This window comes from Streptomyces sp. NBC_01224, assembly GCF_036002945.1.
GTDB lineage: Bacteria > Actinomycetota > Actinomycetes > Streptomycetales > Streptomycetaceae > Streptomyces.
Genome location: NZ_CP108529.1, coordinates 7,081,070 through 7,310,682, shown reverse-complemented (window position 1 = coordinate 7,310,682; position 229,613 = coordinate 7,081,070). Strand labels below are relative to the sequence as shown.

Genomic DNA, 229,613 nt, shown 5'->3' with positions numbered 1-229,613 from the left:
GGCCAGTTCGCGGTGCGCGTCGGCGCTCACGGTGATCAGGTCGGGGAAGCGCAGGGTGACCGGGACGCCGCCGATGCGTTCGCCGGGGCCGGCCTCCTGCGGGTAGCCGCCGGTCAGCGCTCCGACCCGGGCGCGACGTTCGCCGATGTCGGCGACCACGGCGTCGCGGAGTCCGGCCAGGAGTCCGGCGCCGCGGATGGTGCAGGCCGGGCCGCTGCCCAGGCTGAGTCCGGGCTGGCGGCGCAGATACTCCAGGCTCATCAGGGTGCCGTCGCTGCGGGTGACGAGGACGGCGGCACCCGGGGCGAGGCCGAGGCCCGGAAGCATGGCAGTCAGCTCGTCGGCCACCCGCGCCACGAGCACGGACAGGGCCGCATCGAGGACCGTGGCGTTCTCTCGGGCCAGCAGGTCGAGGGTGCCGACGTCGCTGGAGAGCAGGACGGTCGTTTCGGGGCCCGTCTCGGCGCGCAGGATCTCGGCGGCTTCCCGCTCCTGGCTGCCGTCGACGGGCGAGAACACGGCGGTGACCGCGAACGCCTCGGCGCGGCCCGCGAGCGCGGCACCGAACCGGGCGACGGCGTCCCGGTCGAGCGGAGTGGTGTCACGGGGGGCGAGGCCCCCGCCGCCCCTGACATTCGCGGTGCCCGCGCACACGGCGTCGCGCAGTGCCTCGGGCCAGCCGAACAACGGCCGCACGGCGTCGGCGGCGGCGCCCCCGACGCGCAGCACTCCGACCCGGGCCAGCCCGTCCCGCTCCTTCACCGCACGGGCGGCGACCCGCAGCCCCACGGCGAGCTGGGTGGCCCGGCGGCGCAGCTCGGCAGGCAGCGCACCGACGGCAGCGGCGAGCGACCCGACGGCGTCACCGGCGACCGAGGGCACCTTGACGGCCCGTACCGCCCGATCACCGTCGAGGAGGACGGCATCGGTGTTGGTGGGCCCTACATCCACACCGAGGATCACGAGGTGCCTCCCTGGGGCGGGCGACCGCGGGTGATCGGAGAACCGTCGTGGGCGACCCCACCGGGCCCACCGAAGCCTGCGAGTCCTGCGAGTCCGAAGGCGGACGGGCCCGCCAGTCGCAGGCCGCTCGGCGTGTACCAGGCCGGGGCGGAGGGCAGCGTGACGAGGTGGACGCGGAGGCCGTAGCGGACCTCCTCGACCGGGACGGCCCAGCCCGTCGTCACGTCGACCAGGGCGATCACGTCCGGCACTACGGCGAGCGGTGTGCCGTCCTCCAGGGCCGCGACGAACTCGCTGCGGGCCTCGACGAGCACCAGCCGTCCCGCGTCGGGGCCCGCGCCCTCCAGCAGAACGCCCGTCGCGTCGTCGCCGTCGGCGTCCTCGGTGGCGTACCTGCGGACCGAGGAGACCTTGCCGGTGAGCAGCGGTGCCGGGCCTTCGCCACGGCCGAGGGCGAGTGCGCGCGTGACGGATCCGGCGACGGCGTGCCGGGCCGCCTGCCCGGCGGTGAGCGGGTAGTCGGTGGATGCGGCCCGCCCCCCGAAGGCGACGACGGCGGCGCGGGCGAACTGTTCGAGGTGCGCGCCGTCGACATCGTCGATGACGACGGTGTGGCCGTGTTCGTCGGCGAGGACGGCCGGTCCCGGACGCAGTCCGGCCAGTTCGAGAACGTTCTGGTCCATGCGCGGAAAGGCGCGGCCCATCGAGTCGGCATCGAGCAGCGGCAGCCCGAGCCGGGCCGCCCAGGCGACGGCGACACAGCCGTTGAGGCCGCCGATCTCGCTGCTCATCACCGCGGCCACCGGCGCACCGTGCAGGGTCTCGAAGCGGGCGCGCAGCCGTGCGGGTTCGTCCCGGCCGCCGATCCGCTCGGCGGAGACCGCGGGCGACCCCACGAGCCCGACGGGCATGACGAGCGCGTCGGCGGGCAGCGCGGCCGGGTCGACGACGGGCACCGGACCGCACTCCTCGATCGCCTGTCCGGCGACGGGAAGGGTCACATCGGCGGGTCCGCCGCCCCCCGACCCCAGGACGGCACAGCCCCGCGCGAAGTCGGCGAGTGCTCCGGCGTCCACGTGCATGAAACCCAGCGTAGGGAGGCAGAGCACGCCTCGTATGGGCCGACGGCTCACGATTGAACAGCTCGATGTGCTTGCAGCACACTGGATGGATGCCAAACATCTTGGAGCTCCTCTCCTCCCCCGGACTCGACGGGGTCCGACCGCTGGTGGGCCCGCTGGACGCGGTGGAGGTCACGGGGGTGCGCCTGGAACCGCGCCCGGACCGGCTAGCCGCCATGCCCGCCGGGACGGCCGCCGTGCTGCTGTCGCCGGTGCCGGGGCATCTGCTGGATGTGGCGGTACGGGACGCGGCGGCAGCGGGGGCCGCCGCGCTGGTCCTGACGGGTGTGACGGAGGCGCCGCACGGGCTGCCCGCCGAGGTGACGGCGACGGCGCGGGCGCTCGCCGAGCGGGGCCGGGTCGCGGTGCTGTACGCCGACGGCGATCTCGCCGGTCTCGTGGTGGCCGTGGAGCGGGCGGTGGCCGGGTCCGCGGCCGACGCGCTGGCCCGGGTGGCGGCCGCGGCGCGGGAGGTGACGGCCGTCGCGGGTGCCCCGGACCGGGTGGCCGCGGCGGCTGCCCGCGCCCTCGGCGTACCCGTGGAACTGCGGGCAGCGGGTCCGGGTGAGGAGGGCGCGGCCGCCGCGGGCCCGGACGGTGAGATCCGGCTCGCGGCCCCGGCCCGCCCAGGTCACGCGGGGTCGGCGGTGCGCTCCGTCCTCGCGCTGGCGGCCCTCGCGGCGGCGGGCGGCGGACACGGCGACGTCCCCGTTCGGTCCCGCGGCCGGCTGCTCGCCGAACTGCTCGTGGCCCCGCAGGACCAGGCCGCCCGACTGGCCGCCCGCGGCCGGGCGCTCGCGCTGCCCGTCGACGGCTGGCACATCGCGCTGCGTGTGGAGGCCGGCGGCCTCGACGCCACGAACCGGCCGAAGGCACTGGACGCGGTGATGTCCCAGGCGCTGACCCTGCTCCGGACCTGGGACGGACCGGCGGCGCACCCCACCGCCCCCGTGCCACCGCCCACCGACACCGTCCAGTGGAACGCCGCCCTGGTCGACGACGCCCTCGTCCTGCTCAGCACCTGGCCCGCCGACCCGGGGACGGACGGGCGGCGCGCCACCCTGGCCCGTGCCCGGCGTGTGGTGGACCGGCTGGCCGGACTGCGCCCGGAGGCCGGATTGAGATGCGGCTTGGGCTCACCGCACCGGGGCCCGCTGGGCATCCGCACCTCCGCCCGCGAGGCCCGGGCCGCCGTACCGCGCGGTGCGGGTCCGACGGTGGCCGCGCATGACGCGGTGGGCCTCGACCGGATGCTGCTGGAGTGGTACGCCTCCGACACGGCACGCGAAGCGGTCGCCGAACTCCTGGCCCCCGTACTGGCGTTGGGTCCGGAACGCGCCGAGCCGCTGCTGCGCACGCTCCAGGGGTACCTGGACCACAAAAACTCGCCCGCCCGTGCGGCGGAGGCCCTGCATCTGCACCGGAACGCGGTGGGCGCGCGCATTCGCAAGATCGTCCAGCTGACGGGCGCAGATCTGAACGAGCCGGATGTCCGCCTCGCACTCCAACTGGCTTGCCGCGCGGGCCTGTCCACGTCCCCGGGCGAGCCGTCCGCACAGCCGGACCTCAGGCCCTGACGCCCACCACCCCGGACCTCAGGCCCTGACGCCCTCACGCCCACGATCCGCAGCGCCGCAGCTGCCGTGGCCGCCGGACACGATGGAAGTCCGCGAACCGCTCTGCCCGCACCCCGGGCAGTACGTACAGCGCCCCGAGGTTGCAGGGACCGCCGCACAGCAGCGCCGCATCGGAGCGGCACAGCCCCCGCAGCCGGTCCTCCGCGGCCGTATCGCCGGCCGTGAGGAGCCGCCTCGCCGCCGCCGGCGACGGGGTGACCGTGGACTCCAGGAGCTCGGCAAGCAGGTCCTCCTTGCCCGCCACACAGTGGTAGATCGTCGCCCGGCGCATGCCCGGCTGAATGTCACCGTGGGAGACACGGTGACGGCGGGTCAGCCCATGCCGGCGCTGAAGGCGATGAAGATGGAGTCCCGTGTCCACGCTCCCGCCGCCGGAATCGTCACGGAGGTCCTCACCCGGCCGGGTGCCCAGGTGGAGCCGGGTACGGCGTTGCCGGTCCTGGCCCCGCCCCACAAGAACCGAGGAACACACATGCCGACCCCTACCCGCTCCCTCGTCGTCACTCGTGTCCGAGCCGCCTATGCCCGCATCGAAGCGGTCGACCGCCCCGATCTCTGGATCGGTCTGCGCCCCCGGCCGGACGTGGAGGCCGAGGCCCGGAGCCTCGAAGCCCGCCTTGCCGCAGGGGAACACCTCCCCCTCGCGGGCCGTCTGCTGGCGGTCAAGGGCAACATCGATGTGGCCGGCCTCCCCACCACCGCGGGCTGCCCCTCGTACGCGTACGAGCCGAGCTCCGACGCCCCGGTGGTCGCCCGCCTCCGTGGCGCGGGAGCGCTGGTGATCGGGACGACCAACCTGGATCAGTTCGCCACGGGCCTGGTCGGCACCCGTTCCCCGTACGGCGCTGTCCGCAACGCGCTCGATCCGGACCGGGTCAGCGGCGGCTCCAGCTCCGGTTCGGCGGTCGCCGTCGCCCTGGGCATCGCGGATCTCGCGCTGGGCACGGACACCGCGGGCTCCGGCCGGATCCCCGCCGCGTTCAACGGCATCGTCGGCCTGAAGCCGACCCGCGGCCTCGTCCCGACGGACGGTGTGGTCCCCGCCTGCGCCAGCCTGGACTGCGTCACCGTCTTCGCCCGTACGCTCCCCGAGGCCGAACAGGCGATGGCCCTGATGGCCACGCCCACCCCGCAGCCCGACCACTCCCGTGTTCCGGGCCCCTGGCGGATCGCGGTCCCGCCCACCGGACAACTCGGCGATCTCGATCCCGGCTGGGCGGCGGCCTACGAGTCGACGGCCGCCCGCCTCCGCGCGGCGGGCGCGGTGCTCCAGGCCATCGACCTGACCCCGTTCACCGAGGCCACCGCGATGCTGTACGAGGGTGCGTTCGTCGCCGAACGCTACACCGCGGTGGGAGCATTCATCGACGGCGCACCCACCGCGCCCGACCTCGACCCCACGGTCGCCCGGATCATCACCGCGGCCCGTGACATCCCGGCGCACCAACTCTTCGCCGACCAGGCGAGGCTGGCCACCCTCCGCACCGCCGCGACAGCCGCGCTCGGCGACGCGGACGCCCTCCTGCTGCCCACCGCGCCGGGCCACCCCACGCTCTCCGAGGTCGCCGCCGACCCGCTGGGCGCCAATGCCCGCCTCGGCCGGTTCACCGACTCCACCAACCTGTTCGACCTGTGCGCGGTGGCAGCCCCTGCGGGCGACGTGGACGGCCTGCCGTTCGGCGTGATGCTGATCGGCCCGGCGCACACCGATGAACGCCTGGCCCGAATCGCCACGCTGCTGACCCCACCCACCCGGATCGCGGTGGTGGGCGCCCACCTGACCGGCGAACCCCTGAACCCCCAACTCCTTTCCCTGGGCGCCCGTCTGATCCGGACCACGACCACCGCCCCCGTCTACCGCCTGCACGCCCTGCGCACGTACCCGCCCGAGCCCGGACTGGAACGGATCGGGGAGGGCGGGGCCGCGATCGAGGCAGAGCTGTGGGAGCTGCCCGCGGAAGGACTCGGGCGACTCGTCGCCGCTCTCCCGGCGCCCGTGACGCTGGGCCGGGTCGAACTCGCGGACGGAGCCACGGTGACCGGCTTCCTGTGCGAGCCGTACGCGCTGGAAGGCGCCGCGGACATCACATCGCACGGCGGTTGGCGCGCGTACCTCGGCCGTTGATCCCAGAAACAGTTGACTCGTCACCAACACGCCTGTTCCACTGGGCAGATGCGCCCTCAGCTGCGGCTGGTCACCCGTGACCACATCGACTTCGGTCGAGTGTGGTCCGCCTCGTGTTGTTCCTGACTGCTCCGACGTCAGCGCTTCACACGACCGGTTTCCCCGCAGCACGAGATGAGGCTTCGCCATGCCCGTCGAGTTTCTCGGCATCGCAGCAACCAATGAAGGTTCCGAAGTGACACCCCGCTCCGGGGCGTCCTTCGACAAGGCGTACACACTCAAACTGGCCCGCGCACACGAGGACCACGGCTGGGACCGAGTGCTGTTCGCCTACGGCTCCGGCTCCCCCGATCCGTCCCCCGCCGCCGCCTACATCGCGGCCCGTACCGAAACGCTCCAGATCCTGGTCGCGCACCGCCCCAACGTCTCGTACCCGACGTTCGCGGCCAAGACCTTCGCAACCCTGGACCGGATCAGCGACGGCCGCCTCGCCGTGCACTTCATCACCGGCGGCAATGACCACGAGCAGCAGCGCGAGGGCGACTTCCTCACCAAGGACGAGCGGTACGCGCGCACCCGTGAGGCCATCCAGATCATCAAGAAGGCGTGGACGTCGCACGAGCCCTTCGATCACGAGGGCACGCACTACCGCTTCAACGACTTCGTGAGCGACACCTTCCCCGTGCAGCAGCCGCATCCGCGGGTGTCGTTCGGGGGTTCCTCACCGGCGGCGTACGCGGCCGGGGGTGCCGAAGCCGACATCTACTGCCTGTGGGGCGAACCGCTGGCTCAGACCGCGGAACAGATCGCATCGGTGAAGGCCGCGGCGAAGGCCGCCGGCCGTACGGATGTCCCCAGGATCCAGGTCGCCTTCCGGCCGGTCATCGCACCGACCGAGGAACTGGCCTGGGAAAAGGCTCACCGAACGCTGGCACGCATCAAGGCCCGCAAGGCCGGCGCACCGCTGAGCCGCCGTCACCCGCTGAACAGCCCTGAGAACGCCGGCTCCCAACGACTCCTCGCGGTGGCGGCCGAGGGCGAGCGCCACGACCGGGCACTGTGGACACCGACCGCGGCAGAGACGGGCGGCGCCGGCAATTCGACGGCCTTGGTAGGAACACCGGAGACGGTGGCGCAGGCGCTGCTGGACTACTACGACCTGGGCGTGGAAATCCTGTCCGCCCGCGGCTACGACCTGCTGGACGACGCCATCGACTTCGGAAGGCACGTCATCCCGATAGTCCGCGAGGAAGTGGCCAAGCGGGACGCGGCCCGCACAACCCCGTAATGCCAAGAGGTGCCGGGCGGGCCGACAAACCCGACCCGCCCGGCACCCTCCCGGCCCGTCCGGCGTTCGAGGACCGGGGTCGGGGGCAGAGCCCCGGTTTCGGGAAGGGGCGGGGTAGGGGGACAAGCCCGCCGCAGGCGCACCGCCCCGCACCCCGCAGACCTCAGCCCACAGAGCTGTAAGCCACGACCCCCCGCAACACCGCTTCCACCGCCTTACGCGCGCTCCGCGCCACAGAGCTACCGTCCCGCGGAGCCGCAGCCGCGATCTGCCCCAGCACATCGATCACCTGCTTGCACCACCGCACGAAGTCCCCCGCCGGCATCTCCGCCTCGCGCAGCACCTCGTCCAGCGTCCGCCCCGAGGCCCACATGTAGACCGCCCAGGCAAACCCCAGGTCGGGTTCACGCTGCCCGACCCCCTCCGCCTGGTTGATCTTGAATTCCTCCTCCAGGGCATCCAGCCGGCCCCAGATATGAACCATCTCGCCCATCGCGGTCTTCGCGGGCCCCGACGGCAGCTTCGGCGCCACCGCGTCATCGGCCTGCCGCGCCTCGTACACCAACGCCGAGACGCACGCAGCGAGTTCGGCAGGGTTCAGGCCCTCCCACACCCCGGCCCGCAGGCATTCGCTCGCCAGCAGATCCAGCTCGCCGTAGAGCCGCGCAAGCCGCCGCCCGTGTTCGGTGACCTCATTGCCCCGCAGATAGTCGAGCTCGGTGAGCAGTGCGACGATCCGGTCGAAAGTGCGGGCGATCGTGTTCGTCCGCCCCTCGATCCTCCGCTCCAGCTGCCTGGTGTCGCGCTGCAGCCGGTGATACCGCTCGGCCCATCGGGCATGGTCCTCACGCTCGTCGCACCCGTGGCAGGGGTGCGCGCGCAGCTCCGCCCGGTAGCGGGCGATCTCCCGGTCGTCAGCCGCGGCGGACCGCCCCTTGCGGTGCCGCTCCGGCACTATGTGCCCGGCCTTGGTCCGCAGCGCGGAGGCCAGATCGCGGCGCGACTGCGGCGAGCGCGGGTTGAAAGATTTCGGCACCCGCATCCGCTCCACGGCCTCCACCGGAACGGGGAAGTCGATCGAGGCGAGCCTCTTCACCTGCCGCTCGGCGGTCAGCACCAACGGCCGCGGCTCGTCGTGGTATTCGAGCCCGCGGTGCCCGTGCCCATTGGTCCGTCCAGCGGGCAGCCCCGGGTCGAGGACCAGTGCAAGTCCGGCGAACTTGCCGGTGGGGACATGGATGACATCGCCGGGCTTGAGCTTCTCCAGGGACGCCGCGGCCGCAGCCCGCCGCTGCGACGCGCCCTGCTTGGCGAGCTCCGTCTCCCGGTCCTTGAGTTCGCGGCGCAGTCGCGCGTACTCCTCGAAGTCACCGAGGTGGCAGGTCATGCCCTCCCGGTAGCCCTCCAGTCCCTCTTCGTTCCGCTGGACCTGCCGGGAGATCCCGACCACCGACCGGTCTGCCTGGAACTGTGCGAAGGAGGTCTCCAGCAGCTCGCGCGAGCGGTGCCGCCCGAACTGCTGCACCAGGTTCACGGCCATGTTGTACGAGGGCCTGAAGCTGGACCGCAGCGGATACGTACGCGTACCCGCGAGTCCGGCCAGCGCCCCCGGGTCCATGCCGCGCTGCCACAGCACCACCGCATGGCCTTCGACGTCGATCCCACGCCGTCCGGCCCGCCCGGTCAGCTGGGTGTACTCGCCCGGGGTGATGTCGGCGTGCTGTTCGCCGTTCCACTTGACGAGCTTCTCCAACACGACCGAGCGTGCGGGCATGTTGATGCCGAGGGCGAGGGTCTCCGTCGCGAAGACGGCCTTGACCAGCCCTCGTACGAACAGTTCCTCGACGACTTCCTTGAACGTGGGCAGCATGCCGGCGTGGTGCGCGGCAATGCCTCGCTCCAGCCCTTCGAGCCACTCGTAGTAGCCCAGGACATGGAGGTCCTCGCCGGGGATGGACGCGGTCCGCTCCTCGACGATCTCGCGGACCAGGCGGCGCTTGTCCTCGTCGTTGAGCCGCAGTCCGGCGTGCAGGCACTGCTGTACGGCGGCCTCGCAGCCGGCCCGGCTGAAGATGAACGTGATGGCAGGGAGCAGCCCTTCGGCGTCCAGCCGGTCGATGACCTCGGGCCTGGCCGGGGTCCAGATCCGGCTGCGCTGGCGCCGTTCGCGCTCACGGTCCGCCTCGCGGACCATCTTGCCCCGGCGGCGTTCACGCGGGTTGTACGCCCGCTGGTTCTCCATCCGGACGAGCCGGACCAGATCGGGGTTGACCTCGCGGCGTCCGGCGCCGCGGCCGCCGTGATCGGTCTCCTCCTCGAAGAGGTCGTACATCCGGCGGCCTGCCAGCACGTGCTGCCAGAGCGGCACGGAGCGGTGCTCGGAGACGATGACCTGGGTGTCGCCGCGGACGGTGTCCAGCCAGTCGCCGAACTCCTCGGCGTTGGACACGGTCGCCGACAGTGACACCAGGGTCACGGAGTCCGGGAGGTGAATGATCACTTCCTCCCAGACGGCGCCCCGGAAGCGGTCGGAGAGGTAATGCACCTCGTCCATCACCACATAGCCGAGGCCGCGCAGCGCCTGCGAGCCCGCGTACAGCATGTTCCGCAGCACTTCGGTGGTCATGACGACCACCGGGGCATCGCCGTTGACACTGTTGTCACCGGTCAGCAGGCCGACCTTGTCCGGTCCGTAGCGCTTGACCAGATCGGCGAACTTCTGGTTGGACAGGGCCTTGATCGGGGTGGTGTAGAAGCACTTGCGGCCCTGTTCGAGGGCGAGGTGCACGGCGAACTCGCCGACGATGGTCTTGCCCGAGCCGGTCGGGGCGGCGACAAGCACCCCCTTGCCGGCCTCCAGTGCCTCGCAGGCCTCGATCTGGTAGGGGTCCAGATCGAACTCGTACATCTCGCGGAAGGGCGCGAGTGCGGTGGCCAGCTCGGCGGCACGGATCCGAGAAGCCTGGTATCGCTCAGCTGGTGAGAGGTCCTCTGTCATCTTGCTTACGAGCCTACCCGCCGCCTCTGACAGTGACGCGATCTTTAATTCCCCGTGGGAGAACCCGGCGTGAGCACTCTCACCGCACCCGGTACACAAGTCGCGGTGACCGGCAGCGCCCCGAGCTGTTCACCGTCCGCGTACGCGGTGACACCGGCTGCGGCCAGCTCGATCGAGGAAGCCCTGTGCACGGTGACCTTGGGGTGACTGAGGTGCGTTCCCTTGTAGACGCGGGGGAAGACCTTCAGCAGGGTGGTGCGGCTGCAGTCCCCGACGACGGTCACGTCGAAGAGCCCGTCGTCCATGACGGCGTCCGCGCAGATCCGCATGCCTCCGCCGTACGTCGATCCGTTGCCGACTGCGATGAGCGTCGCCTCGATCTCCCGGACCGGTCCGCCGTCCAGCCCGATGCGGTAAGGGATGGGCTTGAACGCGGCAAGTTCGGCGAGGATCGCGAGGTCGTACTTGAACCGACCGCCGACCCAGCGCATCCGGTTGCCGCGGTCGTTGACCCGGGAGTCGAAGCCGGAGGCGAGCACGGACCCGAACCACCGCTCACCGACCCGTCCGAGGTCGATCTCGCGGACGGTACCGCCCTTGAGCGCCTCGGCGGCCAGCCGCCCGGCCGCGGCCGGATCCCGTATCGGCATCCCGAGCGCGCGGGCGAAGTCGTTCCCGGTGCCCACGGCGACGACCCCGAGCGGGGTCATCGTCCCGGCAACGGCCTGCAGGGCGAGGGACATCATGCCGTCCCCGCCCACGGCTATCAGCGCTCCGGTCCCACCGGCGACGGCCTCACGGGCCCGTCGCAGCGCGTCGTCGGCGTCCTCGCCGAGAACCGTGCGTACGGAGAATCCGGCGTCCCGCAACGCGGAAGCGGCCGGCTGCGCGGCGCGCGCGCCCCGGCCGCTTCCTGCGGTGGGATTGACGAAGAGGGTGATCTCACTGGTCACCCGGGGACCCTACAAGGTCAGGTGATGTCGTCGTAACCGTTGACCCGGTCATGGTCCGAGTTCGCCTGGTTGGGCAACGAACGGCCGGACGAGACGGGTTCGATCTCACCGATGTCCTCGGGGGCGAGGTCCAGCTCCGACGCCTCGTCGTCGGCGGGGCCCGCCGCCGCGCGCTCTGCCTTGCGTCGGTCGTTGAGCAGCGAGATCCCCGTGGCCACGAAGTAGAGCAACCAGATCGGTCCGGCGAGCATCAGCATGGTCATCGGGTCGGTGCTGGGGGTGGCCACCGCGGCGAAGACCGTGATGCCCATGATCATGCCCCGCCACCAGCCGAGCATCCGCTTGCCGGTGATGATCCCGCCGAAGTTCAGCATGACGAGCAGCAGCGGCAGCTCGAAGGAGAGCCCGAAGACCACCACCATGCGTGTGATCAGATCGAGCAGTTCATCCAGCGGCAACTGGTTGTCGACGCCGCCCGGCGAGAAGTCCAGGAGCACCCGCGCCATCGTGGGCAGGGTCTTGTACGCGAAGAATCCGCCGGCGAGGAAGAGCGGGAAGCCCGCGCCGACGAAAGCGAGCGAGTACTTCTTCTCGTGCTTGTGCAGTCCCGGGGCGACGAAGGCCCACAGCTGGTAGAGCCAGACCGGCGAGGCAAGGACGATGCCTGCCATCAAGGAGACCTTGAGTGCGAGGGTGAACGGGGTGAGGAGGCCGTTCAGGACGATGCGCGCGCACGTACCGTCGTCTTTTTTGGCGAGTTCGGCGAAGCTGGACTCGCAACCGACCGACTTCAGTACCGGGTCGGTGAAGAACTCGATGATCCCCTTGTAGAAGAACGCGGCCACGATCGTGACGACGACGATCCCGAGCAGGCCTTTCGCCAGCCGGTTACGCAGTTCACGCAGGTGCTCCACCAAGGGCATGCGGCCCTCTGGGTCCGTCTCCTGCTTGCGGGCAGACTTGAGCAACCCACGTCCTCATCTCGTGCAGCAGGCCCCACCGGTCACGGCGCCTGCGTCGGCCCGGTTCTTGTCAGCGCTTGGTCGAGTCGGTCGGCTCGGCGACCGGACGCGAACTGGTCACGTCACCGGGCGCCGCCTTGATGGTGCGCGGGGCAGCCTGGTCCTGGGCGGCGTCGTTCGCCGGCTCGGCCGGGGTGGCCGACGGGCTGCCCTCGGACTTCATGGCCTTGGCCTCGCTCTTGAGGATGCGGGCCGACTTGCCGAGCGAGCGAGCCATGTCAGGAAGCTTCTTCGCGCCGAACAGCAGAACAATGACGACGAGGATCAGGATGATCTCGGGAGCGCCGAGCCTTCCGAACATATGCGTGTACCTTCTCACCGAGGCAGCAGGGGTGGGGCGGATCGAACGTCGGACGGACGTCCGATCGTCGTACTGTCAGCGATCGTATCCCGCAGGAGTAAACGCAGGGCAATACCCATGCATCCTTGCGATTACGGCCCATGCCTCGCTCTCAGGGCCGCTTCAGCAGCGTACCCTCCGAACCCGAGAAACTGGAGGCCACGCCCTCCCCGATCCATCGCCCCTGCTCACAGACTCACACAATCGTGGGGCGATACAGCTAGCGCAACGCGTCACCGGTGGCAGCAAGATCCGTCGCGGCCCGCTCCAGGTCCTCCGCCGCCCGGTTGATGCGCCGGGTCGTTCGCGTCACCTGACGCCCCAGACGCTGGGCCTCGATGAAGACCTTGACGGCCAGCACGCCGAGAACGGCGATCCCGAGAAACCCCAGGGCGATGGCGAGCATGGGCCAGAACATGCGCAGAGCCTCAATGTGTCTAGGTGTCCGAAGTTCTAAAGGCTGGTGTGGAGGCGCAGCGTCCGCACCCCGCCACCGGTGAGGAGCTCAACAATCCGTTCTCCGGCGGGCTTACGGACGGCCGCGCCGCACTCCGGGCAGGTGAAGGAGTAGAACGTCGTCCGGCGGCTGGCGCCCACGGCGAGGCGGATGGCGCCCGCCGCCAGCTCGAACCGCTCGCGGCAGTCCGGGCAGGCGGCCTTGAACCGTACGGATTCGGGCACCACTACGGTCGGAACACCTGACACCACAGACATATTGCTCATATCTCCCTCAGGGATCCGCTCAGGCCGGTCCGTCATAGGCAGCGAGCGCCGCACGGGCCGCCTGCTGTGCGCTCTGCGCCAGTTCCGGCGGAGAGACGATGCGGCCTTCCCGGCCCAGGCGCAGCGCGAGCCTGCGCAGCGAGGCCGGATCGGGGGTGCGCAGGGTGATCCGCAGCCCGCCGTCATGCAGCTCCTGTGCGCTGTCGTGCGGGTAGTACTCGGCGACCCACCGGCCGCCGGGGCCCACCTCGACCACGACCTCCGGGTCCTCGGCCGCCGGCTGGACGAGCCCTTCGGACAGATCCCGCAGTTCGAGCTCGGGCGGCGCGGCCGGCTCGTCGAGCAGCCGGATCTCGGCGACCCGGTCGAGCCGGAACGTCCGCCGGTCCTCGGAGGACCTGCACCAGGCCTCCATGTACGTATGCCCCACGGCGAACAGCCGGATCGGGTCCACCTCGCGCTCGGTGAGTTCATCGCGCGCGGGCGAGTAGTAGCGCAGCCAGAGCCGGCGCCGCTCGGAGATCGCCCGGTCGACATCGGCGAAGACACCGCCCTCGGACTCGAAGGTGACCGAAAGCCGCGAGCTCGCCGCCCCCACCTCACCGGCTGCGGTCTCCAGCTTCGCGGTGGCCCGCAGCAGCGCCTGCCGATCGCTCTCGCGCAGCCCCGGCAGCGTGGCCACGGCGCGGGCGGCGACCAGGAGCGCCGTCGCCTCGTCGGCCGCGAGCCGCAGCGGTTCCGCGACATCGTCCGGGTTGTGCCACCAGATCCGGTCGCCGTCGGTGTCGATGTCCAGCAGATCCCCGCCGCGGAAGCTCGTACCGCACATGGGCAGCACGTCGAGGTCGGAGATCAGCTCGTCCTCGGTGATCCCGAAAGCGCGGGCGACGTCCTGGACGTGGGCGCCGGGGCGCTCACGCAGATACGTCACCAGGGAGAGCATCCGGCGGGTCTGGTCGATCGCGTTCGTGGCCATGTATACGGTCCCCCTCAGTCCTTGGCCACGGCGCGCAGCCGGTCCACCACATCGGCCCGCAGATCGGCGGGTTCCTGTACGACGACGTCCGGACCGAACTCGACGAGCCAGGCGTCCAGGCCGTGTCCGTACGGAATCTCCAACTCGTCCCACCCGTCCCCGAGTTCCCGGACCGATATGGCGCGCGAGCGCAGCGGGTATCCGGCACCGGACCGCAGCCTGATCCGCGCGGTCCGGGTCGCCGTCTCCCCCGCCCAGCTCTCGACGGTCTCGCGGACGGTCACGACGTCGGGCACCTCGACGGTGAAAGCCCCGGCCCGGGAGCGAACCCGGCCGGTGATCCGGGAGAGCCGGAACACCCGCTCGGCGCCGCGGTCCCGGTCCCAGCCGGCCAGATACCAGTGCCCGCGCCAGCACTCCAGCGTCCACGGCTCGACCTGGCGCTGCTCGGGCCGGGCGGCGTTGGCCTTGCGGTAGTCGAAGGTCACCGGGCGGCGGTCCCGGCAGGCCAGCATCAACGGCTCGAACGCGGCCTCATGAACGGGGATACGGGGTTCGAGGGCACTGTGCACCTCGTACGCGTCCTCGGCCTCCGGCATGCCCGCGGCCCGCAGCTTCTGCAGCGCTCCGCTGGCGGCACCGGCCAGCCGCGCCTGCTGCCAGACCTTGGCGGCCAGTCCCAGGGCGGCGGCCTCCTCGGCGTCCAGCGTGATCGGGGGCAGCCGGTTGCTGTCGCGGCGGGCGAGATATCCCGTGTCGCCGTCCAGGTTCTCCACGGTCTCGATGACCAGACCGAGCTCGCGCAGATCGTCCTTGTCGCGCTCGAACATCCGGTTGAAGGCGTCGTCGGAACCGGCCTCCAGGTAGGCCTCGATGGAGCCGCGCAGCTCGCGCTTGCTCAGCGGGCGCCGGGTCCCCAGCAGACACAGAGCCAGGTTCATCAGCCGCTCGGCCTTGGCAATCGCCATCGACGCCCTTTCTGTTTTGCTCTACGACCGTCGACCGTACCGCTACGCGCTGTCCGGACAAAAGCGAGGGCCCGTGCCTCCAGGCACGGGCCCTCGTATCGCACGGATGCGGATCAGACGGCGACCAGATCGCAGACGAAGATCAGGGTCTCGCCGGGGGCGATACGGCCGCCACCGGCGCCGCGGTCGCCGTAGGCGAGGTGCGCGGGGATGGTCAGCTGGCGACGGCCACCGACCTTCATGCCCTGCACGCCCTGGTCCCAGCCGGAGATGACCTGGCCGGCGCCGAGCTGGAACTGCAGCGGGGTGCCGCGGTTCCAGGAGGCGTCGAACTCCTCGCCGGTGGAGAAGGCCACGCCCACGTAGTGGACGGAGACGGTGGCGCCCGCCTCGGCCACCGCGCCGTCGCCTTCCCAGATGTCCTTGATCTCCAGGTCGGCCGGCGGCTCGCCACCCGGGAAGTCGATCTCGGGCTTCTCGATGCTCACTGACTTGCTCCTCTTACTGATGAACTGGGCAACCGGGACAGTCTTACATCTTCGCCAGGATGTCCACGGCGAAGACCAGCGTGGACTTCGCCGGAATCGTCTGCTGCGCCTTGTCGCCGAACCCCTGGTCCGGCGGGATGACGAGAAGCACGCGGCTGCCGATCTTCTTGCCGACCAGACCGTTCTTGAGCCCCTTCAGGGTGACCTGGGCCAGTGGGAAGGTCTGCGTCTTGCCCGCCGTGTAGGTGCTGTCGAACGTCTTGCCGTCCTTCCACAGCAGACCGACATAGTTCACGATGACGCTGTCGGTGTCCTTCACGACGTCGCCCTTGGACTCCAGGATGTAATTGGAGACGAGCTTCTTCGGCGGGTCGGTCTTGGTGGGGATGGTGACCTTGGGGGCCTTGCCGTCGGTATTGGTGCCGACCTTGGGCAGGTCGATATTGTCCTGGGCGACAGCGGTGCCCTTGGCGGACGTCGGAATCTGCGTCGACTTCAGAATGTCGACGACGAAGACGAGCGTGGCGTTCGGCTTGATGTCGCCCTGGCCCTGCGCTCCGTAACCGAGATCCGGCGGAATGACCAGCTCGACCCGGCTGCCGACCTTCTGGCCGACGAGGCCCTTGTCCCAGCCCTGGATCACCATGCCCGCGCCGAGGGTCAGATCGAACGGCTGCTTGCGGTCGAAGCTGTTGTCGAACGGCTTGTCGGAGTCCCAGGCTTGCCCGAGGTAGTTGACCTGGATGGCGTCGCCGTTCTTGAGCGTGGCGCCGTCACCCTCGCTGACGACCCTGGTCTTCAGCTCTTTGGGCGGGTTCCCGGTGCCCTTGGCCAGGGTGGGCTTCTCGCCGAACTTCGCGCCCGCGGTGATCGCGGGGAACCCGTCCTTGGACGCGGCGGAAGCGGAAGCGGAAACGGAAGCGGAGCCCTTTTCGTTACCGCAGGCTGCTGTCACCAGCAACAGGGGGACGACGAGAAGGCCGGCAAGTCGGCGCACTGGTTCCTCAGATCTCAGACGGCACAGTTGGTTTAGTCCTCGACACTCTAGGGCGTACGCAGGGCCCCGTACGAGGAACGTACGGGGCCCGCGTCGCGTCGGGAGCCGAGGTTGTCCTGTTGCCGGCTCACATACCCGCGATCAGCTTCTCCACTCGGTCGTCCACCGAACGGAACGGGTCCTTGCACAACACCGTGCGCTGCGCCTGGTCGTTGAGCTTGAGATGGACCCAGTCGACGGTGAAGTCCCGCCGCTGCTCCTGGGCCCTGCGGATGAAGTCACCTCGCAGCCGCGCCCTGGTCGTCTGCGGGGGCACGGACTTGCCCTCGAAGATCTTCAGGTCGTTGCAGACACGGGCGGCCTGTCCCTTGCGCTCCAGCAGGTAGTACAGGCCGCGGCGGCGGTGGATGTCGTGGTACGCGAGGTCTATCTGGGCGACCCGCGGATGCGACATGGTCATGTTGTGCTTGGCCCGGTACCGCTCGATGAGCTTGTACTTCATCACCCAGTCGATCTCGGTCTCGATCCGGTCGAGGTCCTCGGCCTCGATCGCGTCGAGCGTACGGCCCCACAGCTCCAGGACCTGAGCGACGGTTCCGGTACGGATGCCACGGCGGTCGACGAAGTCGACGGCCTTCTCGTAGTACTCGCGCTGCACCTCGATGGCGGACGCCTCGCGGCCACTGGCCAGGCGCACCTTGCGCTGCCCCGTGGTGTCGTGACTGACCTCGCGGATCGCCCGGATCGGGTTCTCCAGCGTCAGATCCCGCATCACGGTGCCCGCCTCGATCATGCGAAGCACCAGATCGGTCGCGCCCACCTTGAGCAGCATGGTCGTCTCGGACATGTTGGAGTCACCGACGATGACGTGGAGGCGGCGGTACCGCTCCGCGTCCGCATGCGGCTCGTCACGCGTGTTGATGATCGGGCGGGAGCGCGTCGTGGCGGAGCTGACGCCCTCCCAGATGTGCTCGGCACGCTGGCTGACGCAGTAGACGGCGCCCCGTGGTGTCTGCAGCACCTTGCCCGCGCCGCAGATCAGTTGCCTCGTGACGAGGAAGGGAATGAGGATGTCCGCGAGCCGGGAGAATTCTCCGTGCCGCGCCACGAGATAGTTCTCGTGACAGCCGTAGGAGTTTCCCGCCGAGTCGGTGTTGTTCTTGAAGAGATAGACGTCGCCCGCGATTCCCTCCTCGTGCAGGCGGCGTTCGGCGTCGACGAGCAGGCCTTCGAGAATGCGCTCGCCGGCCTTGTCGTGGGTGACCAGCTCGGTCAGGTTGTCGCATTCGGGGGTTGCATATTCCGGATGCGATCCCACGTCGAGGTAGAGGCGGGCGCCGTTCCGCAGAAAGACATTGCTGCTGCGGCCCCATGACACAACACGGCGGAAGAGGTAGCGCGCCACTTCATCAGGAGACAGTCGGCGCTGTCCCCTGAACGTGCACGTGACGCCGTACTCGTTCTCCAGCCCGAAAATGCGGCGGTCCATGACTGAACATTACGCCTGATGGCCTGAGCTGAAACCGGGTTCGACAGCACCGTTTCGATCATTTTCCGATCCTTGTACAGCAACGGCCGTACGCCCGGGAACTGCGAGGACCCTTCCCGTGGCAAGCAGGACCAACAGCGCCGCCACCCCGCCGGCCCCCGCGACGGCAAAGCTCCACGTCGTGCCGCCCAACTCGACGGCCGGACCTGCCACGGCCGTTCCCGCCGCCGCACCCACTCCGAACGTCGTCACCAGCCAGGAGAACGCCTCGGTCACCGTGCCCTGCGGAGCGTGCCGGTCGACCACGATGAACGAGCACGCGATCGCGGGCGCCAGAAAGACTCCGGACACTGCTGCCAGAGCGGTCATGGCGACCACCCCGGGAGTCAGCATCAGCGGCAGATAGCCCAGCGCCAGCAGCGCGACGATGACGCGCAGCCGGCGCTCCGGAGCCCCGGCCCACTGCCGCGCCCCGTACACCGCACCACCGACCAGCGCACCCAGCCCGAGCGCGGCCATCAGCCAGCCGTACACCGACTCCCGGCCGTGATCGTCGGCGTACGCCACCCCGGCCACCGTGATCGAACCGAGCGCGAGCCCCACGAAGAAGAACGAGCCGAGCAGCGCCAGCAGCCCCGGCGAGCGCAGCGCGCCCAGCCAGTGCGCCTCACGAGGCGCGGAACGCCAGGCACGGGAGGGCTCGGAGAGGACCACGGAAAGCGCCCCCAGGACCCCTATCGCGTTGATGACGAGCAGAGCGGCGGCGGGCGACCAGAGGGAGACCAGCAGCGTCACCAGCAGCGGGCCCACGGTGAACATGACCTCCTGGGCGACGGCGTCCATCGCGTACGCCCGGTGCACCCGGTCCTCGCCGCCCAGGACGCTCGGCCACAGGGCCCGTAGACCGCCCTCCAGCGGCGGGGTGAACACACCGGCCACCATCACCGCCCCGTAGGCCAGCGGCAGCGACCCCAGGCCCACCAGTGCCAGCAGGGCCATGCCCAGCGCCGACACCACGGAGGCCGGGAGCTGGACCCGCGGCTGGCCGTACAGGTCCACGGCGCGGCCCAGCAGCGGCTGTCCGACCGCGGTGGACAGCCCGTACACGGCCGCGAGCGCACCGGCGAGGGTGTAGCTGCCGCCCTCGGCCCGGGTGAACAGCACGATTGCGATATGGGCGGTGCCGCTCGGGAGCCGCCCCACCAGGGTCCCTGCCAGCAGCCGGGCGGCGTGCCGCGCCCGGAGGATGTCCAGAAATCCCGCGGCCATGTCCCGCCCCTCTCGCTCGGGCACTCTCCGGCACCCCGAGGTTTTACGTATAACGTCGAGGTTCATACGTACCATGTGCCCAGTCCGCAGGTCCACCTCACGGCGCCTGCCCCCGACCGCCCCGGAGGCCCGAGTGACCAGCGCACCACAGTCACGGCCCACCCCGGCGCGGCCCACCAGCCGCGATGTCGCGCGGGCCGCGGGCGTCTCGCAGGCCACCGTCTCCCTCGTGCTGGGCGACAAATGGCGAGGCAGGGTCTCCGAGGCCACCGCCGAGCGTGTACGGCACGCCGCGCACGAACTCGGCTACCAGCCCAATCTCGCCGCCCGCAACCTCCGCCTGGGCCGCACCAGGACCGCGCTGCTGGTCGTCCCCGCGCTCACCAGCGAATTCTTCGCGCGCGTCTACACCGGCGCCGCCGCGGTCGCCGCCGAACACGGCTTCGGGGTCGTCCTCTACCCGTCCCCCGAAGGCACGGGGCCGGCCAGGGATCCCTTCGCCTCGGCGCGCGCCTCCCTCGACGGGGTGATCGCCTCCTCCATGGCCGCCGGCGCACTCGACGTGCTGCGCGGCGCCGGCTTGCCGCTGGTCATGCTCGACAGCGACCCGGCGGACACCGGCGTCGCGGCACGGGTCAACCTCGACATCGCCGATGGCATGCGGCAGGTCGCGGAGCATCTGCTCTCGCTCGGCCACCGCCGCTTCGTCCACCTCGCGTCGGCGGTCGACACCTGGACGTTCGCGGTCCGTGCCCGGGCGCTCCACGACGCCCTCGGGGCGGTGCCCGGCACCTCCGTACGGACCGTCACTGCGGCGCTCGACGTACAGGCAGGCCGTGAAGGAGCGGAGCACGCACTCGGCGCCTCCGGCCCCCGGCCCACCGCCATCGTCTGCGACGACGACATCCTCGCCGCGGGTGCCTGCAAGGCTGCCCGCAGGCTGGGGCTCCGCGTCCCCGACGACCTCTCCGTCACCGGTTTCGACGATCTGGCCCTGGCCACGGCCGTCGAACCGGAGCTCACCACCGTGCAGCTGCCCGCCGAGCAGGTCGGTGAACGCGGCATGGCCGCCCTGCTGGCGGTCCTGGACGGCCGCCCGGCCGAGTCCGGCAGCCTGCCCGTGCGCCTGGTCGCACGGGGCTCCTCGGCGCCCCCGCCCACGGACGGTCGGCGCTCATGACGGTGCCCCGGCCCGCCGGGAAGGGCGGACCGGGGCACCGGCACAGCGTGGACTACTCCTCGGACTCCACGTCCCCACCGGAATCGGTGGACTTGGTGACATCCGTCGTGCTCGCAGGGGACTCCGTCCCGGAGGACTCAGTCCCCTCGCCGTCCTCGATGTCGGAGGGGGCATCCGTCGGTGCGGAGCCGCCGTCCGCCTCCAGCAGCCGCGCCAGCTGCCGGCCGACGATCCGCTTGAACTTCCGCTGCTGCGGCCTCGTACGGTCCAGGACCGCGACTTCAAGCCGCTCCGCGGGGATCTCCCGCTCGCTGCCGTTGGGATCGCGGGACAGCGCCTGCACCGCCAGCTTGAGCGCCTCGGCGAGCGTCATGCCGTCACGGTGCCGCTGGTCCAGGAAGGTGCTGATCTGCTCGGCGTTCCCGCCGACCGCGACCGATCCGTGCTCGTCGACGATCGAGCCGTCGTGCGGCAGCCGGTAGATCTGGTCACCCTCCGGCTCGGCGCCGACCTCGGCGACCACCAGCTCCACCTCGTACGGCTTCTCGGCCGCGCTGGAGAAGATGGTGCCCAGCGTCTGCGCGTAGACATTGGCCAGCCCACGGGCTGTCACATCGTCACGGTCGTAGGTGTATCCACGCAGATCGGCGTAGCGCACACCGCCGATGCGGAGATTCTCGTACTCGTTGTACTTGCCGGCGGCGGCGAAACCGATCCGGTCATAGATCTCGCTGAACTTGTGCAGCGCACGGGACGGGTTCTCACCGACGAACACAATGCCGTCGGCGTACTGCAGCACAACAAGGCTGCGACCACGGGCGATGCCCTTCCGGGCGTATTCCGCCCGGTCGGCCATGGCCTGCTGAGGTGAGACATAGAACGGCGTCGACACCGGTTATCCGTCCCTTTCTGTCAGTGACGAGAGCATCGAAGAAGCAGCGGAACGGGGATCAGAGCAGCGCGGCGCGCGGGCCGTCGGGCTGTTCCAACCGGCGTTCCAGAATCGAGCGGGCGATCTCGGAGGATTCCGCCTCGGCCAGCTTCCGGAAGCCCTCGTCGGTGATGACGGTGACGATCGGGTAGATCCGCCGGGCCACATCGGGACCGCCGGTCGCCGAGTCGTCGTCCGCGGCGTCGTACAGCGCCTGCACGACCAGGGTGAGGGCCTGCTGCTCCGTCAGATCCTCGCGGTAGAGCTTCTTCATCGAGCCACGGGCGAAGATCGACCCCGAGCCGGTGGCAGCGTATCCGTGTTCCTCGGAGCGGCCGCCGGTGACGTCGTACGAGAAGATCCGGCCCTTCCCGCGGTCGACATCGAAGCCGGCGAAGAGCGGCACGACGGCAAGGCCCTGCATGGCCATCGCCAGATTGCTGCGGATCATCGTGGAGAGCCGGTTCGCCTTGCCCTCCAGGGAGAGCTGGGCGCCCTCGACCTTCTCGAAGTGCTCAAGCTCCAACTGGAAGAGCTTGACCATCTCCACGGCCAGTCCGGCCGTGCCTGCGATGCCCACCGCCGAATACTCGTCGGCCGGGAAGACCTTCTCGATGTCGCGCTGCGCGATCATGTTGCCCATGGTCGCCCGCCGGTCGCCGGCCAGGACCACACCGCCGGGAAACGTCGCCGCGACGATGGTCGTCCCGTGCGGCGCCTCGATGGCCCCCTGCAGGGGCGGCAGGTTCCGGTTCCCCGGGAGCATCTCGGGAGAATGGTCGGACAGGAAATCCATGAACGAAGAGGATCCCGGCGTCAGGAAGGCAGCTGGTAGACGCCCGGTGCTACGAGTGTTGGCTTCCACGCGTTTCCCTCCAGGTATGCGACGGCCCTGCGCAAGGTGTCAGGATCGTCTCCCAACGTACCGATGGCCGAATTGCGGTTGATGCGTTTACGCCACGGACCCTACCCGCCCCGCGGCGGTGATCCACATGACCTGCGGGGACAGCTGTACGGCCTGCGGTGCCGCTTGTGGCCGCGCGGTACGGGCCGGCCCGGCCCGTACCGCGCGTACCTCTCCGCTCCCCCGCGTTCACGTTTGTGAACTACTGTCCACCCTTTTGAACGAAGGAACGCACGAAGTCCTCTGCGTTCTCCTCGAGTACGTCATCGATCTCGTCCAGAACCGAGTCGACATCGTCGCTCAGCTTCTCCTGGCGCTCCTTGAGGTCCTCGGACGCCTGCGCGTCCTGCGCCTGCTCCTCGACCTCCTCGGTGGAGCGCGTCGCCTTCTGCTGTCCGCCGCCGGTGTCCTTGGTCGCCATTTAGCTCACCCCGCTCGGTTCGAAGCACTTGATCAGACCCTACCTACGGGGTCCGACATTGGCCCGGTAGTTGTCTCAACGTCCGGGGGTCATCCCGATGTTTCCCCGATCGCGGCCCTTTCAGCCGCCCGACAGCACCTGGACCAGCTCTTCCGCCGTGCGGCAGCGGTCCAGGAGCTCCTTGACGTGATTACGGGTGCCGCGGAGCGGTTCCAGGGTGGGTACCCGTTGCAGTGAGTCATGACCTGGCAGGTCGAAGATGACCGAGTCCCAGGAGGCCGCGGCCACGTCGTCCGCGTACTGTTCCAGGCAGCGGCCGCGGAAATAGGCCCTGGTGTCCTCCGGAGGCTTCGTACGGGCCTTCTCGACCGCGTCCTCGTCCAGCAGGCGCTTCATCTTCCCGCGGGCCGCCAGACGGTTGTAGAGGCCCTTGTCGGCCCTCACATCGGCGTACTGGAGATCCACCAGGTGCAGGCGCGCCGCGTCCCAGTCCAGGCTGTCCCGGCGGCGGTAGCCCTCCATGAGCTCCCGCTTTGCGATCCAGTCGAGCTCGCCGGACAGGCTCATCGGATCGTTCTCCAGCCGGTTGAGGGTGTCCTCCCAGCGGATCAGGACGTCCTTGGTCTGCTCATCGGCGTCCACCCCGTACCGTTCCTCGACGTACTTGCGGCCCAGCTCGAAGTACTCCATCTGGAGCTGCACCGCGGTGAGCGTACGGCCGCTACGCAGCGTGATCAGATGCTTCAGTGCCGGGTCGTGGGAGACGTGGTGCAGGGTGCGCACCGGCTGGTCTACCGCGAGATCGACGTTGATGAAGCCGTCCTCGATCATGGAGAGGACCAGGGCGGTGGTACCGAGCTTGAGATAGGTGGAGATCTCCGAGAGGTTCGCGTCGCCGATGATCACATGGAGCCGGCGGTACCTCTCGGCATCGGAGTGGGGTTCGTCGCGGGTGTTGATGATGGGGCGCTTGAGGGTGGTCTCCAGCCCGACCTCGACCTCGAAATAGTCGGCGCGCTGACTGATCTGGAAGCCGTGCTCGTGGCCGTCCTGGCCGATTCCCACGCGCCCCGCTCCGGTGACCACCTGGCGCGAGACGAAGAACGGGGTCAGATGGCGCACGATGTCGGAGAACGGGGTTTCCCGCTTCATCAGGTAGTTCTCGTGCGTGCCGTACGAGGCGCCCTTGTTGTCGGTGTTGTTCTTGTAGAGGTGGATCGGCTGGGCGCCGGGAAGCTGGGCCGCGCGTTCGGCCGCTTCGGCCATGATGCGTTCGCCGGCCTTGTCCCAGAGGACCGCGTCCCGCGGATTGGTGACTTCCGGGGAGCTGTATTCGGGGTGCGCATGGTCGACGTAGAGGCGGGCCCCGTTGGTGAGGATGACATTGGCCAGGCCGATGTCCTCGTCGGTGAGCTGGCTGGAGTCCGCGGTCTCGCGGGCGAGGTCGAAACCTCGCGCGTCCCGCAGCGGGTTCTCCTCCTCGAAGTCCCAGCGGGCGCGGCGCGCCCGGTGCATCGCCGCTGCGTAGGCGTTGACGATCTGGGATGAGGTGAGCATGGCATTGGCGTTGGGGTGGCCGGGGACGGAGATCCCGTACTCCGTCTCGATGCCCATTACTCGCCGTACGGTCATGCGGCCCTCCTTGCCCGGCGGCGCTCCCTTGAGGGGGCGGCGCTCAAGTACCGCTGCTTGTCCGGTGCGTGTGCGGTGCCCGTCCCCGCACTGCGCGACCGGGCGGTACGCAAGAGCCTAGAGCGACTCTGTGCTGGTGGGGAGATCAATTACGTCATTGCTGCGGTGTCGCGTGAGCTGTCCGGAAAGCAACCGGCTGCGGATGCCCGGCCGGGCATCCGCAGCCGGTCTGCGTTCTACAGGTACTGCCCGGTATTCGCCACCGTGTCGATGGAGCGACCGGTGTCTGCGCCCTGCTTTCCGGTGACCAGCGTACGGATGAAGACGATCCGCTCGCCCTTCTTGCCGGAGATCCTGGCCCAGTCGTCCGGGTTCGTGGTGTTCGGGAGGTCCTCGTTCTCCTTGAACTCGTCCACGCACGCCTGGAGGAGATGGGAGACACGAAGGCCCTTCTGGCCCTGATCGAGGAAGGCCTTGATGGCCATCTTCTTGGCCCGGTCGACGATGTTCTGGATCATCGCGCCGGAATTGAAGTCCTTGAAGTAGAGGACTTCCTTGTCGCCGTTGGCGTACGTGACCTCGAGGAAGCGGTTCTCCTCGGACTCGGTGTACATCCGCTCGACGACCGACTGGATCATGGCGTGCGCAGCGGCTTCCTTGGAGCCGGTGTGCTCCGCGAGGTCGTCCGCGTGCAGGGGCAGCGAAGGCGTGAGGTACTTCGCGAAGATGTCCTTCGCAGCCTCTGCGTCGGGGCGCTCGATCTTGATCTTCACATCGAGGCGGCCGGGTCGCAGGATCGCGGGGTCGATCATGTCCTCGCGGTTGGAGGCGCCGATGACGATGACGTTCTCCAGGCCCTCGACGCCGTCGATCTCGGCGAGCAGCTGGGGGACGATGGTGTTCTCCACGTCCGAGCTGACGCCGGATCCCCGGGTGCGGAAAAGGGACTCCATCTCGTCGAAGAAGACGATGACGGGGGTGCCCTCGCTCGCCTTCTCACGGGCGCGCTGGAAGACCAGGCGGATGTGCCGCTCGGTCTCGCCGACGTACTTGTTGAGGAGTTCCGGGCCCTTGATGTTGAGGAAGTAGCTCTTGCCCGCGGGCTGGCCGGTGACTTCGGCGACCTTCTTGGCAAGGGAGTTGGCCACTGCCTTGGCGATGAGTGTCTTGCCGCAGCCGGGCGGGCCGTAGAGCAGGATGCCCTTCGGCGGCCGCAGTTCGTGTTCCTTGAAGAGGTCGGGGTGGAGGTAGGGGAGCTCGACCGCGTCCCGGATCAGCTCGATCTGGTCGCCCAGGCCGCCGATCTTGTCGTAGTCGATGTCCGGTACTTCTTCGAGGACGAGCTCTTCGACCTCGCTCTTGGGCACCACTTCGTAGACGTAGCCGGACCTGGGTTCGAGCAGCAGGGCGTCGCCGGGGCGGATGGTGATGTCCAGCAGCGGCTCGGCGAGCCGTACCACCCGTTCCTCGTCGGTGTGCCCGATGACCAGGGCCCGTTCGCCGTCCTCGAGGATTTCCTTGAGTGTGACGATGTCCCCGGCCCGCTCGAATTCCATGGCGTCGACCACGTTGAGCGCTTCATTGAGCATGACTTCCTGGCCGCGCCGGAGGTCGTCGAGCTCAACGCTGGGGCTGACATTCACCCGAAGCTTTCGGCCCCCGGTGAAGATGTCGCACGTGCCGTCCTCATTGCTCTGCAAGAACACACCGAAACCGGCCGGCGGCTGTGCGAGCCGGTCGACTTCTTCCTTGAGGGCCACGATCTGGTCGCGGGCCTCGCGGAGTGTGTTGGCGAGCCGCTCATTCTGCGCGGACACGCCTGCCAGGTTCGTCTGCAACTCGACGATCCGCTCTTCGAGAATCCTCGTATGGCGCGGAGAGTCGGCGAGCTTACGTCGCAGGACGGCGATTTCCTGCTCGAGATAGGCGACCTGGCCGGCTGGGTCTTCGGACCCCCGCCCGGGCCGGATGCCGCGGTTGATGTCGTCGTCGTGGGCTGCCACGGTCCTCACCTCCTCCAAGGGGAGCTGGACGCTTCCTGACCCTACCTGGGTGGGTGATGATTGAAACCCCTAGATCACAAAGACTGCGAGGCGTGTCCCATCTTCACCCTTGCGTTCCCCCTCGTGTCAGGGGAATACCCACCCTTCAACATCGGAAAGCGGCCGGTTGTATCGTCGAACCGTTCAACACCCGTCAGGGCTGGCTACTTTTGCTTCGGATACGCAGGAAACGGCAGGAGAAATGACCGTGCAGCAGGACGCTCCCACCGGCAGCGACACGCAGGACCTGGAGGTCTGGATCGACCAGGACCTCTGCACGGGAGACGGCATCTGCGTGCAGTACGCACCCGAGGTGTTCGAGCTGGACATCGACGGTCTGGCGTATGTGAAGAGCGGCGACGACGAGCTGCTGCAGGACAAGGGCGCGACGACGCCCGTACCGCTGCCACTTCTTCAGGATGTGGTCGATTCGGCCAAGGAATGCCCGGGCGACTGCATCCACGTACGTCGCGTTTCGGACAGAGTCGAGGTGTATGGTCCCGAGGCCGCCTGATCCGGCGGTTCCGGGTGGGCGATCACGCGCAGTGACCGATCAGGCGCGGCTCGGGGCGGCCTGGGTGGCGCGGACGAATGCGCCGCCCTGCCACTGCCAGGTGACCTCTTCCTGCTGGTCGGGACAGCAGCGCGGTACTGCGGCCGAGGAGTAGCCGAGCAGAGTGGCGGAGATGATGCCGTCACGCACCGCGAAATCGCCGACGCTCATCTCCTGGGCGGGGTCCACCAGGGTCGCCACGACCCGGGGTGTGACCCCGCTTCCTTGTGTGAGGACGTAGACGCCGCTGGGCGGAGTGCCGGATCCGGCCGCGCAGCGGACCACGGCGACGGTCTCGGGGCGGCCGTCGCCGTCGAGGTCGCCGGGTGCTTGTTTGGCCACGGTGTTCTCCAGCCCACCGCATTCCAGGGGGAAGGTCGCCCGCTCCGGATCGGGTGCGGCGACGGATTCGGTGCCGTGCTGCGCGGTGGTGCGGTGGGGGGTCGAGGCGGAGGCCGTGGGGTCCGGCTGGAGCATGCCTGCGGCTGCGACGACAGCGGCCATGGCTGTCGCGGTGGCAAGCCAGTGCAGCGGCTTGGTGTCGGTGTGCGCGAGGTCCGGGAGCTCGGAGGGCTGCACGCGGGATGTCTCCTGTGGTTCCTGTGGTTCGAGGATGCCTGGGTGGGCGGTGCCGCCGGAGGGACGTCCGCGGTGGCGTGGGGGTGGCCAGCATCGTGCCACACCTCACAGAGCAGGGGAACGGTGGGGTCGGCACGGATGGGCTTCCGTAGCGGCAACGAAAAGGCGCCGCCGCCGAGTTCCCGTGTCGGTCCGGGAACTCGGCGGCGGCGCCGGTACGTTGTGCGGCTCAGCCGCGGGAGGAGCCGCTCTGGCTGCCGGGACCGTCGTAGTCCTCGCCGTAGGCGCCCTTGGCGGGGCGGCGGCGGCGCAGCGGGGCCTCCACACCGTCGGCCAGACGGCGGGCGGTGACGAGGAAACCGGTGTGACCGATCATGCGGTGGTCCGGGCGGACGGCCAGGCCCTCGACGTGCCAGTTACGGATCATCGATTCCCAGGGCTGCGGTTCGGCGAAGCAGCCGATCTCGCGGATGGACTCGACGGTCCGCGCGAGCTGGGTGGTGGTCGCCACGTACGCGCAGAGGATGCCACCGGGCACGAGCGCCTTGGAGACGGCCTCCAGGCACTCCCAGGGGGCGAGCATGTCGAGGATGACACGATCGACGTCGGTGTCCGAGAGGTTGTCCTGGAGATCCCCGACAGTGAGCTGCCAGGCGGGGTGCGGTTCGCCGAAGTAGCGTTCCACGTTCTGCTGGGCGATCTCGGCGAAGTCCTCGCGGCGCTCGTAGGAGTGCAGCATGCCCTGGTCGCCGATGGCGCGCAGCAGGAAGGTGGAGAGCGAGCCGGAGCCGACGCCGGCTTCCACGACGCGGGCGCCGGGGAAGATGTCGGCGAACGCCAGGATCTGCCCCGCGTCCTTGGGGTAGACCACGGCGGCGCCGCGGGGCATGGACAGGACGTAGTCGGGGAGCAGGGGGCGCAGCGCGAGGTAGGCGACGTTTCCCGTGGTTCGGACAACACTGCCCTCGGGGGCACCGATCAGCTCGTCATGCGGGAAAGAACCCTTGTGGGTGTGGAAATTCTTTCCGGCTTCGAGCGTGAAGGTGTAGTGGCGTCCCTTGGGATCGGTGAGCTGGACCTGGTCCCCGACCTTGAAGGGCCCGCGTCGGCGGGCGGCACCGGTCGGTTCAGACATGTGACCAGCGTACCGGTGATTCGCGGCGCGCCGACCGCGAGCCCGGGCGGTCAGGCGGCGGGCCTCGCCAGGGCGGCGACGAATGCCCGTTCGACGTCGGCGGTGGACAGCACTCCGTAGATCTCGCCGGTTTCCTCGAGGACGAGGTATTCGGTGGCGGGGTTGGCCTTGAGGCTGTCCAGGAGTGCTTCGCCGGTCAGCTCGGCCGAGATCTTCATGCCCTCGGTGAGGTCCTGGGCGAGGCTGCTGACGGCGACCCAGGGGCGGCGGTGTTCGGGGACGGAGACGATGGCCGTCTCGCGGACGACGCCCTGGGGTTCGCCGTGTCCGTCGACGACGACGAGGGCGCGGGCGCCCGCCTCGTTGGCGCGGCGCAGGGCCTCGGAGAGCGGGGTGGCGGCCTCCACCGGAACGGCGCGCCGGGTGAGGGTGCGGGCGCGCAGTTCGGGGAGGTGTTCGCGCAGGCGGGCCATGCGCAGGCTGTTGCCCGCACCGGTCCAGATGATGGCGGCGAGGATGGCGGCGAGCAGCGCGTCGGTGACGGTGTCCAAGCCGCTGAGGTCTCGGGGGTTGTTCCCGAAGGAGCCGGTGTGGGTGAGCAGCGGGAGGCCGATGAGAGTGACGACGGCGAGCGCGCGGCCGGCCCAGGCGGCTGCGACGGTGCCGCTCATAGGCCGCCCGGTGATCTTCCAGACGACGGCACGGAGCATGCGCCCGCCGTCGAGCGGGAGGCCGGGGAGGAGGTTGAAGGCGGCCACCAGGAGGTTGGAGATCATCAGTCCGGCGAGGAGGACACCGGGCACGGTGCCGGGCGCGACGAACGTCATCCCTACGTAGAAGAGCCCGGCGAGCACCAGGGAGAGCAGGGGGCCGACGAAGGCGAGAACGAACTCGCGGCCGGGGGTCTCGGACTCCTTCTCGATCTCGGAGACGCCGCCGAAGAACTGGAGCTGGATGCGGCGCACCGGCAGTTTGTAGCGCAGCGCGACGACCGTGTGGGCGAGTTCGTGGACGAGTACGGACGCGTAGAAGGCAATAGCGAAGAAGAGGGAGACCAGATAGCGAGCCGCGCCGAGCTCGGGCAGCACCCGTTCGAGCTGACCTCCGAAGACCCAGGTGATCAGTGCGGCCACGAGGAACCAGCTGGGCGCGACGTACACGGGCACACCGAAGGGACGGCCCATGAGCAGGCCGCCGCCGGGCTCTTCGGGGCGCCGCGGTTCGCCCTTCTCGGGGCCGGCGCCGGGGTCCGTTCCCCCTGCACCGGGCTGCGGCCGCCCGCTGTCGCCGCTCTCGTCCACGAGGTCCCTTCGGTCGGTGCCGTCCGGCACGATCATGCAGTGTTCGAGGGTGTGTGGTCGATGGTATGCCGCCGGTTGTCAGTGACGGGCCGTAGGGTCTTCGACATGACCTCCCTGCCGCGGCCGCCTCAGCCGCCTTCGTCCCTGTCGCCGTCGCGGGCGAGCGATTTCATGCAGTGTCCTCTGCTGTACCGCTTCCGGGTCATCGACAAACTGCCGGAGAAGCCCAGCGAGGCGGCGACCCGGGGCACGCTGGTGCATGCGGTGCTCGAGCGGCTCTTCGACAACCCGGCGGTGGAGCGCACGGCCGGCCGGGCCACGGCGCTGATCCCCGGCCAGTGGGACCGGCTGCTCGAGTCGAAGCCGGAGCTGTCGGAGCTGTTCGCGAAGGATGCCGGGGGCGAGCGGCTGGCGCGTTGGCTCTCGGAGGCGGAGAGCCTGGTGGAGCGGTGGTTCTCACTGGAGGATCCGACGCGCCTGGAGCCCGCCGAGCGGGAGCTGTTCGTCGAGACGGAGCTGGAGTCGGGGCTGCGGCTGCGCGGGGTGATCGACCGTATCGATGTGGCGCCGACGGGCGAGGTCCGGATCGTCGACTACAAGACGGGGAAGGCGCCGCGCCCGGAGTACGCGGAGGGCGCGCTCTTCCAGATGAAGTTCTACGCCCTGGTGATCTGGCGGCTGAAGGGCGTGGTGCCCCGCCGGCTCCAGCTCGTCTATCTCGGCAGCGGCGACATCATGACGTACGACCCGGTGGTGGCGGATCTGGAGCGCGTCGAGCGGAAGCTGCTGGCGCTCTGGGACGCGATCCGGCAGGCGACGGAGACGGGCGAGTGGCGGCCCCGGCCGACGAAGCTCTGCGGCTGGTGCGACCACCAGTCGGTCTGCCCCGAATTCGGCGGCACTCCCCCGGTATATCCGCTGTCAGTACGCCCGGCGGAGTCGGAGCAGGATGTCCAGGGCAGAATGGATCCGGTCCATGCTGAGGCCGGCCGGCCTGTGGCCCTCGAAGGACCTTAAGGAGACCCTGTGGCTATCCGCGTCCTACTGGTCGATGACCAACCGTTGCTGCGCACCGGCTTCCGGATGATTCTGGAGGCGGAGGGGGATCTCGCGGTGGTGGGCGAGGCCGGTGACGGTCTCCAGGCTCTCGACCAGGTGCGGGCGCTGCAGCCCGATGTGGTGCTGATGGACATCCGCATGCCGCGGATGGACGGCGTCGAGGCGACACGTCAGATCACCGGTCCCGGCCGGGACGGTCCGGCGAAGGTGCTGGTGCTGACCACGTTCGATCTCGACGAGTATGTGGTGGAGGCGCTCCGCGCCGGTGCCAGCGGCTTCCTGTTGAAGGACGCTCCGGCCAATGAGCTGGTGCAGGCCATCCGCGTGGTCGCCGCGGGCGAGGCGATGCTCGCTCCGAGCGTCACTCGCAGACTGCTCGACAAGTACGCGGACCATCTGCCGTCCGGCGAGGAGCCGGTGCCCGACACCCTGCACACGCTGACGGACCGTGAGGTCGAGGTGCTGAAGCTGGTGGCGCGCGGTCTGTCGAATGCGGAGATCGCCGCGGATCTGTTCGTCAGTGAGACCACGGTCAAGACGCATGTCGGCCATGTGCTGACCAAGCTCGGTCTGCGCGACCGAGTGCAGGCGGCCGTGTACGCGTACGAGAGCGGCCTGGTGCGCCCCGGCGCTCAGTGAGCGGAGCGGGAAGAGCGGCGCCTTCCGGCCAGGGGCGGCCGGGGGCGCCGTCCGTGCTCAGACGCGTCCGTCGCCCAACTCCCAGAGCTGGAGATCCGCGGAGGAGTTGACCGCCCACTCGACACCGGTGAGGTCCTCACGGGAGGCGGCGTACTGCTTGCCCTGCCAGATCGGCAGTACCGGGACGTCGTTGGCGACGATGTCCTGGAGCTGCTGGAAGGTCTTGGCCGAGGCGCTGCGGTCGGTCTCGTGGCGGGACTGCGGAATGAGCGTCTTCTGGGCCAGGGTCGACTTGTAGGGCGAGTTGAGGAAGTTGTTCTTGTCGAGGAACGGCGCCGTGAAGTTGTCGGGGTCCGGGAAGTCGGGGAACCAGCCCATGCCGTAGACGGCGTAGTCGCCGCGCAGCTGTGCCGGGCGGTACTTCGCCCAGGGGGTTCCCTGGACGGTGACGTCGAACAGTCCGGTGTCGTTGAACTGCTTCTTCAGGGTTCCGAACTCGGCGGCGGTGCCGGCGCCGACACGGTCGGTCGGGTAGTGGAGCGTGAGCTTCACCGGGGTGTCGACGCCTGCGGCGTTCAGGATCGCCGCAGCCTTCGTGGTGCTGGGTTCGCTGTACTTGTTGTAGAACGAGTTGGTGTGCGCGGTGATGCCGGGCGGGATCAGCGAGTACAGCGGTTCGGCCGTGGCACCGTACACCTTGCTCGCGATTTCACCGCGGTCGACGACCTGGGCCATGGCCTGGCGGACTGCCCTGTTCTTCACGGCCGGGTCGTCGGTGTTGAAGCCCAGGAAATGGATGGCGAGGCCGGGCATCTCGGTGAGCTTGATGCCGTCCCTGGGCTTTTCGAGCATCTGCTGGGACTGCTCGGGCGACATGGTGCGGGTCATCATGTCGATCTTCTCGTTGTCGAGAGCCTTGCCCATGGCCGTCGGGTCAGGGAAGACGTCCAGCTCGACCTTCTCGTTGCGTACCTTCAGATCCCCCTTGTAGTGGGGGTTCCTGGTGAAGAGCACCTTGACGACCTGGTTGTGCTCGACTTCCGGCTTCATGGTGTACGGGCCGGAGCCGTCCACCTGGAATCCGGTACGCGCGGACTTCGCCGCGTACTTGCTCCGCGGCACGATCCCGGCGACCGGGGTGGCGAGCTTGTACGGAAACGTGGCGTCCGGCGCGCGCAGATGAAAGATGACCTCCCGCTCGCCCTGCGTCTCGATCGTGTCGATGTTGTCGAGCAGGGCGACGGGCCCGTTGGGGGCGTCGATGCGGATGACACGGTCGATGGAGTACTTCACGTCATCGGCGGTCATGGCCTTGCCGTCGGCGAACTTCAGACCACTGCGAAGCTTGCACCGGTAGCTCTCGTTCTGCGTGTCCGTGAAGGTGCAGCTCTTCGCGGCTTCGGGCACCGGCTCGCCGCCGCCGCGCGGCACATGCACCAGGGTCTGCACGGTCTGCCGGAGCACATTCCATACGCCGGCTTCGTAGCCGATGGCGGGGTCGAGCGGCGCGGGGTTGTCCTTGGAGGCGACGAACTGGTCCGTGGTGCCGACAACGATGGCGGCCTTGCCATCGCCCCCGTCGCCCGACGCGCCGCAGGCGGCGAGTGCGGGTGCGAGCAGGCCGACGACGGCCGGCAGCACCAGAGTCTTGCGGTTCATCTTGAACGCTCTCCCTCATCCGTGCATTGAGAAAGCGACCTTAGTAGGCGCCGTCGGCAATGCCGGACCGGAGATGTCCCGATGCGTAATCAGACGGTGATGGGAATTAGCGGCGAGCCGTTTTCCTCGGTCGGGAAGGTTCCATACAGGACCTCACCAATCGCGACATTTCGACACACCAAAACGGACACCTCGGTGGATCTTGAGAAGGCTTCAGGGGGCATTCAGGTGATGAAGCTCACGCCCGGGGGCATTCCCGTCTTTGTCGCACACCCGACTGCACACACTTACGCACGACAGAAAATGCACCTTCCGACGCCGAGAATTTTTCGATTCATTCACAGAAACACTCTCGGTGTACGGATCACCGCATTCCTGTGACCAGGCCCCGGAGAAATGCGAGATCGACTTCTTCGAGCGAACGTACGACCACTCGGCCGTAGGCAGGGGCGATCGGCGCGACGGACGGTACGGCGACCACCCGGCAGCCCGCGGCCTCCGCCGCCGCGACGCCGGTCGCGGTGTCCTCGATGACCGCGCAGAGCTCGGGGACCGCCCCGAAGCCGGACGCGGCGGTGAGATAGGGCTCCGGGTGCGGTTTGGTACGGGAGACCTCGTCGCCCGCGACGGTGAGGGCGAAGTGGTGGCGGCCCACCGAGTCCAGCACCCGGTCGATGATCCGCCGGTGCGAGGCGGAGACCAGGGCGGTGGGAATCTCGTGCCTGGCCAGCTCGGCCAGCAGCCGTGCCGCGCCCGGCATCAGCGGCACCCCGCGGTCGATGCGCCGCTCGAAGCGGTCGTTGAGCAGCACGGTGAGTTCGGCGAGGGTGATGTCCGCGCCGGTCACATCCATGAGGTAGCCGGCGCTGCGGGTCATCGGCCCGCCGACCACCACGTCCCGCCAGGCCTCGTCGAGCTGATGCCCGAGATCGGCGAAGACCTCCACCTCGGCGTCCCACCAGAAGCCCTCGGTGTCGACGAGCGTGCCGTCCATGTCGAGCAGGACGGCCTGCAGAGCGGCGCCTTCGGCCGTGCGGGTCATGGACGCGGGAACCGTGCTGGTCATCCGGCACACCTTCCGTAGGGGACGAGAAGGCCGGCCGCCATTTCCCGTGGGAAGGGCGACCGGCCTTCACTGGACCGACCAGTGTACGACTTGTCCGGCTACCGCGCGCTGAACGGCGTCTTACCGCGCGTTGAAGTACTTCGCCTCCGGGTGGTGGATGACGATCGCGTCGGTGGACTGCTCCGGGTGCAGCTGGAACTCCTCCGAGAGATGCACACCGATCCGCTCGGGCTGGAGCAGCTCGGCGATCTTCGCCCGGTCCTCCAGGTCGGGGCAGGCGCCGTAGCCGAGCGAGAAGCGCGCACCGCGGTACTTCAGCGCGAACATGTCCTCGACATCGGCGGGGTCCTCGCCGCCGAAGCCGAGCTCGGAGCGGACCCGGGCGTGCCAGTACTCGGCGAGGGCCTCGGCCAGCTGTACGGACAGGCCGTGCAGCTCCAGGTAGTCGCGGTAGGAGTTGGCCTCGAAGAGCTTCGCGGTCTCACCGCCGATCTTCGAGCCGACGGTGACGACCTGGAGGCCGATCACATCGGTCTCGCCAGACTCCTCGGGGCGGAAGAAGTCCGCGAGGCAGAGGCGGCGGCCGCGGCGCTGGCGCGGGAAGGTGAAGCGGGTGCGCTCGGAGCCGTCCTCGTGGAGCAGGATCAGGTCGTCGCCCTTGGAGACGCAGGGGAAGTAGCCGTAGACGACGGCGGCTTCCAGCAGGTTCTCGGTGTGGAGCTTGTCGAGCCAGCCGCGCAGGTGCGGGCGGCCCTCGGTCTCGACCAGCTCCTCGTACGTGGGTCCGTCACCGGCGCGGGCCTGCTTGAGGCCCCACTGGCCCTTGAAGAGCGCGCCCTCGTCCAGCCAGGACGCGTACTCCTTGAGCTGGATGCCCTTGACGACCCGGGTGCCCCAGAACGGCGGTGCCGGGACCGGGTTGTCGACGGCGACGTCGGAGCGGACGCCCTCCTCGGGCTCGTCGACCTCCAGGACCGCCGTGTCCCGCTTGGGGACGCGGCGCTGCTTGAGTTCGGGGAGGGCGGCGCCGGGGACGCCGCGCTTGACCGCGATGAGGGCGTCCATCAGGCGCAGCCCCTCGAACGCGTCACGGGCGTAGCGGACCTCGCCCTCGTAGATCTCGTGGAGGTCCTGCTCGACATAGGCCCGGGTGAGGGCCGCACCGCCGAGGATCACCGGGAAGTCGGCGGCCAGCTTGCGCTGGTTCAGCTCTTCCAGGTTCTCCTTCATGATCACGGTGGACTTCACCAGCAGGCCAGACATGCCGATGACGTCGGCGCGGTGCTCCTCGGCGGCCTCCAGGATCGCGGAGACGGGCTGCTTGATGCCGAGGTTCACGACGTTGTAGCCGTTGTTGGACAGGATGATGTCGACGAGATTCTTGCCGATGTCATGGACGTCGCCACGGACCGTGGCCAGGACGATGGTGCCCTTGCCCTCGGCGTCGGACTTCTCCATGTGCGGTTCCAGATAGGCGACCGCGGTCTTCATGACCTCGGCGGACTGGAGCACGAACGGCAGCTGCATCTGGCCGGAGCCGAAGAGCTCGCCGACGACCTTCATGCCTTCGAGCAGCGTGTCGTTGACGATGTCGAGGGCCGGGCGGGTCTGCAGGGCCTCGTCGAGGTCGGTCTCCAGGCCGTTCTTCTCACCGTCGATGATGCGGCGCTGGAGGCGCTCGTCGAGCGGCAGGGCGAGGAGTTCCTCGGCCTTGCCCGCCTTCATGGACTTCATGTTGACGCCCTCGAAGAGCTCCATGAGCTTCTGGAGGGGGTCGTAGCCCTCTGCGCGGCGGTCGTGGATGAGGTCGAGCGCCACCTTGACCTGCTCCTCCTCGAGGCGCGCGATCGGCAGGATCTTGGAGGCGTGCACGATCGCCGAGTCGAGGCCGGCCTTGACGCACTCGTCGAGGAAGACGGAGTTCAGCACGACGCGGGCGGCCGGGTTGAGGCCGAAGGAGATGTTGGACAGGCCCAGCGTGGTCTGGACGTCGGGGTGGCGCTTCTTCAGTTCGCGGATGGCCCCGATGGTGGCGATGCCATCGCCCCGGGACTCCTCCTGACCGGTGCAGATGGTGAAGGTCAGGGTGTCGATCAGGATGTCCGACTCCTTGATGCCCCAGTTCCCGGTCAGGTCCTCGATGAGCCGCTCGGCGACGGCGACCTTGTGCTCGACGGTACGGGCCTGGCCCTCCTCGTCGATGGTCAGGGCGATCAGCGCGGCGCCGTGCTCGGCGGCCAGCGCGGTGACCTTGGCGAAGCGGGACTCGGGTCCGTCGCCGTCCTCGTAGTTGACGGAGTTGAGGACGGCACGACCGCCGAGCTTCTCCAGACCGGCCCGCAGGACGGGCAGTTCGGTGGAGTCGAGCACGATCGGGAGGGTGGAGGCGGTGGCGAAGCGGCCGGCCAGCTCCTCCATGTCCGCCACACCGTCGCGGCCCACGTAGTCGACGCAGAGGTCGAGCATGTGGGCGCCCTCGCGGATCTGGTCGCGGGCCATCTCCACGCAGTCGTCCCAGCGGGCCTCCAGCATGGCCTCGCGGAACTTCTTCGACCCGTTGGCGTTCGTACGCTCGCCGATCGCGAGGTACGAGGTGTCCTGGCGGAACGGCACGGTCTGGTACAGGGACGCGGCGCCCGGCTCGGGGCGCGGGGTGCGGGGAGTGACGGCGACGCCGCGGACCCGCTCGACGACCTGGCGCAGGTGCTCCGGGGTCGTACCGCAGCAGCCGCCGACCAGCGAGAGGCCGTACTCGCGCACGAAGGTCTCCTGGGCGTCGGCCAGCTCGGCCGGGGACAGCGGGTAGTGCGCGCCGTCCCTGCCGAGCACGGGGAGGCCGGCGTTGGGCATGCAGGAGAGCGGGATGCTCGAGTGGCGGGCGAGGTAGCGCAGGTGCTCGCTCATCTCGGCGGGGCCGGTGGCGCAGTTCAGGCCGATGAGGTCGATGCCGAGTGGTTCCAGAGCGGTGAGCGCCGCGCCGATCTCGGAGCCGAGCAGCATCGTGCCGGTCGTCTCCACGGTGACGGAGCAGATCACCGGAAGATTGGCACCGGTGGCCTCCAGGGCGCGGCGGGCGCCGATGACGGAGGCCTTGGTCTGCAGGAGGTCCTGGGTGGTCTCGACCAGGAGGGCGTCGGCACCGCCGGCGATCATGCCCTCGGCGTTCTGCTGGTAGGCGTCGCGGAGCTTGGTGTACGGGGCGTGCCCCAGCGTCGGCAGCTTCGTGCCCGGGCCCATGGAGCCGAGCACCCAGCGCTGCCGGCCGGTGGAGGCGGTGAACTCGTCGGCGACCTCGCGGGCGATGCGCGCGCCTGACTCGGAGAGCTCGAAGACCCGCTCGGCGATGTCGTACTCGCCCAGGGCCGCCAGGTTGGCGCCGAAGGTGTTCGTCTCGACGCAGTCCACGCCGACGGCGAAGTACTCCTGGTGCACGGAGCGCACGATGTCGGGGCGCGTGACGTTCAGGATCTCGTTGCAGCCTTCGAGGTCCTGGAAGTCCTCGAGGGTGGGGTCCTGCGCCTGGAGCATGGTGCCCATGGCACCGTCGGCCACCACCACCCGGGTGGCAAGTGCCTCGCGGAGGGCTTCGGCTCGGTTCCGGCTGTCGGCGGAAGGGGTCGGCGACGAGGCCATGGATGTACTCCCTGGGATGCGACGGCTGTCGGCTTTGCGTCTTCGGCGGAAGGCGCACCAGGCCAGCGTAGCCGGGCGGCGCCCGGGGCCGTCACTCCGTCCCACGGAACGGACGGCATGCTGTGCGGGGAGCTGTCCGGATCGAAGTGGTGCCGCACTTTTCCCATGGTATCGAGCACGGGTCGACATCGACCGATAGTGTTCAGCATTGTCGAACCAAGGTGGAGGAGTACGGCGCGATGGCCAAGAACATCCAGTCGCTGGAGCGGGCGGCGGCGATGCTGCGCCTGCTGGCAGGTGGCGAGCGTCGGCTGGGGCTGTCCGACATCGCCTCTTCACTGGGCCTGGCCAAGGGCACCGCGCACGGCATCCTGCGCACGCTCCAGCACGAGGGCTTCGTCGAGCAGGACGCGGTGTCCGGCCGCTATCAGCTGGGCGCCGAGCTGCTGCGTCTGGGCAACAGCTATCTGGACGTCCACGAGCTGCGGGCCCGCGCGCTCGTCTGGACGGACGACCTGGCCCGCTCCAGCGGCGAGAGCGCCCATCTGGGGGTCCTGCACCAGCAGGGCGTCCTCATCGTCCACCACGTCTTCCGGCCCGACGACAGCCGGCAGGTCCTGGAGGTGGGGGCCATGCAGCCACTGCACTCCACGGCCCTGGGCAAGGTGCTCGCGGCGTACGACCCGGTGGCTCACACCGAGGCTCTGGAGGCCGAGCGGAGGCCTTTCACCCCGCGCACCGTCACCGATCCGGAGGAGTTCGAGACGATGCTCGACCTGATCCGGGCCCGCGGCTGGGCGGCCGATGTGGAGGAGACATGGGAGGGCGTCGCCGCGGTTGCCGCCCCGATCCACGACCGGCGGCGGATGCCGGTCGGCGCGGTGGCCGTGACCGGCGCGGTGGAGCGGGTCTGCGCGGACGGGGAGCTGCGCCCCGAGCTGATCGCCGCAGTGCGGGACTGCGCCCGCGCGGTCTCCAGGGATCTGGGCGCCCGGCCCTTCTGACCGCCGCGATCCGTGATCGTTGCCGACAGGCCGTCGGTAACGATCGAGTTATAGGCCACACAACCCTTGACGCCTGATTCACCTAGGGGAAGCATTGCCGTTCACCGGTCGGCATTGTCGAACAGCTAACGGAATTTCGCGTTAAGGTGTGACAGCGCCAAGGGCCGGAAAACGCCCTCACATGAGGGCGCGGACCACCGGAGGGACCCGGGGTTCGGCTTCCCTGGACGAAGGACAAAGGAGTCGCGGGTGTCCAGCTCCGACATCTTCATCGGCGAGACCATAGGTACCGCCGTACTCATCCTGCTCGGCGGCGGTGTCTGTGCCGCCGTCACTCTCAAGCGCTCCAAGGCGCAGAACGCCGGCTGGCTCGCCATCACCTTCGGGTGGGGTTTCGCCGTGCTGACCGGCGCATATCTGGCCGGTGGCGTTTCCGGCGCGCATCTCAATCCGGCGGTCACGATCGGTCTCGCGATCGAGGGCGGCACCAAGTGGAGCGACGTACCGCTGTATCTCGGCTCCCAGCTGCTCGGCGCGATGATCGGCGCGGTGCTGGTCTGGCTGACGTACTACGGGCAGTTCCGGGCACATCTCACCGATCCGGAGATCCTGGGAGCCCAGTCGGGTGAAGAGGCCATGGTCGACAAGGCCTCCGCCCCGAAGGCGGGCCCGGTGCTGGGCATCTTCTCCACCGGCCCCGAGATCCGGCACGCGGTGCAGAACCTCGTCACCGAAATCATCGCCACCGTCGTGCTCGTCCTGGCGATCCTCACCCAGGGCCTCAACAACGAGGGCAACGGCCTGGGCACGCTCGGCGCACTGGTAACCGCTCTGGTCGTCGTCGGTATCGGTCTCTCCCTCGGCGGGCCGACGGGTTACGCAATCAACCCGGTTCGCGACCTCGGTCCGCGTATCGTGCACGCGCTGCTGCCGCTGCCGAACAAGGGCGGCTCCGACTGGGGCTACGCGTGGATCCCGGTCGTCGGACCGCTCATCGGCGGTGCGATCGCGGGCGGGCTCTACAACGTCGCCTTCGCCTGAGCCGCGGCGCACAGAGCCGTAACCCTCAAGACCACACAGACTTCCGGGAGCACACCGTGACCGACGCACACACCACCGGCCCGTTCATCGCGGCCATCGACCAGGGCACCACCTCCAGCCGCTGCATCGTCTTCGACAAGGACGGCCGGATCGTCTCCGTCGACCAGAAGGAGCACGAACAGATCTTCCCGAAGCCGGGCTGGGTCGAGCACAACGCGACCGAGATCTGGGAGAACGTCCAGGAGGTCGTCGCCGGCGCCATCGTCAAGGCGAACATCACCGCCGCCGATGTGAAGGCGATCGGCATCACCAACCAGCGTGAGACCACACTGCTCTGGGACAAGAACACCGGTGAGCCCGTCCACAACGCCCTGGTCTGGCAGGACACCCGCACCGACGCGCTCTGCAAGGAGCTCGGCCGGAACGTGGGCCAGGACCGCTTCCGCCGCGAGACCGGTCTGCCGCTCGCCTCGTACTTCGCGGGCCCCAAGGTCCGCTGGCTGCTCGACAACGTCGAGGGGCTGCGCGAGCGTGCCGAGCGCGGCGACATCCTCTTCGGCACCATGGACTCCTGGGTCATCTGGAACCTGACCGGCGGCACGGACGGCGGCGTCCATGTCACCGACGTCACCAACGCCTCGCGCACCCTCCTGATGAACCTGCACACCCTGGCGTGGGACGACAAGATCCTCGCGTCCATGGAGATCCCGGCAGCCGTGCTGCCCGAGATCCGCTCCTCCGCCGAGGTGTACGGCACCGCCAAGGGCGGCGTCCTGGACGGTGTCCCCGTCGCCTCCGCGCTCGGCGACCAGCAGGCGGCCCTCTTCGGCCAGACCTGCTTCTCCGAGGGCGAGGCCAAGTCCACGTACGGCACCGGCACCTTCATGCTGATGAACACCGGTGAGACGCCCGTCAACTCGTACAACGGACTGCTGACGACGGTCGGTTACCGGATCGGCGACCAGAAGCCGGTGTACGCCCTGGAGGGCTCCATCGCCGTCACGGGCTCGCTGGTGCAGTGGATGCGTGACCAGATGGGCCTGATCAAGTCCGCGGCCGAGATCGAGACCCTGGCCTCCTCGGTCGAGGACAACGGCGGTGCGTACTTCGTGCCCGCCTTCTCGGGTCTGTTCGCCCCGTACTGGCGCTCCGACGCCCGCGGCGTCATCGCCGGTCTGACGAGGTACGTCACCAAGGCGCACATCGCCCGTGCCGTCCTGGAGGCGACCGCCTGGCAGACCCGCGAGATCACCGACGCCATGACGAAGGACTCCGGTGTCGAGCTCGCCGCCCTCAAGGTCGACGGCGGCATGACCTCCAACAACTTGCTGATGCAGACACTCGCCGACTTCCTGGACGCACCCGTGGTGCGGCCCATGGTCGCCGAAACCACCTGCCTCGGCGCCGCCTACGCCGCCGGTCTCGCCGTCGGCTTCTGGCCTGACACCGACGCGCTGCGCGCCAACTGGCGCCGGGCCGCCGAGTGGACACCCCGCATGGCCGCGGACACCCGCGACCGCGAGTACAAGAGCTGGCTCAAGGCCGTGGAACGGACCATGGGCTGGCTCGAAGACAGCACAGTCGAGGAGTAATCACAATGACCACCCTGCAGAGCGTCCCGTCGCTCGGGACGCACCCGGCCTCCGGCTCCCTTCCGAGCCGCGCCGAGACTCGGGAGCAGCTCTCCAAGGCGACCTACGACCTCCTGGTGATCGGTGGCGGCATCCTGGGCATCTCCACCGCCTGGCACGCCGCGCAGTCCGGGCTGCGGGTGGCTCTGGTGGACGCCGGCGACTTCGCCGGCGCCACCTCCTCCGCCTCCTCCAAGCTGCTCCACGGCGGTCTGCGCTACCTGCAGACCGGCGCGGTGAAGCTGGTCGCGGAGAACCACTTCGAGCGGCGCGCGGTGTCCCGTCAGGTCGCCCCGCACCTGGCGAATCCGCTCACCTTCTACCTGCCGGTCTACAAGGGCGGCCCGCACGGCGCGGCCAAGCTCGGTGCGGGTGTGTTCGCGTACTCGGCGCTCTCCGCGTTCGGTGACGGGGTCGGGCATGTGATCAGCCCGGCGAAGGCTCAGCGCGATGTGCCGGAACTGCGTACGGACAATCTGAAGGCCGTCGCGGTCTACGGCGACGACCAGATGAACGACGCGCGGATGGCGCTGATGACGGTCCGTGCGGCCGTCGACGCGGGTGCGGTCGTCCTCAACCATGCCGCGGTCACCGGGCTGCGGTTCACCAAGGGCCGGGTGACGGGCGCCGACCTGGAGGACCGTACGGACGGCACGGAGTTCGGCGTCGATGCCCGCCTCGTGCTGAACGCCACCGGCCCGTGGGTCGATCACCTGCGGAAGATGGAGGACCCGAACGCGGCGCCTTCGATACGTCTGTCCAAGGGCGCGCACCTGGTGCTCAAGCGCACGCGTCCCTGGAAGGCCGCGCTGGCCACCCCGATCGACAAGTACCGCATCACGTTCGCCCTGCCGTGGGAGGACATGCTGCTGCTCGGGACGACGGACGAGGAGTACGAGGGCGATCCGGCGGACGTCGCGGTCAACGAGAAGGACACCGCGCAGATCCTCGACGAGGCGGCGTTCTCCATCAAGGACCAGCAACTGTCACGCGATCTGATCACCTACTCCTTCGCGGGTCTGCGGGTGCTGCCGGGCGGCCCGGGCGACACGTCCAAGGCCAAGCGCGAGACGGTCGTGACGGAGGGCCGCGGCGGGATGCTGTCGGTCGCGGGCGGCAAGTGGACGACGTTCCGCCACATCGGCCGTACGGTGATGAACAAGCTGGCCGCGCTCCCCGGACACCCCCTCGCGGAGGACATGGAGCCGATCTCGCACCTGCCGAAGAAGCTCCCGCTGCCCGGCATCGCCAACCCGAACGCGGTGGCGCACCGGCTGCTGGTCGACGGCGGTACGCCCGGTCCGCGCATGGCGGCCGACACGGCCCGCCACCTCGCCACGCACTACGGCTCGCTCTCCTTCGACATCGCACGGCTGGCGAACGAGAACCCGGCGCTGGCCGAGCGCATCCACCCGGACGCGCCGGAGATCTGGGCGCAGGTCGCCTACGCACGTGATCACGAGTGGGCCGAGACGGCGGACGATGTGCTGCGCCGCCGCACGACGCTGACGATCCGGGGTCTGGCGACGGACGAGATCCGGGCCGGCGTGGAGTCCATGCTCGGCGACCGGAGCTGACGGGGTCGAACGCGTAGGTCGGGGCGGCTTCCAGGCGGGGGCCGCCCCGTCCGTATGTCCGGGAGCTCAGCCCGGTGAACGCGCCACACGGTTGCCATACAGGTGCAATATGACGCAGGGACAGTTGAACCATGAAGCTCTCCGTGCTGTCCCTCATCGGCCACGCCCCGCACCCGCTGAACGGTCGACACCCCTCCCCCGCCGAGCGGTTCGAGGAGGTGATCGAGACCGGAGTCATCGCGGAGCGGCTCGGCTTCGACGCGTACTCGATCGGCGAACGGCATGCCGGGCCGTTCCTCTCGTCGAGCCCGAGTGTGGTGCTCGGAGCCCTCGCGGCCCGCACCTCCACCATCCGGCTCCTGACCGGTGTCACGGTCGTCGCGATCCTGGATCCGGTGCGGGTGGCCGAGGACTTCGCGACGCTCGACCAGATCTCCAGGGGCCGGATCGAGCTGGTCGTCGGCAAAGGCGCGGAGGCCGGTCACTTCGACCTCTTCGGGCTTGACGAGGAACGGCAGTGGGACCTCCAGAAGGAGAAGTACGAGCTGCTGCGGCGGCTGTGGACCGAGGAGGGCGTCGACTGGGAGGGCGAGTTCCGGCCCGCGCTGAAGAACACGACGACCCTGCCGCGCCCGTACGCCGGAGCGCCGCGCGTCTGGCACGGCTCGGCGACCAGCCTCAACTCCCCCGAACTGGCGGCGCTCCACGGCGATCCGCTGTTCACCGCCAATGCCATCCAGCCCCGTGCGGCGTACGCCCGGCTGATCGATCACTACCGGGAGCGCTTCGAGGCGTACGGGCACGATCCGGCCCGCGCGCATGTGGCGGCGGGTTCGGGCGGGCTGCTGATCGCCGACAGTTCGCAGCAGGCGGTGGAACGCTACAAGGAGCTGTACGAGGCCAAGGTGAAGCAGTCTTCCCGGCCGCACCTGGAGGGCCGGGCCGGCTACAACACACCGTTCCGGACGATCGAGGAGGCCATCGCGGACGGACCCCAGCTGATCGGCAGCCCCCAGCAGATCATCGACAAGATCCTCGGCTGGCACGAGGTGTACGGACACGACCTGCAATCGATCACCGTGGACGGCTTCGGGCTCAGCCACCCCGAGCAGATCGAGACGCTGCGGCGGTTCGCCGAGGACATCGCTCCGGTGGTACGGCGTGAGGCCCCGTCCGCGCTCTGGGACTGACCCCACCCCGTCCCGATGACCGTGCGGTAGCCGTGCACCTGGGACGACCTGCGGCAGAACTGGTTCATCCGCCTCTTCCGACCCGCATAATGAAGAGAGACATCGGATGTCTGATTCCAGTCCGGATCCAGGAGGACCGTCATGGCTGTCACCGACGAGGCGATCGAGAAGATCAAGGGAATGATCGTCTCGGGTGCGCTACGCCCCGGCGACCGGCTCCCCAAGGAGAGCGAACTCGCGGCGGAGCTGGGGCTCTCCCGCAACTCTCTGAGGGAGGCGGTGCGCGCGCTGTCTCTGATCCGCATTCTCGATGTGCGGCAGGGCGACGGCACGTATGTGACCAGCCTCGATCCCCAGTTGCTGCTGGAGGCGCTGAGCTTCGTGGTGGACTTCCACCGCGACGACACGGTGCTCGAATTCCTCGCGGTCCGCCGCATTCTGGAACCGGCCGCGACGGCGATGGCCGCGACCCGGATCAGCGAGGCCCAACTGGACGTACTGAGCTCGCAGTTGGATGCCCTGGGTGCGCAGCCCTCGGTGGAGGAGCTGGTCGCCTGCGATCTGGAGTTCCACCGCGGCATCGTGCAGTCGTCCGGGAACTCGGTCCTCTGCTCGCTGCTCGACGGGCTGTCGGGGCCGACGACCCGGGCGCGGGTCTGGCGCGGTCTGACGCAGGAGGACGCGGTCAGCCGCACGCTCCATGAGCACCGGGCGATCGTGTCGGCTCTGCGGGACCGGGATGCGGAGGCTGCGCGGGCCTGGGCGACGGTGCATGTGGCGAGCGTCGAGCAGTGGCTGCGGTCGACGCTGTAGCGCGCGGTGGGTGACCGCGGCTCCGCAGCGGGCCCCGCACGTCAGACGCCGGCGGAGCTGAGGAATCAGCCCCGCCGGCGTCCGCGCGAACGGGTTCAGTCCTGCTTCTCGCCGCTCGCGAAGCGGGAGATGACCAGGGCGACGATGATGATGGCGCCGTTGAGGAACTGGTTCCAGAGCGCCGGGACACCGCCGAGGGTCATCACATTGACCACCAGCTGGAGCGTCAGTACGCCGGTCAGCGCACCGAACAGGGTGCCCCGGCCGCCCTTGAGGCTGATGCCGCCGATGACCGCGGCGGCGAACACCTGGAAGATCCAGCCGTTGCCCTGGGTCGCCGCGACCGATCCGTAGTGGCCGGTGTAGAGGATGCCCGCGAAGGCCGCCAGCAGACCGCCGATGGCGAGCACGATCCAGGTGACCCGGTCCACCCGGATACCCGCGGCTCGCGCCGCTTCCGGGTTGCCGCCGATGGCGTACAGCGAGCGTCCATGGCGCAGCCAGGCCAGTGCGGCACCACCGACGGCGAACAGCGCCAGGCAGATCCAGACGGCGGCCGGTGCGCCGAGCCATTCGCTCTTGCCGAGGTAGCGGAAGGACTCCGGGACGTCGGTGATGGACTTGCCCTCGGTGATGCCGATGTGGAGGCCGCGCAGCATGGTGAGCATGCCGAGCGTGGCGATGAAGCCGTTGACCCTCAGCTTCAGCATCAGGAAGCCGTTGATCGCACCGATCGCGAGGCCCACCAGCAGACAGAGCGGGATCGCCGACCAGGTGGGCAGCAGGCCGAGGCCGGCGAAGCGGCCGCCCTCCGCGGGCAGGACCAGCCACATCGCGACGACCGGCGCGATGCCGATCGTCGACTCCAGTGACAGGTCCATCCGTCCGCAGATCAGGATCAGCGCCTGGCCCAGGACCAGCAGGCTCAGCTCGGAGGACTGCTGGACGACGCTGATCAGGTTCTCGGAGGTCAGGAACACCGGCGAGACGATGAACCCGATCACCATCAGCACCAGAATCACCGGTACCAGGGAGAAGTCGCTCCACCGGATCAGCCTCAGCCGGTCCAGCGGGCTCTCGCCCGTCAGGGAGCCCTTCAGCCCGCTGTCGATGCCGTCGGCCGCCACAGGCCGTACCGTTCCGGTCATTCCCTTTCCCCCACACCTTCCATGGCGGCGACGAGTTCCCCGTCGGTCCACCCGCTTGCGAATGTTGCGACCACGCGCCCGTGGAAAAGGGCGAGCACTCGGTCGCAGACCCGCAGATCGTCCAGCTCGTCCGAGATGATCACTGCCGCGTTCCCCTCGTCGGCGACCCGCCGCACGACTCCGAGCAGCGAATCCTTGGACTTGATGTCCACACCCGCGGTGGGCCGCACGGCCACCAGCACGCTCGGCTTGCGAGCCAGCGCGCGGGCGACGACCACCTTCTGCTGGTTTCCGCCGGAGAGCCCGGAGACGGGCTGCTCGGGTCCCTGTGTCTTGATGTCCAGCGAGGCGATCATCGACCGTGCGAACTCCCTGGTACGGGAGGGCAGTACGGTCCCCCACGGGCCGAGTTGGTCGGTGACCGTGAGGGTGGCGTTCTCGGCGACGCTGCGTTCCAGGACGAGGCCCTGGTCGTGCCGGTCCTCGGGGATGTAGCCGATCCCGGCGTCCAGCGCGTGCGGCACACTGCCGGTGCGCACGGTCCTTCCGTGTACGAAGACCGTGCCGCCGCCCGCCTTTCGCATACCGGCCAGGGCCTCGCCCAGGGCCGTGTTGCCGCTGGCCGCGGAGCCGGCGAGGCCGAGCACCTCTCCGGGGCGGACCTCCAGGTCCAGCGGTTCGAACTGGCCCTCCAGAGTGAGCCCTTCGGTACGCAGGACGGGGGCAGCCGACTGATCCCGAACCGCCGCACCGTCACCGCCCGCGTGCCAGGCGGTGGCGCCGGCGGACTGCTCCCCGGTCATCGCCGCCACCAGTTCGGCCTTGGCGATGTCGGCGACCGGGGCGCTCAGCACATGGCGGGCGTCGCGGTAGACGGTGACCGCCGTGCACAGTTCGTACACCTCCTGCAGATGGTGGGAGATGAAGAGGAACGCCACTCCCTGGCTCTGCAGTTCCCTGAGTTTGTCGAAGAGCCGCCCGATGCCGCGGGCATCGAGCTGGGCGGTCGGCTCGTCCAGGATGATCAGCCTGGCGCCGAAGGACAGCGCCCGGGCTATCTCGACGAACTGCCGCTGCTCGACGGCAAGATCGCGCGCCCGGGTGCTGGGGTCGACCTGGACCCCGTAGTCGGCGAGGAGCCGCTCGGCGCGCCTGCGGAGCTTCCCCCAGCTGATCCAGCGGGCGTTGTCGTCGAAACGGTTGAGGAAGAGGTTCTCGGCGACGGTCAGGTCGGGGACGACCATGGACTTCTGGTACACGCAGGCGACCTTCGACTGCCAGGCCGTGGTGTCCCCGAAGGCGGGCGCGGGCTCCCCGCCGAACGTGACCGTGCCCGCGTCCGCCTTGTGGAGTCCGGTCAGGACGCTGACCAGCGTCGACTTGCCCGCACCGTTGCGACCGACGAGGGCATGGGACTCACCGGGCTGCACGGTGAGCCGGACCCCGTCGAGCGCCACGGTGGGCCCGAAGCGTTTGACGATGCCCGCCGCCTCTACGGCGGGCGGTGCCTTTTCCATCAGACCCCTTCTCAGCGAAGCGCTGCAGCAATGTCGGTACTCTGCCCACGGGCAGCGGTCAGGGCTTGGCCGCGTCTCGGTTCCTCGGAGCCGAGAGGGAAGCCCTCTCGGTGACGAGAGGGAGGAGTCACGGCTAGTTCTTCTTCTCCAGCTGATTGGCCCACAGTTTCGGGTCGTCCACGTTGTCCTTGGTCACCAGCGGCGCGGGGAGTTGGTCCTCGAAGCCGTTCGGGATCCTGATGATGTTCGAGTCGTGGTCGGTGGGGCCTTCCTTGAAGGTCTTGCCGTCCAGGGCCGCCTTGGCGTAGTACAGCGCGTACTTCGCGTACAGGTCGGCGGGCTGGGAGATCGTCGCGTCGATCTTCCCGGCCTTGATGGCGTCGAACTCCTCCGGGATGCCGTCGTTGGAGATGATCGTGATGTGGCCCGGCGTGCCGGCCGGCTTCAGCAGCTTCTTCTGCTCCAGGAGCGCGAGGGTGGGCTGCAGGAAGACACCGCCCGCCTGCATGTAGATGCCGTTGATGTCGGGGTTGGCGGCCAGGGTGGCCTGGAGCTTGGCGGAGGCGACATCGCCCTTCCAGTCGGTGGCCAGCTCGAAGACCTTGATGCCGGGGAAATCCTTGTCCATGCAGGATCTGAACGCCTCGGACCGGTCGCGGCCGTTGATCGAGGCGAGGTCGCCCTGGAACTCGACGACCTTGCCCTTGCCCTTCAGCTGCTCGCCGAGGTACTTGCAGGCGTTGGTCCCGTACGCCTTGTTGTCGGCCCGCACCACCATGTAGATGTTGCCCTTGTCGGGCCGGGTGTCGACGCTGATGACCGGGATCTTCTTCTCGTTCAGTGTGTTGAGCGACTCGGCTATCGCACCGGTGTCCTGGGGTGCCATCACGACGGCCTTGGCGCCCTGGTCGGTGAAGGTCTGGACGTTGGCGACCAGCTTGCCGATGTCGTTCTGCGAGTTGGTCAGCGGCAGCGCCTTGACCTCGCCGGCCTTGACCCCCTTCTCCACGTAGTTCTGGTACGAGTTCCAGAAGTCGCTGTCGCTGCGCGGCAGGTCGATGCCGACCTTCCCGCCGCCCGCACCATCAGCGGCGGACTCGCGGTTGCAGCCCGCGAGGGCAGTGACGGCCAGCAGTACGGCGCAGGCTGCCGCACTCGTCGTACGCACTCTCATTGGTGTCCCGTCCTTTGTGGAGTACCGGCTCGAAGCTCTGTTGGCAAAGCGGCGGTGCATGGCGCACAGGGGTGCGGCCCGTTTGTGCGGCTCGGGCCTGTCCGGCCCTGATCCGCCGGACAGGCCGAGGGCCGCGCACCCCTGATCAGTTCTCGGCGGGGCGCAGGCGCAGGCCCTGCATTCCGCCGTCGACGGCCAGTGCCGTGCCGGTGACCGAGGCGGCGGCGGGGCTGGCCAGATAGACGATCGCGGCGGCCACCTCGTCGGCCGAGACCAGCCGTCCCAGCGGCTGGCGGGCGTTCAGCGCGGCTCGTTCGGCGGCCGGGTCGTCGGCCTGGCCCAGGAGCCGCCCGATCCACGGGGTGTCCGCGGTGCCCGGATTGACGCAGTTGACCCGGATGCCCTCGCGGACATGGTCGGCGGCCATCGCGAGGGTCAGCGAGAGGACCGCGCCCTTGCTCGCGCTGTACAGCGCGCGCTGCGGCAGTCCGGCGGTCGCGGCGATCGAGCAGGTCTGGGTGATCGAGACGGTACCGGGGCGGTCGGCCGCCGCGCGCCGCAGATGGGGCAGGGCGTGCCGGGCGGTGCGGACCATGCCGAGGACGTTGATGTCCAGGACCCGGGTCCACTCGTCGTCGGCGTTGTCCTCGACCGTGCCGATGGAACCGATGCCCGCGTTGGACACGACGGAGTGCAGACCGCCCAGTTCACCGGCGGCCAGGTCGACCGCCTCGCGCACGGCCGCGTCGTCGGTGACGTCCGCCTTGAGGGCGAGCGTGCCGTCGGGGGCGCCCGCGGTCTCGCGGTCGAGTACGGCCACGCGCGCACCGCGCGCCAGCAGCATCGTCGCCACGGCGGCCCCGATGCCGGAGGCGCCTCCCGTCACCAGGGCGTTCATGCCCTCGAAGTCGCTTGTGCCGGTCATCGGTCATCCTCCTCGGGGGTGCGGCGGGCCTGCCATACAGGGCCCTCCGGATAGCGGTGTGCGGCGATCGATTCGGGGAGCATCCGGGCGGAGAAGCCCGGGGAACTCGGGGCGGCGTAACGGCCGGACTCGATCACGGTGGGGTCGGCGAAGTGTTCGTGGAGATGGTCGACGTACTCGATCACACGGTTCTCCCAACTGCCTGAGACCGCCACATAGTCGAACATCGAGAGGTGCTGCACCAGCTCGCACAGTCCGACACCGCCGGCGTGCGGGCAGACCGGTACGCCGTACTTGGCGGCGAGCAGCAGGATCGCCAGGTTCTCGTTGACGCCCGCGACACGGGCCGCGTCGATCTGGACGAAGTCGACGGCTCCGGCCTGCAGCAGCTGTTTGAACACGACCCGGTTGGCGACATGTTCGCCGGTGGCGACCTTGACCGGCTGCCCGGCGCGGACTGCGGCGTGGCCGAGGATGTCGTCGGGGCTGGTCGGCTCCTCGATCCAGTGCGGGTCGTACGGCGCGAGCGCGGTCATCCACTTCACCGCGTCGGCGACGTCCCAGCGCTGGTTGGCGTCGACGGCGATCCGGACGTCCGGCCCGACGGCCTCGCGGGCCAGGGCGAGTCTGCGGACGTCGTCGCCGAGATTGCCGCCGACCTTCAGCTTGATCTGGGTGAAGCCGTCGGCGACGGCCTCCTTCGCCAGCCTGACCAGCTTGTCGTCGGTGTATCCCAGCCAGCCGGGCGAGGTGGTGTATGCCGGGTAGCCCTCGGCACGCAGTCGCTCGGCGCGCTCGGCCCGGCCCGGTTCGGCGGCCCGCAGGATCGCGAGGGCCTCATCGGGAGTGAGGGCGTCGGTGAGATAGCGGAAGTCGACGAGGGAGACGAGCTCCTCGGGCGTCATCTCGGCGAGGAACTGCCAGACAGGCCTGCCGGCCTGCTTCGCCGCCAGGTCCCAGGCGGCGTTGACGACCGCGCCGGCCGCCATGTGCATCACACCCTTTTCGGGGCCGAGCCAGCGCAGTTGGGAGTCGTGGGTGAGCTCACGGTGCAGCGCGGCGAGGTCGGCCGCGGTACGGGGCACCGGGCGCCCCACCACGTACGGGCGCAACGCTTCGATGGCGGCGGCCATCACCTCGTTGCCGCGCCCGATGGTGAAACAGAAGCCATGCCCCTCGATGTCAGTGCCGTCAGTGCCGTCCGTGGGAGCAGTGCTCAGTACGACATAGGCAGCCGAGTAGTCGGGGTCGGGGTTCATGGCGTCCGAGCCGTCCAGTTGTTCCGAGGTCGGAAAACGGATGTCGTGGACCTCGAAATCCGTGACGGTCTGACTCATGTGCGCCCCCAGGGGAATAACATCGGACCTCTGCTCTGGTCATCCGATGTATAGCGTCACGAAGGCCCCAACGTCCAGGGTTGGGACGAAATTGACTGGACACAGCTCGGATGTATTCAGAGACTGATGCCCTGATTCGGCCGGTGATGCACCCTCCCGGGTCAGGTTCACCCGGCTGTGCACAGGGGCTGCGGCGAGAGTGGCCGGAAGCCGTAAGGTTGGTGCGTACGCAAGGGAACTTCGGAAGGAGGCCTGGGTGATCGAGCTCGAGGGGGTACCCGAGCTGATCGACCCGGTCATGGTGGCCGCGTTCGAGGGATGGAACGACGCAGGTGACGCCGCATCCACAGCGGTCGCGCACCTGGACCGGGAGTGGAAGGGTGAGGTGTTCGCGGCGCTGGACGCCGAGGACTACTACGACTTCCAGGTCAACCGGCCGACGGTCTGGCTGGACGGCGGGGTGCGCAAGATCACCTGGCCGACCACCCGGCTCTCCGTGGTCCGCATCGGCGGGGACAAGCCCCGCGATCTCGTCCTGGTCCGCGGTATCGAGCCGTCCATGCGCTGGCGCTCGTTCTGCAACGAGATCCTGGCCTTCGCCCATGAGCTGGGCGTGGAGATGGTGGTGGTCCTGGGCGCACTGCTCGGCGACACCCCGCACACCCGCCCCGTACCGGTCAGCGCAGTCACCTCCGACCCGGATCTGGCGCGGACCATGGACCTGGAGGAGACCAGATACGAGGGTCCGACGGGCATCGTCGGCATCCTTCAGGAGGCCTGTACGCACGCGGGCGTGCCCGCGGTGAGCCTGTGGGCGGCGGTGCCGCACTATGTGTCGCAGCCGCCCAACCCGAAGGCCACCCTCGCGCTGCTCAACCGCCTGGAGGATCTTCTCGGTCTGCGCATTCCGCTGGGCGAGCTGCCCGAGGACGCGCGTGCCTGGCAGCTCGGAGTCGACCAACTGGCCGCCGAGGACAGCGAGGTGGCGGAGTACGTGCAGACGCTGGAGGAGGCCCGGGACACCGCGGAGCTTCCCGAGGCGAGCGGCGAGGCCATCGCCCGGGAGTTCGAGCGCTATCTGCGCCGTCGGGACGTCGGTCCGGGCCAGGCGCCCGGCGGGCATGCGACGGAGAGCGGCGACGCCTCGTATCTGCGCGACACATCCAGCGGCCGCACCCGTCCGCCGAAGCCGGTCCGGCCGGACACCGGGGGCGAGACGGGACCCGGCTCGCCGCCCACGAGCGGACCCGGCCGGCAGCCGTCGGCCGACCAGGAGAACGAGGACAGCGACGGCGACGACGGCCCACAGGATTCGTCGGAGGAATCCTCGGAGGACTGATGAGGCCGGCGGAGCGCCGGGCGGGTACATCCCCGCCCGGCGCTCCTTCGCTGTCCGGGTCGTTCAGGAACAGGTGAACCGCGCAGCGGCCCAGTCCCCGTGGTCACCGGTCTTGGATCCATTGGTGTCCGTGACCTTCAGGTGCACATGGCGCGCACCGTCAAGCTTCACATCGACCGGTACGGTCGCCGACGCCCCCGTCACCTTCGGCGAGGTCCACAGCACCTTGCCGTCCGCCTCGACGGAGAACGCCACTTCGCCGTAGCCGTTGATCTCGTCGTCGATCCCCACGTCCGCGGTGAAGGCGGTGCAGCGCCCGCCGAGATAGACCTCGATGTCGGAGTCGGCATGGGTGCCGATCCCCTTGTCGTACGTCTTGCCCGCGAGGGTCAGCCGGTGTCCGTCGGCCGCGCCCGACTCGCCGTTGCTGCGGTCCCGTTCGGCGGGCCCGTATCCATTGACCGACTTCAGCCACACCAGATCGCTCGCCCATGCCTCACCGGTGGGCGGCGGTGGCATCACACCGGCAGCGAACCGCTGGACGGAGGTCCGGGCTTCGCCGGCCGCCCGGTAGCGGGCGAGCGCGGTGATCCTCGCCTCCCCCGCTGTGGCGTCCTTGGCCGGGGTGACCGACACCTCGACCCGCCGGGTGGTGCCCGCCGGAATCCGGTCCACGGCCCGGGCCTGGGTGACCTGCCATCCCTCGGGAACGTCGAGGGTGACCGCGGCGTCCGTCACATCGGCGTTGCCCGCGGTGACATCGACTGCGACGGTGCCTTCGACCCCGGCGCCGATCTCCTGACCGGTCGGTGCGGAGACGACGGCCGTCGCGGCCGTGTTCCTCCCGCCGACGGCGCTCGTGTTCTCCAGCTTCACGGAGAACTTCTTGCCGGTGGAGAGCGGCGCAGTCTTGATCTTCACGACACCGCCGCGGTCGTCCTGGTCGTACCACCAGCCCTGCTTCGCGGCCTTGTACGCGGCCGCGGAACCCAGCCGGGGCAGCTTGCCGTTGAGCTTGACCGCGCTCGGCGCGGAGCCGGTGTGCACGCTGAACTCGTACGGGCGGGTGCTCTGCTTGCCGGTGAACTCCCCCTTGCTCTCACCGATCCGCACGGTGACGTCGCCCGCGCCCCGTACCGGTGCGTCGATGTCGGCGGTCTGTGTGGCGTACTTGCCGTCGCGGTGCTGCCGGGTGACGCCGTCGTCCTCGTAGAGCGTGAAGGACGACTTGCCCTGCGGGTAGATGTCCCAGGCGAGCGGGGAGTCGGCGGTGCGGTCCTTGTACGAGCGGATGCCCGGCCACATCGGCACGCCGGCACCGCCCTTGACGAACAGCGGCAGGGTGTCGAGCGGGGCGCTGTAGTGGTCGACGGTGGTCGGCCCCTCGTACGTGCGGCCGCTCCAGTAGTCGGTCCAGGTGCCCTTCGGCAGATAGATTCCGTTGCGCTCGGTGCTGTCCTGGTAGACGGGCGCGACGAGGAAGTCCTCACCCGACATGAATTCGTACTTCGCCGCGTCCGTCGCCGCCTTCGGGTCGTCCGGGTATTCGAGGACCAGCGGGCGGACCATGCCGACGCCGGTCTTCGTCGCCTCGTGCGCGTAGGAGTACTGGTAGGGCAGCAGCGACTCCTTGAGCTTGAGGTAGTCGCGGTTGATGGAGGTGTACGGCTCCCCGTACCGGTAGGGCTGCTTGTCGCTGGCCGCCCAGCCGTCCATGGTCATCGTGGTGCCCAGGAACATCTTCCACTGGAGATCACGGGTGTACGTCTTGGCGCTGCCGCCGAAGATGCCGTCGACATCGCCGGTGGTGTAAGCGAGACCGGACATCGTGGCGCCGGCGTAGGTCGGAATCTGCCAGCGGATGTAGTCCCAGGTGCCGTACTGGTCGCCGGACCACTGGACGCCGCAGCGCTGCGCACCCGACCAGCTCTCAGGGGCGTAGGTGAAGCCGCGGGCGTCACTGTTGTCCTCGATGCCCTTGTACGCGTCCTTGCAGCCGTCCAGGGCGAATTTGTAGCCCGAGCCGACCCAGGCGACGTCCAGCTTGGCGACCCGCTGGCCCGCCTTGACCTGGTCGGCGATCTTGTCGATGCCGTCCTCGGTCCACAGGCCGAGCTGCATGTCACGGTCCTGGAGTCCCTTGGCGGTCTCGGCGAGGTCCTCGTAACCGCAGCCGTATCCGTCGTTGACGAGCATCCAGCCGTTCGGCATGTCGTGCTCGACGTAGCCGTCGGCGATCTTCAGGGAGTCCAGGGTGCGGCGCTCGCCGCGGTTGGCGTTGTGGAGGTAGCAGTCGGCGTCACCGATCTCCATTCCGTACACGGGCGGCAGGAAGGGCTTGCCGGTGAGCTTCGTGTACTGCCCGATGACGTCCTTGGCGCTGTCGCCCGCGAAGTAGTAGGCGTCGAAGCGCTTTTCCTTCGCACTGGTGGTCACCGGGTCGGTGAAGGCATAGGTGTTCGGCGCATAGGTGTTACGGAAGACGCCGTACCCCGCCGAGGAGAGGTAGAACGGCACCGAGTTGGGGTGGCCGCCGTCGTCCCAGTTGTAGTCGACGCCGACCTCGACGGTCCGGTCGCGGTGCGAGGTGTTGCCGCGGCCGTTCTGCATTCCGGCGCCGTAGAACTGCTCGTCCGCGCCGCGGGCCAGGGTCTGGGTGGTCTGCTTCCCGTCCCAGCTCAGCCCCTTGGCCTCGGACCAGACCTGGGTGCCGTCCGCCCGGTACAGCGCGAAGCGCAGGGGCGCCTTGTAGGCGCGCAGGGTGACGCTGCCGGTGGAGAGTTCGTAGCGGTCGCTCCGCTCCTTCCACCGGGTGTGCGGCGGGGTGCCCTGCGGCATGACTATGTCGTCGCCGGTCGGGTCGGAGAACCTACCGTCCGGGGCGAGTTCGATACGGAAGGTCTCGGCGGAGACGAAGCTGACACGGGCCTCGGCGGCGCCGGCCCTCAAGTGGTAGACGGATCCGTCGGCGGAGAATCCGGTGAGGTCGCCGACCGTGGTGGTGTCCGGTTCGGCGGCGCCGGCCTGGGCTGCGCCGGGCCCCACGAAGACGGCCATCAGCCCCAGCAAGGCTGCAAGTGCCGCCGTTCTGATGCGCGTTGATGATTGCATAGAGCGCTTTTAGCGCAGCATCGAGCATTTGACCATGGACAAAACGGAACCGGCCCTGAACTTCGTCGAGAAGTCCAAGGCCGGCTCATCGGATGGCGATCAGCGGGTTGTCACCGTGCGCGGCACTACAGTGCGACACCCAGCAGCGCGTCGACAGTGCGCGAGACGAGGCCCGGCGCGCCCTCGTCCGTACCGCCCTCGGCGTTCTGGCGCTCGGCCCAGCGGTCCACGGCCGCCAGGGCGGTCGGTGCGTCCAGGTCGTCGGCGAGGGCCTCGCGGACCTCCTCGACCAGGGCCTCGGCGGGCAGTCCGTCGGGCCGGGAGACTGCGGCACGCCACCGCCCGAGCCGCTCGACGGCATCGGCGAGCACCTGGTCGGTCCACTCCCAGTCGGACCGGTAGTGGTGCGACAGCAGGGCGAGCCGGATCGCCGCCGGGTCCACGCCGTCATGACGAAGCTTCGAGACGAATACCAGGTTGCCCTTGGACTTGGACATCTTCTCGCCGTCCAGGGCGACCATTCCGGCGTGCACATACGCCTGGGCGAACGGGTGATCGCCGGTCAGCACCTGGGCGTGCGAGGCGCCCATCTCGTGGTGCGGGAAGGCGAGGTCGGACCCGCCTCCCTGGACGTCGAAGCCCATGCCGAGGTGGTCCAGGGCGATGGCGACGCACTCGATGTGCCAGCCGGGCCGGCCGGGGCCGAGCGAGGCGCCGTCCCAGCTCGGCTCGCCCTCACGGGCGGCCATCCAGAGCATCGGGTCGAGCGGGTTCTTCTTGCCGGGGCGCTCCGGGTCGCCGCCACGCTCGGCGGAGAGCAGCCGCATCGCATCGGCGTCGAGGTTCGAGACCCCTCCGAAGTGCGGGTCGGTCTCGACGGAGAAGTACACATCCCCGTCGAGTTCGTAGGCGGCGCCGGCGTCCCGGAGCCGCTCGACGAGCGGGACGATGCCCGGTATCGCCTCCACGGCACCGATGTAGTGCTTCGGCGGGAGCATGCGCAGAGCGGTCATGTCCTCGCGGAACAGGGCCGTCTCGCGCTCGGCGAGCTCGGTCCAGTCCTGACCGTCGCGCACGGCCCGCTCCAGCAGCGGGTCGTCCACGTCGGTCACGTTCTGGACATAGTGAACCTGCCGCTGCGTGTCGAGCCACACGCGCTGAACGAGGTCGAACGCGTTGTAGGTCGCCGCATGACCCATGTGGGTCGCGTCGTACGGCGTGATGCCGCAGACGTAGATACGGGCGACGGGACCGGGGTCAAGAGTGATCCGTCCGCCGGTCGCGGTGTCGTGGATCCGAAGGTCGCGGCCCTTGCCAGGCAGGGCGGGGACCTCAGAAGCGGGCCAGGCATGCATGTCACGAGCGTAACCGGATGCATGTTCCGGATACGAACCGGATGCCGGATCTTGACCGAAGAGGCGGTCTTGCGCGGCGTGGGTTCATCTGCTCCGGTACGGGCCCCGCCCGACTGCACCCGCTCCCCGGCCGCCGAAGTGGCTTGATCTCGTCACACCGGCGGCCAGGGGATCGGCGGCCACTCGCCGCTCGGCTCCGGGTGCTTCCCCGACGTCCTCAGCCCCTCCACGCGTCCCCGCAAGGCCTCGATCTCGACCGCGGTGATCAGCTCGGCCAGCCGGGTGACGAGCGAGCCCCCGGGCGCCAGCTCCGCACCGAGCCGGTCCACGACCTCGACGGCCTCGGCCGTCAACGGCTCCCCTGCCCACCCCCAGAGCAGGGTGCGCAGCTTGTCGTCGGTGTTGAAGGTCACTCCGTGGTCGATGCCGTAGAGCCGGCCGTCGGGTGCGGGCAGCAGGTGGCCGCCCTTGCGGTCACCGTTGTTGATCACGGCATCGAGGACCGCCAGCCGCCGCAGCCGCGGGTCGTCCGCGTGGACCAGCAGGGCCGTCTTCCCCTCCCCGACCTCGGCGAGGGCGACGGCCTTCCAGCCCTCCCCCGGCTCCTCTTCCTCGACGAGCGCCAGGAGTGGGGGCTGACCGTCCACGGAGGACTCGTCGCTGTCCGGCGCCGCTTCGATCCACAGCTGGCACATGCCCTCGCCGTACGGCCCGTCCCGCAGCACGGTGGGCGGTATGAGCCCCCATCCGGTCGCCTCGGATACCTCGTACGCGGCCACCTCACGCTGGGCGAGCGTGCCGTCCGGGAAGTCCCACAGGGGCTGTTCCCCGGCCACTGGCTTGTAGACGCATGTCACCTCGTCGCCCTCGTGGGCGACCGTGCAGTACAGCACCGCGTTGGACGCCCCACGGATCTGGCCGCGTACGGTGAGCCGGCCCTCGGCGAGGAGGGTGACCAGCTCGGTGTCGGTCAGGCTCCGCGACGGTATCCGTTCTGGCGCGGGCATACGTGTCCTTCCGGGTCGAGCGGCAGGCTGCACAGCGGGCACGGCGGGCGCCCGGCGTTCACTACATCCAGGGCGCGCTTGGCGAAGGCGCGGGCCTGCGCGCCGCTGAGGCGGACCCGGAGCATCGGCGGACCGTTCTCCTCGTCCTGGAGCAACCGCTCCTCGGCCTCCGCGAGATCCTCGTCGGAGTCCACGTCGAGCTCGACCAGCGCCTGCGCCTCGACGATCATGCGCTGCTCCTCGCCGTCCCAGGCGAGCGCCATCGTGCCGACCCGGAACTCCTCCTCGACAGGCACGTCGAGCGGTGCGGTGTCGGTGACATCCATCGGCGCCACGGCGGGCACCGGAGAATTCCCGCCGGTCCGCCGCACCACTTCGTCGAGCAGTTCGTCGATGCGCTCGGCGAGCGCGGCGACCTGAGTCTTCTCCAGGGCCACGCTGGTGACGCGTCCGCCTGAGGATGCCTGCAGGAAGAACGTACGACGTCCAGGCAACCCGACCGTACCGGCCACGAAGCGGTCCGGGGGGTCGTAGAGGAACACCTGACGGGACACGTCCTGTCTCCCTTGAAATTGACGGCAGATGAGGGGCGGCCGGGGTCCGGGGGATTCCCCCGGGAAGGGCGCCTACGGCGCGTCCACCCTACTGCGCAAAGCGATCACGGCGCCCCAGCGCCGCCCCCGACCGCCGCGTCCGCATCGGCGTCCGCCGCCGGACGCCGGCCCTGGTCCGTTCCGGCTGTGTGCTCACGGGGCGCCAGCGCGGCGAGGTCCCCTGTGTCACCGAGCCGCAGCAGGAAGGGCCGCAGCCTGGTGTAGCGGATCGCGGTGACCGAACAGGGGTCGGCCTGGATCCTCTGGAAGAGGTCGAGATGCATGCCGAGCGCGTCGGCGACGACGGCCTTGATGATGTCGCCGTGCGAGCACATCACGTAGGCGGCGTCGTCACCGTGCTCGGCCTCGATCCGCGCGTTCCAGTCCCGTACGGCGTCGACGGCGCGTGCCTGCATGGCGCGCATGGACTCGCCGCCGGGGAACGCCGCGGCCGACGGATGCTGCTGCACGACGCTCATCAGCGGTTCGTCGGTGAGTTCCGCCAGCTTGCGCCCCGACCAGTCGCCGTAGTCGCACTCGCTGATCCGCTCCTCGGTGTGCAGCACCAGTCCCGGCCGGGCTTCGAGCAGCGGCTGCACGGTTTCCCGGCAACGCTGCAGGGGGCTGCTGACGACGGCGGCGAGGGGCAGCGCGACCAGCCGCCCGGGCAGCGCCGCGGCCTGGGCGGCACCGCGCTCGTCGAGCGCGACACCGGGGGTGCGGCCCGCGAGCACCCCGGCCGTGTTGGCGGTGGAGCGTCCATGACGTACGAGGATCAGGGTGGGCATACGGGCCAGCGTAGGCCGCTGCCGCCGGTGAGGTGCGCCGGGGACCGGAGCAGGGAAGAATGCGCGCCGTGATTGTGGACAGTGCGATCTACCGGGGCGGGCGTCGTACCGAAGGCCCCGCCGACCTCTCCGATGCCCTCGCGGAGGCACGGGCCACCGGGGACGCGTTCCTCTGGATCGGTCTGCACGAGCCGACGGAGAAGGAATTCGAGCTCGTCAGCAGCGAGTTCGGACTCCATCCGCTGGCCGTGGAGGACGCCCTGAGCGCGCACCAACGGCCCAAGCTGGAGGTGTACGACGACTCGCTCTTCGCGGTCATCAAGCCGGTGGTGTACGAGCACCTGAGCGACACGGTCACCACCGACGAGCTGATGGCCTTCATCGGCGATTCGTTCGTCGTGACGGTCCGGCACGGGGAGGGCGCCCCGCTCGCCGCGGTACGCCGCCGTCTGGAGTCCGAGCCGGAGGTTCTCAAGCACGGGCCGACCGCCGTGCTGTACGCGATCAGCGACGCCGTCGTCGACCACTACATCGAGGTGGCGGGCGAACTCCAGGTCGACCTGGAGGAGCTGGAGACCGAGGTATTCGCGCCGACCGGCGCCGTGGACACCAAGAACACCGCGTCCCGCATCTACACCTTCAAGCGGCAGATCATGGAGTTCCGTCGTGCCACAGGTCCCCTGAGTGCCCCCATGGCCCGGCTGGCGAGCGCGGAGGTGCCGTTCGTCCACGAACACTCGCAGCCGTTCTTCCGCGACGTGAGCGACCATCTGACCCGCGCCAACGAGTACGTGGAGGGGCTGGACCGGCTGCTCTCCGACATCCTCTCGGCGCAGCTGGCCCAGGTGGGCGTGCGGCAGAACGACGACATGCGCAAGATCTCGGCCTGGGCGGCGATGGCCGCCGTACCGACCATGGTGGCCGGGATCTACGGCATGAACTTCACGCACATGCCGGAGCTCCGCTGGGTGTGGGCCTATCCGGCGGTGATCGTGCTGATGGGCTCCGTGGTCTTCGGCCTCTACAGGCAGTTCAAGCGCCGCGGCTGGCTCTGACGGGCGGCCGGGCGGGGCCCCCGGATCAGGCGAACTCGGGCGCCTGTGTCGCGGGACCGCCCAGTGCGTCGCGCCGCTCGGGCGGCGTCAGGCTCACCATGCGCCGCCACCCCACGAGCCGTTCGTACGCGTAGACCCCGTGGATCCCCGCGGCCAGCACCGCCGCCTTGGCCCGGGGCCAGTGCAGGATGCGGCCCATGTGATTCATCACGGCGAGGCTGACATCGCGGTACACCCGGATCGCGGTGAGCGCGCACTCGCGCAGAATGCGCTGGATCGTGCGGCCGTGTCCGAAGCGGGCGAAGCGGAGCAATTCCTCATGGCAGTAAGCCAGGTGGTTGTCCTCGTCGTTCGAGATCATCTTCACGGCGCGGCCGAGGTCGGGGTGGTCGGCGAAGTACTTGCGCAGCAGCGTCATCTGCTCGGAGGCTCGCTGTTCGGTGACCCGGCTGTGGGCGAGGTAGGTGATGATGTCCCGCTCGGAGAGCGACTCCTGGCGCCCCAGCCGCTCATGGGCGAGGCCGATGCCATGCTTCTCCAGCAGCATCGTGTAGTCGGTCTCGTGCGGAACCTCGACCGGCTGCAGCCCGCGCTTCTTCAGCAGCGCGTTGAAGATCCGGCCGTGCTTGTCCTCGTCGGCGCCGTGCCGCGCGATCTTGGGCGCCAGCGCCCGCTGGCTCCCGGGCACGAGGGCCGCGATACGCCCGTTCTCCCAGCCACCCTGGGACTCCCCGCTGGCCGCGATGGAACAGAGCAGCCGGAACGACTCGTCTTCGTCGAGAATCTCCTGGAACAGGTTCCTTGCCGAGAGCACCACTGCCACCTCCGTACCGGCATTCGCCCTTCGCCAGTCAAATGCGACACGCCCACCCGGGCAACAGGAACACCCCCCGGCTGCGCCGGACGGCCTGCAACGCTCCAGCCCGTCCGGCGATCGAGGACGGAACCCTCAGCCCGGTCACCCCGCACCGAACCGCACGCCGTTCGGCGTAACCAGACGCCCCCGAACGCGTTGTTCCGCGTAACGGCCGTGGCGGGGAGGACCCCCGAGCCCCCACCACGGCCGTAGCGCTGTCCCGGAGCCCGGGAGCCCCTGGAAGTCCGGAGCCCGCGCTACGCGACCCCGGACCGCTCCAGCGCATCCGTACCGGCCCGCAAAGCCGTGATCCGCTCATCGAGCGTGAACCCGGCCGGAGCCAGCGTCAGCGTCGTGACACCCGCCGCGGCATATGCCTGCATCCGCTCGGCGATCCGCTCGACCGGACCGAGCAGCGTGGTCTGGTCGATCAGCTGGTGCGGCACAGCGGCAGCGGCGCCGTTCTTGTCTCCGGACAGGTACTTGTCCTGAATCTCGGCGGCTTCCTTCTCGTACCCCATGCGCTGCGCGAGCTGGTTGTAGAAGTTCTGCTTGCGGCTGCCCATACCGCCCACGTACAGCGCGGTGTACGGACGGAACATGTCAGCGAGGCCCTTGATGTCGTCACCGACGGCCAGCGGCAGCGTCGGGCAGACGTCGAAGCCCTCCATCGTCTTGCCGGCCTTCTCGCGGCCCGCCCGCAGGTACTTCACCGCGGTGTCCTCAAGGTGCTCCGCGGACGGGAAGATCAGCAGCGCGCCGTCGGCGATCTCGCCGGTCTGTTCCAGGTTCTTCGGGCCGATCGCGGCGATGTAGAGCGGGATGTGCTCGCGCTGCGGGTGGACGGTGAGCTTGATCGGCTTGCCCGGACCGTCCGGCAGCGGAAGCGTCCAGTGCTGCCCCTCGTACGACAGCCGCTCACGGGACATCGCCTTGCGGACGATCTCGACGTACTCCCGGGTGCGGGCCAGCGGCTTGTCGAACTTGACGCCGTACCAGCCCTCGGAGACCTGCGGTCCCGACACGCCGAGGCCGAGCCGGAAACGGCCGCCGGAGAGCGAGTCGAGGGTGGCGGCGGTCATCGCCGTCATCGCGGGCTGGCGGGCCGGGATCTGCATGATCGCGGAGCCGATGTCGATCGATTCGGTCTGGGCGGCGACCCAGGAGAGCACGGTCGGCGCGTCGGAGCCGTACGCCTCGGCCGCCCAGCAGACGTCGTAACCGAGCCGGTCGGCCTCCTGGGCGACGGCGAGGTTGTCGCCGTCCATTCCCGCGCCCCAGTAGCCGAGATTGATGCCGAGCCGCATAGCCGCTCCCCTTACTGATCAGTAACGTCCCTGAGCTTCGGACTCTAGCGCGCGGCAACGGGTTCCGGCAGGGGCGACTTGATGCCGGGTTGTCCACAGGCTTCCGTCCGGTGGGGCTCTGGCCAGTAATCTCAGCGCACATGGAGCAGAGGCATCTCGGCCGCACCGGCCTTCGAGTGTCCCGGATCGGGCTCGGCACCCTGACCTGGGGCCGGGACACCGACGAGCACGACGCTGCGGAACAGCTGAAGGCCTTCTGGGAAGCGGGCGGCACACTGGTCGACACGGCTGATGTGTACGGCGGTGGGGAGGCCGAATATCTGCTCGGGCACCTCACCGAGGGCCTGGTGCCACGGCGCGATCTGGTCATCGCGACGAAGGCGGGCAGCGTGGCCGACCCGTACCGCCGGTTCAACGGATCCCGCGGCCATCTGCTGGCCGCGCTGGACTCCTCCTTGGAACGGCTCGGTACGGATTACGTGGATCTGTGGCAGATCCACGCCTTCGACCCGGTGACTCCGCTGGAGGAGACCCTTCAGGCGGTTGACCTGGCCGTGTCCACCGGCCGCGCCCGGTACGCGGGGGTGTCGAACTTCTGCGGCTGGCAGCTGGCCAAGGCAGCGACCTGGCAGCTCGCGTCGCCCGGGGTGCGCACCCGGCTGGCGAGCACCCAGATGGAGTACTCCCTGTTGCAGCGGGGTGTGGAGCGCGAGGTGCTGCCGGCTGCGCTCGATCTGGGCGTGGGGCTGCTGCCTTCCTCCCCGCTGGGCCGGGGTGTCCTGACCGGCAAGTACCGGACGGGCACCCCGGCGGACTCACGCGGCGCCTCGGAGCTGCTGGCCCCGTTCGTCGAGCCGTATCTCGACGACCCGGCGAGCCGCATCGTGGACGCGGTGGCAACGGCGGCCGACGGCCTGGCCACGACGGCGCTCCAGGTAGCTCTCGCCTGGGTGCGGGACCGGCCGGGAGTGGTGGCCCCGATCGTCGGCGCGCGCAACGCGCAGCAGCTCACGGAGGCATTGTCAGTGGAGGCGCTTAGTCTTCCTGACGAGATCTGCCAGGCGCTCGACGATGTGTCGGCGCCCGTGCACCGCTATCCCGACCAGGACTGGAGCACGCTGTGACTGCGCTTCCCCGGGGGGAAACCCCCGGCTCCCCGGCCGCCGACGACGACAGCGTTGTCGCGGACCCCTCCCCCTCCGGGCCCGCTCCGTCCCCGGAGGACGAGGGTCACGACGGCGGCGAGGGATCGACGACGGCCGACGACGCCGCCGGCGCCGCGGAGACGGAGGATGACGACTCCGGGACCTCCGGGACCGCGGAAGCAGCCGAAGCCGGCGCCGGGGCCGACGGCGTGACCGATGAAGCGGCCGACGAGACCGCCGGCACGACCGAAACCGACGGGACAGCCACAGCCGACGGCGCCGTGGACGGGGCGGCTGCCGCCCCCGCACCGCTCTCCGAGGCCGAGGCCGAGCTCGCCGCCCAGCGTGAGCTGAGGGAGCGGATCGAGAAGCGCAAGGCCGAGAAGGAAGGCCCCATCGCCGCCGGTGCGAAGCTGAGCGGCCAGGCGGCCGATCTGCTGGCGGCCGTGCGTGCCGTGGAGAGCGGTGAGAAGCCCGCCGCCGCGTTCTTCGACTCGCCCGCGCCCGCCGCCCCTCGCCGGGCCGTTCCCCCGCCCGCTCCGGTACGCCCCCGCGCGCCCGAGCAGGCCCCGGCTCCGCAGGGCGCCTCACCGGAAGCTGTCGCCGCGGTGGCCGCCGTACTGGCCGAGGGCGGAGCGCCCGGAGCGCTGGCGGGCCCGGCGGCCGAGGCCCTCGGTGCGCAGGCCGCCGATGCACTGCGCGAGGACCCGTGGCAGTTGCTGACCGTGCCGGGAGTCAGGCCCGAGCAGGCCGACGGTTTCGCACGGGCCATGCTGGGCGCCGAGTGCGGTCCTGACGACGAGCGGCGCACCGCGGCCCTGGTCGGCTGGCTGCTGGAGCGGGCCGCGCTCCAGGGCCACACGGCACTGGATGCGACGGTGGTGCGTGCCGCGCTCGCCGAGCGCTCGGTGACCGACCCCGAAGCAGCCGTACAGTACGCCGTCGCCGAGGGCGTCGCCCTGGTCTTCCAGGACGGGCAGGACGACCAGGAGTCCGAGACACCCGCGGAACCGGGCGAGGACGCCGAAGGAGGCGCGGAGGACCGGGCCGGGCAGGAACCGGTGCAGGTGCTGCTCGGTCTCGACCGGTACGCACTCGCCGAGGAGAGCCTCGCCGACGGTCTGGCCCGCCTGGTCAACGCCTGCGAGAAGGACGCCGACTGGACGGAGCCTGCCTCGGCCGCGGGCTCCCCGTCGGCGGCCGAGCTGATCCGTGCGGTCGCGGCCCACGGTCTCGTGGCGCACACCGGCGGCGAGGCGGCCAGGGCCGAACCCGCCGCGCTGATCACCGCCGCCCGCGGCCTCGGACTGCGCGCCCTGGGGGCCGTGCACAGCGTCGACGGCAGGCGTCGACTGGCCGAGGCGACCGGCGATCCGTCGGCGGCCGTCACACTCGCCGGGCTGCTCTCCGGAGCGGAGGGCCCGGGACGGGACGAGGAGGGGGCGATCGCCATCGACCTGCTCGTTGTGCTGGACGCCCCGCAGCTGGACGTCGAGACCGCCGCGATCCTCGTGGAGTCGCTGGCCGACGGCACCCGGCTGGTGCTCAGCGGTGACCCGGGCGTGCTGGGCTCGGCCGGTGCGGGGCGGGTGTTCGCCGATGTGCTGGATGCCCGTGCCTGCCCGCAGATCGTGTCCCGTACGCCGGATCCGGGACCGATCGGCGAACTGGTCTCCGGCATCGGCATCGGCGAGCTGAACCAGGTCGCGGCGCCCGGCAAGGAGGTGGTGATCGTCCCCGTGCGCGACGCGGGCGAGGCGGTGCACCGCACCGTGCAACTGGTCGCCGACTCGGTGCCGCGCGCCATCGGCGTACCGTCGGCCGACACCCAGGTGATCACCGTCGGCCACGGCGGCTCGGCGGGCACCCGGGCGTTGAACACGGCACTGAAGCAGCGGCTCAACCCCGGCCCGGGGCGGTTCGGCGGCTTCGACCCGGGCGACCGTGTCGTCCATGTCCCGACGCCCGGCAGGACCGTGCCCGGGGTGGTCGTCTCGGCCGACGCCGAGGGCCTGCATCTGGACTGCGCGGGCACGAAGGTCGTCGTATCGAAGGAGCGGGTGGAGTCGTCCGTACGCCACGGCTGGGCCCTCAGTGCCCACCAGGCGGCCGGGATGCGGTGGCCCGCAGTGGTCGTCGTGCTGCCGGGTGACGCCGCCCAGGGACTGAGTCGCTCCTGGGTGTACACCGCCTTCAGCCGCGGGGAGCGGCATCTGTCCGTCGTGCACGGGGTGGATCAGGCGCTCCAGCGCGCGGTCGCCCAGTCCCCGGCCCAGGACCGCACGACGCGACTGCGCACCCTGCTGGAGGCTCCGGCCTGATGACCGGAGCGCGCCCTGTCCCCCATCGCCGGACGGGCTCGGTTTCGAGCCCGTCCGGCGGACGGATCAGGAGCTGTCCACCACCAGGCCGGCCGGCTCCTCGTCCGATTCGTCCTCGTCGAAGACGGCGCTGACGTCGAAGCGGCAGACCACCAGCTGCGGGTCCGCTTCGTCGAACGGTGCGCCGAGCCACTCCCCCGCCTCGGGCAGCTCCTCCGCAGCCGTGACCCAGAGCGTGGAATCGCCCTCCTCCAGACCGAACTCCGTATGCCGGGAAGCGATCTCGTCCGGTTCGTACTCACCGAAGAGCACTCCGAGCGCGGCATGGACGCTGGAGCCCACCACCGCGGCGCTCCCGCCGGCGCGATCGTCCGGATCGAGGTCGGCGACCCGCTGGGCCTGTGCCAGCAGCCGCGGCGGCTCCACCACCGCGTAGTCGCGCCGGATCAGCACACTCAGCGCGTTCGGCTCCTCGGGGCCGGCATACGGCGGCAGGGAGTCCTCCGCACCCGGGATCTCGAAAGGGGTGACCTCGTCGTAGCGGTCGTAGAGAAGTTCGTCGTAGAACTCGGCGGCAGCGGCCAGTGCATTGAACGCATCGTAGACAGCGGGATCATCGTCCCCTGTCCGGCGTTCGACCGCCTCGAGGTGATGGTCGAGCGCGGCTTTGATCGCTTCGGCGGCGGCGCGTACCTCGGCAGCGGTGGGCTGCGCAGCATCAGACATAGTGCAGACGCTATCCGTACACGGGCTCTGCCCGCACAATAGATGCGATGCCGGAATACGAATTTGTCGATGTGTACGTCCCGCGCGGGGTGTCCCGGAAGGAGACGGCCCGCCTGCTGACCGACCATGCCGAGTACGGGCACTGGGAGTTGGACCGACTGACGCTGCGCCGTGACGGCAGCCGCAGGGTGCGGCTGCGCCGACGGATCATCCGCCAGCTCCGGGCCACCTGGTGAGACGGAGCGGGCCCCGCAGTCGCGGGGCCCGCTCCCTTCGCTGTGCTTGCGTCGCCGCCTCGGTCCGCTATGCGGACATCCGGGCGCGGCGGTACAGCACCGTGCCCGCACCCGCCAGCAGCAGGCCCATGCTCGCCGGAACCAGCAGGTCGAGCCCGCCCGCTCCGGTGTGTGCGAGCTGCGCGACGCTCTGTGTCTCGTGCGCGTTCGACACGTTTCGCGATCCGGGTGCCGGGGGCTGGTTCTCGGTGACCGGGGTGACCGGGGTGACCGGAGTGCCGACCGGTGGCGTGACGACGTCCGGAACATTTCCGCAGTCATTGCCGGAGGCGGGATTGAGCAGTCCGCCGATGGTGACACTGTTCCCGCAGGCGTTCACGGGGATGTCGATGGGCACCGCGATGTTGTTGCCCGAAAGCAGACCGGGCGAGCCGCTCGTAACCCCCTCGGCCCTTGCACCGCTCCCGGTGTCGCTCGTGACAGCCCGGTGCTTGCCGGTCCCCGCCCGGTGCGTCCGGGTCCGGTCGCCGGACACCTGACTGCCCGAGGCGTGGCGGCCCGAAGCAGCGCTTTGCGAAGCATTTCCGCAGGTGTTTCCTGCGGCCGGGTTGAGCAGTCCCACGACGCTCACGGAGTTGCCGCATACGTTGACCGGTACGTCGACCGGGATCTGGACCGAATTCCCTGAAAGCACCCCCGGGGAATTCGATGCGCCGCCGGCCGCTCCCGCGTCGGCGTGCGCGTAACCGCCACTCAGCGCGAGCACGCCGCCCGCAGCCGCCATGGTGATCAGGCCTTTACGCGTGACCTGTCGCATAGGTTGTTTCCTGCCTTCTACCTTCCGGAATACCCCCGGACTTGACCGTGCGGGGGCCGATTACCAGCGGCCCCGGAGTGCATGGCGTGCACTCCGGGGCCGACCGGATTCAAACCCTTACGGGTTGACGCACAACGTCAGGCATTGGCGCAGGTGTTGCCGAAGGTGGGGTTCAGCAGCCCGACCACGGAGATCGTGTTGCCACACACGTTCACCGGCACGTGCACGGGCACCTGGATGACGTTGCCCGAGACCACACCGGGGCTGCCGACAGCGGCGCCCTGGGCACCGGAGTCCGCGACGGCCATGCCCGCACCCGCGAGCACCAGACCACCGGTGACAGCCGCAGCAGCGACGACCTTCTTGATCATTATTCCTCCTAGTTGGCAATGCGGTCCCAGCCGCGGACCGCATCACTTGTAACGAGGAAGAGGTAATTGGGCTACGAGCGTATGGTTCCTTTCACTCGTTCCGGTCAAATACGCACACGCTGGCGATTGTTGACGCGGAGAATCAGCGGAAAGACGGCAGAGACTCAGCAGTTGTCGATGAAACGGTCGAGCACCCGCACACCGAACTGCAGACCGTCCACGGGTACACGCTCGTCCACGCCGTGGAACATGCCTGCGAAGTCGAGCTCCGGCGGCAGCTTCAGCGGGGCGAACCCGAAGCAGCGGATACCGAGGTCGTCGAAGGACTTGGCGTCGGTACCACCGGAAAGCATGTAAGGGACGGCGCGCGCGATCGGGTCCTCCGCCTTCAGGGCGATCTGCATCGCGTCCACGAGCGAACCGTCGAAGCTGGTCTCCAGCGCCTTGTCCCCGTGCACGTCCTCGCGCTTCACCCGCGGGCCGAGGATCCGGTCCAGATCGGCCAGGAACTCGTCCTCGAAACCGGGCAGGAAGCGACCGTCGACATGGGCGGTGGCCTGGCCGGGGATCACGTTCACCTTGTAGCCGGCGCCGAGCATGGTGGGAGCGGCGGAGTTACGGAGCGTGGCGCCGATCATCTTGGCGATGCCGCCCAGCTTGGCCAGCGTGGCCTCCATGTCCTCCGGGTCGAGCGGGGTGCCGAGCGCATCGGACAGCTCGTCGAGGAAGGACCGCACGGTCTTGGTCACCCGGACCGGCCACTTGTGCCGCCCCAGCCGTCCGACCGCCTCGCAGAGCTCGGTGATCGCGTTGTCGTTGTTGGTCATCGAGCCGTGGCCGGCGGTGCCGTCCACGGTGAGCCGCATCCAGTGCATGCCCTTCTCGGCCGTCTCGACGAGGTAGAGCCGCAGCTTCTCGTTCACCGTGAAGGAGAAGCCGCCGACCTCGCCGATCGCCTCGGTGACACCCTCGAAGAGGCCGGGGTGCTTGTCCACGAGATACCGCGCGCCGTACGTACCGCCCGCCTCCTCGTCCGCGAGGAAGGCCAGCACGATGTCGCGCGGGGGCTTGCGGCCACTGCGCATCCGGTCGCGGACTACCGCGAGGGTCATCGCGTCCATGTCCTTCATGTCGACCGCGCCGCGGCCCCACACGCAGCCGTCCGCGACCTCGCCCGAGAACGGGTGGTGCGTCCAGTCGTGAGCATTGGCCGGAACCACATCGGTGTGCCCGTGGATCAGCAGCGCGGGCTTGGACGGGTCCTCGCCCTCGATCCGCGCCACGGTCGAGGCCCGGCCCTTGTGGGACTCGAAGATCTGCGGCTCCAGCCCGACCTCGGCGAGCTTCTCCGCGACGTACTCGGCGGCGACCCGCTCCCCCGGACCCGAGTGGTCCCCGTAGTTACTGGTGTCGATCCGGATCAGCTCACGACAGAGGTCCACGACCTCGTCCTCGCCCGAGACGGTCCGGGCCGTGTTGGTCTCGCTCACACTGCTTCCTTCCACTGTCACCGTGGTGCTCCCCCTCATCCTCCCGCGCCCGGCCCGCACGCCCAAGGCCTCCCACCCCCCGTCATGCGCCCTTCATACTCCCCCTGGCGTGATCGAGCACCCCCGAATGTTTGCTATTGTTTTCCACGTCGGAACGGGCCGGGCCCGCGAGACAGACACCTTGTCCGGGTGGCGGAATGGCAGACGCGCTAGCTTGAGGTGCTAGTGCCCTTTATCGGGCGTGGGGGTTCAAGTCCCCCCTCGGACACAGAGAGAATGCCGATCAGGAGCGATCCTGGTCGGCATTCTGCGTTGTGCCCGCACGGTCGTGCATGGGCCGGAGCAGGGTACAAGCCTTGTTGAATCGGTTCATTCCTCGCTGGCATCCAGCAGCACGGAGGCCATCGCTGAGCCGGGAGTCCCATGAGCCGCACACACACGCCCACCCTGCCCTGGCACGAGGTCATGGGTCCCGGATCGGGCGGGCTGGAGCCGCGAGCCTGGTACGCGGGGTCGGATGCCGGGCGGATGTCGCTGAACGGGGAATGGCGCTTCCGGCTCTTGCCGGGCGCCGCCACACAGGACGAGTCGTTCGTGCGGCCCGGTTCTCGATGCTTCGGGGTGGAAAAAGGTCGCGGTTCCCGGGCGCTGGGTGCCGCAAGGGGCCGGTGGGGCTCCTGCGTATACGAATGTGGTGTGCCCCTTCCCCGTCGATCCGCCGCGGGTGCCTGCCGAGAATCCGACCGGGGGATCATCTGCGGACCTTCGATCTGCCCGGCGGGTGGCCCGGTGACGGCGAGGTCGTGCTCCGTTTCGACGGGGTGGAGACGCCGGCGCTGCTCGACCGGGCCGCACGGATGGTGGAGCGCGACAAGAACCATGCGTCGGTGATCATCCGGTCGCTCGGCAACGAGTGCGGGTCCGGGCGCGGGCTGACCGCGATGGCGAAGTGGATCCGGGGGCGGGATCCAGAACGACTGGTGCACTACGAGGGCGATCTGTCCTGCCGGGACGTCGACCTGTACTCGCGGATGTACCCGGACCACGCCGAGGTCGAGTTGATCGGCAAGCGGGCGGAGAAGCCCTGGGGCGACGCGGAGTTGGACGCGCGGCGGCGGGCGATGCCGTTCATCATGTGCGAGTACGGGCACGCGATGGGGAACGGTCCCGGCGAACTCGGTGAGTACCAGCGGACGTTCGGGCGGTACGAGCGCTGTCAGGGCGGCTTCATCCGGGAGTGGATCGATCACCGCATCGCCCACCCCGGGCACGGCTTCGCCTACGGCGGGGACTTCGGCGAGGAGCTGCACGACTCCGACTTCCTCTGCGACGGACTGCTCTTCCCCGACCGCACCCCTCCCCCGGACTGATCGAGTACACGAAGGTCGTCGAACCCGTACGGATCGAGCCCGCGGCCGGGGCGGGCGCGGTCAGGATCTCCAACGGGTACGACTTCGCGGGGCTGGAGCACCTGGACTCCGTGTGGTCGTACGAGGTGGACGGCGCGGCGTGGCAGCCCGACGCGCGATACGGGCTGCGCCGGCGGGGGCTGCGGGCCGGCGAGACCGTCCGGGTCAATCCGGACCACGCGGTGCAGGGGATCGGTTCGCAGTCGTGCGGGCCGGGGGTGCTGCCGGAGTACCGGCTCGATGCGGAGGCTGCGGAGTTCTCGATCGTGTTCTCGGCGACCGGCTGATCTGCGGCGGCAGAGGGGAGGGGCTTCCTCAGGGCGCGGTGCGGTACGGCGCGCTGCATGCCTGCCCCGGGCGACGACGTAGCATCGAGGCTTTGCGCGATCTTCGTACTTCGCAAGGGGGAATGTGATGGACAGCAGTCGCAGGCGGCGGGGCGCACTCCTCGCCGGAACGGTCGCCGGGGCGGTGCTCGTCTCCACCATCGGGCTGTGGGCGACGGACAGTTGGCCGTTCCGGGACAGCTACTGCTGGGGAGCGTGGGAGCAGAACAGCGGTGCGGCCTTCCTCGGTGACGACGGCCTCGACAAGTCCGGCTCCGAGCGGCGCGCCACCGAATCCGCGCCGCCCTCGGCCGGCCGTCACCACGCCAGTTGCACGGTCGCGGTGACCTCGACGGTTCCGGACGACGACTCGGACGAGCCGCTCACATTCAAGGAGCAGGTCACCGTCGAGTACGGTCCGGTTCCCACCGGGGTCGAGGAACACCGTGCCTGGATAGCCCGGTACTTCGACGGGTCGGCCTCCCAACTGCCCGACGGGCTCGACGGGCTGGTCGCCGGCGACCGGGCGATGCTGGTCCTGCCCGACACCTGTGATGTGGACGGCAGGCCGTCCGCGGTGACGATCCGGAGCGAGAGCACCGGCGACGGCCATCTGGGCAAAGTGGCCATGCCGTTCACGATCGGCAGCCGGTCCGACGTCACCCGGCTGCTGCTGGACGCCGCCAACACCGGTATGCGGAAGGTCGGTTGCGCACCGGACAAGCCCCTGCGCATGACGTCGCCCATCGTGACGGTCGCCGAGGACGACGAGAGCGCCCGGAGCCCGCTGTGCCGGATACCCGGTGTGACGCTCGAACTCGGCCGGGGCTCCCGGTACCAGGAACAGGTGGGGGTGGTCGGCGAGCGGCTCCAGACCTGTTCGGTGGTGTGGCGCGAGCCGCGGATGCCCGACGAGCCGGCGGCGCAGTACGTGATGGCGGGTGAGCCGCGCCTGGTCGCGCTGTTCAAGGGGCTTCCCGAGGGTGCCGGCAACGGGCTCGTACGCACCGAGTGCAACGGACGGCAGACGGTGTTCTACGGAAACGTCCAGTCCGGTCTGAAGGGTGCGGGCCGGCCCGACGACCGGCAGGTGTTCACGAACTTCACCAAGTCCGTGAGCAAGCGCATCGGGTGCGGGGCCGGTGGGGTCGCGTGAACGGCGAAGAGACCGAAGAGAACGGGGCAGCGGCGGTGGACGGCGAGAAGACCACAGTTCCTCAGGAGCAGGAGCAGAAGCAGGAACGGGAACAGGAGCAGGAGCAGGAGCAGGCGCACGAGTCACAGCCGGGCCCGTCCCCGGAGCAGGAGCCCGCCCCCGCGCACACCCCTGTTCTGCGCCGCCTGTTCCGCAGCCGTACCGCTCGCGCCGTCACTGCCGCCGGGCTGGTCGGTGCTCTCCTCGGAGCCGGTGCGGTGGCCTGGCGGACGGACGCGCTTCCGCTGCTCGGTCCCGCCCCCTGCTGGGACTCGCTCGGCGACTCGACCATGTCGGACCTCTTCGGTGACCGCAGGACCGAGGTCGAGGAGCAGTCCCTGCAGGCCAATCCGCGCGATCGGGAACCGTCGTACGGACAGTGCCGCATCACCAGTTACAAGGACGACAATCCCCGCCGCCAAGTGACTCTGAGGGTGCACCAGCTGGACGGTCTCCGGGGCACCGACGCGCACAAGTGGCCGCAGGAGTTCCTCGCGGCGGGCATGGTGTCGCTCGGCGACGGACTGCCCGGGATGACCTCGTCGTCGCGCGCCTGGCTGGCGCTGCCGCAGAGCTGCACGGGACGGGACGAGTTCACCGGTCTCACCGTGGTGGACATCGGCATGGGACAGGCCGGACTCGACACCGGGTCGGAGTACGACCGGGAGGACCGTGCCGCCCTGACCCGCGCGGTGGTGGAGGCGACCAATGGGGTCATCCGCGAATTCGGCTGCTCCGGCACCTATCGGATTCCTCGCACCCTGCCCGCCCTCGTGGACCGCCAGGACACGAAGGCCAATGCCTTCTGCGGCGTCAAGGGCCTCACCGTCCCCGCGGCGTACCGCAAGGCCCTGGAGCAGACTCGCGTCAGCGACGACGGCGGGCCCGCCCGGGTCTGCGAGTCCGGTGACAGCTACTCCCCCGTCGTGCGGATGATCACGGTGACGGACCCGGCACTGACCGAGATCTTCTCCGGGGTCACACGCAAGGCCGGTCTGCCTCTCAAAGGCTCCAAGGGGTTCGGTCGGCTGGACGGGTCGCGGGGCGTCTACCGGGCGAGCTGCCAGACCGGGCCCGTGATCTTCATGGTGGAGCAGCTGGATCAGCCGACGGACGAGGGCGTCGACCTCACGCGTGAGCTGCTGCCCGGCTATGTCGCCGCCGAGGCCGAGCGCATCGGGTGCGGACCGGAGAAGGTGACGCTGCCGAACGCCTGAGTGCGGGGGGGGCAGGGCCCCGGTGGGCGGGCGGAACGGGCGATACTGTGCGGACACCCCAGCAGAAGATACAAGGAGCCCGCACCATGCTCACCGCTGTACCGGTCGGCGCACCCCGGTGAGGGGGCGTGCGAAGCCCCCGTCGGCGCCGTTGCCGCAGCGGGACGGGATCGATCCGGTCCGGCTGCGGCTCCCCGAGGATCCGGACGGCCGGTGGGCGACGGTACGCGATCATCTGCTGGCGCGGTTCGCGGGTGCGATCGGGGCAGCTCGGGTGGACGCCATGCTCGCCGAGGGCCGGTTCGTCTCCGTACAGGGCCCGGTCTCCGCCGACGAGCCGTACACCGCCGGCCGGTACATCTGGTTCCACCGGGATTTCGCGCCGGAGGAGCCGGTGCCGTTCCCGGTCGGTGTCGTCCACCGCGACGAGCACATCGTGATCGCGGACAAGCCGCACTTCCTGGCGACGACACCGCGCGGCCGGCACATCACCGAGACCGCGGCGGCCCGGCTGCGCCGCGAGCTGGACCTGCCCGAGCTGCAGCCCGCGCACCGGCTGGACCGGCTGACCGCGGGCCTCGTCCTCTTCGTCGTGCGGCCCGAGGAGCGGGGCGCGTACCAGACGATGTTCCGGGACCGCTCGGTGCTCAAGGAGTACGAAGCGGTGGCGCCGTACGACCCCGGACTCGCCTTCCCGCGGACCGTACGCAGCCGCGTCGTCAAGGAGCGCGGGGTCATCGCCGCCCGCGAGGAGCCGGGCGAGCCGAACAGCGAGAGCCGGATCGAGCTGCTGGAGCACCGGGAGGGTCTCGGCCGGTACCGGCTGCTGCCCGCCACCGGACGCACCCATCAGCTGCGGGTCCATATGAACAGCCTGGGGCTGCCGCTCCTCCACGACCCGGTCTACCCGGTGGTCCGGCCGGAGGGTGCGACCGACGACTGGTCGCACCCTCTCCAACTCCTGGCCCGGGTGCTGGAGTTCACCGATCCGGTCACGGGCGGGCCGCGCCGCTTCGAGAGCGGGCTGCGGCTCTGCGCATGGCCCGGACCGGTGAGCCGCGGTTCTCAGTGACCGCGGGCGATCCACTCGTCCAGATGCGGGGCCTCCGCGCCGATGGTCGTGGAATCACCGTGTCCGGTGCGGACGGTGGTCTCCTGCGGCAGGGCGAGCAGCCGGTCCCTGATCGACGCGACGATCGTCGGGAAGTGGGAGAAGGACCGCCCGGTGGCTCCGGGGCCGCCCTGGAAGAGCGTGTCACCCGTGAAGACGGTGGACAGCTCGGGGGCGTACAGGCAGACGGCGCCCGGGGCATGACCGGGGGTGTGCAGGACCTGGAGCGTCGTTCCGGCGATCTCCAGCTCCTGGCCGTCGGCCAGTTCGCCGTCCGGGGCGCGGTCCGGGTGGGTCTGGTTCCACAGCGGCAGGTCGTCGGGGTGCAGCAGGACCGGTGCGCCGGTGGCGTCGGCGAGGGCCGGGGCCGCGTCGATGTGGTCGTTGTGCGCGTGCGTGCAGACGATGGCGCGCAGCGTACGGCCGTTCAGCGCGGCCTCGATGGCGGCGGCGTCATGGGCGGCGTCGATGACGATCGCCTCGGTGTCGTCGCCGACGATCCAGACGTTGTTGTCGACGTCCCACTCCCCGCCGTCGAGGGCGAAGGTGCCGGAGGTGACGAGGTGGTCGATGCGGGCGGTCATCAGAAGACCACCACCGAGCGCAGCACGTCGCCTTCGTGCATCCGGGCGAAGGCCTGCTCGATGTCGCCGAGCCCGATGGTCTCGGTGACAAACGCGCCGAGGTCGATCCGGCCCTGCTGGTGCAGGTCGATGAGCATCGGGAAGTCGCGCGAGGGCAGGCAGTCGCCGTACCAGGAGGACTTGAGCGAGCCGCCGCGGCCGAAGACGTCGATGAGCGGCAGTTCCAGCTGCATCTCCGGGGTCGGGACGCCCACCAGGACGACCGTGCCTGCGAGGTCGCGGGCGTAGAAGGCCTGCTTGTACGTCTCCGGGCGGCCGACCGCCTCGATGACGACGTCCGCGCCGTTGCCGTCGGTCAGGGAGCGGATCGCCTCGACCGGGTCGGCGGAGCGGGAGTTGACGGTGTGCGTGGCGCCCATCGTCTTCGCCGTCTCCAGCTTGCGGTCGTCGATGTCCACGGCGATGATCTTCGCCGCGCCGGCCAGCCGCGCGCCCGCGATCGCCGCGTCGCCGACACCGCCGCAGCCGATCACGGCGACCGAGTCACCGCGGCCGACCTGCCCGGTGTTGATGGCCGCGCCGATGCCCGCCATCACGCCACAGCCGAGCAGCCCGGCGACGGCCGGGGAGACCTCCGGGTCGACCTTGGTGCACTGACCGGCGGCGACCAGGGTCTTCTCGGCGAACGCGCCGATACCGAGCGCCGGTGACAGCTCCGTGCCGTCGAGCAGCGTCATCTTCTGCTTGGCGTTGTGGGTGTTGAAGCAGTACCAGGGGCGGCCGCGCAGGCACGCACGACACTGCCCGCACACGGCACGCCAGTTGAGGATGACGAAGTCGCCGGGCTCGACGTCCGTGACCCCTTCGCCGACGGACTCCACCACGCCCGAGGCCTCGTGGCCGAGCAGGAAGGGGAAGTCGTCGTTGATGCCGCCCTGCTTGTAGTGGAGATCGGTGTGGCAGACGCCGCACGCCTGGATCTTCACCACGGCCTCGCCGGGGCCCGGGTCCGGGATCACGATCGTCTCGACCCGTACCGGCTCGTTCTTCCCCGGTGCGATGACACCTTGCACCTGCTGCGACATACCGTGGTCTCCCTGTTTCCGTCATTTCGTGAAGATCGAACACGAACAACCGTACGCCCCGTGAGGGTGTCACGACGGCGCGCCGCGTTGGCGGGAAACGACTGCCGTCCATCCGGTGGGATGTACCGCTCACGGCGCCGGGCACGGTGGCCACCACGGGCACGGCGGCCGGCTCGGCTGCGTCGGCGGCCCGCGCGGGAACGTTCCGCGGGGGCCACCGTATTGCCTCAGGCCTCGTGGACCCGCCTGCCGCCCACGTACGTCTGAAGGACGCGGGTGTGACCGATCTCCTCGGGCGGGCCCGCGTACGGATCCCGGTCCAGGACCACCAGGTCGGCGAGGGTTCCGGGACGGATGCTTCCGGTGTCGTCCAGATGGTTCACATACGCCGAGCCCGCCGTGTACGCGGCGATGGCCGCGGTCAAGGAGATGCGCTGCTCCGGGAGGAAGACCGGCCCCTCGCTCTCGGGGGTCACCCGGTTGACCGCGGTGTGGATGCCGTGCAGTGGATCGGCGCTGCTGACCGGCCAGTCACTGCCGGCCGCGACCGTCGCGCCGGAGCGCAGCAGGGCGCCGAACGGGTACTGCAGTGCGGCGCGTTCGGCGCCGAGGAAGGGGATGGTCAGCTCGTCCATCTGCGGTTCGTGCGCGGCCCAGAGCGGCTGGATGTTGGCCGTGGCGCCGAGTTCGCGGAACCGGGGGATGTCGTCGGGGTGGACGATCTGGAGGTGGGCGAGGTGGGGGCGGGTGTCGGTACGGCCGTTGGCGGCGCGGGCCGCTTCGACGGCGTCGAGTGCCTCGCGCACGGCGCGGTCGCCGAGCGCGTGGAAGTGGACCTGGAAGCCGAGGGCGTCCAGTTCGGTGACGTGGCGCCGCAGCTCGACGGGGTCGACGAAGCTGGTGCCGCGGTTGGCAGTGGCGCAGCCGCAGCAGTCGAGGTAGGGGGCGAGCAGGGCGGCGGTGCCGGTTTCGGCGACGCCGTCCTGCATGATCTTCACCGAGCCGGCCCGGAAGCGTCCGACGTTCAGCTCCTTTCGCCTGGCCACGAGCTCGGGAATCTGTTCGGCGCCGCGCTCGCGGTCCCACCAGAGGGCACCGACGACCCGTGCGGTGAGCGAGCCGTCGCGGGCGGCGGTCAGATAGGCGTCGGCCGGGTCGTCCATGGAGCCGAATCCGCCGATGATGGCGTCCTGCCAGGCGGTGATCCCGTAGGAGTGGAGCAGCCGTTGGGCGCGGTGCAGTGCGGCCAGCCGGTCGGCCGGGGTGGAGCGCGGGGTGTGGCGGGCGACCAGGTCCATGGCGCCCTCCTGGAGGAGCCCGGTGGGTTCGCCGCGGTCGTCGCGTTCGATGCGGCCGTCGGCCGGGTCGGGGGTGTCCCGGGTGATGCCGGCGAGTGTCAGGGCGCGGGTGTTGACCCAGGCGCCGTGGTGGTCGCGGTTGACCAGGTAGGCGGGGCGGTCGGGTACTGCGGTGTCGAGCTGCTCCCTGGTGGGGGCGCCGCCGTCGAAGGCGTCCATGGACCAGCCGCCGCCGGTGATCCACTCCTGGCCGGGGTGGGTGTCGGCGTAGGCCCGGACGGCGGCGACGGTCTGCGCCGCCGTGTGGGTATCGGTGAGGTTGCACTGGGCGAGTTCCAGTCCGGCGGTGACCGGGTGGATGTGGGCGTCCTGGAAACCTGGGACGAGGAGCCGGCCGGCGAGGTCGACGACTTCGGTCCTCGGGCCTGCCAGTTCCCGTACCTCGTCGTGGCCGACGGCGGTGATGCGGCCGTCGGTGACGGCGACGGTGGTGGCGCGGCTGCGGGCCGCGTCCATGGTGAGAACCGGGCCGCCTGTGAGGACGAGATCGGCGGGGGTGCGGTGCATGGGTGGTTCCGTTTCCTTGAGGGTGCTGCGTGCGGTCAGGCGGGGCCGGGCGCGGTCTCGCACCCGGGTTCGGGTTCGGCGGTGAGGTCCGGGGCGGTGGACCGGCCGGTGACGAAGTACGGAGACTTCCGTGCCCACTTGGCCCAGGCTGCCGCACCGACTCCGGACAGCAGCATGGCGGCCGGGCAGAAGAGCATGAACCAGCCGTTGTCCGGGCTGATCTCGAAGTGGTCGGCGGAGTTGTAGAAGGACCAGCAGAGGTAGCCGCCGAGGCCGAGCAGCGTGGCGGCACTGAGCACCGGGAGCACCACGGCCCGCAGGGCCTCGGACCGGCTCTCGCGCAGCGCCCCGCGAAAGCGCGCGGCGGCGGCAAGTGCGGTGAGCGCGTAGTACAGCGAGACGACGACACCGATCGCGTTGACGGAGGCCAGGATGAGGTCGCCGACCTTCGGGATGACGAGTGAGGCGACGGCGATGGCGGCGGCTACACAGCCGACCGCGATGGTTCCGGCCGCCGGTGTCCCGTAGCGCGGGCTGACCCTGGTCCAGAACGGGCCGAGCGTGCGGTCGCGGCCCATCGCGAACATGCCGCGCACAGTGGGTATCACGCCGGACTGGAGGGAGGCGACGGCGGAGAAGGTGAGGGCGATCAGCGGGAGCGCGGCAAGCGGCTGATCGGCGAGCCGGTCACCGAGGTAGGTGAGGCCCTGGGCGCCGTGGCCCGTCAACTCGTCGAGTGAGAGGACGCGTTGAAAGGCGAAGGAGCCGAGCAGGAAGAAGCCGAGCATGGTGAACAGGGTGATGAGACCGGCGCGGGAGGCGTCCTGCGGGTCGCGGATCTCCTCGGTGACGCTGAACGTCGACTCGAAGCCCCAGTAACAGAAGACGGAGAGCAGCAGCCCCTGGGCGAGCTGCTGCCCGGACGGGATGGTGAACGGGTTGATCCAGTCGAGGCTGAACGGGTGCGGGCCGACGACCAGTCCGTACCCGCAGAAGCCGAGCAGGACGACGTACTCGAAGACGAGAAGGTATTTCTGCAGGTTGGCGGCGGACCGGATGCCGGTGATCGCGGTGAAGGTGACGGCGATCAGAACAACGATGCCCAGCGCGGTCGACTGGGCGGTGGAGTCCGGGTCGAGGTGGAGCCCGGCGACAGTGTGCAGCCCTCCCTCGCCGGCGAGTTGGAGCAGGGCGGAGCCCGTGACGGTCGTGGTGTAGGACAGGAAGACGACAGTGGAGACGATCCCGATCCAGCCGACGAGGAAGCCGAGCCAGGGGCTGAGGGAGCGGCCGACCCAGACATAGCCGCTGCCCATGTTCGGCTCGACCTTGTTGAGCCGGGAGTACGCGCCGGCGATACCCAGGATGGGCAGGAACGCGAGCAGCATGATGATCGGCAGATGCAGGCCGACGGCGCCCGCGGTCACGCCCAGCCCGATACCGATGCTGGAGGTGGCGGCGGTGGAGGAGGCGGCGATGACGACGCCGTCCACGACACCGAGGCTCCTCTTGAGTGCCGCGGGTGCCGGTGGGTCACTGCCGTAGGGGATGGGTGAGTCCGTCACGGTGGCTCCTTCGCCGAGGGGCGCTCTTCGTCCCCGATGGCGGCACATCGAACTCTCCGACGGGTTCACACGTCAACACTGTTGTCATAAGGTGCCGCCATGAGCGCGAGCGAGCGGGTGGTACCGGAGGGGGCGCGGCGCCGCAGGCGCCCCACCAAACAGGGCACGGTGCTGTCCGAGCAGCTGATCGTGGAGACGGCGTTGCGGCTGATCGGGGAGCACGGGGCGGCGGCGCTCACCGTGCGCCGGCTCGGTGCGGCTCTCGGCTGCGATCCCAGCGCCCTCTACCGGTACTTCCGGGACACGGACGAACTACTGCTCGCGGTGGCCGACGAGTTGATCGGCCGTACGTTGCGCGCCTGGCGGCCGACGGGTGACTGGCGGGCCGATCTGCGCGCTCTCGGCCTGCGGATGCACGCGGACTATCTGGCGCACCCTCAGGCGGCGACGCTGACCTGTGCCCGGGTGACCGGCCGGGCGCATGAGATCCGCTCGGTGGAGGCGATTCTCGGGGTGTTGCGCGGTGCGGGATTCCCGGATGCCGAGGCGGTACGGATCTACCACGTCTTCGTCGACCAGACGCTGTCATTCGCGGCGCTGGACGCGTCCACGCTGGTGCTGTCGGAGCAGGCCCGTGCACAGGAGGTGCGGACCTGGCCGGAGACGTACGCCCGGCTTCCGGCCGATACCCATCCGAATATCGCGGCGACCGCGGGGGTGCTGGTCGCGGAGATGGACCGCAGCGGCTATCCCGCGGCGCTGGAGATGGTGCTGGCCGCGGCCGCGGCCCGGCTGCAGCGCGTGCATGCGTCGGCACCGTAGGGACGGGACCTCGGAGAGCGGGTACGTACGCGCGACGGCGCCGCGGCACGGGCCTCAGGGTGCGAGCACGTCCAGCTCGTGCAGGGCACCCACCGCGATCTCCTTCGTCAGCCGTTCCGCCGCCACCGCGTCGCCCTCGCGCACCGCTTCGGCGAGCCGGACGTGGAGGGTGACCGCGGCCGGGTCGGGGTCCTCGAACATCACCTGGTGGTGGGTGCGGCCCGCCAGGACCTCGGCGACGACATCACCGAGCCGCGCGAACATCTCGTTGCCGGAAGCGTTGAGCACGATCCGGTGGAACGCGATGTCGTGCTCCAGATAGCCCTCCAGCTGCTGGCCGCGCGAGGTGGCGACCATGCCGAGCGCGCACTCGGTGAGGGCCGCGCACTGCTCCGGGGTGGCGTTACGGGCGGCGAGGCCGGCCGCGACCGGTTCGATCGCTGAGCGGAGCACGGTCAGGGAGCGCAGCTGGCGCGGGCGGTCGGCGCCGGCCAGCCGCCACCGGATGACCTGCGGATCGTAGACATTCCATGCCTCGGTCGGCTGTACGGTCACGCCGACCCGGCGCCGTGACTCGACCAGGTGCATGGATTCGAGGACACGGACCACTTCGCGTACGACCGTGCGCGAGACGTCGAAGCGCTGGGCCAGCTCGTCGGTACGCAGCACCTGCCCCGGCCGGTGCTCCCCCGCGGCGATCTCCAGACCCAGGGTGTCCAGCACATGTGTATGCAGCCCAGGGCCCCGTGTGGTCATGAGCACAGCCTACGGGGCACCCTTCAGGAACAAAAAGTACGACGTTTATGTCACAGCATCTTGAATAAGTCGTACGTATGGGTTTCAGTAGCGCGACGGACCGATGTCGAGGAAGACGTCGAAGAAGACAGCGAGGCACCACCAATGAGCACCCCCCACGTCGTCGTGGTGATGGGCGTTGCAGGGACCGGCAAGACCACGATCGGCCCCCTGCTCGCCGCCGAACTCGGCGTTCCGTACGCCGAGGGCGATGACTTCCATCCCGCGGCGAACATCGCCAAGATGTCGGCCGGTACCCCACTGGACGACTCCGACCGGTGGCCCTGGCTCGATGCGATCGGTCAGTGGGCGCACGGCCGGGCGGGGCTCGGCGGGGTGGTGAGCAGCTCGGCGCTCAAGCGGGTCTACCGGGACCGGCTGCGTGCCGAGGCCCCCGGTGCCGTCTTCCTCCATCTGACCGGCGACCGGGCTCTGATCGAGGAGCGCATGGCGGAGCGCAAGGGCCACTTCATGCCCACCGCACTGCTCGACTCGCAGTTCGCCACCCTGCAGCCGCTGCAGGAGGACGAGGCCGGAGTCTCGGTCGATGTGTCCGGCACCCCCGAAGAAATCACCCAGCGAGCCGTCGCCGCGTTGCGCCGGCTCGATAGCTAAGGAACACCACCGTGACCAGTCTCAGCGTCGAGATGCTGGCAGCGGATGCCGTCGAACCGATCACTTCGGCAGGCAACGCGCAGTTGGGCATCGCAGTACTGGCGGGCATCGCCGTCATCGTTCTGCTCATCACCAAGTTCAAGATGCACGCGTTTCTCGCGCTGACCATCGGCTCGCTGGCGCTCGGCTCGTTCGCCGGCGCCGCACCGGCCAAGACGATCGCCAGCTTCACCGCCGGCCTCGGCTCGACCGTCGCGGGTGTCGGTGTCCTCATTGCGCTCGGCGCCATTCTGGGCAAGCTGCTCGCCGACTCCGGCGGCGCGGACCAGATCGTCGACACGATCCTCGCGAAGGCGAGCGGGCGGGCCATGCCGTGGGCGATGGTCCTGATCGCCTCGATCATCGGTCTGCCGCTGTTCTTCGAGGTCGGGATCGTGCTGATGATCCCGGTGGTGCTGCTCGTCGCCAAGCGCGGCAACTACTCCCTGATGCGGATCGGTATCCCGGCGCTGGCCGGACTCTCCGTGATGCACGGGCTGATTCCGCCGCACCCCGGCCCGCTGGTGGCGATCGACGCCCTCGGCGCCAACCTCGGTGTCACGCTCGCGCTCGGTGTGCTGGTCGCAATCCCGACCGTGATCATCGCGGGGCCGGTCTTCTCCCGTTACGCAGCGCGCTGGGTGGACATCAAGGCTCCGGAGAAGATGATTCCGCAGCGTCCTTCGGAGGATCTGGACCGTCGGCCCAGCTTCGGCGCCACCCTGGCGACGATTCTGCTGCCCGTCGTGCTGATGCTGGTCAAGGCCCTGGTCGACATCGTCGTGGACGACCCGCAGCAGGGTGTCCAGCGGGTCACCGATGTGATCGGCTCGCCGCTGATCGCGCTGCTCGCGGCCGTCATAGTCGGCATGTTCACACTGGGCCGGGCGGCCGGTTTCACCAAGGGCCGGCTCTCCACCACCGTCGAGAAGTCCCTCGCCCCGATCGCGGGTGTGCTGCTGATCGTGGGTGCGGGCGGCGGTTTCAAGCAGACCCTCATCGACGCCGGTGTGGGCCAGATGATCCTGGACTTCTCCAAGGACTGGTCGATCCCGGCACTGCTGCTGGGCTGGCTGATCGCCGTCGCGATCCGGCTCGCGACCGGTTCGGCGACCGTGGCCACCATCTCGGCGGCCGGTCTGGTCGCCCCGCTGGCCGCCGACATGTCGACGTCGCACGCCGCTCTGCTGGTCCTCGCCGTCGGCGCGGGCTCGCTCTTCTTCAGCCATGTCAATGACGCCGGGTTCTGGCTGGTGAAGGAGTACTTCGGCATGAACGTCGGCCAGACGGTGAAGACCTGGTCGGTGATGGAGACCATCATCTCCGTGGTCTCGCTGGCCTTCATCCTGCTGCTGTCGCTAGTCCTCTAGGGCCTGTCCGGCGGATCGGGGCCGGTCGGGGCGCGGCGTCTGCCGTGGTGCATCGCAAGGCGCCGGAGCGTCCTGATAGCCGAGCTATTCGGGCGTTTCGGCAACGCCGCGGGGTGCCGCGCCAGGCGTCGTGCCCCCGGCCCTGGTCCGCCGCACAGGCCCCGGCGAGCGGCTGCCCGCACGGTCCTCCCCCCACAGCGCATGCTGTGACCGTGCCCAATGGCGCTCGACCGACCCGGTGCGCATGCCACGGCGTGCCTCCGGGTCGGCGAGCGCCATCGCCACGTGCCCGGCCAGCACGATCCCGATCGCGAGCGCCAGCCAGTCGTGGACGAAGGTCGCGCTCGTGCGCCACATCAGCGGCGCGACGCCGGTGAACCACATCAGCGCGCCGGTGCCGGTCATCACCAGCACCGCGCCCGCGATCCAGGCCGCGTACAGCTTCTGCCCGGCGTTGAACTTTCCGGCCGGACGCGCCTCGGGCCGGTGGTCGCGGCGCCATACGGCCCGTAGCCACTGACGGTCGTGCGGTCCGAAGCGGTTGAGCCGGGACAGGTCGGCCCGGAACGCCCGTGACAGCAGACCGGCCAGGAACGGTACGGGGGTCAGTACCCCGGACCACTCGTGCACGGTGACCACCAGGTGGCGGCGGCCGACGAGCTCGGCGAGCTGGGGTACGTACAGACACGCCGCACTCGCCACGCACAGCAGCATCAGCGTGGCCGTGGTGCGGTGCACCCAGCGCTCCGCACCGCTGAAGCGCCGCACACGCTCCGCGGGGTCAGGTGGTGGGGGCGTCGTCGCGGCCGTTGGACCGGCCGACCCAGGCGTCGACGTCATAGCCGAGCTCCTCCCAGTAGCCGGGCCGTACGGAGTCGGTGAGGGTGATCCCGGAGAGCCATTTCGCCGACTTGTAGAAGTACATCGGGGCCACATAGAGCCGGACCGGGCCCCCGTGGGAGTGGGCCAGCGGCCGGTCCTGCATACGCAGCGCGACCAGCACATCGGCGCGGCGGGCCTGCGCGAGGGTGAGGCTCTCGCTGTAGGTGCCGTCGAAGCAGGTGAAGCGAACGGCCTTCGCCCCGGGCCGTACGCCCGCCTCGTCCAGCAGCGCCGAGAGGCGTACCCCCTCGAAGGGGGTCTCGGGCACCCGCCAGCCGGTGACGCACTGGACATCGCGGACCATGCGGGTCTGCGGCAACGCCTTCAGGGCGTCCAGGGTGTACGTGGCCGGGTGGTCGACCAGCCCGTCGACGGTCAGCCGGTAGTCGTCCGCGCCTTTCTCCGGTACGGACGAGGCGACGGAGTAGTAGCGGAAGCCGCCGCCGTTGGGAAGCAGGCCGGTCAGGCCGGTGGGATCCTTGTCGGCGACCGCGCCCAGTCCGGATTCCAGCGTGCGTTGCAGCACGGGCGCGGCAACGACTCCGGCGGCGCCGAGACCGAGCATGGCCAGGACGACACGGCGGCCCAGGGGCGTGCCTTCGGCGTCGGGAGGGCGACTGTTCACCCGACCATTCGAGCATCTGCGGCCGCAGGTCGCCAGGGGCCGCGGACACCTGCCCGTACCCGATGTCAACTCTGTTCAATCCCTGCACAGTTGACGACCCGCGATCGGGTGGGCGTCCCTGCGCCGCGCCCGGCCGAACATGTCAGACTTGACGCCATGTCGAACCGTGAACCTCTCAAGCCCTTTCTGCTCGCCTTCCCCGGCCCGCTGCGCGACCGGCTGGTGGGGGCGGTGCTCGCCGGTGCGAAGGTGTCGACGACCGGGCTGCTCGCGGAGTACGAGGCGGAGAAGGAGGAGTTGCCTCCGGTGGGTGAGCGGTCCGCGCTGATCGACTCGTACGGCCGGGAGACCGCGGTGCTGGAGGTGACGGAGGTGCGGGTGCTGCGTCTCGGCGACGTCGATCTTCAGCATGCGATCGACGAGGGCGAGGGCGACACCTCGGTGGCCGAGTGGCGCGCGGGTCACGAGAAGTTCTGGCACAGCCAGGAGATGCGGGAGGCGCTCGGCGACCCGGAGTTCACGGTCGACGACGACACCATGGTCGTCGCCGAACGGTTCCGGGTCGTCGAGCTGCTGGATCCCGTCGTGGGCGCGGCGGAACGGTAGGCGGGGCCGGCCGGTTCTCTACGCCTTCGGGGCGGGGATCTCGCGGCAGAATGCCCATGCCGTACGCATGCGCGTCGAAGGAGACACCGCCCGTCCCGGCGGGGCCGAACAATGGGTCCGGGGTCGAGGTTCAGGCAGTCCTCGCCCTGCGGGCGCCGGTCGAGCGGCGATCCCGTCATCGCGTCGGGCCTGGACGGCAGTTGCGGACGAATCCCGCCGCTCGACGGGCGGGCGTGTCGGACGCCGCGGGCCGGGCGGGACTTCGCGCCCTCCTAGGACGTGGCCTGCGCCGCCGCCCGCCCCGCCGCCCGGCCGGAGAAGATGCAGCCGCCGAGGAAGGTCCCTTCGAGGGAGCGGTACCCGTGCACCCCGCCGCCACCGAAACCTGCCGCCTCCCCCGCCGCGTACACACCGGGCAGGGGCGTGCCGTCCTCGGTCAGCACCCGGGAGGACAGGTCCGTCTCCAGTCCACCGAGCGACTTGCGGGTCAGGATGTTGAGCCGTACCGCGATGAGCGGGCCGGCCTTGGGGTCGAGGATGCGGTGCGGTGCCGCCGTACGGATCAGCTTGTCGCCGAGATAGGTGCGGGCCCCGCGGATCGCGGTGATCTGGAGGTCCTTGGTGAAGGGGTTGGCGATCTCGCGGTCGCGTGCGGTGATCTCGCGGCGCAGTTCGGCCTCATCGATCAGCGGCTCGTCGGTGAGCGCGTTCATCCCGCGGACCAGTGCCCCGAGGTCCTTCTCGACCACGAAGTCCACCCCGTGGTCCATGAAAGCCTTCACCGGGGCCGGTACGTCCGCGCGGGCCCGGCCGATCACGTCGCGGATCGACTTTCCGGTCAGGTCCGGGTTCTGCTCGGAGCCGGAGAGCGCGAACTCCTTGCCGATGATCTTCTGGTCGAGGACGAACCAGGTGTAGTCGTGGCCGGACTTCATGATGTGTTCGAGGGTGCCGAGGGTGTCGAAGCCCGGGAAGAGCGGGACCGGCAGCCGCTTGCCGCGGGCGTCCAGCCAGAGGGAGGACGGTCCCGGCAGGATCCGGATGCCGTGCTTGGCCCAGATCGGGTTCCAGTTCTCGATGCCCTCGGTGTAGTGCCACATCCGGTCGCGGTTGATGTGGTGGGCGCCCGCCTCCTCGGTGATGCCGAGCATGAGTCCGTCGACATGGGCGGGGACTCCGGAGAGCATCTTCGCGGGCGGGGTGCCGAGCCGTGGGGGCCACTGCTTGCGTACGAGGTCGTGATTGCCGCCGATGCCGCCGGAGGTGACGATCACCGCCTGGGCCTTCAGCTCGAACGTGCCGGTCGTCACCCGGCTGCTCGCGGTGCCCCGGGCGGCAGCGCTCGGCTCCAGGATCTCGCCGCTCACCGTGTCGACGGCGCCCGCGGTGCGGCCGAGACCGGTGACCCGGTGGCGGAACCCGAACTGTACGAGGCCCTTGGCGACGCCCGCGCGGACCCGGCGCTCGAAGGGGGCGACGACGCCGGGGCCGGTGCCCCAGGTGATGTGGAAGCGCGGTACGGAGTTGCCGTGGCCGGTCGCGTCGTAGCCGCCACGCTCCGCCCAGCCGACGACGGGAAAGAGCCGCAGCCCCTGGGCGTGCAGCCAGGAGCGCTTCTCACCGGCCGCGAAGTCGACGTACGCCTCGGCCCACTTCCGGGGCCAGTGGTCCTCCTTGCGGTCGAAGCCCGCCGTGCCGAGCCAGTCCTGCAGGGCCAGCTCATGGCTGTCCTTGATCCGCATCCGGCGCTGCTCGGGCGAGTCGACGAGGAAGAGACCGCCGAAGGACCAGTGTGCCTGGCCGCCGATCGACTGTTCGGGCTCCTGGTCGAGCAGGATCACCGAGCGGCCCGCGTCGACCAGCTCGGCGGTGGCCACCAGACCCGCGAGCCCCGCCCCGATAACGATCACATCAGCGTCGTACGCCATGGGTTCCATCCTTGTCGGGGCGATCCGGTCACGGCCACGGTGAGGGTCCGGCCAGGGCGCCGGAAGTTACTCGTGCGTCAGATCCTCTGCATCGGCCGCCCCGGCGTCAACCGCCCGGTCGGCGGCGCTCCGGCCGCACCCGCAGGGCGCAGGCGCTATCGTCGAAACAAATCACCCACTTCTGGCCTGACTTGAGGTAGAAGCGTGTCGGTGCTGGTCCTCGTGCTCGCCGTGAGTGCCGCCTGCTGTCTGGGATTCGGTTTCGTCCTGCAGCAGGCCGCTGCTTCGCACGCTCCGAGGAGCGACTATCTCTCCTTCCGGCTGCTGCTGGACCTGATGCGGGTGCCGAGCTGGCTGGCCGGGATCGGGCTGATGGTCTGCGGCATGGTGCTGGGTGCCCTGGCCCTGGGCAAGGGCGAGGTGTCCGTCGTCGAACCCCTGCTGGCGACCAATCTGCTCTTCGCGATGGCCCTGTCGCGCCATCGCACGGGGCAGCGGCTCGGCCGGCAGGGCTGGGCCGGGCTCTGGCTGCTGGCGGGCGGAGTCGCCGCCTTCCTGCTGGCGGGTCAGCCGCAGGGCGGCGAGGCGGTGACCAGTCCGCTGCGGCACTGGCTGGTCATCGGCGTAGTCGTGGGAATCGCCCTGCTGCTCACCACCTTCGCCAAACGCTCGGAGTCCGCAGTCGCCCCGGCGTTGCTCGCGGTGGCGGCGGGGCTGCTGTACGGACTCCAGGACGCCCTCACCCGGGTCACCGGCGAGCGGCTTTCCGACGAGGGCTGGTCGGCGCTGGTGACGGCGTGGCAGCCGTACGCGGTGGCGGTGCTGGGGGTGACGGGTCTGCTCCTGGTGCAGAGCGCGTTCGAGACGGGCCCACTGCGGGTCTCACTGCCTCCGCTGACCGCATCCCAGCCGCTGGCCGGGATCGCCTGCGGGGTCGGCTTCCTCGGCGACCAGTTGCGTACCGACGCCGGCGCACTGGCCTGGCAGGCGGTGGGCCTCGTGGCGATCGTCGTCGGGATCGTGCTGCTGGGACTGCATCCGGCGATGCCGGAGGGGCCCATGAGTGGGCGCCGGGAAAAGAGCCTCCAGCCGAACTGACCGGCGTCTGTCCGATCACAGGGGGCCGCCCGCCCTGGATATTAATAATGGCCAGCATTAGAGTGGTGTCATGGCGAGAACGTCAGGGCAAGAGACCAGGGACAAGCTGATCCGCGCGGCCGAGGAGATCTTCGCCGCGCAGGGTACGGACGGCGCCCAACTGCGGGACATCGTCCGACTGGCCGGGCAGAGCAACCCCTCCGCGGTCCAATACCACTTCGGCTCCCGGGCCGGGCTGCTCGACGCGGTGATGGAAGGCCGCCAGACCCGTACCGAACAGGTGATAGCGCCGCTGCTCGACGAGCTGGCCGGGGACTGTGGCGTACGGGAACTGCTCACCGCGCTGGTGACGGCCGAGGCGAGCCTGCTCGCCGACGACCGGGGCCGCCGCTGTCTGCGGATCTCGGCCCAGCTCAGCCATGAGACCGGGCTGCGGACCGGCCGGTTGCACCCCGCCCTGGACGGCACCGCCTACGGGCGGCTGATCGGCCGCATCGGGGACTGCCTGGGCGCACTGCCCGGGCCCGTGCGCCTGGAACGCCTGGACCTGGCGCTCACCCTGATCGGCGCGGCACTGGCCGACCGCGCCCGCCAGGGTCTCGACGGCACCCGGCCGCTTACCGGCGAGGAGTTCTTCCTCGCCGATCTCGTCGAGACCACCACCGCGTTCCTGCACGCGCCCGTGCCCGGCGGCGCGTGAACCACCCGCACCACATGAAGGACAGTGTCATGACCGACAAGAACAAGCTCAGCGACAAGACCGTCATCATCACCGGCGGCGCCCGGGGCCTGGGTGCCGAGGCCGCCCGCCTCGCCGTTGCGGGCGGCGCCCATGTGGTGATCACCGATGTGCTCGACGACGAGGGCGCCGCCACCGCCGCCGCCCTCGGGGCTCGGGCCCGCTTCATGCACCACGACGTGACCTCCGAGAAGGACTGGCAGCGCGTCGCCGAATTCGCCGTCGCCGAGTTCGGGCGGATCGACGGCCTGGTCAACAACGCCGGCGTATCGACCGGTCAGCCGCTGGAGACCGAGACGGTCGAGCACTTCCGCAAGGTCATCGACATCAATCTGACGGCCGTCTTCATCGGCATGAAGACGGTGATCCCGGTGATGAAGGAGAACGGCGGCGGTTCGATCGTCAACGTCTCCTCGGCCGCCGGTCTGATGGGACTCGCCCTGACCTCCAGCTACGGCGCCTCCAAGTGGGGGGTCCGCGGTCTGACGAAGGTCGGCGCGGTGGAGCTCGGCACGGCGAAGATACGGGTGAACTCCGTGCACCCGGGCATGGTCTACACGCCGATGACCGCGTCCGTCGGCATTCAGCAGGGCGACGGCAACTACCCGAACACCCCGATGGGCCGGGTCGGCGAGGCCCCGGAGATCGCGGAGGCGGTCACCTTCCTGCTCTCGGACGCCGCCTCGTACATCACCGGCGCCGAACTGGCCGTGGACGGCGGCTGGACCACGGGCCCGACCGTCAAGTACGTCATGGGCAAGTGATCACTGTCAGTGGCCTGATGTTGGATGAGAGGCATGACTCCTTCTGACGAGATCCTGGACATCGTCGACGAGAACGACGTGGTCGTGGGGCAGGCCCCGCGCGGTGAGGCGACCGCGCGGGGCCTGCGCCATCGCTGCGTCTTCATCGAGGCCAGGGATGCCGGGGGCCGGCTCTTCGTGCACCGCAGGACTCCGACCAAACTGGTCTTCCCGTCCCACTACGACATGTTCGTCGGCGGGGTGGTCGGGGCGGGCGAGTCGTACGACGAGGCGGCGCTGCGGGAGGCCGAGGAGGAGTTGGGGGTCTTTGGGCTCCCCCGCCCCGAGCCGCTGTTCAAGTTCCTCTACGAGAGCGCGGAGCACTCCTGGTGGAGCCACATCTACCAGGTCCGGTGCGAGCTGCCGGTGAATCCGCAGGTGGAGGAGGTCGCCTGGCACACCTTCCTCACCGATGCGGAGCTGGAGCAGCGGCTCGGCGACTGGGAGTGGGTGCCGGACGGCCTGGAGGCGTACCGCCGGCTGCGCGCCTTCCGGGCGGGCGGGGCAGCCTCCTGAGCCGGGGCTCGATTGCCGGTCGTAAGGTTCACGCGTGATCGAATTCGTACAGAGCCTGCGGCTGTGGTTCGCGCCACAGCGAATCCGCGAAGAGGGCGACACCCCCGACTACCGGTTCTCGCTCGCCAACGAGCGCACCTTCCTCGCCTGGATCCGGACGGCTCTCGCGCTGATCGGCGGTGGTTTCGCGGTCGACCAGTTCCTCCCTGAGCTGGTGTGGGGCATCCGCGCGGGACTGGCGCTCGCGCTGCTCGCGGCCGGTGTGCTGTGTGCGCTTCGAGCGATCAATCACTGGGTGCGGTGCGAGCGGGCGATGCGGCGCGGCGAGGACCTGCCGGTCTCCCGGTTCCCGACGCTGCTCGGTCTCGCGGTCGCCGTCGTCGCCGTGGCGATGGTGGTGGTGGTCCTCTTCGGCTGGGAGGGCCGGTGACGGCCGACGGACGCGACCCCGGACTGCAGCCCGAGCGGACCAGGCTGGCGTGGCGGCGTACGACCCTGTCCTGCACGGTGGTGGCGCTGCTGGCGGTCAAGCAGGCGCTGCACAGCGGGGCGAGCCCGGCCGGGATCGTCGCCGTGGCGCTGAGCGCGCTGGCCTGGCTGGGTTTCCTGCTCGTGGCGCACCGGCGGGTGCTCGGGATGGGGACCGCGCGGCCGCAGCCGCTCTCGGCGCGCGGTGCGCTGACCGCGGGGGCGTGCACGGTCGCGCTCGCGGTGTTCGCCGCGGCCATGCTGTTCTGAGGTCCGGCACCGGGCGTGTCGGACGTCCGGGGTGCCCCAGGGGACGGTGACGACGATCTTCCCGCGGGGGCGTCCCTGCTCGTTCGGACGGTAGGCGTCCGCCGCCCGTTCCAACAGGAAGACCCGGTCCGCATGGACCGTGACGATGCCCTGCCCGGCCAGTTCTGCCAGGTGGGCGAGGTCCTTGGCGTCCGGGCGTACGAAGGCGTAGCGGCCGCCGTACGAGAAGGCCTCGCCGTCCGCGATGGAGGCCGGCCGGCCCTCGGGCTTCAGCACTTCGGCGGCGGCCCGGAGCGCCTCGCCGCCGACGGTGTCGAACGCGGCTCGACCCCGTCCGGGGCCGGCGCCCGCAGCCGGTGGACGAGGCCGTCCCCGTAGGCCACCGGCTCCCCGCCGAGCTGCCGCACATGTTCGTGGTCGGGTTCGCTCGCAGTGCCGATGACGCGGGCGCCCGCGTGGCGGGCGATCTGGACCGCGAGCGAGCCCACGCCGCCCGCCGCCGCGTGGACGAGGACCGTCTCGCCGTCCTGGATCTTCAGTGTGCGGTGAAGCACCCGGTACGCGGTGAGGCCGGCCGGCGGCAGGCCCGCGGCCGCTGCGGGGAACGTTCCGTCACCAGCGCGGGATCGAGGGGGTCTGCCATCCGGGCTCGGCCTTGCGCATCGCTGCCGCGTCGTCGCGCTCGCGCATCGTGCCGTCGTCGTCGAGCCAGCGCCGGTGCAGCACGGCCAGGCGTTCACGGTCGAGTTCGACGCCGAGCCCGGGTGCGTCGGAGACGGTGAGCCGGCCGTCCCGGAAGACATGGCGGGTGGTGATGACGTCCTCGGTCTGCCAGGGGTAGTGGCTGTCGCAGGCGTAGTCGAGGTTGGGGACGGTGGCCGCGACGTGGGTCATCGCGGCGAGGCTGATGCCGAGGTGGGTGTTGGAGTGCATGGAGAGTCCGACGCCGAAGGTACGGCAGATCCCGGCCAGCTCACGGGTGCGGTGCAGGCCGCCCCAGTAGTGGTGGTCGCAGAGCACGACCTGGACGGCGCCGCGGGCGAAGGCCTCCGGGACCTCGGCGAGGGTCGTGACGCACATGTTGGTGGCGAGCGGTACGTCGGTTCCTGCGGCGACGGCGGCCATCAGGTCCGTGCCGCTCGCCGGGTCCTCCAGATATTCGAGTACGTCCTTCAGCTGCTCGGCGACGTACAGCGAGGTCTCGACGGACCAGGCGCCGTTCGGGTCCAGCCGCAGCGGCTGCCCGGGGAACTCCTCGGCCAGGGCACGGATCGCGGCGATCTCCTGGTCGGGTTCGAAGACGCCGCCCTTGAGCTTGAAGGAGGAGAAGCCGTGCTCGCGGGCGAAGCGCCGGGCCTGGGCGACGACTCCGGCCGGGTCGACGGCGGCGCCCCAGTCGTCCTGTTCGCCGCCCTCGGGGTGGGCGGCCCAGCGGTAGAAGAGGTAGGCGCTGTACTCCACGCTGTCGCGGACCTTGCCGCCGAGCAGAGCGTGCACGGGGAGGCCGAGGGAGTTGCCGAGCGCGTCCAGGCAGGCGACCTCGAAGCCGGAGACGACGGAGAGCCGGAGCTTGTCGGCGGTCTGGACGCCGCGCAGCCCACCGGCGTCGACACGCTCGTCGGCCGCGCGTGAATCACCGCACACCTCGTCGGCCAGTGCGAACAGGCCGTTCAGATCGCTGACAGGGCGTCCGACGAGGGCGGTGGCGAGCGGCTGGGCGAGTTCGAGGTACTTGCCGTCCCCGTACGTCTCCCCGATACCGGTCACACCGCCGCGTGTGACGACTTCCACGATGAGCCGCGGGGTGTACGGCTGGTGGACGCCCTGGGTGTTGAGCAGGGGCGGGTCCGCTATCAGGATCGGGGTCAGCCGGACTTCGTCGATCAGCAGCTCAGTATTCATACGTGAACCATATTCAGGGATACGGCCGAACACCAGACTCCGACCCGACTCGGAGCGGAGTCCACCCGCCGGATTCCGGGAGTCCACTGGACGGCATACCGACTGGTCGGCATCATGAACACCGACCGTCTTTCACCCCGGAGGTGCGCACGATGAGCCCAGTCCATCCGCCAGGTCTCGACCTCGACCGGCTGCGCGGACATCTCGACCGCGAGCGGCCGGGTCTGGTGAACGGACCGCTCGAAGCCCGGCTCATCGAGGGCGGCCGCTCCAATCTGACGTACGTCGTCACGGACGGCACCGGCCGCTGGGTCGTGCGCAGGCCCCCGCTGGGGCATGTGCTGGCCACCGCGCACGACATGAAGCGCGAGCACCGGGTGATCAGCGCCCTGCACCCCACGGCTGTTCCGGTGCCCGAACCGGTGCTGCTCTGCGAGGACGACTCGGTGATCGGGTCGCCCTTCTACGTCATGGAGTACGTCGAGGGCACCCCGTACCGCACGGCCGAGCAGCTCGCCCCACTGGGCGCCGAGCGCACCAGGGAGGCCGTCCTCGCTCTCGTCGACACCCTCGTCGAACTGCACGCCGTGGACCCCGAGTCCGTCGGACTCGGCGACTTCGGGCGCCCCGAGGGCTTCCTCGACCGGCAGCTGCGCCGCTGGGGCAAGCAGCTGGACGCCTCCCGCAGCCGCGAACTGCCCGGCATCGACGAGCTGCACGCCGCGCTCGGCCGAGAGCTGCCCCTCTCCCCCGCACCCACCGTCGTACACGGCGACTACCGCCTGGACAACGTCCTGATCGGCTCCGACGACCGGATCAAGGCCGTTCTCGACTGGGAGATGTCGACGCTCGGCGACCCGCTGACCGACCTCGGCCTGCTGGTGATGTACAGCTCCGACCTCGGTCTGGCGAAGTCCCCGGTCTCCACCACCAGCGGCGCGGCCGGCCATCCCACCCCCGCCGAGCTGATCGAGCGCTACGCCGCACGCTCCGGCCGGGACACCTCCGCCGTCTCCTGGTACACGGCGTTCGCCTGGTTCAAGCTCGCCGTGATCCTGGAGGGAATCCACTACCGCTACACCCTGGGCCAGACCGTCGGCGCCGGCTTCGACCGCATCGGCGATCTCGTCCCCGTCTTCATCGAGCACGGCCTCACCACCCTCCAGGAAGGCTGATCACCCCCATGGACTTCGCATTCGACGCCCGTACCGAAGAGCTCCGCAACAAGCTGCTCACCTTCATGGACGAGCATGTCCACCCGGCCGAGAAGACCGCGGACGAACAGCGCGCGCTCCTGTCCTCGCCGTGGGACACCCCGCAGATCGTCGAGGACCTGAAGGCCGAGGCGCGGCGGCAGGGGCTGTGGAACCTCTTCCTTCCCGATGCCGAGCACGGCGCCGGGCTGACCAACCTCCAGTACGCGCCGCTCGCCGAAATCACCGGCCGTTCACCGCAGTTGGCGCCGACCGCACTCAACTGCGCGGCCCCGGACACCGGGAACATGGAGGTGCTCTTCCAGTTCGGCACGGACGAGCAGAAGAAGCAGTGGCTGGAGCCGCTGCTCGCCGGGGAGATCCGCTCGGCGTTCGCGATGACGGAGCCCGAGGTGGCCTCGTCGGACGCGACCAACATCGAGACGCGCATCGTGCGCGATGGCGAGGATTACGTCATCAACGGCCGCAAGTGGTACATCTCCGGGGCGATGAACCCGGACTGCCAGGTCTTCATCGTGATGGGCAGGACAGCGACTGCCGACGGCCCGGACGGCGCCGACATCCGCCGCCAGCAGTCGATGATCCTGGTCCCGCGCGACACCCCCGGTCTCGAAGTGCGGCGCGCCATGCAGGTGTACGGCTACGAGGACCACTATCACGGCGGTCACGCCGAGGTCGTCTTCACGGACGTGCGGGTGCCCGCCGCGAACCTGATCGGCGAGGAGGGCGGCGGCTTCGCCATCGCCCAGGCGCGTCTGGGGCCGGGTCGCATCCACCACTGCATGCGGCTGATCGGCATGGCCGAGCGGGCGATCGAGCTGATGTGCAAGCGGGCGGTGTCCCGTACGGCCTTCGGTAAGCCGCTCGCCCAGCAGGGCGTCGTGCAGAACTGGATCGCGGACGCGCGGGTCACGGTGGAGCAGCTGCGGCTGCTGGTGCTGAAGACGGCGTGGCTGATGGACACGGTGGGCAACCGGGGTGCGCACACGGAGATCCAGGCCATCAAGATCGCCACCCCGCGTGCGGTGGTCGACATCCTCGACCACGCGGTGCAACTGCACGGCGCGGGCGGCGTCAGCCAGGACTTCCCGCTGGCGGAACTGTGGGCGGCGGCGCGGACGTTGCGGCTGGCGGACGGGCCGGACGAGGTCCATCAGCGGTCGCTGGCCCGGCGGGAGATCAAGCGGTACGTGTAGGCGGTGGCCCGGGCGGGGTCGGTGGGTGCGAGGGCCCGCCCGGTTGCCGTTTCGTCCTCAATCGCCGGGCGGGCTCGGAATGTTGCCGGACGGGCTTGAATCTCTGAGCCGGTCGAGGACGTCCGTGTAGAGGGAGCGTCTGTCGGGGCGGGCGTGGGCGGCGGCTTGGCGAAGGGCGGGGATCGCCGCCTCGCTCATCCCGATGAGCCCCTCGGCCGCCGTCCTGCGCACGACGGGATGCGGGTGCGCGAGCAGTCCGGTCACAGCGGGGATCGCGGGCTCCCAGCCGGCGTGGCAGAGCGTGCGGATCGCCGTACGCGCCAATTCCGGCCGGGGGTCGTCCAGCAGGAGCATGGTGTGGCTCAGATAGGTACCCCGGTCCAGCATCGTCCGTGAGGTCCGGTGGGCGCGCAGGCGTACCTTGGCCCGGGGATGGTTCAGCAATTCACCGATCAGGTCGCGCAGTCCGGGGTCCCGGTCCGTGTCCGGGCCCGAGTGGGCCCCGGCCAGTTCTGTGAGTGCCCTGCATATCTGTTCCGGGGTGCCGGTTCGGGCCAGGTCCAGCAGTTCCTGCCTGGACGGGCGGTGCGCAGCTACGCCGGGTGCGGCCGGGGGGCGGTCACGGAGCGCTGCCAGCGCTGCCGCGTCCTGCTGTGCGGCGTCCGGGCCGCGCAGCGGACCCTCGACGAGAAGAAGCCGGTCCGCCATGTCGTCGCGTCCTTCGGCGCGCAGCCGCCGACACGTGCGCGTCAGCGCGGGGGTGCGCAGAAGTCGGCGGTCGAGGAGCAGGTCGAGGAAGCCCCAGGCCCCGGCGTCGAGGCGGTCGCCGAGGGTCCTGGCGAGCGCGTCGGCGGGGTAGTTGCGCAGTACGTCGCCGACTGCCGGTCCGTCGGCGGGCGGGGCGTGCTCCCACCAATCCAGCAACAGCGGCACCAGCGGTCCCAGTGTCCACGGGGAGAGCTTCGAGGCCGCGAGAGCCACCCTGTCGTGCAGGATGTCCTCGCCCCGTAGCTCCGTCTCGTCGAGGGTGCGCAGTGCACGGGCCAGGTCCACGCCGATGGGTATGTCGATGTGTCCGCGGAGGTACGCGCGAAGAACCGGCAGCCGGGCCTCTGGCTCGGGCCACTTCACCAGCGCCAGGGCGGCGGTCTCCCTGCGGCCTGCGTGAGTTGACCCCAGCATGTCGAACAGGCGCTCTCTCAGGGCCGCCGAACGGGGCTGGTCGAGGTCGTCGATGTGTACGTGCCGGGGCAGCGGCGTCGGGGCCTGGGCGGTCTCGGTGATGGTCCAGGGCGGTGCGTCGAGGGGCTGAAGAAGCGTCATCCAGTCGAGCAGGGCGGCTTGGACTTCGGGGTCCGCGCCGTGGTGGACCTCGATCAGTGCGGTCAGCCGGTCCCGCGAGCCCAGCCTGCCGTCGTCCTGTCGGCGGAACTCCTCCAGATCGTCCGGCGCGCGCACCGCGTCGTCCAGCGCCGCCCGCCATGCCCGGGTCTCGGCGGGCATCGGTGCAGCGGTGGTCTCCGGGGCTGCGAACGCCTCCTTCAGCACGGCGGCCTGGGCCTGCCAGGGGTCGGCGCCGAGCCGGGCCGACGCGAGTGCCTGATCGAGGTCGGCGCGGACCAGCACCGCGCCGAGGCGGCGCAGCAGCGTCAGCGTGGACCGGACCGGCGTCGTGGGTGCGGGACGCAGTGCCCGTACCGCAGCGGCAACGGCCGGTCTGCCGGCCGCCGTCAGCATCGGCGCGACCGCTTCGAGTACCGCGATCAGGTCGTGCCGGTCCTCGTCCCGGGCGTCCACGAGCGCGTCGAGCAGGACCCGTGCGGACCGGGCGAATGCCGTCAGCTCCCCGGCCGTCCGGGGTGCTGGGCAGATGCGCAGCGCGAACCGCACCAGTGTGTCCCGGGCCGCGGGCCGGGAGCTGGCCAGCCGGAGCCAGTCCGTGAGCATCGGCCGCAGCTCGTTCAGCCGGTCGGGGTGGAGCGGCGCGTCCCACTCGGCGACGCGCAGCGCGACCGAGGGATTCCAGCCCCCGGCCACCAGCGACCTGATGTCACGGTCCGCCGCAGTGTCCACCGATGACCGCTGTGCGACGGCCGATGGGGTGATGCCATGCCTGGCCAGCGGTATCGCCAGATCCTTCACGTCCCCGGAGGCAAGACCGACCCGGCCGTCCGCCACCAGGGAGAGCAGGGCGGCCGCCACCGGTGACGCCTGGTTGTCCAGCGCGAGGACCGAGCGGGCGCCGAGGGCTCCGTCGAGGCCCGCCAGCAGCAGTTCGCGGGTACGGCCGTTCTCGCTGTGCTCGGCGGCGGCGAGAAGTGTCGCCGCGTAGGCGTCGCCGAGGACGGCGCGCAGGGCCGCGACGAGCGTGCCGCGCAGCCCGGGGTTGTCGTGGTGCCCGAGCCAGAAGAGCAGCTTGGGCAGCGCCGCCGGTGTGCCCGCGCGGACCAGCACCTCGGCGGCGGTCTTCTTGATGTTCATGTTCGGATGGTCGAGACATGCGGCGATCGCGGTGCACGCCCAGTGGGCCTGTGCGTGACCCAGTGCGAGCAGGGCCTGCCGGACGGTCTGGATGTCCTGGGCGGTGGTCAGCGCGATCAGGGTCGCCGACAGCGCCTGTGCGTCCTCGCCCGTGGCGTCGCGGGCGAGCAGGGCGATGACGTGTTTGCGTACGTGCCGGTCGCGGTGGCGCAGCAGCCGGTGCACCCGGGCGCGAGTGCCCGCCCAGGGGGCCCGGAGCAGCAGTTCGAGCAGGATCGCCCGCTCACGGTCGGACAGTCCGGGCCGGTCCAGCAGATCCAGTGCCATGGTCGCGACGAGTGCGTGGCCGGCCTCTTGCGCATCCGCCGTGTCGAGCAGGCAGACCGGCCGGATCGCGCCCCGCTCATGGAGACGGCGGCCCAGGGCGTGCACGGCGTCCAGGACCTCTTGGGGCACCACGGGCTCACCGCCCGGCTGTCCGTGTTCCCACTCCTGCAACGCCGCCTGTTCGGCCACGATGCGCAGCAGCAGGTCTGCGATGGCCGGCAGTGTGCCGGCGTTGCCGTGGTCCGTGAGACGGCACAGCGCCGCCACCGGCTCGTCCGGGTTCAGGTGGGAACTCAGCAGGGCCAGTTCCCGCTCGTCCGGGCCACCCAGGTCCGCCGCGATGCGCGCCGGCAGGTCGACGGGGTCCAGCCGTACGAGGAGGGCGCGCCGGTGCGCCGGATCGCGGGTCAGCTGCCACAGCAGTTCGAGGGCGCGGTCCCGTACGGCGTACAGGTGGGGCGCGATCGCGTCACCGGCCAGGCCCAGCCCTTCCCGCAGGGCCAGTACCGTCCGCTGCCCGCCGATGGCCTCCAGAGCGTCCAGGGCCTCGGCGGGCGCCGAGGGCAGCAGAGCGATCACGGCGTCTTCGGCATCCGCCTGGCGCAGCTCCCGGATCGCGTCGAGGAACGGACCGGGGGCGGGGGCCGAAGGAAGTACGCGTGCGATCGCGCCCCCGATCGGAAGCTCGCCGGTTCCCTGCCCGGCCAGGGCCACCAGCAGAGCGAGCCGTCGCGGGCTGCTCGGATCTTTGGCGGACGTCTCCGTCAGTACCCGGAACGCCTCCTTCCGGCAGGTGAACAGGATCGTCGCGATCTCACGGGGCGGAATCGAGTGATCGGCCAGGGCCAGGCCGATCACGGCCGGAACTTCCGGACCGTCCACGAAGTGCCCGCGCCGGTGGAGACCGCGCAGGCACGTCACCGTCGGCCCGCCGAACAGCAGCGGATCGCGTGCGGCGAGGGCCGTGAGTTCACCGATGTCGTCGCGGTCCGCCAGATCGCCGAGCAGTTCCATTCCCTGTCGGCGTAGGCCCGGCGGACGATCCGGATCGTCGATGATCTGCCGCAGCAGGTCCTTGTGGCCGTGGAGGGCGGCGGCAGCGAGGGCTGCATCGGCCACCGCGGGCCTGTCCCCCGCCGAACCGGCGGCGAGAAATGGAGAGATGCGCCCCTGCGGCAGCGGCTCCATCGCCGCCCACGGCTCGGTGAGTTCGTCCAGCGCGCCGGCGACGACCCGGTCGCTGTCGGCGTCGAGCAGGCCGATCAGGTCTTCGCGGACCAGCGCGGGAGCCAGCAGTCCGGCGTGCAGCCCCTGCCGCGCGAGCCGCAGCGCCTCGGCCTGCAGCACGGGGTCGCCGCTGTCCGCCAGTTCGTCCACGAGTTGGGCCGGCCGATGCGCCGCGGTGATACCCGTCTCCCGTACGGCCTGGTAGAGGAGTTCACCCGGGGCTTCGTCACGGATCACCGCCGGCTCGTCGAGGAGTTCGGAGCGCAGCCACGCGATCCTCACCCGTACCGGCAGCCCGGCCGTGCGCCATGACGGGCGGGGGCGGCCCCGGAGACGGTGGCCGAGTCGCTCGTAGAGCCCCGCCAGGAGGAGATCCGCCTCCGGCGGCCCCGTCAGCGATACGGGCAGGAGCCCGGCGAGTTCGGCCGTCTCGCCGTCGTCGGACGGGCGGCCCGCTGTCACTCGCTCGGTGAGCAGGACCAGCCCCAGATGACGCAGGGCGGGGTCCTCGTGCCGGATCAGACGTCCGAGGACTGCCGGTGGGCAGTCCTGCGCGTCCAGGAGCCTCGACAGCTGCCCGGCGTCGGCCCGGCGTACGGCATCGTGGAACTGTTCGTCGGCCGGTGTCTTCACCGTCGGATGCTAACCGGGGCGCTCCCGGCTCCACCAAAGGATTTCGCCCCCGTCAGTAGCCGCCGAACGGCACATGGTCGGCCAGCGCCAGGTCGTGGGCGAAAGCCCTCACACGCAACAGGCACCGGGCGACGAGGCGGACGGCCGGTGTGTGGCGCGGGCCGTATGCCGCGGCCCAGAGTGCGGGGACGTGCGCGGATGGCTGGATGTGAGTCATATATCCAGCTTCGACCCGTACCGGCGGTCGGTCCAACAGATGGTTCAGCCGGCTGCGATCGATACCGTGGATGGATGGAGATACGCCAACTCCGCCACTTCATGGCGGTGGTCACGCACGGCAGTTTCACCGCCGCCGCCCGTGCCGAGCTGATCGTGCAGTCCGCGCTGAGCACCTCCGTGCGCAACCTCGAACGGGAGCTGGGTGCCGAGCTGTTCGACCGGACCGGCCGGCGCGTGATCCTCACCGAGGCGGGCCGGGCGCTGCTGCCGTCGGCCCGGTGGGTGCTCGCTGCTCCTCGATCTCGTGCGGGCCGGGATCGGTGTGGCGATCGTGCCGCGGCGGATCGGTGAGGAAACGGGGCTGCCGTGTGTGAGCATCCGCCGGCCGGAGCCCGGCCGGACGGTGGTCCTTGCGGGGGCGGGCGCCCCGCCCCCGCATCCCCGCGGCCCAGGCGCTCCTCTCCCCGCTGACCGGCGGCGCTCCCCAGGTCGCTAGGGACGCAGGGCGCGCAGCAGCAGGTCGGCCAGGTGGTCGGCGACCTCCTGCTGGCTGAGCGGGCCGTCGGGCCGGTACCAGGTGGACAGATGGTGGACCGAGCCGAAGTGGTAGTCGACGATCAGGTCCGCCGGGGTGGCCGTGGAGAACACTCCGCTCCGCTGGCCCTCTTCCACCAGGGCCCGGAAGCGCTCGTGGTAGCGGCGCCGCTCCATCCGTACCTGCTTGTTCTTCTCCGGGCTGAGGTGGTGCATCGACCGGAAGAAGATCGAGGCGTCGTCGAGGTTCTCGATGGTCGTGACGACCACGTCCGCGGCGGCGTCGCGCAGCCGCTGTTCGACCGGGGCGTCGGCGTCCGCGAACGCGTCGAGGCGCTCCTGCTGGAGCCGGAGCACCCGGGCGTAGACCTCCTGGAGGAGGTCCTCCTTGGAGCCGAAGTAGTGGTAGAGCGCACCCTTGGTGACGCCTGCCGCCTCGACGATCTCCTGGACCGAGGTGCGGTCGTACCCCTGCTCGGCAAAGAGCCGGGTGGCGGCGGCCAGCAGCCGCTGAGGGACAGGGGCCGTGTCCCCGTCCGTCGCCTTGGCCATTGCCGCCACCTTCCTTCCGTACCGTGCGTGAATCCGTGCTGTGCGTGAAACGGTCTATCGAGGGGAACGCAGTTCCCGCCTGAGGATCTTCCCACTCGCCGTCTTCGGGAGTTCGGTCAGGATCTCGACCTCGCGCGGGTACTTGTATGCGGCAAGCCGTTCCTTGCAGTACGCGCCCAGTTCCTCGCGGTCGACCGTGGCGCCCGGCCGCAGGCTGACGTAGGCACGGACGGTCTCACCGCGGTAGGCGTCGGGGACACCGACGACGGCCGCCTCCCGGACCGCGGGATGGGTGTAGAGGACGTCCTCCACCTCGCGCGGCCAGACCTTGAAGCCGGAGGCGTTGATCATGTCCTTCTTGCGGTCGACGACATAGAGCCAGCCTTCGCTGTCCATGAAGCCGATGTCGCCGGTGCGCAGTTCGCCGTCCGGGAAGGCGGTGGCGGTGGCTTCGGGCAGCCGCCAGTAGCCGGAGACGACCTGCGGTCCGCGGACCGCGATCTCGCCCTGCTCGCCGAAGGGCACCTCGTCGCCGTTCTCGTCGAGGATCCTGACCACTGTGTCGGGGCCGGGAACACCGACGGAGAGGGTTCCGGAGACCGGGTCGACGGGGGCTTCGCGCTCCGGCGGTACGGAGGCGCAGGGGGCCGTGCACTCGGTGAGGCCGTAGCCGTTGCGGATGTACGGGCCGAAGCCCGCCCGGAACTTCTCCACGAGCGCGGGCGGCAGCGGTGCGCCGCCCGAGGAGATCACCTGGAAGGAGGAGAAGTGCTCGGGGGTGACGGCGGGGTGGGCGGCCAGCGCCATGAAGGCGGTCGACGGGCCCACGGTGTAGGCGGGGCGGTGTTCGGCGAAGGCTTCGAGGACGACGCCCGGGTGGAAGCGGTACGCGAGCACGAGGGTGCCCGCGTTGGCGAGGCAGGCGGCCAGCTGGCACACCATGCCGGTGATGTGGAAGAGCGGGGCGAGCGCGAAGTAGGAGGAGCCCTCGGCGATGGCGTGCCCGGTCCGCTGCCGCTCGGCGTTGATCATGATGTTGCCGTGGGAGTTCATGGCGCCCTTGGGGGTGCCGCTGGTCCCGGAGGTGTAGCTGATCAACGCCACGTCGGCGGAGGTGAGTTCGCGCCCTTCGGGAGCCCCCAGGCCCTGCCGGGCGACGGCGACCAGATCGTCGGCGTCCTCGGGCACGGGCAGCCGCTCGAAGCCCAGTACGCGCTCGTCGTTCTGCGTCTGGAGGTCGAGCTCACTGGTGGTGAGCGCGATCGTCACGGTCGGGGCGGCGGCCGCGGTGTCCCGCAGATACGCCTCCCAGGCCCGGTCCGCGCAGATCAGCGCGGTGACCTCGGCGTCCTTCAATACGTGGCCGACCTCGCCGGACTTGTACATCGGGTTGAGCGGGACGACGGTGGCACCGGCCTTCCAGGCGCCGAGGAGTGCGAGCACGAACTGCGGGGTGTTCTGCAGCATGATCGCGACACGGTCGCCGCGCTCCAGGCCCCCGGCGGCGAGGTGGCCGGCCACGGAGTCGGAGAGCGCGTCGGTCTCGCGGTAGCTCAGGCGTCCGTCGAAGTAGGCGAGCGCCGGATGCCCGGGGCTGCGGGCGGCGGAGGAGCGGAAGGCGTGGACCAGGGTCTCGGCCGGGCCGACGGGGGCGCGCTGGGCCTCGCTGAGCAGGGAGATCCAGGGCTTTGCCGCGTAGATGGACTCGGTCATGCGCCGGTCTCCTCCCACTTCTGCTGGAGGTGGTTCATATTGCCGAGCCAGTGGTCGGTGTCCTTGGTGCGGGCCCGGTAGAAACCGGCGACCTCGGGATGCGGCAGGACGAGGAAGCGGTCCTCGGCCATGGCGTCGAAGAGCGCGTCGGCGACCGCCTCGGGCTCGATGGCGCTGGGGGCGAGGACGAGCTCGCCGGCCGATCCGGCGGCCGTGAGCATGTCCGTACGCACGCCCTGCGGGCAGATCGCGTGGACCTTGATGCCGCGGTGGCGGTAGGTCAGCGAGAGCCATTCGGCGAAGGCGACGACTCCGTGCTTGGTGACGCTGTACGGTGCGGCACCGATCATCGTCAGCAGTCCGGCGGCCGAGGCTGTCGAGACGAAGCGGCCGCTGCCGCGCTCCAGCCAGTCCGGCAGCAGCGCCCTCGCCGCACGGACGTGGGCCATCACATTGACGTCCCAGGCGGCGGCCCAGACCTCCTCGTCGGCGAAGACGTCGCCGGGCGAGGCGAGGCCCGCGTTGGCGCAGTAGATGTCGACGGTGCCATCCAGCGCGTCGCGGGCGGCGTCCACGATCTGCGAGGCGTCACCGGCTACGGCGGTGCCGCCGATCTCCTCGGCCAGCGGCTTGATCCTGGCCTCGTCGAGGTCATTGACCACGACCCGCGCACCTTCCGCGGCGAACCGGCGGGCCAGGGCGGCTCCGATGCCACCTCCGGCCCCTGTGACCACTACGCCCGCGCCCTGCACCGTACTCATCGGGTCCCGCCTCTCTCAGCCGACTGCCCCAGCAGACTAACCAGTCGGTATGTGATTGTGGAAGGGGCTGACACCGCTAGGCGGCACTCCTGTCACAACCGACTCGTCCGGCTCATTCCGTATGGCCTGAACGCGCGCTAGCGTGCGTGACCATGACAGACGTCGCGATCATGGAGGTAGCTGAATGAGCCTGTCCAGACGTGGTTTGCTGGCCGCCGGCGGTGCGGTGGGAGCCCTCGCGGCGACGGCCGCCGGTACCGGGGTCGCGACCGCCGCCCCCACCCCCGGCAAGGGGCACGGCCGGGTCCGCACCGGCTTCGACCGGCTGGCGGCGGACGGCTACGCGCTGCTGAAGGGGCAGAAGGTCGGGGTCGTCACCAACCCGACCGGGATCACCTCCGATGTGCGCCACATCGTCGATGTGATGCACCCGGACGAGCGAGTGAACCTGGTCGCGGTCTTCGGGCCCGAGCACGGCTTCCGCGGCACCGCACAGGCCGGTGGCTCCGAGGGGCGGTACGACGACCCGGCGACCGGACTCCCCGTCTACGACACGTACTTGAAGAGCGGGCAGCCGCTCGCCGATGTCTTCACCGCGTCCGGTGTGGACACGATCGTCTTCGACATCCAGGACGCGGGCGCCCGTTTCTACACATACATCTGGACGCTGTACGACTGCATGGAGGCGGCGGCTCTCGCGGGCAAGCGGTTCGTCGTCCTGGACCGGCCGAACCCGGTGACCGGGCGGGCGGCACTCGGACCGGTGCTCGACCCGGCGTTCTCCACGTTCGTGGGCCGCCGGGAGATCTCGCAGGCGCACGGTATGACGGTCACAGAGCTGGCGCTGCTCTTCAACGCGGAGTTCCTGGCCCAGCGGCCGGTGGACCTGCGCATCGTGAAGATGTCGGGATGGAAGCGCTCGGACTTCTTCGACGCGACCGGGCTGCCGTGGGTGCCGCCGAGCCCCAATATGCCGACGCCGGACACGGCGCTGGTCTACTCGGGGACCTGCCTGTTCGAGGGCACGAACCTCTCCGAGGGGCGCGGCACCACCCGGCCGTTCGAGCTGCTCGGCGCGGAGGGCATCGACCACCGGTGGGCGGCGGCCGCGAACGCGCTCGAGCTGCCCGGAGTCGCGTTTCGCGAGGCGTACTTCGCGCCGACGTTCTCCAAGTTCCAGGGGAAGACGGTCGGCGGGGTGCAGCTGCACATCCAGGACCGCGAGGCCTTCGATCCGGTACGCACGGGGATCGCGCTGCTGGTGACGGCGAAGCGGACGTGGAGCGGATTCGCGTGGCGCTCCGACAACTGGATCGACAAGCTCACCGGCAACACGCGGGTCCGCACGATGATCGACGCGGGGGCGGACACCGATGAGGTGGTGGGGGCGTGGGCGGAGGATCTCGCCGCGTTCCGGGCCGTGCGGAAGAGGTATCTCCAGTACCGGTGAGACGGGCCGGGCGGGTCCGAGGGTTCGGTCCCGCCCGGCGCACCGGTTCCGTCCTCGAACGCCGGACGGGCTGGAAAAAACGCCCTACCGGTGGGCGGGGAACTCCACCACCTGCTGGTACGTCGGACGGTTCTGCCAGTGGATGGACTTCTGGGCGATCCCGCCGAGCGGCCGGTGGACGATCGAGTCCGTGCACCACTGCTCACCGGCCTTGCAGCTGTCGTCACCCGGGTAGACCTCCGCGGCCGGCTCCGCCGCAGCCGCCTTCAGGGACGCCAGCAGCGCGTCACGGCAACCGGCCAGATCGCCGTTCCCGCAGTACGCCTTGGCCAGCGGACCCTTGACCGGCTGACCCAGGACCCGGCGCAGGTCCTTGTCCACGAAGCCCCACCAGCCGTACTGGAACGCCGAACCGCTGTGCGCCCCGCTCGGCCCGTGGCTGGCTGCCGGGGACTCGTCGGTGGCGAGGTTCGCGGTCAGCGCCCCGTACAGGTCGTCACCGAGACCCGGCTTGAACTCGGTCTCGACCAGCTTCGGCCACCATGCGTCCATGATCCGTACCGCGTCGGCGTAGGTGTACGCATGCGATCCGGGGCCGCTCTCCTTGCGCTGCGAACCTGCCGCCCGCCAGGACTCCAACTGCTGGACGACGCCGTTCAGTTCCCGATCGGTGACCGGGCGCGAGCGGATCACCTTCAGCAGTTCGGGCAGCAGCTGCTCGCCGCGCAGATCGGTGACGGCGGCCTCGGCCATCGCCCGGGTGAGGGACGCACGGGTCACACCGCCCTCCTCGACCAGCTTCGCCACCCGGTCGTCCAGCAGATCGGCCCGGTGCACGGCGCTGAGGCCGAAGCCCGCGGAGGCGTACCCCTCGGCCTGCTTGTTGTTCCAGGAGACGTAGTAGTCCTGGCCGCTGGAGTGCGGGTGCTCGGCGAACGGGGTGTACGCGGCGGTGTTGGCGGCCGGGTCGTACCCCTTCCACTCGTAGGCCTGCGCGGCCTTCACGGGCAGCGCCGGGTCGACGCCCGCCGCGCGCACCGGGTTCATGCCACTGTTGTAGTACGCGGCGGTGCGGGAGTCGGCGTAGAACCAGTTGAACGCGTAGTCGATATTGCTCGCCGCCCGCTGGAACGAGGCGGCGTCCTTGACGTATGCCGGGTCGTTGAGCATCTGGAAGCCGATGATCGAGTCGGCTTCGTGACGGTAGGTGGTACGCAGCGAGGTGTAGGCGACGGGCTTGCCGCCCACGGTGGCGCGGTGGGTGACGATGCCGTAATCGGTGCGCCGGACCTGCATCCGGTAGGAGCCCTTCGCCGTGGAGTCGGCGACGGTCGGCTTCCAGGAGTTGGTGCGCTCCAGCGTCTCCATGGCGGTGCACGTGCCGCGGTAGAGGTAGTGCGTGGAGTCCTTGGTAGGTGTGGAGCCGTCGGGCTCGCACAGATCGATGGCGTAGGTGTCGGTGATGTCCTGGCCGGCCGAGGTGGCGCTCCAGGCGTAGTCCTGGCCGCGGCCCATCTGGATGTACATGCCGACACCGGCGAAGGAGACGCCTCGGGCGCTGATGCCGGGGCCCTGGAGCTCCTGGAGCATCATCAGCTGCGGGGCGAAGTAGCCGGTCTGGGGTCCGAAGACGGCGATCGGGTTTCCGCTCGCGGTGTTCTTGCCGGAGACCAGCAGGGCGTTGGACATGCCGCGCTTCTGGGCGCCGGAGCCGGAGCCGGGCAGCGAGCCCTCGGGGATGACACCGTCGTCGTAGATGCCCTGGGCCTTCTTGAGCGTGGCCGGGGCCTTGACGGGGGCCTTCCTGTCGGTGCCCGCGGAGCCGGTGCGGTCATAGATCAGGGGTTCGGCCGTGACGGACCCGTTGTCGGGCAGCGCGGTGCCGCGGGCCGTGGCGGGCTTGCCGGCGTACGGGAACGACGTGCCGTCATGGATCGTCAGCACGGCCTCGGGGTCGTTGCGCTGCCGGAACGACTCCCAGACCTTGGTGCCTTCGGCGACGCCGTACTTCTGCTGGGCGGACAGCAGCGAGAGCGCCGCCTGCACCTCGCCGCCGCCACCGCCACCGAACTGACCGCCGACCACGGAGGCGATCGAGATCAGGTCGGTCAGCTTGAACGGCTGGATCTCCCCGATGTTGGTGATGGCGTCGATCTTGCCGGTGAGGACGTACTCGCCGGGGAAGTAGCGGCCCTTCTTGGACTTCTCGCGATACGCGTTGATGCCGTCGACGTACGCCTGGGCGTCCGCCATGGCCTGTTCGCCGCGGGCGCCTTCGTGGGTTCTGATGTACTCGACCTGCGCTTCGAGATCGGCCTCGACGTACGGGGCCTGCGGCCAGAACTGCTGCTCCAGGCCCTGGTTGGCCAGCGCGCCACCGGCGAACGAGGTCAGTTCGCCGCGCCCGATGTGCCGGAAGAGGTCCATCAGCCAGAGCCGGTCCTGCCCGGCCGCGAATCCGGCGCCGAACTCGGTGCCGTAACGAGTGGTGCCCTTGATGTGCGGGACACCGGAGGCCTTGTCACGGGTGATCGTGACATCGTCGCGCGGCGAGGTGACGGACTCGACCTGGTTCTCGGGGACGCCGAACGAGGCGTCGTTGAAGAAGTCGGTCAGCTTCTGGTCGGTGAGACCGGTGTGCCCGGCCACCAGGCCGTTGTAGCGGTCGAGTTGGTCGTCGCTGTGGGTGGGGTGCGTACCGAACGCCTTGTTGCCGAGGATGTCGACGAGCGTGGCGTTGCCGTTCTCGCCGGGCGGCAGAATGTCGTCGCACTGCCCCTGGCAGTAGTCGGTGACGGGTGCGGGTCCCGCTGCCGCGGCGCCGGACTGCGGCGAGGCCGCCAGCAGGGTGGTGCCGAGTGCGAGAACCGCCGCGACGGTGGCGGCTCTGAACTTGACGGTGCGTGGGGGCATGCGTGCTCCTCCGAGAGGCCGATGCGCCGGAGGTTACCGTCGGTATGACCCGCCGGTAAGATGAACAACAGTCACCTTTTCCGAATCATCACATGTCGCCGTATGCGGCCCCCATGACGATGAGTCATCTCACATTTTGGACGCCACCCTATTTCGATGGATCCGAATCGGGCAGCCGTACGTCCATTCCTTGACGCCGAAGTACGAGCGACGGAGGTGGCAGTTGCAGTGGCCGGATTCCGGAGTCTTGCGAGACAGGTCCGCGATCCACGGGGCGACCTGGCGCTGCGGCGGTACTCGCTGCGCAAGTGCCTGGAGAGGTTCGCCCCTTATGGGCATCGGGCGACCTGGGATCATCTGTGCGCCCGGCACGGGATCGAGCCCGAGGACCGGTCCCCCGATCCGGTGCGGCTGATGCGCGCACTGGACGAACTGGAGGCGGCGCGAGCCGTCTGGCTCGGATACGAGGCGGGTTTCGCCGAGCGCCGCAGGCGGGAGAAGCACGACGGGCTGCGCAGGCCCGGCACGTTCGACGACTGGCACCGGCGCACCTGGGGCGGCCACGGCGTCGCCCGCTGCGAGGACCCGACGGTTCACCCCTCGGCGCCGCTCGCCGAGGTTCTCGGCCGGCTGATCGCCGCGCTGGAGTCGGAACCGGGCGCGTCCTGCCCTGTGTGCGCGAGCACCGAGATCGTCTGGCGGCCGGATCTGGAGTGCGAGCCGTGGTCGGGGCCGGTCTGCGCAGGGTGCGGGATCGTGGTGCCACAGCCGGCGCTCACACCGGGGGTGCTGGCGAAGGCCCGGGGCGCACGGCGCCGGGATCTGGCGTCGGCGGCGTGACGGACAGCGAAAGCGCCCGGCGCGCCCGTCAGGCACCTGAGAGCCTGTCGGGTGACCTCTGATCGGGCGGCCACGGCATGGCACGCACGCTCTCCGATCGAAGGTCACCCGACAGGCTCTGAGCCACCGGGCCCCCGCTTCTACGGACAGTCGGCCGACCGGCGCTCCGGCATCAGGCGTGAGCCGCTGATCCGCTGACCGGAGATGTCGTCCGGATTGGAGAGCACACAGTTCTCCAGCGACAGACAGCCGCAGCCGATGCAGTCGGTGAGATGGTCCCGCAGCCGGCCCAACTGCTCGATGCGCTCGTCCAGTTCGGAGCGCCACGCCGCGGAGAGCCGCGCCCAGTCGTCACGGTTCGGGGTGCGCTCCTCCGGGAGTTCGGCGAGGGCGTCCCGGATGGTGGCGAGCGGGATTCCGACCCGCTGCGCCGCGCGGACGAACGCGACCCGGCGCAGCGCGTCCCTGGTGTAGCGACGCTGGTTGCCGCTGGTGCGGCGGCTGCTGATCAGGCCCTTGGCCTCGTAGAAGTGCAGGGCCGAAACAGCGGCGCCGCTGCGTGCGGAGAGCTGGCCGACCGTGAGTTCATGGAGTGTCTGTGGGATCTGGGGCACCCCTCCAACCCTACTTGTCCGCCCCCGGCCGGTCCGTCGTTGACAGGAACGCACCCGCCAACCATGCTGAGCAAGCGCTTAGACAGGGGCGCGACGCCGGATGGCCGAGAGCTGGAAGGGCAGGGACATGGCAGAGCCGAGGATCTTCACGTCCGCGCAGGAGCTGCGCGACGGGGTGGGCGAGCAGCTGGGTCACAGCGAGTGGCTGGAGATCGAGCAGAAGAGGATCGACCTCTTCGCCGAGGCCACCGGTGACCACCAGTGGATCCATGTGGACCCGGAGCGGGCCGCGGCCGGGCCGTTCGGCACAACCATCGCGCACGGCTACCTCACGCTCTCGCTGCTGCCGGCCCTCGTACCCCAGATCATGCGGGTCGAGGGCATGAAGATGGGCATCAATTACGGGACGAACAAGGTCCGCTTCCCGTCCACCGTGCCCGTGGGCTCACGGCTGCGCGCCACGGCCGTCCTGAAGAGCGTCGAGGAGGCCGGGGGCGGCGTGCAGGTCACCGCCCTCGTCACGGTCGAGCGCGAGGGCGGTGACAAGCCGGCGTGCGTGGCCGAGTCGGTGTCGCGCTACTACTTCTGACGGCTCGGCTGCTCCCGACGACGCGGCCCGCCACCGCTACCGCTTGCCGGCGACCATGCGCAGCACGAGGTCGGCGTACAGCTCGCCGACCTCGTCCGGCGTCCGGCTGCCCTGCGCGTTGAACCAGCGCGCCACATCGATGCAGAGCGAGAGCACCGCGAGCGTGGTGCCCGGAATGTCCGGGACGTCGAATTCCCCGGCCCGCACGCCCTCGCTGATGATCCGGCGCACCACCGCGTCGCTCTTGCGGCGCAGCTCGACGATCTCGGTGCGGTGCTCCTCACCGAGGGCGTCCAGTTCGTACTGGACGACGCGGGCCGTGGTGTGCCGTTCGGCGTGCCAGCGGACGAAGGACCGCACAGCCTCGGCCAGCCGCTCGGCGGCCGTGCCCCCGCCGTCGGCGGCGGCCTCCAGGACGAACAGGGCGCGGTCGTGACCGATCCTGCTGATCCGGTGGAGCAGCTCTTCCTTCGTCTTGTAGTGGATGTAGAGCGCGGCGGGGCTCATCCCCGCCCGGCCGGCGATGTCGCGGGTGGTGGTGGCGTGGTACCCGCGCTCGGCGAAGGCTTCGACGGCGGCGACGAGGAGCCGCCTGGCCGCCTCGGGCGTCACCTCGGCCCACGGCGCACTGTCGCCGTCGGTCTCCTCCGCCGTGCTCATCGTCACTCGCCCCTCTCGTCAGCAGGACGAACACCATACCCCGAACCTGAGCAAGCGCTTAGGGTCCGTCCGGGCGGGATCGTCAGAGCTTCTGGAAGGGGTCGTGCTCCGCGAGGATCTTCTCCAGCCGGGCCTGGTCGACCCGGCTGACGATTTGCCCTGCTTCCTGACGGTCACGGATGACCTTGGCCAGGGTGAAGCAGGAGGTGACGAGGTAGAGGACGCCGATCGCGAGGAATCCACGGACCCAGCCGGAGGCGTCGAGGAAGTAGATACCGAGGGTCATCGCGGCCATCGCCACCCCGAAGGACGCGACGGCCTGGCCGTAGAAGGCCGCGGTGCTCTGCTGCTTGACCGATGTTGTCTCACTCATGTCGCCCAGCATCGGCCGACATGGTGTGCGCCACATCCGCCCCCGTACTCAGTCCGCTACTCAGACTCCCGTTCGAGCGGCGACGAAACGGTCAGAAGGCGGAGACCCCCGTCAGCGCGCGGCCGATGATGAGCTTCTGGATCTGGCTGGTGCCCTCGTACAGCGTCATCACACGGGCGTCGCGCAGCAGCTTGCCGACCGGGTACTCGTCGATGTAGCCGTAGCCGCCGAAGACCTGGAGGGCGTTGTTGGCGGCGCGGACGGCGGCCTCGGAAGCGAAGAGCTTCGCCTTGGAAGCGGCGGTGGCGAAGTCCTCGCCGCGGTCGATGAGGTCGGCCACCCGCCAGGTCAGCAGCCGGGCGGCGTCGACGTCGACGGAGATGTCGCTGATGAGTTCCTGGACGAGCTGGTAACTCGCGATGGACTTGCCGAACTGCTCGCGCTCGCCCGCGTAACCCACGGCGGCGTCGAGGGCGGCCTGCGCGATACCGACACAGCCGGCCGCGACCGACATCCGCCCCTTGGCCAGGGCGGACATCGCGATGGAGAAGCCCTTGCCCTCCGGGCCCATGAGCGTCGAGGCGGGCACGCGGACATCCTCCAGGACCACCTCGGCGGTGGCCTGGCCACGCAGGCCGAGCTTGCCGTGGATGGTGCGGCGACCGAGGCCGGGGGTGTCGGTGGGGACCAGGAAGGCGGATATGCCCTTGTGGCCCGGGGTGTCGTCGGTGCGGGCGAAGAGCAGCACCACATCGGCCCAGGTTCCGTTGGTGATGAACATCTTGCTGCCGTTGATGACATACGAGCCGCCGTCCCGGACGGCCTTCGTCGTCAGGTTCCCGGCGTCCGAGCCGGTGCCGGGCTCGGTGAGGCCGAAGCAGCCGATCGCCTCGCCCGCGGTGAGCTTCGGCAGCCAGTGCCGCTTCTGCGCCTCGTCGCCCCAGGCCGCGATCGTCTTGGCGACCAGGCCGAGGGATACGGAGACGATGCCGCGGACCGAGGAGTCGCCGCGGCCGAGCTCCTCGGTGACCAGGCAGTACGCGAGGTGGTCGCCGCCCGAGCCGCCGTACTCCTCGGGGACGGTGAGGCCGAGGAAGCCGACGGAGCCCAGCTTCTTCGCGATCGACTTGTCGACGTTCTCGGCCCGGTCCCACTCCACGACATGGGGTGCGATCTCGCGGGTGACGAAGTCCTTGGCGAGCTGCCGGACGGCTTCCTGCTCCTCGCTGAGCTCCAGGTTCATCCTTCGACTCTCCACTTTTAATTAGCACTGCTAGTTTTTCGCTTGCAGGCCTACTATGTGCCGCATGGCCAGACCGCGCAAGCCCCTCCTCAGCAGAGACCGCATCGTCGAGACGGCGAGCGCACTCGTGGACTCCGAGGGGCTCGACGCCGTCTCCACCCGCCGGCTCGCCGCCGAACTCGGGGTCAGCGGACCCTCGCTCTACAACCACTTCCGCAACAAGGACGAGATCCTGGACGCGGTCGCGGACGCCGTGTCCACCCAGGTCGATCTGTCGATGTTCGACGAGTCGGACACCCGCGACTGGCGCGCCGCCCTGCACGACTGGGCCGTCTCCTATCGTGCGGCGCTCACCGAGCACCCGCACATCGTCCCGGTGCTCGCCCAGGGCCCGGGACGCCGCCCCGCCGGTCTGCGGGTGGCCGACGCGGTCTTCGGCGCCATGGTCAGGGCCGGCTGGCCGCCCGCCCAGGCGACGTACATCGGGGCCTTGATGCGCTACTTCATCACCGGCTCGGCCCTCGGTTCGTTCGCCCGCGGCTTCGTCGACGACGAGACGGCGTACGACCCCGCGGACTATCCGCACCTCGGCCAGGCCCATCTGCTGGCCGACCGCCGCCAGAAGGTCGACGAGGGCGCGTTCGAGACCGGACTGCGAGCGCTGGTCGACGGCCTCTGCCTCCAGTACGAGCAGTTGGCGTCCGCCGGGACTGTTCGGCCGGCACCGAAGCGTTCCTGACCCATCCTGGAACACATGGCACGCATGGCACATCCCGACCCGGCCGCACCCCGCCTCGCCGCCCTGGCCACGCTCCTCGCCGACGAGACCCGCGCGGCCTTCTGCCTGGCCCTGCTCGACGGCCGCGCCTGGACCGCGGGCGAACTGGCCAGATACGCCTCGGTGGCACCGTCCACCGCCAGCGAACACCTCGGCAAGCTCGTCGCGGGCGGGCTGCTGGCCGAGGAGCGGCAGGGTCGCCACCGCTATCTGCGGCTCGCCGACGAACGGACCGCGCATCTCGTCGAGGACCTGGCGGCCCAGGTCGTCCCAGACACCGCGCCCGAGCGGCCGCGCACCCTGAGCGCGGCGAGCGCCGGCAGCGCACTCGCTCGCGGCCGCACCTGTTACGACCATCTCGCGGGCCGGATCGGCATCGCGATCGCCGATGCCATGACCGCACGGGGACTGCTGGAGCAGGACACCGGCTTCGCGCTCACCGACGACGGGCTCGGCTGGTTCGACGCACTGGGTATCGGTCTGGAATCGAAATCGCGGCGTCCGCTCGTACGGAGCTGTCTGGACTGGACGGAGCGCAGGCCGCATCTGGCAGGGGTCGCGGGAGCAGCGCTGTGCCGCCATGCGCTGGATGCCGGGTGGTGCGTACGGATCGGGTCCGGGCGTGCGGTGAGAGCGACCCCGGACGGGGAACGGGCGCTGCACGAGCATCTGGGCATCGAGCCGTCCACCATTCGGTAGGTGCCGAACGGTCACGGCCCTATGGTCGGGTCCATGACGACGACACCCGCCCCGGCGGCGACACCCGCGGCACATCGTGACTGGCGGGCCCCTGCCGCGGCCTGCACCACTGTGCTGCTGTGGGCCTCCGCCTTTGTCTCCATCCGCAGCGCCGGGGATGCCTACTCGCCCGGTGCGCTCGCTCTCGGCCGGCTGCTCACGGGCTCCCTGGCGCTGGGCACGTTGCTGGTGCTGCGGCGCGAGGGGCTGCCGCCGCGGGCCGCCTGGCCGGGGGTCATATGGTCGGGCCTGCTCTGGTTCGGCCTCTACATGGTGGTGCTCAACTGGGGTGAGCAGCAGGTCGACGCGGGCACGGCCGCGATGGTGGTGAACATCGGTCCCCTCCTGATCGCGCTGCTCGGTGCCCGGATGCTCGGCGAGGGGCTGCCCGGCAGGCTGATCGCGGGCATGGCCGTGTCGTTCGCGGGCGCCGCCGTGGTCGGACTCTCGATGTCGGGGCACGGGAACGCGTCGGTGCTCGGCGTGGTGCTCTGTCTGCTGGCCGCGGTGGCGTACGCGGCAGGGGTGGTCAGCCAGAAGCCGGCGCTGCGGCACGGCTCCGCACTGCAGATCACCACGTTCGGCTGCCTGGTCGGCACCGTCGCCTGTCTGCCGTTCTCCGGTGCGCTGATCTCCGACGCCGCCGACGCGCCCCTGTCCGCCACCCTGAACGTGGTCTATCTGGGCCTCTTTCCGACCGCGCTGGCCTTCACCACCTGGGCCTACGCACTCGCCAGGACCACCGCGGGACGGATGGGAGCGACCACCTATGCGGTGCCCGCGCTGGTGGTGCTGATGTCCTGGCTGCTGCTGGACGAGGTGCCCGCGCTGCTCACCGTCGGCGGGGGGCTGCTCTGTCTGGCCGGGGTGGCGGTCTCCCGGATGCGTCCGCAGACTGGCCTGACGCGGAAGAATCCGGCACAGCCGGTGGAGGGACGCCGACATGACGCGGAGCGCCAAGGAACCGAGCGGCCGTAAGAAGAAGACGGAGAGAAAGTCGGCCGGGGCCCGGGAAGCCATGCTGGACGCCCTCACCGAGGCGGCCCGCTACGGCGGCTCCGGGCTCGACGGCTTCACCGTGGCCGACAGCGGTGACGACGATCCGGTCCTGGTGACGCCCGAGGGCCGGGCCCGGGACGCCTGGCGCGAGGATTATCCGTACGACAACAAGCTCGGCCGGAAGGCGTACGAGAAGTCCAAGCGCGCCCTGCAGATCGAGCTGCTCAAGCTCCAGCACTGGGTGAAGGAGCGCGACGAACGCCTCGTCATCCTCTTCGAGGGGCGCGACGCGGCGGGCAAGGGCGGCACGATCAAACGCTTCACCGAGCACCTCAACCCCCGTGGTGCGCGGGTGGTGGCGCTGGAGAAGCCCACCGAACGGGAGCGCACCCAGTGGTACTTCCAGCGGTACACGGCCCATCTGCCGGCCGCCGGGGAGATCGTGCTGTTCGACCGGTCCTGGTACAACCGGGCGGGTGTGGAGCGGGTGATGGGGTTCTGCACCACCCGCGAATACCTTGAATTCATGCACCAGGCGCCGGGCTTCGAGCGGATGCTCGCCCGGGACGGCATCCACCTGGTGAAGTTCTGGTTCTCGGTCTCGCGCAACGAGCAGCGCAACCGATTCATGATCCGGCAGATCGATCCGGTACGGCAGTGGAAGCTGAGCCCGGTCGACCTCGCCTCGCTCGACAAGTGGGACGCGTACACGGAGGCCAAGGAGCTGATGCTCTTCCACACGGACACGGCGGACGCGCCCTGGACCGTGGTGAAGAGCAACGACAAGAAACGGGCCCGGCTGGAGGCGATCCGGACGTGGCAGGCGAGCCGGACCCGCTGATCGTCGGCCCGGCCTCCCAGCTCTTCGAGCGCGGCGAGGTGGAGGCCCGGCTGCTCGCCACGGGGCGGCGGGCGGAGGACGGGCCGACGACGTAACGGACTACTGGAACACCACAAGGGCGCGGCCGCCCTTGCCCGCGATCATGTTGTCGAAGGCCGCCGGGATGCCGTCCAGCTCGATCCGTTCAGTCACCATCATGGAGAGGTCGAACCTGCCCGCCAGGATGTGCTCGGCGAGGACCGGCAGGTCGCGGGCCGGGTCGCTGTTCCCGTACACACAGCCCGTCAGCGAGCGGCCCCAGTGGAAGATCTCCAGGGCGTTGAAGGACACCAGCTGGTCCTTGCCGCCGATGCCGACGACCGTGGTGCGGCCACCGCGGCGGGTGGAGTCCCAGGCGCCCCGGATGGTGGCGGGCCGTCCGACGCACTCGATCGCGACGTCGGCACCCTGGCCGCCCGTGAGCCCCCGAATGGTGCGTGGGGTGGCGTCGGAGGCGATCATGTAGTCGGTGGCGCCCGCCCGTCGTGCCAGTTCCTCTTTCTCGGGGGACACATCGACGGCGATGATCTTCGAGGCGCCCGCGATCCGGGCGGACTGGAGCACGGCGAGGCCGACACCGCCGATGCCGAACACGACGACGGACTCGCCGGGGCGGACCCGGGCACTGTGGTGGACCGCGCCGTATCCGGTGAGGACCGCGCAGCCGAGCAGGGCGGCGTCGGTGAGCGGGATGCCGTCGGGGGCGGGCAGGACGCAGTTCGCGGCGACGACGGTCTCCTGCGCGAACGCCGCCACATTCAGGCCGGGGTGGAGTTCGGTGCCGTCGGCGGTACGGGCATGGATGTCGGCCGCACCGGACAGGGCATGGGCGCAGAGCCAGACCTCGCCGATCCCGCAGTGGTGACAACTGCCGCAGGAAGGAGCCCAGTTGAGCACGGTTCCGTCGCCTGGCGCGACATGGGTGACGCCCTCACCGACCGCGATGACGGTGCCCGCACCCTCATGACCGAGGACGGCGGGGACGGGCACCCGCATGGTGCCGTTGGACAGGGAGAGGTCGGAGTGGCAGACGCCGGCGGCGGCGAGACGGACTCGCACCCGGCCGGGGCCGGGCTCCGGGAGTTCGATGTCGGTGATCTCCAGGGGAGCTCCGACGGCGGGCAGTACGGCGGCGCGGACCACGGACAGGCTCCTTGACGGTCGGCAGCGGGGATCGGGTCAGAGGCGGAAAGGTCAGAACTGCAGGGACTTGGTCTGGAGGTACTCGGCGAGCCCGTGCGAACCGAGTTCGCGGCCGACGCCGGACTGCTTGTATCCGCCGAACGGGGCGAGCGGGTTGAACCGGCCGCCGTTGATGTCGACCTGCCCGGTGTCCATCCGGCGGGCGAAGGCCACCGCTTCGGCGTCGTCGCCCGCCCAGACCGCTCCCGCGAGCCCGTACACGGTGCCGTTGGCGATGCGCAGGGCGTCGTCCTCGTCCTCGTAACGGATGATCGAGACGACCGGGCCGAAGATCTCCTCCTGGGCGACAGTCATCTCCGGGGTGACATCGGCGAACACGGTGGGACTGACGAAATACCCCTGCTCGCGCGGGGCTTCGGGGCCGCCCGCGACGAGGCGCGCACCCTCCGCCACACCCTTCTCGATGTATCCGCGCACCCGTGCGTGCTGCTTGGCGTTGACGAGGGGCCCGATGCGGTCGCCGTACTTGGCGGCGGCCCCCGCGGCGAGCGCGACCGCCTCGTCGTACTGGGAGGTGTGTACGAGCATGCGGGTCCAGGCGCTGCACGTCTGGCCGGAGTTGCCCATGACGTTCGCGATGCCGACGCCGACGGCCTTGGCGAGGTCCGCGCTCGGCAGGATGACATTGGCGGACTTGCCGCCCAGTTCGAGGGCGACGCGCTTGACGGCCGCGCCGGCCGTGGCACCGATCTGCTTACCGACGGCGGTGGAGCCGGTGAAGGAGACCAGGTCGACGCCCCCGTGCTCGGCCAGCGCCTGTCCCGCGACCGGACCGAGGCCGGTGACCAGGTTGAACACGCCTGCGGGGACGCCCGCTTCGTGGACGGCCTCCGCGAAGAGCTGGGCGGTCAGCGGGGTGTCCTCGGCGGGCTTGAGGACGACCGTGCAGCCCGCCGCGAGCGCGGGGGCGACCTTGGCGACGATCTGGTGCAGCGGGTAGTTCCACGGCGTGATCGCGCCGACGACGCCGACCGGTTCGGCGTAGACGGTGGAATTGCCGACCCTCTCCTCGAAGGCGTACGACGCGGCGAGTTCGGCGTACGAACCGGCCACCAGGATCGGTACGCCCGCGTGCACCGTCTGCGAGAACGGCAGCGGTGCGCCGAGTTCGGCGGTGACCGTCTCCGCGATCTCGCCCTTACGGGCGACGAGGACGTCGCGCAGGGCGGCGATCTTCGCGGCGCGCTCGGCGGGCGGGGTCGCGGCCCACGCGGGGAAGGCCTCACGCGCGGCGGACACGGCGGCGTCGACGTCCTCGGCGGTGCCTGCCGGGACATGGGCGATGACCTGCTCGTCCGCCGGATCGACCACCGCGATCAGGTCCGTGCCTGCGGCGGCCCGCCACTCGCCGCCGATGTACATCCCGTCATGGGCCTTCATCGCATTCCTCCCGGGGTGCCGTGGCTACGGCGTAGTCGTCCGCACCCTAAACTAGCGCTGTTAGTTTTTGGGCGCCAGGGGCCATTCCCATGGCTCCCGTCACGGTGTCACGCCATGCGCCGGAAGTCCGCCCGCCCTGGCCGGTAATACGCCAGTAACGGCCTCCTCCTAGCGTCCGGGACCAGCCCGCCCCACCCCGTACTTCCCCTCGTAGGTCCGGGTACGGGGCCGGCTCCCCCGTACCCGTCCAGGAGGAGCACTCCATGCACCTGCCCCGATCCCCCCGGCGCAGATCCGCCGCGTGGGCGGCGGCCGCGATCACGGCGGCGGCCGTGCTGACCGGCCCGGCCCCCGCCTTCGCACAGTCCGGCACCGCCGTGACCGGTACAGCCGCGAAGAGCACCGCCGCAAAAAACACCGCCGAGGTCGACTCCGCCGTTCTCGACACTGTCAGGAAGGGAAAGGAGTCGACCTTTTTCGTCGTCCTGAAGAAGCAGGCGGACCTGTCCGCGGCGAAGGGCAGGCGCGGCCACGCCGCGAAGGCGAAGGCGGCGTTCGCGTCGCTGCGCGCCGAGGCGAGGAGCAGCCAGCAGCCGCTCACGTCCTTCCTGGACAAGGAGAAGGTCGGCTACCAGTCCTTCTGGATAGCCAACGCCGTCAAGGTCACGGGCGACAAGCGGCTCGTCGAGGACCTGGCGAACCGCTCCGACGTGGCGAGCATCGTCAAGGAGCACCACTACGAGCTCGACGCCACCGAGAGCGCGGCATCAAAGGCCGCCACCGACGCCGACCCGGTCACCCCCGAATGGGGCGTCAAGGACATCAAGGCCGACCAGGTCTGGGACCAGTACGACGACCGCGGCGAAGGCATCGTCATCGCCAACGTCGACTCGGGCGTCCAGTACGACCACCCGGCGCTGAAGGCCAACTACCGCGGCAACAACGGCGACGGCTCCTTCACGCACGATTACAACTGGTACGACCCGACGAGCCAGTGCACCACGTCGGCGCCCTGCGACAACAACGGTCACGGCACGCACACCATGGGCACCATGGTCGGCGCGGGCGGCGTCGGTGTCGCGCCCGGCGCCAAGTGGATCGCAGCCAAGGGCTGCGAGTCCAGCTCCTGTTCGGACTCCTCGCTCCTCGCGGCGGGCCAGTGGATCCTCGCGCCGACCGACCACACCGGCCAGAACCCGCGCCCCGATCTCGCCCCCGACATCGTGAACAACTCCTGGGGCGGCGGTGACACGACGTTCTACCAGGACATCGTCGAGGCGTGGAACGCGGCCGGGATCTTCGAGGCGTTCGCCTCCGGCAACGACGGCGACGGCACCACCTGCTCGACCGGCCACGCGCCCGGCTCGCAGGCACCCGCGTACGGTGTCGGCGCATACGACGTCAACGGCAGGATCGCCGACTTCTCCGGCTTCGGACCGTCCAGGCTCGACGGCTCGATGAAGCCGAACATCTCGGCTCCGGGCGTCAATGTCCGCTCCACCTGGCCGGGCAACACGTACAAGGCCATCTCCGGCACGTCGATGGCGACGCCGCACGTCGCCGGCGCCGTCGCCCTGCTGTGGTCGTCCGCCCCCTCCCTCATCGGCAACATCGACGCGACCCGCGCGCTGCTGAACGAGGGCGCCGCTGACGTCGACGACACTCACTGCGGCGGCACCGCCGAAGCGAACAACGTCTGGGGCGAGGGCAAGCTCGACATCTTCGCGTCCGTCGACAAGGCCCCGCACACGGCGGCCGTCCTCACCGGCAAGGTCACCGACAAGGCGACCGGCTCCGCGCTGACCGGCATCACGGTGAAGGCCTCCGGGTCCGCCTCGACCCGCACCGTGACGACCTCGGCGGACGGCTCCTACCGGCTGACCCTTCCGGCGGGCTCGTACGACTTCGCCCTCAGCGGGTACGGCTACGCGGACGGCTACGCGTCCGACCTCACGGTCGCCACCGGTGAGCAGCTCACCAAGGACTTCACACTCGACGCGGTCGCCTCCCACACGGTGTCCGGAACCGTCCTCGACGTCACCGGCAAACCCCTCGCCAAGGCCACCGTCCAGATCGCCGGCACTCCGGTCGCCTCCGTCACCACGGACGCGACCGGACACTTCAACCTGCCGAAGGTCGCCGAAGGTTCGTACACCCTGACCGCCGCGCCCGCAGCGCCCGTGCTGTGCAACGGCACCTACCGCGGCAAGCTGACCGTGGACGGTGACGAGTCGCTGACCGCCCGGGCGCCCGCCCGCAGCGACACCTACGGCAACAGCTGCGCCCCGGCGACGTACTCCTGGATCAGCGGCAGCAGCAAGGTCGCGCTCAGCGGCGACGAGGACACGAAGACGATCGCGCTGCCCTTCCCGGTGAAGCTGTACGGCGTCTCCTACTCCAGCGCGAGCGTCACCACCAACGGCCTGATCAACTTCCTCGAACCGCGACTCGGTGACTACGACAACGTCGCGCTCCCATCGGCCGACAAGCCCAACGGCACGGTCGCCGCCTTCTGGGACGACCTGACCCTGGACAAGAAGTCCAGCGTGCAGACGGCCACCACGGGTACCACCGGCAGCCGCACGTTCGCGGTCGTCTGGAACAACGCCGCCTTCGCCGGCAACACCTCGGCCCGGGTCTCCTTCGAGGCCGTCTTCGACGAGGCCACCGGCTCCGTCACCTTCCAGTACCAGGGCCTGTCCGCCACCTCGCCCGAGAACGGCGCGAGCGCGACCGTCGGCATCGAGAACCAGGCCGGCACCGACGCCCTCCAGTACTCCTTCAACGAGCCGGTCCTGGGGGACCGGTCCGCCATCCGCATCGCGCAGGGGACCAAGTGATGAGAACCGACTCCCGGCGAGCTCTGCGTCTCGCCTCCGCACTGGTCGTTGCCGGTCTGGCGCTGAGCGCCGCGCCGCCCGCACTCGCCGCCGACGACGGCAACAGCCTGCTCACCCTCACGGACAGCCAGGCCGAGCAGCTGGCGGACCACGCCCAGCTGAACGCCTACGCGGATGCCGACCGCGAGACCGTCGACCCGCAGGGCTCGAACACCGGATCCGGGGCCTCCGGAACGGACCGGGGCACGGACTCGGGCTCCCACCTCGACGAAGGCACCGGCACGGAGGCCGGCACCGACGCCGCCGTGACCATCTCCCCCAAGTCCACGGTGGAAGGCGTGCGCGGCCTTGCCGCCACCGTTCCCGCCGGCGGCAAGGGCGGCGACTACTTCACCCTCCACAGTCTCGGCAGCGTCCAGCGCAGCAAGGCCGACGGCACGGCCCTGTGGCGGCGCGACAACGCCTCGCTGTACGCCGACTGGGGGGTCAAGAACTCCCGGCCCTGGCAGACCGAGCCCTACCCGGCGCGCATCGTCATGGGCTACAACGCGGTGAGCCCGTTCACGCCGGCGTCGGACCAGGGGTACGTGACCGGTGACCTGACCGGTGACGGCGTGGACGACGTGGTGTTCTCGGCGAGCGTGGGCGTGTCCCCGTACCGCCCGTTCACCTCCCCCGGTTCCTCGCTGGCCAACGGCACCTTCGTCACGGTCCTCGACGGCAGGACCGGCAAGACGCTGTGGTCGAAGCTGTACGCGTACGCCTACAACGTGAAGCTCGTCGGCAGGACGCTCGTCGTCACGGACGCGCCGTACTACAACCTCAACTCCCCCGCCGCCGCCACCGCCACCGTGTCGGGCATCCGCTTCTCGTACGCCGACGGGACGCTGGCCCCCTCCGCCACCTGGACATACGACACGGGCGTGCGCGCCGGTTCGGCGTGGGGAGCCCTGGAGGACCTCGGCGGCGGACTGGTCGCCGCGTCGTACAACCAGCGCAGGACCCCGACCGCCGCAGGGCGCAGCCGCACCCTGGTACTGGACACCGCGGACGGCTCCGTCAAGTGGCAGACCGACAGCTCCCTCTACTCGCGCCAGTTGCACCTGGACACCACGCGCGGGCGGCTCGTGGCCCTGGAGCAGTCCGACCCCACCGACGGCGTGAAGTACGAACTGGACTCCTACTCCCTCGCCAACGGCAGGCGCACCACGCTCGACACCCGGATCAACGCGCTGCCCATCGACATGACCATGGGTGATCTGCGGGGCGACCGGAAGTCCGAGTACACGGTCAGTGAGTCCACGCTCGACCCGCACCTGTACATCAACGCCAACACCGTGCGGGTCGTGGACGGCACCGACCCCGGCAGCCTGCTGTGGTCCTCCACCGTCAAGCGCGACGCCGACAACGGTCACGACGGGCCGAGCGTCTGGAGCCTCGACGTCGTCGACGGCAATCTGGTGACGTCCGCCCAGGACGACACCGGCATGAACACCGCCGAGAACCCCGGCGGCGGGCAGTACGCCTCGCTCACCGTGTTCTCCGGCAGCGGCAACGTGCGCTGGCAGGAGAAGGGCATCGGCGCCTCGCCGATGTTCAGCCAGGTCTACCGCGACGCAGACGGCCGGCACATCCGCACCGTCGACCAGAACCAGAACATCCGCACCTACGGGTTCGGCAACGGCAAGCAGCAGAGCCTCCTGCCGCTCCAGGGCGACCTGTCGTCCGCGCAGTCGTCCGACATCGACGGCGACAAGAAGAACGACCTGGTCGTCGGCGGCAAGTCCAACGGCGTGTGGGCCTACTCGGGCCCTTCGCTGACTGCGGGCAAGCCCAAGCTGCTGTGGAAGGCCACGGTCCCCGGGCAGGTGCACCGGATCGAGAAGGGCGACGTCAACGGCGACGGCCACGACGACTTCGTGGTGGCCGCCGACACGGCCGTCGCGGTCCTCGACGGGCGCACCGGCAAGGTCATCGAACGCATCGACGGGGACGGGCAATTCGTCCGCTCCGTGACGGTCGCCGACCTCGACGGCGACAAGCGCGCCGACATCGTCGTGCCGACGGACAAGGTGCGGGCCTACCGCGGTGACGGCTCGGCGCTGTGGACGTACGGAGCGCCCGACAGCGCGGGCAGCGTCGTCTTCGGCGACCTCGCAGTGGGCGAGGGGCGGGTGTACGCGCAGTACGCGAACACCGGCTCCCTCCACAAGGAGTCACCCGCGGTCGACGGTGTCGCGCTCGATGCCGGGAAGGGCACTGTGCGCTGGACCGCCGCGCCGAAGTCCCCGGCCGAGAGCGTGGACGGCAAGCTGTACGGAGCCGTCCTGAACCATGGCGTCTTCACCTCGCCGGAGATCCCTTACGCCGATGGGCACGCAGTCGTCTACACCTGGATAGCGGCCACCTCGACGACGGCGGAGGGCACGCCGGACGGTTCCAGCCTGCGCAACGTGGTCGAGATCCGCGACAGCCGCACGGGTGAGGTCCTCCACCACGGCGTGGCCGGGGGCGCCTGGACGAACGGGAACTTCTTCACCGGGCCCGAGGGGCTGATCCTCGCGGGGACGGCGTCGTTCCGGACGTACGCGGCCGGCGGCCAGGACTACTCGATCTTCACCCTGCCGACGGTGGAGACCGGCGGGTTCCTCACCGGGCCCGGCGGTCGGCGCCTCCTCATCGGCGGCGTCCAGGCGGGCGCCTACGTGTACGACCCGGCGGTACTGACCGCGGGCCACAACTACCCCGACCAGGTGGGCAGGATCACCCTCCTGGGCGCCAGGAACTACTTCTCCGGCGACCTCGACGGTGACGGTGTCGACGAGCTCGTGAACCTCGGCTTCGACGAGACGGGCTACGACCGCATGACCGAGCTGCTCGGCGGCAGGTATCTGCAGCAGTTCACCGCCATCTCCCAGATGACGGTGTCCACGCTCTCCTGACGAGCCCCGCGCCCTGCCGCAGGCCCTCCGGACTCCGGTCCGGGGGGCCTGCGGCCTGCCCGGACAAGGGCGTTACAGTGGCGCCCTCATGGACTCGGAGCAAACGGGACACGGCACGGACGCCGGACCGCCGCTGTTGCGTCTGCACCTTTTCGGCGGGTTCCGGGTGACTCGTGACGGCGGGCCCCCGCTCGCCGACAAATGGCCCCGACCCAGCGCCCGCGCCCTCGTGAAACTCCTCGCCGTCTCCCCCGGCCACAGCCTCCACCGCGAGCAGGCCATGGAAATCTGCTGGCCGGACTCCGACGAGCGGGCCGCGCTCGGCAGTCTGCGGGTCGCCCTGCACGCCGCCCGCCGCGCCCTGGAACCGGAGCTGGTCCCCCGCGCCTCCTCGTCCTATCTGACCGGCGAGGGCACCCTGCTGCGGCTCGATCCGCAGACCGTGGTGATCGACGCCGATCACGCCGAGAGCCTCGCCGAGCAGGCCCTGGCCGCGGGTACGGCCGAGGAGCTGGCCACCGCACTCGCCGCGTTCACCGGCGAGCTGCTGCCCGAGGACAGGTACGCGCCCTGGGCCGAGGCCCGGCGCGAGCAGCTCTCCGCACTGTGCGACCGGGTGCGGCTCGCACTCGCCGAGGCCCATCTCACGGACGGCGAGACCGAATTGGCCACCGACGTGGCGCTGCGTGCGGTGGCCGCTGCCCCGGCCGAGGAGCGCGCCCACCGGGTGCTGATCGACACCTATCTGCGCCAGGGCCTTCGCCGGCAGGCCGTGCGCCAGTACCACCTGTGCCGGGATGCGCTCGATGCGGAGCTCGGCGTACGGCCCGGCCCGGCGACCGAGCAGTTGCATCTACTGGCGCTGGACGCGTCCACGGCCGTACTTCCCGCCGTCTCCGTTCCCGTTCTCCCGGCCGCGATACGCACCCCGCCCGGTCCGCCGCTGCGGGGCCGGGCCGACGAACTCGGCGTGCTGCTGGCCACCGACGGGCCTCCGGTGCGGCTCGTGGGCGGCGAGGCCGGGGTGGGCAAGACGCGGCTGACTGCGGAGGCGGCCCGGCGGGCGGCCGAGGCCGGGACGACCGTGCTGTGGGGTGCGGGCCACGACGCCGAGGGGCACACCCCGTACGGCGTCTTCGTCGAGGCGCTGGATGCCTGGCTCGCCGACCGGCCGTCCGCCGAACGGGCCAGGATCGGCGGCGAGTACCCCGAACTCGCGTCGCTTCTCCCCACGCTGGGACAGATCGGCGCAGGTGTGGAGCGCAGCCCCGAGGAGCAGCGTGACCGGTTGTTCCGGGCCACGGCCGGGCTGCTCGGCGATCTGGCGGCGGCCGGGCCCGTCCTGCTGGTGCTGGACGATCTGCATGCCGCCGACACGGGTTCGTACCAGCTGCTGAGCCATCTGGCCCGCCGGGCTTCGTCCACGGGAGCCGCGTGGCGTTTCGTCGTCACGTACCGCGCGGAGGAGTTCGACGGGACGGACCCGCGGCGCACCGCACTGGAGGCGCTCTCCCGCCAGGGGATCGCCCGCTCGCTGGAGTTGGGGCGGCTGGGGCGCGAGGAGTGTCTGGCCGTCGCAAAGGACGCAGGTGCCAGGACCGGTCTCGACCGGGTCTGGGAGCTCTCGCTCGGTAATCCGCTGTTCGCCCTGGAGCTTGCCCGCAGCACCAGGGACGGCGGCGGGGACACCACGGGGCTCAGCGCTCCGGAGGGTGTCCGTCAGCTGGTGACCGCTCGTCTGGCGCGGCTCGGGCCCGCGGCACGCCGGGTCGTCGAGGCGATCTCCGTGGCCGGCGGCGGGGCCGCGCTGAGCGAGATCCTGGATGTGGCGGAGCACGGCCTGCATCCGCCACTCTCGTCCGCCGAGGCGACCGACGCCGTGGACGCGGCGGTCGCCGCCTCGGTGGTGGCGGAACGGCCGGTGGTGGTCGGTGGCCGGCCGCTGCCCGGCCTCGCCTTCCGCCACCCGCTGGTGAGACTGACCTGTTACGACGGGCTGTCCGCCGCGCGCCGCCGGCAGCTGCACTCGGCGTACGCGGAGGCCGTGCTGAGGCGGCGCCCCGACGCCGTCGACACACTGGCCTCGCATCTGACCCGGGCCGACGACCCGCGGGCCACCCAGTACCTGCGGCAGGCCGCAGAACGCGCCGCGGCCCTCTGCGCCAATGACACCGCAGACCTCTACTACGCCGAACTGACCGCCCGCCTCGACGCACTGGCCGCCGATGCGGCACAGGCCCGGATCGACCGGGGAGCCGTCCTGCGCCGGATGGCCCGGTACCAGGAGGCGGCCACCGTACTGCGCGAGGCGCTGGCGGACATGGTCCGGCGCGGTGACGAGGACGGCCAGGTGCTGGCCGCGGCCCGGCTGACCGAGGTGCTGGCGAAGCATCGCGGCACCGACGAGGGCGAGGAGCTGCTGCGTACGTATCCCCCGGGCCCGCACACCCCGCCGCCCACCACTGTGGCGCACCATCTGGCGGCTGCGGTCCTGCGGTTCGTGGGTGGCCGGTACGAGTCCGCGCATGCCTCGGCCCGCAGGGCGCAGGAGGCCGCCGAGGACGTGCGGGGCAGCGAACGCAGGGGGCTGCTGGCCAGGTCCCTGGGGATGCAGGCGACCTCGCTCGGCCTCGCGGGACGGTTCGCGCAGGCCCGTACCGCGGCCGATCTGGCACTGCCGCATGCCGAGGCGTACGGGGATCAGGAACTGCTGGTCACCATCCTCTCCGTGCTGCGGGAGCATGCGCGCCGGTCCGGCCTGCTCGGCGAAGCGGTCTCCATCGGCCGGCAGGCACTGAGCCTGGCCGAGCACACGGGCGATCCGACGGCGGTGGCCTTCGAGCGCGCCAATCTGGCCGAACTGCATCTGATGCTGCGCGAGTTCGCCGAGGCGCAGGAACACGCCGAGGCGGCCGTCCGGGATGGAGAACCGAGCCCCGCCTGGTGCACCCCGTACGCCCTGGCCGCTCTGGCCCGGGTCCGGATCAGAACCGGTGAGCCCGGCGCGGCCGAACTGCTGGCGAGGGCCGGGCGGACCGCCGAGGCTCAGCGCGACCGGCAGGCCGTGCACGAGGTGCACACTGCGGAGGCCGAACGGCTGGTGCGCGAGGGGCGCCCGCGGGAGGCCCTGACTCTGCTGGCCGACGACAGAGACCCGTCAGCCGCCCCGCTGCTGGCCTGGGCGGAACTGCTGTCGGGTCACCCGGAGCGGGCGGCGCGAAGGGCGGCGGCCGAGACGGTACGTGCGCAGCGGGTCGGCGAACGGCTGTCGGAGACCGATGCCCGCACGGTGCATGCGGCCGCGCTCTCGGCGCTGGGCCGGGAGGCGGCGGCACACGAGGAGTTCGGGCGGGCTGCGGCCCTGGCCAGGGAACTCCCCTATCCCGCGGGGGCGTTCGCGGTGGATGAGGCCGGCGGGACGGACTGGACCGCCGCCCGTACCGGATTCCCCGGCTGACCGGTGGTCCGGGCGGCCGTTGTCAGCCGAGCTCCGCGGCCTGCGTGCCGGGGCTCTCGAACTGGGTGCGGTACAGCTCCTCGTACCTGCCGCCGGCCGCGAGGAGTTCTTCGTGGGTGCCCCGCTCCACGATCTGCCCGTCCTCCACGACAAGGATGAGATCGGCCGCCCGTACGGTGGAGAGCCGGTGGGCGATCACGACTGCCGTGCGTCCGGCGAGCGCTTCGGTGAGCGCCTCCTGGACAGCCGCCTCGGAAGTGTTGTCCAGGTGGGCGGTGGCCTCGTCGAGGATGACGACGCGCTGGCGGGCCAGGAGCAGCCGGGCGATGGTCAGCCGCTGGCGCTCGCCGCCGGAGAGGCGGTAGCCGCGTTCCCCCACGACTGTGTCGAGCCCGTCGGGCAGCGAGGCGACCAGACCGTCCAGGCGTGAGCGCCGCAGCGCGTCCCAGAGATCCTCCTCGGTGGATTCCGGACGGGCGAGCAGGAGGTTGGCGCGGACCGACTCGTGGAAGAGGTGGCCGTCCTGGGTGACCATGCCGAGGGTGTCACGCAGGGTGTCGGCGGACAGGTCGCGTACGTCGATGCCGCCGATGCGTACCGAGCCCTCGTCCGTGTCGTACAGGCGCGGCAGCAGTTGCGCGATGGTCGACTTGCCCGCGCCGGACGAGCCGACGAGTGCCACGGTCCGGCCGGGCTCGGCGCGGAAGGAGACCCCGCGCAGCACTTCACTGCCGCCGCGGGTGTCGAGGGCCGCGACGTCCTCGAGCGAGGCGAGGGAGACCTTGTCGGCGGACGGGTAGCCGAAGCGTACGTCGTCGAACTCCACGGACACCGGCCCTTCCGGGACCGTCCGTGCGTCCGGCTTCTCCTCGATGAGCGGCTTGAGGTCGAGGACCTCGAAGACCCGCTCGAAGCTGACGAGGGCGCTCATCACCTCGACGCGCGCCCCGGCAAGGGCGGTGAGCGGCGCGTACAGCCGGGTCAGCAGCAGGGCCAGGGAGACGACCGCGCCCGCGTCCAGCTGCCCGCGCAGGGCGTAGAACCCGCCGAGCCCGTAGACCAGGGCGAGCGCCAGCGCGGACACGAGGGTGAGGGCGGTGATGAACGCGGACTGGGCCATGGCCGTGCGCACCCCGATGTCGCGCACCCTGCCCGCTCTGGCGGCGAATTCGGCGGACTCGTCGGCGGGCCGGCCGAAGAGCTTGATCAGTGTGGCACCGGGTGCGGAGAAGCGCTCGGTCATCCGGGTCCCCATCGCGGCGTTGTGGGCCGCGGCTTCCCGCTGGAGCCTCGCCATCCGTGTACCCATGCGGCGCGCGGGCAGCACGAACACCGGCAGCAGCACCAGTGCGAGCGCGGTGATCTGCCAGGAGATGGAGAGCATGACGCCAAGGGTGAGGAGCAGTGTGACGACATTGCTGACGACGCCGGAGAGTGTGTTGCTGAAGGCGCGCTGGGCGCCGATGACATCGTTGTTGAGGCGGCTGACGAGCGCGCCGGTGCGGGTGCGGGTGAAGAACGCGATCGGCATGCGCTGCACATGGTCGAAGACGGCGGTGCGCAGATCGAGGATCAGCCCTTCGCCGAGGTTCGCCGAGAGCCAGCGGCTGACCAGGCCGAGTGCCGCCTCCGCGACGGCGATCACGGCGATGAGCAGGGACAGCCGTGTGACGGTGCCCCCGTCCTCGCCGGTCACGATCGCGTTCACGACGCGGCCGGCGAGGACGGGGGTGGCGACCGCGAGCAGCGCCGTCGCCACGCTCAGCATCAGGAACAGGGCGACCCGGCGCCGGTGCGGACGGGCGAACGCGGCGATGCGCCGCAGGGTGGCTCGGTCGAAGGGGCGTCGGTCCGCTTGCGCGTTCATGACGTTGTGGAGCTGCGTCCACGCGGTTGCTTCCATGCTCATGGGAGGAACGTACGACCTCCAGTGGGCTTGAGGTCAACCGCCCCGATTCGACCGGTGCTCCTGGACGTCGAGACCAGGGATGTCCTTGGGCAGTGGGCAGATCCGGCGGCCGTGGTGGTCGAGGACGTACAGGTGCGCGAGATCGACCAGGAGCGGGACCTGTCCGCCGGTGCGCGCAACGGTTGCGTCGCACTGGGGTGGGTGCGGCGGAATTGTCAGGTGCGGTTGCGGTGCACGGGGCGCTGTCGGGACCGGGGCGCCGGCACGGCCGGGGTCGCTTCGGCGTCTCTGGCACGCCCGCCGCGTACCCCCAGCCCCGCCGCCGCGAGCAGGAGTGCGCCGAGCATGACGAACGGCGCCGCGGTGCCCGCCACTCCGGCGATGAGACCGGCGGACGCCGGGGCGGCGACCTGGCCCAGGCGGTTTCCGGTCAGCCGGAGAGCGAGTGCGGTGGAGCGGGCCTCCGCCGGGGCGGCCTGGACGACGGTGGTCATCGACAGCGGCTGGCCGGCCCCGAGACAGAAGCCGAGCACGGCGAGCATCACGGCCAACGCTGCTACGGGTACGGGCAGGGCGATGCCCGCGCAGAGCATTCCGGCCAGCAGACAGGTCGTGGTGAGCAGCGCTGTGCGGCCGAGGACGCGGAGCATCGGGGTCATCACCAGGCGGCAGGCGATGGTGGCGGCGGCGCGCAGACTGAGCAGCAGCCCGATGGTGGCGGGGGCGATGCCCCGGTGCTCGCCGACGACGGGCAGATACGCAGTGAGGATATCGGTGGCGGAGAGCACGGCGAGGCTGATGAAGATCCCGGCCGGAACCCCGCGGGCGCGCAGGATGCGTCCGACGGGAACCTTGCTGACCGGATCCACGCGCATGGCCGTGGGCGCGGAGCGGTGCTCGATGCGCCGGAGCGAGACGAAGGAGATGGCGGCGACGGCTGCCGAGACGGTCAGGGCGAGTGCGCTCGTACGGGCCATGGCGCCGTCCCGCTCGGAGATCACATACCCGGCGGCGATCGGACCGATGAGCTGGCCGAGGGAGGCGCCGATGGTGAAGTGGCCGAAGTTGCGGTCCTGTTCGGCCGGCGCCGACTGCCGGGCGACGATCGACTGGGCGCCGATGACGAAGCAGAGATGACCGAGCCCCATCACACCGCTCCAGGCCGCCATCGCCGTCAATGAGCCCGCCCTGCTGCTGAGGGCGCAGCCGCCTGCGATCAGGACGACGCCGATCGGCAGCAGGGGTGCGCACCGGCCGTGGTCGGTCCTGCGCCCGAGCGGGACGGCGGCGAAGAGCGGCAGGAGCGCGTACACCCCTGTGATCACACCGATGGCGCGCTCTTCCGCGCCCAGCGAAAGAGCCCGGTAGGAGACGGCGGGCCGCGCCATCGACACCGCCCCCTGCGCGAAGGCGAAGGCGATGACGAGGCGCAGCAGCCAGCTCCTGCCGGGCTCTTGTGTACGGGGCACGGTCAGATGATTCCGAAGAGGAGTCCGGCGCAGAGCACCACGAGTGAGGTGAGCGCGGCCCACTTGACGGTGAACCTGGTGTGGTCGCCGAACTCGACCTTCGCCATGCCGACGAGGACATAGACGGCCGGGACCAGCGGGGACGACATGTGCAGCGGCTGTCCGACCAGGGAGGCGCGGGCGATCTCCAGCGGGGAGACACCGTGGGCGGCACCGGCCTCGGCGAGCACGGGGACGACGCCGAAGTAGAAGCCGTCGTTGGACATGAAGTACGTCAGCGGGATGCTCAGGATGCCGGTGACGATCGCCATGTGCGGGCCCATGCCGTCGGGGATCGCGCCGACGAGCCAGTCGGCCATGTGGTCGACCATGCCGGTGCCGGAGAGGACGCCGGTGAAGACGGCGGCTGCGAAGACCATGCCGGAGACATTGAGGACGTTGTCGGCGTGGGCGGCGATACGGGCCCGCTGGTCGGGCATGTGGGGGAAGTTGACGGTGAGGGCGAGTGCCGCGCCGAGCAGGAAGAGCACCGGGATCGGCATCAGTTCCATGATCATCGCGGTGAGCAGGGCGACGGTGAGGCCCGCGTTGAACCAGTAGAGCTTGGGGCGCAGGGTGGCGCGGGCCGGGTCCAGGCCCTTGAAGCCCTCGTCCGCATCCGCTTCGGCGTCCGCCGCCTCGTCGCCGACAGCGCCCGTGCCCGTACCGCTTCCGCTTCCGCTTCCGCCGGAGCTCTTGCCGGTACGGTCGCTGCCGCCGCCCGCCCCGACGAGAACCGTCTCCGACTCCGTGACCGTCTCGGTGGTCAGCACCTCGTCGAGGGTGAGCGTGCCGAGCCGCTTGCGCTCGCGCCGGCCCAGCACGACGGCCAGGAGCAGGACGGCGACCAGTCCGACGCCGAGCGCGGGAATCATCGGGACGAAGATGTCGCCCGCGTCCAGCTTGAGCGCGGTGGCGGCGCGGGCGGTGGGGCCGCCCCAGGGAAGGGTGTTCATGACGCCGTTCGCCGTGGCGGCGATACCGGTCATCACGACCAGGCTCATCTTGAGGCGCTTGTAGAGCGGATACATCGCCGAGACGGTGATCATGAAGGTGGTGGAGCCGTCACCGTCGAGCGAGACGATCGCGGCGAGCACCGCCGTACCGACCACGATCCGCATCGGGTCGGCCTTGCAGAAGCGCAGGATGCCCCGCACGATCGGGTCGAAGAGGCCGACGTCGATCATCACGCCGAAGTAGACGATGGCGAACATCAGCATCGCGGCGGTCGGGGCCAGATTGCCGACACCCTCGATGACGTAGTCGCCGAGCTTCGCACCCTTCCCGACGGCGACGCAGAACAGTGCGGGGATCAGGACCAGCGCCGCGATCGGCGACATCTTCTTCATCATGATCAGGACCAGGAAGGTCGCAATCATGGCAAAGCCGAGGATTGTCAGCATATGGGATACCTATCGCTCACCCTTGAACTCCCACCGGAGTCGGCGGTGCGGATGACGTTAGGGCGCGCCTCGCAGCGTTAACAAGATGTTGACATGCGAGCAATACGAGCAAAACACCAGGTCAACGCGGTGATCACGTGATGGGCACAACCGGCGGCACTCCCTGGCTCATGTCGTCGGGTGTCGCGGCGGGCGTCACCGCCACCGGGATGCCGTTGAGCACGGCGGTGCCGGAGAGCGGGTCGAGCCGGCTGCCGTCGCCCGAGGGCAAAGCCCTTGCCGGGTGCGGCCGGACGGGGAGCCCGGGCGGTGCGGGTGCGGCGCGGGTCGACGACGGTGAGGGTGCCGCCGCGGCGGAGCAGCGCCTTGAGCTTGCCGTGGGACGCGGCCCTCGCGGTCAGTCGAGGACTTGTGCGAGGTAGGCCCGGAGCAGGACGCGGGTCTCGCCGACGATGGCCTGGTCGCCCGACGGGACGGTGCGGAAGGCGAGTTGGAGGAGGGCGTCGGCGGCCTCGACACAGACCAGGATCGTCCGGAGCAGCTCCTCGTCGGGGGCCCGGCCGAGGTGCCCGGAGAGCAGTTCGGTGAGCCGGCCGGCGACCCGGTGGTTGGCGTCACCGGCCGGGTCATCATCGGGGGCCGGAGCGCCGAAGTCGACGAGGGCGAAGCCGGCCACGGAGCGTTTCATGGCCAGGTATTCGTCCAGGACGGCATCGATGGCGCTGCGCCAGTCGGCGGCCGGGATGGTGGCGAGGCGGGCGGTGATGCGTTCGGCGTAGCTGTCCAGGTTGCGCCGGGCGAGCGCATCGGTCAGCGCGCGCTTGTTGGAGAAGAACCGGTAGACGGAGCCGATGGGGACCTCGGCGCGGACGGCGACGGCACGGGTGGACAGCTGCTCGTATCCGGTCTCGTCGAGGAGTTCGGCACAGGCGTCGAGTATCCGGGCGAGGCGTTCGGCGCTGCGCTGCTGCACGGGGGCGCGGCGGAGGTTCGTGTTCGCATGGGGCACGGGATCCATGATGCCGTGGGTCTCCTCTGCGGGTGGCAGGTCGGTCGGTGCCGGTGCGGCCGTCACGCGATGAGCAGGGACAGCCCGCCGATGGTGTACGTGATCATCAGGACCAGCAGCGGGAGTTGCCCCGCGACGGCACGGCCGGGCGGGAAGAGGCGCACGGACCTGTCGTGGGCTGCGATGACGCCGAGTACGTGGCCGAGGACGATCGCTGCGACCTGGAGCGTGGCGACGCCGCCCGGACCCAGGGGCGGCTCGGGCGGGACGGGATTGTCGGTGCCGGATGCCACCATGACTGTGCGTGGTCCTTCGGTGACGAAGAGCGTGAAGTAGTGGGCGATGAGATAGCCGAGGGCGATCGGGACGAGTGAGTGCGCGAAGGCGGTGAGGGGGTGGCGGAGTTGACCGGAGATCAGCCGGGTGACGCCGGCGCAGAGGGCATAGAGGGTGGCTACGAGGGCGACGGCGCCGAAGAGTCCGAGCGTGGCCGCGGTGGTGCGGCCCAGGGGTGAGGTCTGGACCGTGGCGATCCAGGAGGGGGCGTCCGAGAAGCCGTCGTAGGCGGTGGAGCCGAGCATGACGCAGACGGTGGCGACGAGTCCGGGGGTCTGCGGGGTGGCATCGAGGCCGTTGAAAGGGGAGCGGAGCACGAGGCGGTGGTCGGCGGGGCGCCGGCCGAGCGGGGAGAGCCGGGCGAGCAGCCCCGAGTAGACCTCGAAGGCGTCCGCGTGGTCGAACCATCCGGCGCCGTGGCGGGCGGCGCCTGCGAGGTGGACGGCGGCGTTGAGGGAGAGGAAGAGGAGGAGGGCGGTGGTCGATGCGGGGTCGGGGGCGACGAGTTCGAGCCAGGTGAAGGCCAGGAGCCCGGCCGCGGCGGGCCGGAGACCGAGGCGTACGGGAAGGGGGCGGCCTGCGGCGGGATCGCGGCCGAGCGCGCGGCAGCCGAGGAGGTGGACGGTACGGAGCGGGTTCAGCAGTCGCCAGACGGGGCCGAGAAGGAGTGAGGCGGGGACGAGCCCGACCCAGAGGAGTACGTAGACGGCGCCGGGGGCCGGGTTGCGGTCCGGGTCGTCCGGACCGAGGAGGAGGTGGAGCGTGACGAACAGGGCGGCGGCCAGTCCGAGTACGCGCACGGCGATACGGGTGGGGCGCGCGTCGGCAAGGCGCTGGACGGCGCCCGGGAGCGGGCTGCCCGCCCGGTCGCCGCGGAATCGGGAGGAGGACCAGAGAAGGCCGAGCGCGAGAAAGGAGACGAAGAGCGCGGCGAAGGCCCCGGCGAAGGCGTAGAAGGGGGACAGCGGAAGGTCGTGCTGGGCGCCGATGCCATGGGCGAGGACGCTCACCGTACGACGAGCTGGGTCAGGAGCAGGTCGGACTCATGCGTCTCGACTTCGAAGAGCCCGGTGCGGTCGGCGGTGAACGTGAGGGTGACGGTCTTTCCCGCGGGCAGCCGGGCCTCCTTGTCGTAGCCGTGGACGTGGAGGGTGTCGGCGTGGTCGCTGCGGACCCGGAGTTCGATGATCCGGCCCTTCTTGATCTCGGTGCGGCCGGGGGCGGGGCTGACCTTGCCGTGGGAGACGACGATCTCAAGGGTCGTGTCGGGCCGGGGCGTTTCCGGTTGGTGCGGCGCGGGGGCGGTGGGCTGTGCGGAGGCAGTGGTGAGGGAGGTGGTGGCCTGGATCGGGGCGGAGTTCACGGCCCAGGCGGTGTGGTCGTCGGCGTAGAGGCGGGCGGTGAGGCGGGCGCCGCCGCCGGCGCTGCGGACGAGGTAGTCGGGGAGGTGGTACCAGGAGCCGTAGACCCGGGCGAGGGGGTGGCCGTCGAGGAAGAGGCGGGCGTGGCCGCGCCCGAGGAGAGCGGCGCCGCCGACGCTGTCCGGGGTGAACCGGAAGTTCCGTACGGAGAGATGGACGTTCCACCCGTCCTCGGAGTCCGGCCGTACGCCGACCGTCACCGCGGGGGCGCCCTTGGCGTCGACCTGGCGCAGCCGGTGGCCGGAGCCGTCGTCGGCGGCAAGGAGCCGGCCGACGCTGCCGCTGGCCTGCTCATGGCTGGTGCCGGGCTTGTGGTGGGTGGTGGCCCGCCCACCACAGGCGCTCGCACCGAACACGAGCGCGCCTGCGGTGAGCACGGTGACGGCTGCGACACCCGGCCGGGCGGGCAGCAGTCGCCTGCGGGAATCCTTCACGATGCGTCTCCTTCAGGGGCGGGGGCCGGAGCGACGGCCGGAGCGGGGGCCGGAGCGGCAGGCGCGTCCACGCCCGCGTCCGGAGCAGGGCCCTCCTCCGACACTTCCTGTTCGCCCGACGCTCCCCGTTCGCCGTGCCTGGCGGCGGCCACGACGGCCCACACCACCCAGATCACACCGAGCAGTCCACGCACCCAGGCCGGGCTGAGCGGAATCCACGGGATCATGAACACGGCCTTGTCGACGGCGTCGAGCAGGGTGAGCGCACCCAGGACCACCGTGGTCCAGCCCAGCCAGGGCCGTCCGCCCCGCAGCACCAGCCCGATCCCGGTCCACCACACCCCGGTCAGCAGCAGTGCCAGCGCGGGCACATAGGTGGAGGCCAGCCCCATCGTCGATCCGGCCACGTCCAGCCCGAGGCCTGTCGCGCCGAGCACCGTGACCGCGGTGGCGAGCCCGCTGCCGCGCAGTCTGCGCCACCACAGCACCCCGCCGACCAGCGCGAGCACCACCGCGATCGCCAGCGTCACCTGTACCTCGATGCGCTCGATGCCACGTGCTCCGTACCAGTCGCAGCCGGCCGGCAGCCGTCGCGCCTGCACGTTGTAGTCGGCGCAGACCAGCAGTTGGGCGAGTTTGACCGGTTCGCCGACGAGCCGGTCGGTGCGTCCGGACACGGCGCCGCGCTCGGAGCCGCAGGTGGGCAGGGTGCGCGGGGAGGACGGCCCGGTGTCCGACTGCCAGCAGTTGCCGTCGCCCTGGCCGTCCCAGAACACGTCGGTTCGGTTGGGCCGGGAGTTGCCCGCCTTGTCCGTGCCGAGGTGGTTGCCCGCATACCGGTTGTGGTGGGAGGTGTCGGCCTGCTTGGACAGCGCGCTCTCGCCGCGGATGAAGGCGGGGACCGCGGTCAGGAAGAAGGCGGCGCGCTGCTGCCCGTAGATCCAGTTGTTCTCGTACAGGTTCCAGTTGCCGCCGGCGGTGATGATGCCGGAGCCCGGCGGCATGGAGATCTGCGGGCAGACGACCCCGTCCTCGTAGCCGCGGTCCACGGGCGGCTTGGCGCAGGTCCCGTCGGCGACATACGGGTAGTAGTCGGCGTTGTTGTCGTGGATCAGGTTGCGTTCGAAGCGGGCGTGATTCTGCGGCAGTCCTGGGTGGCCGGGGAAGGCGCTGTCCATCGAGGCGCCGCCCATGTTGTGGTCGAACTCGTTGTCGTGAACGTAGACGGAGTCGCCCGCGGTGCCGGAGTAGCCGACCATGTTGTGGTGGCTGCGGCAGCCGGTGATCTCGATCGAGTAGCGCGGGACCTTGTAGCCGTACCCGTCGTTGATGTCGGACGCGCTACCGGGGTAGATGCCGGAGTCGCCGTTTCCGTACGACTCGCAGTTCCTGTACAGCCCGTGGTCGCTCGCGAAGGTCAGAAAGCCGTACTCGTCGTTCCACCGGGTGAGGACGGAGTCGATGACGAATCCGTCCTGCGCCAGGACGTACAGGGAGTTGAAAGTGGTGCGCTGGGCGGTGAAGTTCTTGAAGTAGATGCCGTCGGAGCCGTCCGCGCGGATCGCGTTGAGTTTCTGGTACTTGGCGTCGATGACGACATCCGTGCGCTCGGCGCCCGTCCCCTCGATCTGGAGGTTCTTCTTGCCGAGGATCGCCACCAGGTTCTGGTTGTGCGGGCACTGCGCCTGCTGCGCGTAGGACAGGATCTGGTAGCCGAGCTTGGAGTTGGGCGCCTTCAGGCGAGTGCACTCCCCCGCCGGCTTGGGCAGTGAGGGCTCCTCCTCGTACAGGCCGGGCAGGATCGCGATGTTCATGCCGGGCCTGCCGACCGCGTCGACGGCCTGCTGCAGATGGCGGTAGCCGGACTTCTGGCAGCGGTCGAACAGCTGCAGGTTCCGGGCCCGCAGCTCGTCGGGGAAGCCGGATATGCGGCGCTCGAAGTCCGCCCGGTCGCTCTTGCAGACCAGCAGATCCGGTTCGCCGGTGCGGTACACGGGGACGCTGCCGGTTCCGTCGGGCAGGGTGACCGGACGTTCCTCGTGCGCCTGGGCGGCCGGAGCCGCGAGGAGGGCGACGGCGAGCGCCGCCAGGACCACCAGAAGTCTTCGTGTCCACGACATGTGCGCGAGAGTAGAGCATTGTTCAACTTTTGGAACCCCCTGTGCACCACGAATGCCGTTGACGCGCACCGATCCGATTCCTACGGTTGTCCATAGGATTCCTTCGGCACCAGGAGCGCACATGAGCGGCATCGAGCAGGCGAGGAAGACCGCGGAAGGGCTTGAGCATTCCGCCGGTTTCGGCAATCAACACAGCTCGGAGGCAGTGCCAGGAGCGCTGCCGCACGGCCGCAACTCGCCTCAGCGCGCGCCCCTCGGGCTCTACGCGGAGCAGCTGAGCGGCTCGGCCTTCACCGAACCGCGGGCGCACAACCGCCGTTCCTGGCTCTACCGGATCCGCCCGTCGGCCGCTCATCCCCCGTTCGTCCGCATCGACAACGGCGCAGTGCGCACCGCCCCGTTCACCGAATCCGCGCCCGACCCCAACCGGCTGCGCTGGGATCCGCTCCCCGAGCCCGCGGCCGGGACGGACTTCCTGGCCGGTCTGTGGACCCTCGGCGGCAACGGCGACGCGACGCAGCGCAGCGGCATGGCCGTGCACCTCTATCACGCCAACTCGTCCATGACCGACCGGGTGTTCAGCGACTCGGACGGCGAGCTGCTGATCGTCCCGGAGCGGGGCGGCCTGCTGCTCCGTACCGAACTGGGCCTGCTGCGCGCCGAACCGGGGCACATCGCACTGATCCCGCGCGGTGTCCGTTTCCGCGTGGAGCTGCTGGATGCCACCGCCCGCGGCTATGTCTGCGAGAACTACGGCCAGCCGTTCACCCTGCCCGACCTCGGCCCGATCGGCGCCAACGGCCTGGCGAACGCCCGGGACTTCCTCGCCCCCGTCGCCGCGTACGAGGACGACGACCGCCCGGTGGAGGTGGTCAACAAGTTCTGCGGGAACCTCTGGTCCGCAACCTATGACCACTCGCCGCTCGATGTGGTCGCCTGGCACGGCAACCACACCCCGTACGTCTACGACCTGCACCGTTTCAATGTCATCGGCTCGATCAGCTACGACCACCCCGACCCGTCGATCTTCACGGTGCTGACCTCTCCGTCCGACACCCCCGGTCTGGCCGGCGTCGACTTCGTCGTCTTCGCGCCGCGCTGGCTGGTCGGCGAGGACACCTTCCGGCCGCCGTACTTCCACCGCAATGTGATGAGCGAGTACATGGGCCTGATCGAGGGCGCGTACGACGCGAAGACGGCCGGCAAGGGCGGCTTCGTCCCGGGCGGCGGCTCGCTGCACAACATGATGTCGGCGCACGGCCCGGACCGGGAGACCTTCGACCGGGCGAGCGAGGCGGAGCTGAAGCCGCAGAAGATCGACGACGGTCTCGCCTTCATGTTCGAGACCCGCTGGCCGGTGACGGCGACCGGGCAGGCGGCGACCGCCGGCCATCTGCAGCGTGGCTACGACGACGTGTGGCAGGGTCTGAGCCGCAACTTCAGGCCGTAGGCAACGACGCCGCTTCTCGGCCCCCGCGTCGTCGCGTCCGCTGTGTCGCAGTACGGAGAGACCAGGTGACCCAGGTGCCTCAGATGTCCAAGATGCCCCAGGGGCATGCCTTCGCCCCCGATTCGCTGGTCCTGAACCGCAAACTGCCGCTCTGGTACCAGGTCTCGCAGTCGTTGCGCGCCTCGATACTGGGCCGCACCAAGGACGCGTCGGCGCGGCTGCCGACCGAGGAACAGCTCGCCGCGCACTACGGCGTCAGCGTCCTGACGATGCGCCAGGCGCTCAAGGAGCTGGAGGCGGAGGGGCTGATCAGCAGGCACCGGCGGCGCGGCACTTTCATCGAGCCGCGCGCCCGCCGGGTGTCACCGGTCCGGCTGCTGGGCTCGATCGATGCGATCGTGGCCCAGCAGTCGGGTGAGCGGACCGTGGTCCTCGGCCATGGTCCGGTCGCCGTGCCGGGAGACCTCACCGAGTACTTCTCCGACTGCGCGGAAGTCGTCAGCTACCGCCGGCTGCGCCGCGACGGGGAGAGCGACGAGCCCACCAACTGGGCGGAGAACGCGGTGCATCCCGAGGTCGCGGCCCGGCTCGATGTGGCCGATCTCGAACGCTGGCCGATGACCAAGGTGCTGCGTGACCGGGTCGGTGTCCGGATCGCGCGCATCACCGACACGGTCGAGGCGCGCCTCGCCGACCCGGCCACCGCCGGGCTCCTCCAGGTGCCGCTGCTGAGCCCGATCCTGTTCTACACGGGCGTGACGTACGACGAGAGCGGCCGGGTGGTGGATGTGGCGCAGATCCGTTACCGGGGGGACCGGTTCTCCTTCTCGGTGACGGTGGAGGCGCACTGACGGCCCGCCCTCCGGCGCCGTTACGATGCCAGGGCCGGTCCGGTGGAGCACGGACAGGGCGCATCGCGACCCCGGCCGTGCTCCGCCGGACCGGCCCTAAAGGCGGCGTGGCGACGGGGAGGACGACACGGTGGCAGCACGGGCGGCGGCCGGAGCCGGCGGGGACGACGACATCCCGCTGCTCGACGACCTCATGCCATGGTCCGTACGGCCTCTGCGGACCGGGCGCCCCTGGGTGACCGCCCCGGACGCCGGTTCGCTCAAGGCCCGTTGGGAGCGGCTGGTTCGGGCGGAGGCCGCCGAACGCGAGCGGCTGTTCCGGCCCACCCGTTCCCGTACCCCGCAGACCCCGGTGGCGGCGCTCCCCGGACAGGCCACCTCCACCGGCCGGTTCGCCCGGGAGACCGGACCGTGCCCCGAGCCGGTACGGATCCTGCACGGCCCGTTCGACGAACAGTGGCTGCTCCCCGATCACCGGCTGATCGATGCTGCGCGCCCCGAGCTGTGGCGAGTCGCCGACGGGCACCAGCTCTTCGCCGTCGAGCACGGTTACGTACCGCAGGACCCCGGCCCCGCCCTCTCCGTGACGGCGCTGTTGCCGGACGGCCACTCCCCCGCCGGCCGGCCGGGCCGCATCCGGCCGCTGTACCGGCGCCCCGGCGGTCTCGAACCCAATCTGGCCCCTGGGCTGCTCGCGCTGCTGCGGGCCCGCCACGGGGATGCGGTCACCGATCGGTCCGTGCTGGCGTGGACACTCGCGGCGGCCCGCCCTTCCCCGGCCGGGTGCGTGGTGCCGCTGCCCGCCGACACGGAGCGCTGGTCGGCGGGGGTGGAGCTGGGGCAGGAGTTGCTGCGGTTGCAGCTGCGCGGCGCCCGGGGTGGTGAGCGCCCGCGGCTGCCCGGTGGGCGGCGCCCCTATGTGCGGGCCGCGGTTCCGCCCGTACCGACCGCCTTGGAGTACGACCCCGACGACGAGACGCTGACGCTGGACACGGGCCGCATCTCGCCCGTGCCGGCCGGGGCATGGGAGTTCCGGGTGGGCGGAGTCCGGATGCTGGAGCTGTGGTTCGAGCGCCGTACGGCGACGGCCGGAGCGGAGGACCTGGACGGCCTGGAAGCGGTCAGGCCCCGGGCCTGGCCCCAGGAGTGGACCTCGGAGTTGCTGGAACTGATCACCGTGCTCGCCCTGCTCGACGGACTCCGGCCACGGCAGGAGGGCCTGGCCGAAGGCCCGCAGATCACGGCCGACGACCTGCGCGCGGCGGGCGTCCTGCCGGTCCCGGCCGCGACCCGGCGGCCCGCATCGGTGCTCGACCATCAGGAGGAGGGCCCGGACGGGCAGTTCGCGCTCCTGTGACCGGGCACCCTGGCCCCACTCGCTACCGGTCGAAGGAGTCCAGCACCCGGCGCAGCGCCCGGTCGAAGACCCCGTCCAGATCGATCGGCCCGGAGTCCTCGGCGAATGCCGCCGCCATCCGCGGATACTTCCCGGTCGCGATCTGGCTGATCAGATAGCCGGTGCGCACGGCGTGCTCCTGCTCCTCGGACCAGGGCAGCGACCGGCTGCGCTCCGCCGTGTCGATCTCGTTGGCCGCATAGGTGGTGACCACACTGGTGACCATGGCGATGAGTTCCATCTTCTCGCCGAATCGCGCGTCGACCCCGTCCAGGCAGCTGAGCGAGTACTCCAGATACCGCAGGGCATTCGGGCTGAAGCCGTACACGGGTGACATCAGCCGGGGCACCCAGGTGTGGCGGCGCATCATCTCGCGGGCCTGATGGGCCAGTGCGATGAGATCGGCGCGCCAGTCGCCGGACGGCTCCCGGAACTCGTACCCGCCGCTGACCGCGTCGAGCATCAGCTCGTACAGGTCCTCCTTGCGCGGCACGTAGTTGTAGAGCGACATCGTGCCGCAGCCGAGCTCCGCCGCGACCTTCCGCATGGACACCGCGTCGAAACCCTCCGCATCGGCGATGCGGACGGCGGCTGCCGCGATGTCGGCGCGGCTGAAAGCGGGCTTGGGGCCGCGGCCCGCACGCTCGGGGCGCGCCCAGATCACTTCGGGTACTGCGGGTCGCCCCACCATTGATCATCACCTCTCCCACCATCGTAGTTACGTACACCGTACGTAGTGCGGTACGGTGGCCGTATGACAACTACGTACGCTGTACTTAGTGAAGGTCTGGAGAAGCACTACGGCAACGTCCATGCGCTGCGGGGACTCGATCTCGCGGTCGCCGAAGGCACCGTCTGCGGAGTGCTGGGGCCGAACGGCGCAGGCAAGACCACCGCCGTCCGGGTCCTCACCACGTTGACGGCCCCGGACGGCGGAAGCGCCCGGGTGGCGGGCCACGACGTGGTGCGCGAGGCGGGCGCGGTGCGCGCGGCGATCGGCGTCACCGGGCAGAACGCCTCGGTCGACGGCGAGCTGTCCGGCCGGCAGAATCTGCGGCTCTTCGCCAAGCTGCTCCGGTTCCGCGGCGAGGCCGCGCGCACCCGCGCCGACGAACTCCTGGAGCGCTTCGAGCTGACGGAGGCCGCCGACCGCCCGGCCCGTACCTACTCGGGCGGCATGCGCCGCCGCCTCGACCTCGCCGCCAGTCTGCTGACCCGCCCGCGGGTGCTCTTCCTGGACGAGCCGACCACCGGACTCGACCCGCACAGCCGCAACCAGATCTGGGCGGCGGTACGGGAACTGGCCGGCCGGGGCACGACCGTCCTGCTCACCACGCAGTATCTGGAGGAGGCCGATCAGCTGGCCGACGACATCGTGCTGATCGACCATGGCCGAGCCGCCCATCGCGGCACCCCCACCGAGCTGAAGGCCCGCATCGGCAGCTACGCCGAAGTGGTCGTCTCCCATGAATCGGCGCTGGTGCCGGCGGCAGGCGTCCTCGATCAGCTCACCGGCACCGAACCGGTACTCGACCACGAGCGCCGCACCGTGGGCGCCGTCGCGACCGGCACCACGCTCACCCTTCCCCGCATCGTCCGCGAACTCGACGCGGCGGGAGTACCGGTGATCGACGCGAGCCTGCGCCCGCCGACGCTCGACGAGGTCTTCCTCCGCCTGACCGACCGCGGCGACGGCCGCACCTCCCCGCCCCTGAAGGAGACGGCAGCATGAGCAGCACCGCACTGATCCACGAGCATCAGTCTGTCGCGCCCGCCACAAGCACCCCGATCTCCGATGCCCTGGCCATGCTGGGCCGCCATCTGCAGCGGATCAAAGCAGCGCCGGGCGTAATGATCCTGACCCAGACCATGCCGATCACGATGCTGCTGTTCTTCGGGTACGTGTTCGGCAGCGCCCTGGCCGTGCCCGGCCAGGAGTACCGCGCGTTCCTGGTGCCGGGCCTGCTGGCGGCGACGGCGGCCAACGGCATCATGGTCGGGATGTTCCAGGCCTCACAGGACTGCCACCGCGGGGTGATGGACCGGCTCCGTACGCTGCCGATGAGCCGCGCCGCCGTACCGTTCGGCCAGACCGCGGCCGATCTGCTGACCACGGCCCTCGGCATGATTCCGCTGATCCTGGTCGGACTCGCGGTCGGCTGGCGGATCGAGGGCGGCCCGCTCGCCGCCCTGGGCGCCTTCGGGCTGCTGCTGCTCCTCCGGTTCGCCACGTCCTGGCTGGGCTGCTGGCTGGGTCTGCTGATCCGCAACGAGGAGGCTGCCGGTCAGCTGGGCAGCGCCACCTTCATCCTGCCGCTGCTGTCGAATGCGTACATCCCGACCGACAATCTGCCGGGCTGGCTGCGGACGGTCGCGGAGTGGAACCCGATCAGCGCCATGGCCTCGGCCACCCGCGAACTGTTCGGCAACGCGTCCCCGGCCGCCGACGCGGCCTGGCCGGTCGCCCACCCGGTGGCCGGAACGCTCGCCTGGTCGGTGGTGCTCCTCGCGGTGTTCGTGCCGCTGTCCGTGCGGCGTTACGCGCGCGGCGGCGAGTGACCGCCACCGCGCGCCGCGCTCACCGGGGCAGCGTGGCGGGCCGGTCCAGGGTGCCGAGCAGGCTGATGAAGCCGGATTCCAGGAAGGCACCAAGCTCCGTCAGCGCGTCCGGCTCGCCCAGCGGCCAGTTGGTCACGGCCTCCTCGGCGAACGCCATCCACGCCCGCGTGGCGATGGAGAGCCGGGGCGAGCCGGGCATCCCGAGCCGCCGCTGCCCCTCCTCCACCCGCCGGGCGAGGGTGTCCCTGGTCCCCTCCACGATGTCCTCCACCGCGGGGTGACTGCCGGCGGCACCGCGGACCAGGGCGAGACAGACCTTGCGGTGCCCCAGTACGTACGTCACGAAACCGGCGATGAACGACCGCAGCCAGGGGACGGCTCCAGCGAAGAGTCCGGTTCCGTGGCTGCGGCGAAGTTGTCGCACTCCTGCCGCACCACGGCGCGGTAGAGGGCTCGAGATTCTGCTCGCGCAGGAACTCCGACATGGTCGCCATCATCACGGCGTCGTCCAGCGCGCTCTTGTTGCCGAGCGGTGTTCCGCTGTGCCCGGCGAACACACCGAAGCGCTGCTGCGAGCCCTGGGGATGACGGGAGAGCAGACAGCAGCGCAGCGCCGGGACGGTGTGATCGCCTGCGCGGCCCCGAGCGGGGGGCCTGGGCGACGGACCCTGGCCGGGGAGCCCGGGCGGTGGACCGAAGCGCGGTCGTGACGGGCCGTCGAGTCAGTGGCGGCTACCGAAGAGCGAGCGTCGCAGCCGCCGCAGCGGCGCGAAGAGCGAGACCCGCGCACTCTTGCTCCGACGGCTGTGGGCGGCATCGCGTGAGGTGAGCTCACGCATCAGCAGCGTCGCCTCCGCGGCCTCCCGCTGCGGGACGGCAGGTCCGCCGAGCACCGCGAGATGGCGGTCGAGGCGCGAACTCGTCGCACTGCTCCCGCACGTGATGGCAGGCACACGCGGCCTGCTGCGCATCGTTATCTGTTCCATGTCACTCCCCACCCGTACGAGGGCACCCGGCCCGGGCAGGTTAACCCTATCCCCCCGCGACGACACCCGTGTATCCCGGTCGCAGGATTGAGCACACACATACGGAGGCTGACGACCGACCTCTGAATCCGCCCGATTCCAGGGCGAGTTGGACAGAACGGAAGTGGTTCGCCCGCGATGAATCGACGGGGCGCCGGACGGAGACCCCTGCGTACGGGGCCCCCTACCCGTCAGACGGCTGAACGGGCCCGGCGCATGTACTGGGTGGGGGGTCAGACAGCCGAGTTGAGGCCGGGCAGGTAGCCGCCCGACTGTCCGGCTGCGGTGGGGTGGTACGACTCACCGATGTTGAGCCAGTTGAGGCTGTGCAGCCAGGCGCTTCCGGAGCAGATCTCGTGCCCGGTGAAGTTCCCCGCGACATCGGCGAAGGTGAAGCCGTGGTCGGCGGCGCGCTTGGCGGTCGCCGCGTTGAGGTAGTCGGCGGCACCGTTGATCGCGGTGCGCACCTTGTCGCTCAGGCCGACGACACAGCTGCCACCGATCTTGTAGAAGCGCGGGTAGCCGAGGACGACGACATGAGCGGACGGCGCCTTGGTCCGGATCGCCGTGTACACCGAGTCGAGGTTGCCGGGCAGGGTGGTGTCGACATAGCTGCGGGCCGTGGCGATCCGGCTGAGGCAGGTGGCCTCCGACTGGAGGACACAGGTGGTCATGACGTCGGAGAAACCCGCGTCATTGCCGCCGATGGAGATCGAGACGAGGTCGGTCGAGGCACTGAGGGGGCCGAGCTGGTTGGCCTTGACATCACCCGTGCGGGCACCGGAGCAAGCGGTGAAGCCGAAGGACGAGGGCGAGTTGGCGGCGGCCCAGAGTGCGGGGTAGGCCTTGGTGCTGCGCTTGCAGTCACCGCTGGCACTGTCGTAACTGCCGGATCCGACACCCGAGGAGTACGAGTCGCCGAGGGCGACGTAGTCGACGCCCTGAACAGACTGTGCGGCGTTGGCGGTGGCCGCTCCGGTCAGGGCGAGTACGGCACCGAGCAGGAGCGAGGACGAGAACGTCACGAGTCTGGACATTTTCATGGAACCTCCTTGGACCGACCGGCAGGATCTCCGCCTGGTCTGCCGTGTCCGTGGTAGCAGTACCCACACCCCCACCGGAAGTGTCCATGCCAAGTTTGCCCAATGAGTTCTCCTGCGCGCCGCGCTGAGGTCGCGTCATGTCCGCGGTCCGGCCGCCGGAAGCAGGGAGAAAGGTGGCGAAACCTGGGTGCGCCGGGTGCCCCCTTGCCGGATCATGGGCGTCATGTCTGCCAACCCTGAGTCCGCTCTCCCGATCCGGCTCACCGTCGACGACAGCGATTCCCCGTCCGACGTCGTCGACGCGCTGTTTCTCGGCCGCTTCGCGACGGGCGAGCAGCCGTACTCGCACAGCTCCTCCCTCGACCGCGTCAAGGCAGGGGCCACCTTGCTGCCCCCGGCCGCCAAGGTGCTGCGCGCCGCCCGCGACGACGACCGCAGCGCCACGCTCGCCGAGGGCGACGGCTGGACGCTGCTCATCTCGCGGTGGAACCGCGGCGCCGATGTCACGGTCACCGCGACCAGCCCGGAGCTGGCGCAGAGGATCCTCGGCCAGGCGACGGACGGCGCCCAGGACGAACCGGAACCGCAGCCCGAGAATGTGACGATGGGCTTCTGGTACGTGTCCCCGCGCCGCGGCCCGTACCGCACCACCCGGCAGATCGCCGCCGGTACGTGGGACGAGGTCCGCAACAACTACACGTCACCGGTGGCCGATGCCATGGACCGGCTGATGAAGGTCACGCCCGACGACATCGCCGGCCGGCTGCTCCTGCTGCACGGCCCGCCCGGCACCGGCAAGACGTCCGCACTGCGCACGCTGGCGCGCTCGTGGCGGGACTGGTGCCAGGTCGACTGCGTGCTCGATCCGGAGCGGCTCTTCAACGATGTCGGCTATCTGATGGACATCGCGATCGGTGAGGACGACGGCACGGCGAAGGGCCGTTGGCGACTGCTGCTTCTGGAGGACTGCGACGAGTTGATCCGCGGCGAGGCCAAGCACACGGCGGGCCAGGCGCTGTCCCGGCTGCTGAACCTCACCGACGGGCTGCTGGGCCAGGGCCGCAATGTGCTGGTGGGTGTCACCACCAACGAGGACCTGGAGCGGCTCCACCCGGCCGTGGTCAGGCCCGGCCGCTGCCTCGCCAGGATCGAAGTGGGCTCACTGACCCGCAAGGAGGCGGCGGCCTGGCTGGGTACGGAGGAAGGGCTGGGCCGCGAGGGCGCCACGCTCGCCGAGCTGTACGCGCTGCGGCGCGGCAGCGGTCCCGCGTCGGTGCCGAAGCAGGATTCCGGTGCGGACGCGGGCCTGTACCTCTGAGCCCGGCAAGACCAAGCCCGTCCGGCACTTGAGGGCGCCCTTCAAGCCCGTCCGGCGCTTGAGGGCAGACCGGCGGCCGGACGGCGCCGGGCTTTGCCCCGCCCGGGCCCCCGACTCATCGCGCCGCGTACGCCGCCCGTACGGCGTCCTCGGCCAGGGACAGCGCCTGGGACCGGGACAGGCCCAGTCGCCGGGCCTGCTCCGCGTATTCCTGCGCCGCGGCCGCCGCATGCCGGTCCGCCGCATCACCGGCAGCGGCGATGAACGTGCCATTGCGGCCACGGGTCTCGATCACCCCGTCGGCCTCCAGCGCCCGGTACGCCTTGGCGACGGTGTTCGCGGCGAGGCCGAGCTCCTCGGCGAAGCCGCGTACGGTCGGAAGTCTGAATCCGACGGGCAGCGCGCCGGAGCGGGCCAGTTCGGAGATCTGCGTGCGCAGTTGCTCGTACGGGGCGGTACCGGAATCCGGGTCAAGGGCGATCTTCAGGGTCACGCGCCGATTGTCCCCCACCGCCGGAAAATCAGCGGCGCCCCGTGCGGGACCACGCGTAACGTCCGGCCCATGACTGTCCTCGTTCGCCACTTCCTGCCCGCCGACGCAGAGGCCTGGGTGCAGGTCCGGCGTGCCGCACTGCCCTACATGGTGACGACTCCCGAGCAGGTCACCTTCGATCTGGCCTCCGCCCATCCCGACAAGCGCTACCGGCTGCTGGTCGCCGAGGAGGACGGTGAGCTCATCGGGACCGCACAGGTCGGTCTCGTCCACGACAGCCCCGAACCCGGCCAGGCGTTCTGCAATCCGTACACGCATCCGGACCGCACCGGGCACGGGGCAGGTGGGTTGCTGCTGAACACGGCCGAGGAGTACCTGGCGCGGGAGGGAGCGCTCGCGATCTACACCTGGGTGCTCGACACCCCGTCGAACCGCGCGTTCGCCGAGAAGCGCGGCTACGCGCCGAGCCGCTCGGCTCATTTCCTCCACCTCGATCTGGCCAACGGCTCGCTGCCGCCCCGTCAGGAACTCCCCGGGGACGTCGAGCTGCGTACCGCCGCGGACTTCGCGGACGATCCGCGTCCGCTCTTCGAGGCGGACGCCGAGACCACGGCCGACGAGCCGAGCGACACCCCGGCCGAACTGTCCGACTACGAGGACTGGCTGAATCAGATCTGGCGCCACCCCGGGCTCGACCACGAGTTGACTTCGGTCGTGGTGGCCGACGGGAAGGTGGCGGCGTTCAGCGCGGTGCAGACCGACGGTCTGACCCGCTACATGTCGGGGATGACCGGAACCCGCCGGGCCTACCGCAACCGGGGCCTGGCCAGGCTCGCGAAGAACGACTCGCTGCACCGGGCGCGCGCCGCCGGGTACACGGACGCGTACACCGGCAATGACGCGGACAACGGTCCGATGCTGGCGGTCAATCGATGGTTCGGCTACGAGATCTGTGCCACGGAGGTGCGGTATGTCCGCAAGCTCGGCTGAGACCGCGCTGGTGGTCGCCCTGGTGAAGGCCGGACGGACCAAGATCCGCTACCCGGCGGATGTGGTCCGCGACGACGGCAACCGGGTGACGGTGCGTGCGCCCTGGGCGGCGCCGGGGGTCCGTGACTTCGGCTTCGTACGGTTCGAGCCGGGCGACGTGTTCACCGAGCACTACTGGCGCGACCGCTGGTTCGCCGTGAAGGAGGTCCGTACCGGCGCGGGCGAACTCAAGGGCTGGTACTGCGACATCACCCGTCCCGCCGTGCTGCGGAACGCGGAACTTCTGGTCGAGGACCTGGATCTCGATCTGTGGGTGTCGGCGGACGGCTCGTCCGTACTCCGGCTGGACGAGGACGAATTCGAGGAGAGCGGTCTCGCCGAACGCGATCCGGCGGCGGCCGATGCGGCCCGCCGGGCGCTGGACGAGCTGGAAAACCTCGCCCGCGCGGAGGGCCTCGCGACGCTGCTGGACTGACCGGCGGAGGTACTCGTTCCGGGTTCCGGGCGAACCGCTGTACGGTCCGCCCGGAGCCCCATCCACTATTTCCGTCAGCCGTCGGCTCGATGGCCGCGGCAAGACGGAAGGTTCGGCATGGCGGGGCCCACAGGACCCGGATGCTGTATCCGTCAGCACATCCAGGGAGGGCGCGCCCGTTTTGTACTGGATTTCCGCGAGTCCGGTCCGGCCTTTCCGCCGGAACCGCACGACGGACACCCCTGACTGTCGGAACGCAGTTCCCGCGATGCCCAGTTGATCTACAGTGCTCAGGTCAGTTCCCCACCCGGTGACCTGAGAAGGAATCACGGATATGCCCACTGAGACGTTCGAGTTTCAGGTGGAAGCGCGCCAGCTTCTGCAGATGATGATCCACTCGATCTACTCGAACAAGGACGTGTTCCTGCGCGAACTCGTCTCCAACGCCTCCGACGCGCTCGACAAGTTGCGGCTCGAAGCACTCCGCGACGACTCGCTCGGCGCGGACGTGTCCGACCTCCACATCGACATCGAGACCGACAAGCAGGCCCGTACGCTGACCGTGCGGGACAACGGCATCGGGATGTCGCACGACGAAGTGGTCCAGCTCATCGGGACCATCGCGAACTCGGGCACAGCGAAGTTCCTGCGAGAGCTCAAGGAGGCCGAGGACAGCGCCGCGGCCGAAGGGCTGATCGGCCAGTTCGGTGTCGGGTTCTACTCCAGCTTCATGGTGGCCGACGAGGTCACGCTGCTCACCCGGCGCGCGGGCGAGAGCCAGGGCACCCGCTGGGCGTCGACCGGCGAGGGCACGTACACGATCGAGACCGTCGACGGCGCTCCCCAGGGCACCTCGGTCACACTCCGGCTCAAGCCGGAGGACGCCGATGACCGACTCTACGACTACACCTCTCCCTGGAAGATCAGGGAGATCGTCAAGCGGTATTCGGACTTCATCACCTGGCCCGTCAGGATGGCCCCGGAGACCGCTGCCGACGACGCCGCGGACTCCGGGGCAGGGGCCGACGACGCCCCGCGCGAACCCGAGACCCTCAACTCGATGAAGGCCCTCTGGGCGCGCTCGCGCGACGAGGTCACGGACGACGAGTACCACGAGCTGTACAAGCACATCAGCCACGACTGGATCGCCCCGCTCGAAACCATCCGGCTGCAGGCGGAGGGCACCTTCGAGTACCAGGCACTGCTCTTCATCCCGTCGCACGCGCCCCAGGACCTGTTCATGCAGGGGTACAAGCGCGGCATCCAGCTCTATGTGAAGCGCGTCTTCATCATGGACGACTGCGAAGCGCTGATGCCGCCGTACCTGCGCTTCGTCAAGGGCGTCGTCGACGCTCAGGACCTGTCGCTCAACGTGTCGCGCGAGATCCTCCAGCAGGACCGCCAGATCCAGTTGATGCACCGGCGTCTGGCGAAGAAGGTGCTGTCGACGGTCAAGGACATGATGTCCGCCGACCCGGAGCGCTACGCCACGTTCTGGCGGGAGTTCGGCCGCGTCCTCAAGGAGGGGCTGCTGAGCGACTTCGAGAACCGTGACGCCATCCTCGGTGTCGCCTCCTTCGCCACGACCCACGACAAGGACGAGCCGACCACGCTGCGGCAGTACGTGGAGCGGATGAAGGACGGCCAGGAGCACATCTACTACCTCACGGGCGAGTCCCGGCAGGCCATCGAGAACTCCCCGCACATGGAGGCGTTCCGGGCCAAGGGCGTCGAGGTGCTGCTGCTGACCGATCCCGTCGACGAGGTGTGGGTCGAGGCCGAGCCCGAGTTCGACGGCAAGAAGCTGCGGTCCGTCGCCAAGGGCGAGGTCGACCTCGGCACCGAGGAGGAGAAGAAGGAGGCCGCGACCGAGCGCGAGAACCGGCAGCAGGAGTACGCGGATCTGCTCGCCTGGATGACGGACCGGCTGAGCGAGACCGTCAAGGAGGTACGGCTCTCCGCGCGTCTCACCGTCTCGCCCGCCTGCATCGTCTCGGACACGCACGATGTGACGCCGGCCCTGGAGAACATGTACCGCGCCATGGGCCAGCCCGTCCCGCACGTGAAGCGCATCCTCGAACTCAACCCGGAGCACCCGCTGGTCAGCGGTCTCAACCGGGCACACGGCGAACGCGGCGAGGATGCCGGCACCGGCCTGGAGGAGACGGCCGAACTCCTCCACGACCTGGCGCTGCTGGCCGAGGGCGGCGAACTGGGCGACCCGTCGCGCTTCGTCCGGCTGATGGCCGACCGCCTTGAGCGCACCCTGTGAGTGAAAGCCGCAAGCTCTAGTCCCGGCGCCGCGCCCATACATCGGTGTGCGGCGCCGGGTCCTCCGGCGCCGGGCGGGCTTGCTGGATTCCGGCGACCAGCTCCACCTCGTACCCCGCCGCGTCCTCCAGATAGGCGGCGATGTGCCCGTCACCGCCCGCGTGCGGGTAACGGTCCGGGAAGAGCGGCCGCCAGCCGTGCTCCGGGGCCCCGGCCACCAGTGCGTCGAGGGTGGCCCGGTCCCGGACGTGGAACGCCAGGTGGCTGAGCCCGGGGCGGCGGCGGTCGTGCGTCCCCCCGGTCAGATCGGGTGACTGCTCGACCACCACATAGCTGTCGCCGCGCCGCCAGCTCCGCCCGTGTTCCCATCGCTGGTACGGGACATGGCCCAGCTCGCCGAGCAGCCAGCCCCACCCCTGTTCGGCCGCCGGCAGATCGGGCACCCACAGTTCGATGTGGTGCACCCCGCCGGTGCGGGCCCCGCCGGCCGGCAGCGGGACGGCACGGCGGATCGCGTGCGGCTGGTACGCCACGGTGTCGCCGTCCTCGTGCCAGTGGATCAGGAAGTGCTCCCCCGCGCGGTAGCCGTCGAGTCCCGCCCGGCAGTAGGCGACGATGTCGTCCGGAAGGGCGTCCAGCGGGAACCACGCCAGCTCGGAGCACTTGTCCGGTTCGCGGTTGTACGGCGGGCGGCCGGGGTCGTACTCCGCCTCGAAGAACCAGCCGGTCCTGGGACTGCCGCCGGGGCCTCTGTGCTGCATGACCAGGGCGACCCGCAGCTCGTCCGGGTCGAGTTCGACACCGATCTCCTCGGCGGCCTCGCGGATCATCGCCTCGCGGACGTCCTCACCGTCCTCGACGTGTCCGGACGGGCCGTTGAACAGCCCGTCCGCGTAGCCGGTATTGGCCCGGCGGGCGAGCAGGACGTCCGGACCGCGGCGGAGGATCAGATGCACATCGACGACCTCGGTGTGCCGGTGCGGCGGTTCGGCGCGGGCCACCAGGGCGTAGCGCTCGTCGTCGACCTGCTTGCCCCACAGGGCCGGATCGTCGGAGAGCCGCTCGTGATGGATCCGTTCGGTGAGCTCCGAGAGAAGTCCGGTCAGCCGCTCGGCGGAGAGGCCGACGCCGCCCCGGAGGCCTTCGATCAGGATCAGCCGGCCGCCGGGTCGCAGCAGGGTGAACCAGTGACGCAGGACCGCCGCCGGATCAGGCAGCAGAAACACGACATGTCTGGCCATGATCACATCGAACTGCTGCTTTCCGACCGGTGGTTGGGCCGCATCCCCGAGGAACACCCCGGTACCCGTCCCGGCAAGCTTGGCCCGCGCCTGCTCCACCATGTGCGGCGACCGGTCGACGGCGGTGACCCGGTGCCCCTGCCCGGCGACGAGCAGCGCAAGGCTTCCGGTGCCGCATCCCAGGTCGAGCACCTCGGAGCGCTCACCGGGCAGCCAGCTCTCCAGCCGCTGCGCCCAGGCGTGCCGGACCGCCGGGTCGAGCAGTCCGTGGTCGGGCTCCTCGTCGAAGGAGTCGGCTGCGGAATCCCAGTCGATCGTCGTCATGAGCCGATCGTGTCATCCCCCACTGACGGAGTCGATCAGCCGGCCGGCCGCTTGCGGTAGTGGAAGCGGTCGTACGCGCCGTCCACACGGCGCTCCACCAGCTCGCACCCGTAGCGCGGGTAGAGCTTCTGGTTCTCCCGCGTCAGGGCGTTGGTGCAGAGCCGGATCTCGGGGAGGCCGAGACTGCGGGCGCGCGCGTCCACGTATGCGAAGCGCCGTCGATGTGGTGTTCGACGGGTGGCGACGGCAGTACCCGTTACCTGGCCATCGGCGGTGCAGCCGCGCTTGCCGTGGGTTCGGCCGCGTTGTTCGCCTCGGTCCGCCGCCGGGCCGCCGCCGCGACCCGACGCGGAGACTGAGCACCTGGAGCGAGCCCGGGCCCTAGCCGATGACCGAGGCGCAGGTGGTCGGGGTGGCGTGCGCCGGGTCCAGGGCGTTCGCCACCTCGTGGTAGGCGATCCGGTCCACGGTCCCGATCGCCACATGCTCGGACAGGTCGACCGGGCACAGATCCTGGAGCAGCACGTTGTGTACGTTCGGTCCGTCCAGGTACTGCGTGCGGTACGGGGTCACGACCTCGTCGTACCTGGTCGCGATGACCGTGTACCGCACCCCGGGCACGGTGTCGCCGCCCGCGTTGAGCTTGGTGATGAACGGGGATCCGGCCATCTGGTCGGCGAGACCGGGGGTGTTGGCGTTCAGCAGGTCCTCGGCGCCCGGGAAGTACGGCAGCAGTTTCGTCAGGCCGAGAAGGGTGGTGCCGTGGTTGTCGGGCGCGAGCCCGATCAGGACGTTCACCTTGGCGGCGCCGCCGAGGAACTTCAGGTAGTAGTTGGGCATCATGCCGCCCTGGGAGTGGCCGACGATGTCGGCCTTCGGCGCTCCGGTGGAGGCGAGCACCTGGTCGACGAACGTGGCGAGCTGACCGGCCGACCTGTCGATCGGGCCGAGGCCGTTGAAGAACGGCACGCCGGGCAGCTGCCCGTAGTCGAGCGAGTAGACGCAGTAGCCCCGGTTGACGAGGTAGGGGGCGAGGACGAGCCAGTTGTCGATCGAGTTCCCGAAGGTTCCGTGGACCAGGACGACAGGGCGGGGATGGACTGCGGAGGGCTTGCAGGAGTAGTCGTTCCAGCCACGGGAGGTGGCTGTGGCGACGGTGGGGGCGGCTGCAGCGGCAGTGGCCGTGGGGGTGGCGACTGCCGCGACGGCGAGGAGCAGTGCGGCGAGGGTTCTCCGCGCACGTGGGGTGCGCGGCGCACGGGTCCGGGGCAGCATCGTGTGGTCTCCTTGCGGCTCAAGGGAGTTGCGATGTCTGTGCACCCTGCGGCCCGGACCACAAGTTCTGACTGCTGAATTTCCTATGTGCTCATGCCAAATTACGGGCGAGTAAGGTGGCGTGGGAAGTTACGCGTCGGTAAAAACTGATGAGTGATCAACCATGCGACGTCAAGGGACCGGTCAGGCCGCGAGCCGCCCCGGCATCACGGCCCGCGGGCCGAACCTGGCCCGCAGCCGGTCCGCCACCGCCTCGATCCGGCGCGCCCGTTCATCCACCGGGTCGAACGACAGCTGGTGCGCGGCCCGTTCGGCTTCCGTCAGCCCTTCCGCGCGCAGCGCGATCCCCCGCACCCGGGCCCGCTGCAGAGCGAACGAGTCATGGATCCGGTACGCGAGTTCGGTGAGCGCCGCGGAGTGCGCGGTGGGCTCCCGGAGCGTACGACTGCGGGTCAGCGTCGAGTATCCGGTCCGGTCGGCATAGCGCACGGAGACCGAGAGCCCCCGGCACACCTGCCCGTCCCCGCGCATCCTGGCCCCCAGCTCCTCGGTGAGCGACATGAGCGCGCGGCGCTGCCGCTCCCGGTCCAGCTCGTCGCGCGGGAAGGACCGTTCGGCGGCGAGCGACCGGGCGGCGGCGCCCGGTACGACCGTCGTACGGTCGATGCCGCGCGCCCGCTCCCACAGTTCGCGTCCGGTCCGTACGCCGGTGATCCGCTGCAGGGCGCCGAGCGGGGCCGCAGCGATCCGGCCGACGGAGTCGAGCCCGTACCCGCACAGGGTGCGGGCCGTCGCTGCCCCCACACCGTCCAGCGCGGCGGCCGGCTTGGCCGCGAGGAACTCCGCTCCCCCGCCCGCGGGGACCACGAAGGTCGTTCCGGGCGCGGCCTGCCGTGCCGCCATCCGGGCCAGCATCGGGTTCTGCGCGGCTCCGATCGCGCAGTCCACGCCGTGCAGGGCGAGCGCACGGATCCGGATCACCGAGGCCAGCCCCTTCACGTCCCGCCCGAAGTAGCGCAGCGCGCCGCGCACATCGGCCAGCGCCCCGTCGGGCGGGACCGCCTCGACCACCGGGGTGAACGCACCGAGAAGGGCGAGCAGCCCCTCATAACCGGCGCTGTCCGGGAGGCCGCCGCCGACCTTGCGGAACCGCAGATACAGGATTCCCGGCGCATCATGTGCAGTGCTCATCCCGCGCTCCCCGGACTCTGGTGCCACAACTTCCTTCCGGTGGCGACGCCTTCGCCGGGCGGCTGGAGGTCGGACCAGGGGTTCATCTCGTACCCGGTGGACATCTGGATGCGGCGGCCGTTGTCGGTGGGAGCAGGCTCGGGAGCCTCGGGGGCGCTCTCCTCGGACGAGGGTTCCTCCGCCAGCCGGGCCGCGACCGCGTCGAGTCCGCCGGTACGCCGCAGCTCGGCCAGTTCCGCCAGATTCCAGGCGGCCGCACCGACCACGCTCAGGCTCTGCGGTCCGCGCCGCTGCACCACTCCGCGTACCAGCAGCAGCCAGGAGTGGAAGACGGTGTGCGCGCATGCGGCATGGCTGTCGTCGAAGAAGGCCAGGTCGACCAGGCCCGTACCGTCGTCCAGGGTGGTGAAGATGACCCGGCGGCCGGAGCGGACCGGCGGTGTCTGGGTGGCCGCCTTGGCGCCCGCGACCAGCACGGTATCCCCGTGCCGTGCCTCGCGCAGCCGCTTGGCGGAGACCGCGCCGAGCTCCTTCAGGAACGCATGGTGATCGCCCATCAGATGGCGGGAGACATCCATGCTCAGGACGCCGAGCTCGGCACTGAGGCGTTCGGCCTCGTTGAGGTCGGGCAGGCCGATGGATCCGGTCCTGCGCCCCTCGCCGAGCGGGAGCTGCGCGCCACCGGAGCCGGACCGCGCCCCGGTACCCCGCTGGGCACGGTGCAGTTCGGACAGGTGCAGCAGCAGATCACGCCGGTTGGCACCGAACGCGTCCAACGCGCCGACCTGGGCCAGCCGTTCAGCGGCCGGCTTTCCCGGCCTGGCCCGCTGCCAGAAGTCCAGCAGCGAGGCGTAGGGCTGCCCGGCCTCGATCCGGGCGACCTCGGCCTCACTGATGCCATGGACGTCCGACAGCGCGAGCCGCACCCCCCAGACCTCTCTCCCCTTCTCATCACCAGACACCAGTTCGATTCGATGGGTGGCCGCCGACCGGTTCACATCCAGCCCCAGCACCGGCACCCCGCGCCGCCGCGCGTCCGCGAGCAGCAGCCGCTTCGGATACATCCCCGGGTCATGGGTGAGCAGCCCGGCGTAGAAGGCCGCAGGGTGATGTGCCTTGAGCCACGCCGACTGATACGTCGGTACGGCGAAGGCGACCGCGTGCGCCTTGCAGAAGCCGTACGAGCCGAATGCCTCGATGATCTCCCAGGCTCGGGCGATCACTTCGGCGCTGTACTTCTTCGCCGCCGCCTGCTGCGCGAACCACACCTTGATCCGGCCCTGCACCCCGGGGTCGGAGAGCCCGCGCCGCACCCGGTCGGCCTCGTCCCGGCCGCAGCCGGTCATGATGTCGACCATCTCGATGATCTGCTCATGGAAGACGACCACTCCATACGTCTCGCGCAGCGGCCCTTCCAGGTCGGGATGCGGATAGCGCACGGGCGCACGGCCGTGCCTGGCCTCGATGAACGGCCGTACCATGTCGGCGGCGACCGGCCCCGGCCGGAACAGCGAGATGTCGACCACCAGATCGTGGAAGGTGGCGGGCTGGAGCCTGCCGACCAGGTCGCGCTGGCCCGGCGACTCGATCTGGAAGCAGCCCAGCGTCTCGGCACTCCTGATCAGCCGGTACGTCTCCGGGTCGCCCTGCGGAACGGCGTCCAGGTCCACGTCCTGCCCCGAGGCCCTCTTGACCTCCGTGACCGCGTGCGCCATCGCCGACTGCATCCGTACGCCCAGCACATCGAGCTTGAGCAGCCCGAGATCCTCCACGTCCTCCTTGTCGAACTGCGCCATCGGGAAGCCATCGCCGCTGGTGGGCATGACAGGCGTACGGCGCAGCAGCGTGGCATCCGAGAGGAGGACACCGCACGGGTGCATGGCGATACCGCGCGGCAGGCCGTCCAGCGCCTCCACCAGCTCCCAGAGCCGCCCGTACTTCTCCTTCTCCGCCGCGACAGCCCGCAGCTCGGGCAGCTCTTCCATGGCCGCGCGGGCATCGCGGGCCCGGATGTGCGGGAAGGCCTTGGCGAGCCGGTCGGTCTCGGCCGGGTTCATGGACAGTGCCGCGCCGACGTCCCGGATGGCGTGGCGCACCCGGTAGGTCTCGGGCATGGCGACGGTCGCGACCCGCTCGGTGCCGAAGCGGCCGATGATCGCGCGGTAGACGTCGAGGCGGCGGGCCGATTCGACGTCGATGTCGATGTCGGGCAGCACGAAGCGGCGCTTGGAGAGGAAGCGCTCCATCAGCAGCCCGTGCTCGACCGGGTCGGCGTGCGCGATCCCGAGGAGATGGTTGACCAGGGAGCCCGCGCCGGAGCCCCGGGCAGCAACCCGCACCTTCATCGCCCGTACATCATCAACGACTTGAGCAACCGTCAGAAAATAGGAGGCGAAACCGTGGTAGGCGATGATGTCCAGCTCCTGGTGCATCCGCTCCCAGTAGTCGCGCCTGCGGTCGTAGCCGCGCAGCACCATTCCGGCTGCGGCGCGGGAGGCCAGTACCCGCTGGGCGGTCCGCCGCCCCGCACCGACGAGATGTGGTTCGGGGAAGTGGACGGTGCCGAGGCCGAGGTCGCCCTCGGGGTCGACGACGCAGGCGTCGGCGGTGCGCCGGGTCTCTGCGAGCAGCCGGGCTCCGCCGTCCCGGCCGAGCCCGGCGGCGGAGGCGATCCGCTCAGCGGTCTCCGCCATCGCGCGGGCATCCTTCAGCCAGCGCTCATCGCTGTCGAGCGGGGCGCGGCGGGGGTCGACGGGGACCAGCCTGCGGGCCGCGTCGAGCACATCGGCGACCGGGCCCTGCCCGGGGTCGGCGTACCGGACGGCATTGGTCAGCACGGCCCGTACCCCCTGCTCGGCGGCGAAACCGACGGTACGGGCGGCGAGCCGCAGCGATCCGGGTCCGGTGCCTTGGCGTCCGTGGTGGACGGCTTCGAGGCGCAGGTCGTCGCCGTAGATCTCCCGCCAGGGGGCGAGCAGTGCGGCGGCCCGGTCCGGGCGGCCGGCGGCCAGCGCCCTGCCGACGTCGCAGGAGGGGCCGAGCAGCACGGTGAGCCCTTCGGCGGGCAGCTCCGACCGGCCGACCAGGGGCTGTCCGGCACCGGCGGGCGCGGGGGCGTGGGCGGCGGTGACGAGACGGCACAATTCGGCCCAGCCCTGCGCACCGTCCCGGGCGAGGAAGGTGACCCGGGGTGCGGATTCATCGACAAAGGCACCGCCGCGGACCGGGGTCCGCAGCCGATGCGCGCGTCCGCCTTCTCTCGTATGCTCCGCCGCCGCAGGATCCACCGCGAGCTCCACCCCGAAGAGCGGCCGCACCCCGGCCCTCTCGCAGGCCTTGGCGAAGCGGACCGCACCCGCGAGCGTGTCGCGATCGGTCAGCGCGAGAGCGTCCATCCCCCGCTCCGCGGCGCGCTCCGCCAGCCGCTCCGGGTGCGAGGCCCCGTACCGCAGGGAGAACCCGGAAACGGTATGCAGATGCGTGAACCCTGGCATCTGCACCTCCTGGACCGATCCGCACTCACCACCCCTCGCTCTCCACCATAGACCAAGTTTCGAACATTCGTACGATACCCGGAGCCCATGCGCTCCGTGCCCGGGTAGGGGCAGAGGCCGCCGCCAAGCCATTCATCCGCCCCGGGTACTGTCCGCTTGTTCGAAACGAGCCCCGAACCAGGGGCTGCACGCGGGAGGGGCGTCGTGAGCGGTCCGGAATCGGTCGACAGTACGTGGAAGCTGAGCGGCGAAGAGGGCGGGGTGCTCGCAGGCCGGTGGTGGAAGTGGGCCCTGTCCGCCCCTGACGGTCGCAGTCCGGTCGAGGACACAACGGGCGAGCACGCCGCCTGGAACCAGCCGGACGACCTCTGGTTCCTGGCCGGCACCTACGGCGGCCACGTGGTGCGACGCTGCGCGATCCCCTCGGACCGGCCGGTTTTCTTCCCTGTGCTCAACATGCAGCACACCAGGTCGTACTCAAGGATCCCCCAGTCCTTGACGGTGGCAGAGGCCACGGCATCCCTCAACACCATTCCGTTGCCGCTGCGGGAGTTCTCCGCGTCGTTCAGGACGGGGTTGACCCAGCGCTACGCGTGGGGCATCTGGGGTGGCATCGCGTCGCTGACTCCCGGTCAATACGTGCTGGAGATCAAAGCCAGGGCTACGAACGGTTTCTGGGTCGACACGACCTACCACCTGGAGTCGAAGGCTTCCTGATCCGGACCACTGCGCAAGCGGTCCGGCACGGGGCGGGGAGCGGTGGTCGGGCGCTGAGCTCTGGCCGTGGAGGTGATGGCCCTGGAGGTGATGGCCCTGGGACAGGGCTACCGGCGCCCGCCCCCACCCCCGTAGCCCGCCGAGAACATCGCTTCCGCCCGGACCCGTCTCGGTGCAGGCGTCGCGAACTGTGCAGCCCCAGCGGCTCGCACGGGCGTCGATCAGGAGAAGGCCGCTCCACGCCGACGGCCTGGTTCTCGCGCATCGGCTTCACCGACAGCTTGTGATGAAAGCCCCTGCGCGCATCGGCCACCTTCGTATGAGCTTTGACGACCTTGATTCGCTGCTTGTTCCGGTTTCTCGACCCCTTCGCCCTGCGCGACAGCTGGCGCTGAACGTCCCGACCACGACCTCCATCTCCAAACGGGTCAACTCCCCCAAAGGCGTCTTTTCCCGAAGGCTTCGTCAGGAGTTCACTTCTCGGCCGCTCTCAAGCGCCGGACGACAACTCGTCCGGTTATCACCCGCACCACCACCGCCGGTGCACCAAAGTGCCTGCACACAGCACTGTCACTGACATGCCATACGATGCGCACACCTGTTCACAACCCTTCCGTTTGAGGATGCTTACGTCATGTCTCTCGGTGTCACGTCCCGCTCCCTGCGCGGTATATCCGCTGTCGTAGCCCTGATCTCGGTCGGAGCCGTGGGGTGCTCCGAAGCCGTCGACAGCGCAAAGGCCGGTGCCAAGAAAGTGGTTCGCCAGCGATCGGTCTTCTCGCTCGCGACCGGCGACTGCTACAACCCGAACAATGGGGCACCCGAGAGCGAGGAACTCAGCGTCGAGGTCGTGCCGTGCGAGGAACCGCACGAAGGCCAGGTCGTCGGCGAGTTCAAGATCGACGGGCAGTCGGCGTACCCCGGCGCGGACAAAACCGCACAGATCGCCGACGAACGATGCCCGGCCAAGGCGCACAAGTTCGCCCCCGACGCCTGGGCCCTGCCCAAGGGGGTCGACGTCTACTACTACTACCCCACCAAGGAGAGCTGGGCGACGGGCGATCGGGCCGTGACCTGCACGTACACCAAGGAAGCGGGCACGTTCTCCGGTTCGTTGAAGAGCAAGCCCCTGAACGCCGACCAGCTCGCGTACCTGAAGGGTTCGAACGCCGTCTACGAGGCCCTGTGGACGAACCAGCCCGAAGCGGAGCAGGTCGAGGACGACTTCGCCGGCTACAAGAAGCAGGCCAAAGCCGTCACTGCCGCGCTCGGCACCCACCTCACGGCCCTGAAGAGCATTCAGCAGCCGGAGACCGTCAAGCTCCGTGCACGGCTGAAGGAGACCGCCGACGCGTGGGAAAAGGCCGCCTCGGCCGGTGACACGGACGCCTTCTACCTCGCCTACGACCGGGCCTTCGCCGGTATCAACCCGGGCAAGACGGTCGCCGCTCGTAAGGAGCTGAAGCTCGCCACCGCCGTCCCGGCCGACGATGCCAAGGTCTGGGCCGACTGACCCCGTCGGATCACGTCGACCGGCCGGGCCCCTGCCGGACGGCGGGGGCCGAGCCGAGTCCGCGGCCATCGTGCCCGATCAGGCTCTTCGCCGAGCACGGCGAGGAGATCTGCCAGGTGCTGGACCGGGTCGCCCACACAGCGGCGCCGGATCCGGCACGTCGGACTGAGTAGAGCCTTCGGGCGGGCGGCCTTCGGCGGCCGCCCGCCCGAAGGTCCGTGCTCACCGCTGGGCAATGCCATCGGCCCGGACAGGCTCATCTCCGGCCGGCCCGGACCACCGTGCGGCCGCCGCCGTACACGACCCTTCGGCTCTTCCGGCGCGCGGTGGTGCTCGGGGGCGCCTTCGGCCGCGGCGCCCAGGCAGGCATCACCGACCAGTTGTACGCGCTCGTACGCGAGACGGAGGTCGAGTCACAGCTCCCCAGCATGCAGACCACGATCGCCACCACCGGGGCACGGGGTGACGTGCGACGCGCAGCGTTGGGAGTCCTGCCTCAGTGACGCAGCAGCAGCGTGACGCCGGCCACGACGGCACCGAGCACGATCGCGGCGACGCCGTAGGCGACCCGGTGCGAGCGCAGCCAGGGCAGCAGTCGGTCCACGGCGATCCGGCCGGGGCCGGTCAGGGCGAGCGTCACCGCGGTCAGAGCGATGAGGATCTCGTACTCGACACCCTCCGGGGCGAAGAAGCCGCCGCCCCACTTGACGGAGATCGCGTTGACAAGCGTGCCCGCGACGGCCGCGGCGGCGAGCGGAGTGAGCAGGCCGAGCACGAGGCCGAGCCCGCCGAGGGCCTCGCCGAGCCCGGCCACGACGGCGAACGCCCTCGGTGAGGGGTAGCCGGTGGCCGCGAAGAACTGCCCGGTGCCGTCGATGCCGCCCCCACCGAACCAGCCGAACAGCTTCTGGGCGCCGTGCGCAGCCATGATCAGGCCGAGTGCGAGGCGCAGGACGAGCAGGCCGATGTCATAGGCGCGGGCGGGGGCGGCCGGGGCCGCGACGGCCGCGGCGGCGGGGCGGGACAAGGTGGTGGCAGGAGTGGTCAAGGGAGGGACTCCTCGTGGGGCGGGTGGCAGGGGCCGTGCGGCGCTGGGCAGCGCCGCATTAACTTGAATCTTCAAGGTAACCCTCCATCGCGCTTGTTTCAACTTTCAAGCACTTGGGTATCGACGGTGCGGCCGGCCGGACCGCGGCACCACCTCGGCCCCCTGCTTGTGCACAGCGGTCGGGTCCAGCCACCCCTTCCGGGCCGCCGCGAACTCGTCGGGCTACCCCGTCACCCCCTGCCGCCGGCTCGGAGAGCACGATCACGTTGCGAGAGGCGGGCCTGGTCATCACCCTGCGACACGGCAATACCACACACAGTGACACCGCGCCACGCAGGGTGACGCCGCTGGGCGCCGCCCTGTTGAGAGGCAGCGCCCAGCCGGAGGCTGCCTACGCCCGGAAGGGACCGGTCACCCAGAAGTTCTGCAGCGGCACCTCGGCGGCGAGCACGAGTCGTGCGTCGAGGTCGGGGCCATCCCCGGCGCGGCCCCGGTGGCCTCCATCAACGCCACCTCTGCCCAGACCGTTTTGGTGAACGCGTCGCGGACGGTGCAGCCCCAACGGTCCGCGTACACCTCGACGAGCAGCAGACCGCGGCCCGATGCCGCGTCGGCGGACACGGGCCCCGCAGCCGGAATAGGTGGCAGGCGCTCCGGGCGGGTGTCGGTCACCTCGACACGGACGGCGTGGGGCAGAAGGAGGAGCGTCAGCCGGAAGTCGCGCCCGGGGAGGCGCCCATGGGTAATGGCGTTGGCGGCCAGCTCGGCGGTGACGAGGGCGACGGTTCGAGCAGTCTCGGAGTCGTACGGACTGCCGCACCACTCGGTGAGCTGCTGGACCGCGAGGGTACGGGCCAGCCGGGCGCCACGCGGGGTGCTGCTGAGGCAGAGGCTGAACTCGGGGGCTGGGCCGAGTGGTTCATGGGCGCTTTCCTGTTGCTTCACGACGTCATCGTGGGACTCGGCAGAAGTCGCTGACCAGGTGCGATGGCCGTACGGGATATCGGTCGTACGAGCCGAGTGGAGAATCTCCGCCCTGCGTCGTACGGGTCTTGTACGGGTGCTGTACGGGGCGGGGGCCGTGTCCCTGGAAACGGGCCTTCCGTTGAACCTTGCCCAGCCGTAGCCGAGTTGAGGGGCGCTACGGGTGGCTGTGGGCGGGCGTGAACGGTGACGGAAGGGCGTGAGGGCCATGCGGGATACGCGGAACATCCGGGCGACGAAGACGAAGGAGGACAGCGACCTGCCGGGGGTATGGGTGGCCTACGGCAAACTCCTCCAGCACCTGCGCAAGCGGGCCGAGTTGAACCAGCAGGCACTCGGAGATGCCATCGGCTACTCCCTGGAACAGGTCGCCTCGGTCGAGCAGGGACGGCGACCGGCAAAGGAGGCGTTCACCGTCGCGGCGGACCGGGTGCTGGCTGCGGGCGGGTTACTGGAAGTGCTCCAGGCCGATGTGGACCGGGCGAAACTCCCGCAGTTCTTCCGTAACTTCGCCCTCATCGAGGCGGAGGTGTTGAGCCGCTTCTCGTACGACCCGCTGCTGGTACCGGGCCTGTTGCAGACGGAAGCGTACGCACGGGCCGTGTTCGGGGGCCACTGCCCGCCGTTCAGCGAGGACATCATCGACCAGCACACGGAAGCGCGGCTGAGCAGGCAGAAGCTGCTGACACGGGACCCGCTGGCGGAACTGTCGTTCGTCATCGGGGAGGAGGCGTTGCGTAACCCGGTGGGCGGCGCGGAGGTAATGCGGGGACAGTGGCAACGCCTTTTGGAAGTGGGCGCGTTGCGTACGGTGGAGGTTCAGGTGATGCCTGCCGGGCTCGGATTCCATCCGGGTCTGGACGGACCGTTCGTCCTGGTGGAGACGAAGCAGCTCCGCCGCCTCGGGTACATCGAGTCCCAGGAAGTCCCGAGCGTCGTCAGTGATCCGGCAGAGGTCAGCGCCTTCGGGTTGCGATATGGCAAGCTGCGATCGCAGGCCCTGAACGTCGAGGCGTCTGCGCGGCTCATCGAACGGCTGGTGGGAGAGACATGAGCGTGGAGCAGGTATCCGAGAGCGTTGACGAGCTGCACTGGTTCAAGAGCAGCTACAGCGGATCGGGCGGCGGCGACTGCGTGGAGGTGGCTGCCGACGCCAGTGCAGTGTATGTACGGGACTCGAAGGTCACGGGTGGCGGACCGGTGCTGCGGGTCGGCCGGGGCGAGTGGGCGACGTTCGTGACTCTCGCGCGTGGTTAGCACCAACGAGGCTTCCTGAACGGAACAACGGGCTCGTCCACATCAATTGAGGTGATGCGGACGAGCCCGTTGTTATGCGGAAGGCTCAGAACAGGGCACCCACGGCGCATGCCTCCAGCTCGTCCCGCGCCGACGTCAGACGGCTCCGGGTACTCCAACTCCCCCTGGATAAGCAGGCCGCCTACGCCGACACCTTCCGCCGCCTCACGGACTTCGAGAGACTGCTGAAGCGGGCGGACGACCTGGGCAAGGGCTTGGTGAACGATGTCGGCGACCGGATTGCCGCAGGCGGTCTCGCAACCACACGCAACGGCTAGTCGGCTTCGCGCCGATGCCGACTCCGGCGCGAAGAGCCAACGCGCCCCCCGAATACCCCCACGGTTTCCCAACACACAGTCCCGGTAAGTGCTCTGATGAGCCATCATCGAATCGGGCGGGAAAAGTCGGGCACGCGGTGCCCGCACCATACGGAGGAGGCGCCAAGTGCGTAGTCGGGTGCGCGCAACGGACGGGCGGCAGCTGGTGGTGGAGCATCTGGGAGACCCATGCGGCAGACCGGTCTTCCTGCTGCACGGAATGCCCGGCAGCAGGCTCGGTCCGGCTCCGCGCGGCATGGTGCTGTACCAGCGCAAGACCCAGCTGATCGCCTATGACCGGCCGGGCTACGGCGACTCCGACCGCCTGCCGGGCCGCTGTGTCGCCGATGTCGTTCAGGACGTACGGGCCATCGCGGATTACCTCGGGCTGGAGCAGTTCGCCGTGGTGGGCCGATCCGGTGGTGCCCCGCACGCCCTGGCCTGCGCCGCGCTGATGCCCGAGCGGGTCACCCGTACCGCCGCACTGGTCACGCTGGCCCCCTGGGGCGCCGACGGCCTCGACTGGTTCGACGGGATGGCCGCCTCCAATGTGCTGGCGTACTCCACCGCGGCGGCGGATCCGGACGGGCTCGCGAAGTCGTTCATCTCGCGGTCCGCGGTGATCAGGAAGAACCCGGTCAGGCTCATCGACGATCTGCGCCGGGAGCTGACCGACTCCGACCGGATGGTGGTCAACGACGCCGGGGTACGCACCATGCTGCTGCGCAACTACCGTGAGGGGCTTCGCACTTCGGCATGGGGATGGATCGACGACGCGATCGCGTTCAGCCGTCCGTGGGGGTTCGACCCTGCGGACATCCCGGGTCCGGTGATGCTGTGGCACGGCGAGAAGGATGTGTTCTCGCCGGTGGGCCACTCCCGCTGGCTGGCCGAACGCATCCCGAACTCCACCGTCGTGGTGGAACCGGCGGCCGCGCACTTCGACGCGCTGCACGTCCTGCCCACGATCCTCAACTGGCTGCTGGAGCCGGCTGCCTGCTGAGGAACGAACCTACGAGGGGCAGGAAGAGACGGGGAGAGGCAGGGAGAAACAGGGAGCGTCCGGTGGCGGCCGGACGCTCCCGCGGCTCATACCGCCGTCGGTTCCAGTTCGCGCTCGAACCGGAGCTCGTCCCGGGCGATCCGGGTCATCGGGTGGTCTTCACCGAGCTGCCGCGACAGCTCGTCGGCCGTCTCCGTCCTCAGCCGCAGCGCCTCGTCCTTGCGCCCCATCGCATCGAGCGTGACCGCCATGTTCGACATCATGGCCAGGGTCTCCGGGTGGTGCGCCCCGAGGACGTGCCTGAGCTGTCCTGACACCTTCCGTTCGGTCTTCAGCACGATTTCGAGATCGCCCCGTTCGGCTGTCGCATTGGCCAGATTCATCACGCAGAACAGGGTGTTGGGGTGCTCGTGCCCGTACACCTCCCGCATCGACGCGACCACCCGGGTCAGCACCTGCTCCGACTCCTCCACCGCACCGGCCCCCAGCAGGTAGACGCCGAGGTTGTTCAGGGCGGCCAGGGTGTACGGGTGCTTCTCCCCCGGCACCTTCATGTACTGGTCGACGACCTCCTGCGCGGTGTCCCTGGCCTCGGACGCCTCGCCCGCCGCGAACAGGTCAGCCGCCAGATTGAGGTCACAGGCCAGCCACTCCGGGTTGGCGGTGGTGTACTTGGCCCGGTACCGGGCACGGGTGGCCACCGTGAGCCTGCGGGCGTCCTCCAGTCTGCCCGCCCGGCGCAGCGACACCGCCAGGCTCTTCGCCGCGCTCAGCGTGCCGGGGAAGGACCGGCCGAGCGTGGCCTTGTAGCTGTCGTACGTGCGGCTGAGGATGCCGACCGCGTCCTCGTACCGCCCGACGTCACGCAGGTCACGGGCCAGGTTCATGGCCGAGGAGAGGCTGTACGGGTGTTCCGCGCCGAGCACCTCGACCCGCCGGTCGAAGACGTCCTGGTCGATCTCCCTGGCCTTGGCGTACTGCCCGATGGAGCGCAGGGTGAACGCCAGGTTGTTGGCCGCTGCCAGGGTCCTCGGATGCGAATCGTGGAAGATCTGGTTGAACCCGTCGGTGGCCTCGGTCGCCAGCTCGATCGCCATGGTGTACTCGCCGAGCGTGCCGAGGTCCGTCGCCAGGCTGCTGGTACTCATGTACGTGTGCGGATGCTCCGGTCCCAGGACCTCCCGCTGCGTCGCCAGGGTGATCTCGTCGAGCTCCCTCGCCTCCACATAACGGCCGCGCGAGCGGTAGATGTTGGCGAGGTGGAAGCAGAGGTAGAGGTACTGGATGTCCCGCTCCCCCAGCGTCTCCTTCCAGATGGCGCGCAGCTCCTCGCCGAGGGCCGCGGCGGTCCTGAAGTCACCTCGCTTCCAGAGATAGCGGACCCGGTCGATCAACAGCCTGCGGGCCTCGGGCTCCTTGCAGTTGCGGGCGTCGGACGGGACGAGGTGCGGCCAGAGGGTGGCGAACTGCGGCCAGGTCGCGGGGTTGTCGATCGGCTCGTCCTCATCGGGCCGGGCACCCGCCAGAATGCGGTGGACGGCATGCCGGGCGTCGCGCTGCTCCTCCTCGCTGAGCTGTGCCCGGATGACGGCCTGGACGAGACGGTGCACCTGGATGGAGTTGGAGACCTGGTCGACCTTGGCGAGGGCGAACCGGCCGATCTCCCGGATGACCCGGCCCAGCACGAGCTTCTCCTGGAGCGCGGCGTCGTACGGCTTCAGTGCCTCGATCATCTCCTTGCTGTACAGGAGGTTCCCCGAGATCGGCTCGGGGGCGAAGAAGGCACAGAGCTGGAGCAGCCGCACCGCGGCGGGCGAGCGCTCCTTGAGCCGTTCGATGGAGATGTTCCAGGTCGCTGCGACCGGCTGCGGGTAGCCGGCCGGCTGGTTGAGCGCCAGGACCTCGGGGGCCTGCTGCGCCAGCTGTTCCAGATAGGTGTCGATCGGGGTGGCGGTCTCCGCGATCCAGGCCGCCGCCTGTTCGACGGCGAGCGGCAGGTCACCGACTGCGGTGGCCACCTGGGCGGCGTCCTCGTCGCTCAGCCCCGGGGCCCGGCGCTGGAGGTGCTCGATGGACTCCTCGCGCAGGAAGACGTCGACGGGCAGTGCGTCGCCATGCTGGGACCAGGCCTGGTTCCGGGAGGTGACCAGGATGTGTCCGGAGCCGCCCTGCGGGAAGTAGCGCCTGAGCCGTTCGGGGTCGTCGGCGTTGTCGAAGACCAGCAGCCAGCGGTCCGAGGGCACGCCGCGCCGCAGCAGGTCCACGGCTTCCTGGGAGGCGGCCGCCATGTCGTCGCCGCCCTGGGCGCCGAGCCGGACGGCAAGCTCGGCGAGCCCGGCCACCACGTCGTCGGTCTGCTCGGACGATATCCACCAGACCAGGTCGTAGTCGGCCATGAAGCGGTGCACGTACTCCAGGGCGACCTGGGTCTTGCCGACGCCGCCGAGTCCGTACAGGGTCTGCGGCTGCGGCAGCACGACGGCCATGCCACCGCCGAGCTGGTCGCGCATCCGCTCCAGGACCAGGGAGCGGCCGGTGAAGCCGGGGTTGCGCGGCGGCGCGTTCCAGATCCTGGGGACGGTACCGGGGAAGCGGGGTCCGGGCGACACACTGTCGGTGAGTTGTACGGGCCGGTCCAGGGCGCGCAACAGGGCGGCGGTGGCGTGCACCTCGTCGAGCCGGAAGAGATCGACGGGGTTGCGGTCGATGTAGGGCGCGGACAGCCGTACGTCACCGACCCTGAGCGGCAGCAGGTGGCGCCGGCCACCGCCGGGGTCCTCCGCCACGGCACGCTCCCAGAGGTTCACCGCACGCTGCGACTTGAGGTAGGCACTGGAGAGCAGCACCACGGTACGGGCCGCGTTCTCCGCGGCGGCGGCCGCAGGTTCCGGGTTCTCCCGCTCGGCGGACACATCGCGCGGTACGACGCGGAACCCGGCCCGAGTGAGCACGGATTCGATCCAGTCGGCCCACATCCGGTTCTCCGCCACATAGCTGAGGAAGAGATCGGCGGGCAGCGCGGGCCTGCGCCGGGTGAACGCGTCACGGATGCGCAGCCGTACCTCTTCGCCGACCGGCGGCATCGAGGTGATCTGCTGGTCGGTGATGACGGAGGTGAGCCGTTCGAAGGCGGAGAGCAGGGAGTTGGTGAGACCTGCCTCGTCACCGAAGGTCGCGAGGGTCTCCTCGTAGGCGTAGTAGGGGCGGTACGGAATCTCCACCGCGCCCCAGTAGGCGGTGAGTTCGTCCCCGGACAGATCGCGCGGCAGCCGGTCGAACTTCAGCCGGGCCAGCGCCCGTCCGGCATCGGCCTTCTCCTTCTCGCCCTCGTCGATGCGCATCGGGACGGGGAAGATGGAGATGGGGCGGCCGGTGTAGCGCTCGGAGATCTGCCGGGCGACGGAGGCGGCGCCGTCTATGGACTGGTCGCTGAGGGTGAAGCAGTCGACGAGAACGTCGGGCAGGTGGACGGTGCAGATGTCGGCGATGTCGCTGAGGCCGGTCCGGCTGTCGATGAGGACGTAGTCGTAGTTGGCCTTCATGTCGTCGCGCAGGGCGTCGAAGAAGTGGCCGCCGCCGAGCCGGTCGTAGAAGTTGTCCCAGTCGAAGGTGGAGACGGTCGCGGAGTATTCGCGGTTCTGCCGCCCGGCGGAGACGAAGTCGAGGGTGCCGCCGTGCGGGAACTCCCAGCCGAGCGCCTCGGGTGTGAGGGATACGGCGTGCGGCTGGATACGGGCGTAGTCGCGATGCCAGTCGTCGGCACGCTGGACGGGGCTGGTCGCGGCCCACGCGTACTCGGTGATCAGATCGATGACGCCGGTGGTGGCACCGAGTGTCGACGGGTCGAGGAACGGGTGGAAGAACCGGTGGAGCCCCGGTGCCTCCAGGTCCCAGTCGAGGGCCAGCACCCGTCTTCCGTTGGCGGCGAGTATCCAGGCGGTGTTGGCCAGAGCCATGGTGCGCCCGGTGCCGCCCTTGTACGAGTAGAAAGTGACGATGCGCCCGTCACGACTGGCCGTCATCCGTGTCCTCCGCATCCGTCGCAGGGTCGTGTGTCTCGGGGGTGTAGTACGTCTGCGCCATCGGCCCCATCAACCGTGTCCGTTCGGTGTGCCCGCCGCCTGTGGCGGGTGGGTAGACCGCCGCATGTCTCAGGTACTGCTGGGCCGCCACCTCGACCACCTGCGGCAGGATCTGCCCGAAGGCCTCCATGCTGGGTACGCCCTTGGCGGCGGCGCGGCAGTAGGCCCGCCCCTGGCGCATCTTGGTCGGCATGGTCTGTTCGAGCTTCTCGGTCAGTTCGGCCTCGGCCGCCCTGCTCTCGTGGTCCTCGCGGTTCCACGGCACGACCATCGTCACCCAGGGGCGGTTCTCGGCGTCGAAGGCGGCGAGCCGCCGGCGCCGGTCCTCGTCCTGCAGGGCCCAGCGGTCGACGAGCAGGATCTCCGGTCTGCTGGGCGGCTGTTTACCCTCCGGGTGCCCGGACTCCTCGTCGAAGGAGGAGATGGTGGCCTGGTAGTTGAGGGAGCGCACCAGGTCCTCGGCGACATAGGCCAGGGGACGGGCGGCGGCCGGGTGGTAGGGGTTCCAGTCCTGCGGGTTGTCGCCGTAGTAATCGGCGTTGCGTCCCTCGGGCAGGTCGTGCCGGGTGGGAGCGGCGATGGTCACCTGCATGGGACGGGGACCGCCGGCTCCGCTGTTCGGCGGGCCGAAGGCGCTGGGGGCCAGCCGGTAGTCGACGGGGCGGCCGGTGCCGATCCGTATGGTGTCCGCGACGTTGACGATGCGCTTGGCGAGTTCGTACACCGCACGCTCGTACTCCTCGGTGAAGAGCTTGAGTTTGATCAGTCCGTAGAGTCCGTCGCTGACATAACGGTCCCCGAAGTCGCGATGGTTGAACTGTAATCTCTCGGCGGGGCCCGGGAGTTGACTCGGCGGTACCGGCACCCAGAGCGCCGGGACGATCGCCTCGGCCGGCTGGTTGGAGCGGGCCCGGTAGTGAATGGCGCGCTGGGCGAAGGCGTACCACTCCTTGCCGCACATCTCGCTGGCGAAGTAGCGCGGCGAGAACAGCGGAACGAACACCCGGCAGGTGGCGAGCACCTCACCGAGCCGCTCCGACCAGCCCTCGCCGGAGCGTATCTCGCGGTCGATGAACCCGGCGGGCGCGCCCGCGGGCAGATCGGTCATGGCCATCACATGGCCGCAGAGATCCTGGAAGAGCCGCTCGACCCACATGTCGGGGTCCGTTCCACCGCCGTACCCCGGTGTATGTGCATAACTCAAGAAGAAGTACGGCCGATGGTCCGCCGCTCGCTGCTGCGTTGTTGCGTGCACACGACCCCCGTCCTGTGTGAGCACCCGCACCCGAGGATTGAAGTGAATGCGAGCGAATTCATCATTCCGGAGCGGACGTTGCTCCACCCCCATGGCGTTCGGTCATTCAACGCCGGTTTTCAGTCATACGTTCCCAGGTTCAGCCGATCATTCCTTGATCGAATTCGGTCTGCGTCCGTTCCTCCCAGTTGTCCTGTGCGTACCGACGGCCCCGGCTAAACCGGAATGCGAGCCTCAGATCTCTTTTCGCATCTGATCCAGCAGCCGCTTTCCACTGATGGTCAGCTCAGCGGCACCCTCCAGCGTGTCGAGGGCCTGCGGCACGCCCTCCAGATAGCTCGGCTCGAAAGCCCCCAACGCCATCCGCTCATAGGTGTCGGCCAGCAACCGGGAAAACGGAACTGGTTCTTCCTGCCAGGGCATCCGATGTTCCCAGGAGCCGTCTGCCGCGTAAAGATCCGTGACATCGCGAAGCGCCCGCAATTCGGCCCGCCGGAAGCCCCGCAGCAGCGCGAACGCCAACTCCTCCGCGCTGCCGTCCGGGGAGATCCCCAGAGCGCCGTATCCGTGCCGCCCGACGGCGGGCTCCGCCGGGGCCAGACGGGTCAGCGGTGTGAGGGTGGTGAGGCGGCCCGCCATCTCCCCGGTACGCCCGGGCGCCTTCGCCTCGATCAGCGTCCACGCCTCGCCGGTCCTGGCCTCCAGGCCGGCGGCGGCCCGGTCGTCGAGGGCGTCCGCGGCGGGCACGGAGAAGCATGTGCGGTACGGGTCGAGGTCGTCGAGCACGAGGCCGGGCGTCGAACCGGGCGTCGCGAGCCGCCGCAGTGGCCGCCAGCCGGGGCCGGCCGCCTTTGGCCGTACGACCCTCAGTTCGGCCGCGTCACTCCCTTCCCGCCGGACCAGGAAGCCGTCCTCGGTTGCCCGCACCAGTGCCGTGCCGTGCTCCCCCGCATCCGCGATCCGCAACTCGCCGAGACCGGGCAGGAAGATCCTGCCGCCCGAGAAGGTCACCCGTACGGGCAGATCAAGGCCGCCCCGTACGGCGGCGGCCGCGAGATACACCGGCATCCGACGCGCCACCTGCATGGCCCCGGACCGCTCCTGGGCCAGCTCCATCGCGTACAGCAGCCAACTGCGGGTGTAGGGGTGGGCCAGCACCTCGTCCAGACCGCGGGCCCCTTCCTCGGACGCGTCGATGGTGGCGGCCAGCTCCCAGACGGCCGCCCACTGCTCGCCGCCGCGCCGTCCGATGTCGGCGTTCAGCCGAGCGAGCAGGGTGCGGGTGAGGTCCTGCTGGGCGGCGAGCAATTCGACGGGCTCGGCCACCGCGGGTGCGACAAGGGCCGCTGCGCTGCGCGCCTCGATGCCGCGCACCAGGGCCTCCAGATCGGCGCAGTACACGGACGGGTTGTCGAATGCGCCGGACGGCCCCGCGGAGCGGTACCGGTGGGTGTAGAGGCCGCCTCCGCACGAACGTACGACCGGGCATCGGCGGCAGGTCTCGCTGACGCCGGCCAGTCCGAGCTGGCGGGCCCGCACCCCGGGGTGGGCCGCGACCTCGTCGAAGGTGTGGGTGAAGACATCGAATCCGGTGGCCGCCGCGCCTTCGTAGGCGCTCTTGAGCGAGTCGACCTGCTCGAGCTGGCCGTCGGTCTCGACGACGACGAGGTCGGTGGGGGCGAGCCCCAGGGACTCGGTGAGGCTGGGGCCGCCGCTCAGCGTGGACAGCACCGAGGAGAAGAGCCGTACCGGCACCGGGCGCCCCTGCTCCTGCCAGCGGTCGAAGACCGCGAGAAGCCAGTCGGCGTAGGCGGTGGGTGAGCCGTCCGGGCGGGGCGGCGGCTCGTCCCAGGTGGCGTGCGGAAGCAGGAAGTCGATGAGCGGCGGGTCGAGCTCGGTGAGAGCGTCGAGGACCGCGCGCGGGTCGTTCTCGATGTCGACGGTGCACAGGAGCCCGAGGTTGAGATGGCGGTAGCGCTCCTGCTGGAGCAGCTCGACGGCCTTGAGAACCAGGGGGTGGCTGCTGCGTCCGTCGGCATAGCGGCGGTGCCGGTCGTTGGCGGCCCGGTCGCCGTCCAGGGAGATGCCGACCTTGACGTCGAACTCGTCGAAGAGGTCGAGATAGCGCGGGCTGAGCTGGAGTCCGTTGGTGTGGATACGGAGGTCGAGCTCCGCGATGCCTTCGAAGGCGGCGGTGAGCTCTTCGCAGACGCGCCGCAATCGGGCGGGGCCCGCCAGTAGAGGCTCCCCTCCGTGCAGGATCACTGACACGGAGGGCAGTGCATGTGTCTTGGCATGCTCGGCCAAGCGTTGAGCAGTCCGGAAGATGACATCATCAGAGATTGTTTTCGGCCGGGTTCGCCAGCTCTGATCTGCATGTTCATAGACATAGCAATGGTCACAGGCAAGATCGCACCTGCTGTGAACCTTGAGAACGACTTCGCGGAAAGGGACCAGGGGTCCTGTCATTCCGCCAGTCTAGCCAGCCCGAAGGGGTGGTCGGGGCATTGGTTCGGAGTGCCGAGGCGTCGGTTCAGAGTGCCGAGTTGAAGGTCGATGCCTGGGTGGGGCGACCGGCTGACGCGGCATGCACACGACCGAGCTTCCGGGCAGCAGCAGTGCCGCGGACATCGATCTCGGCGAGCGGCACACGGTTCTTCTTCGCAACAGCGAAGGAGAGAGAGGATTCAGAGGTCTTCACGGCCGTCCTTGAGGGGATTTGTTCCGATGGAATGGTTCCAGACAGGAATGCAGCAACGGTATCTGCACCATTGCAGTGTCTGGCGGCACGACTTTACTCTCATGGCCTCGGTTGGCAACTGAGGACGCCCACTTGGAACAAGAGCGTCACGTGGGACCGTCCCGGATCGAACGGAACCACCGATTCCACCATTGAGGTGACGACATAACCGCAGACGGGAGTGAACATGACGGCGATTCCCGGACCGCTGCAGAGCATGGTATTCAGGAACGCCGACCTGCCGGCGCTGTTCCATCACACGGACGCGATCGCCATCGCAAGCCAGCGGGAGGCCGTGAACACCACCCGCGTCCAGCTGATTCTACTGGTCATCGGCGCGATGCCGGCCGCGGTGCCCTGGCACCTGGAGATAGGTGACTCGTTTCAACTCGCCGATGGCATCGGCGTGTTGGCCTATGCGGGTGTCCTGATCACGATGTACCTCACCGCCCAGCGCAAAGCAAAGTCGCAATGGCAACTCAACCGCTCGGCAGCAGAGTTCATCAAGTCGATGTGCTGGCGTTACTCGGTGCACGGCTCGCCTTTCGACACCACCACCCAGCACCCCGAGGCGGTGTTCGCGAATCGTCTCGAAGAAGGTCTTCAGGAGCTCCGGAAGGTGGGATGGGCCGACCCCCGCGACCTGACGGCGGATTCGGGCGGGCTGATAACGGACTCCATGCGCGAGTTGCGGAACAAGGCATTCACCGTGCGCAAGGAGACGTATGTACGGGACCGGCTGATCGAGCAGCGCAGTTGGTACCGCAGACGCCAGGAGGTGTCCCGCAGGGCCACGCTCGTCTGGTCGACCACCATTGCCGTACTGGCGGCGCTGGCCCTGGTGTTCGCGCTGCTGCGGACGTTCTCCGTCACCCAGTCCTTCGCCCTGACGGGGGTGCTGTCGGCCGCCGCGGCGGCCTGTCTGGCGTGGAGCGAGATGCGCCGCCACCACCCGCTGATCTCGGCCCACTCGCTGGTGGAGCAGGATCTGGAGGCGATGCAGGTGGCGATGGAGACCACACTGACCGAGCGTCAGTGGCCGCGGGCGGTTTTCGAGACCGAGCGCATCGTCTCCCCGCAGCACACCGACTGGCTTGCCCGGCATCAGATGTGACCAATAATCAGTCATGGCGGACGCGAGGTCGTACACGAAGACGGCCCCGGGAATTGGTCAGTTGCGCTCCACGCCCTCGCGCCAGATCACTGTGACCGGGCGGCCCAGGCTGCGGGCGTACGTCACGATGTCGCCCGTGCCGCCAAAGCCTCGGGCCGGCCTTCCGTCCCACACGGCGAGCAGCCGGTCGCAGTGGTCTGCGATGTACGCGCCCGCCGCGTAGTACGCCTCATCGGTGGAGTGCGGGTAGTCCAGCCGGACTTCCCGGACCGCCCGGTCCTTGAGGGCCCGGTAGCGGGCGAGTTCGGCTGCGTCGGCGAAGCAGGATTCGTAGTCGCCGCTGGGGATGACCACGGTCAGGTCCGCACCGCGGGCCAGAGCGAGGTCGGCGAAGAGCTGGTCCGCCCCCACCGCCAGGCTGGAGAGGGCCTCCAGGCCGCCTTCGAAGCCGCAGAGCGCCGACCTCAACCCGGCCAGCACATGGGCATGGGCCTCCTGTGGAATGCTGCGATGGCCGGTCACTCCGATGCGTTTCACGGACCTGGAACCCCCTGAGGTGTCTGCCGGGGGTTCCCGGAGGGCATCCCTCCGGAAGGCACAGCGTCCGCCCCCGTTTGCTCCTGCATGACCGACCTGCCCCACATCCTCTCAAAAGCCGCGGGGTGAACGGGAGCCCCCGCCCGGATTCGGGCGGGGGCTCCGTCTCGGCCGACTGCGTGTTCCGCGTCCGGACCGGGGTGTTGGGGCGTCAGTTCAGGGTGACCCCGTACGCGCTGAGTGCCTCGGTGACCGGCTGGAAGTACGTGGTGCCACCGGAGCTGCAGTTGCCGCTGCCGCCCGAGGTGAGACCGATCGCCTTCGAGCCGGAGTAGAGCGGACCGCCGGAGTCGCCGGGCTCCGCACACACGTTGGTCTTGATCATGCCGTAGACGATGTCGCCGTTACCGTAGTTGACCGTGGCGTTGAGGCCCGTGACACTGCCGCCGTGGACGCCGGTGGTGGAGCCGCGGCGGGTGACGGACATGCCGACCGTGGCGTTGGCCGCTCCGGTGATGGTGACGCTGCCGACGGTGCCCGGGTGGGCGAGCGAGGCATTGTCGTACCGCACCAGGCCGTAGTCATTGGTCGGGAAGCTGGATCCGACCGTCGGGCCGATCTTGGTCGTGTTCGAGGAGTTGGTGTACCAGGGCGGGTTGCCGTCAGTGCAGTGACCGGCGGTCAGGAAGTAGTAGGTGCTGCCGCTGTGAACGTTGAAGCCGAGGGAGCAGCGCCAGCCGGGGGCGTAGATCGCGTCGCCGCCGGAGAGCAGTTTGCTGAGCTTTCCGGCGGTGCGCTCGATCCGCACGGCGCCGGCGTTGGCTCCGACGGACTGCTTGATCTGCTTGATCTCGGCCTGCGAGACCCTGCTGTCCGCGGTGACCACGAGGGTGTTGGTCGCCGGGTCGATGCTCCAGGCGGTCCCCGCGACATCGGCGCCGAGCACGGCGTCGCTCGCGGCGGAGAGCTGTTTGGCGCTGAACGTGGTGGCGGTGTCGGCCTGGGCCGTGGGGACGGCGAGCGCGGCGACGGCGACAAGGCCTGCGGCGATGGCGACAGCCCTGTTGCGTCTCGCGGTACCGCTGAGGGGGGTGGTGCGCTTGATCCTCACTTTTCATTCCTCCCGAGGGGAGTCGGGGGTCCGCCTGTGGGGTGGTCGGACCCGTGAGGCGCAGTCGTTCGCACGGCATGCCCGCAGTGCGGAATGCCGTGTTCCTGACAAGCGCTGCTCGGGAGTATTCAAGGCGTCAACTTCTGGCGCAAGAGGGCCTTCTGGCCTGAACTTGTCCGGCTGCATGGGCGTCCCCGGCAGCACATGGACTGCCGGGGACGTCGTCCCGAGAGAATGTGGCGGTGCGTCAGCCGTCGACGCGGTTCCGCTCCCCCGCCTCGACGGCGATGGAAAGGGTGTTGCCGGGCGGCGGGAAGGGGCAGATGAAGTGGTCCGCGAAGGCGCAGGGCGGCAGCAGCGCACGGTTGAGGTCGACCGTCACACTGCCGTCCTCGGACGGGGCCGCGGGCCGCAGGAACCGGAAGCGATAGCTGCTGTTTCCACTGGTGGCATCTGCGAAGACCGCCCAGAGCGAGCCATCGTGCTCGACCGCGACCTGCAGTGTGTGCTCCGTGCCGTCGACCTCGAAGACGATCTCGCCCGCGAGTCCGAGACCGCGCTCGACTCCGTCGGCGTTCTCGACCCGGACCGTACGGGCGCTCTCGTACGGGCGGAAGGTGCCCGGCAGCGCCCAGCGGGCGTCGTACGGGGTGGCCTCGATGTCCCGGAAGGTGCGCCGCGCCACGGAGTCCGGGTCGAAGTCCCGTACCGCCCAGAGCCCTTCGCGACTCAGCACGACAAGCCGCCGCTCGCCGTGCGCGACGCGGGACTCGCCGATCGGGCCGCGGTCCGCGGTGAGGCGGACCCGGCCGGTGAAGGGCTTGCCGTCGACGCTCAGACCGTCCGCGGCGGCGGCGCTGAGCACCAGCTCCTCGCCGTCCTCCCGCCACTGCCCGGGCACCCCTGGAATGTGGCCCTCCGGGTAGTCGGAGAGCCAGTGGGTGCCGGTGAGGGAGAGCGGTCCGTACGGTGCGGCGACCGTGGCGGTGCGCTCCTCGTGCCAGTGCTTCCAGTCCTGTGCCGCCTGCCCGGAATCGTGCGGCTGCTGTGCGTCCGTGGTCATGCGATCAACCTTTCCATACCGGCTCGGCGAGCCCGAGATGCGACCGCAGTGTGGGCCCCGTGTACTCGGAGCGGAATACGCCGCGCTCCTGGAGGAGCGGGACGACCCGGTCGACGAAATCGTCCAGGCCGCCCGGCGTGAGATGCGGAACGAGAATGAATCCGTCGGCGGCATCGGCGGCGACGAACTCCGTCAGCTGCCCCGCGACCGTCTGCGGGCTGCCGATGAAGGACTGCCGCCCGGTCGTCTCGATGACGGTCTGCCGGATGGAAAGTCCCTTCTCCTTCGACAGCGCACGCCAGCGGGCCGCGACCGCGAGCGGGTCTCCGTGCCTGACCCGGCCCTGGACCAGCGAGGACTCGGGGTCCGGGTCGATCTCGGGAAGCGGTCCGTCGGGGTCGTACGAGGAGAGGTCACGGCCCCAGATCTGTTCCAGGGCCAGGAGCGCGTTCTGCGGGGAGACCTGCTGGAGGCGGATCTCGGCCGCCCTCTCCTGGGCCTCGGCATCGCTGTCGCCCAGTACGAAGGTGACCCCGGGCATGATCTTCAGCTCGTCGGCTTCCCGGCCGTACTTGGCCAGTCGCGCCTTGACGTCGGCGTAGAAGGTACGGCCGGCCTCCAGGGTGCCGTGCCGGGTGAAGATGACATCGGCGGCGGACGCGGCGAACTCGCGGCCCTCCGGGGAGTCCCCGGCCTGGATGACGATCGGATGGCCCTGCGGGGAGCGCGGGACGGTGAACTCGCCCTCGATGCCGAAGTGCTGTCCCTGGTGTGTGAAGGGGCGCGGGGTGCCGTCGGGTGTCCAGGTGTCCCACAGTTCACGGGCGGTGGCGACGAACTCGGCGGCCCTCACATAGCGGTCGGCCCGGTCGAGATAGCCACCGCGCCGGAAGTTCTCCCCGGTGAAGGCGTCCGAGGAGGTGACGACGTTCCAGGCGGCCCGGCCGTCGCTGAGGTGGTCGAGAGTGGCGAGGCGACGGGCCAGTTCGTACGGCTCGTTGAAGGTGGCGTTGACGGTGGCAGCGAGGCCCAGCCGGTCCGTGACGGCCGCCAGCGCGGCCAGCACGGTGAGGGATTCGGGGCGGCCCACCACGTCCAGGTCGTGGATCCGCCCGTTGTGCTCGCGCAGCCGCAGCCCTTCGGCGAGGAAGAAGAAGTCGAACTTGCCGCGTTCCGCCGTGCGGGCGAGGTGTTCGAAGGAGGAGAAGTCGATCTGGCTCCTGGAACGGGGGTCCGCCCAGACGGTCGTGTTGTTCACACCCGGAAAGTGGGCAGCGAGATGCATCTGCCTCGGTGCGGTGCTCATGCTCGTCCCCCTTCGAGGGCGTACCGGTTGGCGGGGCGGTCCAGCCCCAGGTGCTCGCGCAGGGTGCCGCCGGGGTAGAAGGTGCGGAACAGGCTGCGGTGCTGGAGCAGGGCCACCGTCCCGTTGACGATCCGTTCGAGGTCACGCCCGGGGGTGATGGGCGTGAGGTGGAAGCCGTCCGCCGCTCCCCCGCGGTGCCACTGGGTGATCAGTTCGGCGAGGTCGACCGGTCCACCCCGGTAGTACGAGCCGCCTGCGGCGAGCGGGGGTCCGCTCTCCAGTCCCGGTTCCGGGGCGGTCTCGGCGTCGCCGAGGTCGACGGTGAGCGAGACCAGGACCCGGAGGGAGTCGGGGTCGCGTCCGTACGCCGCGGCGCGCCGGCGCAGATCGGTGCGGATCGCGGCGGCCCGTTCGGGCGTGGGGGCACGGACGAGGACGACATCGGCGTGGCGGGCCGCGGTCTCGCGGGCCGGGCCGCCCGCTGCGTCGACAACGGTGACCGGGTGTCCCTGCGGGGGCCGGGGCACGATGGCCGGGCCGCGGACCGTGAAGGAGGCACCCTCGAAGTCGACGTGGTGCAGCTTGTCCCGGTCGATGAAGCGTCCGGTGGCGACGTCCCGGATCTCGGCGTCGTCCTCCCAGCTGTCCCAGAGCCGGGCGCTCACGTCGGCGGCTTCACCGGCCTCGCGCCACAGATCGTCGGCGGGTGCTGCCGGACGCCGGCCGAACAGCCGGGCCTCGGCCCCGGTCGTCGACACATCGACATTCCAGCCCGCCCGGCCGCGGCTCACCCAGTCCAGGGTGGCCACGGCGGACGACACATGGAACGGCTCCGTGTGAGTGGTCGTGACGGTCGGCACCAGACCGATCCGGTCGGTGGCGGGCGCGACCCGGGAGAGCACGGCGAGTGCGTCGAGTCCGGGCCTGGCGAACGAGTCGCCGAGGGTGACGAAGTCCAGGGCGCCGCGCTCGGCGAGCCGGGCGAGGCCGATGTAGTGCTCGTGGGCGTAGTGGGGCGGACCGCCGATCTCGGCGGCCAGGTGAAGAGGTGCGGTCGAAGGCATGGGTGTTACCTCTCGGGGCTCAGTTCTTGGGCTTGGGCAGGCCGGGCGGGTTGATCTCGGACTTCGCGACAGCCTCGTTGGAGAGCCCCCAGCGCTTCAGCACCTTGGCGTACGAACCGTCCTGCACGATGTGGTCGATGGCGGCCGCGTATGCCTCGACCAGGCCGCTGCCCTTCTTCGTGGTGGCGGCGATCCTGCCCTGGAGCCCGTCGCCCGCACCCGACAGCGTGCCGACGATCTCGGACTGGCCGGCCGATGCGACGTGGTAGTTGGCGGACGGGCTGGGGCCGAGGTAGGCGTCGATACGGCCGGACTGGAGGGCCAGGTAGTAGTCGGTGTCCTTCTGGAAGTACTTGATGTCCACCGGCTTGCGTCCGGCCTTGACGTTCTGCTCGCTCCAGTCGACGAGGATCTTCTCCTGGTTGGTCCCGGACGAGACGGCGATCGTCTTCCCCGCAACGTCCTTCGGCTCCTGCACCTTCCAGCCGGAGCCCTTCTTGGCCTCGAAGGCGATGTTGTCGAGCCGGTAGGTCGCGAAGTCGTACTTCTCCTTGCGCTCCTCGGTGACCGTGACGTTCGAGAGCACTCCGTCGAACTTGGAACTGTCGAGACCGACGAAGAGGTTCTCCCAGGAGACCTCCTCGAACTGCGGCTTGAGACCGAGCGTGTCTGCGATCAGGGTCGCCATGTCGATCTCCGAGCCGATCCGGGTCTTGTCGTCGGTCGCGTAGAAGCCCAGCGGTGGCGAGGCATCGGCGCTCGCGCCCAGCCGCAGCGTGCCCCGCTTGCGGATGGCCTCGGGCACCTTCGCCGCGATGGCGTCGACCTTCGTGCCTCTGATCCGGTGCTGGTCGGGACCGATATTGATACCGGTGCCCTGCTGCCCCTTCGGCTTCACCTCGCTGGTGGCGGCGTCACCGGCGGCGCAGGCCGTGAGCAGTCCTGCGGCGGTGAGGGTGGCGAGTGCGGCGGAAAGGGTGCGGCGGACGGACACGTGCGTACTCCTTGAAATGAACACTGAAGGGAACATGGGTGGGGTCACAGAACCTTGGAGAGGAAGGCGCGGGTGCGCTCGTGCTCCGGACGGTCGAGTACGTCGCCGGGGGCGCCCTGCTCGACAATGCGTCCCTCGTCCATGAAGACGACGGTGTCGGCGACCTCGCGGGCGAAACCGATCTCGTGCGTGACGACGATCATCGTGGTGCCCTGGAGTGCCAAGTCCTTGATGACGTCGAGGACTTCGCCCACCAGCTCGGGGTCGAGCGCCGAGGTCGGCTCGTCGAAGAGCAGCAGCTTCGGTTCGAGGGAAAGCGCGCGGGCGATGGCGACCCGCTGCTGCTGCCCGCCGGAGAGCTGCCTGGGGTACGCCCCAGCCTTGTCGGCGAGCCCGACCCGGGCGAGGAGCTTCTCCGCGGCGGCGACGGCTTCCCTCTTTGGGCGGCCGAGGGCGGCGACCGGCGCCTCGATGATGTTCTCCACCACGGTGAGGTGCGGGAAGAGATTGAAGTTCTGGAAGACGAAGCCGATCCGGGTGCGCTGTCGCAGGACCTCGCGCTCGCGGAGCTCGTACAGCTTGTTGCCGTCCCTGCGGTAGCCGACCAGGGTGCCGTCGACGCTGATCCAGCCGTTGTCGACCTTCTCCAGGTGGTTGATGGTGCGCAGGAGTGTGGACTTGCCGGAGCCGGAAGGGCCGAGGACGACGGTCACCTCTCCGCTGCGCACGGACAGGTCGATGCCGCGCAGCACTTCGAGGCTGCCGAAGCGCTTGTGGACGGAGCGGATCTCGACCATGGCATCCGTGGATCCGGTGGTGTCGGTGGTGGTGCTGCTCATCGCGCGGCCCCCTTGGCGTAGTGACGTTCGACGTAGTGCTGGAGGACGGAGAGCACGGTGGTCAGGAGGATGTACCAGACCGTCGCGACCATCAGCAGGGGCACGACCCTGCCGTTGCGTCCGTAGACGACCTGGACCTGGTAGAAGAGTTCGCCGATCGCCATCACGGAGACGATCGAGGTGCCCTTGAAGAGCGAGATGATCTCGTTGGCGGCGTTCGGCAGGATGGAGCGCATCGCCTGCGGGAGCACGATCCTGCGCAGCTGCCGGTGCCGGGGAATGCCGAGCGCGGCGGCGGCCTCCAGTTGGCCACCGTCCACCGCCAGTACACCGCCGCGGACGATCTCCGCCGCATAGGCGGCCTGGTGCAGCGCCAGTCCGAGGACGGCCGCGCTCATCGCGCCGACCAGGTTCATCGTGTCGAAGGAGAAGAAACCTGGCCCGAACGGGATGCCGAACTGCAACTCCTTGTAGAGGTAGGCGAGGTTGAACCAGAAGAGCAGCTGGACGATGAGCGGGATGGAGCGGAACGCCCAGATGTACGCGTAGGCGACCGCGCTGAGGAACGGGCTGGCCGACAGCCGCATGAAGGCGAGGACGATGCCCAGCGCGAAGCCGAGGACCGTGCCGTAGAAGGTCAGCTGAAGGGTGACCCAGACGGCCTTGAGGATGGTCTCGGCGGTGAAGAACTGGGCGAAGACGTCCCACTCCCAGCCTGGGTTGGTGACCAGGCCGTGCAGGAACTGGGCGAGTACGACGGCGGTGGCGGCGACGGCGGCCCAGCGCCACGGGTGGCGTACGGGGACGACGGTGAGCGCGTCGTGGTCGGCGGTGGTGGACGCGGCGACATGTGGTCCTGTCGCCTTGCCGATGGGTGGATCGCTGGTGAGGGACATGAGGGGTCCTTGAGCCGCAGGTGTACGAGGGTGGGGCGGGGCTTTGCGCGGAGCCGGGGTCAGGCGCCGAGGGGGCCGTCGCTACAGGCGAGGTCCCGGAGGAAGGTGAGCGCCGTGCGCGCGGTGGCGTCGTTCTGCCGGAAGGCCGGGCCGCCGGTGCGCGGCCGGGTGAACGCTCCGCCGGCGCGTGCGGTGGTGAACGGGCCGAGCGCGAAGCGGCGCTGGTGCGGACGGCCGTCGCGGCCCAGGATCCGGCCGTTGTCGGGGTCGACCGAGAGCAGCCCGGTGTCGGTGGCGGCGGCCCCGTCCTCGTACAGACCCTGGAGCAGTGGGCTGCGGGTGCGTTCCAGCGAGGGGTCCGGAAGCCGGGCCTCGACCAGGGCGCGGGCCTCGATCCGCCGGCCGGGCACGGTGGCGCTGCCGGCCCGGAAGACGCCCTGGCGTTCATCGGCCTCGACGGTCATTCCGGCACCGAGGAAGCGGACGACACCGGCCCGGGAGAGCGCGAGGAGCTGGTGCAGCCGGGGTCCCGGCGGGCCGGAGGCGAGATAGCTGAAGAAGCCGTGCCACCAGCCGCCGATGTCACCGAGCCGGATCAACTGCCCGTAGGCGGAGAGCAGTCCGAGGAAGACGGCGAGGTCCGGGCTGTGGGCGGGGTCGTGGCGGCGTTCCAGGTCGGCGGCGATGTAGCCCCGCAGCCCCTCCTGCAGTGCGTCGTACGAGGGGTAGCGCACCCCGTCCAGGGGGTGGTCGAGCGCTTCCAGGTCGAGCCGGTCGGCGGGGTCGGGGACGGCGGCCGACACGAGGGCGCGCAGCTCGGGGCCGGCCGGGTCCGCGGCGGCGTACTTCGCCTCGAATTCGGGCCAGTCGCCCTTCGTGCGCTCGGGATGGGCGGTGAAGAGCCGGTGGTAGTGGGCGTAGCCGAGCTCCTTGTCGACATGTGGCCACACGTCGCGCTGGAAGTCGACCGGCTCGTCCGTCTTCAGCAGCGCCTCGGTCCGGTCGGGGCCGAGGAAGCGCGGCAGCGACGGCCGTTCGCCTCGCCAGGCGTAGCCGATCTTGGAGTGGTACGGGACACCCCGGCGCGATCCGATGTGAAGCACGGGTTCCCTGCCGGACGGCACGTACTCGCCGTTCTCGTACCGTCCGCCGCGGCCCTCGGTGAGCAGCACCATCAGATCGACGAAGGCGAGTCCGAAGCCCCGGACTATGACCGGTTCGCCTGCGGGAAGGTCGGTCAGATCGGTGTCCGCGGTGAAGTCGGGCGGCAGGTGGACGAGTCCGTGCCGGTTCGCGAAGTCCGCCAACTCGGCTTGTTCGGACTCTGGTTCGGCGTCGAGGTGGCCAATGGTGACGGCGACGAGATCGGCGAGGATCGGCTTGTCGCGCCCCTCCAGCCAGACGCGCTGACGGCCTTCGCGCGGCCCGGTGACGCGCACGGCCCTGCCCCTGTGCCAGTGGACCGTGATGCCCTTCGGGAGTGCGGTCACGGCCTGCTCGTACACCCAGCGCAGATAGACGCTCTGCAGTCGTCTGCTCGGGAAGTCACTTCCCTCCAACGCCTTTATCTCGGCCAGGAGTTCGGGCTCGATGCCGTCCTCGTCCGGGAGCGCGAGACGTCCGTCCCGGATGTTCGCCGCCCAGGTGTGGAGCGCGGGCCCCGGCCGAATCGGCCCTTCCTGCTGGACCGTTTCGTCGGTGAACATCGTGACGTCCTCGGCCATGGAGTTCATCCAGAGCAGCGGCGACTGGTCGTGCCGCCAGATCCGTCCGCCGCCCGGCGGGTACGGGTCGACGAGATGGATGTCCAGCGGGCGGCCCTCGTACAGGCCGGGGGCGTTGGCGGCGATGCGCTCGATGAGGCCGGTGCCGCGCGGCCCGGCGCCGATGACGACGAGCGTCGGTGACCTGCTCATCGGGCACCGGCCGTGCCGCGCGCGTAGTGCCGCTCGATGTAGTGCTGGCCGATGCTGAGCAACGAGGTGACTACGGCGTACCAGATGGTGGCGACCAGCAGCAGCGGGATGACCTGGTAGGTGCGGTGGTACACGAGCTGCACCGAGTACAGCAGGTCCTGCACGGCGATGATGCTGACGATCGAGGTGCCCTTGAGGGTGCCGATCAGCATGTTCCCGGCGGGCGGGACGATGGAGCGCATCGCCTGCGGCAGCACGATCCGGCGGAGCCGGCGCCAGGGTCCGAGGCCGAGCGACTGGGCGGCCTCGATCTGTCCGCGTTCGACGGAGAGGATGCCGCCGCGGACGACTTCGGCGGCGTACGCGGCCTCGTGCAGGGTGAGCCCGATGACGGCGACCGTGACGGGGCCGAGGAGGTTCACCGTACGGACGCCGAGGATCTCCGGGTAGAGCGCGCCGATGTTGAACCAGAACAGCAGCTGGACCAGGATCGGGGTGGACCTGAAGAGCCAGACGTATCCCCAACTGACCGCTTGCAGAACGCGGTTGCCGGAGAGCCTGAGGACGGCGAGCAGCGTGCCGAGGGCGAAGCCGAGCACCATGACCAGCGCCGTGAGCCAGAGGGTGAGGCCGAGGCCGCGCAGGACTGCGGTGGTGGTGAAGTAGTCGGCGACGACATCCCATTGGAAGGCTTCGTTGCGGATGACGGAGTTCAGCGCCAGGACGAGGAGCGCCAGGGCGACAACGGCCGCCGCCCACTGCCCTGTCCGGCGTACCGGGACGATCCGGAGCCGGTCGGCATCATTGCTCTTCGTGAGCGGGGCGGGGGGAGACGGAGGACGGGTATCTGTCTGCGCGGACATGCGAAGGCTCCGTGGATGCAGAGATCGAACACGGGGTGTGCCTTCAGCAGAAACACAACGTGGACCGGGCCCCTCAGCACCGGTCCGCCTCCGAGGTAAGCGCTGTTCGCTGCGTGTTGTCAAGCCTGTCCACACTGTGAGTCGTACGTCTCGGTTCAGTTGACGGACCACTGGATGCCTGTTCCACTTGGGCCATGCATTCGCAGCAGTGGCTGGTCAAGCGCTCCCACATCGACTTCGGTCGCGTGTGGTCCTCCTCCTGTTGAGCTGACCCCCTGCGTCTCCTCGCATCTCTGCCTCGCGCCGCGTGCGGCGCCTGAGCACTGTTCCCTGCGTGCCTTCACGTACACAACACCGCTCCGCCCTCCCCTCGCTCCGCCGTTTCCCCGCTCCCCCGAATTCCTTCGCCACGACCGTGGTGTCGCTGCGCGCTGCCCTGCTACCGCACTTTCGTGCCTGTGCACGGCCGACGAACCTGGAGAACCACGCCTCATGTCCCGAACCCGGCACTCCGCTGCCTTCGCGCTGATCACCGTCGCCACTCTCGCCCTCACCGCGTGCGGGTCCGGCGATCCGGCGGCCGCACCGGCCGGCGCCGCCGGGACCGCGGCCGCCAAGGGAAGGATCCCGACGACGGATGTCGTGTCGTCGGTGCACAAGGACGAGGCCGCGGCGAAGCTGCTGCCCGCCGATGTCCGCGCCTCAGGCACCTTCACCATCGCCTCGAGCATCGGCAATCCGCCCGGCGCCACCTACCTCGAGGACGGCAGGACGGTGGCCGGTACGGACATCGACTTCGCGGACGCGGTGGCCAGGAAGCTCGGGCTGAAGCCGAAGCGCGAAGTGGCCTCCTTCGAGGCGATCCTGCCGGCGCTGGGCAGCGGGAAGTACGACGTGGGCACCGGGAACTTCGGGGTGACCGAGGAGCGCCGCAGGACGATCGACTTCGTCACGTACATCAATGACGGCCAGGGCTTCGCGGTCCGCGACGACAGCAAGCTGAAGAAGGTCACCGATCTCACCCAGCTCTGCGGCCTGACCGTGGGCACCGGCGCGGGCACCACCTTCGAGGTGACGCTGGAGGAGAACAGGCACCTGTGCTCCGACGCGGGCAGGAAGCCGTACGAGGTGAAGACCTACAGCGACCAGGGCGCGATCTGGGGCGCGCTCCAGCAGGGCCGCAGCGATGTGGTGATGTCGACCATCAACGGGCTGCGTTACGCGGTGGAGCAGCAGGAGGGTGTGCGCTTCCTCAATGAGTTCAAACGCCTCGACGTGGGCTTCGCCTTCAAGAAGGGCACCCCGCTGGCGCCCGCCTTCCAGGCCGCGGTGAACGGCCTGAAGGCGGACGGCACCTACGACCGGATCCTGAAGAAGTGGGGCATCGGCGCGTCGGCGATCAAGACCTCTCAGATCTCGCCGCCCGAGATCAAGTGATCCGACCCGGGCCGGGGCAGCCAAGTCCCGCCCGGCCCGCGAGGCCGGACACCTCGCCTCAGCAGCTGCAGTCGCACCCGCAGTCGCAGCAGTCGCAGGATTCGCAGCAGTCCCCGCAGTTGCTGCAGCAGTCACAGGCGTCGCAGCAGTCGCCGCAGTCGCACTGACTGCACAGTCCCTCGCGGCGCTGATGGGTCCACGGGTCGTTGAAGGTGCCGCAGCACATCTGGCAGGTGCAGGCCAGTCCCGCCCACACCAGGCAGCCCGCGATCAGACCGCGCCGGTCGCGCGGGGGCTCGGGCGGGGGCTGCGGCGGGCCGACGGGGCTGCCGGGGCTCGGCGCGTACGGATTGCCGGGCGGCGGCCCGAAGGACCCGGCCTGCCGCATACCTGACGGAGGGACAGCTCCGTCCACGGCCGGGCCGCCTGCCCGGTGCGAGCATGCCGTGGTGCCGAACGCCCGGTCCACCGACTGCCGCAGTTCGTGCACCAGCAGCACATGGGCCAGCTTGTCGTCGGTGAACTCCGCGTCGCGCAACGCCAGCCGCACGCCGCGCAGCGCGTCGTCGCAGAGCCGTCGGGCCTCCTCCCGCGAGGTGCCGGTCGCGGTGAGCGGGTTCCAGGCACCCGACGCGGCGTCAGCTTCCTGGTCCTCCACGGCATCCAGCAGATGCGCCAGGCGTCCGAAGAGGCGGCCCGCCTCGGCCAGCGGCTCCGCGTTCTGCGGCTTGCCCGCGAGTATCGCGGTGTGGGCGAAGGCCGCCGCGGTGGCGGTCTCGGTGGGTTCGGTGACCGTGGGCAGCGGGGTGCCGGGCCCGGCGAGCAGCTCGATGCCGGTCTGCCGGTCGACGGCGTCGACGAGCAGCGCCGTGTCGAAGCCGAGCTGTGCGCCGGTGCGCGCGCCGGCCCGGTCCCAGCCCGCGGCAACCCGGCGTGCTGCGGCGGCGACCGGGCGGCGCTTCAACAGGCCGTCCCGGTCGGCGACGTGGTCCCGCACCTTCGCCGATGCCAGCACCAGGGAGACGGCGGCGGCCAGCCTGGCTCCCTCGCCGCGGGCGACCGGGGCGGTCCGCATGGCGCGCAGCGGGCACGGCCCGGCGGTACGCCGCCATCCGGTGGCGCGCTCGGACTGAGCCTCCGTCAGAACCGAGACGATCAGACCGTCATAGTTCGTGACGATCCGGGCGAACTGCCCATGGTCGGAACGGAGTGCGAGGCAGAGCCCGCAGAGGTGGGCCATCCACTCGGTCCTGAGCCCCTCGGACAACCGATGGGAACAGGGCCTGACGATTCCGAACACGACGATCCCCCGAGAGTCGCTCACCTGTGCGCCGCGCTCGTGCGCATGCGCGACGTGCATCGTATCGAGGGCTCCGTTCACCCATACGTCCCCCATGTCACCCATACGGAGCGGCGCATCATATTTTCTTTCTTTCAGGCCCCTGATGCGGGAGGAACCTTGACGAACCGCCACATCTTCTGCACCAGTACCGTCACGAATCCCCTGCGCGCCGACTATCCACTTGGCGCACGATCCGCATCATGGACGACCATAGGGATACGAAAGAGATGCGGAACACCACGGAACCGCGGTGAGAGGAGGCGTCCATGGGATCGGTGCGCAAGGCGAGTGCCTGGCTGGGCCTCGTAGAGGACAACGACGAGCGGTACTACGACGACGACGAGTACGCCGAGGGTGCACAGACCGGGACCGGCCAGGCCTGGGTGACCGATCCCCGGGTGCAGGTGGTCTCCGAGGCGGCCGAGGAGACGGGCCGCCGGATCGCCACCGTCACCCCGGACAGCTTCCGGGACGCGCGAGCGATCGGAGAGCTCTTCCGGGACGGGGTCCCGGTGATCGTCAACCTCACGACCATGGACCCCACCGACGCCAAGCGCGTCGTGGACTTCGCGGCGGGGCTGACCTTCGGACTGCGCGGCTCGATCGAGCGCGTGGCCACCCGGGTCTTCCTGCTGACCCCGGCCGACACCCAGGTGGTCAACGGCGAAGCCGTCGGCCGGCCGGCCGACGGCTTCTTCAACCAGAGCTGAGCAGGGCGCTCGCCGGAACGGTCTACCGGAACGCGTCGAGGCCGGTGAGCGCCTTGCCCAGCACCAGCTGGTGCATCTCCACGGTTCCTTCGTAGGTGAGCACCGACTCCAGATTCGTCGCATGGCGCATCACCGGGTATTCCAGCGAGATCCCGTTGGCGCCGAGGATCGTGCGCGAGGTACGGCAGATCTCGATCGCCTCCCGCACATTGTTGAGCTTTCCGAAACTGACCTGTTCCGGACGGAGCCTGCCCGCATCCATCCGCCTGCCCAGATGGTGGGCGAGCAGAATGCCCTTGTGCAGTTCCACGGCCATGTCCGCGAACTTGGCCTGGGTGAGCTGGAAGCCACCGATCGGCCGGCCGAACTGCTCCCGGGTCTTCGCATAGTCGAGGGCCGACTCGAAGCTGGCGCGCGCCGCGCCCATGGCTCCCCAGACGATGCCGTAGCGGGCATGGCTGAGGCAGCTGAGCGGGCCGCGGAGACCGGTGACCCCGGGGAGTACGGCATCGGCCGGCAGCCGTACCTCGTCGAGGACCAGCTCGCTGGTGACCGAGGCGCGCAGGGACCACTTGTGCCTGATCTCGGGCGCCGAGAAGCCCGGAGTGTCGGTCGGCACGACGAATCCGCGGATTCCGCCGGCCGCGCCGCCCTCGTCGGTCTGCGCCCAGACGACGGCGACCCCGGCGACCGAGCCGTTGGTGATCCACATCTTGCGGCCGGTGAGCACCCAGTCCTCGCCGTCGCGCTTGGCGTACGTCCGCATCCCGGCCGGGTCGGAGCCGTGGTCCGGCTCGGTGAGGCCGAAGCAGCCGATGATCTCGCCGGCCGCCATGCCCGGCAGCCACTGCTGCCGCTGCTCCTCGGAGCCGAAGCGGTGGATGGCGTACATGGCGAGCGATCCCTGTACGGAGACGAGGGAGCGGATTCCCGAGTCAGCCGCTTCGAGCTCCAGGCAGGCCAGTCCGTACTGGACGGCGGTGGCGCCCGCGCAGCCGTACCCCTGCAGGGACATGCCGAGGGCACCGAGCGAACCGAGCTCGCGGGCCAGCTCACGGATGCCGGGCAGCTCGCCGCTCTCGTACCACTCGGCGATGTGCGGCAGGACGCGGTCGGTGGCCCAGTCGCGGACGGTGTCGCGGATGGCGAGGTCCTCGGGGCTGAGCAGATCGTCGATGCCGATCGGGTCGGCGGGGTCGAAGGGCGGGAGCTTCGAGGACTCAGTGGTGGACATGAGGGTGCCTCCGGCGGCTCGCACGATACTAAAACTAGCAGTGTTAGTTATGGTGTCGCACCGACGTTACGGCTCAGTGTCCCGCCCGTCCAGAGCCGGTCGCCTCGGCGGGTCGGCGCCGGGCGGACACCGGGCGCGGCCGCTGCGTGCGGCCCGCGGCAGGCGCCTCGTGCGTTCCGTGGAATTCCGGCGCCTCGCTCTGCCCCGGCGACTCACGGACATCGTCGGCCTCCTGGGGTTCACGGAGACCCGGCGACGGGCACTCCATCACCCGCGGCAGCCGCAGCGCGGCGAGCGCTCCGACCAGCAGCAGAGCTGCGCTGACCAGCAGCGTGACATGGAGCCCGGTGATGAAGGAGTGGCGGGCCGTGGAGCGCAGCACCTCGCCCAGCGGGCCGCCCAGCCGGTCCGCCACCTGGTATGCCTCGCCCAGCGAGTGGGAGGCGGCCGCACCGTCCCCGGCGGGGACGCCCTCTTCGGGAAGCTTCGCAAGTCCGGGTGTGTAGGCGGCGTTCATGACGCTGCCGAGCAGAGCGATCCCCATGCCCGCGCCCAGTTGGTAGGAGGTCTCGCCGATCGCTGCCGCGCCGCCCGCCCGGTCGGCGGGGGCCTCGCTGAGCATGGATTCGTATGCCCCGAAAAGCGTGGACTGAAGCCCGAAGCCCAGTGCGACGAAGGCCGCGGTCAGCAGGCCGGGCCGGTCGTGCTGCCCCATCGCGGTCAGGACCAGCACTGAGGCGGCCGTGAGCACGAAGCCCCAGCCGACCATCCGGCGCGGCCCGATGCGGCGCAGGGTGTACGAGCCGGTGGCGCCCGCGGCCATGGCCGCGAAGGTGAGCGGCAGCAGCCGCAGACCGGTCTGAAGCGGGCTCAGACCCAGGACGAGCTGGAGGTACTGCACGGCTATCAGTTCCAGCCCGACCAGAGCCAGCATGGCGAGGATGATGCAGCCCACCGCGGTCGAGAAGGCGGGCCTGGCGAACATCCCGATGTCGATCAACGGATACGTACGGCGCTTCTGACGGCGCACGAAGGCTATGAGCAGTACGGCCCCGATCAGCAGCGGGGCCAGTGTGGCCGGGCTCAGCAGCCCCTCACCGGTGCCCGCCCGCTTCACTCCCAGGACCACACCGAGCACTCCGGCCGCGGCCATCAGCGCGCCCAGCACATCCCACGGGCCGTCATTGCTGCCGCGTGACTCGGGGAGCAGCAGGCGGCCGACCGGCAGGATCAGCGCCATCAGCGGGATGTTGATCAGAAAGACCGAGCCCCACCAGAAGTGCTCGACGAGGAAGCCGCCAATGACGGGTCCGGTGGCGGCACCGACGGCGGCGACCGCGGTCCAGACGCCGATCGCCACGGCCCGTTCGCGCCGGTCGGGGAAGACCTGCCGGAGGATCGACAGCGTCGCCGGCATGATCATCGCGCCGCCGACGCCGAGCAGCGCACGCGCCACTATCAGTACGCCGGGGCTGTCGGCCATCGCGGCGATCGCGGAGGCGACGCCGAAGAGGGCATAGCCGAGCAGCAGAACGCGGCGTCGGCCGACGCGATCGCCGAGGGTGCCGAAGAGGATCAGCAACGAGGCGCAGACCAGGGGATAGGCGTCCACGATCCAGAGCAGACCGACGGCACTGGGCCGCAGGTCCTCGGTGACGGCGGGGACGGCGACATGGAGCACGGTCGAATCGAGCGCGACAAGCAGCAGACTGAGACAGAGGACAACGAGGACGACCCATCGATTGGCACCGTCGGCGGCTGAGCGCAGCCGGATTCGGGCTGTGGTCGTCCCGGACATGCATGTACCTCCCAAAAGGTCCCTCGCGCTCGGCAGACCAGCCGGGGATGCAGCGGTTCACTGCCCCTCGGGGCCCGGCATCGACGGGCGAGTGATCCGTCAGCGTACGCGAGTTCGGAGCGCTCACACGTGGTCCACCTCATACCCCGATGGGCCGTGGAGTGTGGCGTACGCCACGCCGAGCCGCCGCTCGGGACCCGCTCGGACCTGCACGAACCCGCGCGGACGGCTTTCGCGCCCGGCACAGAAGGTACTCGGCGCGACTCCCGGAGCATGTGCCGGGCCCGCACCGAAGCGTTCGGTGACCGGACGAACACCATCCGTTTCACCCCTCCGGGAGGCCGGAGAAATTCATACCGGCACCCTTGTGCTTTTCTTTCCGCACCCAAACACCCTTCCGAAATGAGTACGAAATCAATAGTGCAGAGACCCACCGATATCCTTCTTCGGGTCGGGAATTAAGGCCCGACTGAGACATAGTCCACATCACATCGTCATCACAAAGAGACCGGATCGACCTGTTCGCGCGCTAACTCGCTGTAACGTCGATTGGGTGCGTACCGACATCTTTGCCCGCCTGGACCGGGAGCCGGAGCCGCCGAAGATAGAGCCACCGCGGATGAGCCGTCACCGCATCGCTCTCTTCTGCGGGACGTTGGCGTTCTATCTCGCCATCGTCGTTGCCGTGCTGGTCTCTTCCTGGCTGGTGGCTCTGGACTGGAAGGTCATGCTCTTCCGGCCGTATCAACAGTGGCCGGAAATCCATGCCTTCCTCGACTACTACATCGTGCTCGGCCAGCGCGGCCCCACCGCCACCATGGTCGCCTGCTGGCTCGGCTGGCGCTCCTGGCGGCAGCACACGCTGCGGCCCCTGCTGACGCTCGCCGCCGCACTGCTGCTGCTCAATGTGACGGTCGGCGCGGTCAAGATCGGCCTGGGGCGGCTCGGTCCGCACTACGCGACCCAGATCGGCTCCGCGGAGCTCTTCGCCGGCGGCGATATATTTCCGTCGGGCCACACCGCCAACGCGGTCGTCACCTGGGGGATCCTCGCCTATCTGGCGACCACCCCGCGGGCCAGGCGCTACCTGTCGGCCACGTCGGCGATCGTCTCGCTCGGCGTCGGACTCACCACCGTCTACCTCGGCACGCACTGGCTCAGCGATGTGCTGCTGGGCTGGGCGGCGGGACTGCTGATCCTGTTGGGCCTGCCCTGGGTCGAGCCGCTGATCACCCGGGCCGAGGCCTGGATCTTCGTCCAGCGCGAGAACCTGCGGGGACGCGGCCGTCCCGTTCCTTCCGTGCCCGTCGCGGCCGGAGGACCCCGGACCGTACTGCTCCCGCAACTGGACGGCGGCGACGCCGTGGCGGAGAGCCCGGTGCTGGAGCCGGTCGCCGCGGGAGGACACACGGCGACCACAACGGGCACGGTCACGGGCCCCCGCTCGCGTGCACACCCGGCGCCCCCGGCGCATCTGGTGCGCTCGGAGCGGACCCCGGTCACCCCGGCCGGCAGCCGCCGCCCGCCGCACGCGGACCGTACGCCACGCGGCGGCACCACCCCCGCCCGCCCGATGAGCGGCGGCTGAACACCCCAGGAGCAGCGGGGCCGTTACGCACAGCCGCTCCCCCGCACGGCGAAGGCCCCGACTTCGGTCGGGGCCTTCACTCATGCCCGGCCCGGAGCCCGGGGCGCAGGGATCCTCAGCCCACCCAGCAGCGGGTGACGACGGCATGGGCGACCTCGAAGTTGATCCGTCCGCTCCGGAACTCCATGGTGATGATCGCGCCCGGCGGCAGGGATCTGACGGTGCTCCAGCCATGCCTGCGGGCCCGCTGCTCGGCCGCGTCGACGGAGAGACCGACGTACGCATCGGGTGTGTCGTCCGGCTGGGCGGGAGGAGTCGGTATGGGTGCCATGCCTCTCACCGTAGGCGGCCGGGGACCACGACGGAAGCCGGGGCGCCGACCACCGCACGGCATCCTCACGTCCCTCGGCGGTCACGCTTGTGTCACAGGATCACGACACGCGTGCCGTGCGGATCACGCCACCCGAGCATGCGGCCCGCTACCGGACACACAGTAATCACACAGGCCGGAAAACGATCACACGGAAGGCCCGAAAACAAAGCGGAATATTCCGTGTCGAACAGTCGGAATTTCCGGGTCGAATAGCCTGCATAAATGGGCATGCCGCCGAGAATTCACGCTTCCTTATGGCAGCCTTATCTTTTGGTCACAAAATCCGTACCACGGGCCGGGGACAGCCGCCCACCGCCGCCCGTATAGCGGACAACCCGAACCGTCCCTGTATGGCTACGCCGGAGGAAGCGCTCAGCCCAGGGCCCGGGACAGCCGGTCCCTGGCTGCCCTGATCGCGTCATTGAGCTCCGGCGGTTCGACGACCTCGAAGTCGATCCCCAGCAGCATGACGTGGATGACCAGCACATCGAGACTCGCCGCCCCGGCGCGCAGCAGGCAGCTGTCGGCGCCCTCCGCCTCCAGCACCCCTGAGGACGGCGAGATCCGTTCGGCCGCGCGCTCGATCCCCACCTTCAGCCGGATCACCGCGTGCGTCGCGTACACGGTGGTCGAGATTCCCTTCGAAACATAGGCGGCCAAATCCTCGGCCGGTGCGTCGCGGGGGACGAATCTCGGGCCGTGCGGCGGCGTGGGCGTGATCCGGTCCGCGCGGAACGTGCGCCAGTCCGCGCGGTCCAGGTCCCAGGCGACGAGATACCAGCGGCGCTCGGTGCACACCAGCCGGTGCGGTTCGACGGTCCGGCGCGATACGGAGCCGGAGTGGTCCCGGTACTCGAAGCGCAGCCGTTCGCTGTCCCGGCAGGCTCCGGCCAGTTCGGTGAGGACGCCCGGATCGGCGGTGGACGCGCCGGGGCCGCGGAGCAGCGGCACGGTGAAGGTGTTCAGCGCGTTCACCTGGCGCCGGAGCCGGTTCGGCAGCACTTGTTCGAGCTTGGCCAGGGCGCGTACAGAGGTCTCGCCGATGCCCTCGACGCCATTGCCCGCCGCAGTGCGCAGCCCGACGGCGACGGCGACGGCCTCCTCGTCGTCGAGGAGCAGCGGCGGCAGCTGGGCACCGGCGCCGAGCTGGTATCCGCCGCCGGTGCCGGGGCTGGCGTCGACCGGATAGCCCAGTTCGCGCAGCTTGTCGACGTCACGGCGGACGGTCCGCGGGGTGACCCCGAGCCGTTCGGCGAGATCGGCGCCCGACCAGCCCCGGTGCGCCTGGAGCAGAGAAAGCAGGCGCAGCAGTCGTGCCGAGGTCTCCAACATGGGGCGAGTCTGCCAGGGGTTGCGGACAGCCTGCGTCCGCAACCGGCTGCCGACGGTCTACCGCGCTTGCGCCGGATCCGGTACGAGCCGTACGCAGAGATCGTTGTCGGCCGAGTAGCAGGGGATGGCGCGGACGCCCTCGCCTGCGCTGCGGCCCGGGTAGACAAAGCTGTTCTTGCGGTCCCAGACGTCATCGAGGATGCGGGAGATCCGTACGCCGGCCGGCTCCCCGGCGCCCGTCCCGGGGAGCAGCCAGAGCGTCCACAGCTGCTGCTCGGTGACCGGCCCGGCGCCCAGCCGGTCGAGCGGAAGCGTGAAGGAGAACGTGCCTTCCTTCCCGGCCACCGGCACCCGGCAGACCCTGTCGGGGGCGCCGGCCAGCCGCGCCTCGACGCCGGCGTCGTCCCCGAGGCGGGTCCCGTACAGCGTGCCCTCGACGGTCATCCCGCCCCCGTCGAAGGTGACCGGCCCGGCCTCGGCGTGCGGTGAGCGGACCCAGCAGCGCACGGCGAGCCGGCCGTCGGCGGTCGGGTACGGGATACGGACCGCGATCCGCCCGGTCTCCGGTGTGCGGTCCATGAGGAGCCGCACATCCCTGATTCCGGGCTCGACGGCCACCGCTCCGTCGTCGTCCGCGCCCGGTTCACGCACATAGACATCCCAGCGGCCTTCGGCGGGTGCCACGGTGCCCGGCAGCACCGCTCTCAGTCGTCCCCCGCCGAGCGGGCTCAGGGGCAGCCGTACGGTGTCGCCGTCGCCGCCCGTGCCTTTGGCCCCGCGCAGCCGCAGAAGCAGTTCGGGCGTCTCCCCGGCCTCGCGGCGACGGAGGTCGAGGTCGAAGGTGATCCCGCCGTCGGATCCTGCGGTGCAGTCGGCTCGTGGCGTCTGTCGCTCTGCGGAGACGGTCATGCGGGCTTCCCCTTGCGGATGACATCGGCGGCCTTGTAGCGCAGGGCGTACGCCCCGTCCAGCACGGTGCCGCGGGCTCGGTGCAGTGTGGTGCGCAGAGCGCCGTGCGAGCGGTCGCGCGGGGCTCGGGAGGCGAGTTCGGTGAAGAGCCGCTCATGACGTTCGGCGATCCGTGACGGGTCGAACCGCTGCGACGCGGCCAGCGCGGCGCGGCCCGATCGGTGCCGCGCTTCGTCGTCGCCGATCAGACCGAGCAGAGCGTCCGCCACCGCCGCCGTGTCACCGACCGGCACCAGCCGTCCGTCGGTGCCGTCCTCGATGATCTCGCGGGGGCCGTGCGGGCAGTCGGTGGCCACGACCGGCAGGCCGCAGCGCATCGCCTCGACGATGGTCATGCCGAAGGACTCGCGGTCCGAAGTGACTGCGGCGATCGCCCCCTTGGGCCACTCGGCCTCCAGCGGGTTGACCGGACCCATCAGGAACACATGGTTGTACAGGCCGAGTTCACCGATGAGTGCGAGCAGCGTCTGGCGTTCGTTCCCGGTCGCGTCGCCGCCGCCGTAGATGCGCAGCCGCCAGTCCGGACGGACGGCGACCACGTCGGCGAACGCCCTGACGAGCAGGTCGTACCGCTTGACCTTGTGCAACCGGCCTGCGGCGATCACCCACTTGCTGTCGCCGTCGGCAGGCGCGATCCCCGGCTCGGGCACGCTGTTGGGAATGGCCTCGATCCGTACGCCGGGCAGCTTGAGCCCGGTCCGGTAGGAGCGGGCGTCGGCCTCGGTGACTGTGGTGACCGCGTCGAGCAGGGCGTAGCGATGCCCGATCTCGCGGCGCAGCCGGTAGCTGTGGCTGTCGAGGGTGAGGTGCTCCTGCCCGATCCGGACCGGACCGCGCCGGGCCTGCCTGCTGATCTGTACATTGAGCCCCGGCCTGGTTCCGACCACGACATCCGCGTCCAGGGAACGCAGATGGTCCGCCACCCGCGCGTCGGTCAGCCTGCTGTACTGGCGGTACCTGCTGTCGCCACGCGGGAACACGGTCGCGAGACGGGCGTGTTCGGCCGCGTCGCCGTCGTATGACGGGCTTTTCTTCCGCAGGTCGACGAGATGGCTCATGCGCACGCCTTCGGGGGCGCCCAGCGCGGGGATGTCGCGGTGCCGGAAGACCGACACGATCTCGATGTCGTGGTGCCCGGCCAGCGCCCCGGCGAGATTGAACGTCGTACGGATCGTGCCCCCGACTCCGTAGGCATTGTGGAGCAGGAAAGAAATGTGCATGAAACGCCATATCTCCTGGTTCGGCTGATCAACGGGGGACGGCACTTGCCATGACGGTGCAGACCGGCCGGCGGTTCACTCCGGGCACCGGCTGGTTTCAGCCATCCTCATACTCACCTGTTTTCCTGATTTGTCGATGTATCAGTGAACCGCTCCATGGCCGAGTCGACCACATCGCCGTACGACCAATCAGGAGAAATGGGCCGTAATTGGCCCATCGAATCCCGAGATTCACCCTCTGCGCCGGATGGTTCGATTACGTTCTCTTTCTCGCGTGACCCCGGCCGCAGATCGCCCGTTGTCTTCTGCATGAGCCGGGAACCGCCCGGCGCACGCACCGAGTTCGAGGAGCCACCCGTGCCGCGCATGCTCGACGTCAGCGAGGACGTACGCGCCGAGATCGGCGACGCCGAAGCCGACCGGCTGCTCGTCGGCGACAACACCCCAGGCAGTTACGACTGCACCTCCTGCCGCACCCCTGGCGACTCCGAACAGGAACGCACCAGCACGGTGCTCTTCGTCGGTGACGAAACCGCTGTCCTCGCCTTCGCCCACGCGACCTGCATCCCCTCGCAGGTCGTCCAGATCGCCGAGGAGCAGCTGCAGGGCGCCGTACGCAGCATCACCGGCAGCGACGCGGAGCACCCTGAGCACCTTGAGTACCCGGAGGGCCTCAGCCCCGAACAGGCCGTCCTCGGAATCACCAGCGGCCTCGTCCTGATCGACGACGAGCTCCACCCGGCCCTCGTCGTCGAGCCGACCGGCGCGATCGCCCGCCCGGGCACGGACGGCAGCCGGGGCGACGAATTCCTCCAGCTGCTGCTGGAACAGGGCTTCCACCCGGTCCACCGGATGGACCAGATGCCCGCGGTGCTGCACGGCTGGTCGATCCTGCTCGCCATGGGCCAGCTGCACGCCGTGCTCCAGCCCGGCACCGGCGGCGGCGCCCCGGTCGCCTGGTGGCAGGCGCATGCGCCGCTCCAGGTCACCGAGGGCTGGCGGACCGCGGCCAACAAGTCGCAGACCGTGCTCGTCTTCGCCGCGCCGGCGGGGGCGATCGGCCAGCAGCCCCGCGAGGACCTGCTGCGCGACGCTCTGGACAGGGCCGCCGGCAGCGGGCTCCTGGTCGCCGCGGCAATGCCGCTGGCCGGGACCTGATCATGGCCGTCGGCTCTTCGCACCCACGGCGAACAGCTATTTCTCCGCCGGGCCCGCATCCGACGGACAGTGGGGTCGTTGGCACATACGTGCACTCATACGACTCCTCCCACCAGCGCCCGAGCCCGATCCCTGCCATGCGTCCCTCGCAGGAGCCATCGGGCGGTCAGTCCCACACCCCGATCTACGACGCGCTGTACTCCGAGTACCGCCGGTCGTTCCGGGCGCTGCCGGGTGATCGTAGCGGCGAGGAGCATCTCGGCTTCATGGCCTTCGGCGCCGGGTTCTTCGGCAGCCGCGTCCCGCTCAGCAGCCACTCCGGTTTCTCCGGCCTCACCACGGAGCTCTCCAGCGGCCTCTCCGTACCCAGCGGGGCCACCGGACACGGCAGCGGCCCGAGCACGCACACCGGCAGCCTCGGCTCCTGGCAGCGGGTGGGCCGGCACTCCGGGCGGGCCCAGCCTGCGGCGCTGCCCCCGGGGTCGGGATCGCGAGAGGCCTGACCGTACGACGGAGCCCCGGACCGTTTCGTATGTGAAACGGTCCGGGGCTCCGTCACGGGGCCTTGTGTACTACTTGTTGCGGCCGCGCTTCTCGCGGACCCGCACCGAGATGTGGATCGGGGTGCCCTCGAAGCCGAACTCCTCGCGCAGCCGGCGCTCGACGAAGCGCCGGTAGCCATGCTCCAGGAAGCCCGAGGAGAACAGCACGAAGCGCGGCGGCTTGGTGCCCGCCTGGGTGCCGAAGAGGATGCGGGGCTGCTTGCCGCCGCGTACGGGGTGCGGGTGGGAGGCGACGATCTCACCGAGGAAGGCGTTCAACCGGCCGGTGGGGACGCGGGTCTCCCAGCCGGCGAGGGCGGTCTCGATCGCCGGAACCAGCTTCTCCATGTGCCTGCCGGTGACGGCGGAGACGTTGACCCGCGGGGCCCACGCGATCTGCGCGAGCTCCGTCTCGATCTCGCGCTCCAGGTAGTAGCGGCGCTCCTCGTCGAGGGTGTCCCACTTGTTGTACGCGATCACCAGGGCGCGCCCGGCCTCCACCGCCATGGTGATGATGCGCTGGTCCTGGACGCTGATGGACTCGCTGGCGTCGATCAGGACGACGGCGACCTCGGCCTTCTCCACGGCGGCGGCGGTACGCAGCGAGGCGTAGTAGTCCGCGCCCTCCTGGAGGTGGACGCGGCGGCGGATACCGGCCGTGTCGATGAACTTCCACGTGATGCCACCGAGCTCGATCAGCTCGTCGACCGGGTCACGGGTGGTGCCCGCCAGCTCGTTGACGACGACGCGGTCCTCCTTCGCCACCTTGTTCAGCAGCGAGGACTTGCCGACGTTGGGACGGCCGATGAGGGCGATCCGGCGCGGTCCGCCGATCGCGGTGCCGAAGCGCTGCGCGGGGGCCTCGGGAAGTGCTTCGAGTACGGCGTCGAGCAGGTCGCCGGTGCCGCGGCCGTGCAGCGAGGAGACCGGGTGCGGCTCGCCGAGGCCCAGCGACCAGAGTGCGGTGGCGTCCGCCTCGCCGCTCTGTCCGTCGACCTTGTTGGCGCACAGCACGACGGGCTTGCCGGCCCGGCGCAGCAGCTTGACGACGGCTTCGTCGGTGTCGGTCGCGCCGACGGTCGAATCGACCACGAAGACGACCGCGTCGGCGGCCTCGATCGCGTACTCGGCCTGGGCGGCGACGGAGGCGTCGATGCCCAGGACGTCCTGCTCCCAGCCGCCGGTGTCGACGACCTTGAAGCGGCGGCCCGCCCACTCGGCCTCGTAGGTGACGCGGTCGCGGGTGACGCCGGGCTTGTCCTCGACGACCGCCTCACGGCGCCCGATGATCCGGTTCACCAGCGTCGACTTGCCGACATTGGGGCGGCCGACGACGGCGAGCACGGGAAGCGGTCCGTGACCGGCCTCGCCGATCGCGCCCTCGACCTCTTCGGCGTCGAAGCCCTCCTCCGCGGCGAGCTCCATGAACTCCGCGTACTCGGCTTCGCCAAGCGCTCCGTGCTCGTGGTCCGAGCCGTCGGAGTGAATCTGGTCGTTCATGAAGTCCGTTCCTCTTTGCATCATCATCGATGGGCCACGACCACGCGGCCCACTACTCAAGTCTTACCTAGCGCCCGGTGAAACGCCTGGCCTGGTCCAGGTGGGCGGTCAGCCGCCCCTGGATCCGTACCGTCGCCTCGTCCAGCGCCTTGCGCGTCCGCCGCCCACTGCTGCCCGCCCGTCGCCCGCCACCACCCTTGTCCGAGCTGCGCGCCCCCTCTTGCGCGTCGAAGGCATCACCGAAGACGACGTCGACCCGGCTGCGCAACGGCGGCAGTGCCGATATCAACCGTCCGCGGCGCTCGGTGCTTCCCAGTACGGCCACGGGCACGATCGGCGCCCCGCTGCGTACCGCGAAGTATGCGAGCCCGGCACGCAGGGAGGCGAAGTCGCCCTCGCCCCTGGTGCCCTCGGGGAAGATCCCGAGCACCCCGCCGTTCTCCAGCACGCCGACGGCATGGGTGATGGCGGTGCGGTCGACGGTCGTGCGGTCCACCTTCAGCTGACCGATTCCGCGCAGGAACGGGTCGAGGGGGCCTACGAACGCCTCTTTCTTGATCAGGAAGTGGACGGGCCGGGGCGCGGTGCCCATCAGCATCGGACCGTCGATGTTGTGGGAGTGGTTCACCGCGAGTATGACGGGTCCGGAGGCGGGAACCCGCCACGCACCGAGGACGCGGGGCTTCCACAGCCCGTACATCAGCCCGATGCCGATACCGCGCCCGACCGCTGCGCCGCGCAGCGTGGGCGAGCCCGTGGCTTGGGTCACTTCGCGGTCCGCTTCTCCTCGACGAGGGTGACGACACACTCGATGACCTGCGGGAGAGTCAGCTCGGTGGTGTCCACCTCGACGGCGTCGTCCGCCTTGGCCAGCGGGGAGGCCTTGCGGCCGGAGTCGGCCGCGTCCCGCTTGATCAGCGCCTCCTTGGTGGCGGCGAGATCGGAGCCCTTGACCTCTCCGCTGCGGCGGGCGGCGCGCGCCTCCGGCGATGCGGTGAGGAAGATCTTCAGGTCGGCGTCGGGCAGCACCGTGGTGCCGATGTCGCGGCCCTCGACCACTATGCCGCCCTCGGCGGCGGCGGCGATGGAACGCTGCAGCTCGGTGATCCGCGCACGCACCTCGGGGACCGCGCTGACCACGCTGACCCGGGAAGTGACCTCCTGCGTACGGATCGGTCCCGAAGCGTCCTCGCCGTCGACGGTGATCGTCGGGGCGGCCGGGTCCGTGCCGGAGACGATGACCGGCTTGGCGGCGGCGGTCGCCACCTCCATCGCGTCCTGCACGTCGATGCCGTTGTTCAGCATCCACCAGGTGATCGCCCGGTACTGGGCGCCGGTGTCCAGGTAGCTCAGGCCGAGCTGGGCGGCGACGGCCTTGGACGTGCTCGACTTGCCGGTGCCGGAGGGGCCGTCGATGGCGACGATCACTGCGGCCGGGGCCGTCCGGGCGGCGGCGCTTGCGGTTTCCACGGTGGTGGACACCTTCCTGGTACACGGGGTGGGCGGAACGGGGGCGCGCGAACCCGCCCCGCACAAGGTTACCGAGTGTCGGAGTGGTCCTCTGCACCCCTGTGGACAACCGCCTCCCGGGCCCGCAGCCCCGGGCCTACTGACGCAGCGACCAGCCACGGTCGCGCAGTGCCGCGCTCAGTTCGGGGGCCGCGCTCGGCTCGACCATCAGCTGGACCAGGCCCGCCTGCTGCCCGGTGGCGTGCTCGATGCGGACGTCCTCGACGTTGACCCCGGCCCGCCCGGCGTCGGCGAAGATCCCGGCCAGTTCGCCCGGGCGGTCACTGATGAGCACGGACACGATCTCGTAGGAGGCGGGGGCCGTCCCGTGCTTGCCGGGCACCCGGGTCCGGCCCGCGTTGCCGCGGCGCAGTACGTCCTCGATGCCTTCGGTGCCTTCGCGGCGCTTGTCGTCGTCACCGGACTGCAGACCGCGCAGCGCCCGTACCGTCTCGTCCAGATCGGCGGCGACCCCGGCCAGCACGTCGGCGACCGGGCCGGGGTTGGCGGAGAGGATCTCCACCCACATCCGGGGGTCGGAGGCGGCGATCCGGGTGACGTCCCTGATGCCCTGACCGCAGAGGCGTACGGCGGTCTCGTCGGCCTCCTCCAGGCGGGCGGCGACCATCGACGAGATCAGCTGCGGGGTGTGGGAGACCAGGGCGACGGCCCGGTCGTGCGCGTCGGCGTCCATGACGACCGGTACGGCGCGGCAGAGCGCGACCAGTTCCAGGGCGAGGTTGAGGACCTCGGTGTCGGTGTCACGGGTCGGGGTGAGAACCCAGGGGCGGCCCTCGAAGAGGTCCGCGGTGGCGGCGAGGGGGCCCGATCGCTCCTTGCCGGCCATGGGGTGCGTACCGATGTACGGCGTGAGGTCGACGCCGCGGGCCTCCAGCTCGCGGCGCGGGCCGCCCTTGACGCTGGCGACATCGAGGTAGCCGCGGGCCACGCCGTCCCGCATGGCCGTGGCCAGCACCGAGGCCACATGGGCGGGCGGCACGGCGATGATCGCCAGGTCGACGCGCCCCTCGGGCGCCTCGTCCGTACCGGCGCCGAGCGCGGCCGCGGTGCGGGCCGATTCGGGGTCGTGGTCGACGAGGTGGACATGGATGCCGCGCCCGGCCAGGGCGAGGGCTGCGGAAGTACCGACGAGGCCCGTTCCGATGACGAGGGCGGTTCTCACTGGGCGATGTCCTTGCGGAGGGCGGCGGTGGCGCCGAGGTACACGTGCGCGATCTCGGACTTGGGAAGGTACGTCTCGACGTGCGCGAGGATGCGCACCACACGGGGCATGGCCCCCACGATGTCCAGTTCCTGTGCGCAGATCAGCGGTACGTCGACGATACCGATCCCGCGTGCCGCGGCGGCCGGGAAGTCGCTGTGCAGATCGGGGGTGGCCGTGAACCAGATGCTGATCAGATCGTCCGCGACGAGGCTGTTGCGCTCCAGGACTGCGGTGAGCAGGGCGCTGACCCGCTCGTCCATGTGCCCGGCCTCGTCCTGATCCAGCTGGACGGCTCCACGGACCGCTCGTACCGCCACGTCGTGCTCCTCGCTCTTTCGTACGTCTCGCGCCTGCTGTCCGCCTGCGTGATCCTTCTTCACGATCAGCCTAGAGGGGCGGCGCGGCGGGCGGCCGGGGTGCTCTCCCCGTGAGACGGGGCGGTGGCGCGCACGTGGCAGAGCGCGTCGGCCGGAGGGCTCCGCCTGGTGGCGAAGGCCTCCGGCCGCGCGGGGTGTTCCGGAGGAACACTTCCTTCTGCCAGTGAACGGCCCTTGCGGCCGCCCCGGTCTCAGAGCTGTTGTTCCCGGACCAGGTCCTCGATCGAGCGGCCCTCCGGGACCTCTCCCGACGGGGTCAGTCTGTCGACCGCCGTCGGCAGCGACCTGGCGATCTCGTCGGCAGCCTGTTCCGTGGAGACCCCGGTCTCCTGGGCGACCTTCTGCAGGGTCTCGTCCGGCAGCGCCTCGGCGATCTGGGCGCCGCTGACCGCCTGGTTCTCACCGGTGCCGACCCAGGACTGCGCCTGGTCGACGAGGCCGGACCTGGTGAGCATCCCGATCAGGCCTTCGAGCGCGTTGCCACCGCCGCCCGTACCGCTTTGGCCGTTGCCCAGTGCGCCCAGCAGCGCGCCGAGGATGTTCCCGGCGCCGCCGGAGGCGCCGCCCTGGCCGCCACCGCCCAGCAAACTGCCCAACAGGCTGCCGAGGTCGTTGCCCGCCATGGTTCTGCCTTTCCGGAGGGGATGATTTATCGACAATGTCGATCAGAACCCGGGCTTCTGCCACTTGAGCGGGGCGGGTCCGCCGTCACACAGCGGTCGTCGGACCGGCCCGGCGGACATCGGCCAGAAGCGCCGCCTCCGCGACATCCGGATGTTCGCTGTCCCGCAGCGCGGCCAGCTGGTCCGGCCAGGGATCCACCCACCGGGTGTCACCGCCCGCCCGGACCACCAGCTCCACCGCGGCCAGCCCCGCAACGGCCGACCCCCGCGCCCGCAGCGCAGCCACCACCGTGCCGATCGCCGCGATCGGCAGCACCGGCCGCGGCCCCCGCCACTCGTACCGGATGGCATCGAGCGCTCCCGGCCGCTCCCCCGCGAGAGCCAGCCACCGGTCCCACCGCTCGACCATCCCCTCGTCCGCCTGCGTCAGCGACGACAGGGCCGCCGACAGCGCCACCCCGGACGCCGTATGGACAAGCCCCGCCTCCCGGAGCGCCTCGGTGACGGCATCCAGGGCGGCGACCGGGCGCGGCCCGTGCCCCCGCTTCAGCGAGTCGAGGACCAGCAGGGCGTCCCGCCGCTCCCCCTCCTCCACGGAACGGACCTGGCTCACCACCGCATCGAGCGCGCCCTCCAGCGCCGACCGCCCCTCCTGGGTGGTCGCCCACTCGCACAGCAGGCGCGCCGCCTCGTCGCGGACCCCGCGCGGACGGCCGCTGTCGGTCACCGCGGCGGCGATGACTTCTCCGACAGGGGCGGTGACCACCGTGCCGAGGAGCGCGTGGGCGGCGGCCGTCGCGGACACCTTCTCCCCCGTCGCCACCGTGTACGCGAGGAATCTGCTCAGGGCGTCGGCGGCCGACGGCCGGTCGGGCCGCGCCGCCATCACCCGTTCACGTACCGCAGCATGGTGCAGTTGCGCCGTGAACCGCTCCGCGATACCGGCGACATCCATGCGGGTCACGAGCACCCCGACCATCGTGGCGTGGACGTCACGATGCTGACCGGGTGCGTCCCATCCGGCCAGCACGGCCGCGAAGGCCGTCGGCGAGGACAGCGCGGACAGCCCGCGCACGGCCGCCTTCCGGCTGCCGACGGACCCGGTGACATCCATGACGACCCGGCTGAACCGCGCAACGGCCTCGTCGTCCGGCACCGTGCCGAGCATGGCCCGCACACCGGTCATCGCGGCCCGCCCCCGTACCCCGCCGGTCCCGGCGCAACCGAGCAGGAAGTCCAGGGTCTCGGGATGGGCCGGTACTCCGCCGCTGTCGGCGGCGCGCTCCCCCAGAGCGGTGAGAGCAGCTGCCGCGACGGGCTGCGGCGCCGTCCCGGCCAGCATGCGCAGGCTGCCCGTCTCCCCCAGCAGGCTGGTGGCATCGGTCCGTTCCAGCAGCGGCACCTCGTCGGAGGCGGCGATGCGCGACAGCTGCGCATCGAGTGCGGCGCGCTGACGCGGCAGCCAGCGCCCGAGAACACTCCGCCGCATCCGTGGCGCCCAGTGCGGCGGCAGCCCGGAGTCCAGGACCGTGTCGAGCAGATCGGTACGGCGACGGGCGACCGTGCGCCAGACGACCGGCACGACGACCGACAGGGGAACGGCAGCGAGGAGTTCGGCGCAGCGTTGCTCCCGGGTAGCCGGGTCCGCGAGCCACAGGTCGGCCGCCTGCCGGGCGTGTCTTCCGCGCGACAGGTCCCGTGCCGCCCGGCCGATCGCCTCGTCCAGGGCCGGGATGTGCGGGAGATGACGTACGAACAGGGCCGCGAACAGCACGAGCGCTCGCGCGGCCCGTGGACCACCGAGCTCCCACACGCCGACGGCCGCTTCCCTGGCCAGCGGCAGCGGCCGGACGGTTCCGGGGCCGCGCGGGTCGGCGAGCACGTGGACCAGCAGCCCGATGACGGCTTCGGCCCGGGTCAGGTCACCCTTGCGGGCGGCGCTCACCGCCGCTCGCCGCAGCCACTCCTCGGCGGCCACCAGCGACGCCCGGGTCGAGTCGCGGGACTGCACCGTGGTCATCGCGGCGTCCCGCAGAGCCGCGTACGGTGCCGCGTCCAGCAGCGGCTCCGGGACGGAGCCTGCCGCGGCCAGAGTCGCCCGGCGTACCTCCTCCTGGTCGTGCCAGGCCCGTTCGCAGGAGGTGAGGACGCGCGCGTACTCCTCCGGATCGCCGTGCCGTGCCGCGCAGTCCAGCAACGCGGGCCAGGCGGCCGCGCGTTCGAACGGACGGTGCGCGGAGGCGAGTTCCCGCAGGCGCGGCTCGCCCTCGGGCAGCGGGAGCAGGGCCGCGATGAGACTGCGAGGATATGTCCGGCGCCCGGCCCGTCCGTTCAGCCAGCGTGTGGCGATCTCTGCTCTGTCGGCAGGGAGGAGGGAGGCGACGCCGCCGAGTTCGCCCCGCCAGTCGGTGAGCCCGTCGGCCGACCTTGATTCGACCACTCGCCGCCGCTGGGCCGGTGGCAGCAGGGCGAGCAGCGGCTCCGGCGCCAGTTCCTGCCCGAAGGCCCGTCGTCCCCCTGGGGATTCGACGCGCAGGACACTCGCGAGCAGGGCGATGTCCTCCTGTGTGCAGGCCGCGAGGGCGCTCAGCACCCGCCGCGGCAAGGGTTCCGGAGCCAGGGGCAGGCGTTCGGTGCCGGTACGTCGCAGCAGGGCCAGTACAGCGGCGGGGGCGCGGAGCAGTGCGGCCGTCGCTGTGCCGGTGACCAGATGAGGCGCCCGGTCGAGCAGCAGCAGCCCTGCTGCCGGATCGCGGGCACCGATGCGGGTCACGAGGTACCGGCTGCGTCCGCGCAGGCCCCTGGGTTCGGACCGGTCGGCGCGCCCCGCGGGCAACCGGTCGGCGAGATGGGCGGCGAGTGCGGCCGGTGCGGTACGGGCGAGGGCGTGCAGAACCCCGAGCGGCACCTGGACCAGCCTTGGCAGCCACTGCTCGGCCGCGACGGGCGTGCAGGCAGGCAGCAGCCGGGCCGCGTCGTCGTCGCCATGGCGTTCGTGGACCTGTGCGAGCAGCCGGTCGGCGAGCGCGGACCGCCGGGACAGCCGCAGGATCCGGTACGTGTGATGGCGAACGTCCCTCAGATCGCCCAACGCCAGTGCCGTCAGGGCATGTTCGTCAACCGGAAGTCTGATCGCGGCGGCCAGGGCGCGCGGTCTGAGCAGCGGGTCGGTGAGTGCCCGGGCGACGGCGTCGAGGTCTCGGCGGACGACGGCCAGGAACAGCGCCAGCCGGCGTTCATCGGGGTTCCCTGCGTCCAGGGCCGTGTGCGCTGCTCGGTAGGCGACGTCGTCCAGGGCGCGGGTGTGTTCGGCGATGGCCCGCATACGGGCCGGGTACGGCAGGTGTTCGAACCTGGTGTACAGAGCGGTTACTTCTTCTCTGGGGTACGGAGGTGTCGTCATCGCGCTCACCGGAGAGTGGCGCGGTGAGCCTTTCCGATCATCGTCATGGCGGTGATCGTGGCACCGCGGATCTTCCGGTGCAACAGATTTTCGCTCACGTACGCTCGCCGGCATGATCAGCGCTGACGCCGAGGCCCTCGTACGCGACCACACGGTCTACTCCTGCGTGATGGGCTCACGCGCCTTCGGGCTCGCCACGGACGGCAGCGACACCGACCGGCGCGGCGTCTTCCTGGCGCCGACCCCGCTGTTCTGGCGGTTCGACAAGCCACCGACGCATGTCGAGGGCCCGGCGGAGGAGCAGTTCTCCTGGGAGCTGGAACGCTTCTGCGAGCTGGCCCTGCGTGCCAACCCCAATGTGCTGGAGTGCCTGCACTCGCCGCTGGTGGAACACATCGACGCCGTGGGCCGTGAACTCCTCTCCCTGCGCGGGGCGTTCCTGTCCCGGCTGGCCCATCAGACCTTCGTCCGCTACGCATTGGGCCAGCACAGAAAGCTGGAGGCGGACGTACGGCAGTACGGGGCGCCGCGCTGGAAGCACGCCATGCATCTGCTGCGGCTGCTGACCAGCGGCCGGGATCTGCTGCGCACGGGCGAGCTCGTGATCGAGGTGGGCCCGGCCCGGGAGGAACTGCTGGCGGTGAAGCGCGGTGAGGTGCCATGGCCGGAGGTCGAACGCCGCATGAGCCGCCTGGCCGAGGAGAACGACGAGGCGGCCGAGCACTCCCCGCTCCCCCTACGACCGGACCGGGCTCGCGTGGAGGAATTCCTGATCCGCACCCGCCGGGCGTCCGCGCTGTCGCCCGGCCACGGGTGAACAGCCCCGCCTCCCCCACCCCTGGCACAGGGCAGGGATGTCCTCATGAGCCCCTTCCGTACTCATGGATCAAGCGTCCCAGAGTGCCCCCAGCGACAGCAGATCACTCCGGTACTCGATCCGCTCCGACCACTCCTTGGGCCAGGCCCCCGCTCCCAGATGCGCCCCGGCAAGCGCGCCGGTCAGGCAGCCGAGGGAGTCCGAGTCGCCCCGGGTGCAGGCGGCCCGGCGCAGCGCGGTGACGGGCTCTTCGGGGAAGAGCAGGAAGCAGTGCAAGGCAGTGGCGAGGGCCTCCTCGGCGATCCAGCCGTCGCCGGTGGTCTCGCAGGGATCGGTCTCCGGGGACGGTTCGCGCAGGGCGTCCTGGACGCGGGCCAGGGCGGTGAGGCACTCGTCCCAGCCGCGCTGGATGTACAGCTCCGGGGAGGAGTCGCCCGCGTACCGCCAGAGGTCGCCGAGCCAGCGCGTGAGGTAGCGGCTGCTGTTCTCGTACGCGTAACTGCGCAGCTGCCCGATCAGGCCCATCGGCTCCGCACCCTGCGCCAGCAGGTACACCGCGCGGGCCGTCAGGTCGGACGCGGCGAGGGCGGTCGGGTGGCCGTGGGTGAGGGCGGCCTGCAACTGGGCGGCGCCGGAGCGCTGCTCTTCACTCAGCCCCGGCACGAGCCCGACCGGCGCGACCCGCATATTGGCGCCACAGCCCTTTGAGCCGGTCTGGCTCGCCTCCTGCCAGAGCCGGTCGCTGTCGAGCAGGCGGCAGGCGGTCATGCAGGTGCGGCCGGGGGCGCGGTTGTTGTCGGGAGAGTGGTACCAGTCGACGAACTCCTCGCGCACCGGGCGGACCAGCCGCAGCGGGGTGAGCAGCCCGCGGTCCATGGCGGTACGGATGCCCCGCCCCAGGGCCAGCGTCATCTGGGTGTCGTCGGTGACGATCGCCGGCTTCGGCAGTCGCATCCGGCGCCACGGCCCGCACTTGGCAAGGATCGACGGCACGTTGTTGAACTCGGTCGGGAAGCCCAGTGCATCGCCGAGCGCGAGCCCGGTCAGTGCGCCGGTGGCGGCCTGTTTGGTGATGGTCCTGGTCACGATCACGTGGTTCTTCCTTCCGGTCTCAGGAGTGGAGGGTGCAGGGCGGTAGCGGCACCCGCCCGGTAGAGCGCGGCCGGTTTCCCCCGTCCGCCGGTGCGGCGCGGAGATCCCTCCACGGCCTGGACGAAGCCGGGGGTGGTGAGGACCTTGCGCCGGAAGTTGGGCCGGTCCAGCTCGACACCCCAGACCGTCTCGTACACCTGCTGGAGTTCCCCCAGGGTGAATTCGGGCGGGCAGAAGGCGGTGGCCAGACAGCTGTATTCGAGTTTGGCGCCGATCCGGTCGTGTGCGTCGGCGAGGATGCGGTCGTGGTCGAAGGCGAGGGGGCCGGGGGCTTTGGCATCCCACCACTGGGCGCTGGCCGCGTCGCCGCCGCCGTGCGGTTCGGGCAGGTCGGGTACGAGTGCGGCGTAGGCGACGGAGACGACCCGCATCCTCGGGTCGCGGTCCGGATCGCTGTAGGTGCGCAGCTGTTCCAGGTGGAGGGCCGAGACGGTGCCCTCGGTGAGCCCGGTCTCCTCGGCGAGCTCCCGGCGTGCGGCGTCCTCGGCGGACTCGCGGGGCAGGACGAAGCCGCCGGGCAGCGCCCAGTGGCCCTTGTAGGGGTCCTCGCCCCTTTCGACGAGCAGGACATGCAGCCGGGTGCCACGGACCGTGAAGACGGCGAGGTCGACCGTGACCGCGAAGGGTTCGAAGGCGTACGGGTCGTAGCCTGCGGGGACACCGGCGCTCATCGGTGCTCCGGTAGGGGTGCGGCGAAGTTCCAGCCGGCGGCGAGCAGGGTGTCGACGGCGGCGACCGCGGTGGCCAGGCGTTCCTGGTGGGTTCCGGTGAGCTCGATGAACTCCCTTCCGGTGCGGGTCAGTTCGGATCGGAAGCGGTCGGTCATCCAGGGTCGCAGCTCCTCGCCGTCGCGCAGCCCGTCGTCCTCGAAGGCGACGCCCTCGTGGTCGGTGAGCAGCCACAGATGGTGGGCGACCCGGTCGGCGGTCTCCTCGACGAGCGGGTTGCGGCCGCCCATGTACCGCTCGTGCCAGACGGTGGTCGCGAAGGAGTCGGTGTCGCAGAAGAGCACCGGCGACCCGGTGCGCGCGGCCGTCTCCTCCTTGGCGTTCTGCACCTGGGCGATCTGCGGGAAGTCGTCGGTGGTGAAGGCGACGTCCTCCCACTGGGCCCCGGGCCACCGGGTGCGCAGCGCGGCCAGTTTCTGTTCGCTGAACTCCCGCCCGTACTCGGCGACGTAACGGGTCTGTGCCCAGACGCCGCCGCGCCGCCGGTAGTGGTCGGCGAGGGCGCGAGCCATCGTCGTGGTACCGGTGGACTCCGCGCCGAGGACGACGATCCGGCGGGTGAGCGCGGCCCGTACGGGCGGTTCGAGAAAGTCCCAGCAGCCGACCGGGTCCTTGCGGACGGCGGTGCCGGAGACCGGGAAGACCGTGCGGTCGGGGTCGACGCAGACGGACTCGGCACCGAACCGGCGAGCCAGTTCGTCCCCGTACGACTCCGAGGTGAAGACGGCGTCCACCGGCTCGGGCACGGCCCCGGTGAAGACGGCCATGTGCGCGTCCCAGATCACCGGGTCATGGAGATCCATGCGGATGTCGTCGACGGCCCCCACGACCCGTACGTCCGGGTGCACCTCCCGCATCCAGGCCACCCGGTCGGCTAGCGGTACGGACTCGACGGAAGCGGCGCAGACCAGGACGGTCAGCCGCTCGCAGCGGTCCTGCGCGGTACGGACGAGGTGATGGTGGCCGGCGTGCGGCGGGTAGAACTTGCCGAGGACGAGCCCGTGCGCGAAGCGCTTCACGCCACTGCCCCGTGGAAACCGACCACTCACAGCGACCCCCCACGCCCCCGGCCCACGCCGACCTCGTACCCGGGTGCCGCCGCCACCTCCACGGGCTGCCGCTGCTGCACGGCGAGATCACGCTGCCAGTTGCGCAGGCCGATCAGGCACAGCGTCAGGAAGCCTACGTACAGCAGGGAGGTCAGATAGAGCTCCTTGTACGCGTACAGCGGGATGTACACCACGTCGGCGGCGATCCAGAGCCACCACGACTCGACGAGCTTCCTGCACTGCCCGTACGTCGCCGTCAGGGACAGCGCGGTCGTCAGGGCGTCCCAGAAGGGAACGGTCGAGTCGGTGGCGTGGTCGAGCAGAACGGTGAGGGCGAAGGCCCCCACCACCCCTGCCGCGAACAGCCAGGCCCATTCGGTGCGCGTGGTTCGCCGCACCGGCAGGTCCGACGTCCCCGGTCCACCCCCGTGGGTCCAGGTCCACCAGCCGTACGCGGCAAGGGCGATGAAGACGATCTGGAGGCCGGCGTCGGCATACAGACCGGACTGGGCGAACAGCAGGATGAAGAAGAGGTTGTTGGCGATGCCGATCGGCCAGTTGGCAAGGTGCTGGCGGGCCACGAGCCAGACGCACAGCGCTCCGCTGCCGAAGCCGAGCACCTCGGTCCAGCTGACCGGGGTGTCAAGGACGGTCACCAGAGGTTGCTGCAGGGGATCGAGGAATTCCGCGAGACTCACTCCCGCCTCCTTAATAGTCACTCTGACTATAAAGGCGGAACTGCCACAGCAAAAGGCCCGCGGCCGATTCCTGTTCGAAAATCGAAAGCAGGAACCGGCCGCGGGCCTTGGAACGGACGGAGCCGGGTTACAGACCGACCTCGCGCATCAGCATGCCCACCTCGGTGTTGGTGAGGCGGCGCAGCCAGCCGGACTTCTGGTCGCCCAGCGGGATCGGCCCGAAGGACGTCCGTACGAGCCGCTCGACCGGGAAGCCGGCCTCGGCCAGCATCCGGCGGACGATGTGCTTGCGGCCCTCGTGGAGGGTCACCTCGACCAGGTAGTTCTTGCCGGTGTTCTCGACGACCCGGAAGTGGTCGGCGCGGGCGTACCCGTCCTCCAGCTGGATGCCGTCCTTGAGCCGCTTGCCCAGGTCGCGCGGGAGCGGTCCCTGGATGGCGGCCAGGTAGGTCTTCTTCACCCCGTACTTGGGGTGGGTCAGCCGGTGGGCCAGCTCGCCGTGGTTGGTGAGCATGATGATGCCCTCGGTCTCGGTGTCCAGCCGGCCGACGTGGAAGAGCCGCGTCTCACGGTTGGTGACGTAGTCGCCGAGGCACTGGCGGCCGTCCGGGTCCTCCATGGAGGAGACGACACCGGCGGGCTTGTTCAGCGCGAAGAAGAGGTACGACTGGGTGGCGACGGTGAGGCCGTCCACCTTGATCTCGTCCTTGTGCACGTCGACACGCATGCCCTGCTCGACGACGATCTGGCCGTTCACCTCGACGCGGGACTGCTCGATGAGCTCCTCGCACGCGCGGCGCGAGCCCATGCCGGCCCGGGCGAGGACCTTCTGCAGCCGCTCGCCCTCCTGCTCGGCGCCCGGGTGGGTCTTGGGCGTCCTGATGTCGGGCTTGTTCGCATACCTGTCCCGGTTGCGCTGCTCGATCTTGGCGTCGAGCTCACGCGGGCGGGCCGGGGCGCCGTACGGGGCCCGCCGGCCGCCGCCCTTGGAACCGCCCGACGCGGCCTTCGGGCCGCCCTTGGCGCCGCCGCGGGCGGCCGCGCCGCGGCCCTTGCGGGTGCCGCCGTCGCCGCCGGGCTTGTCGTTGCCCACGTCGTAGCGCCGCTCCTCGGGCCGGGGCCGGCGGGGGCGCTGCTCCTGCTTGTCGTCGCGCTCGGAGCCGGGAACCCGGGGGTTCGGGTTGCTGTTCCTGCCGCTGCCGCTGTTGTTCCTGCCGCCGCTGCCGCCGCTCCTGCCGCCGCCGCTCCTGGCTCCGCCGCCGCTGCTTCCGCTGTTCCTGCCACTGCTTCGCATCAAAAATCCGTCTTGTCGTCTGCGTGAGTATCCGGGGTGTCCGGTGCGTCCGGATCGAACGACGGCACACCCTCTAGCGTCTCAGCCTCGATCGCGTCCGCCTCGGGAAGGAAGGGCGCGAGCTCCGGGAGCTCATCCAGGCCACGCAGGCCCATCCGCTCCAGAAAGTAGTTCGTCGTCCTGTACAGGATCGCACCTGTTTCGGGTTCCGCGCCCGCTTCCTCTACCAGCCCCCTCTGCAACAGGGTCCTCATGACCCCGTCACAGTTCACGCCGCGGACCGCGGAGACCCTCGACCGGCTCACCGGCTGGCGGTACGCGACGACCGCGAGCGTCTCCAGCGCCGCCTGGGTGAGCCGGGCGTGCTGCCCGTCCAGGACGAAGCCCTCGACGGCCGCCGCGTACTCCGGGCGGGTGTAGAAGCGCCAGCCGCCCGCGACCAGCCTCAGATCGAAACCGCGGCGCTGCACCGTGTACTCGTCGGCCAGCTCCCGCAGCGCGTCGGCGACGGCTCTGCGGGGCCGCTCCAGCACCTTGGCGAGGTGCTCCTCGGTGGCGGGCTCGTCGACGACCATGAGGACGGCCTCCAGGGCGGGCTTGAGCTCAAGATCCGCGACGCCGGAACCGGTGGTGTCCTGCTGACTCATGCCTTCACATCCTTGGAGACGTCCTGCACCTCGGTGTCGAACTCGTCCGTCACGACGGGCTCGGCCCCCTCTCCCCCGGCCCAGCGCACCAGGAGCTCCCCGAGCGCCTCGTCCTGGTCGAGCGCTACGGCCTTCTCCCGGTACAGCTCCAGCAGCGCGAGGAACCTGGCGACGACGGTGAGGGTGTCCTGGGCGTCCTCGGTGAGCACCCGGAAACTGATCTCCCCCGCCTCCCGCAGCCGCGCCACCACGATCTCGGCCTGTTCCCGCACGCTGACCAGCGGCGCGTGGATGTGGTCGACGTACACCTGCGGCTCGGGCCTCGGCTGCATCGCCTTCACGGCCAGCTCGGCGAACCCCTCGGCCCCTATGCTGATGACGACCTCGGGCAGCAGCTCGGCATGGTGCGGCTCCAGCCCCACGGTCCGCGGAAAGCGCCGCCCCTCCGACTCCAGCCGGTCGCTGAAGATCTCCGCGATGCGTTTGTACGCGCGGTACTGGAGCAGCCGGGCGAAGAGCAGGTCCCGCGCTTCGAGCAGCGCCAGATCCGCCTCGTCCTCCACCTCGGCGGTGGGCAGCAGCCGGGCGGCCTTCAGATCGAGCAGGGTCGCGGCGACGACGAGGAACTCGGTGGTCTGGTCCAGATCCCAGTCCGGCCCCATGGCACGGATGTGTGCCATGAACTCGTCGGTGACCTTGGACAGTGCGACTTCGGTCACATCCAGCTTGTGCTTGGAGATGAGCTGCAGCAGCAGATCGAACGGCCCCTCGAAGTTCGCCAGCCGAACAGTGAACCGCCCGTCGTCGGCGGGGCCGGGGTGCGCGCCGGCGGTTCCTGCCGGTACGACGGACTCGGGGGGTGGGCCGGGTGTTGTCGGTACGGCAGGCTCCGGGGGCGTTACCGGCACCTCGGGGGCGGCGGTGCCTGCGGGCGCTGTCGCATCGGCCACCGACTGGTCCGGGGACGCTTCCGCGGCTTCGGGGAGAGACGGGGTGGCGGATTCACCGTCGATGCCCCCGCCCCCCGCCGGCCCCGGCGCGGGCCGACCGCCCGGGCCGCGGCCCAAGGGGCGGCGAGGGGTACGGGCGGGCTCGTCGGTCGTCGGCATGAAGGTCCAGGGGCAGCGGGATACGGGCGGCGGGCAGTGGCCCGTACGGGGCAGGCCGGACACCCGGCCGGCGGCGGCACTCCGGGCAGGCTACCGGCGCCCCGCCGGTCAGCGGCCGCGCAGCCGCCGTACGAGGATGCTCGCGTCGCCCCGCGACTCCAGGTCCGCGAGAACCACCGCGACCGCCTCGCGGACGATCCGCCCGCGGTCGACCGCGAGCCCGTGCTCCCCGCGGAGCACGAGACGGGCGTGTTCGAGGTCCATCAGTTCCTCGGCCGAGACATAGACGGTGATCTTCTCGTCGTGACGCTCCCGGCCGCTGGGCCGCCGGTTCGCCCCGCGCCCGCCTCCGCGCCTGCGCTGCTGCTGAACGGCAGGGGCGGGAACCGCCTCCTGCGCGGACGACGGCGCGGGCGACTGCGTGGACGGCGAGGACTGCTGAGGCCTGCGCCCCGACTGCCCTGCCACCGCGCCCCGGTCACCATCTGCGCCGCGGCTGCGCGATCCCCCCGCGTCGGCGTCGGCCGCGGAGTGCTCCTCCCGCGAAGGCTCCGCGGTGCCGGCTGCGGCCTCCGCCGCGCCCGCCCCGGATCCGTCGGCCGCGGGATCGCTCTCCCCGGCCGGACCGGGCACCCGGGCCTCGCCGGCCGCCTTGCGCCGCCGGTCCGCGGGGGACGAGGCCTGCAGCCCCATCCCCCCGGTGGTACGGAACAGTTCGTCGGCCCCGGGCAGACTCACTCGGCGTGACACCGGGCGAGCACCTCCCTGGCGAGCTGGCGATAGGCGGCGGCACCGACCGAGTTGGAGGCGTACGTGGTGATGGGCTCACCGGCGACCGTGGTCTCCGGGAAGCGCACCGTGCGCCCGATGACCGTGTGGTAGACGTGATCGTCGAAGGCCTCGACGACGCGCGCGAGGACCTCGCGGCTGTGCACCGTACGGGAGTCGTACATGGTGGCGAGGATGCCGTCGAGCTCCAGATCCGGGTTGAGTCGCTCCTGGACCTTCTCGATGGTCTCGGTGAGCAGTGCCACACCTCGCAACGCGAAAAATTCGCACTCGAGCGGCACTATCACCTTGTGGGCCGCCGTCAGGGCGTTCACGGTGAGCAGCCCCAGCGAGGGCTGACAGTCGATCACGATGTAGTCGTAGTCGGCCATCAGCGGCTTCAGGGCGCGCTGCAGCGTGGACTCCCGGGCCACCTCGCTCACCAGCTGCACCTCGGCAGCCGACAGGTCGATGTTGCTGGGCAGCAGGTCCATGTTCGGGACCGCGGTCTTCAGCAGGACCTCGTCGGCCGACATGCCCCGCTCCATGAGCAGGTTGTAGACCGTGAGGTCGAGCTCCATCGGGTTGACGCCGAGCCCGACCGACAGAGCTCCCTGCGGGTCGAAGTCGACGAGCAGGACGCGGCGCCCGTACTCCGCGAGTGCGGCACCCAGGTTGATGGTCGACGTGGTCTTGCCGACGCCGCCCTTCTGGTTGCACATCGCGATGATCTTCGCGGGACCGTGATCGGTCAGCGGGCCCGGGATCGGAAAGTAGGGCAGGGGCCGACCGGTCGGACCGATCCGCTCGCGGCGCTGGCGGGCAGCGTCGGGCGCGAGGGTGGCCGCGTACTCCGGATCGGGCTCGTACTCGGCGTCGGGGTCGTAGAAGTGCCCCTGGGGCACCTCGTCGAAGTCGGCGAAGTGGGCGGTCTCTCGGCCACTCTCGTTGCCGGCCATGGCGTTCACGTTTAGGCCGTCCATCATCTGGGGGGCTGTCGTCATGTGCTGGTGGGTGGCGAAGGTGCGGACAGCGACGGAGCCGACAGCCTCCAGCCCGATCGGGCTGTGGCCCCGTGCAGGCATCCCTGGTTGAACACCCCCGGGAGTAAATGTCGACTCATTCACAAGTCGTCTTACCTCCTTGGACGTGACCAGGAAACTTATCGATAGGTCAGCGTGGCACCATGCCGACGATTGGCGACTCTATGGCGTGTCACCGCTCCGCAGCAACACAATCCGCCGGACCCGGCCCGATGTGTCGGCAATCGAACACCTCCCTGTCAAGGGCACGCAGCCACCGGGGTGCACTTTCAGCGGGTGCACGAATCGGTTAAAGGGCTACGTTCGAGACGAGTTGAGCGGGGGCCTCACAGGGGCCCGGCATGCGTCCGGCCGGACCTTGCTCAGCAAGGTCCGGCCGGACGCATGAGGTTGACGGGAGATGTTGACTCGTCAGCCGAGAAGCGAGCTCAGCTCGACGTGCTCCAGGCCGTGGGCCTCGGCAACCTCGCGGTAAACGACCTGCCCGTCATGGGTGTTGAGACCCTTGGCGAGTGCGGCGTCACGGCGCAGCGCCTCGACCCAGCCGCGGTTGGCGAGCTCCACGATGTACGGCAGCGTGGCGTTGGTGAGGGCGTACGTGGAGGTGTTCGGCACCGCGCCCGGCATGTTCGCGACGCAGTAGAAGACCGAGTTGTGGACCATGAAGGTCGGCTCGGCGTGAGTCGTCGGACGCGAGTCCTCGAAGCAGCCGCCCTGATCGATTGCAATGTCGACAAGTACACTTCCGGGCTTCATCTTGGCGACGAGCTCGTTGGTGACCAGCTTCGGGGCCTTCGCACCGGGGATCAGCACGGCGCCCACGACGAGGTCGGCCTCGATGACGGCCTTCTCCAGCTCGAAGGCGTTGGAGACGACCGTCTTCACCTTGGTACCGAAGACCTTGTCGGCCTCGCGCAGCTTGTTGATGTCCCGGTCGAGCAGCGTGACGTGGAAGCCGAGACCAACGGCGATCTGTGTGGCGTTCCAGCCGGAGACACCGCCGCCGATGACAACGGCCTCGGCAGGCGCCGTACCCGGGACGCCGCCCGGCAGCACGCCACGGCCGCCGACCGAGCGCATCAGGTGGTAGGCGCCGACCTGCGGGGCCAGCCGGCCCGCGACCTCGGACATCGGGGCGAGCAGCGGCAGCGCGCGGTTCGCGGTCTCCACGGTCTCGTACGCGATCGCGGTGGTGCCGGACTCCAGCAGCGCGTCCGTGCACTCGCGGGAGGCGGCGAGGTGCAGGTAGGTGAAGAGCGTCTGGTCCTTGCGGAGGCGGTGGTACTCCTCGGCGACCGGCTCCTTGACCTTGAGCAGCAGGTCGGCGGTGGCCCAGACCTCGTCGGCGGTGGGAAGGATCTGCGCCCCGGCGGCGACGTACTCCTCGTCCGTGATGGAGGAGCCGGCCCCGGCGTTCTCCTCGACGACGACCTGGTGGCCGTGGCGTACGAGCTCGTTCACACCGGCGGGCGTGATCGCCACGCGGAACTCGTTGTTCTTGACTTCGCGGGGGATGCCGACCTTCACGTCGATCACGGTCCTTGACTCAGGGGGTTACCCGGACATAGCTACACATACCCGGATAGACACAGCGTAAATGGAGACACCGCGAACGCACGCGGCAGAGCCAGTCTAATGAAGGGCTTCGCGCTGTCTAGCCTTACAAAGCATTAATTTTCACTCACAGCACTACGGATTTCGCAGGCTGCACCCTCCTCGCCCAGCAATCTATCGGCCAGGCCCCGGTGCAGCCGGGCCGCAGCCGAGTCGCCCAGCCGGTCGAGCGTGTCGGCCAGCCGCAGCTCCAGCGCCGCCTGCAGCCGTACGTCCCCGGCCCGCCTGGCCCACTCGACGGCCTCCTGACAGGTGTGCAGCGACTCCTGCGGTCGGCCCGCGTACTCCTGCACCCGGGCCGCCTCGCTCAGCGCCCGTGCCTGGGCCGGCACATCGCCGAGCCTGCGGTACCCGGCCGCGGCGGCCCGCCAGTTCCGCAGTGCCTCGCCGTACCGGCCGGCGTAGGTGTGGACGGCGCCGAGCCGCCCGTACAGCCGCGCCTCGTCGGCCCGCTCGCCCTGGGTGAGCCGCTGCGCCAACGCCCGGCCGTACCAGTCGGAGGCCCGCTGGAAGTCCCCCAGCTCGGCGTAGGCACCGCCTACGGATTCCATCGCACGGCCGGTGGCGTACGGATCCTTCGCGGCCCGTCCGGCGTCCAGCGCGGCCCGGTAGCGGGTCAGCGCCTCCTGCGTACGGCCGGTCCTGGCATCGAGATCGGCGAGGTTGAGCAGTGCGGCGGCCCGTTCGCGCGGCAGCCCGCGCCGCTCGGCGACTGCCAGGACCAGACCGTGCAGTCCGTACAGCTCGGGCGCGGCCGCCTCGGTGCCCTGGTGCACGGCCAGCGCCCGCACCAGTGCGGCCACCAATCTCCTTGCCAGAGTGTCCAGTTCACCGTCCTCGACGGCGAGCCTGGCCGAGGCCAGCAGGGCGGGGCGGTGGATCCGCAGCCATTCGGCGGCCGCGTCGGGATTGGGGAAGCGCAACGAGCGTGGCAGCCCGGCGAGCTTGCCGCGGGCCGGGGAACCCTTGGGGTCGGTGACCGCCCGGCAGGACTGCAGCAGCCGTACGGTCCGCTCCAGCATCCGGGCCCTGGCGAGCTGGATCTCCGTCGGCCGGTCCCTGTCCGCCAGCAGCGCCCGCAGCAGCGGAGCGAGGCAGCCGGGCACCTCGTACTGCGGCTGGTCCGCCCCATTGGTACGCAGCAGCCCCAGGGCCACGAAGTCGTCGAGGGTCGTCTGGGCCGCGGAGACGGAGCAGCCGGCCAGCGCGGAGGCCGTGTGGGCGTCGGCGAGTCCGGCGGGGGCGAGGGCCAGCAGTCGCAGTATCCGGGCGGCGGTCGACGGCAGGGAGTCATGGACCAGCCGGAAGGCGCGGGCCAGCGGGCGGGCACCGGTGGACTGCTCCGTGTCGTCCGGCAGCTCGCGCAGCTGTTTGGTGACATCGGCGACCGACGCCATGGGGTGGGCGGCGAGCCAGCCGCCGACCATGACCAGGGCGGCCGGCAGGCCGGCGCACTCCTCGGCGAGGGTCTCGGCTGTCCGCGGGTCGACGGTGATCCTGACCTGGCCGATGATGCGGGCGAGCAGCCGGACGGCGGAGCCCGCGTCCAGGCCGCCGATGGTGCAGGGGCGGACACCGGGGATACCGGTCAGCGGGCCCTCGGAGGTGGCGACGACGAGGCAGTCGGGGTTGTCCGGCAGCAGCGGGTCGACCTGTTCCGCATCCACGGCGTCATCGAGGAGCAGCAGGGCGCGGCGCTCGGTGAGCGCCTCGCGGACCATTTCGGAGAGCTCGTCCCCGTCCGCGCCGGGCGGCCCCGTCACACCCAGCTGGTCGAGCAGCTCGCGGGCGGTGCGCTCGGTGGGGACGGGTGCGCCGCCGGGGTCGGTGAGCCGGGCCCGGAACAGACCGTCAGGGTGGTCGCCGGTGGAGAGCAGCCGGCGGGTGAGCTCGCCGGCGAGTGCGGTGCGTCCGGAGCCGGGGCGTCCGGCGATCAGCAGGACCCGGGCGCGGGCGGCCTTGCGACCGGCCAGAGTGTCCAGTCCGGCCCGCTCGATGTCGGCTCGCAGCTCCTTCAACTCGCGGTCGCGGCCGAAGAATTGGGGTGGGACGGTGCTGGACGGCCCTTCGGTTCCCGCTGCCTTGGCCGGGCCGCTGGTGTCCACCGCCTGATCCGTCACGGGCCACGCTCCACTTCGCTGCACGCGTTGCCCGCCGGGACTCCGGTCAGGGCATCCCGAGCGTAGTTCAGGCGTGTGGACGAATTCCGTGGAGCGTGGCGCAGAGGTCCCCCGATCGGATCAGCATCTTTTCCGATCGGAGGGCGTCGGTGAACCGTTCAGCGGCCCCTACGGGCTGCCGGACCTCGAACGGTCCCTGCGAACGCGGGACCTCGAACCATCCTTACGAACCGTCGGACCGCTGACCGTCAGGCCTCGAACGGGCGCGCCGGCCACGGCGCCTCGGCCGGGCGCAGCGACTCGATCCCGTCACCGGCGAGCACCGTCGCGAGCGAAAGAACGCCCACCACGAGGCAGTTGTTGTGCAGATCCCCGGCAAGCACCCCCCGTACCAGCTCCTGGAGCGGCACCCGGGCCAGCTCCATGTCGGCCTCCTCCTCGGAGACCGCGAAGCGCTCCCCGTCGGCCTCGGAGAGATTCCGGGCCAGGAAGATCCGTACGGCTTCGTCGCAGCCGCCCGGCGTGGTGTAGACGTCGGTCAGCACCCGCCAGTCCTCGGCCTTGACATACGCCTCCTCGTAGAGCTCTCGCTGGGCAGCGTGCAGCGGGTTCTCACCGGGGATGTCGAGCAGTCCCGCCGGGATCTCCCAGAGCTTGTGGCGCACCGGGTGGCGGTACTGCCGCAGCACGACGACCCGGCCCTCTTCGTCGAGCGCAAGCACGGCGACCGATCCCGGATGGACCTGGTAGTCGCGGCGTACGACCGTGCCGTCGGGCATCACCACTTCATCGGTGCGGACGCTGGTCTTGTTGCCCGTGAAGGGCGTCTCGGTCGCGGTGACCTGCCACTCCTCGGGCGTGTCCTGGAAACCCATCTACGTCCTCCCACAAAAAACAGAAACCGGGGCACGCATCCTCAGTGGATCCGTACCCCGGTCAACGTTAATGCCTGCGTACCGCCGGGCTACTTGCCCGACTTGGTGCCCTGCTTGCCACCGGCCCCGGCACCCGTCTTGCGCTCGACGGCCGCCTTCACCAGGCCCGCGAAGAGCGGGTGCGGGCGGGTCGGGCGGGAGCGGAGCTCCGGGTGCGCCTGGGTGGCGACCAGGTAGGGGTGGATCTCGCGCGGGTACTCGACGTACTCGACGAGCTTGTTGTCCGGGGACGTGCCGGAGAAGACCAGACCGGCCTTCTTCTCCAGCTCGGCGCGGTAGGCGTTGTTGACCTCGTAGCGGTGGCGGTGGCGCTCCTCCACGTACGGCTGGTCGTCGTACGCCTCACGGACCAACGAGCCCTCGGCGAGCTTCGCCGGGTACAGGCCGAGCCGCATGGTGCCGCCCAGGTCGCCCGCGCCCTCGACGTACGCCAGCTGCTCCTCCATCGTCGAAATGACGGGGTGCGAGGTGGCGGCGTCGAACTCGGTGGAGTTGGCGTCGGGGATCTCGGCCAGGTTGCGTGCCGCCTCGATCACGATGCACTGCAGGCCGAGGCAGAGGCCGAGCAGTGGCACCTTGTTCTCACGGGCGTACTGGATGGCGCCGATCTTGCCGTTGACACCGCGGTCGCCGAAGCCGCCGGGGACGCAGATCGCGTCGACGTCGGAGAGCTGCTTCGCGGCACCGGCCGAGGTCTTGCAGTCGTCGGAGGCGACCCACTTGACCTTGACCCGGGCCTTGTTCGCGAAGCCGCCGGCCCGGATGGCCTCGGTGACCGAGAGATAGGCGTCGGGCAGGTCGATGTACTTGCCGACGAGCGCGACGGTGATCTCGTGGTCGGGGTTGTGGACGCGGTCCAGCAGATCGTCCCAGGTGGTCCAGTCGACGTCGCGGAACGGCAGGTCGAGCTTGCGCACGACGTAGGCGTCCAGGCCCTCGGTGTGCAGCACCTTGGGGATGTCGTAGATCGACTTGGCGTCCACGCAGGCCACCACGGCGGCCTCGTCGACGTCGCACATCAGCGAGATCTTGCGCTTGATGGCGGTCGGTACGTCACGGTCGGCGCGCAGCACGATGGCGTCGGGCTGGATGCCGATGTTGCGCAGCGCCGCGACGGAGTGCTGGGTCGGCTTGGTCTTGAGCTCGCCGGACGGGCCGATGTAGGGCAGCAGCGAGATGTGCACGACGAAGACGTTGTCCCGGCCGACCTCGTGGCGGACCTGGCGGACGGTCTCCAGGAACGGCAGCGACTCGATGTCACCGACCGTGCCGCCGACCTCGGTGATGACGACGTCGACGTCGTCGGTCGCCATGCGGCGGATGCGGTGCTTGATCTCGTTGGTGATGTGCGGGATGACCTGCACGGTGTCACCGAGGTACTCGCCGCGCCGCTCCTTGGCGATCACCTGCGAGTAGACCTGGCCGGTGGTGACGTTGGCGGACCCGTCGAGGTCGACGTCGAGGAAGCGCTCGTAGTGGCCGATGTCCAGGTCGGTCTCGGCGCCGTCGTTGGTGACGAACACCTCACCGTGCTGGAAGGGGTTCATCGTGCCCGGGTCGACGTTCAGATACGGGTCGAGCTTCTGCATGGTGACCCGAAGGCCGCGCGCCTTGAGCAGGGCACCGAGGCTGGAGGCAGTCAGACCCTTGCCGAGGGAAGAGGCGACACCCCCGGTGACGAAGATGTGCTTGGTCGTCGTGGATGTGGGCTGCATAGCCAAAGGGGGCTCCCGTGGTCGCGATCGTGAGGTGCGTACCGGCGTTGCCATCCGGAGATTCCGGAGGTGCCGTCGCTGCGGTTCGGGGGCCTCGTCTGCTGTCGCGAACGACCACCGGTCCACGGGCTACCAGGGTATCAGCGACAAAGGGAGCCTGCTTCCGGCCACACCCCGCACGCTGACCGCACAAGATCAACGTCGACCCCACCCGCCCCACCCGTTCGGCTCAGACGCTTTGCTGAGACCGTCGCGCAGATCATCCGGGCGCGTCGTATCCTGCTCGGACACTCGCTCCGGGCGAGGTACCGAGCTCGCAGGTTCCCCCACAACGACCCCTTGCGACGACCTCATTACCCGCAGTAATGCCCCACGGGGCGACATGGCCGTTCGACTGGAGATGCACGTGGCCGGGCGCATCGAGGATTACGCACTCATCGGAGACATGCAGACCGCCGCCCTGGTCTGCCGGGACGGCACAGTGGACTGGCTGTGCCTTCCCCGCTTCGATTCGCACGCTATTTTCGCGGGACTGCTGGGTACCGAGGAGCACGGCTTCTGGCGCCTGGGACCGGCGCGGGAGGACGGGGCAAAGCCGCCGTCCGCGGACCGCCGTCGTTACCGCGGGGACTCCCTCATCCTGGAATCGGAATGGGACACCCCGCGCGGAACGGTCAGAGTGACCGATTTCATGCCGCCTCGTGACGGTGCACCGCAGGTGATCCGGATCGTGGAGGGGATCAGCGGCCGGGTGCCGATGCGCTCCGAGCTGCGGATGCGGTTCAGCTACGGGCGCGTCACACCGTGGGTGCACAAGGTCGACGGCCGTACGGTCGCCGTCGCCGGCCCGGACTCCGTCTGGCTGGACACTCCCGCCGACACCTTCGGCGAGAACCTGACGACGTACTCCGATTTCACGGTCGCTCCCGGGGACCGGATCGCATTCACGATCAGCTGGCAGCCTTCGCACCACGAACCGCCCGGTCTTCCGGACCCGGAGAGTTCGCTGGACGCGACCGCGGACTTCTGGCGTGAATGGGTCGAGCAGTGCACGTACCACGGGCCCTACCGCGAGGCCGTGGTCCGCTCCCTGATCACCCTCAAGGCCCTGACGTACGCGCCGACCGGCGGCATCGTCGCCGCGCCGACCACCTCCCTGCCGGAGGACATCGGCGGCTCCCGGAACTGGGACTATCGCTACACCTGGCTGCGTGACGCCGCGATCACCCTCTCCTCCCTGCTGCGCACCGGCTACCGCGAGGAGGCCCGCGCCTGGCGTGAGTGGCTGCTGAGGGCGGTCGCCGGTGACCCGGAGAACCTGCAGATCATGTACGGCATCGCGGGCGAGCGCGAGCTGGGCGAGGCCGAGCTGGACTGGCTGCCCGGTTACGAGAACTCCGGCCCGGTCCGGGTCGGCAACGGCGCGGCGGGCCAGCTCCAGCTGGACGTGTACGGCGAGGTCATCGAGGCACTGCACCTCGCCCATATGACGGGCCTGACCCGCAACGACTACGCGATGGGCCTCCAGCTCAAGCTGATCGAGTACCTGGAGAAGCACTGGGGCGAGCCGGACGAGGGCATCTGGGAGGTGCGCGGCCCGCGCCGCCACTTCGTCCACTCGAAGGTGATGGCCTGGGTCGCCGTCGACCGCACCATCAAGCTGATCGAGTCCGGGGACGCGGAAGGGCCGCTGGAGCGGCTGCGGGAACTGCGCGACGACATCCACCGCGATGTCTGCGACCGTGGCTACGACAAGGAACGCAACACCTTCACCCAGTCCTACGGATCACAGGAGCTGGACGCCTCCCTCCTCCTGATCCCCCAGATGGGCTTCCTGCCGCCGGACGACAAGCGCGTGATCGGCACGATCGAGGCGATCCAGCGCGAGCTGTCCACGGAGGACGGCTTCGTACTGCGCTACCCCACCAAGGGCGAGGACGCGGGCGTCGACGGCCTGGAGGGCGACGAGGGCGCGTTCCTGGCCTGCTCGTTCTGGCTGGCGGACGACCTGGCGATGATCGGCCGGGTCGACGAGGCACGCCAGCTCTTCGAGCGGCTGCTGTCCCTGCGCAACGATCTGGGCCTGCTGGCGGAGGAGTGGGACCCCCGGCTGCAGCGCCAGGTGGGGAACTTCCCCCAGGCGTTCAGCCATGTGCCGCTGATCGACACGGCACTGCGCCTGACGGCGAGCGGGGCGTACGTCGGCTGACCTCGGGGAGGGGGCGGGCGGCGTATGCCGGACCCGCCCCCTGCGGTGAGCGGCATCATCGCAGCGGCCCCCCGCTCTCCGCTCCGGTCACGACGGGAAGCCCCGAAGGCAGCCCCCACTCGCTCCAGGACCCGTCGTACACGGCCAGCTCGCGGTACCCCGCCAGCTCGGCCCCCAGCGTCAGCACGCAGGCGGTGACGCCCGATCCGCAGCTGAAGAACAGCCGCTCCCGCTCCCCGGCGAGGGCGGCGAACGCGGCGCGCAGCTCCGCCGCCGGGCGCATCCGGCCGTCGCGCTGGATCTCGCCGAAGGGCAGATTGACCGCCCCCGGCATATGGCCGGCGCGCAGCCCCGGCCGTGGCTCGGCGACCGCGCCGGAGAACCGCTCCCTGGAGCGGGCGTCGAAGACCGCCGCTCCAGGGTCGGCCAGGGCCGCCACCACCTCGTCGCTGCCGACGACCAGCCCCGCGCGCGGCCGGGCTGTGAAGTCGCCGCGCGCCACGGCAGGCGCGGGCCCGGCGTTCTCCAGCGGCAGTCCGGCGTCGGTCCAGGCGGGCAGGCCACCGTCGAGCACCGCGGCCCGGTCGAAGCCCATCGCTCGCAGCATCCACCAGGCACGCGCGCTGGAGTAGATGCCCGCAGCGTCGTAGACGACGACGGTGTCGGTGTCGTCGACGCCGAGGGAGCGCAGCTCCTCGGTGAATCTGTCGGCGTCGGGCAGCGTGTGGGGCAGTGGTCCGGAGTGGTCGGACAGTGCCCCGTCGATGTCGAAGGGGCGTGCTCCCGGAATCCGCTGCTCGGAGCCCCGGTGCGCGCCCACCGAGGCATCGAGGACCACCGGCCCGTGCTCGCCCAGCCGCGCCGCGAGCCAGTCGGCCCCGACCAGCGGGCCGGGAAGGGGGCCCGCAAGGCCTTCCCGGCCCGAGTACGCCGATATGTCGTCGCCCACGTCTGCTCCAGGTCCAGGTCCGGTTATGAGGGCCACTCGGCCCGAACCGCGCGGCGGTCACAAGATCGCAGCGGCCCTCGGCCCGTGTCAACAGCGGTTCCATGCCCCCGGGCATGGAGAAAGTGGCTGATCAATGCCGCTGTCCCCGGTCGGCACACTCCCCCGACGGCTCCCCGACGACGCCTCCGGCGCTCGGGGCCGGTACCTTCCTGAATCAGGGCGACTGCCCACCCGACCCGAGTGAAAACGCGAGGCCAGAGCCAGTGGAGACCCAAGGCGGAATCACCGTGCAGCGAGCCCTTGAGCTGCCGGGGCTGCGCAGCGGGCTCCCGGAGGTGGTGGCCGGCGCGGACCGGCTGAACCGTACGGTGCGCTGGGTGCACGCGGGCGAGGTCCCGAACATCGCTTCGCTGCTCAAGGGCGGTGAACTGCTGCTCACCACCGGTCTGGGGCTCGGCACCCGCCCCGCCGAGCAGCGCGCCTTCGTCCGCAGGCTCGCCGACCGCCAGATCGCCGCCCTGGTGGTGGAGCTCGGACCGCGCTTCAGCAGGCTGCCCGCATCGATCGTGGACGCCGCCCGCGCGGCCGGTCTGCCGCTGGTGCAGCTGCACCGCGAGGTGCCGTTCGTGACGGTGACCGAGGAGATCCACACCGAGATCGTCAACGGTCACTACGCGCTGCTGCGGCAGGCCGAGGACGTGCACCGGCGGTGTACGGAGGCGCTGCTCGGCGGCGGAGGGGTGCCCCAGGTGCTGGGCATCCTGGCGGACTTCACGGCCAATCCGGTCTTCCTGGAGACGGCGGACGGCCAGCTGCTGTACGCGGCGGGCCCCGGGTCCGGCCCGGTGTCCGCCGATCCGCTCCAGGTGTGGGACGGGATGCGCGGCGACCGGGCGGCCCGTGAGACGCCGCCCACCGGTTCGCTGCTGGTGGATGTGCCGGGCGGCGGCCCTGGAACCGGTTCGGTACGGGCCAGGCTGGTGCTGCTGGCCGTGGCCGGCCCGCTGGTGACGGTGCACCGGATGGCGGCGGAGCGGGCGGCCGGCATCCTCGCCGTCGTGCTGATGCAGGCCCGCCAGGAGGAGGAGCTCGCCGCGCGCGGCCGGGGCGACTTCCTGACGGATCTCGCCGAGGGCCGGATCACTGCGGAGGACGCGCCGGCGCAAGCCCGCGTACTGGGCTTCAAACCGGGTGAGATGCCGCTGCTGCCGGTGGTCATGCGGCTGGCCCCCGAGCTGTCCGTGTCGGGGAACTGGGCACTGCTGGCGCGGGCAGTGCTGGAGGAGCTCTCGTCGGTGGGTGTGCCGGTGCTGCTCGGTGTGCGGCCTGTGGAGGGCCGGGTTCCGGTACTGCTGGGGCTGCGGTCCGAGACGGAGCGTACGGCGGTCGCGGACCGGGTCGCGGCGGCTCTGCGGGCGGGTGTGGAGCGGGCCGGTCTGGAGCGTGCAGGATCGTATCCGCCGGTCGTGGTGGTGGGCGTGGCGGGCGGCTGGGCGGCGGCCGGTGCGGGGCTGCGGCACGCCGCGGAGACGGCGACGGCCGCGCACGGTCTCAGCGACCGGCCCTGGTACGACGCCCGGCGTCTGGACATCGATCTGCTGCTGTGGCGGCTGCGGGACCATCCGGATCTGGCGGCGTTCGTGGACCGGGCGATCGGCCCGCTGCGCGATCACGAC

The 229,613-nt window shown here is 70.2% G+C and carries 192 protein-coding genes, 1 tRNA gene and 6 pseudogenes (2 of these 199 running past the window's edge); 71 read left to right on the top strand and 128 right to left on the bottom strand.

What is annotated here, in order from left to right; all coding sequences use genetic code 11:
* Positions 1–963, bottom strand: the 5' portion of a protein-coding gene (locus OG609_RS32895) for a hydantoinase/oxoprolinase N-terminal domain-containing protein (RefSeq protein ID WP_327276153.1). It extends 378 nt beyond the left edge of the window; 963 of the gene's 1,341 nt are visible here — the first part of the coding sequence; its start codon is at positions 961–963; the stop codon falls past the left edge of the window.
* Positions 960–2,045: a DUF917 domain-containing protein gene (locus OG609_RS32890; protein WP_327276152.1), complete on the bottom strand. Its 1,086-nt coding sequence runs from the start codon at positions 2,043–2,045 to the stop codon at positions 960–962. Before OG609_RS32890 ends, OG609_RS32895 begins: the two co-directional genes overlap by 4 nt.
* Positions 2,046–2,134: 89 nt before the next feature.
* On the opposite strand from OG609_RS32890, the gene OG609_RS32885 reads away from it, so the two are divergent.
* Complete coding sequence (locus OG609_RS32885; protein ID WP_327276151.1) at positions 2,135–3,661, top strand: PucR family transcriptional regulator; 1,527 nt, start codon at positions 2,135–2,137, stop codon at positions 3,659–3,661.
* Between the two features lie 73 nt (positions 3,662–3,734).
* On the opposite strand, the pseudogene OG609_RS32880 reads toward OG609_RS32885, so the two are convergent.
* Positions 3,735–3,995: pseudogene (locus OG609_RS32880) on the bottom strand (TetR/AcrR family transcriptional regulator); the annotation flags it as partial.
* A gap of 15 nt (positions 3,996–4,010) precedes the next feature.
* Between OG609_RS32880 and atzF the strand changes: the two are divergent.
* Both atzF and OG609_RS32870 read left to right on the top strand, forming a co-directional pair.
* Positions 4,011–5,846, top strand: a complete 1,836-nt coding sequence (gene atzF / locus OG609_RS32875; RefSeq protein ID WP_327276150.1) for an allophanate hydrolase — start codon at positions 4,011–4,013, stop codon at positions 5,844–5,846.
* Positions 5,847–6,033: 187 nt separating this feature from the next.
* The gene (locus OG609_RS32870) at positions 6,034–7,134 is read left to right on the top strand and encodes an LLM class flavin-dependent oxidoreductase (protein WP_327276149.1); all 1,101 of its coding nucleotides are present in this window, start codon (positions 6,034–6,036) and stop codon (positions 7,132–7,134) included.
* Positions 7,135–7,297: 163 nt separating this feature from the next.
* Here the strand turns inward: OG609_RS32870 and OG609_RS32865 are convergent, their stop codons facing one another.
* From OG609_RS32865 to OG609_RS32810, 12 genes are all read right to left on the bottom strand, one after another.
* Complete coding sequence (locus OG609_RS32865) at positions 7,298–10,132, bottom strand: DEAD/DEAH box helicase (RefSeq protein WP_327276148.1); 2,835 nt, start codon at positions 10,130–10,132, stop codon at positions 7,298–7,300.
* Positions 10,133–10,176: 44 nt separating this feature from the next.
* Positions 10,177–11,085 carry a diacylglycerol kinase gene (locus tag OG609_RS32860; RefSeq protein ID WP_327276147.1) on the bottom strand — a complete coding sequence of 303 codons (909 nt, stop codon included), beginning with the start codon at positions 11,083–11,085 and terminating at the stop codon, positions 10,177–10,179.
* A gap of 17 nt (positions 11,086–11,102) precedes the next feature.
* Entirely contained in the window at positions 11,103–12,053 is a 951-nt protein-coding gene (gene tatC / locus OG609_RS32855) for a twin-arginine translocase subunit TatC (RefSeq protein WP_327276146.1), read from the bottom strand.
* Between the two features lie 64 nt (positions 12,054–12,117).
* Positions 12,118–12,408, bottom strand: coding sequence for a Sec-independent protein translocase subunit TatA (gene tatA, locus OG609_RS32850; protein WP_327276145.1), 291 nt, complete (start codon positions 12,406–12,408; stop codon positions 12,118–12,120).
* A gap of 259 nt (positions 12,409–12,667) precedes the next feature.
* Positions 12,668–12,865 carry a hypothetical protein gene (locus OG609_RS32845; RefSeq protein ID WP_093894159.1) on the bottom strand — a complete coding sequence of 66 codons (198 nt, stop codon included), beginning with the start codon at positions 12,863–12,865 and terminating at the stop codon, positions 12,668–12,670.
* A gap of 35 nt (positions 12,866–12,900) precedes the next feature.
* Entirely contained in the window at positions 12,901–13,170 is a 270-nt protein-coding gene (locus OG609_RS32840) for a hypothetical protein (RefSeq protein ID WP_327276144.1), read from the bottom strand.
* A gap of 19 nt (positions 13,171–13,189) precedes the next feature.
* The gene (locus OG609_RS32835) at positions 13,190–14,146 is read right to left on the bottom strand and encodes a helix-turn-helix transcriptional regulator (protein ID WP_327276143.1); all 957 of its coding nucleotides are present in this window, start codon (positions 14,144–14,146) and stop codon (positions 13,190–13,192) included.
* Between the two features lie 14 nt (positions 14,147–14,160).
* Complete coding sequence (locus OG609_RS32830; protein ID WP_327276142.1) at positions 14,161–15,114, bottom strand: helix-turn-helix transcriptional regulator; 954 nt, start codon at positions 15,112–15,114, stop codon at positions 14,161–14,163.
* 113 nt (positions 15,115–15,227) lie between these two features.
* Entirely contained in the window at positions 15,228–15,602 is a 375-nt protein-coding gene (locus OG609_RS32825; RefSeq protein ID WP_327276141.1) for an FKBP-type peptidyl-prolyl cis-trans isomerase, read from the bottom strand.
* 43 nt (positions 15,603–15,645) lie between these two features.
* Positions 15,646–16,599: an FKBP-type peptidyl-prolyl cis-trans isomerase gene (locus OG609_RS32820; RefSeq protein WP_327276140.1), complete on the bottom strand. Its 954-nt coding sequence runs from the start codon at positions 16,597–16,599 to the stop codon at positions 15,646–15,648.
* 127 nt (positions 16,600–16,726) lie between these two features.
* Positions 16,727–18,088, bottom strand: coding sequence for a Pup--protein ligase (pafA, locus tag OG609_RS32815; RefSeq protein ID WP_093541264.1), 1,362 nt, complete (start codon positions 18,086–18,088; stop codon positions 16,727–16,729).
* A 9-nt stretch (positions 18,089–18,097) separates the two neighbouring features.
* Positions 18,098–19,357 carry an MFS transporter gene (locus OG609_RS32810; protein ID WP_327276139.1) on the bottom strand — a complete coding sequence of 420 codons (1,260 nt, stop codon included), beginning with the start codon at positions 19,355–19,357 and terminating at the stop codon, positions 18,098–18,100.
* Between the two features lie 133 nt (positions 19,358–19,490).
* Here OG609_RS32810 and OG609_RS32805 point away from each other — a divergent pair, with 133 nt between their 5' ends.
* Positions 19,491–20,537 carry a LacI family DNA-binding transcriptional regulator gene (locus OG609_RS32805; protein WP_327276138.1) on the top strand — a complete coding sequence of 349 codons (1,047 nt, stop codon included), beginning with the start codon at positions 19,491–19,493 and terminating at the stop codon, positions 20,535–20,537.
* A gap of 52 nt (positions 20,538–20,589) precedes the next feature.
* Here the strand turns inward: OG609_RS32805 and prcA are convergent, their stop codons facing one another.
* From prcA to arc, 6 genes and pseudogenes are all read right to left on the bottom strand, one after another.
* Positions 20,590–21,429 carry a proteasome subunit alpha gene (gene prcA / locus OG609_RS32800; RefSeq protein WP_327276137.1) on the bottom strand — a complete coding sequence of 280 codons (840 nt, stop codon included), beginning with the start codon at positions 21,427–21,429 and terminating at the stop codon, positions 20,590–20,592.
* Positions 21,430–21,487: 58 nt separating this feature from the next.
* Positions 21,488–22,333: a proteasome subunit beta gene (gene prcB / locus OG609_RS32795; RefSeq protein WP_327276136.1), complete on the bottom strand. Its 846-nt coding sequence runs from the start codon at positions 22,331–22,333 to the stop codon at positions 21,488–21,490.
* A pseudogene (locus OG609_RS32790) lies at positions 22,285–22,472 on the bottom strand (endonuclease domain-containing protein); the annotation flags it as partial. The pseudogene OG609_RS32790 and the gene prcB, both read right to left, overlap by 49 nt.
* Before the next feature lie 102 nt (positions 22,473–22,574).
* Complete coding sequence (locus tag OG609_RS32785; RefSeq protein ID WP_016325855.1) at positions 22,575–22,793, bottom strand: ubiquitin-like protein Pup; 219 nt, start codon at positions 22,791–22,793, stop codon at positions 22,575–22,577.
* A gap of 120 nt (positions 22,794–22,913) precedes the next feature.
* Entirely contained in the window at positions 22,914–24,425 is a 1,512-nt protein-coding gene (dop, locus tag OG609_RS32780; RefSeq protein ID WP_382901294.1) for a depupylase/deamidase Dop, read from the bottom strand.
* A 236-nt stretch (positions 24,426–24,661) separates the two neighbouring features.
* A complete protein-coding gene (gene arc, locus OG609_RS32775; protein ID WP_327276135.1) occupies positions 24,662–26,428 on the bottom strand; it encodes a proteasome ATPase in 1,767 nt (588 codons plus the stop codon).
* Between the two features lie 241 nt (positions 26,429–26,669).
* Here arc and OG609_RS32770 point away from each other — a divergent pair, with 241 nt between their 5' ends.
* Positions 26,670–26,981: a ferredoxin gene (locus tag OG609_RS32770; protein ID WP_114243630.1), complete on the top strand. Its 312-nt coding sequence runs from the start codon at positions 26,670–26,672 to the stop codon at positions 26,979–26,981.
* 39 nt (positions 26,982–27,020) lie between these two features.
* On the opposite strand, the gene OG609_RS32765 is transcribed toward OG609_RS32770, so the two are convergent.
* The 3 genes from OG609_RS32765 to OG609_RS32755 form a co-directional block, all read right to left on the bottom strand.
* A complete protein-coding gene (locus tag OG609_RS32765) occupies positions 27,021–27,599 on the bottom strand; it encodes a hypothetical protein (RefSeq protein ID WP_327276134.1) in 579 nt (192 codons plus the stop codon).
* 229 nt (positions 27,600–27,828) lie between these two features.
* A complete protein-coding gene (locus OG609_RS32760; protein ID WP_093541283.1) occupies positions 27,829–28,734 on the bottom strand; it encodes a tRNA (adenine-N1)-methyltransferase in 906 nt (301 codons plus the stop codon).
* A 50-nt stretch (positions 28,735–28,784) separates the two neighbouring features.
* A complete protein-coding gene (locus OG609_RS32755; RefSeq protein ID WP_327278271.1) occupies positions 28,785–30,035 on the bottom strand; it encodes a site-2 protease family protein in 1,251 nt (416 codons plus the stop codon).
* A gap of 171 nt (positions 30,036–30,206) precedes the next feature.
* Here OG609_RS32755 and OG609_RS32750 point away from each other — a divergent pair, with 171 nt between their 5' ends.
* Both OG609_RS32750 and OG609_RS32745 read left to right on the top strand, forming a co-directional pair.
* Positions 30,207–31,052 carry a RecB family exonuclease gene (locus tag OG609_RS32750; protein WP_327278270.1) on the top strand — a complete coding sequence of 282 codons (846 nt, stop codon included), beginning with the start codon at positions 30,207–30,209 and terminating at the stop codon, positions 31,050–31,052.
* A gap of 9 nt (positions 31,053–31,061) precedes the next feature.
* A complete protein-coding gene (locus tag OG609_RS32745) occupies positions 31,062–31,733 on the top strand; it encodes a response regulator transcription factor (protein ID WP_327276133.1) in 672 nt (223 codons plus the stop codon).
* Between the two features lie 57 nt (positions 31,734–31,790).
* Here the strand turns inward: OG609_RS32745 and OG609_RS32740 are convergent, their stop codons facing one another.
* The 3 genes from OG609_RS32740 to metH form a co-directional block, all read right to left on the bottom strand.
* On the bottom strand, positions 31,791–33,392 hold the full coding sequence (locus OG609_RS32740; RefSeq protein WP_327276132.1) for an ABC transporter substrate-binding protein: 1,602 nt from the start codon (positions 33,390–33,392) through the stop codon (positions 31,791–31,793).
* A gap of 364 nt (positions 33,393–33,756) precedes the next feature.
* Positions 33,757–34,458: an HAD family hydrolase gene (locus tag OG609_RS32735; RefSeq protein WP_327276131.1), complete on the bottom strand. Its 702-nt coding sequence runs from the start codon at positions 34,456–34,458 to the stop codon at positions 33,757–33,759.
* 120 nt (positions 34,459–34,578) lie between these two features.
* Entirely contained in the window at positions 34,579–38,091 is a 3,513-nt protein-coding gene (gene metH / locus OG609_RS32730) for a methionine synthase (protein ID WP_327276130.1), read from the bottom strand.
* 239 nt (positions 38,092–38,330) lie between these two features.
* On the opposite strand from metH, the gene OG609_RS32725 reads away from it, so the two are divergent.
* From OG609_RS32725 to OG609_RS32700, 6 genes are all read left to right on the top strand, one after another.
* On the top strand, positions 38,331–39,095 hold the full coding sequence (locus OG609_RS32725; protein ID WP_327276129.1) for an IclR family transcriptional regulator: 765 nt from the start codon (positions 38,331–38,333) through the stop codon (positions 39,093–39,095).
* Positions 39,096–39,344: 249 nt separating this feature from the next.
* Complete coding sequence (locus OG609_RS32720; protein ID WP_327276128.1) at positions 39,345–40,136, top strand: MIP/aquaporin family protein; 792 nt, start codon at positions 39,345–39,347, stop codon at positions 40,134–40,136.
* Positions 40,137–40,192: 56 nt separating this feature from the next.
* Positions 40,193–41,728, top strand: coding sequence for a glycerol kinase GlpK (gene glpK / locus OG609_RS32715; RefSeq protein ID WP_327276127.1), 1,536 nt, complete (start codon positions 40,193–40,195; stop codon positions 41,726–41,728).
* Between the two features lie 5 nt (positions 41,729–41,733).
* Positions 41,734–43,344, top strand: coding sequence for a glycerol-3-phosphate dehydrogenase/oxidase (locus tag OG609_RS32710; RefSeq protein ID WP_327276126.1), 1,611 nt, complete (start codon positions 41,734–41,736; stop codon positions 43,342–43,344).
* A gap of 131 nt (positions 43,345–43,475) precedes the next feature.
* Positions 43,476–44,534: an LLM class flavin-dependent oxidoreductase gene (locus tag OG609_RS32705; protein ID WP_327276125.1), complete on the top strand. Its 1,059-nt coding sequence runs from the start codon at positions 43,476–43,478 to the stop codon at positions 44,532–44,534.
* A gap of 141 nt (positions 44,535–44,675) precedes the next feature.
* Positions 44,676–45,347, top strand: coding sequence for a FadR/GntR family transcriptional regulator (locus tag OG609_RS32700; RefSeq protein ID WP_037700470.1), 672 nt, complete (start codon positions 44,676–44,678; stop codon positions 45,345–45,347).
* Between the two features lie 95 nt (positions 45,348–45,442).
* Here OG609_RS32700 and OG609_RS32695 read toward each other — a convergent pair whose 3' ends face one another.
* The 5 genes from OG609_RS32695 to OG609_RS32675 all read right to left on the bottom strand — a co-directional run bounded on the left by OG609_RS32695 (position 45,443) and on the right by OG609_RS32675 (position 51,448).
* Complete coding sequence (locus OG609_RS32695; protein WP_327276124.1) at positions 45,443–46,495, bottom strand: ABC transporter permease; 1,053 nt, start codon at positions 46,493–46,495, stop codon at positions 45,443–45,445.
* Positions 46,492–48,012 carry a sugar ABC transporter ATP-binding protein gene (locus OG609_RS32690; RefSeq protein ID WP_327276123.1) on the bottom strand — a complete coding sequence of 507 codons (1,521 nt, stop codon included), beginning with the start codon at positions 48,010–48,012 and terminating at the stop codon, positions 46,492–46,494. Before OG609_RS32690 ends, OG609_RS32695 begins: the two co-directional genes overlap by 4 nt.
* 133 nt (positions 48,013–48,145) lie before the next feature.
* Positions 48,146–49,186: a sugar ABC transporter substrate-binding protein gene (locus OG609_RS32685; protein ID WP_327276122.1), complete on the bottom strand. Its 1,041-nt coding sequence runs from the start codon at positions 49,184–49,186 to the stop codon at positions 48,146–48,148.
* Between the two features lie 145 nt (positions 49,187–49,331).
* Positions 49,332–50,111: an SDR family NAD(P)-dependent oxidoreductase gene (locus tag OG609_RS32680; RefSeq protein WP_327276121.1), complete on the bottom strand. Its 780-nt coding sequence runs from the start codon at positions 50,109–50,111 to the stop codon at positions 49,332–49,334.
* Complete coding sequence (locus tag OG609_RS32675) at positions 50,108–51,448, bottom strand: L-fuconate dehydratase (RefSeq protein WP_327276120.1); 1,341 nt, start codon at positions 51,446–51,448, stop codon at positions 50,108–50,110. The genes OG609_RS32680 and OG609_RS32675 overlap by 4 nt, the downstream gene beginning before the upstream one ends.
* A gap of 256 nt (positions 51,449–51,704) precedes the next feature.
* On the opposite strand from OG609_RS32675, the gene OG609_RS32670 reads away from it, so the two are divergent.
* Complete coding sequence (locus OG609_RS32670; protein WP_327276119.1) at positions 51,705–52,787, top strand: PAC2 family protein; 1,083 nt, start codon at positions 51,705–51,707, stop codon at positions 52,785–52,787.
* Between the two features lie 63 nt (positions 52,788–52,850).
* On the opposite strand, the gene OG609_RS32665 is transcribed toward OG609_RS32670, so the two are convergent.
* From OG609_RS32665 to OG609_RS32645, 5 genes are all read right to left on the bottom strand, one after another.
* The gene (locus OG609_RS32665) at positions 52,851–55,898 is read right to left on the bottom strand and encodes an NPCBM/NEW2 domain-containing protein (RefSeq protein ID WP_327276118.1); all 3,048 of its coding nucleotides are present in this window, start codon (positions 55,896–55,898) and stop codon (positions 52,851–52,853) included.
* 125 nt (positions 55,899–56,023) lie between these two features.
* Positions 56,024–57,253: a cysteine--1-D-myo-inosityl 2-amino-2-deoxy-alpha-D-glucopyranoside ligase gene (mshC, locus tag OG609_RS32660; RefSeq protein WP_327276117.1), complete on the bottom strand. Its 1,230-nt coding sequence runs from the start codon at positions 57,251–57,253 to the stop codon at positions 56,024–56,026.
* Between the two features lie 152 nt (positions 57,254–57,405).
* Positions 57,406–58,260, bottom strand: coding sequence for an SCO1664 family protein (locus OG609_RS32655; protein WP_327276116.1), 855 nt, complete (start codon positions 58,258–58,260; stop codon positions 57,406–57,408).
* On the bottom strand, positions 58,224–58,814 hold the full coding sequence (locus OG609_RS32650) for a DUF3090 domain-containing protein (protein WP_072484378.1): 591 nt from the start codon (positions 58,812–58,814) through the stop codon (positions 58,224–58,226). Before OG609_RS32650 ends, OG609_RS32655 begins: the two co-directional genes overlap by 37 nt.
* 104 nt (positions 58,815–58,918) lie before the next feature.
* A complete protein-coding gene (locus tag OG609_RS32645) occupies positions 58,919–59,641 on the bottom strand; it encodes a histidine phosphatase family protein (protein WP_327276115.1) in 723 nt (240 codons plus the stop codon).
* Positions 59,642–59,700: 59 nt separating this feature from the next.
* Between OG609_RS32645 and corA the strand changes: the two genes are divergently transcribed.
* Positions 59,701–60,696 carry a magnesium/cobalt transporter CorA gene (gene corA / locus OG609_RS32640; RefSeq protein ID WP_327276114.1) on the top strand — a complete coding sequence of 332 codons (996 nt, stop codon included), beginning with the start codon at positions 59,701–59,703 and terminating at the stop codon, positions 60,694–60,696.
* Positions 60,697–60,721: 25 nt separating this feature from the next.
* On the opposite strand, the gene OG609_RS32635 is transcribed toward corA, so the two are convergent.
* Complete coding sequence (locus tag OG609_RS32635) at positions 60,722–61,510, bottom strand: ferritin-like domain-containing protein (protein ID WP_327276113.1); 789 nt, start codon at positions 61,508–61,510, stop codon at positions 60,722–60,724.
* Between the two features lie 299 nt (positions 61,511–61,809).
* On the bottom strand, positions 61,810–62,859 hold the full coding sequence (locus OG609_RS32630; protein ID WP_327276112.1) for an LLM class F420-dependent oxidoreductase: 1,050 nt from the start codon (positions 62,857–62,859) through the stop codon (positions 61,810–61,812).
* A gap of 140 nt (positions 62,860–62,999) precedes the next feature.
* Between OG609_RS32630 and OG609_RS32625 the strand changes: the two genes are divergently transcribed.
* On the top strand, positions 63,000–63,983 hold the full coding sequence (locus OG609_RS32625; RefSeq protein ID WP_327276111.1) for an aldo/keto reductase: 984 nt from the start codon (positions 63,000–63,002) through the stop codon (positions 63,981–63,983).
* Positions 63,980–66,325, top strand: a complete 2,346-nt coding sequence (locus OG609_RS32620) for an ATP-dependent RecD-like DNA helicase (RefSeq protein ID WP_327276110.1) — start codon at positions 63,980–63,982, stop codon at positions 66,323–66,325. Before OG609_RS32625 ends, OG609_RS32620 begins: the two co-directional genes overlap by 4 nt.
* Before the next feature lie 66 nt (positions 66,326–66,391).
* Here OG609_RS32620 and OG609_RS32615 read toward each other — a convergent pair whose 3' ends face one another.
* A complete protein-coding gene (locus OG609_RS32615; protein ID WP_327276109.1) occupies positions 66,392–67,051 on the bottom strand; it encodes a hypothetical protein in 660 nt (219 codons plus the stop codon).
* Positions 67,052–67,098: 47 nt separating this feature from the next.
* On the opposite strand from OG609_RS32615, the gene OG609_RS32610 reads away from it, so the two are divergent.
* A complete protein-coding gene (locus OG609_RS32610; RefSeq protein ID WP_030918345.1) occupies positions 67,099–67,287 on the top strand; it encodes a DUF5703 family protein in 189 nt (62 codons plus the stop codon).
* A 67-nt stretch (positions 67,288–67,354) separates the two neighbouring features.
* On the opposite strand, the gene OG609_RS32605 is transcribed toward OG609_RS32610, so the two are convergent.
* From OG609_RS32605 to OG609_RS32595, 3 genes are all read right to left on the bottom strand, one after another.
* Positions 67,355–68,104: a chaplin gene (locus OG609_RS32605; RefSeq protein ID WP_327276108.1), complete on the bottom strand. Its 750-nt coding sequence runs from the start codon at positions 68,102–68,104 to the stop codon at positions 67,355–67,357.
* A gap of 137 nt (positions 68,105–68,241) precedes the next feature.
* The gene (gene chpH, locus OG609_RS32600) at positions 68,242–68,475 is read right to left on the bottom strand and encodes a chaplin ChpH (RefSeq protein ID WP_327276107.1); all 234 of its coding nucleotides are present in this window, start codon (positions 68,473–68,475) and stop codon (positions 68,242–68,244) included.
* 164 nt (positions 68,476–68,639) lie between these two features.
* Positions 68,640–69,965 carry a M20/M25/M40 family metallo-hydrolase gene (locus OG609_RS32595; RefSeq protein ID WP_266362808.1) on the bottom strand — a complete coding sequence of 442 codons (1,326 nt, stop codon included), beginning with the start codon at positions 69,963–69,965 and terminating at the stop codon, positions 68,640–68,642.
* Between the two features lie 183 nt (positions 69,966–70,148).
* Here OG609_RS32595 and OG609_RS32590 point away from each other — a divergent pair.
* The 5 genes and pseudogenes from OG609_RS32590 (at position 70,149) to OG609_RS32565 (ending at position 75,184) form a co-directional block, all read left to right on the top strand.
* A tRNA-Leu gene (locus OG609_RS32590) sits at positions 70,149–70,233 on the top strand.
* 155 nt (positions 70,234–70,388) lie between these two features.
* A pseudogene (locus OG609_RS32585) lies at positions 70,389–71,661 on the top strand (glycoside hydrolase family 2 TIM barrel-domain containing protein).
* Positions 71,662–71,788: 127 nt separating this feature from the next.
* The gene (locus OG609_RS32575) at positions 71,789–72,856 is read left to right on the top strand and encodes a hypothetical protein (RefSeq protein ID WP_327276106.1); all 1,068 of its coding nucleotides are present in this window, start codon (positions 71,789–71,791) and stop codon (positions 72,854–72,856) included.
* Positions 72,853–74,112 (top strand): hypothetical protein, encoded by a 1,260-nt coding sequence (locus OG609_RS32570; protein WP_327276105.1) that lies wholly within the window; start codon positions 72,853–72,855, stop codon positions 74,110–74,112. The genes OG609_RS32575 and OG609_RS32570 overlap by 4 nt, the downstream gene beginning before the upstream one ends.
* Positions 74,113–74,230: 118 nt before the next feature.
* Positions 74,231–75,184: a pseudouridine synthase gene (locus OG609_RS32565; protein ID WP_327276104.1), complete on the top strand. Its 954-nt coding sequence runs from the start codon at positions 74,231–74,233 to the stop codon at positions 75,182–75,184.
* Here the strand turns inward: OG609_RS32565 and OG609_RS32560 are convergent.
* From OG609_RS32560 to OG609_RS32545, 4 genes are all read right to left on the bottom strand, one after another.
* Positions 75,178–75,807 carry an MBL fold metallo-hydrolase gene (locus OG609_RS32560; RefSeq protein WP_327276103.1) on the bottom strand — a complete coding sequence of 210 codons (630 nt, stop codon included), beginning with the start codon at positions 75,805–75,807 and terminating at the stop codon, positions 75,178–75,180. The two genes, OG609_RS32565 and OG609_RS32560, sit on opposite strands and share 7 nt — an antisense overlap.
* Positions 75,807–76,892 carry an S-(hydroxymethyl)mycothiol dehydrogenase gene (locus OG609_RS32555; protein ID WP_327276102.1) on the bottom strand — a complete coding sequence of 362 codons (1,086 nt, stop codon included), beginning with the start codon at positions 76,890–76,892 and terminating at the stop codon, positions 75,807–75,809. The genes OG609_RS32560 and OG609_RS32555 overlap by 1 nt, the downstream gene beginning before the upstream one ends.
* A 227-nt stretch (positions 76,893–77,119) precedes the next feature.
* Positions 77,120–78,757: an amidohydrolase gene (locus tag OG609_RS32550; RefSeq protein ID WP_327276101.1), complete on the bottom strand. Its 1,638-nt coding sequence runs from the start codon at positions 78,755–78,757 to the stop codon at positions 77,120–77,122.
* 35 nt (positions 78,758–78,792) lie between these two features.
* Positions 78,793–80,370, bottom strand: coding sequence for an APC family permease (locus OG609_RS32545; protein ID WP_385648682.1), 1,578 nt, complete (start codon positions 80,368–80,370; stop codon positions 78,793–78,795).
* Between the two features lie 51 nt (positions 80,371–80,421).
* Here OG609_RS32545 and OG609_RS32540 point away from each other — a divergent pair, with 51 nt between their 5' ends.
* Positions 80,422–81,144 (top strand): TetR/AcrR family transcriptional regulator, encoded by a 723-nt coding sequence (locus tag OG609_RS32540; RefSeq protein WP_327276099.1) that lies wholly within the window; start codon positions 80,422–80,424, stop codon positions 81,142–81,144.
* 54 nt (positions 81,145–81,198) lie between these two features.
* Here the strand turns inward: OG609_RS32540 and OG609_RS32535 are convergent, their stop codons facing one another.
* Positions 81,199–81,900: a FadR/GntR family transcriptional regulator gene (locus tag OG609_RS32535; RefSeq protein ID WP_327276098.1), complete on the bottom strand. Its 702-nt coding sequence runs from the start codon at positions 81,898–81,900 to the stop codon at positions 81,199–81,201.
* A 144-nt stretch (positions 81,901–82,044) separates the two neighbouring features.
* Between OG609_RS32535 and OG609_RS32530 the strand changes: the two genes are divergently transcribed.
* Both OG609_RS32530 and OG609_RS32525 read left to right on the top strand, forming a co-directional pair.
* On the top strand, positions 82,045–82,554 hold the full coding sequence (locus OG609_RS32530) for a gluconokinase (RefSeq protein WP_327276097.1): 510 nt from the start codon (positions 82,045–82,047) through the stop codon (positions 82,552–82,554).
* An 11-nt stretch (positions 82,555–82,565) separates the two neighbouring features.
* Complete coding sequence (locus OG609_RS32525; protein ID WP_327276096.1) at positions 82,566–83,963, top strand: GntP family permease; 1,398 nt, start codon at positions 82,566–82,568, stop codon at positions 83,961–83,963.
* An 84-nt stretch (positions 83,964–84,047) separates the two neighbouring features.
* Here OG609_RS32525 and OG609_RS32520 read toward each other — a convergent pair whose 3' ends face one another.
* Both OG609_RS32520 and OG609_RS32515 read right to left on the bottom strand, forming a co-directional pair.
* Positions 84,048–84,803 (bottom strand): cytochrome b/b6 domain-containing protein, encoded by a 756-nt coding sequence (locus tag OG609_RS32520; RefSeq protein ID WP_327276095.1) that lies wholly within the window; start codon positions 84,801–84,803, stop codon positions 84,048–84,050.
* On the bottom strand, positions 84,745–85,410 hold the full coding sequence (locus OG609_RS32515) for a molybdopterin-dependent oxidoreductase (RefSeq protein WP_327278268.1): 666 nt from the start codon (positions 85,408–85,410) through the stop codon (positions 84,745–84,747). Before OG609_RS32515 ends, OG609_RS32520 begins: the two co-directional genes overlap by 59 nt.
* 216 nt (positions 85,411–85,626) lie before the next feature.
* Between OG609_RS32515 and OG609_RS32510 the strand changes: the two genes are divergently transcribed.
* Positions 85,627–86,076 (top strand): ASCH domain-containing protein, encoded by a 450-nt coding sequence (locus OG609_RS32510; RefSeq protein ID WP_327276094.1) that lies wholly within the window; start codon positions 85,627–85,629, stop codon positions 86,074–86,076.
* 272 nt (positions 86,077–86,348) lie between these two features.
* On the opposite strand, the gene OG609_RS32505 is transcribed toward OG609_RS32510, so the two are convergent.
* The gene (locus tag OG609_RS32505; RefSeq protein ID WP_327276093.1) at positions 86,349–88,004 is read right to left on the bottom strand and encodes an FAD-binding dehydrogenase; all 1,656 of its coding nucleotides are present in this window, start codon (positions 88,002–88,004) and stop codon (positions 86,349–86,351) included.
* Positions 88,005–88,208: 204 nt separating this feature from the next.
* On the opposite strand from OG609_RS32505, the gene OG609_RS32500 reads away from it, so the two are divergent.
* The 6 genes from OG609_RS32500 to OG609_RS32475 all read left to right on the top strand — a co-directional run bounded on the left by OG609_RS32500 (position 88,209) and on the right by OG609_RS32475 (position 91,898).
* Positions 88,209–89,102: a DMT family transporter gene (locus OG609_RS32500; protein WP_327276092.1), complete on the top strand. Its 894-nt coding sequence runs from the start codon at positions 88,209–88,211 to the stop codon at positions 89,100–89,102.
* Positions 89,103–89,172: 70 nt separating this feature from the next.
* Positions 89,173–89,802, top strand: a complete 630-nt coding sequence (locus tag OG609_RS32495) for a TetR/AcrR family transcriptional regulator (protein WP_189276282.1) — start codon at positions 89,173–89,175, stop codon at positions 89,800–89,802.
* Between the two features lie 29 nt (positions 89,803–89,831).
* Positions 89,832–90,605 carry a glucose 1-dehydrogenase gene (locus OG609_RS32490; RefSeq protein WP_327276091.1) on the top strand — a complete coding sequence of 258 codons (774 nt, stop codon included), beginning with the start codon at positions 89,832–89,834 and terminating at the stop codon, positions 90,603–90,605.
* A gap of 33 nt (positions 90,606–90,638) precedes the next feature.
* Positions 90,639–91,160, top strand: coding sequence for an NUDIX hydrolase (locus OG609_RS32485; RefSeq protein ID WP_327276090.1), 522 nt, complete (start codon positions 90,639–90,641; stop codon positions 91,158–91,160).
* A gap of 34 nt (positions 91,161–91,194) precedes the next feature.
* Positions 91,195–91,590 carry a YidH family protein gene (locus OG609_RS32480; RefSeq protein ID WP_114243685.1) on the top strand — a complete coding sequence of 132 codons (396 nt, stop codon included), beginning with the start codon at positions 91,195–91,197 and terminating at the stop codon, positions 91,588–91,590.
* Positions 91,587–91,898, top strand: coding sequence for a DUF202 domain-containing protein (locus tag OG609_RS32475; RefSeq protein WP_266362768.1), 312 nt, complete (start codon positions 91,587–91,589; stop codon positions 91,896–91,898). Before OG609_RS32480 ends, OG609_RS32475 begins: the two co-directional genes overlap by 4 nt.
* A 36-nt stretch (positions 91,899–91,934) precedes the next feature.
* Here the strand turns inward: OG609_RS32475 and OG609_RS32470 are convergent.
* Positions 91,935–92,491 (bottom strand): annotated as a pseudogene (locus OG609_RS32470) (NADP-dependent oxidoreductase); the annotation flags it as partial.
* A 19-nt stretch (positions 92,492–92,510) separates the two neighbouring features.
* Positions 92,511–93,800 (bottom strand): glucarate dehydratase family protein, encoded by a 1,290-nt coding sequence (locus tag OG609_RS32465; RefSeq protein WP_327276089.1) that lies wholly within the window; start codon positions 93,798–93,800, stop codon positions 92,511–92,513.
* A 152-nt stretch (positions 93,801–93,952) separates the two neighbouring features.
* Here OG609_RS32465 and OG609_RS32460 point away from each other — a divergent pair, with 152 nt between their 5' ends.
* Both OG609_RS32460 and OG609_RS32455 read left to right on the top strand, forming a co-directional pair.
* Positions 93,953–94,975: a phosphotransferase family protein gene (locus OG609_RS32460; protein WP_327276088.1), complete on the top strand. Its 1,023-nt coding sequence runs from the start codon at positions 93,953–93,955 to the stop codon at positions 94,973–94,975.
* An 8-nt stretch (positions 94,976–94,983) separates the two neighbouring features.
* The gene (locus OG609_RS32455; RefSeq protein WP_327276087.1) at positions 94,984–96,210 is read left to right on the top strand and encodes an acyl-CoA dehydrogenase family protein; all 1,227 of its coding nucleotides are present in this window, start codon (positions 94,984–94,986) and stop codon (positions 96,208–96,210) included.
* A 57-nt stretch (positions 96,211–96,267) separates the two neighbouring features.
* Here the strand turns inward: OG609_RS32455 and OG609_RS32450 are convergent, their stop codons facing one another.
* Positions 96,268–100,878 carry a HEAT repeat domain-containing protein gene (locus OG609_RS32450; protein ID WP_327276086.1) on the bottom strand — a complete coding sequence of 1,537 codons (4,611 nt, stop codon included), beginning with the start codon at positions 100,876–100,878 and terminating at the stop codon, positions 96,268–96,270.
* Between the two features lie 52 nt (positions 100,879–100,930).
* Positions 100,931–101,095, bottom strand: a complete 165-nt coding sequence (locus tag OG609_RS32445) for a hypothetical protein (RefSeq protein ID WP_327276085.1) — start codon at positions 101,093–101,095, stop codon at positions 100,931–100,933.
* 74 nt (positions 101,096–101,169) lie between these two features.
* On the opposite strand from OG609_RS32445, the gene OG609_RS46340 reads away from it, so the two are divergent.
* Positions 101,170–101,448, top strand: a complete 279-nt coding sequence (locus tag OG609_RS46340) for a LysR family transcriptional regulator (RefSeq protein WP_390095027.1) — start codon at positions 101,170–101,172, stop codon at positions 101,446–101,448.
* A 141-nt stretch (positions 101,449–101,589) separates the two neighbouring features.
* Here the strand turns inward: OG609_RS46340 and OG609_RS32435 are convergent, their stop codons facing one another.
* From OG609_RS32435 to OG609_RS32425, 3 genes are read right to left on the bottom strand one after another with little or no spacing between them, the layout of a single operon-like run.
* Positions 101,590–102,183 carry a TetR/AcrR family transcriptional regulator gene (locus OG609_RS32435; RefSeq protein ID WP_327276084.1) on the bottom strand — a complete coding sequence of 198 codons (594 nt, stop codon included), beginning with the start codon at positions 102,181–102,183 and terminating at the stop codon, positions 101,590–101,592.
* 54 nt (positions 102,184–102,237) lie between these two features.
* Entirely contained in the window at positions 102,238–103,896 is a 1,659-nt protein-coding gene (locus OG609_RS32430) for an AMP-binding protein (RefSeq protein ID WP_327276083.1), read from the bottom strand.
* Positions 103,893–104,657: an SDR family oxidoreductase gene (locus tag OG609_RS32425; protein WP_327276082.1), complete on the bottom strand. Its 765-nt coding sequence runs from the start codon at positions 104,655–104,657 to the stop codon at positions 103,893–103,895. The genes OG609_RS32430 and OG609_RS32425 overlap by 4 nt, the downstream gene beginning before the upstream one ends.
* A gap of 184 nt (positions 104,658–104,841) precedes the next feature.
* Between OG609_RS32425 and OG609_RS32420 the strand changes: the two genes are divergently transcribed.
* Entirely contained in the window at positions 104,842–106,107 is a 1,266-nt protein-coding gene (locus OG609_RS32420; RefSeq protein WP_327276081.1) for an exo-beta-N-acetylmuramidase NamZ family protein, read from the top strand.
* An 84-nt stretch (positions 106,108–106,191) separates the two neighbouring features.
* Here the strand turns inward: OG609_RS32420 and OG609_RS32415 are convergent, their stop codons facing one another.
* On the bottom strand, positions 106,192–109,020 hold the full coding sequence (locus OG609_RS32415; RefSeq protein WP_327276080.1) for a penicillin acylase family protein: 2,829 nt from the start codon (positions 109,018–109,020) through the stop codon (positions 106,192–106,194).
* A 228-nt stretch (positions 109,021–109,248) separates the two neighbouring features.
* On the opposite strand from OG609_RS32415, the gene OG609_RS32410 reads away from it, so the two are divergent.
* The gene (locus OG609_RS32410) at positions 109,249–109,860 is read left to right on the top strand and encodes a hypothetical protein (RefSeq protein WP_327278267.1); all 612 of its coding nucleotides are present in this window, start codon (positions 109,249–109,251) and stop codon (positions 109,858–109,860) included.
* Positions 109,861–110,000: 140 nt separating this feature from the next.
* Here the strand turns inward: OG609_RS32410 and soxR are convergent, their stop codons facing one another.
* A complete protein-coding gene (gene soxR, locus OG609_RS32405) occupies positions 110,001–110,474 on the bottom strand; it encodes a redox-sensitive transcriptional activator SoxR (RefSeq protein WP_266362746.1) in 474 nt (157 codons plus the stop codon).
* Positions 110,475–110,601: 127 nt separating this feature from the next.
* Here soxR and OG609_RS32400 point away from each other — a divergent pair, with 127 nt between their 5' ends.
* Complete coding sequence (locus OG609_RS32400; RefSeq protein WP_327276079.1) at positions 110,602–111,063, top strand: MaoC family dehydratase; 462 nt, start codon at positions 110,602–110,604, stop codon at positions 111,061–111,063.
* A 36-nt stretch (positions 111,064–111,099) separates the two neighbouring features.
* Here OG609_RS32400 and OG609_RS32395 read toward each other — a convergent pair whose 3' ends face one another.
* The 3 genes from OG609_RS32395 to OG609_RS32385 all read right to left on the bottom strand — a co-directional run bounded on the left by OG609_RS32395 (position 111,100) and on the right by OG609_RS32385 (position 113,339).
* The gene (locus OG609_RS32395; RefSeq protein ID WP_327276078.1) at positions 111,100–111,723 is read right to left on the bottom strand and encodes a TetR/AcrR family transcriptional regulator; all 624 of its coding nucleotides are present in this window, start codon (positions 111,721–111,723) and stop codon (positions 111,100–111,102) included.
* Positions 111,724–111,805: 82 nt separating this feature from the next.
* Positions 111,806–112,096, bottom strand: a complete 291-nt coding sequence (locus OG609_RS32390) for a YiaA/YiaB family inner membrane protein (protein WP_327276077.1) — start codon at positions 112,094–112,096, stop codon at positions 111,806–111,808.
* A 91-nt stretch (positions 112,097–112,187) separates the two neighbouring features.
* Positions 112,188–113,339 (bottom strand): acyl-CoA dehydrogenase family protein, encoded by a 1,152-nt coding sequence (locus OG609_RS32385; RefSeq protein WP_327276076.1) that lies wholly within the window; start codon positions 113,337–113,339, stop codon positions 112,188–112,190.
* 64 nt (positions 113,340–113,403) lie between these two features.
* Between OG609_RS32385 and OG609_RS32380 the strand changes: the two genes are divergently transcribed.
* The 4 genes and pseudogenes from OG609_RS32380 to ppk2 all read left to right on the top strand — a co-directional run bounded on the left by OG609_RS32380 (position 113,404) and on the right by ppk2 (position 116,790).
* Entirely contained in the window at positions 113,404–114,078 is a 675-nt protein-coding gene (locus tag OG609_RS32380; protein WP_327276075.1) for a TetR/AcrR family transcriptional regulator, read from the top strand.
* 15 nt (positions 114,079–114,093) lie between these two features.
* Complete coding sequence (locus OG609_RS32375) at positions 114,094–114,816, top strand: ArsR/SmtB family transcription factor (protein ID WP_385648693.1); 723 nt, start codon at positions 114,094–114,096, stop codon at positions 114,814–114,816.
* A gap of 33 nt (positions 114,817–114,849) precedes the next feature.
* A complete protein-coding gene (locus tag OG609_RS32370) occupies positions 114,850–115,833 on the top strand; it encodes a DMT family transporter (RefSeq protein WP_327276074.1) in 984 nt (327 codons plus the stop codon).
* A 100-nt stretch (positions 115,834–115,933) separates the two neighbouring features.
* Positions 115,934–116,790, top strand: a pseudogene (gene ppk2 / locus OG609_RS32365) (polyphosphate kinase 2).
* A gap of 4 nt (positions 116,791–116,794) precedes the next feature.
* On the opposite strand, the gene OG609_RS32360 reads toward ppk2, so the two are convergent.
* Entirely contained in the window at positions 116,795–117,877 is a 1,083-nt protein-coding gene (locus tag OG609_RS32360) for a Zn-dependent alcohol dehydrogenase (RefSeq protein ID WP_327276073.1), read from the bottom strand.
* Positions 117,878–117,928: 51 nt separating this feature from the next.
* Positions 117,929–119,317: an aldehyde dehydrogenase family protein gene (locus OG609_RS32355; RefSeq protein WP_327276072.1), complete on the bottom strand. Its 1,389-nt coding sequence runs from the start codon at positions 119,315–119,317 to the stop codon at positions 117,929–117,931.
* A gap of 263 nt (positions 119,318–119,580) precedes the next feature.
* Here OG609_RS32355 and OG609_RS32350 point away from each other — a divergent pair, with 263 nt between their 5' ends.
* The 3 genes from OG609_RS32350 (at position 119,581) to OG609_RS32340 (ending at position 128,556) form a co-directional block, all read left to right on the top strand.
* Positions 119,581–122,157, top strand: a complete 2,577-nt coding sequence (locus OG609_RS32350; protein WP_327276071.1) for a S8 family serine peptidase — start codon at positions 119,581–119,583, stop codon at positions 122,155–122,157.
* The gene (locus tag OG609_RS32345; RefSeq protein WP_327276070.1) at positions 122,157–125,099 is read left to right on the top strand and encodes an FG-GAP repeat domain-containing protein; all 2,943 of its coding nucleotides are present in this window, start codon (positions 122,157–122,159) and stop codon (positions 125,097–125,099) included. The genes OG609_RS32350 and OG609_RS32345 overlap by 1 nt, the downstream gene beginning before the upstream one ends.
* An 88-nt stretch (positions 125,100–125,187) precedes the next feature.
* Complete coding sequence (locus tag OG609_RS32340) at positions 125,188–128,556, top strand: ATP-binding protein (RefSeq protein ID WP_327276069.1); 3,369 nt, start codon at positions 125,188–125,190, stop codon at positions 128,554–128,556.
* Positions 128,557–128,578: 22 nt separating this feature from the next.
* On the opposite strand, the gene OG609_RS32335 is transcribed toward OG609_RS32340, so the two are convergent.
* The 8 genes from OG609_RS32335 to OG609_RS32300 form a co-directional block, all read right to left on the bottom strand.
* On the bottom strand, positions 128,579–130,465 hold the full coding sequence (locus OG609_RS32335; protein WP_327276068.1) for an ABC transporter ATP-binding protein: 1,887 nt from the start codon (positions 130,463–130,465) through the stop codon (positions 128,579–128,581).
* 215 nt (positions 130,466–130,680) lie between these two features.
* Positions 130,681–131,934, bottom strand: a complete 1,254-nt coding sequence (locus tag OG609_RS32330; protein WP_442818020.1) for an MFS transporter — start codon at positions 131,932–131,934, stop codon at positions 130,681–130,683.
* Between the two features lie 2 nt (positions 131,935–131,936).
* Positions 131,937–133,376, bottom strand: a complete 1,440-nt coding sequence (locus OG609_RS32325; protein ID WP_327276067.1) for a CitMHS family transporter — start codon at positions 133,374–133,376, stop codon at positions 131,937–131,939.
* A gap of 133 nt (positions 133,377–133,509) precedes the next feature.
* Entirely contained in the window at positions 133,510–133,647 is a 138-nt protein-coding gene (locus OG609_RS32320) for a hypothetical protein (protein ID WP_327278419.1), read from the bottom strand.
* Between the two features lie 126 nt (positions 133,648–133,773).
* Positions 133,774–134,394, bottom strand: coding sequence for a TetR/AcrR family transcriptional regulator (locus OG609_RS32315; protein ID WP_327276066.1), 621 nt, complete (start codon positions 134,392–134,394; stop codon positions 133,774–133,776).
* Between the two features lie 53 nt (positions 134,395–134,447).
* Entirely contained in the window at positions 134,448–135,731 is a 1,284-nt protein-coding gene (locus tag OG609_RS32310) for a hypothetical protein (RefSeq protein ID WP_327276065.1), read from the bottom strand.
* Positions 135,728–136,576, bottom strand: coding sequence for a hypothetical protein (locus tag OG609_RS32305; RefSeq protein WP_327276064.1), 849 nt, complete (start codon positions 136,574–136,576; stop codon positions 135,728–135,730). Before OG609_RS32305 ends, OG609_RS32310 begins: the two co-directional genes overlap by 4 nt.
* A complete protein-coding gene (locus tag OG609_RS32300) occupies positions 136,573–138,696 on the bottom strand; it encodes a right-handed parallel beta-helix repeat-containing protein (protein WP_327276063.1) in 2,124 nt (707 codons plus the stop codon). Before OG609_RS32300 ends, OG609_RS32305 begins: the two co-directional genes overlap by 4 nt.
* 121 nt (positions 138,697–138,817) lie before the next feature.
* Between OG609_RS32300 and hmgA the strand changes: the two genes are divergently transcribed.
* The 3 genes from hmgA to OG609_RS32285 all read left to right on the top strand — a co-directional run bounded on the left by hmgA (position 138,818) and on the right by OG609_RS32285 (position 142,354).
* Positions 138,818–140,146: a homogentisate 1,2-dioxygenase gene (gene hmgA / locus OG609_RS32295; RefSeq protein ID WP_327276062.1), complete on the top strand. Its 1,329-nt coding sequence runs from the start codon at positions 138,818–138,820 to the stop codon at positions 140,144–140,146.
* A gap of 83 nt (positions 140,147–140,229) precedes the next feature.
* Complete coding sequence (locus OG609_RS32290; protein ID WP_327276061.1) at positions 140,230–140,997, top strand: GntR family transcriptional regulator; 768 nt, start codon at positions 140,230–140,232, stop codon at positions 140,995–140,997.
* Positions 140,998–141,127: 130 nt separating this feature from the next.
* Entirely contained in the window at positions 141,128–142,354 is a 1,227-nt protein-coding gene (locus OG609_RS32285; RefSeq protein ID WP_327276060.1) for a type ISP restriction/modification enzyme, read from the top strand.
* 22 nt (positions 142,355–142,376) lie between these two features.
* Here OG609_RS32285 and OG609_RS32280 read toward each other — a convergent pair whose 3' ends face one another.
* The gene (locus OG609_RS32280; RefSeq protein WP_327276059.1) at positions 142,377–143,084 is read right to left on the bottom strand and encodes a TetR/AcrR family transcriptional regulator; all 708 of its coding nucleotides are present in this window, start codon (positions 143,082–143,084) and stop codon (positions 142,377–142,379) included.
* Between the two features lie 63 nt (positions 143,085–143,147).
* On the opposite strand from OG609_RS32280, the gene OG609_RS32275 reads away from it, so the two are divergent.
* Entirely contained in the window at positions 143,148–144,125 is a 978-nt protein-coding gene (locus OG609_RS32275) for an ATP-binding cassette domain-containing protein (RefSeq protein ID WP_327276058.1), read from the top strand.
* A gap of 74 nt (positions 144,126–144,199) precedes the next feature.
* Positions 144,200–144,952: an ABC transporter permease gene (locus OG609_RS32270; protein WP_327278264.1), complete on the top strand. Its 753-nt coding sequence runs from the start codon at positions 144,200–144,202 to the stop codon at positions 144,950–144,952.
* A gap of 19 nt (positions 144,953–144,971) precedes the next feature.
* On the opposite strand, the gene OG609_RS32265 is transcribed toward OG609_RS32270, so the two are convergent.
* The 3 genes from OG609_RS32265 to OG609_RS32255 all read right to left on the bottom strand — a co-directional run bounded on the left by OG609_RS32265 (position 144,972) and on the right by OG609_RS32255 (position 147,020).
* Positions 144,972–145,376, bottom strand: coding sequence for a hypothetical protein (locus OG609_RS32265; RefSeq protein ID WP_327278418.1), 405 nt, complete (start codon positions 145,374–145,376; stop codon positions 144,972–144,974).
* A gap of 298 nt (positions 145,377–145,674) precedes the next feature.
* Complete coding sequence (locus OG609_RS32260; RefSeq protein ID WP_327276057.1) at positions 145,675–145,938, bottom strand: hypothetical protein; 264 nt, start codon at positions 145,936–145,938, stop codon at positions 145,675–145,677.
* Positions 145,939–146,210: 272 nt separating this feature from the next.
* Entirely contained in the window at positions 146,211–147,020 is an 810-nt protein-coding gene (locus tag OG609_RS32255) for an SGNH/GDSL hydrolase family protein (protein ID WP_327276056.1), read from the bottom strand.
* Positions 147,021–147,243: 223 nt separating this feature from the next.
* Here OG609_RS32255 and OG609_RS32250 point away from each other — a divergent pair, with 223 nt between their 5' ends.
* Complete coding sequence (locus tag OG609_RS32250) at positions 147,244–148,338, top strand: DUF5925 domain-containing protein (protein WP_351261259.1); 1,095 nt, start codon at positions 147,244–147,246, stop codon at positions 148,336–148,338.
* A gap of 115 nt (positions 148,339–148,453) precedes the next feature.
* Here the strand turns inward: OG609_RS32250 and OG609_RS32245 are convergent, their stop codons facing one another.
* Positions 148,454–148,831 carry a GntR family transcriptional regulator gene (locus OG609_RS32245; RefSeq protein WP_327276054.1) on the bottom strand — a complete coding sequence of 126 codons (378 nt, stop codon included), beginning with the start codon at positions 148,829–148,831 and terminating at the stop codon, positions 148,454–148,456.
* Between the two features lie 69 nt (positions 148,832–148,900).
* Here OG609_RS32245 and OG609_RS32240 point away from each other — a divergent pair, with 69 nt between their 5' ends.
* From OG609_RS32240 to htpG, 3 genes are all read left to right on the top strand, one after another.
* Positions 148,901–149,821: a GNAT family N-acetyltransferase gene (locus tag OG609_RS32240; protein WP_327276053.1), complete on the top strand. Its 921-nt coding sequence runs from the start codon at positions 148,901–148,903 to the stop codon at positions 149,819–149,821.
* Positions 149,802–150,296 (top strand): DUF402 domain-containing protein, encoded by a 495-nt coding sequence (locus OG609_RS32235; RefSeq protein ID WP_327276052.1) that lies wholly within the window; start codon positions 149,802–149,804, stop codon positions 150,294–150,296. The genes OG609_RS32240 and OG609_RS32235 overlap by 20 nt, the downstream gene beginning before the upstream one ends.
* A gap of 334 nt (positions 150,297–150,630) precedes the next feature.
* Entirely contained in the window at positions 150,631–152,568 is a 1,938-nt protein-coding gene (htpG, locus tag OG609_RS32230; RefSeq protein WP_327276051.1) for a molecular chaperone HtpG, read from the top strand.
* Between the two features lie 16 nt (positions 152,569–152,584).
* On the opposite strand, the gene OG609_RS32225 is transcribed toward htpG, so the two are convergent.
* The 5 genes and pseudogenes from OG609_RS32225 to OG609_RS32200 all read right to left on the bottom strand — a co-directional run bounded on the left by OG609_RS32225 (position 152,585) and on the right by OG609_RS32200 (position 160,092).
* Positions 152,585–154,132, bottom strand: a complete 1,548-nt coding sequence (locus tag OG609_RS32225; RefSeq protein WP_327276050.1) for a trifunctional class I SAM-dependent methyltransferase/NUDIX hydrolase/VOC family protein — start codon at positions 154,130–154,132, stop codon at positions 152,585–152,587.
* A gap of 35 nt (positions 154,133–154,167) precedes the next feature.
* Positions 154,168–154,353 (bottom strand): annotated as a pseudogene (locus OG609_RS32220) (GNAT family N-acetyltransferase); the annotation flags it as partial.
* Positions 154,354–154,513: 160 nt separating this feature from the next.
* Positions 154,514–155,407, bottom strand: coding sequence for an esterase/lipase family protein (locus tag OG609_RS32210; RefSeq protein WP_327276049.1), 894 nt, complete (start codon positions 155,405–155,407; stop codon positions 154,514–154,516).
* Positions 155,408–155,590: 183 nt separating this feature from the next.
* Positions 155,591–156,598 (bottom strand): DNA polymerase Y family protein, encoded by a 1,008-nt coding sequence (locus OG609_RS32205; protein ID WP_327276048.1) that lies wholly within the window; start codon positions 156,596–156,598, stop codon positions 155,591–155,593.
* The gene (locus OG609_RS32200) at positions 156,595–160,092 is read right to left on the bottom strand and encodes a DNA polymerase III subunit alpha (RefSeq protein WP_327276047.1); all 3,498 of its coding nucleotides are present in this window, start codon (positions 160,090–160,092) and stop codon (positions 156,595–156,597) included. The genes OG609_RS32205 and OG609_RS32200 overlap by 4 nt, the downstream gene beginning before the upstream one ends.
* A gap of 204 nt (positions 160,093–160,296) precedes the next feature.
* On the opposite strand from OG609_RS32200, the gene OG609_RS32195 reads away from it, so the two are divergent.
* Complete coding sequence (locus OG609_RS32195; protein WP_327276046.1) at positions 160,297–160,809, top strand: hypothetical protein; 513 nt, start codon at positions 160,297–160,299, stop codon at positions 160,807–160,809.
* Here OG609_RS32195 and OG609_RS32190 read toward each other — a convergent pair.
* On the bottom strand, positions 160,754–161,194 hold the full coding sequence (locus OG609_RS32190; RefSeq protein ID WP_327278263.1) for a hypothetical protein: 441 nt from the start codon (positions 161,192–161,194) through the stop codon (positions 160,754–160,756). The genes OG609_RS32195 and OG609_RS32190 overlap by 56 nt on opposite strands.
* A gap of 249 nt (positions 161,195–161,443) precedes the next feature.
* On the opposite strand from OG609_RS32190, the gene OG609_RS32185 reads away from it, so the two are divergent.
* Together OG609_RS32185 and OG609_RS32180 are read left to right on the top strand one after the other, a co-directional pair.
* On the top strand, positions 161,444–162,322 hold the full coding sequence (locus OG609_RS32185) for a septum formation family protein (protein WP_327276045.1): 879 nt from the start codon (positions 161,444–161,446) through the stop codon (positions 162,320–162,322).
* A gap of 281 nt (positions 162,323–162,603) precedes the next feature.
* Complete coding sequence (locus OG609_RS32180; RefSeq protein WP_327276044.1) at positions 162,604–162,825, top strand: hypothetical protein; 222 nt, start codon at positions 162,604–162,606, stop codon at positions 162,823–162,825.
* On the opposite strand, the gene OG609_RS32175 is transcribed toward OG609_RS32180, so the two are convergent.
* Positions 162,819–163,370, bottom strand: a complete 552-nt coding sequence (locus OG609_RS32175) for a DoxX family protein (protein ID WP_442818019.1) — start codon at positions 163,368–163,370, stop codon at positions 162,819–162,821. The genes OG609_RS32180 and OG609_RS32175 overlap by 7 nt on opposite strands.
* A 411-nt stretch (positions 163,371–163,781) precedes the next feature.
* On the bottom strand, positions 163,782–164,315 hold the full coding sequence (locus OG609_RS32170) for an ATP-binding protein (RefSeq protein ID WP_327276043.1): 534 nt from the start codon (positions 164,313–164,315) through the stop codon (positions 163,782–163,784).
* Between the two features lie 247 nt (positions 164,316–164,562).
* Between OG609_RS32170 and OG609_RS32165 the strand changes: the two genes are divergently transcribed.
* From OG609_RS32165 to OG609_RS32150, 4 genes are all read left to right on the top strand, one after another.
* The gene (locus OG609_RS32165) at positions 164,563–165,408 is read left to right on the top strand and encodes a helix-turn-helix domain-containing protein (RefSeq protein WP_327276042.1); all 846 of its coding nucleotides are present in this window, start codon (positions 164,563–164,565) and stop codon (positions 165,406–165,408) included.
* On the top strand, positions 165,405–165,611 hold the full coding sequence (locus OG609_RS32160) for a DUF397 domain-containing protein (RefSeq protein WP_327276041.1): 207 nt from the start codon (positions 165,405–165,407) through the stop codon (positions 165,609–165,611). The genes OG609_RS32165 and OG609_RS32160 overlap by 4 nt, the downstream gene beginning before the upstream one ends.
* 74 nt (positions 165,612–165,685) lie before the next feature.
* Positions 165,686–165,928 (top strand): hypothetical protein, encoded by a 243-nt coding sequence (locus OG609_RS32155; RefSeq protein WP_327276040.1) that lies wholly within the window; start codon positions 165,686–165,688, stop codon positions 165,926–165,928.
* A 166-nt stretch (positions 165,929–166,094) separates the two neighbouring features.
* Positions 166,095–166,970 carry an alpha/beta fold hydrolase gene (locus OG609_RS32150; protein ID WP_327276039.1) on the top strand — a complete coding sequence of 292 codons (876 nt, stop codon included), beginning with the start codon at positions 166,095–166,097 and terminating at the stop codon, positions 166,968–166,970.
* A gap of 86 nt (positions 166,971–167,056) precedes the next feature.
* Here OG609_RS32150 and fxsT read toward each other — a convergent pair whose 3' ends face one another.
* From fxsT to fxsA, 4 genes are all read right to left on the bottom strand, one after another.
* A complete protein-coding gene (gene fxsT, locus OG609_RS32145) occupies positions 167,057–170,992 on the bottom strand; it encodes an FxSxx-COOH system tetratricopeptide repeat protein (RefSeq protein ID WP_327276038.1) in 3,936 nt (1,311 codons plus the stop codon).
* The gene (gene fsxC / locus OG609_RS32140) at positions 170,976–172,331 is read right to left on the bottom strand and encodes an FxsC protein (protein ID WP_232838022.1); all 1,356 of its coding nucleotides are present in this window, start codon (positions 172,329–172,331) and stop codon (positions 170,976–170,978) included. The genes fxsT and fsxC overlap by 17 nt, the downstream gene beginning before the upstream one ends.
* A 210-nt stretch (positions 172,332–172,541) precedes the next feature.
* Positions 172,542–174,776, bottom strand: a complete 2,235-nt coding sequence (gene fxsBH, locus OG609_RS32135) for a radical SAM/SPASM protein FxsBH, inactivated beta-hydroxylase extension form (protein ID WP_327276037.1) — start codon at positions 174,774–174,776, stop codon at positions 172,542–172,544.
* Between the two features lie 64 nt (positions 174,777–174,840).
* On the bottom strand, positions 174,841–175,008 hold the full coding sequence (gene fxsA / locus OG609_RS32130) for an FxSxx-COOH cyclophane-containing RiPP peptide (protein ID WP_229845839.1): 168 nt from the start codon (positions 175,006–175,008) through the stop codon (positions 174,841–174,843).
* 226 nt (positions 175,009–175,234) lie between these two features.
* On the opposite strand from fxsA, the gene OG609_RS32125 reads away from it, so the two are divergent.
* Positions 175,235–176,161 (top strand): DUF4231 domain-containing protein, encoded by a 927-nt coding sequence (locus OG609_RS32125; protein WP_327276036.1) that lies wholly within the window; start codon positions 175,235–175,237, stop codon positions 176,159–176,161.
* Between the two features lie 57 nt (positions 176,162–176,218).
* On the opposite strand, the gene OG609_RS32120 is transcribed toward OG609_RS32125, so the two are convergent.
* From OG609_RS32120 to OG609_RS32075, 10 genes are all read right to left on the bottom strand, one after another.
* On the bottom strand, positions 176,219–176,698 hold the full coding sequence (locus OG609_RS32120; protein ID WP_327276035.1) for a hypothetical protein: 480 nt from the start codon (positions 176,696–176,698) through the stop codon (positions 176,219–176,221).
* 211 nt (positions 176,699–176,909) lie between these two features.
* Positions 176,910–177,809, bottom strand: a complete 900-nt coding sequence (locus tag OG609_RS32115; RefSeq protein WP_327276034.1) for a S1 family peptidase — start codon at positions 177,807–177,809, stop codon at positions 176,910–176,912.
* 247 nt (positions 177,810–178,056) lie between these two features.
* Positions 178,057–178,872, bottom strand: a complete 816-nt coding sequence (locus OG609_RS32110; protein ID WP_327276033.1) for a DUF1684 domain-containing protein — start codon at positions 178,870–178,872, stop codon at positions 178,057–178,059.
* 4 nt (positions 178,873–178,876) lie between these two features.
* Positions 178,877–180,157 (bottom strand): NtaA/DmoA family FMN-dependent monooxygenase, encoded by a 1,281-nt coding sequence (locus tag OG609_RS32105; RefSeq protein WP_327278261.1) that lies wholly within the window; start codon positions 180,155–180,157, stop codon positions 178,877–178,879.
* Between the two features lie 17 nt (positions 180,158–180,174).
* Complete coding sequence (locus tag OG609_RS32100) at positions 180,175–181,242, bottom strand: LLM class flavin-dependent oxidoreductase (RefSeq protein WP_327276032.1); 1,068 nt, start codon at positions 181,240–181,242, stop codon at positions 180,175–180,177.
* 19 nt (positions 181,243–181,261) lie between these two features.
* The gene (locus tag OG609_RS32095; RefSeq protein ID WP_327276031.1) at positions 181,262–182,236 is read right to left on the bottom strand and encodes an ABC transporter substrate-binding protein; all 975 of its coding nucleotides are present in this window, start codon (positions 182,234–182,236) and stop codon (positions 181,262–181,264) included.
* Between the two features lie 44 nt (positions 182,237–182,280).
* Positions 182,281–183,033 (bottom strand): amino acid ABC transporter ATP-binding protein, encoded by a 753-nt coding sequence (locus OG609_RS32090; protein WP_327278260.1) that lies wholly within the window; start codon positions 183,031–183,033, stop codon positions 182,281–182,283.
* 38 nt (positions 183,034–183,071) lie between these two features.
* Positions 183,072–183,971, bottom strand: coding sequence for an amino acid ABC transporter permease (locus OG609_RS32085; protein WP_327276030.1), 900 nt, complete (start codon positions 183,969–183,971; stop codon positions 183,072–183,074).
* A 59-nt stretch (positions 183,972–184,030) separates the two neighbouring features.
* On the bottom strand, positions 184,031–185,887 hold the full coding sequence (locus OG609_RS32080; protein ID WP_327276029.1) for an FAD/NAD(P)-binding protein: 1,857 nt from the start codon (positions 185,885–185,887) through the stop codon (positions 184,031–184,033).
* Positions 185,884–186,750 (bottom strand): amino acid ABC transporter permease, encoded by an 867-nt coding sequence (locus OG609_RS32075; RefSeq protein WP_327276028.1) that lies wholly within the window; start codon positions 186,748–186,750, stop codon positions 185,884–185,886. Before OG609_RS32075 ends, OG609_RS32080 begins: the two co-directional genes overlap by 4 nt.
* A 492-nt stretch (positions 186,751–187,242) precedes the next feature.
* On the opposite strand from OG609_RS32075, the gene OG609_RS32070 reads away from it, so the two are divergent.
* Positions 187,243–188,187 carry an ABC transporter substrate-binding protein gene (locus tag OG609_RS32070; protein WP_327276027.1) on the top strand — a complete coding sequence of 315 codons (945 nt, stop codon included), beginning with the start codon at positions 187,243–187,245 and terminating at the stop codon, positions 188,185–188,187.
* A gap of 58 nt (positions 188,188–188,245) precedes the next feature.
* Here OG609_RS32070 and OG609_RS32065 read toward each other — a convergent pair whose 3' ends face one another.
* On the bottom strand, positions 188,246–189,487 hold the full coding sequence (locus OG609_RS32065; RefSeq protein ID WP_327278259.1) for a DUF5685 family protein: 1,242 nt from the start codon (positions 189,485–189,487) through the stop codon (positions 188,246–188,248).
* A 308-nt stretch (positions 189,488–189,795) separates the two neighbouring features.
* On the opposite strand from OG609_RS32065, the gene OG609_RS32060 reads away from it, so the two are divergent.
* On the top strand, positions 189,796–190,239 hold the full coding sequence (locus tag OG609_RS32060; RefSeq protein WP_327276026.1) for a cell division protein SepF: 444 nt from the start codon (positions 189,796–189,798) through the stop codon (positions 190,237–190,239).
* 22 nt (positions 190,240–190,261) lie between these two features.
* Here OG609_RS32060 and OG609_RS32055 read toward each other — a convergent pair whose 3' ends face one another.
* Together OG609_RS32055 and OG609_RS32050 are read right to left on the bottom strand one after the other, a co-directional pair.
* Positions 190,262–191,473 carry an acyl-CoA dehydrogenase family protein gene (locus tag OG609_RS32055; RefSeq protein WP_327276025.1) on the bottom strand — a complete coding sequence of 404 codons (1,212 nt, stop codon included), beginning with the start codon at positions 191,471–191,473 and terminating at the stop codon, positions 190,262–190,264.
* A gap of 73 nt (positions 191,474–191,546) precedes the next feature.
* On the bottom strand, positions 191,547–193,271 hold the full coding sequence (locus tag OG609_RS32050; protein WP_327276024.1) for an MFS transporter: 1,725 nt from the start codon (positions 193,269–193,271) through the stop codon (positions 191,547–191,549).
* A gap of 553 nt (positions 193,272–193,824) precedes the next feature.
* Here OG609_RS32050 and OG609_RS32045 point away from each other — a divergent pair.
* A complete protein-coding gene (locus OG609_RS32045; protein WP_327276023.1) occupies positions 193,825–194,859 on the top strand; it encodes a phosphatase PAP2 family protein in 1,035 nt (344 codons plus the stop codon).
* A 115-nt stretch (positions 194,860–194,974) separates the two neighbouring features.
* On the opposite strand, the gene OG609_RS32040 is transcribed toward OG609_RS32045, so the two are convergent.
* From OG609_RS32040 to OG609_RS32025, 4 genes are all read right to left on the bottom strand, one after another.
* Positions 194,975–195,190 carry an I78 family peptidase inhibitor gene (locus tag OG609_RS32040; RefSeq protein WP_327276022.1) on the bottom strand — a complete coding sequence of 72 codons (216 nt, stop codon included), beginning with the start codon at positions 195,188–195,190 and terminating at the stop codon, positions 194,975–194,977.
* Between the two features lie 414 nt (positions 195,191–195,604).
* Complete coding sequence (locus OG609_RS32035) at positions 195,605–196,564, bottom strand: helix-turn-helix transcriptional regulator (RefSeq protein ID WP_327276021.1); 960 nt, start codon at positions 196,562–196,564, stop codon at positions 195,605–195,607.
* A 57-nt stretch (positions 196,565–196,621) separates the two neighbouring features.
* Complete coding sequence (locus tag OG609_RS32030) at positions 196,622–197,473, bottom strand: transferase (RefSeq protein WP_327276020.1); 852 nt, start codon at positions 197,471–197,473, stop codon at positions 196,622–196,624.
* The gene (locus OG609_RS32025; RefSeq protein WP_327276019.1) at positions 197,470–198,753 is read right to left on the bottom strand and encodes a glycosyltransferase family 4 protein; all 1,284 of its coding nucleotides are present in this window, start codon (positions 198,751–198,753) and stop codon (positions 197,470–197,472) included. The genes OG609_RS32030 and OG609_RS32025 overlap by 4 nt, the downstream gene beginning before the upstream one ends.
* A gap of 357 nt (positions 198,754–199,110) precedes the next feature.
* Between OG609_RS32025 and OG609_RS32020 the strand changes: the two genes are divergently transcribed.
* Together OG609_RS32020 and OG609_RS32015 are read left to right on the top strand one after the other, a co-directional pair.
* Positions 199,111–199,911 carry a hypothetical protein gene (locus OG609_RS32020; protein WP_327278258.1) on the top strand — a complete coding sequence of 267 codons (801 nt, stop codon included), beginning with the start codon at positions 199,111–199,113 and terminating at the stop codon, positions 199,909–199,911.
* Positions 199,912–200,048: 137 nt separating this feature from the next.
* Positions 200,049–200,414, top strand: a complete 366-nt coding sequence (locus OG609_RS32015; RefSeq protein ID WP_327276018.1) for a hypothetical protein — start codon at positions 200,049–200,051, stop codon at positions 200,412–200,414.
* Positions 200,415–200,483: 69 nt separating this feature from the next.
* Here OG609_RS32015 and der read toward each other — a convergent pair whose 3' ends face one another.
* From der to OG609_RS31980, 7 genes are all read right to left on the bottom strand, one after another.
* The gene (der, locus tag OG609_RS32010; RefSeq protein WP_327276017.1) at positions 200,484–201,953 is read right to left on the bottom strand and encodes a ribosome biogenesis GTPase Der; all 1,470 of its coding nucleotides are present in this window, start codon (positions 201,951–201,953) and stop codon (positions 200,484–200,486) included.
* Between the two features lie 67 nt (positions 201,954–202,020).
* A complete protein-coding gene (locus OG609_RS32005) occupies positions 202,021–202,722 on the bottom strand; it encodes a lysophospholipid acyltransferase family protein (protein ID WP_327276016.1) in 702 nt (233 codons plus the stop codon).
* The gene (cmk, locus tag OG609_RS32000) at positions 202,719–203,435 is read right to left on the bottom strand and encodes a (d)CMP kinase (protein WP_327276015.1); all 717 of its coding nucleotides are present in this window, start codon (positions 203,433–203,435) and stop codon (positions 202,719–202,721) included. The genes OG609_RS32005 and cmk overlap by 4 nt, the downstream gene beginning before the upstream one ends.
* A 124-nt stretch (positions 203,436–203,559) precedes the next feature.
* On the bottom strand, positions 203,560–204,645 hold the full coding sequence (locus OG609_RS31995) for a prephenate dehydrogenase (RefSeq protein WP_327276014.1): 1,086 nt from the start codon (positions 204,643–204,645) through the stop codon (positions 203,560–203,562).
* Positions 204,642–205,004 carry a chorismate mutase gene (gene aroH / locus OG609_RS31990; RefSeq protein WP_327278257.1) on the bottom strand — a complete coding sequence of 121 codons (363 nt, stop codon included), beginning with the start codon at positions 205,002–205,004 and terminating at the stop codon, positions 204,642–204,644. Before aroH ends, OG609_RS31995 begins: the two co-directional genes overlap by 4 nt.
* 251 nt (positions 205,005–205,255) lie before the next feature.
* On the bottom strand, positions 205,256–205,687 hold the full coding sequence (locus OG609_RS31985; RefSeq protein ID WP_327276013.1) for a YidB family protein: 432 nt from the start codon (positions 205,685–205,687) through the stop codon (positions 205,256–205,258).
* 85 nt (positions 205,688–205,772) lie between these two features.
* Complete coding sequence (locus OG609_RS31980) at positions 205,773–209,090, bottom strand: hypothetical protein (RefSeq protein ID WP_327276012.1); 3,318 nt, start codon at positions 209,088–209,090, stop codon at positions 205,773–205,775.
* Between the two features lie 112 nt (positions 209,091–209,202).
* Between OG609_RS31980 and OG609_RS31975 the strand changes: the two genes are divergently transcribed.
* Complete coding sequence (locus OG609_RS31975; RefSeq protein ID WP_327276011.1) at positions 209,203–209,907, top strand: nucleotidyltransferase domain-containing protein; 705 nt, start codon at positions 209,203–209,205, stop codon at positions 209,905–209,907.
* A gap of 69 nt (positions 209,908–209,976) precedes the next feature.
* Here the strand turns inward: OG609_RS31975 and OG609_RS31970 are convergent, their stop codons facing one another.
* From OG609_RS31970 to OG609_RS31910, 13 genes are all read right to left on the bottom strand, one after another.
* Complete coding sequence (locus OG609_RS31970) at positions 209,977–210,999, bottom strand: ADP-ribosylglycohydrolase family protein (protein ID WP_327276010.1); 1,023 nt, start codon at positions 210,997–210,999, stop codon at positions 209,977–209,979.
* Complete coding sequence (locus OG609_RS31965; protein WP_327276009.1) at positions 210,996–211,730, bottom strand: NUDIX hydrolase; 735 nt, start codon at positions 211,728–211,730, stop codon at positions 210,996–210,998. The genes OG609_RS31970 and OG609_RS31965 overlap by 4 nt, the downstream gene beginning before the upstream one ends.
* The gene (locus OG609_RS31960) at positions 211,727–212,806 is read right to left on the bottom strand and encodes an AAA family ATPase (protein WP_327276008.1); all 1,080 of its coding nucleotides are present in this window, start codon (positions 212,804–212,806) and stop codon (positions 211,727–211,729) included. Before OG609_RS31960 ends, OG609_RS31965 begins: the two co-directional genes overlap by 4 nt.
* A 26-nt stretch (positions 212,807–212,832) precedes the next feature.
* Positions 212,833–213,534, bottom strand: a complete 702-nt coding sequence (pnuC, locus tag OG609_RS31955) for a nicotinamide riboside transporter PnuC (RefSeq protein ID WP_327276007.1) — start codon at positions 213,532–213,534, stop codon at positions 212,833–212,835.
* 127 nt (positions 213,535–213,661) lie between these two features.
* Positions 213,662–214,828 carry a pseudouridine synthase gene (locus tag OG609_RS31950; protein ID WP_327276006.1) on the bottom strand — a complete coding sequence of 389 codons (1,167 nt, stop codon included), beginning with the start codon at positions 214,826–214,828 and terminating at the stop codon, positions 213,662–213,664.
* Positions 214,828–215,475: an SMC-Scp complex subunit ScpB gene (gene scpB / locus OG609_RS31945; RefSeq protein WP_327276005.1), complete on the bottom strand. Its 648-nt coding sequence runs from the start codon at positions 215,473–215,475 to the stop codon at positions 214,828–214,830. The genes OG609_RS31950 and scpB overlap by 1 nt, the downstream gene beginning before the upstream one ends.
* Complete coding sequence (locus tag OG609_RS31940) at positions 215,472–216,584, bottom strand: segregation and condensation protein A (protein ID WP_327276004.1); 1,113 nt, start codon at positions 216,582–216,584, stop codon at positions 215,472–215,474. Before OG609_RS31940 ends, scpB begins: the two co-directional genes overlap by 4 nt.
* 108 nt (positions 216,585–216,692) lie before the next feature.
* Positions 216,693–217,322, bottom strand: coding sequence for a hypothetical protein (locus OG609_RS31935; RefSeq protein ID WP_327278256.1), 630 nt, complete (start codon positions 217,320–217,322; stop codon positions 216,693–216,695).
* Entirely contained in the window at positions 217,319–218,437 is a 1,119-nt protein-coding gene (locus OG609_RS31930) for a ParA family protein (protein WP_327276003.1), read from the bottom strand. Before OG609_RS31930 ends, OG609_RS31935 begins: the two co-directional genes overlap by 4 nt.
* A 369-nt stretch (positions 218,438–218,806) precedes the next feature.
* Positions 218,807–219,922 (bottom strand): alanine dehydrogenase, encoded by a 1,116-nt coding sequence (ald, locus tag OG609_RS31925; protein WP_327278255.1) that lies wholly within the window; start codon positions 219,920–219,922, stop codon positions 218,807–218,809.
* Positions 219,923–220,065: 143 nt separating this feature from the next.
* Positions 220,066–222,129 (bottom strand): tetratricopeptide repeat protein, encoded by a 2,064-nt coding sequence (locus OG609_RS31920; protein WP_327276002.1) that lies wholly within the window; start codon positions 222,127–222,129, stop codon positions 220,066–220,068.
* Positions 222,130–222,377: 248 nt separating this feature from the next.
* Positions 222,378–223,004 carry an NUDIX domain-containing protein gene (locus OG609_RS31915; protein ID WP_189276405.1) on the bottom strand — a complete coding sequence of 209 codons (627 nt, stop codon included), beginning with the start codon at positions 223,002–223,004 and terminating at the stop codon, positions 222,378–222,380.
* 89 nt (positions 223,005–223,093) lie between these two features.
* Positions 223,094–224,779, bottom strand: coding sequence for a CTP synthase (locus OG609_RS31910; RefSeq protein ID WP_327276001.1), 1,686 nt, complete (start codon positions 224,777–224,779; stop codon positions 223,094–223,096).
* A gap of 406 nt (positions 224,780–225,185) precedes the next feature.
* On the opposite strand from OG609_RS31910, the gene OG609_RS31905 reads away from it, so the two are divergent.
* On the top strand, positions 225,186–226,988 hold the full coding sequence (locus OG609_RS31905; protein ID WP_327278254.1) for a glycoside hydrolase family 15 protein: 1,803 nt from the start codon (positions 225,186–225,188) through the stop codon (positions 226,986–226,988).
* A 55-nt stretch (positions 226,989–227,043) separates the two neighbouring features.
* Here OG609_RS31905 and OG609_RS31900 read toward each other — a convergent pair whose 3' ends face one another.
* Positions 227,044–227,937, bottom strand: a complete 894-nt coding sequence (locus OG609_RS31900; protein WP_327276000.1) for a sulfurtransferase — start codon at positions 227,935–227,937, stop codon at positions 227,044–227,046.
* 263 nt (positions 227,938–228,200) lie between these two features.
* Here OG609_RS31900 and OG609_RS31895 point away from each other — a divergent pair, with 263 nt between their 5' ends.
* Positions 228,201–229,613: the 5' portion of a PucR family transcriptional regulator gene (locus tag OG609_RS31895; RefSeq protein ID WP_327275999.1), read on the top strand. Its footprint extends 213 nt past the window's final position; the window shows 1,413 of its 1,626 coding nt (coding positions 1–1,413); its start codon is at positions 228,201–228,203; its stop codon lies beyond the right edge, outside the window.

What these genes read in the sequence shown, in the direction of transcription:
- OG609_RS32890 (WP_327276152.1), bottom strand. Translation starts at nt 2,045, where the DNA reads ATGCACGTGGACGCCGGAGCACTCGCCGACTTCGCGCGGGGCTGTGCC.
- OG609_RS32885 (WP_327276151.1), top strand. Translation starts at nt 2,135, where the DNA reads ATGCCAAACATCTTGGAGCTCCTCTCCTCCCCCGGACTCGACGGGGTC.
- OG609_RS32870 (WP_327276149.1), top strand. Translation starts at nt 6,034, where the DNA reads ATGCCCGTCGAGTTTCTCGGCATCGCAGCAACCAATGAAGGTTCCGAA.
- OG609_RS32865 (WP_327276148.1), bottom strand. Translation starts at nt 10,132, where the DNA reads ATGACAGAGGACCTCTCACCAGCTGAGCGATACCAGGCTTCTCGGATC.
- tatA (WP_327276145.1), bottom strand. Translation starts at nt 12,408, where the DNA reads ATGTTCGGAAGGCTCGGCGCTCCCGAGATCATCCTGATCCTCGTCGTC.
- OG609_RS32845 (WP_093894159.1), bottom strand. Translation starts at nt 12,865, where the DNA reads ATGTTCTGGCCCATGCTCGCCATCGCCCTGGGGTTTCTCGGGATCGCC.
- OG609_RS32840 (WP_327276144.1), bottom strand. Translation starts at nt 13,170, where the DNA reads ATGAGCAATATGTCTGTGGTGTCAGGTGTTCCGACCGTAGTGGTGCCC.
- OG609_RS32835 (WP_327276143.1), bottom strand. Translation starts at nt 14,146, where the DNA reads ATGGCCACGAACGCGATCGACCAGACCCGCCGGATGCTCTCCCTGGTG.
- OG609_RS32830 (WP_327276142.1), bottom strand. Translation starts at nt 15,114, where the DNA reads ATGGCGATTGCCAAGGCCGAGCGGCTGATGAACCTGGCTCTGTGTCTG.
- pafA (WP_093541264.1), bottom strand. Translation starts at nt 18,088, where the DNA reads ATGGACCGCCGCATTTTCGGGCTGGAGAACGAGTACGGCGTCACGTGC.
- OG609_RS32810 (WP_327276139.1), bottom strand. Translation starts at nt 19,357, where the DNA reads ATGGCCGCGGGATTTCTGGACATCCTCCGGGCGCGGCACGCCGCCCGG.
- OG609_RS32785 (WP_016325855.1), bottom strand. Translation starts at nt 22,793, where the DNA reads ATGGCGACCAAGGACACCGGCGGCGGACAGCAGAAGGCGACGCGCTCC.
- dop (WP_382901294.1), bottom strand. Translation starts at nt 24,425, where the DNA reads ATGACCGTACGGCGAGTAATGGGCATCGAGACGGAGTACGGGATCTCC.
- OG609_RS32770 (WP_114243630.1), top strand. Translation starts at nt 26,670, where the DNA reads ATGACCGTGCAGCAGGACGCTCCCACCGGCAGCGACACGCAGGACCTG.
- OG609_RS32760 (WP_093541283.1), bottom strand. Translation starts at nt 28,734, where the DNA reads ATGTCTGAACCGACCGGTGCCGCCCGCCGACGCGGGCCCTTCAAGGTC.
- OG609_RS32750 (WP_327278270.1), top strand. Translation starts at nt 30,207, where the DNA reads ATGCAGTGTCCTCTGCTGTACCGCTTCCGGGTCATCGACAAACTGCCG.
- OG609_RS32740 (WP_327276132.1), bottom strand. Translation starts at nt 33,392, where the DNA reads ATGAACCGCAAGACTCTGGTGCTGCCGGCCGTCGTCGGCCTGCTCGCA.
- OG609_RS32735 (WP_327276131.1), bottom strand. Translation starts at nt 34,458, where the DNA reads ATGACCAGCACGGTTCCCGCGTCCATGACCCGCACGGCCGAAGGCGCC.
- metH (WP_327276130.1), bottom strand. Translation starts at nt 38,091, where the DNA reads ATGGCCTCGTCGCCGACCCCTTCCGCCGACAGCCGGAACCGAGCCGAA.
- OG609_RS32725 (WP_327276129.1), top strand. Translation starts at nt 38,331, where the DNA reads ATGGCCAAGAACATCCAGTCGCTGGAGCGGGCGGCGGCGATGCTGCGC.
- OG609_RS32710 (WP_327276126.1), top strand. Translation starts at nt 41,734, where the DNA reads ATGACCACCCTGCAGAGCGTCCCGTCGCTCGGGACGCACCCGGCCTCC.
- OG609_RS32705 (WP_327276125.1), top strand. Translation starts at nt 43,476, where the DNA reads ATGAAGCTCTCCGTGCTGTCCCTCATCGGCCACGCCCCGCACCCGCTG.
- OG609_RS32700 (WP_037700470.1), top strand. Translation starts at nt 44,676, where the DNA reads ATGGCTGTCACCGACGAGGCGATCGAGAAGATCAAGGGAATGATCGTC.
- OG609_RS32695 (WP_327276124.1), bottom strand. Translation starts at nt 46,495, where the DNA reads ATGACCGGAACGGTACGGCCTGTGGCGGCCGACGGCATCGACAGCGGG.
- OG609_RS32690 (WP_327276123.1), bottom strand. Translation starts at nt 48,012, where the DNA reads ATGGAAAAGGCACCGCCCGCCGTAGAGGCGGCGGGCATCGTCAAACGC.
- OG609_RS32685 (WP_327276122.1), bottom strand. Translation starts at nt 49,186, where the DNA reads ATGAGAGTGCGTACGACGAGTGCGGCAGCCTGCGCCGTACTGCTGGCC.
- OG609_RS32680 (WP_327276121.1), bottom strand. Translation starts at nt 50,111, where the DNA reads ATGACCGGCACAAGCGACTTCGAGGGCATGAACGCCCTGGTGACGGGA.
- OG609_RS32675 (WP_327276120.1), bottom strand. Translation starts at nt 51,448, where the DNA reads ATGAGTCAGACCGTCACGGATTTCGAGGTCCACGACATCCGTTTTCCG.
- OG609_RS32665 (WP_327276118.1), bottom strand. Translation starts at nt 55,898, where the DNA reads ATGCAATCATCAACGCGCATCAGAACGGCGGCACTTGCAGCCTTGCTG.
- mshC (WP_327276117.1), bottom strand. Translation starts at nt 57,253, where the DNA reads ATGCATGCCTGGCCCGCTTCTGAGGTCCCCGCCCTGCCTGGCAAGGGC.
- OG609_RS32655 (WP_327276116.1), bottom strand. Translation starts at nt 58,260, where the DNA reads ATGCCCGCGCCAGAACGGATACCGTCGCGGAGCCTGACCGACACCGAG.
- OG609_RS32645 (WP_327276115.1), bottom strand. Translation starts at nt 59,641, where the DNA reads ATGCCCACCCTGATCCTCGTACGTCATGGACGCTCCACCGCCAACACG.
- corA (WP_327276114.1), top strand. Translation starts at nt 59,701, where the DNA reads ATGCGCGCCGTGATTGTGGACAGTGCGATCTACCGGGGCGGGCGTCGT.
- OG609_RS32630 (WP_327276112.1), bottom strand. Translation starts at nt 62,859, where the DNA reads ATGCGGCTCGGCATCAATCTCGGCTACTGGGGCGCGGGAATGGACGGC.
- OG609_RS32625 (WP_327276111.1), top strand. Translation starts at nt 63,000, where the DNA reads ATGGAGCAGAGGCATCTCGGCCGCACCGGCCTTCGAGTGTCCCGGATC.
- OG609_RS32615 (WP_327276109.1), bottom strand. Translation starts at nt 67,051, where the DNA reads ATGTCTGATGCTGCGCAGCCCACCGCTGCCGAGGTACGCGCCGCCGCC.
- OG609_RS32610 (WP_030918345.1), top strand. Translation starts at nt 67,099, where the DNA reads ATGCCGGAATACGAATTTGTCGATGTGTACGTCCCGCGCGGGGTGTCC.
- OG609_RS32605 (WP_327276108.1), bottom strand. Translation starts at nt 68,104, where the DNA reads ATGCGACAGGTCACGCGTAAAGGCCTGATCACCATGGCGGCTGCGGGC.
- chpH (WP_327276107.1), bottom strand. Translation starts at nt 68,475, where the DNA reads ATGATCAAGAAGGTCGTCGCTGCTGCGGCTGTCACCGGTGGTCTGGTG.
- OG609_RS32575 (WP_327276106.1), top strand. Translation starts at nt 71,789, where the DNA reads ATGGACAGCAGTCGCAGGCGGCGGGGCGCACTCCTCGCCGGAACGGTC.
- OG609_RS32560 (WP_327276103.1), bottom strand. Translation starts at nt 75,807, where the DNA reads ATGACCGCCCGCATCGACCACCTCGTCACCTCCGGCACCTTCGCCCTC.
- OG609_RS32555 (WP_327276102.1), bottom strand. Translation starts at nt 76,892, where the DNA reads ATGTCGCAGCAGGTGCAAGGTGTCATCGCACCGGGGAAGAACGAGCCG.
- OG609_RS32550 (WP_327276101.1), bottom strand. Translation starts at nt 78,757, where the DNA reads ATGCACCGCACCCCCGCCGATCTCGTCCTCACAGGCGGCCCGGTTCTC.
- OG609_RS32545 (WP_385648682.1), bottom strand. Translation starts at nt 80,370, where the DNA reads ATGTGCCGCCATCGGGGACGAAGAGCGCCCCTCGGCGAAGGAGCCACC.
- OG609_RS32540 (WP_327276099.1), top strand. Translation starts at nt 80,422, where the DNA reads ATGAGCGCGAGCGAGCGGGTGGTACCGGAGGGGGCGCGGCGCCGCAGG.
- OG609_RS32535 (WP_327276098.1), bottom strand. Translation starts at nt 81,900, where the DNA reads ATGACCACACGGGGCCCTGGGCTGCATACACATGTGCTGGACACCCTG.
- OG609_RS32530 (WP_327276097.1), top strand. Translation starts at nt 82,045, where the DNA reads ATGAGCACCCCCCACGTCGTCGTGGTGATGGGCGTTGCAGGGACCGGC.
- OG609_RS32520 (WP_327276095.1), bottom strand. Translation starts at nt 84,803, where the DNA reads ATGACGTCGACGCCTGGGTCGGCCGGTCCAACGGCCGCGACGACGCCC.
- OG609_RS32515 (WP_327278268.1), bottom strand. Translation starts at nt 85,410, where the DNA reads ATGCTCGGTCTCGGCGCCGCCGGAGTCGTTGCCGCGCCCGTGCTGCAA.
- OG609_RS32510 (WP_327276094.1), top strand. Translation starts at nt 85,627, where the DNA reads ATGTCGAACCGTGAACCTCTCAAGCCCTTTCTGCTCGCCTTCCCCGGC.
- OG609_RS32505 (WP_327276093.1), bottom strand. Translation starts at nt 88,004, where the DNA reads ATGGCGTACGACGCTGATGTGATCGTTATCGGGGCGGGGCTCGCGGGT.
- OG609_RS32495 (WP_189276282.1), top strand. Translation starts at nt 89,173, where the DNA reads ATGGCGAGAACGTCAGGGCAAGAGACCAGGGACAAGCTGATCCGCGCG.
- OG609_RS32490 (WP_327276091.1), top strand. Translation starts at nt 89,832, where the DNA reads ATGACCGACAAGAACAAGCTCAGCGACAAGACCGTCATCATCACCGGC.
- OG609_RS32485 (WP_327276090.1), top strand. Translation starts at nt 90,639, where the DNA reads ATGACTCCTTCTGACGAGATCCTGGACATCGTCGACGAGAACGACGTG.
- OG609_RS32465 (WP_327276089.1), bottom strand. Translation starts at nt 93,800, where the DNA reads ATGAATACTGAGCTGCTGATCGACGAAGTCCGGCTGACCCCGATCCTG.
- OG609_RS32460 (WP_327276088.1), top strand. Translation starts at nt 93,953, where the DNA reads ATGAGCCCAGTCCATCCGCCAGGTCTCGACCTCGACCGGCTGCGCGGA.
- OG609_RS32455 (WP_327276087.1), top strand. Translation starts at nt 94,984, where the DNA reads ATGGACTTCGCATTCGACGCCCGTACCGAAGAGCTCCGCAACAAGCTG.
- OG609_RS32445 (WP_327276085.1), bottom strand. Translation starts at nt 101,095, where the DNA reads ATGACTCACATCCAGCCATCCGCGCACGTCCCCGCACTCTGGGCCGCG.
- OG609_RS46340 (WP_390095027.1), top strand. Translation starts at nt 101,170, where the DNA reads ATGGAGATACGCCAACTCCGCCACTTCATGGCGGTGGTCACGCACGGC.
- OG609_RS32435 (WP_327276084.1), bottom strand. Translation starts at nt 102,183, where the DNA reads ATGGCCAAGGCGACGGACGGGGACACGGCCCCTGTCCCTCAGCGGCTG.
- OG609_RS32430 (WP_327276083.1), bottom strand. Translation starts at nt 103,896, where the DNA reads ATGACCGAGTCCATCTACGCGGCAAAGCCCTGGATCTCCCTGCTCAGC.
- OG609_RS32425 (WP_327276082.1), bottom strand. Translation starts at nt 104,657, where the DNA reads ATGAGTACGGTGCAGGGCGCGGGCGTAGTGGTCACAGGGGCCGGAGGT.
- OG609_RS32420 (WP_327276081.1), top strand. Translation starts at nt 104,842, where the DNA reads ATGAGCCTGTCCAGACGTGGTTTGCTGGCCGCCGGCGGTGCGGTGGGA.
- OG609_RS32415 (WP_327276080.1), bottom strand. Translation starts at nt 109,020, where the DNA reads ATGCCCCCACGCACCGTCAAGTTCAGAGCCGCCACCGTCGCGGCGGTT.
- OG609_RS32400 (WP_327276079.1), top strand. Translation starts at nt 110,602, where the DNA reads ATGGCAGAGCCGAGGATCTTCACGTCCGCGCAGGAGCTGCGCGACGGG.
- OG609_RS32395 (WP_327276078.1), bottom strand. Translation starts at nt 111,723, where the DNA reads ATGAGCACGGCGGAGGAGACCGACGGCGACAGTGCGCCGTGGGCCGAG.
- OG609_RS32390 (WP_327276077.1), bottom strand. Translation starts at nt 112,096, where the DNA reads ATGAGTGAGACAACATCGGTCAAGCAGCAGAGCACCGCGGCCTTCTAC.
- OG609_RS32385 (WP_327276076.1), bottom strand. Translation starts at nt 113,339, where the DNA reads ATGAACCTGGAGCTCAGCGAGGAGCAGGAAGCCGTCCGGCAGCTCGCC.
- OG609_RS32380 (WP_327276075.1), top strand. Translation starts at nt 113,404, where the DNA reads ATGGCCAGACCGCGCAAGCCCCTCCTCAGCAGAGACCGCATCGTCGAG.
- OG609_RS32375 (WP_385648693.1), top strand. Translation starts at nt 114,094, where the DNA reads ATGGCACGCATGGCACATCCCGACCCGGCCGCACCCCGCCTCGCCGCC.
- OG609_RS32370 (WP_327276074.1), top strand. Translation starts at nt 114,850, where the DNA reads ATGACGACGACACCCGCCCCGGCGGCGACACCCGCGGCACATCGTGAC.
- OG609_RS32355 (WP_327276072.1), bottom strand. Translation starts at nt 119,317, where the DNA reads ATGAAGGCCCATGACGGGATGTACATCGGCGGCGAGTGGCGGGCCGCC.
- OG609_RS32350 (WP_327276071.1), top strand. Translation starts at nt 119,581, where the DNA reads ATGCACCTGCCCCGATCCCCCCGGCGCAGATCCGCCGCGTGGGCGGCG.
- OG609_RS32345 (WP_327276070.1), top strand. Translation starts at nt 122,157, where the DNA reads ATGAGAACCGACTCCCGGCGAGCTCTGCGTCTCGCCTCCGCACTGGTC.
- OG609_RS32340 (WP_327276069.1), top strand. Translation starts at nt 125,188, where the DNA reads ATGGACTCGGAGCAAACGGGACACGGCACGGACGCCGGACCGCCGCTG.
- OG609_RS32335 (WP_327276068.1), bottom strand. Translation starts at nt 130,465, where the DNA reads ATGAGCATGGAAGCAACCGCGTGGACGCAGCTCCACAACGTCATGAAC.
- OG609_RS32325 (WP_327276067.1), bottom strand. Translation starts at nt 133,376, where the DNA reads ATGCTGACAATCCTCGGCTTTGCCATGATTGCGACCTTCCTGGTCCTG.
- OG609_RS32315 (WP_327276066.1), bottom strand. Translation starts at nt 134,394, where the DNA reads ATGGATCCCGTGCCCCATGCGAACACGAACCTCCGCCGCGCCCCCGTG.
- OG609_RS32300 (WP_327276063.1), bottom strand. Translation starts at nt 138,696, where the DNA reads ATGTCGTGGACACGAAGACTTCTGGTGGTCCTGGCGGCGCTCGCCGTC.
- hmgA (WP_327276062.1), top strand. Translation starts at nt 138,818, where the DNA reads ATGAGCGGCATCGAGCAGGCGAGGAAGACCGCGGAAGGGCTTGAGCAT.
- OG609_RS32290 (WP_327276061.1), top strand. Translation starts at nt 140,230, where the DNA reads ATGTCCAAGATGCCCCAGGGGCATGCCTTCGCCCCCGATTCGCTGGTC.
- OG609_RS32280 (WP_327276059.1), bottom strand. Translation starts at nt 143,084, where the DNA reads ATGGTGGGGCGACCCGCAGTACCCGAAGTGATCTGGGCGCGCCCCGAG.
- OG609_RS32275 (WP_327276058.1), top strand. Translation starts at nt 143,148, where the DNA reads ATGACAACTACGTACGCTGTACTTAGTGAAGGTCTGGAGAAGCACTAC.
- OG609_RS32270 (WP_327278264.1), top strand. Translation starts at nt 144,200, where the DNA reads ATGCTGGGCCGCCATCTGCAGCGGATCAAAGCAGCGCCGGGCGTAATG.
- OG609_RS32260 (WP_327276057.1), bottom strand. Translation starts at nt 145,938, where the DNA reads ATGGAACAGATAACGATGCGCAGCAGGCCGCGTGTGCCTGCCATCACG.
- OG609_RS32255 (WP_327276056.1), bottom strand. Translation starts at nt 147,020, where the DNA reads ATGAAAATGTCCAGACTCGTGACGTTCTCGTCCTCGCTCCTGCTCGGT.
- OG609_RS32250 (WP_351261259.1), top strand. Translation starts at nt 147,244, where the DNA reads ATGTCTGCCAACCCTGAGTCCGCTCTCCCGATCCGGCTCACCGTCGAC.
- OG609_RS32240 (WP_327276053.1), top strand. Translation starts at nt 148,901, where the DNA reads ATGACTGTCCTCGTTCGCCACTTCCTGCCCGCCGACGCAGAGGCCTGG.
- OG609_RS32235 (WP_327276052.1), top strand. Translation starts at nt 149,802, where the DNA reads ATGTCCGCAAGCTCGGCTGAGACCGCGCTGGTGGTCGCCCTGGTGAAG.
- htpG (WP_327276051.1), top strand. Translation starts at nt 150,631, where the DNA reads ATGCCCACTGAGACGTTCGAGTTTCAGGTGGAAGCGCGCCAGCTTCTG.
- OG609_RS32225 (WP_327276050.1), bottom strand. Translation starts at nt 154,132, where the DNA reads ATGACGACGATCGACTGGGATTCCGCAGCCGACTCCTTCGACGAGGAG.
- OG609_RS32210 (WP_327276049.1), bottom strand. Translation starts at nt 155,407, where the DNA reads ATGCTGCCCCGGACCCGTGCGCCGCGCACCCCACGTGCGCGGAGAACC.
- OG609_RS32205 (WP_327276048.1), bottom strand. Translation starts at nt 156,598, where the DNA reads ATGAGCACTGCACATGATGCGCCGGGAATCCTGTATCTGCGGTTCCGC.
- OG609_RS32200 (WP_327276047.1), bottom strand. Translation starts at nt 160,092, where the DNA reads ATGCCAGGGTTCACGCATCTGCATACCGTTTCCGGGTTCTCCCTGCGG.
- OG609_RS32185 (WP_327276045.1), top strand. Translation starts at nt 161,444, where the DNA reads ATGTCTCTCGGTGTCACGTCCCGCTCCCTGCGCGGTATATCCGCTGTC.
- OG609_RS32165 (WP_327276042.1), top strand. Translation starts at nt 164,563, where the DNA reads ATGCGGGATACGCGGAACATCCGGGCGACGAAGACGAAGGAGGACAGC.
- OG609_RS32160 (WP_327276041.1), top strand. Translation starts at nt 165,405, where the DNA reads ATGAGCGTGGAGCAGGTATCCGAGAGCGTTGACGAGCTGCACTGGTTC.
- OG609_RS32155 (WP_327276040.1), top strand. Translation starts at nt 165,686, where the DNA reads ATGCGGAAGGCTCAGAACAGGGCACCCACGGCGCATGCCTCCAGCTCG.
- fxsT (WP_327276038.1), bottom strand. Translation starts at nt 170,992, where the DNA reads ATGACGGCCAGTCGTGACGGGCGCATCGTCACTTTCTACTCGTACAAG.
- fxsBH (WP_327276037.1), bottom strand. Translation starts at nt 174,776, where the DNA reads ATGACAGGACCCCTGGTCCCTTTCCGCGAAGTCGTTCTCAAGGTTCAC.
- OG609_RS32125 (WP_327276036.1), top strand. Translation starts at nt 175,235, where the DNA reads ATGACGGCGATTCCCGGACCGCTGCAGAGCATGGTATTCAGGAACGCC.
- OG609_RS32110 (WP_327276033.1), bottom strand. Translation starts at nt 178,872, where the DNA reads ATGACCACGGACGCACAGCAGCCGCACGATTCCGGGCAGGCGGCACAG.
- OG609_RS32105 (WP_327278261.1), bottom strand. Translation starts at nt 180,157, where the DNA reads ATGCATCTCGCTGCCCACTTTCCGGGTGTGAACAACACGACCGTCTGG.
- OG609_RS32100 (WP_327276032.1), bottom strand. Translation starts at nt 181,242, where the DNA reads ATGCCTTCGACCGCACCTCTTCACCTGGCCGCCGAGATCGGCGGTCCG.
- OG609_RS32090 (WP_327278260.1), bottom strand. Translation starts at nt 183,033, where the DNA reads ATGGTCGAGATCCGCTCCGTCCACAAGCGCTTCGGCAGCCTCGAAGTG.
- OG609_RS32085 (WP_327276030.1), bottom strand. Translation starts at nt 183,971, where the DNA reads ATGTCCCTCACCAGCGATCCACCCATCGGCAAGGCGACAGGACCACAT.
- OG609_RS32080 (WP_327276029.1), bottom strand. Translation starts at nt 185,887, where the DNA reads ATGAGCAGGTCACCGACGCTCGTCGTCATCGGCGCCGGGCCGCGCGGC.
- OG609_RS32075 (WP_327276028.1), bottom strand. Translation starts at nt 186,750, where the DNA reads ATGTCCGCGCAGACAGATACCCGTCCTCCGTCTCCCCCCGCCCCGCTC.
- OG609_RS32070 (WP_327276027.1), top strand. Translation starts at nt 187,243, where the DNA reads ATGTCCCGAACCCGGCACTCCGCTGCCTTCGCGCTGATCACCGTCGCC.
- OG609_RS32060 (WP_327276026.1), top strand. Translation starts at nt 189,796, where the DNA reads ATGGGATCGGTGCGCAAGGCGAGTGCCTGGCTGGGCCTCGTAGAGGAC.
- OG609_RS32055 (WP_327276025.1), bottom strand. Translation starts at nt 191,473, where the DNA reads ATGTCCACCACTGAGTCCTCGAAGCTCCCGCCCTTCGACCCCGCCGAC.
- OG609_RS32050 (WP_327276024.1), bottom strand. Translation starts at nt 193,271, where the DNA reads ATGTCCGGGACGACCACAGCCCGAATCCGGCTGCGCTCAGCCGCCGAC.
- OG609_RS32040 (WP_327276022.1), bottom strand. Translation starts at nt 195,190, where the DNA reads ATGGCACCCATACCGACTCCTCCCGCCCAGCCGGACGACACACCCGAT.
- OG609_RS32035 (WP_327276021.1), bottom strand. Translation starts at nt 196,564, where the DNA reads ATGTTGGAGACCTCGGCACGACTGCTGCGCCTGCTTTCTCTGCTCCAG.
- OG609_RS32030 (WP_327276020.1), bottom strand. Translation starts at nt 197,473, where the DNA reads ATGACCGTCTCCGCAGAGCGACAGACGCCACGAGCCGACTGCACCGCA.
- OG609_RS32025 (WP_327276019.1), bottom strand. Translation starts at nt 198,753, where the DNA reads ATGCACATTTCTTTCCTGCTCCACAATGCCTACGGAGTCGGGGGCACG.
- OG609_RS32015 (WP_327276018.1), top strand. Translation starts at nt 200,049, where the DNA reads ATGCGTCCCTCGCAGGAGCCATCGGGCGGTCAGTCCCACACCCCGATC.
- der (WP_327276017.1), bottom strand. Translation starts at nt 201,953, where the DNA reads ATGAACGACCAGATTCACTCCGACGGCTCGGACCACGAGCACGGAGCG.
- OG609_RS31985 (WP_327276013.1), bottom strand. Translation starts at nt 205,687, where the DNA reads ATGGCGGGCAACGACCTCGGCAGCCTGTTGGGCAGTTTGCTGGGCGGT.
- OG609_RS31980 (WP_327276012.1), bottom strand. Translation starts at nt 209,090, where the DNA reads ATGACGACACCTCCGTACCCCAGAGAAGAAGTAACCGCTCTGTACACC.
- OG609_RS31975 (WP_327276011.1), top strand. Translation starts at nt 209,203, where the DNA reads ATGATCAGCGCTGACGCCGAGGCCCTCGTACGCGACCACACGGTCTAC.
- OG609_RS31965 (WP_327276009.1), bottom strand. Translation starts at nt 211,730, where the DNA reads ATGAGCGCCGGTGTCCCCGCAGGCTACGACCCGTACGCCTTCGAACCC.
- OG609_RS31950 (WP_327276006.1), bottom strand. Translation starts at nt 214,828, where the DNA reads ATGCGAAGCAGTGGCAGGAACAGCGGAAGCAGCGGCGGCGGAGCCAGG.
- scpB (WP_327276005.1), bottom strand. Translation starts at nt 215,475, where the DNA reads ATGAGTCAGCAGGACACCACCGGTTCCGGCGTCGCGGATCTTGAGCTC.
- OG609_RS31940 (WP_327276004.1), bottom strand. Translation starts at nt 216,584, where the DNA reads ATGCCGACGACCGACGAGCCCGCCCGTACCCCTCGCCGCCCCTTGGGC.
- OG609_RS31930 (WP_327276003.1), bottom strand. Translation starts at nt 218,437, where the DNA reads ATGCCTGCACGGGGCCACAGCCCGATCGGGCTGGAGGCTGTCGGCTCC.
- OG609_RS31915 (WP_189276405.1), bottom strand. Translation starts at nt 223,004, where the DNA reads ATGGGTTTCCAGGACACGCCCGAGGAGTGGCAGGTCACCGCGACCGAG.
- OG609_RS31910 (WP_327276001.1), bottom strand. Translation starts at nt 224,779, where the DNA reads ATGCAGCCCACATCCACGACGACCAAGCACATCTTCGTCACCGGGGGT.